Source organism: Mesorhizobium sp. B2-4-7, assembly GCF_006442685.1.
GTDB lineage: Bacteria > Pseudomonadota > Alphaproteobacteria > Rhizobiales > Rhizobiaceae > Mesorhizobium.
On sequence record NZ_VFVH01000008.1, the window covers coordinates 1 to 228,275 of the forward strand.

211 protein-coding genes and 5 tRNA genes (1 of these 216 running past the window's edge) are annotated in these 228,275 nt (G+C 62.6%); 125 read left to right on the plus strand and 91 right to left on the minus strand.

Annotation, left to right across the window (positions count from 1 at the left end):
• The 3 genes from FJ946_RS20515 to FJ946_RS20525 all read right to left on the minus strand — a co-directional run.
• Positions 1-598: FAD-binding oxidoreductase (locus FJ946_RS20515; protein WP_140732260.1), on the minus strand; the 598-nt coding region annotated here is incomplete at its 3' end.
• Positions 595-1,080, minus strand: coding sequence for an endonuclease domain-containing protein (locus FJ946_RS20520; protein WP_140564144.1), 486 nt, complete (start codon positions 1,078-1,080; stop codon positions 595-597). The genes FJ946_RS20520 and FJ946_RS20515, both read right to left, overlap by 4 nt.
• A gap of 164 nt (positions 1,081-1,244) precedes the next feature.
• Entirely contained in the window at positions 1,245-2,822 is a 1,578-nt protein-coding gene (locus tag FJ946_RS20525) for a trimethylamine methyltransferase family protein (RefSeq protein ID WP_140564143.1), read from the minus strand.
• A 216-nt stretch (positions 2,823-3,038) separates the two neighbouring features.
• Here FJ946_RS20525 and FJ946_RS20530 point away from each other — a divergent pair, with 216 nt between their 5' ends.
• The 7 genes from FJ946_RS20530 to FJ946_RS20560 all read left to right on the plus strand — a co-directional run bounded on the left by FJ946_RS20530 (position 3,039) and on the right by FJ946_RS20560 (position 12,107).
• The gene (locus FJ946_RS20530; protein ID WP_140564142.1) at positions 3,039-4,928 is read left to right on the plus strand and encodes a phospholipase D-like domain-containing protein; all 1,890 of its coding nucleotides are present in this window, start codon (positions 3,039-3,041) and stop codon (positions 4,926-4,928) included.
• 165 nt (positions 4,929-5,093) lie between these two features.
• Positions 5,094-6,269 (plus strand): MFS transporter, encoded by a 1,176-nt coding sequence (locus FJ946_RS20535; protein ID WP_140564141.1) that lies wholly within the window; start codon positions 5,094-5,096, stop codon positions 6,267-6,269.
• 94 nt (positions 6,270-6,363) lie between these two features.
• Positions 6,364-7,524, plus strand: coding sequence for an MFS transporter (locus FJ946_RS20540; RefSeq protein ID WP_140564140.1), 1,161 nt, complete (start codon positions 6,364-6,366; stop codon positions 7,522-7,524).
• A gap of 104 nt (positions 7,525-7,628) precedes the next feature.
• Positions 7,629-9,689 carry a prolyl oligopeptidase family protein gene (locus tag FJ946_RS20545; RefSeq protein ID WP_140564139.1) on the plus strand — a complete coding sequence of 687 codons (2,061 nt, stop codon included), beginning with the start codon at positions 7,629-7,631 and terminating at the stop codon, positions 9,687-9,689.
• Between the two features lie 67 nt (positions 9,690-9,756).
• On the plus strand, positions 9,757-9,897 hold the full coding sequence (locus FJ946_RS20550; protein ID WP_140495676.1) for a capsid protein: 141 nt from the start codon (positions 9,757-9,759) through the stop codon (positions 9,895-9,897).
• 49 nt (positions 9,898-9,946) lie between these two features.
• Complete coding sequence (locus tag FJ946_RS20555; RefSeq protein WP_140564138.1) at positions 9,947-11,326, plus strand: aspartate aminotransferase family protein; 1,380 nt, start codon at positions 9,947-9,949, stop codon at positions 11,324-11,326.
• A 136-nt stretch (positions 11,327-11,462) separates the two neighbouring features.
• Positions 11,463-12,107 (plus strand): cytochrome c oxidase assembly factor Coa1 family protein, encoded by a 645-nt coding sequence (locus FJ946_RS20560; RefSeq protein ID WP_140564137.1) that lies wholly within the window; start codon positions 11,463-11,465, stop codon positions 12,105-12,107.
• 271 nt (positions 12,108-12,378) lie between these two features.
• On the opposite strand, the gene mmsB is transcribed toward FJ946_RS20560, so the two are convergent.
• Together mmsB and FJ946_RS20570 are read right to left on the minus strand one after the other, a co-directional pair.
• Positions 12,379-13,263 (minus strand): 3-hydroxyisobutyrate dehydrogenase, encoded by an 885-nt coding sequence (mmsB, locus tag FJ946_RS20565; protein ID WP_140564136.1) that lies wholly within the window; start codon positions 13,261-13,263, stop codon positions 12,379-12,381.
• Positions 13,264-13,289: 26 nt separating this feature from the next.
• The gene (locus FJ946_RS20570) at positions 13,290-14,456 is read right to left on the minus strand and encodes an isobutyryl-CoA dehydrogenase (RefSeq protein WP_140564135.1); all 1,167 of its coding nucleotides are present in this window, start codon (positions 14,454-14,456) and stop codon (positions 13,290-13,292) included.
• Positions 14,457-14,600: 144 nt separating this feature from the next.
• On the opposite strand from FJ946_RS20570, the gene FJ946_RS20575 reads away from it, so the two are divergent.
• Together FJ946_RS20575 and FJ946_RS20580 are read left to right on the plus strand one after the other, a co-directional pair.
• Positions 14,601-15,215 (plus strand): dimethylsulfonioproprionate lyase family protein, encoded by a 615-nt coding sequence (locus FJ946_RS20575; RefSeq protein ID WP_140517255.1) that lies wholly within the window; start codon positions 14,601-14,603, stop codon positions 15,213-15,215.
• A gap of 3 nt (positions 15,216-15,218) precedes the next feature.
• The gene (locus FJ946_RS20580; protein WP_140564134.1) at positions 15,219-16,694 is read left to right on the plus strand and encodes a cobyric acid synthase; all 1,476 of its coding nucleotides are present in this window, start codon (positions 15,219-15,221) and stop codon (positions 16,692-16,694) included.
• Here the strand turns inward: FJ946_RS20580 and FJ946_RS20585 are convergent, their stop codons facing one another.
• The 3 genes from FJ946_RS20585 to FJ946_RS20595 all read right to left on the minus strand — a co-directional run bounded on the left by FJ946_RS20585 (position 16,695) and on the right by FJ946_RS20595 (position 19,138).
• Complete coding sequence (locus FJ946_RS20585) at positions 16,695-17,117, minus strand: VOC family protein (RefSeq protein WP_140555065.1); 423 nt, start codon at positions 17,115-17,117, stop codon at positions 16,695-16,697.
• Between the two features lie 85 nt (positions 17,118-17,202).
• Complete coding sequence (locus tag FJ946_RS20590) at positions 17,203-18,042, minus strand: AraC family transcriptional regulator (protein ID WP_140564133.1); 840 nt, start codon at positions 18,040-18,042, stop codon at positions 17,203-17,205.
• 310 nt (positions 18,043-18,352) lie between these two features.
• Entirely contained in the window at positions 18,353-19,138 is a 786-nt protein-coding gene (locus tag FJ946_RS20595; protein WP_140564132.1) for a TSUP family transporter, read from the minus strand.
• A 185-nt stretch (positions 19,139-19,323) separates the two neighbouring features.
• On the opposite strand from FJ946_RS20595, the gene FJ946_RS20600 reads away from it, so the two are divergent.
• A complete protein-coding gene (locus FJ946_RS20600) occupies positions 19,324-19,755 on the plus strand; it encodes a TerB family tellurite resistance protein (RefSeq protein ID WP_140495687.1) in 432 nt (143 codons plus the stop codon).
• Between the two features lie 95 nt (positions 19,756-19,850).
• On the opposite strand, the gene FJ946_RS20605 is transcribed toward FJ946_RS20600, so the two are convergent.
• The 5 genes from FJ946_RS20605 to FJ946_RS20630 form a co-directional block, all read right to left on the minus strand.
• Entirely contained in the window at positions 19,851-21,473 is a 1,623-nt protein-coding gene (locus FJ946_RS20605) for an ABC transporter ATP-binding protein (protein WP_140564131.1), read from the minus strand.
• Complete coding sequence (locus FJ946_RS20610; protein WP_140564130.1) at positions 21,470-22,339, minus strand: ABC transporter permease; 870 nt, start codon at positions 22,337-22,339, stop codon at positions 21,470-21,472. Before FJ946_RS20610 ends, FJ946_RS20605 begins: the two co-directional genes overlap by 4 nt.
• The gene (locus FJ946_RS20615; RefSeq protein WP_140555073.1) at positions 22,336-23,283 is read right to left on the minus strand and encodes an ABC transporter permease; all 948 of its coding nucleotides are present in this window, start codon (positions 23,281-23,283) and stop codon (positions 22,336-22,338) included. Before FJ946_RS20615 ends, FJ946_RS20610 begins: the two co-directional genes overlap by 4 nt.
• Positions 23,284-23,584: 301 nt before the next feature.
• Positions 23,585-25,063: an ABC transporter substrate-binding protein gene (locus FJ946_RS20625; RefSeq protein WP_140521078.1), complete on the minus strand. Its 1,479-nt coding sequence runs from the start codon at positions 25,061-25,063 to the stop codon at positions 23,585-23,587.
• A gap of 158 nt (positions 25,064-25,221) precedes the next feature.
• The gene (locus tag FJ946_RS20630; protein WP_140564129.1) at positions 25,222-26,496 is read right to left on the minus strand and encodes an acetylornithine deacetylase/succinyl-diaminopimelate desuccinylase family protein; all 1,275 of its coding nucleotides are present in this window, start codon (positions 26,494-26,496) and stop codon (positions 25,222-25,224) included.
• Between the two features lie 217 nt (positions 26,497-26,713).
• Between FJ946_RS20630 and FJ946_RS20635 the strand changes: the two genes are divergently transcribed.
• Positions 26,714-27,142: a L,D-transpeptidase gene (locus FJ946_RS20635; RefSeq protein ID WP_140555076.1), complete on the plus strand. Its 429-nt coding sequence runs from the start codon at positions 26,714-26,716 to the stop codon at positions 27,140-27,142.
• Between the two features lie 44 nt (positions 27,143-27,186).
• On the opposite strand, the gene FJ946_RS20640 is transcribed toward FJ946_RS20635, so the two are convergent.
• From FJ946_RS20640 to FJ946_RS20665, 6 genes are all read right to left on the minus strand, one after another.
• Positions 27,187-28,155 carry a lipid A biosynthesis lauroyl acyltransferase gene (locus tag FJ946_RS20640; protein ID WP_224519172.1) on the minus strand — a complete coding sequence of 323 codons (969 nt, stop codon included), beginning with the start codon at positions 28,153-28,155 and terminating at the stop codon, positions 27,187-27,189.
• Between the two features lie 12 nt (positions 28,156-28,167).
• Positions 28,168-29,196, minus strand: a complete 1,029-nt coding sequence (locus tag FJ946_RS20645; protein WP_140564128.1) for a zinc-binding dehydrogenase — start codon at positions 29,194-29,196, stop codon at positions 28,168-28,170.
• A gap of 37 nt (positions 29,197-29,233) precedes the next feature.
• The gene (locus tag FJ946_RS20650) at positions 29,234-30,505 is read right to left on the minus strand and encodes a beta-ketoacyl-ACP synthase (protein WP_140564127.1); all 1,272 of its coding nucleotides are present in this window, start codon (positions 30,503-30,505) and stop codon (positions 29,234-29,236) included.
• A 41-nt stretch (positions 30,506-30,546) separates the two neighbouring features.
• A complete protein-coding gene (locus tag FJ946_RS20655) occupies positions 30,547-31,734 on the minus strand; it encodes a beta-ketoacyl-ACP synthase (protein WP_140564126.1) in 1,188 nt (395 codons plus the stop codon).
• A 17-nt stretch (positions 31,735-31,751) separates the two neighbouring features.
• Positions 31,752-32,033 carry an acyl carrier protein gene (locus FJ946_RS20660; protein ID WP_010909964.1) on the minus strand — a complete coding sequence of 94 codons (282 nt, stop codon included), beginning with the start codon at positions 32,031-32,033 and terminating at the stop codon, positions 31,752-31,754.
• A gap of 303 nt (positions 32,034-32,336) precedes the next feature.
• A complete protein-coding gene (locus FJ946_RS20665) occupies positions 32,337-32,885 on the minus strand; it encodes a histidine phosphatase family protein (protein WP_140517227.1) in 549 nt (182 codons plus the stop codon).
• Positions 32,886-33,148: 263 nt separating this feature from the next.
• On the opposite strand from FJ946_RS20665, the gene FJ946_RS20670 reads away from it, so the two are divergent.
• The 3 genes from FJ946_RS20670 to FJ946_RS20680 all read left to right on the plus strand — a co-directional run bounded on the left by FJ946_RS20670 (position 33,149) and on the right by FJ946_RS20680 (position 36,893).
• Positions 33,149-34,099: an AEC family transporter gene (locus FJ946_RS20670; RefSeq protein WP_140564125.1), complete on the plus strand. Its 951-nt coding sequence runs from the start codon at positions 33,149-33,151 to the stop codon at positions 34,097-34,099.
• 228 nt (positions 34,100-34,327) lie between these two features.
• The gene (locus tag FJ946_RS20675; protein WP_140564124.1) at positions 34,328-35,785 is read left to right on the plus strand and encodes an NAD-dependent succinate-semialdehyde dehydrogenase; all 1,458 of its coding nucleotides are present in this window, start codon (positions 34,328-34,330) and stop codon (positions 35,783-35,785) included.
• An 85-nt stretch (positions 35,786-35,870) separates the two neighbouring features.
• On the plus strand, positions 35,871-36,893 hold the full coding sequence (locus FJ946_RS20680) for an aldose epimerase family protein (protein WP_140495701.1): 1,023 nt from the start codon (positions 35,871-35,873) through the stop codon (positions 36,891-36,893).
• Positions 36,894-36,896: 3 nt separating this feature from the next.
• Here FJ946_RS20680 and FJ946_RS20685 read toward each other — a convergent pair whose 3' ends face one another.
• Positions 36,897-37,817 carry a sugar kinase gene (locus FJ946_RS20685; protein ID WP_140564123.1) on the minus strand — a complete coding sequence of 307 codons (921 nt, stop codon included), beginning with the start codon at positions 37,815-37,817 and terminating at the stop codon, positions 36,897-36,899.
• Positions 37,818-37,969: 152 nt separating this feature from the next.
• On the opposite strand from FJ946_RS20685, the gene FJ946_RS20690 reads away from it, so the two are divergent.
• Positions 37,970-38,419, plus strand: coding sequence for a FixH family protein (locus FJ946_RS20690; RefSeq protein ID WP_140495703.1), 450 nt, complete (start codon positions 37,970-37,972; stop codon positions 38,417-38,419).
• Positions 38,420-38,426: 7 nt separating this feature from the next.
• A complete protein-coding gene (locus tag FJ946_RS20695; protein ID WP_140564122.1) occupies positions 38,427-39,626 on the plus strand; it encodes a cytochrome c peroxidase in 1,200 nt (399 codons plus the stop codon).
• A gap of 1 nt (position 39,627) precedes the next feature.
• Here FJ946_RS20695 and FJ946_RS20700 read toward each other — a convergent pair whose 3' ends face one another.
• The gene (locus FJ946_RS20700) at positions 39,628-40,080 is read right to left on the minus strand and encodes an Lrp/AsnC ligand binding domain-containing protein (RefSeq protein WP_140732262.1); all 453 of its coding nucleotides are present in this window, start codon (positions 40,078-40,080) and stop codon (positions 39,628-39,630) included.
• Positions 40,081-40,243: 163 nt separating this feature from the next.
• Here FJ946_RS20700 and putA point away from each other — a divergent pair, with 163 nt between their 5' ends.
• A complete protein-coding gene (gene putA / locus FJ946_RS20705; protein WP_140564120.1) occupies positions 40,244-43,855 on the plus strand; it encodes a bifunctional proline dehydrogenase/L-glutamate gamma-semialdehyde dehydrogenase PutA in 3,612 nt (1,203 codons plus the stop codon).
• A 28-nt stretch (positions 43,856-43,883) separates the two neighbouring features.
• Here putA and FJ946_RS20710 read toward each other — a convergent pair whose 3' ends face one another.
• The 3 genes from FJ946_RS20710 to FJ946_RS20720 form a co-directional block, all read right to left on the minus strand.
• Positions 43,884-44,198, minus strand: coding sequence for an antibiotic biosynthesis monooxygenase (locus tag FJ946_RS20710; protein WP_140555085.1), 315 nt, complete (start codon positions 44,196-44,198; stop codon positions 43,884-43,886).
• Between the two features lie 108 nt (positions 44,199-44,306).
• The gene (locus FJ946_RS20715) at positions 44,307-44,750 is read right to left on the minus strand and encodes a hypothetical protein (protein ID WP_140555086.1); all 444 of its coding nucleotides are present in this window, start codon (positions 44,748-44,750) and stop codon (positions 44,307-44,309) included.
• 2 nt (positions 44,751-44,752) lie between these two features.
• Positions 44,753-46,942, minus strand: coding sequence for a TonB-dependent hemoglobin/transferrin/lactoferrin family receptor (locus FJ946_RS20720; RefSeq protein WP_140564119.1), 2,190 nt, complete (start codon positions 46,940-46,942; stop codon positions 44,753-44,755).
• Between the two features lie 201 nt (positions 46,943-47,143).
• Between FJ946_RS20720 and hemP the strand changes: the two genes are divergently transcribed.
• Genes hemP through FJ946_RS20745 form a run of 5 tightly spaced genes read left to right on the plus strand, consistent with a single transcriptional unit; the run spans position 47,144 to position 51,253 of the window.
• A complete protein-coding gene (gene hemP / locus FJ946_RS20725; RefSeq protein ID WP_023757683.1) occupies positions 47,144-47,350 on the plus strand; it encodes a hemin uptake protein HemP in 207 nt (68 codons plus the stop codon).
• A gap of 18 nt (positions 47,351-47,368) precedes the next feature.
• On the plus strand, positions 47,369-48,430 hold the full coding sequence (locus tag FJ946_RS20730; RefSeq protein WP_140517206.1) for a hemin-degrading factor: 1,062 nt from the start codon (positions 47,369-47,371) through the stop codon (positions 48,428-48,430).
• 10 nt (positions 48,431-48,440) lie between these two features.
• Positions 48,441-49,349: a hemin ABC transporter substrate-binding protein gene (locus FJ946_RS20735; RefSeq protein WP_140564118.1), complete on the plus strand. Its 909-nt coding sequence runs from the start codon at positions 48,441-48,443 to the stop codon at positions 49,347-49,349.
• Positions 49,350-49,354: 5 nt separating this feature from the next.
• Positions 49,355-50,455, plus strand: coding sequence for an iron ABC transporter permease (locus FJ946_RS20740; RefSeq protein WP_140495711.1), 1,101 nt, complete (start codon positions 49,355-49,357; stop codon positions 50,453-50,455).
• Positions 50,456-50,464: 9 nt separating this feature from the next.
• The gene (locus tag FJ946_RS20745; protein WP_140564117.1) at positions 50,465-51,253 is read left to right on the plus strand and encodes a heme ABC transporter ATP-binding protein; all 789 of its coding nucleotides are present in this window, start codon (positions 50,465-50,467) and stop codon (positions 51,251-51,253) included.
• Between the two features lie 78 nt (positions 51,254-51,331).
• Here the strand turns inward: FJ946_RS20745 and rirA are convergent, their stop codons facing one another.
• Positions 51,332-51,793 (minus strand): iron-responsive transcriptional regulator RirA, encoded by a 462-nt coding sequence (gene rirA, locus FJ946_RS20750; protein WP_140495713.1) that lies wholly within the window; start codon positions 51,791-51,793, stop codon positions 51,332-51,334.
• A 398-nt stretch (positions 51,794-52,191) separates the two neighbouring features.
• On the opposite strand from rirA, the gene FJ946_RS20755 reads away from it, so the two are divergent.
• The 3 genes from FJ946_RS20755 (at position 52,192) to FJ946_RS20765 (ending at position 54,732) form a co-directional block, all read left to right on the plus strand.
• A complete protein-coding gene (locus tag FJ946_RS20755) occupies positions 52,192-53,487 on the plus strand; it encodes a DUF445 domain-containing protein (RefSeq protein WP_140564116.1) in 1,296 nt (431 codons plus the stop codon).
• A gap of 70 nt (positions 53,488-53,557) precedes the next feature.
• The gene (locus tag FJ946_RS20760; protein ID WP_140564115.1) at positions 53,558-53,986 is read left to right on the plus strand and encodes a phasin family protein; all 429 of its coding nucleotides are present in this window, start codon (positions 53,558-53,560) and stop codon (positions 53,984-53,986) included.
• 248 nt (positions 53,987-54,234) lie between these two features.
• Positions 54,235-54,732, plus strand: a complete 498-nt coding sequence (locus tag FJ946_RS20765) for a MaoC family dehydratase (protein ID WP_140495716.1) — start codon at positions 54,235-54,237, stop codon at positions 54,730-54,732.
• Between the two features lie 35 nt (positions 54,733-54,767).
• On the opposite strand, the gene FJ946_RS20770 is transcribed toward FJ946_RS20765, so the two are convergent.
• Complete coding sequence (locus tag FJ946_RS20770; protein WP_140564114.1) at positions 54,768-56,213, minus strand: MFS transporter; 1,446 nt, start codon at positions 56,211-56,213, stop codon at positions 54,768-54,770.
• Positions 56,214-56,349: 136 nt separating this feature from the next.
• On the opposite strand from FJ946_RS20770, the gene FJ946_RS20775 reads away from it, so the two are divergent.
• Positions 56,350-57,240, plus strand: coding sequence for a LysR family transcriptional regulator (locus FJ946_RS20775; protein WP_140564113.1), 891 nt, complete (start codon positions 56,350-56,352; stop codon positions 57,238-57,240).
• A 23-nt stretch (positions 57,241-57,263) separates the two neighbouring features.
• Here FJ946_RS20775 and FJ946_RS20780 read toward each other — a convergent pair whose 3' ends face one another.
• On the minus strand, positions 57,264-58,664 hold the full coding sequence (locus tag FJ946_RS20780; RefSeq protein WP_140564112.1) for a PLP-dependent aminotransferase family protein: 1,401 nt from the start codon (positions 58,662-58,664) through the stop codon (positions 57,264-57,266).
• A 108-nt stretch (positions 58,665-58,772) separates the two neighbouring features.
• Between FJ946_RS20780 and FJ946_RS20785 the strand changes: the two genes are divergently transcribed.
• Complete coding sequence (locus FJ946_RS20785) at positions 58,773-59,672, plus strand: DMT family transporter (protein ID WP_140521057.1); 900 nt, start codon at positions 58,773-58,775, stop codon at positions 59,670-59,672.
• Here FJ946_RS20785 and FJ946_RS20790 read toward each other — a convergent pair.
• From FJ946_RS20790 to FJ946_RS20800, 3 genes are all read right to left on the minus strand, one after another.
• Positions 59,669-60,709, minus strand: a complete 1,041-nt coding sequence (locus FJ946_RS20790) for a zinc-dependent alcohol dehydrogenase family protein (protein WP_140495721.1) — start codon at positions 60,707-60,709, stop codon at positions 59,669-59,671. The genes FJ946_RS20785 and FJ946_RS20790 overlap by 4 nt on opposite strands.
• 133 nt (positions 60,710-60,842) lie before the next feature.
• Positions 60,843-61,493, minus strand: a complete 651-nt coding sequence (gene maiA, locus FJ946_RS20795) for a maleylacetoacetate isomerase (RefSeq protein WP_140517184.1) — start codon at positions 61,491-61,493, stop codon at positions 60,843-60,845.
• A gap of 4 nt (positions 61,494-61,497) precedes the next feature.
• Positions 61,498-62,196, minus strand: coding sequence for a fumarylacetoacetate hydrolase family protein (locus FJ946_RS20800; RefSeq protein ID WP_140564111.1), 699 nt, complete (start codon positions 62,194-62,196; stop codon positions 61,498-61,500).
• A gap of 224 nt (positions 62,197-62,420) precedes the next feature.
• Between FJ946_RS20800 and FJ946_RS20805 the strand changes: the two genes are divergently transcribed.
• Complete coding sequence (locus tag FJ946_RS20805) at positions 62,421-63,104, plus strand: response regulator transcription factor (RefSeq protein ID WP_140495724.1); 684 nt, start codon at positions 62,421-62,423, stop codon at positions 63,102-63,104.
• A 9-nt stretch (positions 63,105-63,113) separates the two neighbouring features.
• Here the strand turns inward: FJ946_RS20805 and FJ946_RS20810 are convergent, their stop codons facing one another.
• Together FJ946_RS20810 and FJ946_RS20815 are read right to left on the minus strand one after the other, a co-directional pair.
• Entirely contained in the window at positions 63,114-64,454 is a 1,341-nt protein-coding gene (locus tag FJ946_RS20810) for a hybrid sensor histidine kinase/response regulator (protein WP_140495725.1), read from the minus strand.
• An 8-nt stretch (positions 64,455-64,462) separates the two neighbouring features.
• A complete protein-coding gene (locus FJ946_RS20815) occupies positions 64,463-65,599 on the minus strand; it encodes an FIST signal transduction protein (RefSeq protein WP_140685886.1) in 1,137 nt (378 codons plus the stop codon).
• Positions 65,600-65,903: 304 nt separating this feature from the next.
• On the opposite strand from FJ946_RS20815, the gene FJ946_RS20820 reads away from it, so the two are divergent.
• The 5 genes from FJ946_RS20820 (at position 65,904) to FJ946_RS20840 (ending at position 72,622) form a co-directional block, all read left to right on the plus strand.
• Positions 65,904-66,392 carry a (2Fe-2S)-binding protein gene (locus FJ946_RS20820; RefSeq protein ID WP_140521053.1) on the plus strand — a complete coding sequence of 163 codons (489 nt, stop codon included), beginning with the start codon at positions 65,904-65,906 and terminating at the stop codon, positions 66,390-66,392.
• 84 nt (positions 66,393-66,476) lie between these two features.
• A complete protein-coding gene (locus FJ946_RS20825) occupies positions 66,477-68,828 on the plus strand; it encodes a xanthine dehydrogenase family protein molybdopterin-binding subunit (RefSeq protein ID WP_140564109.1) in 2,352 nt (783 codons plus the stop codon).
• A 162-nt stretch (positions 68,829-68,990) separates the two neighbouring features.
• Entirely contained in the window at positions 68,991-69,788 is a 798-nt protein-coding gene (locus FJ946_RS20830) for a xanthine dehydrogenase family protein subunit M (RefSeq protein ID WP_140564108.1), read from the plus strand.
• Between the two features lie 192 nt (positions 69,789-69,980).
• A complete protein-coding gene (locus FJ946_RS20835; protein ID WP_140517169.1) occupies positions 69,981-71,003 on the plus strand; it encodes an acyltransferase in 1,023 nt (340 codons plus the stop codon).
• A 239-nt stretch (positions 71,004-71,242) separates the two neighbouring features.
• Positions 71,243-72,622 (plus strand): OFA family MFS transporter, encoded by a 1,380-nt coding sequence (locus FJ946_RS20840; protein WP_140564107.1) that lies wholly within the window; start codon positions 71,243-71,245, stop codon positions 72,620-72,622.
• Between the two features lie 155 nt (positions 72,623-72,777).
• Here the strand turns inward: FJ946_RS20840 and FJ946_RS20850 are convergent, their stop codons facing one another.
• The gene (locus FJ946_RS20850) at positions 72,778-73,272 is read right to left on the minus strand and encodes a GNAT family N-acetyltransferase (protein ID WP_140495733.1); all 495 of its coding nucleotides are present in this window, start codon (positions 73,270-73,272) and stop codon (positions 72,778-72,780) included.
• Positions 73,269-74,027: a copper homeostasis protein CutC gene (locus FJ946_RS20855; protein ID WP_140517165.1), complete on the minus strand. Its 759-nt coding sequence runs from the start codon at positions 74,025-74,027 to the stop codon at positions 73,269-73,271. Before FJ946_RS20855 ends, FJ946_RS20850 begins: the two co-directional genes overlap by 4 nt.
• Positions 74,028-74,226: 199 nt before the next feature.
• Here FJ946_RS20855 and FJ946_RS20860 point away from each other — a divergent pair, with 199 nt between their 5' ends.
• Both FJ946_RS20860 and FJ946_RS20865 read left to right on the plus strand, forming a co-directional pair.
• Positions 74,227-74,655: an SRPBCC domain-containing protein gene (locus FJ946_RS20860; protein ID WP_140517164.1), complete on the plus strand. Its 429-nt coding sequence runs from the start codon at positions 74,227-74,229 to the stop codon at positions 74,653-74,655.
• 121 nt (positions 74,656-74,776) lie between these two features.
• Positions 74,777-75,232: a carboxymuconolactone decarboxylase family protein gene (locus tag FJ946_RS20865; protein WP_140495736.1), complete on the plus strand. Its 456-nt coding sequence runs from the start codon at positions 74,777-74,779 to the stop codon at positions 75,230-75,232.
• A gap of 69 nt (positions 75,233-75,301) precedes the next feature.
• Here FJ946_RS20865 and FJ946_RS20870 read toward each other — a convergent pair whose 3' ends face one another.
• The 4 genes from FJ946_RS20870 to FJ946_RS20885 all read right to left on the minus strand — a co-directional run bounded on the left by FJ946_RS20870 (position 75,302) and on the right by FJ946_RS20885 (position 78,282).
• Positions 75,302-75,748, minus strand: a complete 447-nt coding sequence (locus FJ946_RS20870) for a hypothetical protein (protein WP_140495737.1) — start codon at positions 75,746-75,748, stop codon at positions 75,302-75,304.
• A gap of 227 nt (positions 75,749-75,975) precedes the next feature.
• A complete protein-coding gene (locus FJ946_RS20875) occupies positions 75,976-76,407 on the minus strand; it encodes a cupin domain-containing protein (RefSeq protein ID WP_140495738.1) in 432 nt (143 codons plus the stop codon).
• Between the two features lie 107 nt (positions 76,408-76,514).
• Positions 76,515-76,865 carry a RidA family protein gene (locus FJ946_RS20880; protein WP_140517162.1) on the minus strand — a complete coding sequence of 117 codons (351 nt, stop codon included), beginning with the start codon at positions 76,863-76,865 and terminating at the stop codon, positions 76,515-76,517.
• Positions 76,866-76,935: 70 nt separating this feature from the next.
• Complete coding sequence (locus FJ946_RS20885) at positions 76,936-78,282, minus strand: FAD-dependent oxidoreductase (protein ID WP_246671761.1); 1,347 nt, start codon at positions 78,280-78,282, stop codon at positions 76,936-76,938.
• A gap of 214 nt (positions 78,283-78,496) precedes the next feature.
• Between FJ946_RS20885 and FJ946_RS20890 the strand changes: the two genes are divergently transcribed.
• On the plus strand, positions 78,497-79,498 hold the full coding sequence (locus FJ946_RS20890; RefSeq protein ID WP_181167634.1) for an ornithine cyclodeaminase family protein: 1,002 nt from the start codon (positions 78,497-78,499) through the stop codon (positions 79,496-79,498).
• A 121-nt stretch (positions 79,499-79,619) separates the two neighbouring features.
• A complete protein-coding gene (locus tag FJ946_RS20895; protein WP_246673036.1) occupies positions 79,620-80,645 on the plus strand; it encodes an aminotransferase class V-fold PLP-dependent enzyme in 1,026 nt (341 codons plus the stop codon).
• 36 nt (positions 80,646-80,681) lie between these two features.
• On the opposite strand, the gene FJ946_RS20900 is transcribed toward FJ946_RS20895, so the two are convergent.
• Complete coding sequence (locus FJ946_RS20900; protein WP_140517158.1) at positions 80,682-81,656, minus strand: LysR substrate-binding domain-containing protein; 975 nt, start codon at positions 81,654-81,656, stop codon at positions 80,682-80,684.
• A 152-nt stretch (positions 81,657-81,808) separates the two neighbouring features.
• Entirely contained in the window at positions 81,809-83,104 is a 1,296-nt protein-coding gene (locus tag FJ946_RS20905; protein WP_181167635.1) for an amidase, read from the minus strand.
• A 552-nt stretch (positions 83,105-83,656) separates the two neighbouring features.
• Between FJ946_RS20905 and FJ946_RS20910 the strand changes: the two genes are divergently transcribed.
• The 3 genes from FJ946_RS20910 to FJ946_RS20920 all read left to right on the plus strand — a co-directional run bounded on the left by FJ946_RS20910 (position 83,657) and on the right by FJ946_RS20920 (position 85,927).
• Complete coding sequence (locus tag FJ946_RS20910) at positions 83,657-84,442, plus strand: transporter substrate-binding domain-containing protein (RefSeq protein ID WP_140564105.1); 786 nt, start codon at positions 83,657-83,659, stop codon at positions 84,440-84,442.
• Between the two features lie 74 nt (positions 84,443-84,516).
• Positions 84,517-85,239, plus strand: coding sequence for an ABC transporter permease subunit (locus tag FJ946_RS20915; RefSeq protein WP_140517154.1), 723 nt, complete (start codon positions 84,517-84,519; stop codon positions 85,237-85,239).
• Position 85,240: 1 nt separating this feature from the next.
• Positions 85,241-85,927, plus strand: a complete 687-nt coding sequence (locus FJ946_RS20920; RefSeq protein ID WP_140564104.1) for an ABC transporter permease subunit — start codon at positions 85,241-85,243, stop codon at positions 85,925-85,927.
• Positions 85,928-86,376: 449 nt separating this feature from the next.
• Here the strand turns inward: FJ946_RS20920 and FJ946_RS20925 are convergent.
• Positions 86,377-86,451, minus strand: a tRNA-Asn gene (locus tag FJ946_RS20925).
• Between the two features lie 221 nt (positions 86,452-86,672).
• On the opposite strand from FJ946_RS20925, the gene FJ946_RS20930 reads away from it, so the two are divergent.
• Positions 86,673-86,933 (plus strand): hypothetical protein, encoded by a 261-nt coding sequence (locus tag FJ946_RS20930; RefSeq protein WP_140495745.1) that lies wholly within the window; start codon positions 86,673-86,675, stop codon positions 86,931-86,933.
• A gap of 55 nt (positions 86,934-86,988) precedes the next feature.
• Here the strand turns inward: FJ946_RS20930 and FJ946_RS20935 are convergent, their stop codons facing one another.
• Positions 86,989-87,240: a hypothetical protein gene (locus tag FJ946_RS20935; RefSeq protein WP_140495746.1), complete on the minus strand. Its 252-nt coding sequence runs from the start codon at positions 87,238-87,240 to the stop codon at positions 86,989-86,991.
• Positions 87,241-87,461: 221 nt separating this feature from the next.
• Here FJ946_RS20935 and FJ946_RS20940 point away from each other — a divergent pair.
• The 4 genes from FJ946_RS20940 to FJ946_RS20955 all read left to right on the plus strand — a co-directional run bounded on the left by FJ946_RS20940 (position 87,462) and on the right by FJ946_RS20955 (position 90,941).
• A tRNA-Cys gene (locus FJ946_RS20940) sits at positions 87,462-87,535 on the plus strand.
• 90 nt (positions 87,536-87,625) lie between these two features.
• Positions 87,626-88,294: a protein-L-isoaspartate O-methyltransferase gene (locus FJ946_RS20945; protein ID WP_140495747.1), complete on the plus strand. Its 669-nt coding sequence runs from the start codon at positions 87,626-87,628 to the stop codon at positions 88,292-88,294.
• Between the two features lie 178 nt (positions 88,295-88,472).
• The gene (locus FJ946_RS20950; RefSeq protein WP_140495878.1) at positions 88,473-89,852 is read left to right on the plus strand and encodes a TolC family outer membrane protein; all 1,380 of its coding nucleotides are present in this window, start codon (positions 88,473-88,475) and stop codon (positions 89,850-89,852) included.
• A 258-nt stretch (positions 89,853-90,110) separates the two neighbouring features.
• Entirely contained in the window at positions 90,111-90,941 is an 831-nt protein-coding gene (locus tag FJ946_RS20955) for a PopZ family protein (RefSeq protein WP_140495748.1), read from the plus strand.
• Between the two features lie 193 nt (positions 90,942-91,134).
• On the opposite strand, the gene FJ946_RS20960 is transcribed toward FJ946_RS20955, so the two are convergent.
• A complete protein-coding gene (locus FJ946_RS20960) occupies positions 91,135-92,679 on the minus strand; it encodes an FAD-dependent oxidoreductase (protein WP_140564103.1) in 1,545 nt (514 codons plus the stop codon).
• Between the two features lie 43 nt (positions 92,680-92,722).
• Between FJ946_RS20960 and FJ946_RS20965 the strand changes: the two genes are divergently transcribed.
• From FJ946_RS20965 to FJ946_RS20985, 5 genes are all read left to right on the plus strand, one after another.
• Positions 92,723-93,220: a MarR family winged helix-turn-helix transcriptional regulator gene (locus FJ946_RS20965; RefSeq protein ID WP_140517148.1), complete on the plus strand. Its 498-nt coding sequence runs from the start codon at positions 92,723-92,725 to the stop codon at positions 93,218-93,220.
• A 259-nt stretch (positions 93,221-93,479) separates the two neighbouring features.
• A complete protein-coding gene (locus FJ946_RS20970) occupies positions 93,480-96,263 on the plus strand; it encodes a valine--tRNA ligase (protein WP_140517146.1) in 2,784 nt (927 codons plus the stop codon).
• Positions 96,264-96,622: 359 nt separating this feature from the next.
• Complete coding sequence (locus FJ946_RS20975; RefSeq protein WP_140495753.1) at positions 96,623-97,852, plus strand: OmpP1/FadL family transporter; 1,230 nt, start codon at positions 96,623-96,625, stop codon at positions 97,850-97,852.
• Positions 97,853-98,159: 307 nt separating this feature from the next.
• The gene (ilvD, locus tag FJ946_RS20980; protein ID WP_140495754.1) at positions 98,160-99,884 is read left to right on the plus strand and encodes a dihydroxy-acid dehydratase; all 1,725 of its coding nucleotides are present in this window, start codon (positions 98,160-98,162) and stop codon (positions 99,882-99,884) included.
• A complete protein-coding gene (locus FJ946_RS20985) occupies positions 99,871-100,698 on the plus strand; it encodes a tetratricopeptide repeat protein (protein WP_140517142.1) in 828 nt (275 codons plus the stop codon). Before ilvD ends, FJ946_RS20985 begins: the two co-directional genes overlap by 14 nt.
• 36 nt (positions 100,699-100,734) lie before the next feature.
• Here FJ946_RS20985 and FJ946_RS20990 read toward each other — a convergent pair whose 3' ends face one another.
• From FJ946_RS20990 to erpA, 4 genes are all read right to left on the minus strand, one after another.
• Entirely contained in the window at positions 100,735-101,052 is a 318-nt protein-coding gene (locus FJ946_RS20990; protein WP_140564102.1) for a hypothetical protein, read from the minus strand.
• 64 nt (positions 101,053-101,116) lie between these two features.
• A complete protein-coding gene (gene xth, locus FJ946_RS20995; protein ID WP_140564101.1) occupies positions 101,117-101,911 on the minus strand; it encodes an exodeoxyribonuclease III in 795 nt (264 codons plus the stop codon).
• A 7-nt stretch (positions 101,912-101,918) separates the two neighbouring features.
• The gene (locus FJ946_RS21000) at positions 101,919-102,311 is read right to left on the minus strand and encodes a VOC family protein (protein WP_140495758.1); all 393 of its coding nucleotides are present in this window, start codon (positions 102,309-102,311) and stop codon (positions 101,919-101,921) included.
• Between the two features lie 5 nt (positions 102,312-102,316).
• Complete coding sequence (gene erpA, locus FJ946_RS21005; RefSeq protein WP_140517138.1) at positions 102,317-102,664, minus strand: iron-sulfur cluster insertion protein ErpA; 348 nt, start codon at positions 102,662-102,664, stop codon at positions 102,317-102,319.
• Positions 102,665-102,792: 128 nt separating this feature from the next.
• Here erpA and FJ946_RS21010 point away from each other — a divergent pair, with 128 nt between their 5' ends.
• The 14 genes from FJ946_RS21010 (at position 102,793) to FJ946_RS21075 (ending at position 119,505) form a co-directional block, all read left to right on the plus strand.
• Positions 102,793-104,007 (plus strand): deoxyguanosinetriphosphate triphosphohydrolase, encoded by a 1,215-nt coding sequence (locus FJ946_RS21010; RefSeq protein ID WP_140564100.1) that lies wholly within the window; start codon positions 102,793-102,795, stop codon positions 104,005-104,007.
• 62 nt (positions 104,008-104,069) lie between these two features.
• On the plus strand, positions 104,070-105,827 hold the full coding sequence (gene argS / locus FJ946_RS21015; protein WP_140564099.1) for an arginine--tRNA ligase: 1,758 nt from the start codon (positions 104,070-104,072) through the stop codon (positions 105,825-105,827).
• Between the two features lie 103 nt (positions 105,828-105,930).
• Positions 105,931-109,299 carry an SPOR domain-containing protein gene (locus FJ946_RS21020; RefSeq protein ID WP_140564098.1) on the plus strand — a complete coding sequence of 1,123 codons (3,369 nt, stop codon included), beginning with the start codon at positions 105,931-105,933 and terminating at the stop codon, positions 109,297-109,299.
• Between the two features lie 125 nt (positions 109,300-109,424).
• Positions 109,425-110,444 carry a beta-N-acetylhexosaminidase gene (gene nagZ, locus FJ946_RS21025; RefSeq protein ID WP_140517130.1) on the plus strand — a complete coding sequence of 340 codons (1,020 nt, stop codon included), beginning with the start codon at positions 109,425-109,427 and terminating at the stop codon, positions 110,442-110,444.
• Positions 110,445-110,504: 60 nt separating this feature from the next.
• Positions 110,505-111,308: a ScpA family protein gene (locus FJ946_RS21030; protein ID WP_140564220.1), complete on the plus strand. Its 804-nt coding sequence runs from the start codon at positions 110,505-110,507 to the stop codon at positions 111,306-111,308.
• On the plus strand, positions 111,305-112,084 hold the full coding sequence (gene scpB, locus FJ946_RS21035; protein ID WP_140521034.1) for an SMC-Scp complex subunit ScpB: 780 nt from the start codon (positions 111,305-111,307) through the stop codon (positions 112,082-112,084). Before FJ946_RS21030 ends, scpB begins: the two co-directional genes overlap by 4 nt.
• A 179-nt stretch (positions 112,085-112,263) precedes the next feature.
• A complete protein-coding gene (locus FJ946_RS21040; protein ID WP_015317533.1) occupies positions 112,264-112,485 on the plus strand; it encodes a twin-arginine translocase TatA/TatE family subunit in 222 nt (73 codons plus the stop codon).
• Between the two features lie 86 nt (positions 112,486-112,571).
• On the plus strand, positions 112,572-113,306 hold the full coding sequence (gene tatB / locus FJ946_RS21045; protein ID WP_140495765.1) for a Sec-independent protein translocase protein TatB: 735 nt from the start codon (positions 112,572-112,574) through the stop codon (positions 113,304-113,306).
• On the plus strand, positions 113,303-114,166 hold the full coding sequence (gene tatC, locus FJ946_RS21050) for a twin-arginine translocase subunit TatC (RefSeq protein ID WP_140495766.1): 864 nt from the start codon (positions 113,303-113,305) through the stop codon (positions 114,164-114,166). Before tatB ends, tatC begins: the two co-directional genes overlap by 4 nt.
• Positions 114,167-114,541: 375 nt before the next feature.
• On the plus strand, positions 114,542-115,846 hold the full coding sequence (gene serS, locus FJ946_RS21055; protein WP_140564097.1) for a serine--tRNA ligase: 1,305 nt from the start codon (positions 114,542-114,544) through the stop codon (positions 115,844-115,846).
• The gene (gene surE, locus FJ946_RS21060) at positions 115,846-116,604 is read left to right on the plus strand and encodes a 5'/3'-nucleotidase SurE (protein WP_140517122.1); all 759 of its coding nucleotides are present in this window, start codon (positions 115,846-115,848) and stop codon (positions 116,602-116,604) included. Before serS ends, surE begins: the two co-directional genes overlap by 1 nt.
• Positions 116,601-117,254 (plus strand): protein-L-isoaspartate(D-aspartate) O-methyltransferase, encoded by a 654-nt coding sequence (locus FJ946_RS21065; RefSeq protein WP_140495769.1) that lies wholly within the window; start codon positions 116,601-116,603, stop codon positions 117,252-117,254. The genes surE and FJ946_RS21065 overlap by 4 nt, the downstream gene beginning before the upstream one ends.
• A 177-nt stretch (positions 117,255-117,431) precedes the next feature.
• Positions 117,432-118,961, plus strand: coding sequence for a LysM peptidoglycan-binding domain-containing M23 family metallopeptidase (locus FJ946_RS21070; protein WP_140564096.1), 1,530 nt, complete (start codon positions 117,432-117,434; stop codon positions 118,959-118,961).
• 238 nt (positions 118,962-119,199) lie between these two features.
• Positions 119,200-119,505: a hypothetical protein gene (locus FJ946_RS21075; protein ID WP_140521031.1), complete on the plus strand. Its 306-nt coding sequence runs from the start codon at positions 119,200-119,202 to the stop codon at positions 119,503-119,505.
• An 84-nt stretch (positions 119,506-119,589) separates the two neighbouring features.
• Here FJ946_RS21075 and FJ946_RS21080 read toward each other — a convergent pair whose 3' ends face one another.
• The gene (locus FJ946_RS21080; protein ID WP_140561514.1) at positions 119,590-120,465 is read right to left on the minus strand and encodes an ATP-binding protein; all 876 of its coding nucleotides are present in this window, start codon (positions 120,463-120,465) and stop codon (positions 119,590-119,592) included.
• Positions 120,466-120,751: 286 nt separating this feature from the next.
• Between FJ946_RS21080 and yajC the strand changes: the two genes are divergently transcribed.
• The 7 genes from yajC (at position 120,752) to FJ946_RS21115 (ending at position 127,582) form a co-directional block, all read left to right on the plus strand.
• Positions 120,752-121,090: a preprotein translocase subunit YajC gene (gene yajC, locus FJ946_RS21085; protein WP_140495773.1), complete on the plus strand. Its 339-nt coding sequence runs from the start codon at positions 120,752-120,754 to the stop codon at positions 121,088-121,090.
• 76 nt (positions 121,091-121,166) lie between these two features.
• The gene (locus FJ946_RS21090) at positions 121,167-122,213 is read left to right on the plus strand and encodes a hypothetical protein (protein WP_140564095.1); all 1,047 of its coding nucleotides are present in this window, start codon (positions 121,167-121,169) and stop codon (positions 122,211-122,213) included.
• Positions 122,214-122,302: 89 nt separating this feature from the next.
• Positions 122,303-124,855 carry a protein translocase subunit SecDF gene (gene secDF, locus FJ946_RS21095; protein WP_140495775.1) on the plus strand — a complete coding sequence of 851 codons (2,553 nt, stop codon included), beginning with the start codon at positions 122,303-122,305 and terminating at the stop codon, positions 124,853-124,855.
• 29 nt (positions 124,856-124,884) lie between these two features.
• Positions 124,885-125,274, plus strand: coding sequence for an Mth938-like domain-containing protein (locus FJ946_RS21100; protein WP_140495776.1), 390 nt, complete (start codon positions 124,885-124,887; stop codon positions 125,272-125,274).
• 25 nt (positions 125,275-125,299) lie between these two features.
• On the plus strand, positions 125,300-126,115 hold the full coding sequence (locus FJ946_RS21105) for a phytoene/squalene synthase family protein (protein WP_140564094.1): 816 nt from the start codon (positions 125,300-125,302) through the stop codon (positions 126,113-126,115).
• Positions 126,116-126,197: 82 nt separating this feature from the next.
• A complete protein-coding gene (locus FJ946_RS21110; protein WP_140521028.1) occupies positions 126,198-126,632 on the plus strand; it encodes a type II secretion system protein in 435 nt (144 codons plus the stop codon).
• On the plus strand, positions 126,632-127,582 hold the full coding sequence (locus FJ946_RS21115) for a sterol desaturase family protein (protein WP_181167636.1): 951 nt from the start codon (positions 126,632-126,634) through the stop codon (positions 127,580-127,582). Before FJ946_RS21110 ends, FJ946_RS21115 begins: the two co-directional genes overlap by 1 nt.
• Here FJ946_RS21115 and FJ946_RS21120 read toward each other — a convergent pair whose 3' ends face one another.
• From FJ946_RS21120 to FJ946_RS21140, 5 genes are all read right to left on the minus strand, one after another.
• Entirely contained in the window at positions 127,583-127,930 is a 348-nt protein-coding gene (locus FJ946_RS21120) for a type II toxin-antitoxin system RelE/ParE family toxin (protein ID WP_318013603.1), read from the minus strand. It abuts the gene before it with no gap.
• A complete protein-coding gene (locus FJ946_RS21125) occupies positions 127,914-128,204 on the minus strand; it encodes a type II toxin-antitoxin system ParD family antitoxin (RefSeq protein WP_140564092.1) in 291 nt (96 codons plus the stop codon). The genes FJ946_RS21120 and FJ946_RS21125 overlap by 17 nt, the downstream gene beginning before the upstream one ends.
• 64 nt (positions 128,205-128,268) lie before the next feature.
• On the minus strand, positions 128,269-129,678 hold the full coding sequence (gene trmFO, locus FJ946_RS21130; RefSeq protein WP_140564091.1) for a methylenetetrahydrofolate--tRNA-(uracil(54)-C(5))-methyltransferase (FADH(2)-oxidizing) TrmFO: 1,410 nt from the start codon (positions 129,676-129,678) through the stop codon (positions 128,269-128,271).
• Between the two features lie 571 nt (positions 129,679-130,249).
• Positions 130,250-130,390 (minus strand): DUF1127 domain-containing protein, encoded by a 141-nt coding sequence (locus FJ946_RS21135; protein ID WP_013531314.1) that lies wholly within the window; start codon positions 130,388-130,390, stop codon positions 130,250-130,252.
• Between the two features lie 48 nt (positions 130,391-130,438).
• The gene (locus tag FJ946_RS21140; RefSeq protein ID WP_013531315.1) at positions 130,439-130,579 is read right to left on the minus strand and encodes a DUF1127 domain-containing protein; all 141 of its coding nucleotides are present in this window, start codon (positions 130,577-130,579) and stop codon (positions 130,439-130,441) included.
• A gap of 235 nt (positions 130,580-130,814) precedes the next feature.
• Here FJ946_RS21140 and FJ946_RS21145 point away from each other — a divergent pair, with 235 nt between their 5' ends.
• The 3 genes from FJ946_RS21145 to FJ946_RS21155 all read left to right on the plus strand — a co-directional run bounded on the left by FJ946_RS21145 (position 130,815) and on the right by FJ946_RS21155 (position 132,928).
• A complete protein-coding gene (locus tag FJ946_RS21145; protein ID WP_140564090.1) occupies positions 130,815-131,933 on the plus strand; it encodes a DUF2157 domain-containing protein in 1,119 nt (372 codons plus the stop codon).
• Positions 131,930-132,514 (plus strand): GDYXXLXY domain-containing protein, encoded by a 585-nt coding sequence (locus tag FJ946_RS21150; RefSeq protein WP_140564089.1) that lies wholly within the window; start codon positions 131,930-131,932, stop codon positions 132,512-132,514. The genes FJ946_RS21145 and FJ946_RS21150 overlap by 4 nt, the downstream gene beginning before the upstream one ends.
• 195 nt (positions 132,515-132,709) lie before the next feature.
• Entirely contained in the window at positions 132,710-132,928 is a 219-nt protein-coding gene (locus FJ946_RS21155; RefSeq protein WP_140495784.1) for a hypothetical protein, read from the plus strand.
• A gap of 63 nt (positions 132,929-132,991) precedes the next feature.
• On the opposite strand, the gene FJ946_RS21160 is transcribed toward FJ946_RS21155, so the two are convergent.
• A tRNA-Leu gene (locus FJ946_RS21160) sits at positions 132,992-133,076 on the minus strand.
• Between the two features lie 475 nt (positions 133,077-133,551).
• On the opposite strand from FJ946_RS21160, the gene tig reads away from it, so the two are divergent.
• From tig to FJ946_RS21185, 5 genes are all read left to right on the plus strand, one after another.
• Positions 133,552-135,027: a trigger factor gene (tig, locus tag FJ946_RS21165; protein WP_140495785.1), complete on the plus strand. Its 1,476-nt coding sequence runs from the start codon at positions 133,552-133,554 to the stop codon at positions 135,025-135,027.
• Positions 135,028-135,190: 163 nt separating this feature from the next.
• Positions 135,191-135,709 carry a hypothetical protein gene (locus FJ946_RS21170; RefSeq protein ID WP_140495786.1) on the plus strand — a complete coding sequence of 173 codons (519 nt, stop codon included), beginning with the start codon at positions 135,191-135,193 and terminating at the stop codon, positions 135,707-135,709.
• Positions 135,710-135,901: 192 nt separating this feature from the next.
• Positions 135,902-136,282, plus strand: a complete 381-nt coding sequence (locus tag FJ946_RS21175; protein WP_140495787.1) for a cytochrome c family protein — start codon at positions 135,902-135,904, stop codon at positions 136,280-136,282.
• 152 nt (positions 136,283-136,434) lie between these two features.
• Positions 136,435-137,430, plus strand: a complete 996-nt coding sequence (locus FJ946_RS21180; RefSeq protein ID WP_140564088.1) for a heme o synthase — start codon at positions 136,435-136,437, stop codon at positions 137,428-137,430.
• Positions 137,431-137,665: 235 nt separating this feature from the next.
• Entirely contained in the window at positions 137,666-138,487 is an 822-nt protein-coding gene (locus FJ946_RS21185; RefSeq protein ID WP_140495789.1) for a DUF2189 domain-containing protein, read from the plus strand.
• Between the two features lie 59 nt (positions 138,488-138,546).
• Here the strand turns inward: FJ946_RS21185 and FJ946_RS21190 are convergent, their stop codons facing one another.
• The 7 genes from FJ946_RS21190 to FJ946_RS21220 form a co-directional block, all read right to left on the minus strand.
• The gene (locus tag FJ946_RS21190) at positions 138,547-139,020 is read right to left on the minus strand and encodes an aminoacyl-tRNA deacylase (RefSeq protein ID WP_140495790.1); all 474 of its coding nucleotides are present in this window, start codon (positions 139,018-139,020) and stop codon (positions 138,547-138,549) included.
• 190 nt (positions 139,021-139,210) lie between these two features.
• Positions 139,211-139,609 (minus strand): cytochrome C oxidase subunit IV family protein, encoded by a 399-nt coding sequence (locus FJ946_RS21195; RefSeq protein ID WP_140495791.1) that lies wholly within the window; start codon positions 139,607-139,609, stop codon positions 139,211-139,213.
• A gap of 9 nt (positions 139,610-139,618) precedes the next feature.
• Positions 139,619-140,338: a heme-copper oxidase subunit III family protein gene (locus FJ946_RS21200; protein ID WP_140495792.1), complete on the minus strand. Its 720-nt coding sequence runs from the start codon at positions 140,336-140,338 to the stop codon at positions 139,619-139,621.
• A 13-nt stretch (positions 140,339-140,351) separates the two neighbouring features.
• Positions 140,352-141,056, minus strand: a complete 705-nt coding sequence (locus tag FJ946_RS21205; RefSeq protein ID WP_140495793.1) for a cytochrome c oxidase subunit 3 — start codon at positions 141,054-141,056, stop codon at positions 140,352-140,354.
• Positions 141,053-142,822 carry a cytochrome c oxidase subunit I gene (ctaD, locus tag FJ946_RS21210; protein WP_140564087.1) on the minus strand — a complete coding sequence of 590 codons (1,770 nt, stop codon included), beginning with the start codon at positions 142,820-142,822 and terminating at the stop codon, positions 141,053-141,055. The genes FJ946_RS21205 and ctaD overlap by 4 nt, the downstream gene beginning before the upstream one ends.
• A 21-nt stretch (positions 142,823-142,843) precedes the next feature.
• Positions 142,844-143,728, minus strand: coding sequence for a cytochrome c oxidase subunit II (gene coxB, locus FJ946_RS21215; protein WP_140564086.1), 885 nt, complete (start codon positions 143,726-143,728; stop codon positions 142,844-142,846).
• Positions 143,729-144,012: 284 nt separating this feature from the next.
• Complete coding sequence (locus tag FJ946_RS21220; protein WP_140495796.1) at positions 144,013-144,693, minus strand: GntR family transcriptional regulator; 681 nt, start codon at positions 144,691-144,693, stop codon at positions 144,013-144,015.
• A 216-nt stretch (positions 144,694-144,909) separates the two neighbouring features.
• Here FJ946_RS21220 and FJ946_RS21225 point away from each other — a divergent pair, with 216 nt between their 5' ends.
• The 7 genes from FJ946_RS21225 (at position 144,910) to FJ946_RS21255 (ending at position 153,370) form a co-directional block, all read left to right on the plus strand.
• The gene (locus tag FJ946_RS21225; protein ID WP_140495797.1) at positions 144,910-146,037 is read left to right on the plus strand and encodes a sugar ABC transporter substrate-binding protein; all 1,128 of its coding nucleotides are present in this window, start codon (positions 144,910-144,912) and stop codon (positions 146,035-146,037) included.
• Positions 146,038-146,112: 75 nt separating this feature from the next.
• A complete protein-coding gene (locus FJ946_RS21230; protein WP_140564219.1) occupies positions 146,113-147,654 on the plus strand; it encodes a sugar ABC transporter ATP-binding protein in 1,542 nt (513 codons plus the stop codon).
• On the plus strand, positions 147,651-149,717 hold the full coding sequence (locus tag FJ946_RS21235) for an ABC transporter permease (RefSeq protein ID WP_140564085.1): 2,067 nt from the start codon (positions 147,651-147,653) through the stop codon (positions 149,715-149,717). The genes FJ946_RS21230 and FJ946_RS21235 overlap by 4 nt, the downstream gene beginning before the upstream one ends.
• A gap of 13 nt (positions 149,718-149,730) precedes the next feature.
• Positions 149,731-150,537, plus strand: coding sequence for an SDR family oxidoreductase (locus tag FJ946_RS21240; RefSeq protein ID WP_140495799.1), 807 nt, complete (start codon positions 149,731-149,733; stop codon positions 150,535-150,537).
• A gap of 10 nt (positions 150,538-150,547) precedes the next feature.
• Complete coding sequence (locus tag FJ946_RS21245) at positions 150,548-151,495, plus strand: 3-hydroxyacyl-CoA dehydrogenase (RefSeq protein ID WP_140561497.1); 948 nt, start codon at positions 150,548-150,550, stop codon at positions 151,493-151,495.
• The gene (locus FJ946_RS21250; protein WP_140517090.1) at positions 151,492-152,454 is read left to right on the plus strand and encodes a 3-keto-5-aminohexanoate cleavage protein; all 963 of its coding nucleotides are present in this window, start codon (positions 151,492-151,494) and stop codon (positions 152,452-152,454) included. Before FJ946_RS21245 ends, FJ946_RS21250 begins: the two co-directional genes overlap by 4 nt.
• Positions 152,455-152,491: 37 nt before the next feature.
• A complete protein-coding gene (locus tag FJ946_RS21255; RefSeq protein WP_140517088.1) occupies positions 152,492-153,370 on the plus strand; it encodes an SMP-30/gluconolactonase/LRE family protein in 879 nt (292 codons plus the stop codon).
• Between the two features lie 195 nt (positions 153,371-153,565).
• Here FJ946_RS21255 and FJ946_RS21260 read toward each other — a convergent pair whose 3' ends face one another.
• The 9 genes from FJ946_RS21260 to map all read right to left on the minus strand — a co-directional run bounded on the left by FJ946_RS21260 (position 153,566) and on the right by map (position 162,540).
• Positions 153,566-154,882, minus strand: a complete 1,317-nt coding sequence (locus FJ946_RS21260; RefSeq protein WP_140521014.1) for an ArgE/DapE family deacylase — start codon at positions 154,880-154,882, stop codon at positions 153,566-153,568.
• A gap of 2 nt (positions 154,883-154,884) precedes the next feature.
• A complete protein-coding gene (locus FJ946_RS21265; protein ID WP_140561491.1) occupies positions 154,885-155,841 on the minus strand; it encodes an ABC transporter permease in 957 nt (318 codons plus the stop codon).
• Positions 155,838-156,764, minus strand: coding sequence for an ABC transporter permease (locus tag FJ946_RS21270; RefSeq protein WP_246673037.1), 927 nt, complete (start codon positions 156,762-156,764; stop codon positions 155,838-155,840). Before FJ946_RS21270 ends, FJ946_RS21265 begins: the two co-directional genes overlap by 4 nt.
• A gap of 68 nt (positions 156,765-156,832) precedes the next feature.
• Positions 156,833-157,819, minus strand: a complete 987-nt coding sequence (locus FJ946_RS21275; RefSeq protein WP_140495805.1) for an autoinducer 2 ABC transporter substrate-binding protein — start codon at positions 157,817-157,819, stop codon at positions 156,833-156,835.
• Between the two features lie 31 nt (positions 157,820-157,850).
• Positions 157,851-158,621, minus strand: coding sequence for an ATP-binding cassette domain-containing protein (locus tag FJ946_RS21280; RefSeq protein WP_140517083.1), 771 nt, complete (start codon positions 158,619-158,621; stop codon positions 157,851-157,853).
• Positions 158,622-158,648: 27 nt separating this feature from the next.
• Positions 158,649-159,425 carry a glutamine amidotransferase gene (locus FJ946_RS21285; protein ID WP_140495807.1) on the minus strand — a complete coding sequence of 259 codons (777 nt, stop codon included), beginning with the start codon at positions 159,423-159,425 and terminating at the stop codon, positions 158,649-158,651.
• Between the two features lie 36 nt (positions 159,426-159,461).
• Positions 159,462-160,643, minus strand: coding sequence for a PfkB family carbohydrate kinase (locus tag FJ946_RS21290; protein ID WP_140521013.1), 1,182 nt, complete (start codon positions 160,641-160,643; stop codon positions 159,462-159,464).
• Positions 160,644-160,875: 232 nt separating this feature from the next.
• Complete coding sequence (gene radC, locus FJ946_RS21295) at positions 160,876-161,664, minus strand: DNA repair protein RadC (RefSeq protein ID WP_140564084.1); 789 nt, start codon at positions 161,662-161,664, stop codon at positions 160,876-160,878.
• A 48-nt stretch (positions 161,665-161,712) separates the two neighbouring features.
• Positions 161,713-162,540 carry a type I methionyl aminopeptidase gene (gene map / locus FJ946_RS21300; RefSeq protein ID WP_140517079.1) on the minus strand — a complete coding sequence of 276 codons (828 nt, stop codon included), beginning with the start codon at positions 162,538-162,540 and terminating at the stop codon, positions 161,713-161,715.
• A 209-nt stretch (positions 162,541-162,749) separates the two neighbouring features.
• Here map and FJ946_RS21305 point away from each other — a divergent pair, with 209 nt between their 5' ends.
• The 4 genes from FJ946_RS21305 to FJ946_RS21320 all read left to right on the plus strand — a co-directional run bounded on the left by FJ946_RS21305 (position 162,750) and on the right by FJ946_RS21320 (position 164,370).
• Positions 162,750-163,148 carry a hypothetical protein gene (locus tag FJ946_RS21305; RefSeq protein WP_140564083.1) on the plus strand — a complete coding sequence of 133 codons (399 nt, stop codon included), beginning with the start codon at positions 162,750-162,752 and terminating at the stop codon, positions 163,146-163,148.
• A 108-nt stretch (positions 163,149-163,256) separates the two neighbouring features.
• A complete protein-coding gene (locus tag FJ946_RS21310; RefSeq protein ID WP_140547213.1) occupies positions 163,257-163,493 on the plus strand; it encodes a hypothetical protein in 237 nt (78 codons plus the stop codon).
• Positions 163,494-163,671: 178 nt separating this feature from the next.
• Positions 163,672-163,968, plus strand: coding sequence for a DUF982 domain-containing protein (locus FJ946_RS21315; protein ID WP_140517077.1), 297 nt, complete (start codon positions 163,672-163,674; stop codon positions 163,966-163,968).
• A gap of 138 nt (positions 163,969-164,106) precedes the next feature.
• A complete protein-coding gene (locus FJ946_RS21320; protein ID WP_140521256.1) occupies positions 164,107-164,370 on the plus strand; it encodes a DUF6074 family protein in 264 nt (87 codons plus the stop codon).
• 40 nt (positions 164,371-164,410) lie between these two features.
• Here FJ946_RS21320 and FJ946_RS21325 read toward each other — a convergent pair whose 3' ends face one another.
• Together FJ946_RS21325 and FJ946_RS30825 are read right to left on the minus strand one after the other, a co-directional pair.
• The gene (locus FJ946_RS21325; protein WP_140555339.1) at positions 164,411-165,553 is read right to left on the minus strand and encodes a hypothetical protein; all 1,143 of its coding nucleotides are present in this window, start codon (positions 165,551-165,553) and stop codon (positions 164,411-164,413) included.
• A gap of 167 nt (positions 165,554-165,720) precedes the next feature.
• A tRNA-Glu gene (locus tag FJ946_RS30825) sits at positions 165,721-165,819 on the minus strand.
• 119 nt (positions 165,820-165,938) lie between these two features.
• Here FJ946_RS30825 and FJ946_RS21330 point away from each other — a divergent pair.
• The 19 genes from FJ946_RS21330 to FJ946_RS21420 all read left to right on the plus strand — a co-directional run bounded on the left by FJ946_RS21330 (position 165,939) and on the right by FJ946_RS21420 (position 184,227).
• Positions 165,939-167,300: a tyrosine-type recombinase/integrase gene (locus tag FJ946_RS21330; protein ID WP_140564082.1), complete on the plus strand. Its 1,362-nt coding sequence runs from the start codon at positions 165,939-165,941 to the stop codon at positions 167,298-167,300.
• Positions 167,301-167,567: 267 nt separating this feature from the next.
• The gene (locus FJ946_RS21335; RefSeq protein WP_140564081.1) at positions 167,568-167,867 is read left to right on the plus strand and encodes a hypothetical protein; all 300 of its coding nucleotides are present in this window, start codon (positions 167,568-167,570) and stop codon (positions 167,865-167,867) included.
• Positions 167,868-168,167: 300 nt separating this feature from the next.
• A complete protein-coding gene (locus tag FJ946_RS21340; RefSeq protein WP_140564080.1) occupies positions 168,168-168,785 on the plus strand; it encodes a hypothetical protein in 618 nt (205 codons plus the stop codon).
• A gap of 104 nt (positions 168,786-168,889) precedes the next feature.
• The gene (locus tag FJ946_RS21345) at positions 168,890-169,633 is read left to right on the plus strand and encodes a bifunctional DNA primase/polymerase (protein ID WP_246673042.1); all 744 of its coding nucleotides are present in this window, start codon (positions 168,890-168,892) and stop codon (positions 169,631-169,633) included.
• Complete coding sequence (locus tag FJ946_RS21350) at positions 169,630-170,856, plus strand: AAA family ATPase (RefSeq protein WP_181167638.1); 1,227 nt, start codon at positions 169,630-169,632, stop codon at positions 170,854-170,856. Before FJ946_RS21345 ends, FJ946_RS21350 begins: the two co-directional genes overlap by 4 nt.
• Before the next feature lie 404 nt (positions 170,857-171,260).
• Positions 171,261-171,698 (plus strand): terminase small subunit, encoded by a 438-nt coding sequence (locus tag FJ946_RS21355; protein WP_140564077.1) that lies wholly within the window; start codon positions 171,261-171,263, stop codon positions 171,696-171,698.
• A 266-nt stretch (positions 171,699-171,964) separates the two neighbouring features.
• Positions 171,965-172,732 (plus strand): recombinase family protein, encoded by a 768-nt coding sequence (locus FJ946_RS21360; protein WP_140564076.1) that lies wholly within the window; start codon positions 171,965-171,967, stop codon positions 172,730-172,732.
• Between the two features lie 587 nt (positions 172,733-173,319).
• Positions 173,320-174,039, plus strand: coding sequence for a hypothetical protein (locus FJ946_RS21365; protein WP_140564075.1), 720 nt, complete (start codon positions 173,320-173,322; stop codon positions 174,037-174,039).
• A gap of 165 nt (positions 174,040-174,204) precedes the next feature.
• Positions 174,205-174,810, plus strand: coding sequence for a hypothetical protein (locus tag FJ946_RS21370; protein WP_140564074.1), 606 nt, complete (start codon positions 174,205-174,207; stop codon positions 174,808-174,810).
• Positions 174,811-175,754: 944 nt separating this feature from the next.
• Positions 175,755-176,060, plus strand: a complete 306-nt coding sequence (locus FJ946_RS21375) for a hypothetical protein (RefSeq protein WP_140564073.1) — start codon at positions 175,755-175,757, stop codon at positions 176,058-176,060.
• Positions 176,061-176,243: 183 nt separating this feature from the next.
• Positions 176,244-176,597: a hypothetical protein gene (locus FJ946_RS21380; protein WP_140564072.1), complete on the plus strand. Its 354-nt coding sequence runs from the start codon at positions 176,244-176,246 to the stop codon at positions 176,595-176,597.
• 514 nt (positions 176,598-177,111) lie between these two features.
• Positions 177,112-178,035 carry a hypothetical protein gene (locus tag FJ946_RS21385; protein ID WP_140564071.1) on the plus strand — a complete coding sequence of 308 codons (924 nt, stop codon included), beginning with the start codon at positions 177,112-177,114 and terminating at the stop codon, positions 178,033-178,035.
• Positions 178,032-179,150 (plus strand): DGQHR domain-containing protein DpdB, encoded by a 1,119-nt coding sequence (dbpB, locus tag FJ946_RS21390; protein WP_140564070.1) that lies wholly within the window; start codon positions 178,032-178,034, stop codon positions 179,148-179,150. The genes FJ946_RS21385 and dbpB (FJ946_RS21390) overlap by 4 nt, the downstream gene beginning before the upstream one ends.
• Positions 179,147-180,478 carry a tRNA-guanine transglycosylase DpdA gene (dpdA, locus tag FJ946_RS21395; RefSeq protein WP_140564069.1) on the plus strand — a complete coding sequence of 444 codons (1,332 nt, stop codon included), beginning with the start codon at positions 179,147-179,149 and terminating at the stop codon, positions 180,476-180,478. The genes dbpB (FJ946_RS21390) and dpdA overlap by 4 nt, the downstream gene beginning before the upstream one ends.
• A complete protein-coding gene (gene dbpB, locus FJ946_RS21400) occupies positions 180,423-181,523 on the plus strand; it encodes a DGQHR domain-containing protein DpdB (protein ID WP_246673038.1) in 1,101 nt (366 codons plus the stop codon). The genes dpdA and dbpB (FJ946_RS21400) overlap by 56 nt, the downstream gene beginning before the upstream one ends.
• A 2-nt stretch (positions 181,524-181,525) precedes the next feature.
• The gene (gene queE, locus FJ946_RS21405; protein ID WP_140564068.1) at positions 181,526-182,161 is read left to right on the plus strand and encodes a 7-carboxy-7-deazaguanine synthase; all 636 of its coding nucleotides are present in this window, start codon (positions 181,526-181,528) and stop codon (positions 182,159-182,161) included.
• Positions 182,158-182,511, plus strand: coding sequence for a 6-carboxytetrahydropterin synthase QueD (queD, locus tag FJ946_RS21410; protein WP_140564067.1), 354 nt, complete (start codon positions 182,158-182,160; stop codon positions 182,509-182,511). Before queE ends, queD begins: the two co-directional genes overlap by 4 nt.
• A gap of 11 nt (positions 182,512-182,522) precedes the next feature.
• Positions 182,523-183,230: a 7-cyano-7-deazaguanine synthase QueC gene (gene queC / locus FJ946_RS21415; RefSeq protein WP_140564216.1), complete on the plus strand. Its 708-nt coding sequence runs from the start codon at positions 182,523-182,525 to the stop codon at positions 183,228-183,230.
• A 103-nt stretch (positions 183,231-183,333) separates the two neighbouring features.
• Entirely contained in the window at positions 183,334-184,227 is an 894-nt protein-coding gene (locus FJ946_RS21420; protein ID WP_140564066.1) for a hypothetical protein, read from the plus strand.
• A 143-nt stretch (positions 184,228-184,370) separates the two neighbouring features.
• Here the strand turns inward: FJ946_RS21420 and dpdD are convergent, their stop codons facing one another.
• The 12 genes from dpdD to phaC form a co-directional block, all read right to left on the minus strand.
• On the minus strand, positions 184,371-186,665 hold the full coding sequence (dpdD, locus tag FJ946_RS21425) for a protein DpdD (RefSeq protein ID WP_140564065.1): 2,295 nt from the start codon (positions 186,663-186,665) through the stop codon (positions 184,371-184,373).
• Positions 186,662-187,201, minus strand: a complete 540-nt coding sequence (gene dpdK / locus FJ946_RS21430) for a phospholipase D-like domain-containing protein DpdK (protein ID WP_140564064.1) — start codon at positions 187,199-187,201, stop codon at positions 186,662-186,664. The genes dpdD and dpdK overlap by 4 nt, the downstream gene beginning before the upstream one ends.
• A complete protein-coding gene (gene dpdJ, locus FJ946_RS21435; RefSeq protein ID WP_181167639.1) occupies positions 187,198-191,751 on the minus strand; it encodes a protein DpdJ in 4,554 nt (1,517 codons plus the stop codon). Before dpdJ ends, dpdK begins: the two co-directional genes overlap by 4 nt.
• Positions 191,738-192,472, minus strand: coding sequence for a hypothetical protein (locus FJ946_RS21440; RefSeq protein ID WP_140564062.1), 735 nt, complete (start codon positions 192,470-192,472; stop codon positions 191,738-191,740). Before FJ946_RS21440 ends, dpdJ begins: the two co-directional genes overlap by 14 nt.
• The gene (gene dpdH / locus FJ946_RS21445) at positions 192,469-195,630 is read right to left on the minus strand and encodes a protein DpdH (RefSeq protein ID WP_140564061.1); all 3,162 of its coding nucleotides are present in this window, start codon (positions 195,628-195,630) and stop codon (positions 192,469-192,471) included. Before dpdH ends, FJ946_RS21440 begins: the two co-directional genes overlap by 4 nt.
• A complete protein-coding gene (gene dpdG / locus FJ946_RS21450) occupies positions 195,579-196,481 on the minus strand; it encodes a protein DpdG (protein ID WP_140564060.1) in 903 nt (300 codons plus the stop codon). The genes dpdH and dpdG overlap by 52 nt, the downstream gene beginning before the upstream one ends.
• Entirely contained in the window at positions 196,478-199,063 is a 2,586-nt protein-coding gene (dpdF, locus tag FJ946_RS21455) for a protein DpdF (protein ID WP_140564059.1), read from the minus strand. Before dpdF ends, dpdG begins: the two co-directional genes overlap by 4 nt.
• Positions 199,063-202,269, minus strand: a complete 3,207-nt coding sequence (gene dpdE / locus FJ946_RS21460; protein WP_181167640.1) for a protein DpdE — start codon at positions 202,267-202,269, stop codon at positions 199,063-199,065. Before dpdE ends, dpdF begins: the two co-directional genes overlap by 1 nt.
• Positions 202,270-202,515: 246 nt before the next feature.
• Complete coding sequence (locus tag FJ946_RS21465; protein ID WP_140564057.1) at positions 202,516-203,085, minus strand: hypothetical protein; 570 nt, start codon at positions 203,083-203,085, stop codon at positions 202,516-202,518.
• A gap of 181 nt (positions 203,086-203,266) precedes the next feature.
• Positions 203,267-203,341 (minus strand) — tRNA-Glu (locus tag FJ946_RS21470).
• 269 nt (positions 203,342-203,610) lie between these two features.
• Positions 203,611-204,858 carry a YcbK family protein gene (locus FJ946_RS21475; protein ID WP_140495817.1) on the minus strand — a complete coding sequence of 416 codons (1,248 nt, stop codon included), beginning with the start codon at positions 204,856-204,858 and terminating at the stop codon, positions 203,611-203,613.
• Positions 204,859-205,074: 216 nt separating this feature from the next.
• Entirely contained in the window at positions 205,075-206,910 is a 1,836-nt protein-coding gene (gene phaC, locus FJ946_RS21480; protein ID WP_140495818.1) for a class I poly(R)-hydroxyalkanoic acid synthase, read from the minus strand.
• Between the two features lie 98 nt (positions 206,911-207,008).
• Between phaC and FJ946_RS21485 the strand changes: the two genes are divergently transcribed.
• The 7 genes from FJ946_RS21485 to recJ all read left to right on the plus strand — a co-directional run bounded on the left by FJ946_RS21485 (position 207,009) and on the right by recJ (position 213,782).
• Positions 207,009-207,401: a hypothetical protein gene (locus FJ946_RS21485; protein WP_140495819.1), complete on the plus strand. Its 393-nt coding sequence runs from the start codon at positions 207,009-207,011 to the stop codon at positions 207,399-207,401.
• A gap of 74 nt (positions 207,402-207,475) precedes the next feature.
• A complete protein-coding gene (locus FJ946_RS21490; RefSeq protein WP_140495820.1) occupies positions 207,476-208,693 on the plus strand; it encodes an LL-diaminopimelate aminotransferase in 1,218 nt (405 codons plus the stop codon).
• 48 nt (positions 208,694-208,741) lie between these two features.
• Positions 208,742-210,055 (plus strand): homoserine dehydrogenase, encoded by a 1,314-nt coding sequence (locus FJ946_RS21495; protein WP_140495821.1) that lies wholly within the window; start codon positions 208,742-208,744, stop codon positions 210,053-210,055.
• 128 nt (positions 210,056-210,183) lie between these two features.
• Positions 210,184-210,540 carry a hypothetical protein gene (locus FJ946_RS21500; protein ID WP_140495822.1) on the plus strand — a complete coding sequence of 119 codons (357 nt, stop codon included), beginning with the start codon at positions 210,184-210,186 and terminating at the stop codon, positions 210,538-210,540.
• A 66-nt stretch (positions 210,541-210,606) separates the two neighbouring features.
• Positions 210,607-210,774, plus strand: coding sequence for a Thivi_2564 family membrane protein (locus FJ946_RS21505; protein WP_140495823.1), 168 nt, complete (start codon positions 210,607-210,609; stop codon positions 210,772-210,774).
• Positions 210,775-210,953: 179 nt separating this feature from the next.
• Positions 210,954-211,937, plus strand: a complete 984-nt coding sequence (gene glpX, locus FJ946_RS21510; RefSeq protein WP_140495884.1) for a class II fructose-bisphosphatase — start codon at positions 210,954-210,956, stop codon at positions 211,935-211,937.
• A 60-nt stretch (positions 211,938-211,997) separates the two neighbouring features.
• Positions 211,998-213,782: a single-stranded-DNA-specific exonuclease RecJ gene (gene recJ, locus FJ946_RS21515; protein ID WP_140495824.1), complete on the plus strand. Its 1,785-nt coding sequence runs from the start codon at positions 211,998-212,000 to the stop codon at positions 213,780-213,782.
• Between the two features lie 11 nt (positions 213,783-213,793).
• Here recJ and FJ946_RS21520 read toward each other — a convergent pair whose 3' ends face one another.
• From FJ946_RS21520 to folE, 3 genes are all read right to left on the minus strand, one after another.
• On the minus strand, positions 213,794-214,765 hold the full coding sequence (locus FJ946_RS21520; protein WP_140495825.1) for a patatin family protein: 972 nt from the start codon (positions 214,763-214,765) through the stop codon (positions 213,794-213,796).
• A 97-nt stretch (positions 214,766-214,862) separates the two neighbouring features.
• A complete protein-coding gene (hisI, locus tag FJ946_RS21525; RefSeq protein WP_140517282.1) occupies positions 214,863-215,321 on the minus strand; it encodes a phosphoribosyl-AMP cyclohydrolase in 459 nt (152 codons plus the stop codon).
• 89 nt (positions 215,322-215,410) lie between these two features.
• Positions 215,411-216,046 (minus strand): GTP cyclohydrolase I FolE, encoded by a 636-nt coding sequence (gene folE / locus FJ946_RS21530; protein ID WP_140564056.1) that lies wholly within the window; start codon positions 216,044-216,046, stop codon positions 215,411-215,413.
• 242 nt (positions 216,047-216,288) lie between these two features.
• On the opposite strand from folE, the gene FJ946_RS21535 reads away from it, so the two are divergent.
• The gene (locus FJ946_RS21535) at positions 216,289-216,735 is read left to right on the plus strand and encodes an iron-sulfur cluster assembly scaffold protein (RefSeq protein ID WP_140495827.1); all 447 of its coding nucleotides are present in this window, start codon (positions 216,289-216,291) and stop codon (positions 216,733-216,735) included.
• Between the two features lie 16 nt (positions 216,736-216,751).
• On the opposite strand, the gene FJ946_RS21540 is transcribed toward FJ946_RS21535, so the two are convergent.
• A complete protein-coding gene (locus FJ946_RS21540) occupies positions 216,752-217,657 on the minus strand; it encodes a LysR substrate-binding domain-containing protein (RefSeq protein WP_140495828.1) in 906 nt (301 codons plus the stop codon).
• Between the two features lie 326 nt (positions 217,658-217,983).
• Here FJ946_RS21540 and yidD point away from each other — a divergent pair, with 326 nt between their 5' ends.
• The 4 genes from yidD (at position 217,984) to FJ946_RS21560 (ending at position 222,500) form a co-directional block, all read left to right on the plus strand.
• On the plus strand, positions 217,984-218,358 hold the full coding sequence (gene yidD, locus FJ946_RS21545) for a membrane protein insertion efficiency factor YidD (protein WP_140521001.1): 375 nt from the start codon (positions 217,984-217,986) through the stop codon (positions 218,356-218,358).
• A 142-nt stretch (positions 218,359-218,500) separates the two neighbouring features.
• A complete protein-coding gene (gene blaOXA, locus FJ946_RS21550) occupies positions 218,501-219,319 on the plus strand; it encodes a class D beta-lactamase (RefSeq protein ID WP_140564055.1) in 819 nt (272 codons plus the stop codon).
• 147 nt (positions 219,320-219,466) lie between these two features.
• Positions 219,467-221,443 (plus strand): threonine--tRNA ligase, encoded by a 1,977-nt coding sequence (gene thrS / locus FJ946_RS21555; RefSeq protein ID WP_140520999.1) that lies wholly within the window; start codon positions 219,467-219,469, stop codon positions 221,441-221,443.
• Between the two features lie 118 nt (positions 221,444-221,561).
• On the plus strand, positions 221,562-222,500 hold the full coding sequence (locus FJ946_RS21560; RefSeq protein WP_140517049.1) for a GNAT family N-acetyltransferase: 939 nt from the start codon (positions 221,562-221,564) through the stop codon (positions 222,498-222,500).
• Between the two features lie 53 nt (positions 222,501-222,553).
• On the opposite strand, the gene FJ946_RS21565 is transcribed toward FJ946_RS21560, so the two are convergent.
• Positions 222,554-223,516: a hypothetical protein gene (locus FJ946_RS21565; protein ID WP_140517047.1), complete on the minus strand. Its 963-nt coding sequence runs from the start codon at positions 223,514-223,516 to the stop codon at positions 222,554-222,556.
• Positions 223,517-223,670: 154 nt separating this feature from the next.
• Here FJ946_RS21565 and FJ946_RS21570 point away from each other — a divergent pair, with 154 nt between their 5' ends.
• The 3 genes from FJ946_RS21570 (at position 223,671) to FJ946_RS21580 (ending at position 225,741) form a co-directional block, all read left to right on the plus strand.
• Complete coding sequence (locus FJ946_RS21570) at positions 223,671-224,255, plus strand: nitroreductase (protein WP_140564054.1); 585 nt, start codon at positions 223,671-223,673, stop codon at positions 224,253-224,255.
• On the plus strand, positions 224,256-224,864 hold the full coding sequence (locus FJ946_RS21575; protein WP_140564053.1) for a flavin reductase family protein: 609 nt from the start codon (positions 224,256-224,258) through the stop codon (positions 224,862-224,864). It begins immediately after the preceding gene.
• A gap of 202 nt (positions 224,865-225,066) precedes the next feature.
• The gene (locus tag FJ946_RS21580) at positions 225,067-225,741 is read left to right on the plus strand and encodes an isoprenylcysteine carboxylmethyltransferase family protein (RefSeq protein WP_140564052.1); all 675 of its coding nucleotides are present in this window, start codon (positions 225,067-225,069) and stop codon (positions 225,739-225,741) included.
• 3 nt (positions 225,742-225,744) lie between these two features.
• Here the strand turns inward: FJ946_RS21580 and FJ946_RS21585 are convergent, their stop codons facing one another.
• Positions 225,745-226,626: a CoA ester lyase gene (locus FJ946_RS21585; protein ID WP_140517045.1), complete on the minus strand. Its 882-nt coding sequence runs from the start codon at positions 226,624-226,626 to the stop codon at positions 225,745-225,747.
• On the minus strand, positions 226,626-227,078 hold the full coding sequence (locus tag FJ946_RS21590; protein WP_140495838.1) for a MaoC family dehydratase: 453 nt from the start codon (positions 227,076-227,078) through the stop codon (positions 226,626-226,628). Before FJ946_RS21590 ends, FJ946_RS21585 begins: the two co-directional genes overlap by 1 nt.
• Positions 227,079-227,229: 151 nt before the next feature.
• Between FJ946_RS21590 and FJ946_RS21595 the strand changes: the two genes are divergently transcribed.
• Positions 227,230-228,275 carry the 5' portion of a DUF2336 domain-containing protein gene (locus FJ946_RS21595; RefSeq protein WP_140520995.1) on the plus strand. 79 nt of this gene lie beyond the right edge of the window, so only the first 1,046 of its 1,125 coding nucleotides appear in the window; it begins with the start codon at positions 227,230-227,232; its stop codon lies off the right edge, out of view.

Consider the following 228,275-nt stretch of genomic DNA (forward strand, 5'->3'; position numbering starts at 1 on the left):
CGACATGCTCGGCGTGAACCGTGCCTTGTTCGGTGATGACGTTCCAGGTGCCGTCGACCTGCTGCGTCAGTTCGACGACGCGGTTGCGCAGCACGATCTCGGCGCCGAGTTTCTTCGCCGCTTTCGAGTACGCAATCGTCGTGCCGGACGGATCCAGATGGCCTTCGACCGGATCCCACATGGCGCCGACGAAATTCGTCTCGTCCATCAGCGGGAACATCGCCTTGGCCTCGGATGGCGTGATCAGCTCGGTATCCATGCCGAGATAGCGGCCCTTGGCGTGGGCAAGTCGCAGGAAGTCCATGCGCTCGGGCGAGTCGGCCATCATCACGCCGCCGGTCAGGTGCAGCGAACAGGACTGGCCGGAAAGCTCCTCGATCTCCTTATAGAGCTGCACGGTGTAGGCCTGCAGCTTGGCGACGTTGGGATCGCCGTTGAGCGTATGGAAGCCGCCCGCCGCGTGCCAGGACGAGCCGGAGGTGAGCTCCGAGCGCTCGATCAGCATGATGTCTGTCCAGCCGGCCTTTGCCAGGTGATAGAGCACCGAGCAGCCGACGACGCCGCCGCCGATGACAACCGCTTTTACATGGGATTTCATGAAGCTAGGTCCGTTTTTGAAGAGATTGAATCGGGTGAGTGCGGTATGAAAACAAAGCGGAGGTCGGATGCAGCGATGTTTTCGGTCAGCCTGCCGTCGAGCGCGGCAAGGACGGTTTCACAGACGGGAGTACGATGTTTCAGGACGTCATGGCTCGAGAGGCGCAGGATCGAATAGCCTTGGGCGCGCATGAAATCGTCGCGGCGGCGGTCATAGGGACTGTCGGCGTGCTGTGAGTCGTCGATTTCAACGACCAGCCATTTTTCGCGGCAACAGAAGTCGGCGTAGTATGGTCCGATAGAGAACTGGCGTGTGAACTTGTAGCGACCAAGTCTGCGGGCTTTTAGTTCGAGCCAAAGCAGTGCTTCGGCCTGATTGTTGCCTTGCCTGAGTTTCCTGGCTCTCTGGGTTGTAACTGACTTTCGGCGACTGCGGGTTTTACGAGCGGCTTCCCCCACTCCGTCGCTGCTTCGCAGCGCCACCTCTCCCCCCTCCGGAGGGAGAGGAAGGGAGCCAGCCCGGCCAAGCTCACGCCCTTCCTCTCCCCCGTCGATCGGGGGAGAGGTGTCGAGCGCAGCTCGACGGAGTGGGGGTCGACCGTTCATCGAATCCATACGCGTGATCAGTTCATCGAGAACGCAGACGATCAAAAATCGGTCGGCGCGCCGCCTTCGGCGCGGCGCTTCTGGACGAAGGCGTTGAGCTCTTCGCGGATCGCCGGGTCCATGTAAGGCTCCTCATAGGAGGCCAGCCGCTCCTTCCACACCTTGTTGGCCTTTTCGAGCGCCGTCGGCGAGCCGGCTTCCGCCCAGGTCTCGAAATTGCGCCAGTCGGACAGGATCGGCGAGTAGAAGGCGGTCTTGTAGCGGTCCTGCGTGTGCTGTGTGCCGAAGAAGTGGCCGCCGGGGCCGACCGACTGGATGGCGTCGAAGCCAAGCGCCTGTTCGGACAGGTCGAGCGGGGTCAAGAATTCCGCCACCATCTGCAACAGGTCGATGTCGAGGATGGTCTTCTCGTAGGAGCAGCGCAGGCCGCCTTCGAGCCAGCCGGCGGCGTGCATCATCAGATTGCCGCCGCCCTGGATGGCGCCCCACAGCGAGAACACGCTTTCATAGGCGGCCTGTGCGTCGACCGTGTTGGCCGCGCAGGTGTTGGAGGTGCGGTAGGGGATGTTGTAGCGGCGGGCGAGCTGGCCGCCGACGAGCTGCGCCTTCATGTATTCGGGCGTGCCGAAGGCGGGCGCACCCGACTTCATGTCGACGTTGGAGGTGAAGCCGCCATAACCGACCGGCGCGCCCTTCCTGACCATCTGGGCAAACGCGATGCCGGACAACGCCTCGGCGTTCTGCTGCACCAGCGCGCCGGCAATGGTCACCGGCGCCATGGCGCCCGACAGGGTGAACGGCGTGACGATGACGACCTGGCCCTTGCTCGACATCTGGATGATGCCTTCCATCATCGGCACGTCGAGTTTCAGCGGCGAATTGGTGTTGATGATGGTGAAGACGGACGGTTCTTCGAGCAACTGCTCGTGGCTGATGCCGCGCGCGATACGGGTGATCTCGATGCCGTCGACATTTCGTTCCTTGCCGAGCGAATAGATGTGGAACACCTTGTCGGTCAGCGTGGCGAGGTCGCGGATGCATTCGAGGTGGCGGACGGAGGGATGGATGTCGATCGGCTCGACCGGATAGCCGCCCGTGCAGTTCAGTATGTTGTGCATCTGCGCCAGGCGCAGGAAATTGCGATAATCCTGCTGGTTGCCGGGCCGGCGGCCACGATCGATGTCCGAGCAATTGGGCGCCGAGGCCATCATCGAGATGATTAGGTTGTCGCCGCCGAAGCGCACATTGTGCGCGGGGTTGCGGGCATGGATAGTGAATTCAGGTGGGCAGTGCGACACCAGATCGAGGATCATGTCGCTGTCGAAGCGCACGCGCTCGCTACCTTCGCGCACGTCGGCGCCATATTCCTTCATGATGCGGCGGGCTTCGTCATGCAGGACGTCGACACCGATCTCCTTCAGCACCCGCAGCGAGGCCAGGTGGATCGATTCCAGCTCGTCGTCGGAAACCAGCTTGGTCGGCTGGAGCGGGATTTTCAGCTGGCGGAACGGCGGCTGCTCGAACGCGGCCGAGCCGCCTGCGCGTTTTCCGGCGCGGCCGCCGCGGCGGGCACGATCGGTTGCCAATGCCGGTTCGGCGGGTTGAAGGGCGGCGGTCATGAGGGGCCTCGTACGATGCGAAAGTGGGCGGCATAATGGACCGGCGGCTGTCCGGCCATTGCGGAGGCGGCGACCACTAGAGCGAGGGAAGCGACATGCCGGAACGGCAGCTGCGTGGTCCCGAGGCGGGCCCGCGGACAAGGGGGCGCCATTCGTTGCAGTATCGTCTTTTGCTTCTGATAAACTTGTGCGTCGAATATCTCCGGAGGGAGAGCCATGCCTGACGTCGTCAAAGTGCGTGCCGCCACCAACAACGAAGTCGCGTTCCTCTCCTGGGACCTCGACGGGATGATCCCGGGCTGCCTGGGCTTCGAGATCGTTCGCCTCTATCCCGACACCGGCGAGGAGCGTTGCCTGGCTTCCTGGGTGCCCTTCAAGGGACAGCGCAACAAGGATTGGATCCCCCAGGATACCGGCGTCTGGCCGGTGCAGAAGACATTCTGGCGCGATCTCACTGTCCGGCGGCGCCGCGACAGCCTGGATGTCAGGCCAGACGGCGAAATGATCGCCTACCGGGTGCGTCCGGTCGGCGATATGAAGGCCGGGCTCGATCCCGTGCCGGTGCGCCCGGAAAAGACCTATACCGGCCCAGCGCGGCCGCTGGGCTATCTCGGCCGGGGCGCGGTCTGTCCGCCGATCTTCCTCGGCCAGATGTTCGGCAAGGCGCGCGTCGCCTTCACGAATGGCGTGCTGTCGACGCAATGGATGTCGCGCGCGCTGGCCGAGGCCGGCATCAAGCTCGGGCAGCGCGACAAGATCAGGGCTGTGCTGCAGGACCCGACCAGCAAGATACGCGCCTACCTGCATGGCGACGTGCCTGATGTGCTGACCAGCCTGCTGAAGCGGGCCAAGGCCGAAGGCGGCACGGTCAGGCTTGCGCTCTACGAGCTTGGCGACGACGAACTGTGCGACGCAATCATTGCCGCCAAGGATGTCGTGGAGGTCATTCTTTCCAACTCAGGCAGGGATGACCAGACGAAGGCCTGGGACGCTGGCAACGCGCCTTACAGGAAGCGGCTGCACGACGCGGGCGTCGCGGTGACGGATCGCCTGTTCAACAACAACCATATCGGCCACAACAAGTTCGCCGTCTATCGCGATGCCCAGGGCAAGCCGCAATCGGTGATGACGGGCAGCACCAACTGGACCTCGACGGGCATTTGCGGGCAATCCAACAACGCCTTCATCCGCGACGAGCCGGCGATGGCCGAGATATTCGACGCCTACTGGCAGCGCATGAAGGCCGACCTGTTCCCGCCGCCGGCCACGGAAAGCGCCGCCGGCCATGTCGCGCAGACGCAAGGCGTGCCGTTTCGCAGGGAAAACCACAGGCCAAACCCGCTCAACGGCGCCACGGCGGCGCTGGACGGCATGACGGTGTGGTTCTCGCCCAATGATCCCGAGCGCAACAAGAAGGACATCTCGGTGCGGCCGGTCGATCTCGAGGACCTCTTCGCCCGCATCAAGGCAGCCAAGCGCGCCGTGCTGTTCCTGGTGTTCAATCCTTCGCGGCTCGGCGACAATTCGATCGTCGACCAGGCGGTGGCGGCGGCAAGGGCCGATCCGAAGCTGATCGTGCAAGGGGCAATCAGCGATGAGACCGCCATGCCCAACTATGTCGCGCCGACTAAGGATCCGGTCACCCATAAATCAAACAGGGACGGCAAGTCGCCCTTCGTCTATCCGGAGAAGGTCTGGGAGGCGCCGAACGTTTCCATCGTGCGGGCGGCGAACCTGACCGGCGCCACGATCGCCCGCGATTTCCAGGCGGAGGTGCTGACCGTCGGCCATGCCATCGTGCACGACAAGATCGTCATCATCGATCCGATGGAGGACAACGCGACGGTCGTCACCGGCAGCCACAACCTCGGCTACAAGGCTTCCTACGAGAATGACGAGAACATGGTGATCGTCGAAGGCGACAAGACCTTCGCCGCGGCCTATGCCGTGCATATGCTCGACGTGTTCGACCACTACAAGTTCCGCGCCTGGCGCAGGACCATCGGCAAAGGCCCTTCGGATGACGATGGGCTCTCCATCGACGACAAGTGGCTGAAGCCTTACGCGCAAGGCAGGAAAGGCGCGATCGCACGGTATTTTCCATAGTGCTGCCGGCAGGTGCTGACGGCTTTTGACGCGAGCCTTCCGGTGCACGGCGCCGGCCGTTGGCGCAAGCGGATTTCGCTGTCCGGCCCTTCCTTTCCCGGGATCGAACCGGTAGCTGATGGCTTGCCGATCCGCAGGTCGGCGATTCACTCATGGAACGGCAGCATGGTCGCGACCGGCTCGAGCCAAGGCGAAGCGGCAACGCAGTGGGCAGCGCTCGCCGGCGTCACCGCGGCGCTGGCGATGTTCGGCGCCGCGCAAGGGCTGAGCTCGCCGCTGTTCACGCTGCTGATGCAGAAGCAAGGCATGTCGCCGGGCCTGATCGGCCTGTCGGCGGCGATGATGCCGGTTGGCTTGATCCTGTCTGCCTCGTTCGTGCCCGCCGCCGTGCGGCTGGTCGGCGCCCGCACGCTCGCCGTCGGCTGCTCGCTGATCGGTGCGCTGTGCTTCCTGGGCATCGGCTATCTGCAGGATTGGGTGGCGTGGTTCGTCCTCCGTTTCATCATCGGCGTGGTCATCAACCCGCTCTATATCCTCGGGGAGGTGTGGGCGCTGTCGCTGGCGCCGCCGGCGCGACGCGGCCGGGTGATGGGCGTGTTCAACACGCTGATGGGGGCCGGCTACTCGGCCGGGCCTTTCACACTGACCCTGCTCGGCACGTCGGGCTGGGCTCCCTTCAGCGTCGGCATTGGTGGTTTCGTGCTCTGCGCCGTTATTCTGCGCCTTGTCTCCTCAAAGCTCCCCGGTTTCGAGGATGACGGCCAGCCAGCCGGCAGCTTTATCGGTTTTGCCCGGCTGGCGCCGGCGCTGCTGCTGGCGGTGCTGGTCTCGGCAGCGGTCCAGCAAAGCACCTATGCGCTGGTTCCGGTCTTCGGCGCCGGCTATGGCTTGCCGGAAGCCGTGCTCGCCGCTCTGGTGATGGCGTTATCCCTGGGCAATATCCTGCTGCAGATCCCGCTCGGCCTGCTCGCCGAACGCTTCGGCGGCCGCCCCATGATCCTGGCCTGTGCGGTGGCGACCACCGTTTGCGCGCTTCTGCTGCCGCTGCTGATCACGACGCCGCTGATCTGGGCGGTGCTGCTGGTGATGGGAGCGGTCGGCTATGGCGTCTACACGATGGCGTTGGTGGAACTCGGCAGCCGGTTCAAGGGCTCGCTGCTGGTCACCGGCAACGCCGCTTTCGCCTTGTTGTGGGGCGTTGGCGGCATTGTCGGTCCGCCCAGCGCCGGTCTGCTGATGCAGGCGATCGGGCCTTTGGGATTGCCGGCGGTGATCGTCGGCCTGGACGCGCTGCTGGTCGCCTTCGTGCTCTACAGATCGGCCAGCCGCAGAGGCTCCTGACAGGGTTTGGCCGGAACAAGCGTGGGTTCGGGCTTTGGGGCTTACGGCTATCGGGTCGAAACGCTAAGCCTGCAGCCGAGAGGCGATGTGGATCATGGACCGGGTGGAACCGAAGCGCGACGAGACGATGCAGTGGGCAGCGATCATCGGTGTGATCGCGACCGTGTCGGTGTTCGCCATCGCGCAGGGACTGTCCTATCCGCTCTTGAGCTTCATCCTGCAGCGGCAGGGCGTTTCGCCTGTCATGATCGGCCTGTCGGCGGCGATGACGCCGATTGGCTTCATCGTCTCGTCGCCGCTCATCCCGTCACTGGCGCGGCGGTTCGGGGCAGGGCGCACGGCGCTGACCTGCGCGGCGCTTTCGGCGGTCGTGCTGGCGCTGATCGGCTGGACACAGAACGTCTATCTCTGGTTTCCGCTGCGGTTCCTGATCGGCGCGGTGACCAATCCGCTCTATGTCTTAAGCGAAATCTGGGTGATCGCGCTGGCGCCGCCGGCCCGGCGCGGCCGCATCATGGGCGTCTATTCCACGATCATCTCGGCCGGCTTCGCCGCCGGGCCGCTTTGCCTGCTGGCCGTCGGTACGGAGGGCTGGCCGCCATTCCTGGTCGGCATTTCCGCTTTCATCTTCTGCGGCGGGTGCCTCGCCCTGGTGGTCGGGCGCCTGCCTAAGGTCGACGAAGCCGGGCATCGGCTTTCGGTGATGGGCTTCATGCCGCTCGCCTGGCTGCTTTTGTCGGCAGTAATCGTGGCTGCCGGCTTCGAGCAGGCGGTGTTGGCGCTGTTGCCCGTCTACGGCACGCATTACGGCATCGCCGAGAACCGCATGTCGGCCCTGCTGTCGACGATGATCGCCGGCAACATCGCCATGCAGGTGCCGCTCGGCCTGCTGGCCGAGCGGCTGACGGCGCGCCTGGTGCGGTTCATCTGCCTGGTGCTGACGCTGCTCGGCTGTCTGCTGCTGCCGTTATTGATCGAAACGCCGCTGGTCTGGCCGATGATCTTCGTCTGGGGCGCGGTGTCCTACGGCATTTATACGATGGCGATCATCGAACTCGGCGAGCGTTTCAGCGGCTCGGCGCTAATTGCCGGCAATGCCGCTTTCTCCCTGATGTGGGGCGTCGGCGGCATCCTCGTCCCGCCGCTTGCGGGCGGCGTGATGGACGGGATCGGCGCGAGCGGCCTGCCGGTGACGCTCGGCGCGATCTGCCTGGCGCTGGCGGCTGCGACCGTCATCCGGCGGCGGATCGTGTGACGGCCTGAAGCGATCTGCCGCGATGACGCGGCTTCAACACCTTGAATCCGGCGCCCTTTGACGCGATGTAGGCAGGGCCGCCCCCCGATTTCCCGGAGACCCCCATGACCATTTCGACGACAAAGCCTGGCTTGGCGACCGATGATCCCTTTCTTTGGCTGGAGGAAAGGACGAGCAAGGAGGCGCTCGACTGGGTACATCGCCAGAACGAAGTCACGGTGGCGCAATTGCAGGGCGATCCGTCCTACCAGGCGTCGTTCGAAACCGCGCTCGATCTGATGACCGCCGAGGACAACATAGCCGTCGGCTCCGCGCTCAACGGCTACGTCTATAATTTCTGGCAAGACAAGACCAATGTGTTGGGCCTGTGGCGCCGCACGACGGTGGCTTCCTACAAGACCGACAGACCGGACTGGGAAACCATCATCGACTTCGACCAGCTCGCGGCGAAGGAGGGAGTGAAATGGGTGTTCGGCGGCGCCAGCCGGCTCTACCCCGATTTCAACCGCTGCCTGGTTTCGATGTCGCCTGATGGCGGCGACGCCAGCGAGATGCGCGAATTCGACATCGCCGCCAAATCGTTCGTCGAGGACGGTTTTCGCGCGCCCGCTTCCAAGTCCGGCTTCGGCTGGCTCGACAAGGATACGGTGATCGTCTCGGCAGCCTTCGAAGAGGCCGACAAGACCGAATCCGGCTACCCGCGCGTCGTCAAATTGTGGACGCGCGGCACGGACCTTGAAGACGCGACGCCGATCTTCGAAGCGCAGAAGGAAGACCTCGCCGTCGGCGCCGGCCTGGAGTTCGATGGCGAGAAGCGGCATTTGTTTCTAACGCGGACGCTCAACTTCTTTGCATCGCACAGTTTCCTGCGTCTCCCGTCAGGTGAAAACAGACGCATTCCGTTGCCTGACGACGTTACCGACACGGCGCTCTTCAAGGACCAGATGGTGTTTGGCGTGCGTACGCCTTGGACGGCGCCGGATGGAACGGCCTGCCGGCCGGACGGGCTCTATTCGTTCGATTTCGCTCATTGGATCGAGACCGGCAGTTTCGGCGCCATCGAGACCTTGCTCGCGCCGGCGCATCGCGTGTCCATCGCCGCTCTCGCCAGGACGCAGGACCACCTGTTCATCAGCCTGATGGACAATGTGCGCGGCAAGGTTGTGGCCTGCGAACGCAGGGACAGCGCCTGGTCGCTGAAACCGGTCGCATTGCCGGAAAACGGCACGGTAGGCATCAGCCATGCCGAACATTTCGGCGCCAGCGTCTCCTTCTCTTTCACCGATTTCCTGACGCCGAGCTCGATCATCTGGTCCGACGACAATGGCGAGACGCTCGCCACAGTGAAGTCGCAGCCGTCGCGATTCGATGCTTCGCAGCTCGTCTCGGAACAGTTCGAGGCGCGCTCGAAGGACGGCACGATGATTCCCTATTTCGTCGTCAGGCGGCGTGACCAGAAGGGCCCGGTGCCGACGCTGCTCTACGGCTATGGCGGCTTCGAAGTGCCTTTGCTGCCTGGCTATGCCGGCGTGCGCGGCAGGCTGTGGCTGGAGAAGGGCAATGCCTATGTGCAGGCCTGCATCCGCGGCGGGGGCGAGTTCGGCCCGGCCTGGCACCAGGCAGCGCTCAAGGCCAACCGGCAGAACGCCTTCGACGATTTCGCGGCGGTCGCGCAGGATGTCGTCAGGCGCGGCATTGCGACAGCCGCCTCGCTCGGCATCCAGGGCGGCTCGAATGGCGGCTTGCTGACGGGCGTCTCGCTGACGCAGCATCCTGAGCTGTTCGGCGCCGTTATCATCGAGGTGCCGCTGCTCGACATGCTGCGCTACACCGAATTGCCGCCCGGCGCGTCGTGGATGGCCGAATATGGCGATCCGTCCAAGCCGGAAGATGCGACCTGGCTTGCCGCCTACTCGCCTTACCAGCATGTCGAGGCCGGTGCCTATCCGCCGGTGCTGCTCACCACCTCGACCGCCGACGACCGGGTGCATCCCGGCCATGCGCGCAAGATGGCCGCCCGCCTGCAGGAGGCCGGCCACGCCGGGACGCTCTTCTTCGAAGAGACCGAGGGCGGCCATGGCGGCCGCGGCGACCGCCGGCCGCAGGCGGCACAGGCCGCGATGAAGTACGTTTTCCTGCAGAGGACGCTGGGCGGGAAGGGCTGAACCGGAAGCCTTCGGACCGGAGCGAAGGGTGGTTCACCTCGAACCTTCTTTGCTCTAAGGTGCCTTCATGGCTCCCGTGGTGACATTGGCCGGCCTTTTCGGGGTTCGGGCATTTGGGGGCGCGGTGACGCCGTCGCTGCGCACGTTGCGCGCCGAGCTTTTGCGGCTTTGCGCCCGCATAGGCTATTCGCCACCCGCTATCCTCTGAAGAATCCGCCCCGGCGCAGCCGGATTGGTTCCAGAGGAAGATCAGATCCATGACCTATCAAAATTATTCGCTGAAGCAGCTTCAGCAGATCGATGCCGCGCATCATCTGCACCCGTTCACCGACCATAGGGAACTGCGCGAGGCCGGATCGCGCATCATCACCCACGCCAACGGTCCCTTCATCTACGATTCCGAAGGGAACGAACTTCTCGACGGCATGGCGGGGCTGTGGTGCGTCAATATCGGCTATGGCCGCGACGAGCTCGCGGAGGCAGCCTATGCGCAGATGAAGGAGCTGCCTTACTACAATTCCTTCTTCAAATGCTCGACACCGACGCCTGTGCTTCTGTCGAAGAAGCTGGCGGAGATCGCGCCGAAGACCATCAACCAGGTGTTCTATGGTTCTTCCGGTTCGGAAGCCAACGACACCGCGCTCAGGCTCGTGCGCCACTATTGGGTGCTCGAAGGCAAGCCGCAGAAGAACCGCGTCATCTCGCGCAAGATGGCCTATCACGGCTCGACCATCGCCGGCACGTCGCTCGGCGGCATGGACGCCATGCACAAGCAGCTCAACGGAGAGGTGCCCAACATCGTCCATGTGATGACGCCGTACGCCTATGAGCTGTCGCTGCCGGGCGAGAGCGATCATGATTTCGGCCTGCGCGCGGCAAAGGCGGTCGAGGACGCCATCCTCGAAGCCGGCGCCGACAAGGTCGCCGCCTTCATTGGCGAGCCGGTGATGGGAGCTGGCGGCGTGAAGATACCGCCGGCAAGCTATTGGCCCGAGGTACAGCGCATCTGCCGCAAATACGATGTGCTGCTGATGCTGGACGAGGTCATCACCGGCTATGGCCGCACGGGCGAATGGTTTGCCGCGCAGACGCTTGGCATCCAGGCCGACACCATCACCACCGCCAAGGCGCTGACGTCGGGCTACCAGCCGCTGTCGGCGCTGCTGGTCGGCGATCGCATTGCCTCGACGCTGATCGAGAAGGGCGGCGAGTTCAATCACGGTTATACCTATTCCGGCCACCCCGTGGCTTGCGCCGTGGCGCTGAAGAACCTGGAGATCATGGAGCGGGAGGGTCTGGTCGACCGCGTCAGGAGCGACACCGGGCCCTATTTCGCCAAGGCGCTGCAAGAGCGCATCGCCGGGCACGAGCTGGTCGGCGAGGTGCGTTCGATCGGGCTGATGGGTGCGATCGAGATCGTCAAGGACAAGGCGACCAAGGAGCGGTTCCTGCCGGCTGGAAGTGCCGCGGTGACCGTGCGCGACCATGCGATCGCCAACGGCATGATGCTGCGCGCCACCGGCGACACGATGATCCTCTCACCGCCGCTGATCTGGACCCGCGACACGATTGATATGGCCTGCGAGCGTATCGGCAAGGCGCTCGACCTGGCGCAAGCGGATCTGCGCAAACGGTAAAAGAAATGGCCGGGCGTTCGTGATCGAGACGCCCGGCCGTCGATGACCCAATGCCGATACCAGGCGCACCGAGGGTTCCGGTCGCCGGCGCTATCGGTTACAACCCGCCAAGGCAGTTTTGCCGACGGGGGACGCGATGGCCGGACAACCGCTCAACCAGCCCGCCGAAATCCCGGCTGAGCTCGATCGCTGGAATTGGGGCGCCTTCTTCCTCAACTGGATCTGGGGCATCGGCAACTCCACCTTCATCGCCCTGCTGGCGCTGATCCCGATCGTCAACATCGTCATGATCTTCGTGCTCGGCGCGCGCGGCAGCCGCTGGGCATGGCGGAACCGGGCGTGGCGCGATGCCGAGCAGTTCCGCAGAACGCAGCGCAACTGGGCGATCGCCGGTCTTGCCGTCTGGGTGCTCAGTATCGGGGGCTGCGCGACGATGGTCGGCGGCATCCCTTTCATGATCAAGAACAGTGACGCCTATCGCATGACCATGGAGGTCATCCGCGCCGATACCCGGGTGAAAGCCGCCATCGGCGACGACGTGACCGCCAATTTCTGGGTCGGCGGCCATCTCAACGTCAACGCAAACGGGACGGGTGACGCGCAGTTCAGCATTCCCATCCACGGCACCAAGGGAAAGGGCACGGTGTTTTCGCATCTTGTTCGCAATGCAGGCACGTGGAGCATGCGCCTGCTCGTGGTCCGGGTCGATGGCGCCGATGCCCCGATCGTGCTGACCAATGAAGATCACGTGCCGATCCCGAACGCGGCAATCGGAATATGAGGGATGTCGGATCCTGGAACGCAAAAACCGCGCCCCACCGGGAACGCGGCTTTGCCAGATACGCTTGGCGTTTCGCTACGCAAACACTTGGCGAAACTTACGGGCTCCGGCACGCGAGACCTGATCCGGAGCGCCGGGCGGACGCGATATCCGCCTCGCAGTCCGTTTTATAGGGACATCGTTACCGCGGAGTTATCGAGAGCTTAAGCAAACCTAAATTTTGCGGTTCTCCGGCGGGGCGTACGAAAGAAAGACGAGCTTTATCAATCGCTTATTGATTGACGCCGCGCAGAAAATTTATGATCCCGGAAAAATCGGCGCCGGCGTTCCCTTGCGCGTTGAACAGGCCGTAGAGCTGTGTCGCTTCGGCGCCAAGCGGTGTCACCGCGCCCGCGGCTTGTGCGGCTTCCTGCGACAGCTTCAAATCCTTCAGCATGAGTGCGGCGGCGAAGCCGGGCTTGTAGTCGCGGTTGGCGGGCGAGGTCGGCACCGGGCCGGGCACCGGGCAATAGGTGGTCAGCGACCAGCACTGGCCTGAAGAGGTTGAGGCAACGTCGAACAGGGCCTGGTGCGCCAGGCCGAGCTTTTCGGCCAGCACGAAGGCCTCGGCGACGCCGATCATCGAAATGCCGAGAATCATGTTGTTGCAGATCTTGGCCGCCTGGCCGGCGCCGTCGCCGCCGCAATGGACGATGCGCCCGGCCATGGGCTTCAGGATCGGCTCGGCGGCGGCGAAGGCGTCGTCCGAGCCGCCGGCCATGAAAGTCAGCGTGCCGGCGGCGGCACCGCCGGTGCCGCCCGAGACCGGCGCATCAACCGACAGCAGGCCGTGCTTTGCGGCGATGGCATGCGCCTTGCGCGCCGATTCGACGTCGATGGTCGAGGAATCGATGAAAAGCGCGCCCTTCTTTGCCTTGGACGCGATCTCTTCGTAGACCGACAGGACATGCTTGCCGGCGGGCAGCATGGTGATGACAACATCCGCATCTTTCACTGCGGTCAAGGCATTGGCCATGATCGTAACGCCATGTTCTTTGGCGACGGTGAGGTTTTCGGACATTAGGTCGTAGCCGTGCACGGCATACCCCGCTTTGACCAGGTTCGCCGCCATTGGATTGCCCATATTCCCAAGGCCGATGAAGGCGATTGTGGTCATTGTGTCTCTCCCGGAGTTTGCACGCTTCAGCGACCGATCAACGCACGGGCGATGATGACGCGCATGATCTCGTTGGTGCCTTCGAGAATCTGATGCACACGCAGGTCGCGCACCAGTTTCTCGATGCCGTAATCGTGCAGGTAACCATAGCCGCCGAGCAGCTGCAGCGCATCGTTGGCGACGTTGAAACCGGTGTCGGTGACGAAGCGCTTGGCCATTGCCGACCATTTCGAGGCATCCGGTGCCTTGCGGTCGAGCTTGGAAGCGGCGGCATAAAGAAAGATGCGCGCCGCCTGCAACTCGGTTTCCATATCGGCCAGCCGGAACTGCAGCGCCTGGAACTGGTTGATCCTGGAGCCGAATGCCTTGCGCTCGGCCGTGTAGGACAGCGCCTTGTCGAGCGCCGACTGGGCCCCGCCAACCGAACAGGCGGCGATGTTCAGCCGGCCGCCATCGAGCCCGGCCATGGCGATGCCGAAGCCGGCGCCTTCGCCTGACAAAAGGTTTTCGGCCGGCACCTTGCAATCCTCGAAGATGACCTGGCGGGTCGACTGCATATGCCAGCCCATCTTGTGCTCATTGGCGCCGAAGGAGAGTCCCGGCGCATCTTTCGGCACGACGATGGTGGAAATGCCTTTCGGTCCCTCGGCGCCGGTGCGCACCATGACGGCATAGATATCGCTGTCGCCGGCGCCGGAGATGAACTGCTTGGCGCCGTTCAGCACGTAGTCGCCGCCGCTCTTCACCGCCCGCGTCTTCAGGGCAGCGGCGTCCGAGCCGGAACCCGGCTCGGTCAGGCAATAGCTCGCCAGCCATTCCATGGAGGTGAGCTTCGGCAGGAAGCGCTGGCGCTGGCCGTCGTCGCCGAAACGATCGATCATCGAGGCCACCATATTGTGGATCGAGATGAAGGAGGAAAAGGCCGGGTCGGCGTGGGACAGCGCTTCGAAGATCAGCACGGCGTCGAGCCGGCCGAGCGCGGAGCCGCCGACATCGTCCCTGACATAGATGCCGCCGAGGCCCAGCGGGCCAGTCTCGCGGATCACGTCGGCGGGGAAATGCTTATTGCGGTCCCAGTCTAGCGCATTCGGCGCGACGCGATCGGCGGCGAAGGCCTGAGCCATCTCCTGGATGGCGCGCTGGTCCTCGTTGAGTTCGAACTGACTGGTGCTCGCATCGACCGCGGCGTCCATGGCGTGCTCCCTATATGCTGGCCAGCTGGCTCGCTGGCCTGTCGTTTTTGGCTTTGCGCGCGCACCAATCTAGACCAATGATGCCGCCGCGCAACCCGAGCCGCCGCGGAGCGGCTGTGCGTCAATGCATGTCCGGAGCAAGATGTGACGACAAAATTCGATGAGCTGCTAGAGCGGTTCCACGCCTATCTCGCTTCCGTGGATGACTTCCTGGTGCAGGATGCGGTGGCGCGCATAGGGTGGGATATGCCCGCCCGCGAGCTTGAACCGCACCCACTCGGCTGCCTGCGCCATCTCGATCGCGCCGCCGAATTGACGCCGGCGCGGACCAAGCAGCTGGTGCAATTTCTGGCGCAGGAGCGCGGCGAATTGCGCTGGGGCCAGACCTACGGCGAGTCGGATTTCGGCAAGGCGTTCATCGACAATTATGGCTGGCTCGAAGTATTCGGCACCCGCGGCCACTTCGCCAACGACGAGGTCGCCGCCGGCGTGCTGATCCTTGGGCCTGATATCGTCTATCCCGACCACCATCATGTCGCCGAGGAGATCTATATCCCGCTGACCGGCGGCACCGAGTGGCGCATGGGCGAGGACAGCTTTCACAAGCGAGAGGCCGGCGAGGTCATCCACCACGCTTCTAAGGTCAATCACGCCATGCGCACCGGCAAGGAGCCGTTGCTGGCGCTCTATATCTGGCGCGGCGGGCCGCTGGCGCAGAAATCCACGATCACCGGGACCGCGACGCAGGGCAGGGGCTGAGCCATGGCTAAAGCCATTATGCTGCAAGGCACGGGTTCGGATGTCGGCAAGACCGTGCTGGTCGCAGGGCTGTGCCGCGCCGCGAAAAAGCGTGGGCTGAAGGTGCGTCCGTTCAAGCCGCAGAACATGTCGAACAATGCCGCTGTCGCCGATATTCCCGGCGACAACAGGGCTGGCGGCGGCGAGATCGGCCGCGCGCAATGGCTGCAGGCGATCGCCTGCGGCGTGCCGCCATCGGTTCACATGAACCCCGTGCTGCTCAAGCCGCAGACCGATGTCGGTGCGCAGGTCATCGTGCAAGGCAAGGTGTTCGGCGAGGCGCGGGCGCGCGACTACCAGGCGCTGAAGGGCCGGCTGATGGACGCGGTGCTGGACTCCTGGGGCAAGGTCGGCGAGGGCGCCGATCTCGTCATCATCGAGGGCGCGGGTTCGCCGGCCGAGATCAACCTCAGAAGCCGCGACATCGCCAATATGGGTTTTGCGACGCGTGCCGATGTGCCTGTCGTGCTGGTCGGCGACATCGATCGCGGCGGCGTCATCGCCTCGGTCGCGGGCACGCATCTGATCCTGCCGGAGGAAGACCGGCGCATGATCGTCGGCTATCTCATCAACAAGTTCCGTGGCGACGTGTCGCTGTTCGACGACGGCATCAAGGCGATCGAAGCGTTCACCGGCTGGCGCTGCTTCGGCGTCGTGCCGTGGCTGAAGGCGGCGGCGCGGCTGCCCTCGGAGGATTCGGTGGTGCTGGAACGGCTTGCCTCCGGGGAGTCGCGTGCGCTGAAGGTGGCGGTGCCGATGCTCGGCCGCATCGCCAATTTCGACGATCTTGACCCGCTCAAGGCCGAGCCGCAGGTGGAAGTGGTGTTCGTGCCGCCTGGAAAGCCGTTGCCGCAGGATGCGGGACTGGTGGTCATTCCCGGCTCGAAGTCGACGATCGGGGATCTGCTGAAATTTCGCGAAAATGGCTGGGACCGTGATCTTCTCGCCCATCGCAGGCGCGGCGGCCATGTCGTCGGCATTTGCGGCGGCTTCCAAATGCTTGGCCGCATCGTGCGCGATCCCGACGGCATCGAGGGCAGCGTCACCGAAGCGGAAGGGCTTGGCCTGCTCGACATCGAAACAGTGATGGAACCGGAAAAGACGGTGCGCAACGTCAGCGCCCGCTCGGTGCCGTTCGATCTGCCGCTCGAAGGCTACGAGATCCATCTCGGCCGCACCACCGGCCCGGACATGCTGCGGCCGTCGGCGATCATCAATGGCGCCGAGGACGGTGCGGTCTCGGCGGATGGCAAGGTGGTCGGAACCTACATGCACGGCCTGTTTGGCGCCGACGCCTTTCGAGGGAGGTTCCTCGAAAGCCTCGGCGTCAAGGGCGGCGGCATCGACTATCGCGCCGAGGTCGAGAGGGCTCTCGACGAGGTCGCGGCCCAGTTGGAGAGCCATCTCGACTGCGACGCGATCTTTTCGCTGGCGCGGTAGCTAGTTGGCCATTTCGCCTGCCTTCGGCCAGTAGGTGCCAAAGGACCAGACATTCTCCTCTGGGTCGCGGCAGATGAATTCGCGGCTGCCATAGTCGCGGTCGGTCAATTCCTGGAGGATCGTGGCGCCTGCCCTCTTCGCCTTGGCGTAGGCGGCGTCTGCGTCGTTGACGGCGATGTAGATCGACTTGCCGCCGCCTGTGCCGGGTTCGCCAACCATTTTGCCGTAGTCATCGTCGCGCGCGCTGCCGAGCATGATCATCGAGGAGCCGAAGACCAGTTCGGCGTGATGCACGACATCGCCTTCGCCGTAGCGGGCACGGATGCTGAAGCCGAAGGCTTCGCACAGCCAGTCAATCATTTTTGCCGCGTTCCTGTAACGCAAGGCGGGGTAGAGGCGAGGGGCTTCAGGTGATGCGGGCATGGTAACCTCCTTCATTCAGGCTGGTCGATGAACCCAGTCTGAGCGACAGCCGTTCCGGCGTCTTGAAGAAATGTTACCCGAGGCTTCAGGCCTGTGCCGAACCCTCGATCGCGGTCGGTGTCTCGCCGGCAAGGTCGCGGAACTCACGCACCAGATGCGCCTGGTCGGCATAGCCGCAATCGGCCGCGATGTCGGCCCAATCGCCAGCTTGCTGCCTCGACAGGCCAAGCGCACGGTTGAAGCGGACGATGCGCGACAGCGTTTTCGGGCCGATGCCGGTCGCGTCCGCGAATTTCCCCGCCAGATGCTTGCGGCTCCAGCCCAGCCTGTCGGCCAGTGACGAGACGCGCACGCGGCCGCCGGAGGCGAGGATCCTGTCATAGGCCCAGGCAACCCCGGCCTGCGTTTCCGGCGCATCGGCCAGCCGGGCGGCGACGAACATCTCGACAAGGGCAAAACGTTTGCTCCAGTCCGCCGCGTTGCCAAGCCGCTCGCGCAAGGCGACGCCTTCGATGCCGAGCACATCGTCCAGGCTGACCATGCGGTCGGTCAACCCGCTCATCGGCTGGTCAAAGAACCGGCGTGCGCCAAGTGGGGTGAAATTGACCTGGACGCAGCAGGCGCCGCCGAAGGATTCGATCATCACGGGTCCGGCATAGAGGCCGGCGGCGAAACTGGCGAAGCGATCATTGTCGCCGGGCGGCTTGCCAAGGCCGATGGCGAAAGGTTCGGCGAAGCTGATGACCAGAGGCACGGTAAGGGAGGCATATTCGACATTGCGGTAATGGCCGGGCGCCGTTTCGCGATAACCGCAAATGTCTGACACAATGCCCGCGAGGGCAGGGCTGGGAAGGCGCCGCCGCATCTCGAACCGCCCGGGGACTGACCGGTCCTGTTCCTGCTGGCATGGCATCTCGATTGGCATCGACAGGACTCTAGCAGAGCCCGGACCCGAATCAAAAGCGCCCGGCTTTTGGCCGGGCGCTCCGAATTGCCTGAGATTTGAATGTCAGGCGCGCCGCGCATCAGGCAGCCGCCGGCACGCACGAGGTAAGCAATGGGCACGATCCACACCGACGCGAGTGGATGAACGAAAGAGGCCGAGGGCGGCGAGAATGCCGATGAGGCGATGACAAGGGAGATGATGAAAACAATCTCGGTAGGTGCGCTGAGATTCATGTGCGGGTCCTCTCCTCGACATGATTCGAACAGCGGCATTCCATCAGGCGCGCGGGTCACACACCAATCAGGACGCGCAGGGGGTTCGCCGGGTCGGCCAGGAGCTTCGCCGCCAGAGCGACGCAGACGATGACAAGCAGCGGCTTGATCAGCCTGGCGCCGATGCGCATGGCCAGGCTGGCGCCGAGGCGGGCGCCGAGGAACTGGGCGACGCCCATCATCAGGCCGATCTTCCAGGAGATGACACCGACCGCGGCGAAGACGACGAAGCCGCCGATATTGGAGGCGAAGTTGAGCAGCTTGGTGTGGGCCGTCGCCTTGAGTACGCCGTAGCCGGCAAGCGCGACGAAGGCCAGCATGTAGAAGGACCCGGCACCCGGCCCGAACAGGCCGTCGTAAAAGCCGATGGCCGGCACCAGCGTTATCCCGAACAGGAAGGGCGTCATACGTTCGGCGCGGTCAACGTCGGTCATGTTGGGCTTCAGGGCGAAATAGAGCGCGATGGCGATCAGCACCAGCGGCAGAAGCGCCCGCAGCAGATCGCCGGGCACGACCGTTGCCAGCAAGGCGCCGACGGCACCGCCGGCAAGCGCCAGCAGCGCAGAAGGCAGTTGCCGGCGAAGGTCGACATGGCCTTTCGCGGCATAGTGGATGGTCGCAGATCCCGAGCCGAACATGCCCTGCAGCTTGTTGGTTCCCAGCGCCTCGACCGGCGAGAAGCCGGTCAGCAGCAGTGCGGGAATAGTGATCAGCCCGCCGCCGCCGGCAATCGAGTCGACAAAGCCCGCGGCAAAACCAGCGAAGGCGAGCATGGTGACGGATTCTAAGGTGAGGTCGATCATCAGGGAGAAATCAAGCCAGAGATGCTCCGGCTTCGATCACGAACACCCCGTTTGCGCAAGACCGATTTCACGCTACTTCTATCCAAGCGCGTCGCGCCTGGATTTCGCGTTGTGCTGTCATTATCCCAAAACCGCTGCGCTTTTTTGGGCTACATGGATTAGAGGAATCGGCAAAGGGGCTCCCGATGGCATTCGAACTGCTCGACCAGATACGCTCGATCTTCGATGGAGACCCCGGGGTGCGCAAGGTGGCGGACGACCCCGTGTTGTCGGCGGAACTTCTGATGCTGTTCCGCATGATCCTGGCTGACGGAACGGTCAGCGAGAGCGAGATGGTTGCCTTCCGGCGCATCTGCAAGGATGCCTTCGGCATTCCGGAAACCAGCATCGACGCCGTCATCGAATATCTCAACGAATTCGGCTACGAAACCAATGGCTCACAGGCCATCGCGCTGTTCCGCGACCTCGATGTCGAGCGGCGCAAGCAACTGGCGCAGCATATGGCCGAGATCGCCAAGGCGGACGCGCAATTGGCCGAGACCGAGGTGCGCCTGCTGCGCCGCACGCTCGACCTGCTCGACATCAGCCCGGTCGACGTGGTGAAATCTGAGCAGTAGGTTGATGGGATCCCAGCCGGGCCGGCTGTCTACGGCAGCCTCCGGCATTTGCGGCCTTTCACTCACACGGCGGATTCGCTTCGCGAACCGATCGCTCACCCCTGCTCCTGCATACGGCGTGCAATTGCCCTGTGCAGGTCCGGCGCTGCGGCGACAAGCGTCTTGGCCGCCTCGGATTGCGGGTGATCCAGCACCTCGCCCGTCCGGCCACGCTCGACGATCTGGCCGTCATGCATGACCAGCACTTCGTCCGTTATGGCGCGGGCGACGGTGAGGTCGTGGGTGATGAAGAGATAGGCGATGCCGAGTTTCTGGTTGAGCTCGGCGAACAGGTCGAGGATCTGAGCGCGGATCGAAACATCGAGCGCCGAAACCGGCTCGTCGGCGACGACCAGTTTTGGGCGGGTGATGATGGCGCGGGCGATCGACAGGCGCTGGCGCTGGCCGCCGGAAAATTCGTGCGGATACTTTTCCATGTCGTGCTGGTCGAGGCCGACCTCGTGCAGCGCCTGCGCCACCATCTCGCGGCGCTCGGCGCGCCCCGGTTTCCTGTCCAGCACGTGCAGCGGCTCGGCGACCAGTTTCTCGACCGTCTGGCGCGGATCGAACGAGCCATAGGGGTCCTGGAATACCACCTGCATGTCGCGCCGCGCCGGCTTCAGGTCCGCCTCGCTCTTGCCGGTGAGGGGCTCGCCGCGAAAGCGGATGGTTCCCGAACTCGGCCGGTCCAGCGCCAGGATCATGCGCGCCAAGGTAGACTTGCCGCAGCCGGAGCGGCCGACCAGCGCCACCGACTGGCCCGGCGCCATGGACAGCGACACGCCGTTGACGGCGCGGATGTCAGGCGCGCGCCGGAACAGCGAGGTGCGCCGGCCGGGATAATCGCGCGTCACGCCCTCAACCTCGAGCAACGGCCGGGCTGCCGAGGGGCCATGCGGCCGGGCGCGGGCCGGCACGTGCATCGAGGCCAGCGCCAGCTGGCGGGTATAGGGGTGGAGCTGTTCAGAGAGCGTGCGGGCCGTATCGCCGGCTTCCATGACTTCGCCCCGACGAAGGATGGTAATGCGGTCCGCCATCTCGGTGACCACGGCGAGGTCATGCGAGATCAGGAGCAGGCCCATGCCGCTCTCCGCGACAAGGTCGCGCAAGAGGGTGAGGATTTGCGCCTGGAGCACAACATCGAGCGCCGTGGTCGGCTCGTCGGCGATCAGCAGCTTCGGCTTCAGCGCGCAGGCCATGGCAATGACGACGCGCTGGCGCTGGCCGCCGGACAGTTCGTGCGGATAGCGCGACAGCGGGAATTTTGCCGACGGCAAGCCAACCCGGTCGAGCATTTTTCGCGCCCGCTCTTCCGCCTCGGCGCGGCTCGCCTTGGCATGCCAGCGTATACCTTCGGCGACCTGCTCGCCGATGGTCTTGAGCGGGTTCAGCGCGGTCATCGGCTCCTGGAACACCATGCCGATATCGTCGCCGCGCAGGGCGCACATCTGATCCTCGCTTGCCGCGAGGATGTCGATGCCGTCGAAGGTGATGCGCCCGCTGGCACGCGCGGCATATGGCAAGAGCCGCATGACGCTCAGAGCCGTCATCGATTTGCCGGAGCCGGATTCGCCGACCAGCCCCATTACCTCGCCGGGCGCGATGGAGAACTCGATGCTCCGGAGGATCGGCGTGTCGCCGATCGCCAGCGACAGATTGTCGATTTCCAGAAGGCTCATCGTTGCCGCCGCGATTTCGGATCGAGGATGTCGGCGATGCCGTCGCCTAAAAGGTTCAGCCCAAGCACGGTGATCACGATCGCCATGCCGGGAAAGATCGCCATCCAGGGCGCCACCACCATGCGGGTCTGGGCGTCGAACAGCATGCGGCCCCAGCTCGGCATTGGCGGTTGGGCGCCAAGGCCCAGATAGGAAAGCCCGGCCTCGGCCAATATGCCGAGCGCGAACTGGATAGTGCCTTGCACCAGGAGCAAGGTGGCGATGTTGGGGAGCACATGTTCGACGGTGATCAGCATCCTGCCCTTGCCGGCGGCGCGGGCGGCGAGGATGAATTCGCGCGGCCAGATCGCCAAGGCGCCGGCTCGGGCGACGCGGGCAAAAACCGGGATGTTGAAGATGCCGATGGCGATAATGGCATTGATGGCGCCGGGGCCGAAGATGGCGGTGATCATGATGGCCGACAAAAGCGCAGGGAAGGCGAAGACGAGATCGTTGATGCGCATCAAGGCCTCGTCGACGAGGCCGCCGCGCGCCGCGGCGAAAGCACCGAGCGGCACGCCGACGCCCATGCCGATGCCGACCGCGACCAGCGCCACCGCGATCGAATTGCGGGCGCCGACCATGATCATCGACAGGATGTCGCGGCCGAAATGGTCGGTGCCGAACCAGTGCGCCCAGGACGGCGCCAGCGTCTTGTCGGATATGACCAGCCGGGTCACGTCATAGGGCGTCCAGAGATAGGAGAGGATCGCCACCGCCGCCACGAACAACGTGACGGCGAAGCCGGCAAGAAACGAGCGGTTGCCGAACGCCTTGACGAGGATGCCGCCCAGCGTCTCTTCGGGGATGTCCGGATGCAACATCATTGCCGGCTTCGGAGGCGCGGATCGACGACGGCATAAGAGAGGTCGACGACGAGGTTGACGGCGATGACCGCGGCGACCAGCAGCATGACGACGCTTTCCACGACGATCAGGTCGCGCTGGGTGATCGCCTGGAACACCAGCCGGCCGAGGCCGGGCAGGTAGAAGACGTTCTCGATGATGATGGTGCCGGCGAGCAGGAAGGCGAATTGCAGGCCCAGAATGGTCAGCACCGGGATCATGGCGTTGCGCAATGCGTGCCGCCACAGGACCGCGCGATAGGGCAGGCCCTTGGCGCGGGCGGTGCGGATATAGTCCTCGTTCAGCACCTCGATCAGTGCCGAACGGGTGACGCGTGCCAGGATCGCGGCCTGCGGCAATGCGAGCGCCACAGCCGGCAGCAGCAGTGATTTCAGCGCCGGCCAGGCACCGGCCCCCCAACCGGGAAAGCCGCCGGCCGGAACCAGCCGCAGCCAGACCGCGAAGAGATAGATCAGCATCAGCGCGAACCAGAAATTGGGAATGGCGACGCCGAGCTGCGCGGCGCCCATCGCCGCTGTGTCACCCATCCGCCCGCGATGGTTCGCTGAAAACAGGCCGACCGGGATGGCGATGAGGGTGGATAGGGCGAGCGCAATCAGCGCCAGCGGCAATGAGACGACGAGACGCTCGCGCACGAGGTCGATGACCGGCACCGAATAGGTGTAGGAGCGGCCGAAATCCAGGCAGAGCAGGCCGCCGGCCCAGTGCAGGTAGCGCCAGGGCAGGGGCGCGTCGAGGCCCATCTGGTTGCGCAGCAGCTCAACCTGGTCGGCGCTGGCATTCATGCCCAGCATCAGCCGCGCCGGGTCGCCGGGCAGGATCTCCAGCACCGCGAAGACGACCATGGAGGCCAGCGCCAACGTGGCGGCGGCGATCGCGAGACGCCTGAGGAGGTAGGCGGTCATCGCTTGATCGGCCAACAGTCGAAATCGGCGCTGCCCCTCATCTGCCTGCCGGCATCTTCTCCCCGTATAGAGACGGGGAGAAGGACGCCTTCGCAAAGGATTTCGCCAATCTTCAGCGTTGCAGAAAGGGTGCCGAGGTTGCGGCCAGCCCCTTTCTCCCCGTCACTATACGGGGAGAAGTGCCCGGCAGGGCGATGAGGGGCGGCGCAAACCTGAAGCGATCGTCCTGCGGCTCGGGTCAGGCAGCCCGGCAGGGCAGAGGGGGGTGCGGAGCGCAAGCGTCGCCTCTTGGCCAACGGCTTCACTCGTTCCACTTCACCTTGGTGAGATCATTGGCCTGGATCGGCGCGTTTTCCCACAGGCCCTGCAGCTTGGCGTCCCAGACGCCGACCTTGGGCAGTTCGTAGAGGAAGCCGACCACGGCGTCGTCGGCCAGGATCTTCTGTGCCTGCCCCAGCAATTCCTTGCGCTTGGCTTCATCGGAGGTGACGTCCAGATCGGCGATCACCTTGTCGAAGGCCGGATTGTCGTAATTGAAGTAATAATCCTTACGCGCATAGATACCGATGTCGTTGGGCTCGGTATGGGAGACGATGGTCAGGTCGTAGTCCTTCTTGGTGAACACCTGGTCCAGCCACTGCGCCCATTCGACCGGGATGATCTCGAGGTTGATGCCGACGTCACGGAGCTGCGAGGCGATGATCTCGCCGCCGAGCCTGGCATAGGTGGGCGGCGGAAGCTTCAGCGTCGCCTTGAAGCCATTCTCCAGGCCTGCTTCCTTCAAGAGTTCCTTGGCCTTGGCGACATCGTGCGGATAGCGGCCGGTGAGGTCGACGTAGTCCTTGTTGGCCGGCGACATATGCGAGCCGATCGGCAGGCCGAGGCCGGCCGAGGCACCGTCGATGATCGCCTTGCGATCGAGCGCGTAGGAGATCGCCTGCCTGACCAGCAATTTGTCGAAGGGCGGCTTCTTGTTGTTGATCGACAGGATGGTTTCGCCTTCGGTCGAACCGATCACCACCTTGAAACGCGGATCGTCCTTGACCTGCGCGAGACTGTCGGGATCGAAGAATGGGAACGCCTGGATATCGCCGGAAAGCAATGCCGGTACGCTAGCAGCGGCATCGGGCACGATGCGGAACTCGACCTTGTCGAGGTAAGCCGGCGTGCCCCAATAGCTGTCGGATTTCACCAGTTTGATCGAGGATCCCTTGGCCCAGCTCTGGAATTTGAACGGGCCGGTTCCGACCGGCTTTTCCTTGTTGGCGTCAGCGGATTTCGGCGAGACGATGACAGCATCGCCCCAGCCCATATTGTAGAGGAAGGATCCCTGCGGGTTCTTCAACGTCACCTTGACCGTTGCCGGGTCGACCACGTCGACCGTATCGATGGCTGCGAACAGGGCTTTTTGCGCATTGACCGAATTGTCGGCGCGGGCGCGGTCGAGCGAGAATTTCACGTCGTCGGCGCTGAAGCCGGCGCCATCGTGGAATTTCACGCCGGTGTGCAGCTTGAAGGTGTAGGTCTTGCCGTCGTCGGAGATGGTCCAGCTTTCAGCCAAATCCGGCAGGACCTCGCCATTTGGCCCGATGCGGGTCAAGCCTTCGAACACGTTGGCGTAGAGAACCTCGTCGATTGCCGCGGCCGCGCCGGCGGTCGGATCGAGATGCGGCGGTTCGAGCGGGATGCCGATGACCAGATCGGTTCGCGCCGCCAGCGCGGGAGTGCCGACGGCCAGCGCCAGGACGGCCGCGGCCAGGATGGTTTTCCACAATTTCATCGTGCTACTCCCCGTGTGGTCAAACATGCGCTCAAACCGGGCGAATAGAAGCGTGATTTCGCACGGGAGTAAATTGCGTTTCGTGCCGCGCGGCGGCGTAGCCGGGAATGTTTTTCTCCGGACGGCCGCGTCGACCGTTGGCTCTTGCCCGTGCGGCGCTATCGGGCGCCGCGCAGCAGCACGTTGAGCCCGAACGCCATCACCTTGGCCGATTCCACCATATCCGAGATGCCGACCCATTCGTCAGGCCGGTGGGCGAGATCGAGAATGCCCGGGCCATAGGCGATGCAATCATAGACATGGCCGATGCGGGCAATGTGCTTCTGGTCGTAGGTGCCCGGTGAAATGACGTAGTCGGGCTCGCGATCGAAGATCGCGTGGATGCCTTGCGCGATTGCCTTGACGACCGGAGCGTCGCGTTCGGTCATCAGCGGCAGCACCTCCATCAGGTCACGGATCTCGTAGTCGAACTTTTGCCGATCACGCTTCAGCCGCTCGAGAATGCCGGTCACCTCGCCCTTGACCGTGGCGATATCCTCTTCGAGCAGGAAGCGGCGGTCGATGGTCAGCCGGCAGGAATCGGGCACGTTGGGCGAGGGCAGGCCGGGCCGGAAATCCTCGGTCTGGCCGCCATGGATGGAGTTGATGTTCATGGTCGAACGCTTCGCCCCTTCGGGCACGACCGGCATGCGCGTCATCTTGCGGTCAAGCGCGGGGAACAATTCGTCCTCGAATGCCTGCAGCACGGCGCCCATATGGCGCACCGCATTGTCGCCGAGGAACGGCATCGAGCCATGCGCGATCTCGCCCTTGGTCTCGATCTCGGCCCACCAGACGCCGCGATGGCCAAGGCAGATGCGGTCCTTGTTCAGCGGTTCGGGAATGATGACGTGGTCGACCCTGGGTTTCGAGAAATAGCCGCGCCTCGCCAGATGCGCGACACCGCCGAAGCCGCCGGATTCCTCGTCGACCGTGCCTGATATCTCGATGGCACCGGGAAAATCGGGAAATACCTCCATGAAGGCTTCGGCCGCGATGATCGAGGAAGCCAGGCCGCCCTTCATGTCGCAGGCGCCGCGGCCATAGACCTTGCCGTCCCTGACGACGCCGGCGAAGGGATCGACGGTCCAGCCGTCGCCGGCCTCGACGACATCGATATGCGAGTTGAAGTGGACGCAGGCGCCGGGCGAGCGGCCCTCGAAGCGTGCGACGACGTTGACGCGCGGGTAGCGGTCGGTGTCGCCGGGCGTGCCTTCGGCGCGGATGAACTCGGTTTCGAAGCCGCTCTTCTTCAGCCGCGCGCCAAGAAATTCGGCGCATGGCCGGTACGCTTCGCCGGGGGGGTTGATGGTGGGAAAACGGATCAACTCGGCGGTCAGCGCGACGAGATCGTCGCGCCGGTCATCGATCGCTTGGAAGAGTCGCTCGTTCATGGCCCGAGTTGAGCAACGATCGGCGTCGTTTTGCAAGTCCGCTGGCAATTGGGCCGTTGCGGCGTGTCGTTACGGCAACTCTTGCGGGAATTCGTTCAAATTCGCTGCTTTGGATTGGCGAATTGGTCAAGGGTATATGTTATGCCGTTCACCTGTCATTAAAGAGATGAAAAACGACGTGAAGGCAGGCAAGGGGCAATCAAAGGGGTTTGATCGCATGAAAAAGACAGTTCTCATGGCAGCAGCACTTGTCACGATGCTGTTGGGTGTTTCGGTGCAGAGCTGGGCAGCCAGCCTCATTGCAAATATAGACGTGTCGTCGCAGACGATGACGGTCAGGTACGGCCAGGACGTTTACCGGTGGAGCGTGTCCACGGCTCGGTCCGGCTACTTCACGCCACGCGGCACCTACCGGCCGCAGCGAACGGCCCGGATGTGGTATTCGCGCAAATACGACATGTCGCCGATGCCTTATTCCGTGTTCTTCCACGGCGGCTATGCCATCCACGGAACGGGCGCGGTGAGGCAGCTCGGCCGACCGGCGTCGCATGGCTGCGTGCGGCTGCATACGGCCAATGCGGCGGCTTTCTACTCGATGGTGCGAGAAGTCGGCTTCGGCAACACGCGCATCGTCGTGAGGAACTGACTGCTAAGCCGGCTTGTGCCGGAGGCGCATCGGACGGCTCCAGACTACGCGCTTCGGGTTTTTGCCTTGCGTCGCTTGCGGCTGATGTCCCATCTCTTATGGAACCACATCCACTGGCCGGGATCCTCGCGCACCCAGCGCTCGACCACGTCGTTGAGAAGCTGGGTGGTGGCGCGCACGTCGACACTGCCATCGGCGGTGCGGGGCAATGTCAGCTTCTCTTCTATCTCGAGCCTGAAGCGGTTGCCCGGCAGCCTGACGCAGCGCGCCGGGTAGACGTCGCAATCATAATGACGGGCAAGTGTGCCGAGCACGCGATTGCTCTGGCAGGGGCGGCCGAAGAATGTCGTTTCCAGGCCGCCCGTGAACTTCTGGTCGACGAGGACCCCGATATTGCCGCCGTTTTCCAATACCGAGGCGAGCGCGAACGAAGCGCCCGCCATCGAGGGCAGCAACGATCCCATGGTCGCGCGGCGCGTCGAGAGGATGTAGTCGGCCAGGTACGGATTGTTGGGCGGGCGAAACAGCGCGGTGATATTCATGCCGAAAGTAGCCGCCGCCACCGGCAGCAATTCAAAATTGCCAAGATGTCCGGTGAAGACGATGTGCGGCTTCTTTTCGGCCGCGATCTCGACGAAATGGTCTACTCCCCTGACCTCGACACGGCCGGGACTGGTGGCGGCTGGATCGTAGTCGAACAAGGCGTCGAGAAAGATGTATTCGGCGGCGAGACGCGCCATGTTGCCCCACATGTCGGAGGCGATGGCCTGGATCTCGGCTTCGCTCTTGTGCGGATAGGCCTTGCGCAGATTCTCGACGGCCACATTATGGCGTCCGACCCATGGACCGATGCGGCGGGCGACGCGGTCGGCGAAATTCAGCGCGCTGTCGGGGGGCAGCAGGCGCAGCACCGAGATGATGATCATCGCAATGCGCGCGACCAGCCAGTGCTCGAACCGGCGCAATTGCCGGCCGTAGCGGAACATCAGGTCGCGGCGAAGCTTCTTCAACACAGAAGTCAGGGCCTAGACGACGCGTAGGATGATCTTGCCAAAGACGTCGCGGCCTTCCATGCGCTTCAGCGCGGCGTCGATGTCGTCGAAGCCGACTTCGGTATCGATGACGGGTGCGACCTGTCCCGCCGCCATCTTCCGCATGGCGTTGGCCATGTTCTCCATGCGGCAGCCGAAGGAGCCGAGCAGCTTCAACTGCTGCTGGAAGAGCTGCATCAGATTGACCTGCGCCGACACGCCGGACGTCGAGCCGCAGGTGACGAGCCGGCCACCGCGCTTCAGGCACAGCATCGAGCCGGCAAAAGTGTCGGCGCCGACATGTTCGAAGACGACGTCGACGCCCTTCTTCTTGGTCAGCTTGCGCACGACGCCCTCGAACCGGTCGTCACGGTAGTTGATGACATGATCGGCGCCGAGCGCCTTGGCCTTGTCTATCTTGTCATTCGAGCCGACCGTGGTGATGACCGTGCAGCCCATCCGCTTCGCCAGTTGGATGGCGGCCGAGCCGATGCCGGATCCGCCGGCGTGGACAAGGATCGTCTCGCCGGGCTCGAGCCTGGCATTGTCGAACAGCATGTGTTCGACGGTGCCGAAAGTGACGGGGGCGACAGCCGCGCCGATCTCGCTCACGCCTGGAGGGACGGGGACCAGCAGGCGCGCCGGCAGGTTGATCTTCTCCTGCGCGAAGCCGTCGAGGTGGAAGCCATGAACGCCCGAGACGTGTTCGCAAAGATTGTCGCGGCCTTCGCGGCAGGCACGGCAAAGGCCGCAGGTGCGCGCGCCGTAGATCGAGACCAACTGTCCCGGTAGCAGGCCGGAAACGCCGGGACCGACGGTCTCGACCTCGCCGGAGGCTTCCGCGCCGACGACCAGCGGCAGCTTGCGCTTGGCGAAAGCCATGCCGCGCCAGCCCCAGACGTCAATGTGGTTCAGCGCCACTGCCTTGATGCGCAGCGTCACCTCGCCGAGCGCGGGCGGCGGCGGGGGCGGCAGGTCCACCGTTTCAAGACGGCGGTCCTCGATAAGTTGCAGTGCGCGCATGGAGCCTGTCGGTTCTGTTCTAGCGGAAGTGGCTCGCTTAGACCGGTTCCCGCGCCATGACAAGGCAAGTGTTCTGGCCGCCAAAGCCGAAGGAGTTCGAAAGCACGGTGCCAACCTGCGCATTGCGCTTCTTGTTGGGCACGACATCGAGCACGATCGCCGGATCGGGATTGTCGTAGTTGATGGTCGGCGGAATGACGCCTTCGCGCATGGTCATGAGAGAAAACGCCGCTTCCACCGCGCCGGCGGCGGACAGCGTATGGCCGATCATGGACTTGTTGGACGAGATCGGCATCGAGCCGATCCGCTCGCCGAACACCGTCGACAGCGACAGGTGCTCCATCTTGTCATTTTCCGGCGTCGAGGTGCCGTGCGCGTTGACATAGTCGATCTCGTCCTCGCCCAGGCCGGCATCAGCGAGGGCGGCGCGCACCGCCGCGATCGCCGGCGAACCATCCGGCTTGGAGCGGGTGCGGTGGAAATCGTCCGCCTTTTCGCCGCAGCCGCGCAGAATGCCCAGAACGCTCGCTCCACGGGCGAGCGCTGCCTCCAGCGATTCCAGCACCAGAGCGCCGGAACCTTCGGCCAGCACGAAGCCGTCGCGGTCCTTGGAGAAGGGCTTGGAAGCCTTTTCCGGGATGTCGTTGTGGGTCGAAAGCGCCGACAGCAGCGAAAAACGGATCAGCGCCTCGGCGGTCGCCGAGCCGTCCGCGCCGATCGACAGCGCCCGGTCGCATTCGCCTCTGCGGATTGCCTCGACCCCAAGCTGGATGGCCGTGGCGCCGGAGGCGCAAGCGGTCGACAGCGTGATCGGCAGGCCGCGCGTGCCGAAACGGTCGGCGAGCCGGTCGGCGATCGACCCGAACTGCGTGGTCTCGAAAGTATCGAGCTCCTTCAGGCCGCGCGCCACCCGAAGCAGCCTTTCGGCACCGGCGTCGTGCTTGTCGGAATTATAGAGCGCGAACCGCTCATGCCAGTCGAGTTCGACCGGCGGCGAGGCCAGAAACAGCGGTCCGCCGAAGTCGCTGGAATTGAGGCCGGCTTCGGTAACAGCTTCCTGCGCGGCGGTCTCCGCCAGTTCGTAGGTGAGGGGACTGGCGCCCTTCGAGCTCGACGCAAGGAAATCGACCATGCCGGAAATGCGGGTGTTGAGGTGGTCGACAGGGAAGCGGGTGATCGGGTGGATGCCCGATCTGCCCGAGGTCAGCGCCGTCCAGTTGTCTGATTTGCCGGCTCCAAGGGAAGTAACCACGCCGATGCCTGTGACGGCAACGATCGGCCTGCCCATGTGATCTCTGAGATTGGCCATCCGGAAGCCCTAACCTTTGTCGTTGTATGTGGCTGGCCGCTCTATGCGGCGTTGACCAGCGCCATGCCCTCGAATTGGTGGTAGCCGATCGCCGTTGCAAGGACGCTTCTTGGAATGCCTTCGAACGGTTTCTCGGCAGCGGCATCGAAAACGGGATAAGCGGCCTTGCGGTCGACGGCGAGCGCCGCCAGCGCCACGGCGAAGGGAAACTGCGCTTCCTTCATGTGGCCGGTCAGCGTCGCGAAGCCGCGCACCGCGATCGCGGGATTGCTGTCGAACGCCGACTTCTCGGCGGCGGTAGCCGCGTGAGCGCCTGAGGCGCCAGACAGGGAAAGCAAGCCGCCATTCGGCACGGCGGTCTTCTTGAGCAGCGCGGCGATCTCGGAATCGAGCTCGCCCTGCCGCCGCCTGGCACGGCCGGAGACGACCGGGCCGAGCTCGGCATAGATCCTGCGCCCCCGGCTTGCCGCGTGTTCGCGCTGCTCCAGCACCAGGAAAGCGCCGCCGGATCCCGATACCACGCCGCCACCTTCGGCGCCTTGCCGCTGCCAGACGGGCTTCCAGGCGCCGCGATGCAGGTAGCCGGCAAGCTCATAGCCGAGCAACATATCGGAATGTTCGGTCTGGAAGGCGCCGCCCACCAGTATATGCGTCGACTGGCCGGAACGAATGCGCGCGGCAGCCGTCTCGACGGCGGCTACGCCGGCGCCTTCCTCGCCCATGAAGGTCCTGGACGATCCCGTCACCTTGTGGACGATGGAGATGTTGCCGGCGAGCAGATTGGAAAGCTGTGCCAGGAACAGGGTGGGGCGCAGTTCGGTGGTGAGCTTCTCGTTGAGCAGCACGTCACGGTCGTTGCGGCTTTCCGAGGCGGCCAGGATGGCGGCATCGACCGCTTCGTCGCGCTCGCCGCCGCCGGCGGCCACGACCATGTCCATGGTCGTGCAGAGCTCGTCATTGCCCTTGATGCCGGCATCGTCCAGCGCAAGACCCGCGGCATAGGTGCCGAGCCTTTGCCAGGTTTCCATCTGGCGCTGGTCGCCGCGCTTGGCGATCTGCAGGTTCCAGTCGATCTCCGGCAGCGGATGGACGGTGTAGGGCGCGAAACGCTCGGCTTCGAGCACCGGCTTCTGACCCGGCTGAGTGAGCTTGCGCCAGTGTTCATCGGGGCCTTCTCCCAACGAGGAGACAAGGCCAATGCCGGTGATGACGACGTCGTGGGGGCTCATGGATGATCGGGTACGGATCAGGCGGTCTTGGCGGCGACCAGTGCGTCGATCTTGGCGCACAGGTTCTTCATGACAAAGTAATCGTCCGTCGAGGCCTTGCCGTCATTGACTTCCTGGGTCCACTTTTCCAGCGGCACCTTGATGCCGAATTCCTTGTCGATGGCGAAGACGATGTCGAGGAAATCGAGGCTGTCGATGCCGAGATCGTCGATCGTGTGGCTCTCGGGCGTGATGGTGTCGATATCGATCTCGCTGGTGTCGGCAATGATCTTGGCGACTTTGTCGAACGTGGTGGACAAGGGCTTTTCCTTCGGTTGCGGGCGGAATCTGTCCGCATCTTGTTTGGGCGCTGTCTAATCGGTTTTTCCCGGCAGGAAAAGGCCTGATACGCCGGGCGCAGATGGGTAGCGTGCCCAAGAAACGCAAGACGGGCCGCCGGTCAACCCGGCGGCCCCTCCATGGCTGGCGACCGCGGATGATGTTGGCCTCATTGTCGCGGCCCTAGCGCGGCATCTTTTTTGGGTGGTATTTTGGCAACATTACCTCTGTCGCAAGTCCTCATCGACGCGCGGCTGCTCGCGGATGCGCCGGTCGGCCCCGATTTAGAACGTAACCCGGCCGAGCACACGCAGACCGTCGCCCTGCGGCTCGACGACAACGGCTTCGCCCTCGCGCGGCGAGACGCCGGTCAACGCAGCGATATTTTCCAGATGAGTGACCATGACCAGGTTGTCAGAGCCGGAATAGGCGCGGATTTCCTTCATGATCGCGGCGATCTGGGCCGCCTTTTGCGCCGCGTCGCCCTTCAGCAGGTCGAGCGGCGCGAAAGGCTCCGGCTCGGTCTCGAAGGCGATGCGCGCGGTGTCGAGGCAGCGGCAATAGCGGCTGGACAGCACGCGCTCGATCGGCGCGGCGCGGGCGGCAAGCAAGGCGCCGATCTTGCTCGACTGCTGCTTGCCGCGTGCGGACAGATTGACCTGGGTGGCGCAGCTGTCGATATCAAAATTGGCGGGATCGGTGGTGCCGGTGACCATGGCATGGCGCAAAAGCACGACATGGCCGCCATCGCGCAGCAGCGCCCAGCCGGCATCCGTCGCATGCGCTGCAGCCGGAACGCCAAACAGGAACAACGCCAAGGCAAATCGGATCATCGTAATCCTTCCAGAAGCCGGGTACCGGCCACCCGCATATAGGGATCGGAAAGCAGGTACAAAGACAAGCGAAAGGCCTGCGGTCTCCGCGGTCTCACTTCTCCTTCGTCATCCGCTGCTTCACCAGATCGGTCTTCCGGTCGTGAGCGGGATGGGAAAAGTCCAGCCGCCTTCGGCGATGCCCCGCTTGGCAGAACAAATTCGGGGTCGAAGAAATTCGGGCGCGATTGCACCGCGACCTTGGCTCGCCTATCCCTGGAAAAATGTCTCCGCTTACCGAAACCGTCCTTTTCGTCTTCAGCCTCGTGGCGCTCGGCTACCTCGCCGGGTTCACCGGTTATATGAAGCCGGCGAGCGGCGAGGGGATATCCGATTTCGCGGTCAGCGTTGCGATGCCGCTGCTGTTGTTCCAGACGATGGTGAATGCCGATTTCCACGGGGTGGCACCGTGGTCGCTATGGGGGGCCTATTTCGCGGCGGTGGCAATCACCTGGGCCGCCGGCCATGTCGTTACCACGCGGATATTCGGACGCGACGCACGCGCGGGTGTCGTCGGCGGGGTGTCGTCGGCCTATTCCAATGTTGTCCTGCTCGGCGCGCCGTTCATTCTCGGCATATTCGGGCGGGATGGATTCGAGGTGCTGTCGCTTCTGGTTTCCGTGCATCTGCCTGTCATGATGATGGCTTCGATCGTGCTGTTCGAGATGTTCGGCCGCGGCGGCGGCGAGCATGTGCACCCCGTGCGCGTCGTCCGCAATTTCCTGAGGCGGCTGTTCATCAATCCGCTAATCATCGGCATTCTTTTGGGTCTCGCATGGCGCTTCAGCGGCATCCCGCTGCCCGAACTGGTCATGCGGCTGGTGGACGCGCTGGCCGGCACCGCCGGGCCGGTGGCGCTGTTCGCCATGGGGCTCAGCCTGCGCCGCTTCGGCATATCAGGCAATGTCCGCCCGGCGCTGGCGCTATCAACACTGAAGCTGTTCCTGATGCCGGCGCTGGTTCTGATCTTCGTCTGGTTGCTCGGCCTGCCGCCCTTGACCGCCAAGGTAGCGGTCGTGGTGGCGGCGCTGCCATCCGGCATCAATTCCTATCTCATTGCCGTGCAGTTCAACACAGGCCAGGCGCTGGCTTCGAACCAGATGACCATCGCGACCGCGAGCGCGGTCGTCACCACGGCTTGCTGGCTCGCGGTGAGCGTGCACGTCTTCGGCTGACATGAATAAAACCGGGGTCTGAGCCGCTCGCGTGAATCCGGTTTGACGCGATGTCTCAGCGGTGAAATCAAACCTCGGCTCTCGCCTTGCACTGGCATAACCCCTATATGCCATCTTGCGATTGCTTGCGGGGCTTTCCCTAGGATAAGAGCAATGGCCCCAGCGCCGATGCGCTAATCGAAGACATCCAGATAGCGGCCCGTCAGTGCGCCGAACGGAGGCTAGACCATGCTTCAGAAAACCAGCCATTTCATGCGCCAGGCCAATCTCATCAACGGCGAATGGGTGCAGGCCGACAGCGGCCAGACGGTCGACGTCACCAATCCGGCAACCGGCCTCAAGATCGGCACCGTGCCCAAGGCAGGCAAGATCGAGACCCGCCGCGCCATCGAAGCCGCCGACGAAGCTTTCAAGACCTGGCGCAAGACCACCGCGCTCGAGCGCTCGAAGCTGCTGCGCAAGCTGCACGATGCCATGATGGACAATCAGGACGTTCTGGCGGAGCTCCTGACCATTGAACAGGGCAAGTCGCTGTTCGAATCGAAGGGCGAGATCGGCTCGGCCGCCTCCTACATCCTGTGGTTCGCCGAGGAGGGCCGCCGCACCTATGGTGATGTCGTGCCGTCGCCGTGGGCGGACCGCCGCATCCTGGTGACCAAGGAACCGGTCGGCGTCATCGCCGCCATCACGCCGTGGAATTTCCCGTCCTCGATGCTGGCCCGCAAGCTCGGCCCGGCACTCGCCGCGGGTTGCACCGCCGTGGTCAAGCCCGCCTCGCAGACGCCTTACTCCGGTCTCGCCTGGGGCGCGCTGGCCGAGGAAGTCGGCTTCCCCAAGGGCGTAATCAACATCCTGACCGGTGCGGCCGGCGAAATCGGCGATGAGATCTGCGCCAATCCGCTGGTCAAGAAGATCACTTTTACCGGCTCGACCGAGGTCGGCAAGATCCTGATCCAGAAGTCGTCCGTCACCGTGAAGAAGGTGTCGATGGAGCTCGGCGGCAATGCGCCGTTCATCGTCTTCGACGACGCCGACATCGATCGCGCCGTCGCCGGTGCGATCACGGCCAAGTACCGCAATTCGGGCCAGACCTGCGTCTGTACGAACCGCTTCCTTGTCCAGGCCGGCGTCTATGACCGGTTCGTCGAGAAGCTGGCTGCCGCCAGCGACAAGCTGAAGGTCGGCTCCGGCCTGGAGGAGGGCGTGCAGCAGGGGCCGCTGATCGACGAGAAGGCGGTCGAGAAGGTCGAGGAACTGATCGCCGATGCGACTTCGAAGGGCGGCAAGGTCGTCGCCGGCGGCAAGCGCCATGCCCTCGGCGGCTCGTTCTTCCAGCCGACCGTCATCGCCGATGCGACGCCCAAGATGCGCTTCATGAAGGAAGAGATTTTCGGGCCGGTGGCGCCCGTCTTCAGGTTCGAGACCGAGGAAGAGGCGATTGCGCTTGCCAATGACACCGAATTCGGCCTCGCCTGCTATTTCTACACCGGCGATCTCGGCCGCGCCTTCCGCGTCATGGAAGGGCTGAAATATGGCATGGTCGGCGTCAATGAAGGCCTGATCACCACGCCGGAAGCACCGTTCGGCGGCGTCAAGGAGTCCGGGCTCGGCAAGGAAGGCGGACATCAGGGTATCGAGGATTACCTCGACACCAAATATGTCTGCATCGGCGGCCTCGGCCTCTGATAGACTGTCGCCGGGACAGGCAGGCCTGTGATCTGCCTGCCCCGGCTACGAAACGGGCCGTCTGGATCAACTGACGTTTGCGGGCATGGCAATGAAGGACGGCGAGGTTTTCGGCACCACCCAGGCGGGCGACCCGATTCGCCGCTTCACCATCAGAGGCGGCGGACTTAGCGCCAATATCCTTGGGCTCGGCGCGATCATCCAGGACCTGCGCCTGGCCGGCCACGATGCGCCTCTCGTGCTCGGCTATGATAATCTATCATCCTATGAAACCGACACGGCTTTCTTCGGCGCGGTCGTCGGCCGCTATGCCAACCGCATCCGCGACGGCCGTTTCACCATCGCCGGCAAGCGCTACCAGACCGAGCGCAATTTTCTCGACAAGCACACGCTGCATGGAGGCTCGCAAGGCTTTTTCCATCGGCCGTGGACGGTTTCGCTGCACGGGCGGGACTTCGTCACGCTGACGCTGCACGATCCCGACGGCACGATGGGCTTTCCCGGGGCACTCGACGTCACCTGCACCTACCGGCTGAAGATCCCCGGCACGCTCAGCGTCGAGATATCAGCCACGTGCGAGGAGCCGACGCTGTGCAATCTCACTCAGCATTCCTACTTCAACCTCGATGATGGCGGGACGGGCGACATCCTCGATCACCGGATGATGCTCAATGCCGGCGCCTATCTGCCGGTGGATGGCGAGATGATTCCAACGGGCACGGTGAAGCCTGTCGACGGCACGCCTTTCGATTTCCGCCAGGCACGGCCGCTGCGCATGGAGACCGAGGGCGAGCAGCTTGCCTATGACCAGAACTTCTGCCTCGCTTCGGCGCGCGGGCCGCTCAAGCAGGCGGCGTGGGTGCAAGGCGCGAGCTCCGGCGTCGAGATGGAACTGTGGACCACGGAGCCCGGCGTCCAGCTCTATACCGGCCAGTATGTGACGCCGCGCACGGGGCTGGAAGGGCGAAACCACAAAGCTTTCTGCGGTTTCTGCCTGGAGCCGCAAATATGGCCGGACGCGCCGAACCGGCCGTATTTCCCGCAGGCGACACTGTGGCCGGGTGCGATCTACCATCACGTGACGGAATATCGGTTCCGGCTGCCCTGACCCTCAATCCGTTTCGAATGCCGCACGCAACGTCTCGAATGGCGCCAATGCGCCGCGAACCTGCACCACGCTGGCCGCGACACGGTGCGCGCGCTTCGTAGCCTCCGCAGGGGTGTGTCCGGCGAGACGCGCGCCGAGATAGCCGCCGTTGAAGGAATCGCCCGCGCCCGTGGTGTCGACGGGCGTGGCCACATGGATCGCCTGAACGTCCCGCAGCGTCCCGTTCTCGACGATCAGCGCCGGCTGTTCACCGTTCTTGACCACGACTTCGCCGACCAGTTGCCCGAGCCGCCCAGCCGTTGCCTGTGGCGCTTCATCGCCGAACAGCATCTGCTCGTCCGGGAAAGTCGGCAATGCGATGTCGGTGACGGCGAGCGCCTCCAGGATCGCGGCTTGCGCCTCCTCGCGATCGCGCCACAGCCGTGGCCGGTAGTTGGGATCGAAGGCGATCAGCGACCCCGCGGATCGCGCCTCGGCCACGGCCGATAGCAACGTGGCGCGCGCAGCGGAGTCCAGAATTCCCAAAGTGATTCCGGAAAAGTAGACAAGCGCCTGCTTTTCAAGGCTTTTTGCCAACGCAGCCGGATTGGAGGCAAGCTGCCTGGCAGCCGCATCGCCGCGCCAATAGGTGAAGGAGCGTTCCGCGCCGGTCAGCGTGATGGCATAGAGGCCGGGCCGCGCCCCCGGGATAACAGGGCTTTCGCCAATGCCGATGCCATTGTCCGCGAAGAAGCCGATCTGGTCTTGCGAGAAAGGATCGTCTCCGAAAGCCGAGACGTAGGTCGCTGGCCTTCCACTCAGCGCATGCAGGGCCCACAGCGTGTTGAACGTATCGCCGGCAAATCCCATGCGCCAGTTCGAACCCGTTTGGCCCGAAAGCTCGATCATGCATTCGCCGATCGAGGCGACACCTTTGCCGATCATGATCCATTCCCCTGTTACGATGCTGCTGTAGCTTTTTGGAGAGTAGAGCGCCATGCTTGGCAAGGGCGGTTTTTTCCGTCACCTGCGATTCCAACAGGTTTGGCGGGATGCGATCGGTGCGGCAAAACGTTATCCCCTGAAGAGGAACCGGCTTGGCTTCGATATGGCGTTATCTTTTGGCGGGTCTTGGTCTGGCAGCCTTGCTGGCTGGCATCCTGGCAGTGGTCTATCTGACCGCACCGCGAACCGCGCAGGTTGCCGGCCCGGATATCTCCCGAACCAAAAAGACCGAGAACGGATTGTTCATGGCGAGCTTCGCGCCGGAACGCGGCGTCGTCCGTCAAGGCGAACTGGAAGCCTGGCTGTTGACGTTGAAGACGATAGCCGGGACGCCGGTGGAAGGGGCCGCGATCGCGGTATCGGGAGGCATGCCGCAGCACCGCCACGGCCTGCCGACCAGCCCGCAAGCGACGGACTATCTCGGCGACGGGCGCTATCGCATCGAAGGCGTGAAATTCACCATGAGCGGCTGGTGGCAGCTGCATTTTGCCATCTCCGCGACGGCTGGGTCGGATACGGTCGTCTTCAACGTCGTGCTGTGAGCCGCAGATGAGGCGTCTTGCGCGCTTTTTCGTCTTGATGGCGATGGCCGTCCTTGCCGGCTGCGGCAAGCCGGATTTTTCCGATGCCGAGAAGAAGACCATCGCCTCGCTGGCGCTGTCGAGGCTGCCGGCCCTGAAACCCGACACCACCAACCGGTTCGCCGATGTCCCGGCCGCCGCTGCCCTTGGCTCGACGCTGTTCTTCGACGCCAGCATGAGCCGCGACGGCACGGTGTCCTGCTCGACCTGCCACAAGATCGACCGGCAGTTTCAGGACGGCCTGCCGCAGGCGGTTGGCGTCGGCCGCACGAACCGGCGTACCATGCCGCTCGCCGGCATCGCGCGCGATCCCTGGTTTTTCTGGGACGGACGGCGCGACAGCCTGTGGGCGCAGGCGCTCACGCCGCTGGAGAACCCGCTGGAGCAGGCGGGAAACCGTGCCGCCTATGCGCATTACCTCAAGGCGCGCTTCGGCGACCGCTACGAGCGCATCTTCGGCCCGCTGCCCGATCTGTCCGACATACCAGCCAATGCCAGTCCGCTCGGCAGCGATGCCGAGAAGGCTGCATGGAGCGCCATGAGCGACCAGCAGCGTGACGCGATAAACCGGGTGTTCGCCAACATCGGCAAGGCAATCGCTGCCTTCGAACGCTCGATCGAGCCGCCGCAGGCCCGCTTCGACCGGTTCGCGCTGGACCTGGCGACCGGCGCCGAGCCGAAAGGCGACGCCGCCTTCTCCCGGGAGGAAATCCTCGGCCTGAAACTGTTCATCGGCAAGGCCAATTGCGTGACCTGCCACAATGGGCCGCGCTTCACCGACAATGGGTTCCACAACACCGGCGTGCCGCCGGTCAACGGGCTGCCGCCGGATCGCGGCCGCGTCGACGCGGTACGCCAAGTTCAGGCCGACCCGTTCAACTGCTTCGGCGCCTATCGCGATGGCGATGTCGGCGCCTGCGGCGAATTGCGGTTCATGGTCAAGGATGCGCCGGAATTGGTGCGCGCCTACAAGACGCCTTCGCTGCGCGGCGCGGCCACGCGGCCGCCCTACATGCACGCCGGTCAGTTTGCGTCGCTCGACGAAGTGGTGGCGCACTACGCGAAGGCAGCCCCCAGCGTTGAGGGTACATCCGAAATTCATCCGCTTGAGCTGTCGGACCGCGAGCGCGCGGCGCTGGTGGCGTTTTTGAAGACCTTGGCGGAGTGAATTATCGATCCTTCACAGTCTCCATCGCCACGAAGGTCGAGGTCTGGGCGACATGGGGCAAGGCGGAGATGCGTTCGCCGAGCACGCGGCGGTAGGCGGCGATGTCCCGGGTCCGCACCTTCAAGAGGTAGTCGAAGCTCGACGCCATCATGTGGCACTGCTCGATCTCGGGCACGGCCTGTACGGCACGGTTGAAGGCATCGAGTGCGGCGGACCGGGTGTCGGACAGTTTCACCTGGACGAAGGCGACATGGCCTTCGCCCATGCGCTCGCGATCGATAATCGCCTGGTAGCCTCTGATATAGCCGTCCTTCTCCAGCCGCTTCACCCGCGCCTGAACCGGCGTCTTGGACAGGCCGACCTTGGCGGCGAGCTCCGACATGGAAAGCCTGCCGTCGCTTGCCAGCGCCGACAGGATGTTCCTGTCGATGCGGTCCAATTGGTCTTTCCTCATCGAAAATGCAGCCTTCTTCGGGTAGTTTGCGGTGATATGATAGATCGATCGAACTGCAATGTCGATTTCTTCAGACCGCCTGAAAATCGGGACCTGTGCTAGCTTGCGCCATTCGGTCCGGTGACCGCCGGCCCGCTCCCTTGTGCTTGCCGTAGGACCCGCCATGCCAGCGCTCGACGCCATCCGCCAGCAAATCCGCGCCAACTATCTGCCCGACGAGGATCAGGCCGTGAAGGCGCTGGCCGAGGCGAGCGGCCTCTCGGCGGAGGATCGCCGGGCGATTTCGGCTCGTGCCGCCGATCTGGTGCGGGCGGTGCGCGGCTCGTCCGATCCACGGCTGATGGAGGTTTTCCTCTCCGCCTATGGCCTTTCCACCAAGGAGGGCGTGGCGCTGATGTGCCTGGCCGAAGCACTGCTGCGCGTGCCCGATACCGAGACGATGGACGACCTCATCGCCGACAAGATCGCGCCGCACGACTGGTCGGCGCATTCGGGCGGCTCAAGCTCCATCTTCGTCAACGCCTCGACCTGGGCGCTGATGCTGACCGGCCGCGTGCTCGACGAAGGCGAGGGCGGCATCGAAGGCACGCTGCGCGCCATGGTGCGCAGGCTCGGCGAGCCCGTCATCCGCAAGGCGGTGGCGGCGGCGATGCGCGAGATGGGCGAGCAGTTCGTGCTCGGCCGCACCATCGCCGAAGCCGTGAAGCGCGGCCGGCCGATGACGCAGAAGGGTTATCTCTATTCCTTCGACATGCTGGGCGAGGCGGCCCGCACCGAGGCCGATGCGCTGCGCTACCACAAGGCCTATGCAGACGCCATCTCGTCACTCGATGCCGGTTCAAACGGGCCTGATATCCGCCACAACCACGGCATCTCGGTGAAGCTCTCGGCGCTGCATCCGCGCTACGAGGAAGCGCAGAAGGAAGAGATGCTGCCTGTCATGGCCGAGCGGCTCCTTTCGCTGGCGCTCGCGGCGCGCCATTCGCGCATGGGCCTCAATATCGATGCCGAGGAGGCCGATCGCCTCGACCTCTCGCTCGACGTCATCGAGCGCGTGCTTGCCGAGCCGGAGCTTGCAGGCTGGAACGGCTTTGGCGTCGTCGTCCAGGCCTATGGTCCGCGCGCTGCCTTCGTCATCGACTGGCTCTATGCGCTTGCCACGAAATGCGATCGCACCATCATGGTGCGGCTGGTCAAGGGTGCCTATTGGGATACCGAGATCAAGCGGGCGCAGACGCTGGGGCTCGCCGGCTACCCCGTCTTCACCCGCAAGGTCAACACCGACGTTTCTTATCTCGCTTGCGCGAGAAAGCTTTTGTCGATGACCGATCGCATCTATCCGCAATTCGCCACCCACAATGCCCACACTGTCGCCGCCATCCTGTCGATGACGAAGAACCGTGAGAGCTTCGAGTTCCAGCGCCTGCACGGGATGGGCGAGGCGTTGCACGAGACGGTGCGTAAGGCCGAAGGCACGCGCTGCCGCATCTACGCGCCTGTCGGCGCGCATTCCGACCTGCTCGCCTATCTGGTGCGCCGGCTGCTGGAGAACGGCGCCAATTCATCTTTCGTCCACCAACTCACCGACGAGGATGTCGAGCCCGAAGACATCGCGCGCGACCCGCTAGAAGCGGTCGAGAGCCAAGGCCCCGCCGCCAATCCCGCGATCCCCCGGCCTGTCGTCATCTTCGGTGCAAGCCGCCGCAACTCGAAAGGGTTCGACATCACCGATCCGGTGACGTTGGCAGCGATCGACAAGGAGAGGACAGCCTTCGCGGGCCCTAACCGCTGGCACGCCAAGCCGATCACGCGCGCGGCCGGCTATGGCGAGCAACGCCCGGTCGTCAATCCCGCCAGGCCTTCGGAAGTGGTGGGCATGGTCAGCGAAGCCACCGCCAAGCAGGCGGCAACCGCCGTGCGCATCGCCGTCGAAGCGCAGCCAGCCTGGGCAAAGCGTCCGGTTGCCGAGCGCGCGGCCATCCTCAATCGCGCCGCCGATCTCTACGAGGCCAATGCCGTCGAATTCTTCGCGCTGGCCACCCGCGAGGCCGGCAAATCGCTGGCCGACGGCGTCGCCGAAGTGCGCGAAGCGGTGGATTTCCTGCGCTATTACGCGGCCGAGGCGGCCAATGCCGAAGCGGGCACCGAGGCGCGCGGCGTCATTGTCTGCATCTCGCCGTGGAATTTCCCCCTCGCCATCTTCACGGGCCAGATCGCCGCAGCGCTCGTCACCGGCAATTCGGTAATTGCAAAGCCCGCCGAACAGACGCCGCTGATCGCTTTCCGAGCCGTCGAAATGCTGCGCGAGGCCGGCGTGCCGGAAGACGTCATCCAGCTTCTGCCGGGCGATGGCCCCTCGGTCGGGGGGCCACTGACATCAGATCCGCGCATTGCCGGCGTCTGCTTCACCGGCTCGACCGAGGTCGCCAAGCTGATCGAGAAGCAACTGGCCGAGACAGCCGCGCCCGATGCCATGCTGATCGCCGAGACGGGCGGGCTGAATGCCATGATCGTCGATTCCACCGCGCTGCCCGAGCAGGCGGTGCGCGATATCCTCGCCTCCGCCTTCCAGAGTGCGGGCCAGCGCTGTTCGGCGCTGCGCGTCCTCTATGTGCAGAAGGATGTCGAGAAGAAGATGCTGGAGATGCTGAAGGGCGCCATGGAGGCGCTCAAGGTCGGCGATCCCTGGGCTATCTCGACGGATGTCGGTCCCGTCATCGACGACGAGGCGCAGGGTTCGATCCGCGATTACTGCACGACGATGGGTTTGCAGGGACGGCTGATCGCCAAGCTCGAAGCACCCAGGGATGGCCGCTTCGTCGCGCCGCATGTGTTTCGGGTCAAGGGTATCGAGGAGATGGAGCGCGAAGTGTTCGGGCCGGTGCTCCATGTCGCCAGTTTCGACGCCGATGAGATCGATGCGGTGATCGCCGCCATCAACCGCAAGGGCTACGGCCTGACGTTCGGTCTGCACACCCGCATCGAGGGTCGCGTGCAGCATTTCGTCGACGGGATCCATGCCGGCAACATCTATGTCAACCGCAACCAGATCGGCGCGGTCGTCGGCTCGCAGCCGTTCGGCGGCGAGGGGCTGTCCGGCACCGGGCCCAAAGCCGGCGGACCGCATTATCTCCGGCGCTTTCGCAAGGGACCGGAGGCAGGCGCGCCTGTTGGCGACGGCCACAAGGTGACGGCGACCGAACTCGCCGACAATCTGCCCGATCCCGCGCTTGGCGGCTGGTCGACGCGGCCGGACCGCATCGCCATCCTGCGCAAGCATTTGCGCGGCAAAGGTGCCGCGGCGATCGGAGCAGCCGCCGGTATCGATTTCGGCCAGATCGACCTGCCCGGGCCGACCGGCGAGGCCAACACGCTGTCACTGGCGCCGCGCGGCCGGGTGCTGTGCCTGGGACCAGACGGCGACACGCTGCTTGCCCAGACGATTCAGGCGCTCGCCGCCGGCAATGCGGTGCTGGCGGTGGCGCCAGGAGCGCCGGCGGCACTTTCAGCGCTGACCGGCAAGGGCCTGCCGCTGGCGGCGATCGACGGCCGCCCCGATCCGGTCGAGGCTCGGTCGTTGCACGTCGACGTCGTCGCCTTCTCGGGGACGCCGGAAGCGGCGCGTATCGTGCGCAAGGTGATCGCCGAACGCGCAGGGCCGATCGTGCCGCTGGTCAGCGAGGTGCTCAATCCGGCGGCTTACGCGCATGAGCGGGCCGTTTGCGTCGACACGACCGCCGCGGGCGGCAATGCCAGCCTGCTTGCGGCGGCGTGAGGACCCTTATCCGGCTGGCGAGGTTGCTTCAGGCGCCCTCGACGACCGAAAAACCCTCGAACTGGGGATGGCCGATATAGTGGACCTTCGTCGTGCCGACGTTCCTGTGGGCGGCGCGAAAGTTCTCCGACTTGGTCCAGGCGATGAAATCGTCGTGGCTTGCCCAGACCGTGTGCGAGGCAAACAGCGTATAGCCCTCGGTCTCGTTCACTGGGCCGCGAAGCAGATGGAACTCCCGGAAACCCTTCATTTCCGCGAGGCTGGAATCGCGGTTTTTCCACACAGCTTCGAAATCGGCTTCCGAGCCGTTCTGCACCTTGAAGCGGTTCATGGCGATGTACATGGAGTTCCTTTCGATTTCCTGGACTGAGACGGGTGGCTCCCGATTGGGTAAGTTCAGAAAGGCCTGCTTGCGTGCCGCAGGCATGCCGCACGCAGTCCCACGCCGTGCTCAGACCCCGAAGGCGATGCTGGTCTTGGCATCTGTCTTGAGTTTTCGCATGCAGGTGTTCGGCTCGACGCCGGTGCCGACGCATTCGGTCGCGCTGTTGATCAGCACGCGGCTGACCTTGGCGCAGTTGGTGCCAGCGAGATCGAAGCGCGTCACCTTGGTCTTGCCGGCCGGCAGGTCCTTGAAGTCGAGCACGGTCAGGCGGTCGACGACGCCGGCGTCGTTGAACAGCGCGATCTCGAACGCCGCCCTGGAAAGGTCGGCGCCGAGATTGTTGGTGACCACGAAGGTCAGGCGGCAGCCCTTTTCGGAGGGTTGCGCGCCATTGAGTTCAAGGACGAGAGCAGGCGCCGACGCGGACTCTTGTGCCCACGCCGGAACTGCTGCAAGCGACATCGCCAGCGCCGAGGTCAGCAGACGAAGGGATGCCGTCAAGTTCGTCATCATCATCCTCCAAATCGCATCGTTGCCGCCAGCTTCAGCGTTATGCCCGGTTCATAGACCGCGACCGTGGTGCTACCGTTCAACGGATTGGCGTATTTGACATCGAATAGATTGTCGGCGCGGAAATCAACCTTCAGACTGTCGGTCGCCTGGTAGCTGGCGAAAGCGTTGACCAGCGTATAGTCCTCGGCGATCGGGTTACCCTTGGGCTTGCCATTGTACTGCACCTCGCCGCCGACAGTGAGTTTGTCCTCGAGGAAGCGCAGGCCGAGCTGCGCGGTGACCTGCGCGGACGGTATCGTGGCAAGGTCCGCCCGATCGCCTTCGTAGGATATGGTGTGACCATTGATGATGGAGGCGGAAAGTCCGGCGTAGCCCCATGCTGCATCATAAACGCCTTCCATCTCGAAGCCGTTGATCTTTGCCTTGGCGAAGTTCTGGTACTGGAAGCAGATCGGAATGCCCGGCCCCAAGGGGCAGCCACTGGTCGGATCAAAGGCCGACAGCGTAACGCCGTCAATATAATCGTCGACGTCGTTGTTGAAGTAGGCTGCCTTCAGCCGAAACGCGTCGCCGGATTCCAGAATGTCGTTCTGCTTGTAATTGACACCGAATTCGACGGTCTTGCCGGTTTCGGGCTTTAAATTGGGATTGGGCAGGAACGGGAAGCTGACACCCGCCGGATGGTTGCCGCTGATCAGGGTTTCGGTCAGCGAAGGCGACCGGTAGCCCTCCGCGTAGGTGCCGTAGAATTGCAGGCCGGCAAGGCCGGCGCTTTCGAAAGGCGAGACGCCGACGGTGATGCGCGGCGACAGGCGGTCGCCCGACGTTTCGTGCGTGTCGTCCTCGAGGCTGTAATTGTCATAGCGCAGCCCGGCAATGACTTCGAGCCAATCCCAGCTGAGCTTGTCCTGGACGTAGGCGCCAGAAACGTTGCGCTCGCCGGAAGGCGTGTAGAAGCTGTCGCCGCCTGCCGTGCCGCCAGTCTCGACGTCGTCATTCACCCAGTCGCCGCCATAGGTCAGTTCATGCGCGAGGCCGCCTGTCTCGAATCGCGACGTGTTCCAGATGTCGATGGCGGCTGTGCCGACATCGAAGGTCGACGTCGAACCTGCCGGCAACATCACGGGAAGGCCGGTGACGGGATCGAAGCGGCGCTGCGGAACAAGGCTGGTCAGGTCGAGATTGGTCTTGTTGTAGGAGGCGTTGACGTGGAGGTCGAGCCAGCTCTTGTCTTCGTCCGTGATATTGTAGCGAGCGGTGAAGGTGTTTGACTTCAGGTCGACGTCATTGACCGGCATGCCGCCGCTGATCTCTTTCCAGCCGTCGCTCGAACCGACCCAGCCGAGCTTCAGTTCGCTATTGTCGCTCGGATGGATTGTGGTCTTGAGCAGTCCGCTCAATACATCGAAGCCGGTGCCCTTGACCGTGTCGCCGTCGCCATCCTTGTAGTCGTCATAGTTGCGGTAAACGATATTGCCCAGCGCATCCCAATCGTCATTGAAGCGATAGGCGCCGGATGCGCTGGTGGTCCAGCCCTTGCCGTTGCTCTCGTAGCGTCCGGTGACGGAACCAGCCCATGTCTCGTCCGGCCTGAGAAAGTCCTGGGCGTCCTTGGTGTCGAAGAAGACCACGCCGCCTATCGCGCCCGAGCCATAGGTGTTGGCGACCGGACCACGGATGACGTCGACGGATTTGATAAGCTCGGGGTCAACGTAGAAGGTCGATTGGGTGCCATGGTCGGAACGCTGGAAGTTCTGCCGCGCGCCGTCGACGATGATCGCGACGCGGCCGAAATCCTGCAGGCCGCGGATATTGACGCTGGTGCTGACGCGCCTGGCATCGGCCTGCGCCGCGACGCCGGGCACGCCGAACAGCATTTCGTTCGGCGTCGTCGCCATGCGGCGATCGAGCTGTTCCTGGTCGATATGGCTGGCCGAGGCCAGCGATTGGATGGCCGTTTCTCCGGTGCGGCTGATGACCAGAACCTTGTCGAGCAGCGTTGCGCCCGCTGGCGCCGGCTTTTCCCCCTCAGCCTGCTTCGATTGATCGGCCTGCTCTCCCGCCGCCTGTGCGGATTGCTGAGCGTTGGCAGGTGGCACGAACAAGGCAATCGCCGCCACGCCCGCCAGCAAAGCCACTGCACCGTTCGGCCCCGACCAGCCGCGCCGTTCCCAAATCGCTAACCCCATGTGCCCCAACTCCAAAGTTTCCAGGTTCGATGCGGGCTGGCCTGGGGCTGGCTGGCATTTGTGATCGCATTCCCGTCTTAAATCTTGACTCATTTAATCCGGTATTGCACTGACTAGTAAACATGATTATTCAAGTCAAGAATGAATCGGATGACGCAAACGCCTAGCCAGACGCCCGGCACAGGAAAGGGACCGATCCACATGAACACGCACAATCCCAACGACTTCCGCTATCGCGTCCGCCGTTCCGACGATGCCTCCGCCCGCTTCGACCGCGTTCCGCTGGCGGTGCGGACGCTGTCGAGCAACACGCTGTTCCAAGGTGAGCACGAGATCGGCATCGAGCATCACGGCGCGCTCTACCGGCTCAAGATCACCCGTCAGGGCAAGCTCATCCTCAACAAGTAAGCGTAAGGTAGCAGGATAATGGACCAGCGCGTAAAACCCACCCCGCACGAAATCCGGCGGGCGCGGACGGACAATCCGAAAACGCGCGAGCGCGATCTGGCCGCACAGCTTGGCATTTCGGAGGCTGAGTTGGTGGCCGCGCATTGCGGCGACGGTGTCGTTCGCGTCGAGCCACGCGTCAACGATCTTCTGACCGGCCTCGAAGCCGTCGGCGAGGTGATGGCGCTCACCCGCAACGAAAGCGCCGTGCATGAAAAGATCGGCGCCTACGACAAGGTCGTCACCGGCAATCACAATGCCATGGTGCTGGGCGAGAACATCGACCTGCGCATTTTCCCGAAAATATGGGCGCACGGCTTTGCCGTGGAAAAACGCGACGGCGACGACATCCGCCGCAGCCTGCAATTCTTCGACGCGGCGGGCGAGGCGGTGCACAAGGTGCATTTGCGGCCGGGGTCAAACCTCTATGCCTATCAGAAACTGGTCGCTTCGCTGGAATCGCCGAACCAGGAGCCACTGGTCGCCATTTCGGGGCCAGCCGCCGAGAACGAAGGCGAGGCGGTGACAACGACCGCGAATCTCGACGATCTGCGCGATCGCTGGAGCCGGCTGACCGACGTGCATCAGTTCTTCGGCATGCTGAAGACGTTGAAGCTCAGCCGCCGCCAGGCGGTGCGCATGGTGGGCCAGGACTATGCATGGCTGCTCGACAATGATGCGGTGAGAGCCATGTTCAATCGTGCCGCCGAGGGCGAGATGCCGATCATGTGCTTTGTGGGAAACCGCGGCTGTATCCAAATCCATTCCGGTCCGGTCAAGTCGATCAAGCCAATGGGGCCATGGATCAATGTGCTGGACGAGACCTTCCATCTGCACCTGCGCACCGACCACATTCATGAGGTCTGGGCCGTGCGCAAGCCGACCAAGGACGGCCATGTTACGTCGCTGGAGGTCTACGACGCCGGCGGCAACATGATCATCCAGTTCTTCGGCAAGCGCCATGAAGGAGAGGGTGAGCGCGACGACTGGCGCTTCCTGGCCGAGAACCTGCCGCGCATTCCAAGCCCGACCGCAGCCTGAGGAAACGATGATGGGTCTTCTCACCGGATTGACGGTTGTGCGCGGATCGATGCTTGGCCCGATGCTCGGTCTTTCCCTTGCCTTCGGCGCACCGCAGCCGGCCAACGCCGGCGACGGTGTCTCCGTCTTCGCCGATCCCACCAGGATCGCGTCCATCGGCGGCTCGATCACCGAGATCGTCTATGCGCTCGGCGAGGAAAAGCATCTTGTGGCGCGCGATTCCACCAGCCGCTATCCGAAAGCAGCTCTCGACCTGCCAGATGTCGGCTACATGCGCCAGCTGTCGCCGGAGGGTGTGCTGTCGGTCAACCCTTCGGGCATGCTGGCGCTGCACGGCAGCGGCCCCAAGGAGGCGCTCGACGTGCTGAAGAAGACGAGCATCCCCTTCATCGAAGTGCCTGACCGGTACGACCGTGAAGGCATCCTCGAAAAGGTCCGCGTGGTCGGCAAGGCGCTCGGCGCCGACGCCAAGGCCGAAGCGCTGGCCAGGGAGATCGATGCCAAGCTGCAGACGGCGGAAAAGCAGACGGCCTCGATCAAGAAGCGCAAGCGCGTGCTGTTCGTGCTGTCGATGCAGGGCGGCAAGATCATGGCGGCCGGCAGCGATACCGCGGCCAACGGCATCATCAAGCTGGCCGGCGGCGTCAACGCGATCGAAGGCTTCTCCGGCTACAAGCAACTGTCAGACGAGGCTGTTGTCACCGCCAGGCCGGACGCGATCCTGATGATGAGCAATGCCGGGCCGCCGGTATCGGACGATGAACTGTTCGGCAACGCGTCGATCGCCTCGACGCCGGCCGGAACCGCGCGCAAGCTGATCCGCATCGACGGCGGCTATCTGCTCGGCTTCGGACCACGCACGGCCGACGCCGTCCACGACCTCGCCGCCGCGCTCTATGGCACGCAGATTACGGACTGAGCGGCATGGTCGACCAGTCGATCGCCGGGCCGGCGGAGAGGAAGATGGCCAGCGACGGTGACCGTTCCGGGCGCGCCCGTCTGGTCATCGCGCTCGCCTGCGTCGTGCTTGCGGCAGCGGTATTGCTGTCGCTGACCTCCGGCGCCTCGGATGCCTCCGCCGTCAAGGTCGTCGGCGACTGGCTGTTCGGCGCAGCGCCTGGCGACGTGGCGATGAGCGCGCGAGATCGCCTCATCGTCTATGACATAAGGCTGCCGCGCGTCGTGCTCGGCGTGCTGATCGGGGCTGCGCTCGCGGTCTCCGGCGCGGTCATGCAGGGGCTGTTCCGCAATCCGCTTGCCGACCCCGGCCTTATCGGTGTTTCGGCGGGCTCCAGCCTCGGCGCGGTGGCCGTCATCGTGCTCGGCACGACCGTGCTGTCGCCGGTGACCGCCTCGTTCGGCGCGCTGACCCTTCCTCTGGCGGCCTTCGGCGGCGGGTTGTCGGTGACGTTGCTGCTCTACAAGGTCGCGACGCGGCAGGGCCGCACATCCGTCGCCACCATGCTGCTTGCCGGCCTGGCGCTGGCCGCACTTGCCATGGCGCTGACCGGTATCCTGATCTTCATGGCCGACGACCGGCAACTGCGCGACCTGACCTTCTGGCAACTCGGCTCGCTGGCCGGTGCGACATGGCAGAAGATCGGCTCTGTCGGCCCGGTCATCGTGCTTTCGCTGGCGGCGATGCCGTTCCTGGCTCGCGGCCTCAATGCGCTGGCGCTGGGCGAGGCGACCGCCGGCCATCTCGGCATCCCGGTGCAACGGCTTAAGTACACGGCCATCGTCGGCGTCTCGGCGGCGGTCGGCGCCTCCGTCGCCGTCAGCGGCGGCATCGGTTTCATCGGCATCGTGGTGCCGCATCTGCTGCGCCTGCTGATCGGCCCCGACAACCGCTATCTGCTGCCTGCCTCGGCGCTGCTCGGCGCCTCGCTGCTGCTTTTGGCCGACGCGGTCGCGCGCACCATCGTGGCGCCCGCCGAACTGCCGATCGGCATCGTCACGGCGATCGCCGGGGCGCCGTTCTTCCTCTGGATCCTGCTGCGCAAGCGCGGCGTCATCGACCTGTAGGGGTGTTTCATGATCGAAGCGCGCGATGTTTCGGTGGCGATCGGCAGGAAAGGCATTGTCGCCGGCGTCGATTTCGAGGTCAGGCCGGGTGAGATTTCGGCCATTGTCGGCCCCAATGGGTCGGGCAAGACGACCTTCCTCAAGGCGCTGTCGGGGGAACTCGCGCATACCGGCCGGATTGCCATCAACGGCCGCGAGCTCTCGACGATAACGCCAGTCGAGGCGGCGACGCTGCGCGCGGTGCTGCCGCAGGCGACGACCTTGTCGTTTCCCTTTACTGTGCGCGAGATTGTCAGGCTCGGCCTTGTCGGAGGCCGCTCAGGTGTGCTGCCGGGCGAGGACGAACGCCTGCCGGAACGGGCGCTGGCGCGTGTCGACCTCGACGGTTTCGCCGGCCGCTTCTATCAGGAGCTTTCCGGCGGCGAGCAGCAGCGCGTTCAACTCGCCCGCGTGCTGTGCCAAATCTGGGCGCCGGTGCTCGACGGCAAGCCGCGCTATCTGTTCCTGGACGAGCCGGTGTCCAGCCTCGACATCAAGCACCAGCTGATCATCATGAACATTGCCCGCGACTTCGCCAGAACGGGCGGCGGCGTGGTTGCCATCCTGCACGACCTCAACCTGACGGCGATGTATGCCGACCGGATTTTCGTCATGCACCGCGGCCGGCTTGCCGCCACCGGTTCGCCGCAGGATGTGCTGAGCGACGATCTGATCGAAAGGGTATTCGGTTGCCGCTTAAGGGTTGGAGTCCTGCCAGCCGGCAATATGCCGTTCGTGCTGCCTCAATCAGTGGCCTAGATTCTGGCAGCGGCCTAGATTCTGGCAGCGGCCTAGATTCTGGACGTTCGCCGCAGGTCCAGCCTGCGGCAAACCGGATCAGGCCGCCGGTGCGCGGCGCTCCAGCAGGTCAATGCCGAGCAGGTTGCGCACGTTCGGACGCGCCGCCACGAGATCGGCGATCGTATAGCGGGCAAGGACCGCGAAGAAGGCGTTGAGCGCCTCGCGCAACGCGGAATTCAGCGCGCAACTGTCGACCAGAGGGCATTCCGCGGCGTCGTTCTCGAAGCACTCGGCCATGGCGAAGCTTTCCTCCGTCACGCGCACGACGTCGAACAGGTTGATCGATTCCGCGGCACGGCCAAGCCTGACGCCGCCATTGCGGCCACGCACCGTCTCGACAAGGCCATTCTCGACCAGTGGCTGGAGGATCTTGAACAGGAAAAGCTCCGACACCGAATAGGCGGCGGCGATCTCGGGGATGCGGCTCAGCCGATCGGTATTGGCCGCGCAATACATCAGGATGCGCATGGCGTAATTGGTCTGGCGGGTAAGTCGCATCTTGTCCTCACAAAGCGCCGGCGAGCTGCGATCACGCCAGATTTTGAACTTTGCTGGTGCGGCTTTGCTCCGAGCTTTCGGATTCGCCACACTGGCCTCGGCGGAATATGGCCTATACCTTGGAATAATTCCAGACTAGCTTCGCCTAATAGCTGAATATTCCCGTCAACTTTGTGTGCGCAAGGCGGCAAGACGCGGGCCGAATCGGCTGTCACGCGCATTTTCTCGGGCGAAACACCAGAGCGGTCCAGTGATCGGCAGAATGGCCGACCGCCCTAACTCTTTGTTTTCACGCAATTCCCTGGGGAAAGCGCTAAGCGCTTTTCCAGGGAACAGCGTTACACACCTTTCCTGGAATGCTCTAAATAGATCAGAGATCGACGAGGAGCGGCTCTGACATGTCACAATCAGCCACGGCCATGGCTTCCGGCGGATATGATGCCGACGCGCATGCCAAGATTGTAATGCTGCGGCGGACCAAATTCGTCGCCACGGGGGCACTTGCGCTTTGCGTCGCCGTGTTCGCCCTGGCCAAGTCCTTCGAGAGCACCTATCCCTGGCTCGGCTTCGTCGCCGCTTTTGCCGAGGCGGCGACCATTGGCGGCCTGGCCGACTGGTATGCGGTGGTCGCGCTGTTCAAGCGGCCTCTCGGTCTGCCGATCCCGCACACCGCGATCATTCCCGAGAACCAGAACCGTATCGCCGATAATCTCGGCCGTTTCATCGAAGCCAATTTCCTTGCCCCCGAGCCGGTGCGCGAAAAGTTGGCCGAGGTCGATTTCTCGGCGCTCGTCGCCGACTGGCTGGCCGATTCCGAACGTGCCGCGGGCCTGTCGCGTTTCGTCGTGCGCCTGGTTCCGCAGACGCTTGCCGCCGTCGAGCAATCGGGGCTGCGCGGCTTCGTCACCAGCCGGATGCTGGAGCAGATCGAAAAAGTGCCGCTGGCGCCGTTGGCGGCCGAATTGCTCTCGGCCCTGACCGACGATCGCCGTCACCAGAGGCTGTTCGATGAGTTCATCAAGGTGATCGGCCGGTTCCTCAACGATGAACAGGCGCTGACGACCATGCGCGAAAAGATCCGCGAGGAACTGCCGTCGCTGTTCAAGCTGTTCAGGGCCGACGCCTATCTCCTGAAGAAGATCGTCGCCTCGGCCGGTTCGCTGCTCGACGAGGTGAGAGCCGATCCCGACCACCCGATGCGCACCGAATTCGACCGTTTCGCGCAAGCCTTCGTCGAGCGGTTGAGAACGTCGAAGCAATATGCAAGGCGCGCCGAGAAGCTGAAGCGCGATTTCCTCGCCAGGCCGGAAGTCAAGGCGCTGGCCGGCGACATGTGGGAAAGCCTCAGGCTGTTCATCGAGCAGGATGCCAAGGCGCCGCGATCGATCATCCGCGCGCATCTTGCCAACATGTTCGTCGAGGTCGGCCGGCATCTGGCTGGAGACGCCAAGATCAGGGCCGACATGAACCAGGGATTCGTGGTGGCGCTGTCCTCTTTCGTCGAGAGCCAGAAGAGCGGCGTATCGAAATTCATCGCAGACCAGGTCAAGCGCTGGGATCTGGCGCAACTGACGCGGCTGATCGAGATGAATATCGGCCGGGACCTGCAATATATCCGCTTCAACGGCATGATTATCGGCGGTCTGGCCGGCATCGCGCTTTACACCGCGGAGCGGCTGTTTCTCGTCAATTGACGGGCGCACGCCATGCCCTATTCTCATGGGCGGGGCATCAGCAGTCGCGGCAACAGGGGAGCAGATGAGCATGGCCAAACAACCGGATTCCCATTCCTTCACGGACATGTTCGGCCGGTTCGGCCGCGATCTGAAACTGCCCAATGTCGATGTCGAGGCAATCCTCGCGCACCACCGCAAGAACCTTGAAGCGCTGGAGAAATCGGCGCGGGCAAGTGCCGCCGGCGCGTCGTCGCTGTTCTCCAGGCAACGCGAGATGCTGCAGGACACGCTGCGCGAAATTGCCGACATGACGCAAGGCTACAGAGCGCCCGGCACGCCGCAGGACCTGATGGCCAAGCAGACTGAGTTCGCCAGGAAATCCTTCGAGATCACGTTGAAGAATGCCAGCGAAGTGGCCGAGCTGGTCAGGAAATCCGGCACCGAATCGGTCGACATCCTGCGCATGCGCATCAAGGAGGCGATGGAGGAAATCCGCGCCGGCTACGAGAAGAAGTAGCTTGCGTGACAAAGACCGGTTGCCTGCCAACCCTGCGCCAGGCGTAGTTTTGTTCGGATGCTCTTTCATCGGCCGCCATGCTTTTACACCATGGGTACCCTCAAATGCCAAGGCCGGGCGAACACGGCTTGACGTAGGACCATGCCAGGATTCGCGTCGGTCCCGGCGGAACGGAATCATGCAGGGCGAATTGACAGAGGCCGCCGGTTCGTGGTCCGGAAGCGTTGGAAGCTATCGGGAAAACAGGAATGACCGAAATACGGCCTAAGACGCCGCCGACCTACGAGCAGTTGAGGACGATGTCCGGGCAGGAGCTTGGCGTCTCGGAATGGACGACAGTCGACCAGAACCGTATCAACCAGTTCGCCGAATGCACCGGCGATCATCAATGGATCCATGTCGACCCCGAACGGGCGCGGCGGCAAAGCCCGTTCCGCACGACGATCGCCCATGGCTATCTGACGCTGTCGATCATCGGCGCGCTGGCGCTCGGCATGGGAATCGTGCCCGAGAACACGCAGGCCGCCTTCAACTACGGCTTCGACAAGGTGCGTTTCCTGGCGCCGGTCAAGGTGGGCGCACGCATCCGGCTGCGCACCACGCTGCTGTCCATGGAGGACAGGGGGCCGGGCCAATACCTGATGAAGGCCGCCAACACCGTCGAGATCGAGGGCGAGGAAAAGCCGGCGCTGACGGCCGAGACGCTGGTCATGCTCTATGAGCGCCGCAAGCGGGCAGGGGCCTGAGCGGCATTCGCCCAAGCCCCCTGAATTGATCTTCGTCAGGCATTCTCCGCCCGCCGGCTCGGCAAGAGGCTGAGCACCAGCGCCGCCACCGCCAGTGCCGTTGCCGTCTGGAAGGTCACCTGCATTCCGCTGGCCGCCGCCGCTGACGTCAGCATGCCTTGGCCGCCGGCTTCGCGTCCTCCGGCCGATACGGCGGCGAATAGGGCGCCCATGACGGAGGCGCCCGTAATGAGGCCAAGGTTGCGCGACAGATTGAGCAGGCCGGAGATGACGCCGCGTTGACCGGCGCCGACGCTGCTCATGACGGCGGCGTTGTTCGCTGTCTGGAACAGGGCATAACCGAAGCAGGTCACGGTGATGGGGACGACATAGCTGGCGATGCCGAGTGTCGTTATCGCCAGGGACAGGAGGAACGTGCCCGTGGCAAGGCCGAGCAGGCCCGCGACCATCATCCTTTTGGCTCCGAAGCGATCGGCAAGGCGTCCGGCAAGCAACGCCGACAGCGCAGAGACCAGCGGGCCTGTCGAGAGCACCAGTCCGACGTTTGCCGCCTCCAGTCCGAGCCCGCGCGAGAGATAGAACGGCGCAACCACCAAAGTCGCCATCATCACGGTGGCAACGATCAGGTTCATGGCCAGGCTGGCGCTCAGCGAGAGATCACGGAAGGCGGAAAGCTCGACCGATGGGTTTTTCGCCATCCTTTGCGCAGTGGCGAACAGGAAGATGCCGATGCCAGCCGCGACCAGCAGGCCGAGATTGATGAGCCCGAAACTGCCTCTACCCAGTGTCATCGCCAGCGCGTAGGCCGCCAATGTCAGGGCCAACAGGCCCGTGCCCAAACCATCGAAGCCGGCTTGGCCGGCCCGCACCGTCCGGTTGCCGGTAGGCAAAGCACGCCAGGCCATTGCAAAGGTCAGGATGCCGAGCGGCACGTTGACCAGGAAAATCGAACGCCAGCCGAGAGCGGCGATCAGCAGGCCGCCCATGGAGGGGCCGAGCGTGGTGCCGATGGCCGACATGGCGCCGAGCAGGCCCATGGCGCTGCCGGTCCTGGCCTTGCTCACCGTCTCGGCGACAAGGGCCAATGTCAGCGCCATCATCAGCGCCGCGCCAAGCCCTTGCACCGCCCGCGCCGCGATCAGCAGCCACAAAGCCGGCGAGAGGCCGCAGAGCACCGACGCCGATGTGAACAGCGCGATGCCGAAAAGCAGCAGCGGCCGCCGCCCGAGCATGTCGGCGAGGCGCCCGGCACTGACGATCAGGATGGTGATGGCGAGCAGATAGGCAATCACGACCCATTGCACCTGTTGGAACGAGGCATCGAATGTCTGCATCAGCGCGGGAAGGCCGACGCTGGCGATGCTGGTGCCGAGCGACGACAGCAGCGTGGCCAGCGACAGGCTCGCCAGCGCCCATCCAGCCGATGGGATTTTCTGTGCGACCGATGCGTGCTCGTTGCGATGTTGCTCAGTGACTGCCACGGCGATCTCCCTTTGTCGGCTTCAGGTCGAAGCTTCGAAGATCTAATCGTTTGTATGATGTGGCGGAACGCGCAGCATTTGCATTCTATTCGTGCGTTGCACGCCACATCAGCGGATTTCGTGCTAGGATCGAACCATGTCGCCGCCCGATCTCAACCTGCTCGTCGCCCTCGATGTCCTGCTGGACGAAGGCAGCGTGGCGCGTGCGGCGACGCGATTACGGCTCAGCCCCTCGGCGATGAGCCGCACGCTGGCGCGCCTGCGCGCGGCGACGGGAGATCCGCTGCTGGTGCGGGCCGGTCGCGGTCTGGTTCCAACGCCACGCGCGCAGGAACTGCGCCAGCAGGTCGGTCGTGTGGTTCAGGATGCGGAAACGCTGCTGCGCCCGGCGAGGCTGCTTGATCTGCCGGGCCTGGAGAGGACCTTCACGCTGCGCACCAATGAAAGCTTCGTCGAGGAGTTCGGGCCGCGCCTGATCGCCCGCATCCAGGCCGATGCGCCGGGCGTGCGGCTGCGTTTCGCGCCGAAGTCGGACAAGGACATGGCGTCACTGCGCGAAGCGGCGATCGACCTGGAAGTAGGCGTGGCCGGCGAGACCGGGCCGGAGGTGCGCATCCAGGCGCTTTTTCGCGACCGTTTCGTCTGCGCGGTGCGCAGCGGCCATCCGCTCGGCCAGGGCGCGATGACGCCGGAACGCTATGCGGCCGGCCGCCACATCAATGTTTCGCGGCGGGGGCGCGAAAGGGGACCGATCGACGAGGCCTTGAGCCGGCTCGGATTACAGCGGACGGTCGTGTGCATGGCTTCCGGTTTTTCGGCCGCGCTCGCCATGGCGCGCGCCTCGGAGCTGATCGCCAGCGTGCCCGAGCGGCATACGCAAGGCGCGCGCGCCGGCATGCAGACTTTTTCCCTGCCGGTCGACATTCCGGCGGTCACCATTTCCATGCTCTGGCATCCGCGGCTCGATGCCGATCCGGCGCAGCGCTGGCTGCGGAGTTGTGTGCGCGACATTTGCGTGAAGTCCTGATCGCGCAAGCCGCGCCGCAGCCGTCAGCGCGGCATGGCTGCCTCCAGCACCTTGAAAATCCGCTCGTCTTCGCATTGTGCAACGTTGAAGCGCAGGAATCGGCTGGCTGATCGCGACAGGCTGAACGCGTTCCCGGGCGCCAGCACGACATTGGCCGCAAGCGCGCGGCGGGCAATCTCGGCTGCGTCCACTGCATCCGGCAGGCTGCACCAGAGGAACAGACCGGCGGGCTGCTCGATCCAGGGCGTGATCCCGATCGCCTTCAGCCGAGCGCCTGTCTCGATCATGGCGCGTGAGAGCCGGGCGCGCAGCAGGTCCATGTGCTTGCGATAGCTGCCATCCCTGAGCAGGGTCAGCACCAATTCGGCCGCGAGCCGCCCGCCGCCGAAGGTGGTGGCGATCTTGAGGTCGGCCAGCCCTTCCATCCAGTCACGGGGCGCGGCGATGAAGCCGCAGCGTATCGAGGCCGAAAGCGTCTTGGAGAAACTGCCGATATGGACGACACGCTCGAGACCGTCGAAAGCCGCGAGCCTTGGGGCAGGAGCGTGTTCGAAATCGGCGAAGATGTCGTCCTCGACGATGGTCAGGTCCGATTGATCGGCGAGCTTGAGCAGCCGGTGCGCGGTGACCGGCGACAGGATCGCGCCGGTCGGGTTGTGGATGGCGGAGTTGGTGATGTAGAGGCGCGGCCGATGCTCGGCCAGCGCCTGCGCGAACAAGTCGATATCCGGTCCCGATGGCGTATAGGGGACGCTGACGACCTTGGCCTGATGGGCACGCAACAGTGCGTGGAAATTGAAATAGCAGGGATCGTCCACCAGCACTGTATCGCCGGGTTCGAGCAGGAACCGGCACAGGAGGTCGATGGCCTGCGTGCCCGATTCCGTCAGCATGATCTGTTCGGGGGAAGCCTCGATGCCATGCGTGGCCATGCGCCGCGCCAGCAATTGGCGCAGCGGCGGCAGCCCGAGCGGCGTGCCGTAGTCGGCAAGGGCCACATCATCGGCGCGCGCCACGGTGCGCAGCGCGCGACGTAGCGCTGCCTGCGGCATCCACGAGGCGGGCAGCCAGCCGCAGCCGGGCTTCAGCATCTCATCGCCCGCTTCCAGCGACTGCCGCGAAACCCAGAGCGGATCGACGGCGCGATCGAGTCGGGGGCCGATCTCGGCCAGCGACAGCGGCGCCAGCGATCCGGCGGCATAGAAGCCGGAGCCTGGCCGGGAACGGATCGCGCCTTCCGCCGCCAGTCGCTCATAGGCCTCGACCACTGTCGATTTGGAAACCTGCATGGATTTCGCGAAGGCGCGGATCGAGGGCAATCGGGCGCCGGGCGTGAGGCTGCGCGCGGCAATTCGCTGGCGGATGGTGGACATGACGCCTTCGACAAGGGTTCCGCTGTTGTCGAATCTCGCTGATACGTTCATCTGTACCTTCCGGCAAACCATTACAGTTTTGTTGAATTGTACTGCATTGTCTCTGGTGACGCCATGGGTATGGGCCCGATAGAGGGCGCAACGGATGGAGTGCCTGCAATGGACAAGACGACGAGCGGCTGGGTGAGCGGATTCATCGGCGTGTTGATTTTCAGCGGCTCCTTGCCGGCAACGCGCGTGGCGGTGATGGATCTCGATCCGACATTCCTGACGTCGGCGCGCGCGGTGATAGCAGCTTTGCTTGGCCTCGCGCTGCTGCTCGTCTTCCGCGAGAAGCGCCCGGAACGTCATGACCTGATGTCGCTTGTCATCGTCGCGTTGGGTGTGGTGGTCGGCTTTCCCTTGCTGACAGCCTTGGCGCTGAAGCATGTCACCTCTGCTCATTCCATCATCTTCGTCGGCTTGCTGCCGCTGGCGACCGCGATCTTCGGCGTGCTGCGCGGGGGCGAGAGGCCGAGACCGGCCTTCTGGCTGTTCTCATGCCTCGGCAGCGCGTTGGTGGGTGGGTTTGCCCTTGCGCAAGGCATGACGGCCTCACCCGTTGGCGACGCACTGATGCTTGCCGCCATCATCGTGTGCGGCCTGGGCTACGCAGAAGGCGCCGCGCTGTCGCGCAGGCTGGGCGGCTGGCAAGTGATCTGCTGGGCGCTGGTGCTGTCACTGCCGGTCATGCTGGTGCTGACCGTGGTCACCCTGCCACCGTCCTTCGCCACGGTCGGGACCAATGCATGGATCGGGCTTGCCTATGTCTCGCTGTTCAGCATGCTGATCGGCTTCGTGTTCTGGTATCGCGGCCTCGCGCAAGGCGGCATCGCCGCCGTGGGGCAGTTGCAACTGCTGCAGCCCTTTTTTGGCCTCGCCCTGGCGGCGTCCCTGCTGCATGAGCAGGTCAGTCCCCTGATGGTCGTCATCACGCTCGGCGTGGTGCTGTGCGTATTCGGCGCCAAAAAGTTTGCCAGGCGGGATTTGCCACGGCCCGCAACCGGCGCCGCTGGCTAAAACTTCGTCACCACACCGATGCCGATGCCTTCGAAGCCGCCCATCGCCATCAGTGCAGCCGGCGCTTCCTCAAGGCTGATCTTCTTGCCGACCAGAAGCTCGGGTTTCAGCTTGCCGGTGCGGATCATCTCCATCATCGCGGGGTAGCGGTAGGCCTGCATGCCGTGGCTGCCGAGGATTTCGAGCTCGAACGCGATCACCTTGTCCATCGGCACCTGCGGGCGGGCGTGATCGCCCAGCATCAGGCCGACCTGCACATGGCGCCCGCGCCGGCGTAGATTGGCGATCGAATTGAACGAGGTCGTGGGATGACCGAGTGCATCCATGGACATATGCACGCCGCCATTGGTGATCTGCTTGACCGCCTTGACGACGTTCGGGGTCGTCGCCGCGTTGATGGTCGCCACCGCGCCGATCTTCCTGGCGAAGTCCAGCTTCTCTTCGGTGAGGTCGATGGCGATGACATTGGCACCCATGGCGCTGGCGATCATGATCGCCGACAGGCCGACACCGCCGCAGCCATGCACCGCCACCCACTCGCCCGGCGTCACCCGGCCCTGATCGACGATGGCGCGGAACGAGGTGACGAAGCGGCAGCCGAGGCTGGCGGCAGTGGCGAATTCCATCTCGTCGGGCAGGCGCACGAGGTTGGTGTCGGCGTGCTCGATGGCGACATATTCGGCGAACGAGCCCCAGGCGTTGAAGCCCGGCTGGGACTGGTGCTCGCAGACCTGGTGATTGCCGGACGTGCATTCGAAACAATGGCCGCAGCCGACGGCGAACGGGACGGTGACGCGCTCGCCAGCCTTCCAGCGGGTCACCTGCTTGCCGGCGGCTACCACGACGCCGGCCAGCTCGTGACCGGGGACATGCGGCAAGCGGATATCGGCGTCATGGCCCATCCAGCCGTGCCAATCGCTGCGGCACAGGCCTGTCGCCTCGACCTTGATGACGACGCCGTCCGGCGCCGGCTTCGGATCGGGAACGGTCTGGATCGTCGGCGCCTCGCCGAATTTTTCGAAGACGACGGCTTTCATCGGCAACTCCACCTTGCGCGCACTTCGGGAAACGATAGCCGATTCCCTGGCCGGTCAAGCGGAAATCGATTCCGCCAGACAAGCCGGCCGTTTGGGCATACGCCGATGGCGACGCTGCGCGTCGCCGAAAAGGTTACTCGGCATCGATCTGGTTTTGCGGCGCGGCGTTCTGAAAGGCCGGCAGGGCCATGCAAGCGGCGTTGATGCGCGAGATCGTCGGGTAGGGCGCCATATCGACGCCGAAACGGGCATTGCTGGTGACTTGTGCCGCCAGGCAGATATCGGCCAGCCCCGGCGTGTCGCCGTGGCAGAAGGTGCCGGTCTCGGGCGAAGCCATCAACAGGTCTTCGAGTGGCTTGAAACCCTCTTTGACCCAGTGCCGGAACCACTTGGCGACATCCTCGTCGCCGGCGCCGAACAGGGTTCGCAGCGCGGTCAGGATACGCAGATTGTTCACCGGATGGATATCGCAGGCAATCATCTGCGCCAGCATCCTGACACGGGCGCGCCCAACTGCGTCCTTCGGCAGCAGAGGCGGTTCGGGCGTCGTCTCGTCGAGAAATTCGATGATCGCCAGCGATTGCGTCAGCAGGGTGCCGTCGCCCAGGATCAGCGCCGGCACTAGGCCCTGCGGGTTGACCGCGAGATAGGCCGGTTCGAGATGCTCGCCATGGCGCAGGTGATGCGGCACGTAGTCATAGGTCAGCCCCTTCATCTCCAGCGCAATCCGCACCCTGTAGGAGGTGGAGGAGCGGTAGTAGTTGTGAAGGACGATGTCGCTCATGCACTCACCGATTTGGCTGGCCGATGGTCACTTCGATCGTGCCGATGCCGTCGACGCCGCCGGTCATCGTCTCCCCAGGGTTGACCGCGCCGACGCCGGCCGGCGTGCCGGTGAAGATGAGGTCGCCTGGCTGCAATTCCATGCCTTCGCTGCAGATCGAGACGATGTCGGAGATCGGCCAGATCAACTCGGCGAGATCGGCGTCCTGCCGGATCTTGCCGTCGACAGCCAGCCAGATACGGCCCTGGCTCGGATGGCCGGATTTTTGCGCGGGAACCAGAGGACCGCACGGCGCGGAGAGGTCGAAAGCCTTCGACCAGTCCCAGGGCCGCGCTGCTTTCTTGGCTTCGTCCTGGAGATCGCGGCGGGTGAGGTCGATGCCGACGGCATAGCCCCAGACATAATCCAGCGCCTGGGCGCGCGGGATGCGGAAGCCCGGCTTGCCGATCGCGACCACCAGTTCGATCTCATGGTGCAGGTTGGTCGTCAGCGGCGGGTAGGGGATCGTGGCGCCGGAGTCTGCCAACGCATCGGCGGGCTTGGTGAAGAAGAAGGGTGGATCGCGCTCGTCATTGCCGAACTCCCTGATATGCGCGGCGTAGTTGCGCCCGACGCAGAAGATGCGGCGCACCGCAAATCGCTCGTTCGAGCCGGCCACTGCGACCGAGGGCGTTGGCGGAGCGGGGAGGACAAAGGCGGTCATGGTCTGTCTCTGCAGTTGGATGTCGGGCCGCGGGCACCTTCGGCCGAATTGAGAGGCCGGGCAAGGCGTCGCTTTTCATAAAGCATTGGCCGGCCGGCCGTATAAGGAATCCGGAGTTTCCATCACTTTCGCGGCGATGCATCGTCCGCTGGGATAGACTATTTGCCAATAAGTCAGCCGTGGTCGCGGGATTATGCTGCGGCCGGCAAACCGAAACGAGCCACATGACAGCAGCCACTGACAGCGCCCGGTTCCTGATCATCGACGATCATCCGCTGTTTCGCGAGGCGCTGCACAGCGCCGTGCAGATGGCCTACCCGGAGGTCGACACGGTGGAGGCGCGCTCGATCGCCGAGGCACTCGACCTGCTGGCCGGGACAAAGCCGTTCGACCTTGCCCTGCTCGATCTCAGCATGCCCGGGGTGCACGGCTTCGAGGGGTTGCTGCAGCTTCGGACCCGCTATCCGCGCCTGCCCGTGGTCATAGTATCCGGTTACGAGGAGCCCAAGATCATCTCCGAGGCGCTGTCCTACGGTGCTGCCGGCTTCATCCCGAAATCGGCGCGCAAGAGCGATCTGGCCAACGCCATACGCTCGGTGATGGAAGGTGCCATCTATGTTCCGGAAACTTATGAGGGCCGCCCGCCCGACGCCGACAGCACCGACCGCGCCGACATGGTGCAGCGCCTTTCGACATTGACGCCGCAGCAGTTGCGCGTGTTGCAGATGCTACGCCAGGGCCTGCTCAACAAGCAGATCGCCTATGAGCTGCAAGTGGGCGAGACCACAGTCAAGGCGCACGTCTCGGAGATCCTGCGCAAGCTCAACGTCTACAGCCGCACGCAAGCGGTGATCGAGGTTTCGAAGCTTGATAATGCGGAGCTTTTCAGGGATCAGGCGGGGTTTTGAGGGGCAGGTCTAAGCCAGCAGATGTGCCAGCAGCGCCCTTAGTTGCGCGGGCTTGAGCGGCTTGCGCATCAACTCGATGCCGCCGGCCCGCGCCGCCTTGGCGACGGCTTCGGAACTGTCGGCGGTGACGATCAGCGCCGGCACCGCGCGGCCGAGATAGCGGCGGACCTTCGATATGGTGGCGGTGCCGAGATCGCCGCCGTCGAGATGCTGGTCGGCTATGACGATGTCGGGCACCCAGTCCGTGTCGCCGAGCATGTCGAGCGCGTCGTCGGTCGAGGTCGCGGCGCGCACCAGGCATTGCCAGCGTTCGAGCAACGAGGTCATCGCCTGCAGCACCTCGACATCGTTCTCGACCAGCAGAACCTTGGTGCCGAACAAGCCATAGCCGCGCGGCCGCTCCAGGCTTGCAGCGCTGGCGACGGCGTCCGCCGTGGCACCGATGCCGACGGGGACATCGATGTGAAAAATCGTGCCGCGACCGACCTTCGAGGAAAACGTCACGGGATGGCCGAGCGCGCCGGCGATGCGCCGCACGATGGCCAGCCCAAGGCCGAGGCCGCCGCCGGCGAGTTCGGCATTGGCAGGCATGATGCCGCGATGAAATTCCTCGAACACCGCCTCGCGCTGGTCGTCGGGAATGCCGCAGCCGGTGTCGGCGACATCGATGCGGATGGCATCGCCGCGGTGCCTGGTGCCGACAAGGACACCGCCCGAGCGGGTGTAGCCCAGCGCATTGGAGAGGATGTTCTGCAGGATGCGGCGCAGCAGCGTGCGATCGGAGCGAACCACGGCGTTGACGGCGCGGAATTTCAGCGACAGGCCTTTCAGTTCGGCCACAGGCTGGAAATCCGACCGCAGCGACGAGAACAGCGCCTCCAGGCTGACGTCGCCAATGTCGGGCTGGACCACACCCGCATCGAGCTTGGAGATGTCGAGCAGCGTGCGCAGCAGGTCCTCCATCGTCTCCAGCGAGCGCTCGACCTGCCGTACCAGTTTCCGGCCCTCGTCGCTGGTCTGCACTTCGGCAAGGGCGGAGACGGACAGATGCGCCGCATTCAACGGCTGCAGCACGTCGTGGCTGGCCGCCGCGAGAAAGCGGGTCTTGGACAGGTTCGCCTGCTCGGCATTTTCCTTGGCGGCGCTGAGGTCGATGTTCGATTGTTCCAGCCGCCGCAAGGTCGAGTGCAGTTCCTCGGTGCGGGCGCGTACCCTGCTTTCCAGTGAGATCGCGGTCTGGAACAGCGAGAAGGCGTTGCCTTGCTGGTCCATCGAGCGCTCGACGCGGCTGACCAGCGCAGCGTTGATCTTCTTCAGCCTGTCGGGATCGTCTATGTCCTTGAGGGGCACGGCAGCGCTCACTCGGCGGCCGGGCGCTCGCCGAAGGCGATGCCGGTGAAGGTCTGGTTGAGATGCATCGACCGGTATTGTTCGCCATAGGTGCCGAAGCCGATGACGTTGTTGACCCGGTAGAGTTCGGAAATCTCGCGAAAGACCTGGCGGTTGCGCGCATCCAGCCGGCGCAGGACACAGTCGAAGCCGATGATCATGTCGATGCCGCCAAGCCTCGCCTCGACGTCGAGCAGAGCCGCGCGGGTCGATTCCACCATGTCCTTGGGTTGGGCGATCGACAGCACGACACCATCGTCGATGGCGCAGAAGAACGACAGCGAGCCGTCCGCATGCATCTTCTGGATGGAGCGGCAGTAATATTCACCGCCTACCTTCACCACCACCGGATGCGAGGCGAAGCTCAGCGGTGTCAGCGTCTGCGCGACGATGCCGACCGAAGCGGCATATTCCTCGGCCGCATTGGTGGCATTGAACTCGCGCACGATGCGGTGATCGGGATCGGACGCGGTGACCACCAGCTTTTCGTCGGTGGGAACGAAATTGTCGGTCTTGAAGACATGGAAAGGGATTTCCGTGGCGACCAGCACGATGATGGCGCTGTCGGAGGTGACCTTGCCGTTGGAGATCAGGCTCGTCGTCTCGAATTTCAGGTCGTCACCGGCGGAACCGCCGAGCAGTGGTATGTCATCGAGGCCCCAATGGATGGCCGAACTCACCGCTTCCTCGGCATAGGACAGTCCGTCGATGAAACAGAGCGCGAAGGTGTTCCTGGTCCGCTCGCCGCCGATGCGCCCATGCAGCGTACGTCGCAGATCCTCGACATCACCAGTGACCCTGTCCAAGCCCGATGACGAAAGGTTGTCGACCGTGGTGCTGACCGCGGTGAATGAACCCGAAGGGAGCAGCATGGCGAGGATATGGCCTTCCTCGAGGCCCTGCGGCGTGATTTCGCCGGCGGTCGAGCAGCCGGCGTAGTGTAGCGCCGGCGCATGGGCCGCGATTGCGCGCGAAAGGGCGCCGGCCTCGACAAGGCGCTGGGAAAAGAACAACAGGGCGAAGCCGGCCTCGATGGCGGCCGCCTCCGCCGCCACCGCGCGTGCGAAGACGTCCGGGTCGGGCTCGTCCGTGGTCAGCGCCGACAAACCGCATGCGTAGCGCGTCCGTGAAACGGTCAGCGACGTTCTCCCGCATTTCCTCCGACGCTGCCTGTGCGCGGCTGTTGATGTGCTTCTTGCGCCAACGTCGAAAGCCATTGTTGCCGCCAATCGGCATTTTGGCAATGGGGCGAGGGGAATGCGTGTTTCGCCCTGCCATGGCCGAAAGTACAATGATCCGGCTTTTGCGCCGCGCTGTTTTTTACGGCTTGTGCGGTGTACGAATAACGCATGGCCGAAGCCAACACCGCGTCGGCAGCGTGATGACCAAGGTGATACCCAGGGAGGATTCATGTCGGACGTTTCGTTGATGGTGAACGGAAAACAGGTCCGCGGTGCGGCCGAGGACCGGACGCTGCTGGTTCACTTCTTGCGGGAGAATCTCGGTCTCACCGGCACCCATGTCGGTTGCGACACCTCGCAATGCGGCGCCTGCGTCGTCCATGTCGACGGCAAGGCGGTGAAGTCCTGTACGATGCTCGCGGTGCAGGCGTCCGGATCGAGCGTGGTGACGATCGAGGGACTTGCCAACGGTGCCGACCTGCATCCCGTGCAGGCGGCGTTCAAGGAGCATCACGGACTGCAATGCGGCTTCTGCACGCCGGGCATGATCATGACGGCGGCCGACATGATCAAGCGCCACCCCGAGGGCCTCGACGAAGCGACGGTGCGCGCAGAGCTCGAGGGCAACATCTGCCGCTGCACCGGCTACCACAACATCGTCAAGGCGATCCTCGCCGCATCGGAGGGGATGAGCGGCAAGGTCAGGCAAGCGGCGTGAGAAAAGTAGTGAGTAGTCGGTACGAACCGGCGCCGATCTCCACCACTCACTACTTCCTACTCACTATTTCGGGAGGAATTTCTGATGGGCATTGAAGGTGTTGGCGCTCGCGTGGCGCGCAAGGAAGACAAGCGGTTCATCACCGGCGCCGGTCGCTATGTCGACGACATGGTGGTACCCGGCATGAAGCATGCGGCCTTCGTGCGCAGCCCGCACGCGCATGCCCAGATCGTGAAGATCGAGGTCGACAAGGCTCAAGCCATGCCGGGCGTCATCGGCGTGCTGACCGGCAAGGAGCTGAAGGCCGATGGCATCGGCAATCTCATCTGCGGCTGGATGATACATTCCAAGGACGGCTCCCCGATGAAGATGGGAGCCTGGTCGCCGCTGGCGGTCGACAAGGTTCGCTATGTCGGCGATGCGGTCGTCGTCGTGGTCGCCGACACCAAGGGCCAGGCGCGCGACGCCGCCGAAGCGGTCGAGATCACCTACAATGAACTCGAGGCGGTGGTGGATGCGACGAAGGCGCTCGAAAAGGGCGCTCCGCAACTCCATCCGGAAGCCGAAAACAACCTGATCTTCGACTGGGAGATCGGCGACGCCAAGGCGACCGACGCGGCGATCACCGCGGCTTCCCACGTCACCCGCATGAAAATCGTCAACAACCGGCTGGTGCCCAACGCCATGGAGCCGCGGGCAGCGCTGGGCCACTACGACAGGGCAGAAGACCACTATACCTGCTGGACGACCTCGCAAAACCCGCATGTCGCCCGGCTGGTGATGAGCGCCTTCTACAACATCGCGCCGGAAAACAAATTGCGCGTCATCGCGCCCGATGTCGGCGGCGGCTTCGGGTCCAAGATCTACATCTATCCAGAAGAAATCGTCTGCCTTTGGGCGTCCAAGAAAACCGGCGTGCCGGTGAAATGGGTAGCCGACCGCACCGAAAGTTTCCTTTCCGACGCGCATGGCCGCGACCATGTCTCGACAGTGGAAATGGCTTTCGACAAGAACAACAGGATCACCGGCCTCAAGGTCGACACGTTGGCCAATCTCGGCGCCTACATGTCGCTGTTCTCGTCCTGCGTGCCGACCTATCTCTACGCGACGCTGCTGTCGGGCCAGTACGATATCCCGGCGATCCACGCCAATGTCCGCACGGTCTACACCAACACAGCACCGGTCGATGCCTATAGGGGGGCAGGGCGGCCCGAAGCCACCTATCTCATCGAGCGCACGATGGAGACCGCGGCGCGGGAACTCGGCGTCTCGCCGGCGGAGCTTCGGCGGACCAACTTCATCACCACGTTTCCGCACCAGACGCCGGTCATCATGAACTATGACGCCGGCGACTATGGCGCCTCGCTCGACGCGGCGATGGAGGCCGCCGACTATGCCGGCTTTGCCGGACGCAAGGCGGAGGCCGCCAGGAACGGCAAGCTGCGCGGCATCGGCATGAGCTGCTACATCGAAGCATGCGGCCTGGCGCCGTCGGCCGCGGTGGGCTCGCTCGGCGCCGGCGTCGGCCTTTGGGAATCGGCCGAGGTGCGCGTCAATGCCGCCGGCACCATCGAGGTGCTGACCGGCTCGCACAGCCATGGCCAGGGCCATGAGACGACCTTCGCGCAACTGGTCAACGAACGGTTTGGGGTGCCGATCGACAGCGTCTCGATCGTCCATGGCGACACTGACAAGGTGCAGATGGGTATGGGTACCTACGGCTCGCGCTCGGGTGCGGTCGGAATGTCGGCGATTGCCAAGGCGCTGGACAAGGTCGAGGCCAAGGCCAAGAAGATCGCGGCGCACCTGCTCGAGGCCGACGAGGGCGACATCGTCATCGAGAACGGCGCGCTGAAGGTCGCCGGCACCGACAAAAACGTGCCGTGGTTCCAGATGGCGCTGGCGGCCTATACCGCTCATAATTTGCCCGGTGGCATGGAGCCGGGATTGAAGGAGACGGCGTTTTACGACCCGTCCAATTTCACCTTTCCGGCCGGCTGCTACATCTGCGAGGTCGAGATCGATCCGGAGACCGGAACGACCGAGATTATCCAGTTCGTCGCGGCCGACGATTTCGGCAACATCATCAACCCGATGATCGTCGAGGGCCAGGTGCATGGCGGCATCGCGCAGGGCATCGGCCAGGCACTGCTCGAAGGCGCCCACTATGATGCCGACGGCCAGCTTCTGACAGCGAGCTACATGGACTATACCATGCCGCGTGCGGATGACCTGCCTTCGTTCAAGGTCTCGACCTCGAACACGCCGTGTCCGGGCAATCCGCTCGGCATCAAGGGCTGCGGCGAGGCCGGCGCTATCGGCTCGCCGCCGGCGGTGATCAACGCCATCACCGACGCCATAGGAATCGCGGATATCGCCATGCCGGCTTCGCCGTCTACGGTGTGGGCCGCGATCCGTGCGACGGCGAAGCACTGAAAAAAGGAGAGTGAGTAGTGAATAGTGAGTAGTGAACAAAAACGCGGTTGCCGCGGCAATTGATCACCCGCTATTCACCACATTACCGACCAATGCCTACTCACTAATCACTACTGACTACTGACTACTGACTATCCACTCTTCACCAGGGAGAGCCTCCAAATGTACGCAGTCAATTACCACCGCGCCGCCTCAGTCGCCGATGCCGCGAAGCTCGTCACGGGCGGCGACGCCAAGTTGCTGTCGGGCGGCATGACCCTGATCCCGGCCATGAAGACGCGGCTGGCGGCCCCCTCCGATGTGGTCGACCTGTCGCGGATCAAGGAATTGCAAGGCGTGACAGTGTCCGGCAGGGCAGTCACGATCGGCTCCGCCACCACGCATTTCGATGTTGCCAGCGACGACAGGTTGAAACAGGCCTGCCCGGCGCTCGCGCATCTGGCATCGCTGATCGGCGATCCGGCAGTGCGCTATAGGGGCACGATTGGCGGCTCGATCGCCAACAACGACCCTGCGGCCGATTATCCAGCGGCCATGCTGGCGCTAAATGCCACCATCATTACCAACACGCGCCAGATCGCGGCCGACAAGTTCTTCGTGGGCCTGTTCGAGACGGCGCTGGAGGACGGCGAAATCCTCACGGCCGTCACCTTCACCGCGCCGGCAAAGGCAGCCTATAAAAAATTCCGCAATCCGGCCTCCCGCTACGCCATTGTCGGCGTGTTCGTGGCCAAGGGTGAGGACGGCGTCAGGGTGGCCGTGACCGGGGCCGGCGACGATGGCGTCTTCCGCTCGAAGGAGATCGAGGCCGCGCTCGCGAAGGACTTCGTGGCTTCGGCGCTCGACGGCGTCAAGGTGCCGGCGACCAAGCTGATGAGCGATATCCACGCTTCCGCCGACTACCGTGCCAATCTGGTCGCGGTCATGGCCAAGCGCGCGGTGGCCGCCGCCAACGCCTGATTCCTTCCTGCTCCTGTCAGGCAGGAGAGGGACTTCTCGCCCCTTTTCCGCAGACGGGCGCATTGTGGCAATCTCGCACTTGCACAAAGCGATATTGCACTGCACTATGCCGGCGATCAAACGCGAGCCGGGTTCGGAGTGTTCATCACGACCTGCGACCCTATTCGCATGTTTCAATGCGAAGGGAGCGGCATGACCGACATCTCCGCGACGCATGTTGTGCCGCCAAGATCCGTCGCCGACAGATCCGCCAGGACAAGACTGGCCTATCTCGACGGCTGGCGCGGACTTTCGATCGCGCTGGTGCTCATCGGCCATTTCTTTCCCGTTGCAGGGATCAATCTCGGCGTACTGGGCGTCGAATTCTTCTTCGTGCTCAGCGGCCGGCTGATGGCCGAGATCCTGTTCGTCGAGCGCTACCCGCTGAAGAAATTCTTCAAGCGCCGCTTCTCCCGCATCTATCCCGCGCTGCTGGTGTTCGTGATCGTTTCGATGATTGCGCTGTCGGGCACGTTCGTCGCCTTCAAATGGAAGGCGGCGCTGACGGCGCTGACATTCACCTACAACTATGCCGGAATTCTCGTGAACCGCGCCGGCGCGCTCGACCACATCTGGTCGCTCTGTGTCGAAGAGCATGCCTACATCATCCTGGCAGCGATCAGCGCACTTGTCGCAAGCCGTAGCCGCGTCATCCCGCTGCTCCTGGTGCTGGCGGTGCTGGCCATGGCAAACGGTGCGGTTTCGTACTGGTTCCTGCACATGGACTACGAGACCACATACTGGCGCACCGACGTGCATATTGCGTCGATCCTGCTGTCGGCCGCCATCTGCCTGCTGAAGACCGACGGCAAGCTGCCGGCCCTGTTGAAGGGCCCTTATGTGGCGGTGGCGGCGGCCATCGCGGCGGTGCTTCTGTTCATGGACCCGGTACCAACCCCGATCCACTATCTGGTCGCCGTGCCGCTCCTGGCGCTTGCCGTCAACGCTCTCGATTTCAGCACGAGATTGTTTTCTGGACTGCTGTCGTCCTGGCCTATGGCGACGCTGGGTCTATGGTCCTATTCGCTCTATCTGTGGCAGCAGCCATTCTACAAATTCGTCTATGAGCGAGGCAGCGACCCATGGCTGATGCTGGCTGGGGTCTTTGCCTGCGCGCTCTGCAGCTATTATGTCATCGAGCGGCCGTCGCGTGAGTGGCTGAACCGCAACTGGTGAGTGACGCCGCAGTGTCCCTCCCTTGCGTTGCCTAGCGGCCAAGGTCAGCCTCGCTCGATGCCGCCTGTACGGCAGCTTGTTTGGTAAGTTCGTCCTAATATAGCCAGGGGTTACCTGGCGATCTGCTTGCCGGATAGCCCAATGTCCTTAGACATTGGTATTATGGCAGCTATTCCTTGTTGTCCCGCCCCGTGCTCCGCCTAGTTTATTCGAATCGGTGCATTGCATGGGAGGATGGAATGGCAACGACCAGGGAAAACGCTGGCGGCTGGCTCGATCGCTCGCGCACGATCGCCGAGCCTGGTTTCAGCAGATGGATGGTGCCGCCGGCGGCGTTGTGCATTCATCTTTGCATCGGTCAGGCCTACGCGTTCAGCGTCTTTAACCTGCCGATGTCGAAACTGATCGGTATCACCGATTCGGCGCCCGACGACTGGAAGCTGACCGGACTCGGCTGGATTTTTTCGATCGCGATCCTGTTTCTTGGCCTCGCGGCAGCCTTCGGCGGCGGTTGGCTGGATCGCTTCGGCCCGCGCAAGGCGATGGTCGCGGCCGCCTGCTGTTTCGGTGGCGGTTTCATCGTGTCGGCGCTCGGCGTCACCTTGCATCAACTGTGGATCATCTATCTCGGCTACGGCGTCCTGGGCGGCATCGGCCTCGGGCTCGGCTACATCTCGCCGGTCAAGACGCTGATCACCTGGTTTCCCGACCGGCCGGGCATGGCGACCGGCATGGCGATCATGGGGTTTGGCGGCGGAGCCTTCATCGCTTCGCCGCTTTCGGTCTATCTGCTGAAGCTGTTTTCGACCCCGCAGCATATCGGTGTCGCCGAAACCTTCATCGTGCTGGGCATTGTCTACTTCATCTTCATGCTGATCGGCGCCGTCATCGTCAGGGTGCCGCCCGATGGCTGGCGTCCGGCCGGCTGGACGCCGCCGACGACACAAAACCCGATGGTGACAACCGCCAACGTCCATCTCGACGACGCGTTGAAGACACCGCAGTTCTGGCTGTTGTGGGGCGTGCTGTGCCTCAACGTGACGGCCGGCATCGGCGTCCTCGGCCAAGCCTCCGCCATGAGCCAGGAGATGTTCCCGGGACGCATCACGCCGGCCGCCGCCGCCGGCTTCGTCGGCCTGCTATCGATCTTCAACATGCTCGGCCGCTTCTTCTGGGCGTCGACCAGCGACTATATCGGCCGCAAGACGACCTACGCGGTCTTCTTCGTGCTGGGCGTGATCCTTTATGCGGTGGTGCCGTGGACGGGCCAGTCGGGCAACGTGTTCCTGTTCGTGCTGTTCTATGGCGTCATCTTGAGCATGTATGGCGGCGGCTTTTCCACCATTCCGGCCTATCTGCGCGATGTCTTCGGCGTGCGGTATGTCGGTGCCATCCATGGCCGCCTGCTGACGGCGTGGTCGGTGGCGGGCGTGCTGGGGCCGGTCCTGGTCAACTACATCAGGCAGTACCAGATCGATGCAGGAGTAGCGAAGGCCGATGCCTACACGGTCACCATGTACATCATGGCCGGCCTGCTCGTCGTCGGTTTCCTGCTCAACCTGATGATGCGGCCGGTGGATGCACGGTTCCACATGAAGGCCGAACCGGCTGCAGCGTAAGGAGAGTGATCATGGCGCAAGACAACAGCAATTCTGTCAAATTGGTCCTTGCCTGGCTGCTGGTCGGCATCCCGCTGTTGTGGGGGTTCTGGACGACGCTGGTCAGTGCAGCGGCGTTGTTCCAGTAGTGGCAGAGACCTGGAAAGGAGCAGCGCTCAGGCGATGATCCGCCTGACGTAGTAGCGCACCGCCTTCTTGCCGCCATGGATCACCGCGTCGCCGACCTCGGTGAAGCCGAGCGCTGCATGGAAGGCGTCCGAAGCCGGGTTGGGCGGGTCGGCATTGACCTCGCATGTGACCAGTGCATGGCCGGCGCGCGTGGCGTGCTCGAACAGGTCTTGGTAGAGCAGGCGGGCATGGCCGCGGCCACGAGCTTGCGCCGCCACCACGACGCGATCGACATAGACGAAGCGCTCGTAGCGTTCGCGAAACCAGAGAAAATTCGGACTGTCGTACCGAGCCCCTTGATCGAAGGTCATGATGAAGGCTTCGAGCGCGCCGATGCGGCGCGCATAGAACGCCTCGCCAAGCAGGAAAGACAGGCGCTCGGGCTCAAGCCACGACAATTCGGCGGCATGCTCGTTGTTGAGCGCGAGTATGGCCGCTTCGTCGCTTTGCCTGACACGGCTGATCGGGGAGAGGGCGGTCATGCCTTGGCCGCCGCGATCGTCGCTGCCACAAGCGGCGTATCGGTGAGCGTATTGCGATACTCGCGGTCGAGATCGGAGCCACCCATGCCGACCTTGGGATTGCGGTAGCGCATGGCGCTGGGCACGTCCTTAAGGACGGCGAAATGCATTTCGGACAGTCCGGTCCTTTGCCGCACCTCGGCAATGTTGCCGAGATCGAGCCCGCCGCAGCCGAGAATGACGATGCGGTCGCCCCCCTGTCGCACCAGGTCCGCCAACAGCGACAGGCCCTCCATCGCCGTGTCGCGTTGGCCGCTGGTCAGCACGCGGCCGACCTTGCAACGGATCAGCGCTTCCAAAGCCTCGGCCGGGTCGCGCGTCATGTCGAAAGCGCGGTGACACGTGACGTTAAGGCCGCCGGCGGCCTCCGTCAGTTCGCTCATGCGGCGCTCGTCGATGGTGCCTTCGGCGGTGAGGCAGCCGAACACCACGCCGGGCACGCCGAGGTCGCGCAGGGCGGCTATGTCGGCCAGCATCGAACGGTACTCGGTTTCGCTGTAGAGAAAATCGCCGCCACGCGGCCGCACCATGACATGGAACGGCACAATCGCCTGGTCGAGCGCGGCGCGCACGGTTCCCAAGCTCGGCGTGATGCCGCCTTCGACGAGGCTGGCGCACAGTTCGACCCTGTCGGCGCCGCCGGCCTGTGCGGCCAGAAGGCCATCAATGCCCTCGACACAGATTTCGATCAGCGGCGGGCGGGCTTCTTCAGTCAAGGTGTGATCCTGTCCATGATGTTGTGAGAAGCCCGTAGCACCCGCGCGGCGGGCGCGAAAGCAGGAACGGCACGGCGCATTGGACCAGGGGGCATTTCCCTGCTTGACAGTCTTATAACTACATGGTTATGAGTTAACCCATAGCCATCGAGTTATTGATCGCGAGCGGTGGCTCGACGACGACTAAGAGGAGCACGGCATGACAGAGACCAAATCGATCGTCGTTGAACGACTGATTCCGCATTCGGCGGAGAAGATCTGGCGTGCGCTGACGGTGCCCGAACTCGTCGCAGAATGGCTCATGCAGAATGACTTCGCGCCGCAAGAGGGGCACCGCTTCACCTTCCGCGCTTCACCGGTACCGGGCTGGTCCGGGGTGACGAACTGCGTCGTGCTGAAAGTCGAGGCGCCACGCCTGCTTGCCTATAGCTGGGGCGACGGAAGCGAATCCGACAGCGGACTGAAAACCGTGGTGACCTGGTCGCTCACGCCTGAGGGCGCGGCGACCCGGGTGCGGATGGAGCACTCGGGGTTCCGGCCGGCCGATGAGCGTGGATATGTCGGCATGGGAAGCGGCTGGCCGCGTATTCTTGAGCGACTTGAGCAGGTGGCTGCGAAGCAAGGCTGAGCCGACTCTCCTCGACCAACCGGTCGCCATGGCCGGCGAACCACAACAAGTCTCCCCGGATGCGCCGCTTCCGGGCATGGCAAACCGCGCCCTGACCAAACTTTTCAAACGGAGAAACACCATGGAAGCCAGGCTCAAGAACCCCGTGATGCTCATCCCCGGCGCCCTGCAGGCGCTGCTGGCGCTGGACAAGTCGACCGAGGCGGCCGATTTGCCCTATGTGACGCGCAAGCTCGTCCATCTGCGCGCCAGCCAGATCAATGGCTGCTCGGTTTGCGTCGACATGCATGCGCGCGAACTCAAGAAGGCTGGCGAGAAGGACGAACGCATCTTTGCCTTGTCGGCCTGGCGGGAGACGCCGTACTTCACCGATGCCGAACGCGCCGCGCTTGCCCTTGCCGAAGCCGGCACAAGGCTGGCCGACAGAACGGATGCCGTGACGGACGAGGTATGGGACGAGGCCGCCCGGCACTATGACGAAAAGGCGCTTGCCGGGCTCGTCATCCAGATCGCCGTGATCAACGCCTTCAATCGGCTGAACGCCACGACACGCCAAATGGTCGGCGCCTGGGGCTAAGGCCGCGCGAAGGCGAGCCGTGCCACGGTGCAATGGCGGCTGGACTCGCGGTGCACCAAACCTGCTTGCCTAGCCCGGCCGGGTCGCGGCCGGCGGCAATTCGAACAGTTTGGCGCCATTTTCCTCGCCGCGTTCGACATAGCCGATGGTGCGAAACCATTTTGCGATTTCCGGTCCCGTGAGCCAGCTGCGGGAGTGAATAGGGAGATTGCCGGCGAGCGCCTGGATCTGCCTGATATGCCGCCTGCAGAAACGCACGGTCGCGGCCCTGAAAAAGCCCTCGCGCGCGGCGAACAGCGTGTCTGCGGCGTCGCCATGCTCGTGCCAGGCGACGATCGCTACGGTCCCGTCGCTGTCGACAAGGGCATGGGCGCGGCCCTCCTTCAGGTTCATCATCAGATTGTCGTAGGCGACCTTGCTGTCCTTGCCGGCGGCGATGTATTCGTCGGACATCCGCTTGGACAAATGGCGAAACACGTCTTCCAGATCGCCGACCGTCGCTGTTCGTGCTCTCATTTCTGCTCCTTGAGCCCCGGCAGGGAGTTTGCTCCAGGAAAAGGCATTCACCAAGCAAAGGGATTTCGCGAAAAACCCAACGGGGGGAATCCGGTTCCGCCGGTAAGGCGGGCAACCGGCATAGCATCGTCAGCCCGGTCGTGCGGAACCGGATGGGAGCTGGGCCAACGACTTAGCGCGGCGCGCTCCCGTGGCGAGACAGTTCGAGGACCCGGAGCAGCGGTGGCTTACTGGCGCAAAACCGTGTTCTTGGTGCCTTCCTCGACCTGGTCGATCACCAGCAGCTTGACCGGGCCTTCACCGATGTTGGTGGCCTGATGCCACTGCCCGATCATCTCGATGATGAAATCGCCAGTCTTGTAGGTGTTGCTGTTGCCGGTCTCGACATTGGTGACCTTCAACGTGCCGGCCTCGACATAGGCGTAGCGCGGGAACGGATGCTTGTGCACCGGCAAGGTCGCGCCCGGCGCTATGTCGTAGGTCGACACCAGCACCTGCACGTTCTTCTGCGGCAGCGTGATCGGCTGGCCGGAAGCGGTGGTCGTGCGCGAGGCGAGGGGTGTCACGACGACGGGCGTGCCGCTGCTGTCCAGCGCATGAGCGCCGGTCGCGAACGCCGCAGCCGCCAGCAGCAATGCCGATGCCAGGACTTTTCGCATGATTCCTCCCCAAACCGCCGCATCTATCGCGCCGCGAAGGCCGGTGCGCAAGCATGTCCCTGACGAATCTGATTGGACTCGCTGGCCTGGACGTGGCGTGCGACGTGTCAAATCGCTGCGGTAAGCTGGATCTCGACACGGATCTCGGGCAAGGCGAAGCTCGCCCCGACCGTGGCGCGTGCCGGGGGCTCCACGCCGTCGAGCCATGTGACCCAAGCCTTGTTCATCGCGTCGAAGTCTTCGACATCCCTCAACCAGATCTGCGCGAACAGCAGCTTCGATCTATCCGAACCGACGCTCGCCAGAAGGCGATCCGCCTTTTCCAATATCTCCTTCGTCTGGTCAGACGTGCCGGTTTTCTTGTCATCGGCCGTCAAGCCCGAGAGATAGGCCGTGCCGTTGTGAACGACGATACGGCTAAGCCGTTCGTTCTTGTCGAATCGTTCGATGTTCCCCATGGCGGAGGCCCCTGGTTGCGTTGGTCAAAAGCAGGCCGCCGTACGCAATCCAGCGGTCTGCTGAGCGGGATCAGACGTGCGCGACAGCGGAGCGCTGGGCGTGGGCCTGGAAGAGGCGTTGCGGACGAAACGTTTCCATTTCGTCATGGATTTTGCCGCGCACGACTTCGTCGGCGACCACCTTGCCCAATTGCGGGCCGATGGTCACACCACTGTGCGTTACGGCCATGTAGTGGCCGACGATATCCGGCATGGCGCCGGCACAGGTGTAGCCGTCCTCCGGGAACGGCCGGACCGTCGTGCGAATGGCTTCCACACCTGCGTCGCGGAGCGAAGGCAGGACCTTGGTCGCCGCATCCAGGAGCGTCGCCGCCTCGTTCCCGGCAGGGCTGAGCACCTCCGGCTTCTCCAGGGTCATGTCCACCGAGACCTTATGGATCATGATGCGGCCCGCTCCGTCGGGACGGATATCCAGATCGTCGGCATGCAGCTGGCTGCGGAGCGTCAAGGCCACCGGCGGGGTGAAGGCGAGCACGCCTATGGTCGAGGAAAGTGGAATACCCTGGGCATCGCCGAGCCTCTCACTAGACCAGCCGCCGGTGCAGCTCACGACGGCATCCGCAGGGTGTCGGTCTCCGTTCGCCGTCCGAACTGCCCGTACGCGCCCGCTTTCGGTCTCGATCTCGGTCACGCGTGAACCGAGTTTGACCTGTGCTCCCCAGCGCTCCTTCGCCGCCCGCAAAAGCCAGGCCGAGTAGAGCACCGGATCGACCCAGCCTTCTTCCGGATAGTAGGAGATTGGACAATCGCCGAAAGCGGAGACATCGATATCGGGCTCCATCTCGGCGACGCGCTTCTTGTCGATCCACTCGACGCCGTAGCCCCATTCCTTCATCTGCCTGAAGTTCTCGAAATAATCGTCCATCGACTCCGGCTCTGTTCGCCAATCGAAACTGCCGGTCTGGGTGAACCAGGGAGCGATGCCGAAGTCGCGCTTGAGTTCAAGATGGGCGCGCATTCCCGAGACGTTCAGATCGAAATACGGCCGGGGCCGCTTGGTCGTCGCATTTGTCCAGGCAAAGCTTACCCCCGACGTACCGCCTGCTATCCGTCCGGCCTCGAGCACGACGACGCTTGCTCCCGCCTTGGCGCATTCATAGGCGGCGGAACTGCCGACGATACCGGAACCAATGACCACGACACGCATAAAGATGATCTCCAAAAATTCCCGGGCTAATGACGTCATCCGATACGAGTAATCTCTGAAAGACGAATCGATGCAAATGCCGCTATATCGTTGAGAGATGTTGCTGGAGCGTTTGACAGTACTGCTGACGCCGCTCTTCTTAATTCGATCGGCGCCTGCGATGTGTTTGCAACCCCGCACAACATCCTCGGTTGCCTGAAAACATTGCAATGGGTGCCAACTGCGGTCAATTGAACTGGTCGCTGCCGTTCATGGCCAAAAGTTATGAACCAATGTCCCAGCCATCTGCGGCTGCCCAGGTCGGCCCATTAGCCCGCACGGGCAACTTCTCGTGCGAAGTTATCAAATTCGGGCGCAACCGTTTGCGAGAGCAATGCTACGCTTATCGGCGCATCGGGGATCGCGGAATGGAAGAGACTGCACGGTGAGTGGCGAGCCGGAATTCCTCCTGATCGACAAGAACGCGATCCGGGACATTTTGAGCCTATCCCTGGCTCTTGAAGCGACCGAGGCCGCACTGCGCAAAACATCGAGCGGCATGGCGCGCCAGCAGATCAGGCGCACACTTGAGCTGCCGGGTGCGGCCGGGAGTTGTCTGTCGCTTATGTATGCTGCGCTGGATGACCGGCCGCTGTTCGGGGCGAAGGTGCTTTCCGTGTTTCCTGACAATTTCGCGCATGGGTTCGCGTCTCATCGCGGCGGTGTCTTCCTGTTCGACAAGGATCATGGACGGCCTGTAGCCTTGATCGACGGGGGAGAGCTTACGGCTTGGCGGACCGCGGCGGCCAGTGCTGTCGCGACCAGGGCACTTTCGCGCGAAGACAGCACCACGTTGACACTGTTCGGATATGGCGAGCAAGCCCGCCGGCATGTCGCGGCTATTGCGGGCGTCCGGCCGATCCATGCGATCCATATTTGGGGTCGCGACTTTGCAAAGGCGCAGCGATTCGCCGAGGAGCAGTCAGCCGCCGGATTCCAGGCGAAGGCACATCACGACCCTGGCGAGGCCGTTCGCGAGGCCGACATCATCTGCACCACGACATCTTCCGAAAAGCCGGTGCTGTGCGGCCAATGGCTTCCGCCTGGTGTCCATATCAATGCGGTCGGGGCGAGCGTCGCTTCATGCCGCGAGCTCGACCTCGACTGTGTGCGCAGAGCGCAGATCTGGGTCGACTACCTGCCTATGGCGCTGACGGCCGCGGGAGAACTGATCGAGGCGATTGAAACCGGCGTGATCGGCGTCGATCATATCCGTGGCGAGGTCGGCGACGTGCTGGCAGGTGCGAAACCCGGCCGCACTGGCGACGATCAGATCACGCTTTTCCGGTCTCTCGGCGTTCCGGCGCAAGACATCGAGCTTGCCAATCTTGTCTATATCTCCGCCCGCAACGCCGGACTCGGCACCTCAATTGATTTCAGGTTGTGATGCCATGCTGAGCTGCCAACGAGATCTCTTCTCCATTCCCCGCGAGACAGCTTATCTGGATGCCGCATATATGTCTCCGATCCCGACCGCCGCCGTCGCGGCCGGCGAGGCCGGCGTCAGGGTGAAAGCCGAACCCTGGAAAATGACCATCGCCTCTTATTACGACGAGGTGGAAGAGGCGCGGCAGCTCGCCGCATCAATGGTGGGCGCCGATGCCGATGAGATCGCCATTGTGGCCGCCACCAGCTATGGCATGGCTATCGCAGCCGCCAACGTTTTGGTTGCGGCAGGTTCGGCCATCCTTCTGATGGAGAACGAACACACCTCGCACAGATATGTCTGGTATGACCTCGCGCAACGCGCCGGCGCCTGCGTTGATATCGTCCCGCAACCAGCCGACGGCGACTGGACCAGCGCGATCGTATCGGCAGTCCAAGACTCGAGCCGTCCCATCGCGGTCGTTGCGGGGACGCTGGTGCATTGGTTCGAGGGCATGGCGATCGACCTGGAGGCGGTGGTCGCCGCCACACGGGCAGCGGGCGCCAGTCTTGTCGTTGACGGAACCCAGTGGGTTGGCGCGATACCCTTCGATGTCCGGCGCGTCCGACCGGACTTTCTCGTCTTTGCCACCTACAAGTTCCTTCTGGGGCCATATCGCCTCGCATTCCTTTACGCCGACCGGCGTTGGCACACAGAGGGGCGCACTCTGGAGCATCATTCATGGAACCGGATGGGCGGGGACAAATCGGACTTCTACAAGGTGGCCGTAGCCGAGTTTCTTCCCGGCGCGCGGCGGTTCGACATGGGGGAACGCTCCGATTTCGCGGTCCTGCCCATCGCAATCGCCGCAATGAAGCTCATCCGCGGCTGGACCGTCGGGCGCGTGTTTGAGCGCCTGCGTCACCTTAATGAGCTTGTCTGGGCGCAGGCGGAAAGCAGAGGGCTGCCGGTCGCGCGTCCGCGACACCCAACGCCCCATATCGCGATCCTCGACATAGGGGGCCGTCTCGCGCCGAATGCGGCACAAGAGCTGAAGCGGGCTGACGTGCACGTCACGCTGCGCGGCACGAAGATGCGCGTGTCGCCGCATGTCTACAATGACGAAGCCGATATCGGCCGCCTGTTCGAATGCCTGCCGCTCCGCTAGAGGCTTTCAGCGGTGAATGGAAACAGTTCTGTCGGCCTAGCGGCGAGGACCCAGGGCGGTGATTCCTGCCTCTACGCCGTTCATAAAGCTTCGCGTCGTCTGGATGAGATGCTCGGTGAAGGCGTCCGCCGCCGTCGATGCAATGACACCCCAAGGCCGGTAGACGCTGAGGTTCAGATCGAGACGTGGCCGGAAATCCCTGATCTCGATCGGCAGGTCGCGTGCCAGCCACGCCGAAAGCCTGTCGACGACGCTCACGCCCGCCCCGGAAGCGACAAGGGCGATGCACGCACTGGACAGGCTGGCCTCTACCTTCAACAGACGTCCCACTCCGCGTTCTTCGCACAAGGCATCGAGCTGCTGCCGCATCGGATCGGCGGAGCCCATCGAGATGAAGTCGAGACCGTCGAGATCTTCTGCCTGCACCACGTCGAGCTCAGCCAGACGGTGACCCGCCGGCATGACGCAAACCGGTGGGGTCGCTGTCAGCGCTCGCCTGACGATTGAAGAATTCTCGTCCGATGCCGTTACGCCTATTCCGATGTCGAGCTGATTGCGGCTCGCCCGCTGCACCACCGTGGCGGAGCTGCGGATATCCAGGGAAATCGACACGGATGGATGCTGTTTTGAGAAGCTCGTGATGATGGACGGCAGCAGCGTGGACCCGAAGGCCGGGAGCGCGCAGATGTTCAGCCTGCCACTTCGCAACTCGCGTATCTCCCTCGCGGCGCGCGAGATGCCGCGCGCGGACTCGAAAACGCGCTTCACCTCGGCATAGAGCATGTGTGCTTCAGGGGTGGGGATCAGCCGCTGCCGGCTTTTCCTGAACAGCTGGAAATCCGCCTTCTCGCTGAGTTGCTGGAGCATCTTGCTGACAGCCGGCTGCGTGATGTCAAGTGCGTCGGCCGCCTTGGTGGTTGTTCCATGCAGCATGACCGAAGCGAAGACCTCGATCTCGCGAGGCGTAAACTCTGCCTCCTTCGTGACGGTGTCCTTTTCGCCAAATTTCATGCCCGCTTACCTTGCCAGGCAGCTGATCGCTGTGCCGAAACAGCGAGCTGCGAACGCCAAGATTAATGGGAAGGGTCGGATGTTCCAAGAGGCGCGCGAAGGAAGTTTATTCCTGGAGGTTATGAACTTTCAGCGATTTGGCGGAACTGATTTCAGTTGCTTGTCAACATTTCGGCGAGATCGAGCAAACCGGCGTCCTGACCCGGACCTGCGGCCAGTTGCACCGACACCGGAAGCCCGTCAGGAACCGGCAAAGGAATAGCCAACGCCGGCATGCCAAGCATATTTGCCCAGCGGCGGAAGCGGCCGCCGGCCAGTCCCCACGGCACCATTTCCCCATTCACCTCGGTAAGTTCGTCGGAAAGCCGCGGCGCCGATCCAGGCGCCGTAGGAATGGCAAAAGCGTCCAGGCCCGCGATTTTCTCCAGAAACCGGCCTCGCACGCCGTTACGGATTTCGATGGCGCTATCATAGGCGCCGGCATGGATGCGAATGCCGCCCTGCAGGAATGAGTGAACCGCGTCGCCGACCATGTCCGGCTTCTGCTCGATTGCATTGCGGTAGATTCGCGCGAACTCACATTGGAGGATTGTCAGTCCCGCGGCAACGAACGCCTCCCTGTCGTCGAAGGTGATCTCGACCGTGCGCACTTCAGGACGATCGAGCATGGTAGCCAACGCGATATCGACTGACGTGTCGACGTGAGCGCCAAGCAGTTCGGGGCAGATGCCGATCGTGATGCCCGTTGTCGTTTTGCTGCCCCCGCTTGCCGACGGGGCGAGCCGTTTTCCGGCAAGCGCCTCGGTCATCAGGCGAACGTCCCTGACCGAGCGTGCAAGAACGCCGACGCAGTCCAGCGAAGGCGCTATGCTCATGACGCCCTGCACGGCGATCAGATCATTCGTCGGCTTGTAACCGAACAAGCCGGTTGCAGCAGCCGGGGATCGGTTTGACCCGCCGCTGTCCGTGCCAACCGCTGCCAGGCAAAAACCGGCCGCGACCGCTGCGGCCGACCCGCTGCTCGTGCCACCTGTCCCACGGTCCGGATCAAGCGGGTTGGCGACCTTGCCGTGCCAAGGATTGTCGTGGCCGCCGACGCACAGTTCGTGCAGGTTCGTCTTGCCGATGATGATGGCGCCGGCCGCCTGAAGATTGGCAATGCATGTTGCCGTTTCCGTCGCGACGTGATCCCGAAACAACCGGGAGCCAGCCGTTGTCGGCCAATCCTTGACGTCGATAACGTCTTTGACCGCGATCGGCACGCCATGCAGCGGGCCGCGCCTGTGACCGGATCTGATTTCGCGTGTGGCCTGAAGCGCGGCGTCCAGGGCATCAGCTTCGGCCACGAAAATCATCGCCTTGATGTGTTCATTCAGTTCCTGGATGCGATCGAGGCAACCCTCCATGATTTCCACGGGCGACAGGCCGGCAGCGATCTTTTCGCTCATCTCCTCGATGGACCGGCAAGGGCTGCTATTCATATGACGACCTTAGAGCGAACGCACCGGACCGACCGCATTGCGGCCGGCCATCCCGGAACCAGCCGACGATGCCACATCAGAAATTTGGTGGACAGTCGCGAGCTTATTCCCGTGGGCGCGGGACTATCGCTGAAAACTCATAGGCGCGATCAATGGCGGCGTCGTGAACCGTTCAATTCAGCCCTGTCCTCGCACGCGCCGATCAATGAGCGCCGATCGTTTGCCGGTCGCCGGACTGCGTCACTCGAAGGGGCTATCGTCATAACTATTGGTGATGAACCGCACGGCAGGGGGCATTAGATCGAGATCATTTGAACTGTTAGCGTTTTCAAACACCGCCCTGAAAGAAGGTCGACTGAGCCGAATGGCCAAGTTCGCATCGCCGACATCCGAACCAGTCCACGATGCTCGATGCTGCCGGCTGGCCACGGGCCGACGTCGAAAGATCGGCAGATGCCCGGCTACCAGCATCATCATTGCGGAAGATACAAATCCACATAAACAAAAAGGGGAACAATCATGAAAAAGCTTGCACTCGCCTTGTCACTGATCGTGGCGGTATTTAGCGCCGCCAATTCATCGTCGGCGGCCGACGATGTCATCCGTTTCGGTGTCGCCGCGGAGCCATACCCGCCTTTCTCCGTCAAGGATGCCAGCGGCACCTGGCAGGGCTGGGAAATCGACCTGATGAATGCCGTTTGCAAAGAGATGAAGGCGAAATGTGAGATCGTCGATATCGCCTGGGACGGCATCATTCCCGCGCTGTTGGCCAAGAAGTTCGACGTCATCTGGAGCTCGATGTCGATCACGGACAAGCGCAAGGAGGTGATCGATTTCACCGACAAGTACTACTATTCGCCCAACGTGCTTGTCGGCGCCAAGGCGGATACGCGGCAGTTCGACGTGACCAAGCCGGAGACATTCAAGGGGATTGCGGTCGCGGCACAGAGTGCCAGCCTGCAGGCGACCTACATGCAGGATAAGTTCAACGGCATTGCCGAAGTGAAGATCTATCCAACACTCGATGACGAAATCGCGGACATCCAGGCCGGACGCGTGGATCTCATGGCTGCGGCAGGCATCCAGATCCAGGATTTCTTGAAGAAGCCGGAGGGCCAAGCTTATGAAATCAAGGTGACGCTGCCGCATGAGAAAATGTTTGGATACGGCGACGGCGGCGGCCTGCGCAAGGAAGACACCGCTCTGAGGGACCGCCTCAATGCAGCACTCAAGGCGGTGCGCGCCAGCGGCGAGTACGAGACGATCACCAAGCGCTATTTCGATTTCAACATTTACGGCGATTGATCATCTGGTTCAGGCCCGGGGGACGGCCGGCCCGGGGCGGCCGTCGCCATCTTCATTGAACTGGAACGCGCTGTATGAACTCGACCGTGTCTTGGGCAACCCTGCTCAGCTTCGGGGACAAGGGCTGGGGCGACGAATTGCTTCTTGGCGCTTGCCTGAGCCTTGGAATTTCGATCAGCGCCTATCTCGTGGGCCTGACCCTCGGCCTCATGGGTGCGGTGGCCAAGATCTCGAAGAACCGCGTGGCGGTCTCCGCAGCCGTTGCCTATACGACAATCATCCGGTCCGTACCGGACATTCTCATCATATTCCTCGTCTACTATACCGCGACGGACGCGTTGCGCTGGGCCGTGAGCCTGGCGGGACTGACTTCCGAATTCCAGGTCAATGGGTTTGTCGCCGCGACGCTGTCGCTTGGGATCGTTCAAGGCGGCTACAGCACGGAGGTCCTGCGCGGCGCGATCGTGGCCATCCCGCGAGGTCAGGTCGAGGCAGCCTATTCACTCGGTCTGACACGGCGCCAGACCTTCTTCCTGGTGACCGTGCCGCAAATGGTTCCCCTGGCCTTGCCGGGGCTTGGCAATTTGTGGCTGGTCGTCTTGAAGGAAAGCTCACTGGTCAGCCTGATCGGTTTTACCGAGCTCGTTCTCGCCGGCAAGATGGCTGCCGGCGCGACGCGCGATTACTTCATGTTCTATTGCGCGATCGCGTTCGTGTTCCTCGCCATGTCGGGCATATCGGCGATGCTTTTCCATGCCCTCGAAACAGCCACCGTCCGTGGCGGGAGGCGGGGCTAGCGTGACTGAGTTTGGAGCCTACCTCGCCAATCAGCTTCTGGCCGGCGCCCAGGTCACCATAATCCTGTTCCTCGGCTGTGCGGTGGTCGGCAATTTGCTTGCTATCCCGGTTGCACTGGCCCGGTTATCCAACAGGAAATGGCTGCGATATCCTGCGGTTGCGTTTATCCTCGCGTTCCGGGGGACCCCGCTCCTGGTCCAGCTTTACCTCTGCTACTTCGGTATCGGCCAAATTCTCTCGGGGATCCCCTCGATCCGCTACAGCCCGCTCTGGCCCATTTTGCGAGGCGCGGACTTCTATGCGTTTTTTACCCTTTCCCTGAACACCGCGGCCTACTGTGGCGAGATTTGGAGAGGGGCGATACAGGCCATTCCAGAAGGGCAGCGTGAGGCCGGCCAATCGCTTGGCCTGTCGAAAACACGGATCATGATTTCCGTCCTTCTCCCGCAGGCTTTCAGGTTGGCTTTGCCGGCGATCGGCGGCCAGAACATCCTGCTTTTGAAGGGGACCGCACTGGCGTCGACGATCACGGTCTTCGAACTGATGGGCGCGGCGAACCTCGTTCGCGCGCAGACATTTCGGGTCTACGAGCCTCTGTTCGCCGCCGCGCTAGGATATTTCCTGCTGGCGGCATTGATCACTATCGGCTTTGGTTTCTTCGAGAGACGGCTTGCTCGACAACATTGAGCGGAACGGATCGGTGTATCGAGCCGCTGCGTGGAAGGCGACGTGACCTTCAGGCACGCCGAATTCGACATAGAATCGCGCCGCTTCGATGACCTCGCCAAATCCCGTTTTGCAAGCAGCGGCTATTTCGTCGCGGAACTGATCCCACTCTGTCGGGGCCGTTCGCGCGCTTGACCGCGTCGGACAAAAAACTTCTCGGCCCCTACATGAACCCCAGGGTATTTCTTGAGGGCCTCCTGGTCAGTGGCGCCAAGCGGGCACGAGGTGTTCTCGCGTGCCCAAAATAACCCGAAGTTCTCCAGGGATTTTGCGCCTGTAGCGCCATCCGGCTTTGCCGCGTTTCTGAATGTGGTTCACGCCGATCGTCATAGCCCAGTGTACCCCGCAGTGTACCTCTGGGAGGCGGAAAGCCTTGCAGTGCTTGGGTTTAAAGACATTTCTGGATTAAGTGGCTCCCCGGGCCGGATTCGAACCAGCGACCAACCGGTTAACAGCCGGTTGCTCTACCACTGAGCTACCGGGGAACAGAGGCTCTCATGCGAGTGGCGCAGCCTATAGCAAACCCTTTTCGGCTTTGCAAAGAACCATTTCGCATTTTTCCGAGACTTTTTCGCTCAGGCGTTTCTCGCAATCGGCGGCGTTCGTCCTCATATTAGCCGTCTTGCGAGGGGCGCGGAACCGAATGCGCGGTCGCGGCTTTCGTCAAGTGACATCCTCAAACCACCAGACGGACCGGCCATTCGAGATGACGGCAGCAGAAGAAAACCAGGCACCGGCGCGAAAGATATCGGTCTTCGGGCGCAAGTTCACCATGCCGCGTTCGCGCGGCCTCAGGATTGCAATCGGCGTGCTTTTGACGATTGGCGGCATTCTGGGGTTCTTGCCGATTCTCGGTTTCTGGATGGTGCCGCTCGGACTTTTGGTGCTCTCCTACGAATTCGCCATGGTGCGCCGCCATCGGCGCCGGTTCGTCGTCTGGTGGGAACGGCGGCGCCGGCCGGATTGATCGGCCACGCCGGGGACCTTGCCCGGCTTCGTCGCGGCGGCCTTTGGGGCCCGAATCAAATCGCAGCGCTATCCTGCGTTCCAGTGCTCGCCTCCTCCGGGGCGTCCTGCTGGCCTGCTCTCAGATCCTCGCTGATTTCCTTCAGGACGGCGGAAGCCGAGGCAAGGCGCGCGCGGTCGCGCGGTGAAAGCCGGCCGGTGCCTTCTATCTTGAGGCAATCCATGGCGTAGCGCACCAGCTCCTCGCACCCCAGCAGCGGCGAGCTGTCCGCGTTGTTGGTCGACTCGTCCGGTTTGGCCAGCTGCATGGCGCAGTCCTCCTCGGCCTCAACGCAGCCCGGTGCGCGGAGTTTCTCCCGATCATCCGCCATGCTTAACGGCTTGCTAACGCAGCTCGAACCGCCCTGTCTCGCATTTAGGGCGGGGTGCGGGGACTGGCGCAGGCGAAACCGTCGCGAATGCATTGTCGCCGCTTGACGGCTTTTTCGCCGCAACCTATTGGAACCGGGTGGAACGCCGGGAGTAACGAGGCCTCGTGGCGGAGTGGTTACGCAGAGGACTGCAAATCCTTGCACCCCGGTTCGATTCCGGGCGAGGCCTCCAATCTCCGGGCTCCCGCGCGTCAGCGCAGGGAGCTCGCCGTTCCCGTCTAAATGAACCGCGATGTGGCGCGGCAAGCGGATTGGTTGGGACATGAGCGCTGATTTCTCCGAGCTTCGCGTCAAGATGGTCGATGGCCAGATCCGCACCACCGACGTGACCAGCACGCCGCTGCTCGACGCCATGCTTTCCGTGCCCCGCGAGCTTTTCGTCGACGAACGCCAGCGCAATCTCGCCTACATCGACGAAGACATCCGCATCGCGGACGGCCCCGGCGGCGCGCGATATCTGATGGAGCCTTCGCCGCTGGCCAAGCTGATGCAACTGGCCGAGATCAGTCAGGCTGATTCGGTCCTCGATGTCGGCTGCGGCACCGGCTATGCCTCGGCCATCCTGTCGCGACTGGCGGGCTCCGTGGTGGCGCTTGAAAGTGATTCGGCGCTGGCCGAAACCGCAAAGTCGGTGCTCTCATCGCTGGGCTGCGGCAATGTGACCGTGGTCCAGGGCCCGCTGCCGCAGGGATATGCGGCCAAGGCGCCCTACGATGTCGTCTTCGTCGGCGGCAGCGTCGGCAAAGTGCCGGCGGCGCTGCTCGACCAGCTCGCCGAAGGCGGCCGCCTCGTCGCGGTCGAAGGGCAGGGCAATTCTGGCGTGGCGCGGCTTTTTTTCAAAGCAGGGGGGGTTGTAACCGGTAGACGGGCATTTAATGCGGCAATTAAGCCACTACCCGGGTTCGAACGTGAGCATGCTTTCGAATTCTGAATGATTTGGCCTTGCAGCAGAGGCTTTGTCATGGTCGCTTGCATTTGAACAATCGTTGCTGATCCCAATGGGGGCACTTTGGGCCGAGCGACAGGGAACATTCTGACACGCCGCTCCGGTTCTCCAAGGAGAAGCCGGTGCGGCGTGGTTCCCATGGAAAACGAATGAGGGTTTAATGGTGCCGTCTCTACGCAAGTCACTTTTCACCGCCGTCCTCGTTTCGGCGACCGCGCTTTCCCCGCTGGCCGCCTCGGCCGAAACCATCTCCGGCGCGCTTGCAAAGGCCTATCAATACAATTCCTCGCTGAATGCCTCACGAGCCGGCGTACGCGTCACCGACGAGAGCGTGGCCATCGCCAAGTCCGGCTGGCGCCCGACCATCACCGGGACGGCCGACACGAATTATGTGAATACCCGTGCCAGCGGCGCCAACGTCAAGACGGGGTCGGCCAGTGTGGCCATCGTCATAAACCAGAGCCTGTTCGACGGCTTCCAGACGAGAAACAATGTGGCGGCAGCCGAATCGCGGGTCAAGGCATCCGTCGAAAGCCTGCGCAACACCGAGGAGAACACGTTGTTGAGCGCGGCCACGGCCTATATGGACGTGATTCGCGACCGGCAGATCGCGGTGCTGACGGAGCAGAATCTGCAGTTCCTGACCGAGCAGGCGCGCGCCGCGCGCTCGCGGTTCGAGGTCGGCGAAGGCACGCGCACCGACGTTGCGCAGGCCGATGCGTCGCGCGCTTCCGCCGTGGCGTCGCTCAGCGCCGCCCGCGCGCAGGCGCTGGCAAGTGCGGCGAGCTATCACCAGATCGTCGGTGACGAGCCGGGCAAGCTCAGGCCTGCCTCGCCATTGGCCAGGCTGCTGCCGCCGAGCCTCGATTCGGCGATAGCCATCGCCTCGGCCGAGCATCCGGCGATCCTCGCCACCCAGCATCTGGTCGATGCGGCCGCGTTTTCGGTGAAGTCGTCCGAGGGTGCATTGCTGCCGCAGCTTTCCGCATCGGCCGGCATTTCGGAGGATTATCTGCATCGCAATCCCGACCTCCAGGGGAGCAACGGCGGTTCGACCTCGGCCAACATCGGTGCGACACTGACGATCCCGATCTATTCGGGCGGCCGCACCTCGGCGGTCGTGCGACAGAACAAGGAATCGCTTGGCGAGGCCCGCATCCAGGTCGACGTCAGCCGCGACCAGGTGCGCCAGGCCGTCGCCTCGGCGTGGTCGCAATACACCGCCGCGCAGCAGAGCGTCGCCGCCAACAGGCAGGTGATCGACGCCGCTCAACTGGCGCTGAACGGTGTCATCGAGGAACGCAATGTCGGCCAGCGCACCACGCTGGACGTGCTCAACGCGCAGGCCACCGTCATCACCGCCAAGATCAACCAGGCAAATTCCGAGCACGACGTTGTGGTGGCGAGTTATGCCATCCTGTCGGCGATCGGCCGCCTCTCGGCCGAGCGCCTTGCGCTGCAGGCGACGAAGTACAGGCCTGAAGAGCACTACAATGCCGTCAAGGACAAGTGGATCGGCCTGCGCACGCCGGATGGCCGCTAAACTCCACAGATTCGAGTAGTTCTCTCGAAGCGACCCGGCGTTCGATCGAAACGCCGGGTCGCTTCATTGTTTGCGCAACTGCGCCGGCAACCCGTCACATGCTTTTCGACGAATTGCGCTAATCTGTTGAAATCCCACATGTCCCCAGAATGGGGATTCTCGTACGGCGCTCCGTCGGTTACGCTGTCGCCATGATTCGAATCCGGCGTTTACCGGAGCGGAAGTCTGTAACAGGTCACAAGGGCGGCGGATGTGACGATGGCAACGGCAAGCAGCGCACAGCGCGAACCTTCCATGGAAGAGATACTGGCTTCCATCAGGAGGATCATCGAGGACAGCGACAGCGGCCGCAAGCAGCCGGACGATGCCGATGACTTGCGGCAGGATCTGAAGCCGGCGGCGGGCGCTGCTCCCGACGTCGATGCGTTCCGCGCCGAATTGCATGCCGCTCCCGAGGTCAGGAAGCCGGTCACGCTGGCGGAGGTGCAGGCACAGACATCGGCGGCCGAACCAACGGTCGCGCGCATGGAAGCGCCGGAGCGAACCGATCCCGTGGCACCAAGGGCGTCGATGACGCTTGCCGAGGTGAGCGCCCGGATCGCCGCCGAGCCGCTGCCCGCCGAAAGGACCGACAGGCCCGCGACGCCCGAGGCCGGCGCGGCAAGCGATGCCATCGTCGCCGATTGGCGCCGCGAGATCGCAGCGGTCGGCGAGCAGGCGAAGGCGATACCAGGCATTCGCAAGCCGGTTGTCCAGCCCGAAGCGCCGGTGGACGAGCCGATGCCGGAGCCGGCGTTCGAGCGGACCCCTTCGATCGCCGCCCCGGCGAGCACCGACGAGGCGCGCAAGGCGGCGGATGAAACGCCTGCGGCCCGTCCGGCAATCCTTTCCGAGCATACGGGCCGGCAGGTCGCCGCGGCCTTTGGCGAACTCTCCGACGCCTTTGCCAGCCGCAGCAAGAAGACATTCGACGAGATGGCCGAGGAGATGCTGCGGCCGATGCTGCAGGACTGGCTGGACAACAACCTGCCAACGCTGGTCGAGCGCCTGGTGCGCGAGGAGATCGAGCGCGTGGCGCGCGGCGCGTAATGATTTTCCCGGGTCGCCTTAGGTGGCTAGTTGGACACCGCTGCGCCTTCACCCTGGCGCAGGCACGGTAATCTCAGGATCGGCACGTCGAAGGAGGCGGTGGCCGCAATAATAGCTCCGATGATGGCGATTGCCACGACCACGCCGCTCCACGCTTCATATAGGCCCGACCCAAGCATAGAGCCCGCCAACCTCATTGTTCGAACATATCTCGGCAGTCTTTCGGGTCTTCTCCGGGTTGGACTAGGCCCATGCGGGCCAAATAGGTTTCGAGCTTCGCGGTTCGGTCTGCATCAAGAATCGCCATCACACCGATATATCCGTCCGGCCGGATCAGCACACACTCGCCCGGTGCCAGTGCATAAGCATCGCGAAGGTGTCCCCAGGCATCGATGACATCGCCTTGCGGGCCGATGTGGTGGACATGCAGCCCCTTGAGTGGCCCAACCGTCTCTCTCCCGGCTTGATGAACAAGCAGTGTCCAATGCGGCCCTTGCAGCAATTGGAACAGTCGCCATGGTTGCCCCGCCGCGCCCCTGATTTGGGCATCCGGCGCGCGGTCCCCCGCGTGCGGGCCGCTGCTGCGTTCGGCCATTTCCCTGGAGAGCGGCGATTCCGGATAGGCGATATCGAGCTGGCGCACCTCGCGGCCGCGGTGCATTCCACCCTGTTTCTGGGTGTCGAGCAGCCGGGTCGAAAGGCCGAGAACCGATTCTGCGACCGGACGTCGTTCCTGCTCATAGGTGTCGAGCAGGCAATCATCCGCGCCGTCGAGGACGGCGGCAAGTTTCCAGCCCAGATTATAGGCATCCTGCACGCTGGTGTTCAGGCCCTGGCCGCCGGTTGGCGGATGGATATGAGCTGCATCGCCAACGAGGAATACCCGATCGACCCGGTAGCGATCGGCAAGCCGGGCGTTCATCAGGTAGGCCGACGCCCAGGCGACCGAATCCACCCGCACGTCGCCGCGGCCGGTCCGCTCATTAATCAAGCGCCCCAGCTGTTCTGCTGAGAGGTCCACTTCGCCGTCCAGCGGAATGGGTGCCTGAATCTGGAAGAGATCGGTTCCGGCGAGCGGGCAAATCGCGACCATTCGCTCCATGTCACCGTCGTTGAACTGGTGCCACGCATCGCGGTCCAGCCCGGTCAACAGCACATCCGCCACGACCGCACGCACGCCCAGCGTCTTGCCGGGGAAATTCAAGCCGAGCGCGCCGCGCACGAAGCTGTGCCCGCCGTCCGCCCCGACAAGATAGCGTGCGCGAACGGTTTGCTCGCCATTCGGCCCCGCAAGACGTGCCATGACACCGTTCTCACCTTGCTCGAACCCAACCAACTCACATCCGTACTCGACCCTATGGCCTAGTTCTGCCAGCCGCTCTCGCATGATCCGCTCGGTGAGGAATTGCGGAATCATTAGCGCGATGGCGTAAGGCTCTGCCGGCGTCGGATCGGGGCGCTCGCCGGTGTCCTTTTCGATATAGCTGCCGTCATCGCCATACACGCGCATCGGCGGATAGACGCCGCCTGCGGCAACGACCCTGTCGAGAATGCCAAGATCTTCGAAAATCTCCTGTGTCCTCGGCTGGATGCCCTTGCCGCGCGAGCCACGGAAGGGTTCGCTCATCTTCTCAATGAGCTGGAAGGATATACCGCGCCGTGCAAGCTCGATCCCCAGCGTCAGGCCAGCCGCTCCTGCGCCGCAGATGAGCACATCTGCCGCAAAACCGTTTGTCATGTCGATCTCCTTGTGTGTAAAATGCACATAATGGAGAGTCGGAGTGCTGTCAATGAAAAGCGTGAAAAATACACATATTGGGAGTCATCAGATTCGTGAACTCCACGGAGCGCTGATCGAGATTGCCAGCCTTATGAACCGGCCTCAGCGCGATGAGCAGATGGTAAAGGAGGCCGGAATTGCGCTCGACCGCGCACTGTTTCCTCTGCTGGTCGGGATAGAGCGGCTTGGGCCGATAGGGATAGTGGACCTCGCCGACCGGGCTGGCCGCGATTACACCACTGTCAGCCGTCAGGTGGCGAAGCTCGAAAGCCTTGGCCTGGCCGTGCGCCGGCAGAGCGAGACAGACCGCCGCGTGAATGAGGCTGTCGTCACGCCAAAGGGCAAGGCGATGACCGACAAGATCGACGCAGCACGAGAGAGAAACGCTCGCGCCGTTTTCGAAAGCTGGGACGCACACGACATCGACGAACTCGTGCGGCTCATGCGCAAGTTCGCCGAAGCTTTGAAAGAAAAACCAGAGGACTCCAGCGCGTCCTGAGACGTCGCACTATTCCTCGTTTCGTACGACCCGAGCTGGCATTTGGGATTGGGCGGCGTAGGCGTGCAATGCCTCTCCGGCTGGAGCCGGTGACAGTGCCGACGCCACCAGGGATTGTCGCATACGGGACAGACACTATCTGAACGGTGATCCTCTTTCTGTTGTGCCGGTTGCCGAGGCGGCCCCTACGGTTGACTCGGTCAAAGCCTTCCGATTTACACCGGACCAGCAAAAATCCGACAGCGCGGACCATTTTCCCATGCTTGAAAAGACCTACGACGCCAAAACCGTCGAACCGAAGATTGCCAAGGTGTGGGAAGAGGCCGACGCGTTTCGCGCCGGCGCCGGCGCCGAGGAGGGGGCCGAGGCCTTCACCATCGTCATCCCGCCGCCCAACGTCACCGGCTCGCTGCATATGGGCCACGCGCTCAACAACACGTTGCAGGATATTCTCGTTCGCTTCGAGCGCATGCGCGGCAAGAACGTGCTGTGGCAGCCGGGCATGGACCATGCCGGCATCGCCACGCAGATGGTGGTCGAGCGGCAGTTGATGGAAAAGCAGATCCATCGCCGCGACCTCACCCGTGAACAGTTCATCGAGAAAGTGTGGGAGTGGAAAGCCGAATCCGGGGGCGCGATCCTCAACCAGCTGAAGCGGCTCGGCGCCTCGGCCGACTGGTCGCGCGAACGCTTCACCATGGACGAAGGCCTGTCCAAGGCCGTGCTCGAAGTGTTCGTCACGCTCTACAAGGAAGGCCTGATCTACAAGGACAAGCGCCTTGTGAACTGGGATCCCAAGCTGCTCACCGCGATCTCCGATCTCGAGGTCGAGCAGCAGGAGGTCAACGGCAATCTCTGGCACTTCCGCTATCCCGTCGAAGGCGTGGCCTTCGATCCGGAAAACCCGAAGACCTTCATCATCGTGGCGACGACGCGCCCCGAGACGATGCTGGGCGATACGGCCGTCGCCGTGCATCCGGACGACGAGCGCTTCCGGCACCTGGTCGGCAAGAATGTCGTCCTGCCGATCGTCGGCCGCAAGATTCCCGTGGTGGCGGATGAGTATTCCGACCCCGAGAAGGGCTCTGGCGCGGTTAAGATAACGCCGGCGCATGACTTCAACGACTTCGAGGTCGGCAAGCGCCACAAGCTGCCGGCGATCAATATCCTCACCGTCGAGGCGGCGGTAAACCTCAGGGACAACGAGGATTTCCTCGCCGGGCTCGAGGTGACGCCGGAGCGCCAAGCCGTCTGGGATGAACTCAACGGCCTTGACCGCTTTGTCGCGCGCAAGAGGATCGTCGAATTGATGGAAGAAGGCGGCTTCCTCGACAAGGTCGAGCCGCATCGCCACGCCGTGCCGCATGGTGATCGCGGCGGCGTGCCGATCGAGCCGTTCCTGACCGAGCAGTGGTATGCAAACGCCGCCGAACTGGCCAAGCCGGCGATCGCCTCGGTGCGCGAGGGGCGTACCAAGATCATACCCGCGAATTGGGAAAAGACGTACTTCCAGTGGATGGAGAACATTGAACCCTGGTGCATCTCGCGCCAGCTTTGGTGGGGCCACCAGATTCCGGCATGGTATGGGCCGGACGGGCGCGTCTTCGTCGAGAAGACGGAGGAAGAGGCGCTGAGTGCCGCGATCGAATATTATCTGGCGCTCGAAGGACCCTGGAAGGCCTGGGTCGAGGACAAGCTCGAGAATTTCCAGCCGGGCGAAATCCTGACCCGTGACGAGGACGTGCTCGATACCTGGTTTTCCTCGGCGCTGTGGCCGTTCTCGACGCTGGGCTGGCCGGATGAGACGCCGGAGCTGAAAACCTACTACCAGACCGACGTGCTAGTGACCGGCTTCGACCTGATCTTCTTCTGGGTCGCGCGCATGATGATGATGGGCCTGCACTTCATGGACGAGGAGCCGTTCCACACCGTCTACATGCACGCGCTGGTGCGCGACAAGAACGGGCAGAAGATGTCGAAGTCGAAAGGCAATGTCGTCGACCCGCTCGACCTCATCGACGAATATGGCGCCGACGCGCTGCGCTTCACGCTGACGGTGATGGCGGCGCAGGGGCGTGACGTGAAGCTCGACCCGGCGCGCATTGCCGGCTACCGCAATTTCGGCACCAAGCTTTGGAACGCGACGCGCTTCGCCGAGATGAACGAAGTCGCGCGCAACGACGATTTCTGGCTGAACGACGCCAAGCTGGCGGTCAACCGCTGGATCCTGACCGAGCTGACGCGCGCCGCGCGAGAGGTCACGGACGGCATCACCTCATATCGCTTCAACGAGGCGGCGGGGGCGGCCTACCGCTTCGTCTGGAACCTGTTCTGCGACTGGTATCTGGAGCTGCTGAAGCCGGTGTTCATGGGCACGGACGAGGCGGCCAAGGCCGAAAGCCGCGCCTGCGTCGCCTTCGTGCTCGACGAAATCTACAAGCTCCTGCATCCGATGATGCCGTTCATGACCGAGGAACTTTGGGCGCAGACCGCGGGCGAGGGCAAGGAGCGCGCTTCGCTGCTTTGCCATGCCGCGTGGCCGTCGCCGGATTTCGAGGACGCTGAAGCGGCCGCCGACATCAACTGGCTGGTTGATCTCGTCTCCGGCATTCGTTCCGTGCGTTCGGAAATGAACGTGCCGCCGGCAGCCATCGCGCCGCTGATGGTGATCGGAGCCAACACGCTTACCCGCGAACGGCTGGAGCGCCACGCCGCCGCGATCAAGCGGCTGGCGCGCGTCGGCGACATCTCGCAGGTTGACGCCGCACCCAAGGGCTCGGCGCAGATCGTGCTCAACGAGGCAACGGTCTGCCTGCCGCTCGGCAGCCTGATCGATCTCGCCGCCGAGGCCGCGCGCTTGCAGAAAGAACTGGCCAAGGTGACCGAGGAGATCGCACGCCTGCACAAGAAGCTGTCGAACGAAAGATTCGTCGCCAGCGCGCCGGCCGAGATCGTGGAAGCCGAGCGTGAAAAGCTGGCCGAATACCGCGAGGCGCAGAGCAAGCTTTCGGTGGCGCTGGCCAGGGTTCGCGAAGCGGGTTGAGGGCAGATTCGGGAGACTTTAGGGCCCTCTAAAATGGGGTGGCTTTTTGCCTCGAAACCGGCATTCCGTAGCGTTAATGTTGACGTAAACGGAAGTTTTCGCCCCATTGTTGCCATAATGTAACAATGGGGCATTCGACTGCTCAAAACTGATTATTTTTGGCCTTTTTGGCCGATTTTCTCCCGTTTTTCTGAGTGAGACACGCCCGGCGAACCGTTTTTCTGCCTCGCTGCGCTGGTCTGCATTTTGTCCGGAATGCGTCCGGTGGACATGTACATGTACGCCCCAAGAATTCGTTGTTGCACCGTTAACCCGAATTGGTTCTAGCTGGATGCACTGACTATTCGGGGAGGACATCCATGAACAATCTGCGTTTGAAAGCACTGCTGGGGGCAGGGTGCTTTTCGCTGGCTTTGCTGGGGACGGCAATGAGCTCGGCACATGCCGGCGGCCTGGAACGTGGCGGCTACGACATCGACCTGCTGTTTGATCCGGCGCCGTTCGCGACGGACGCGGAAGCGACCTATGTGATGCCGGACCGTAAGTACGAGAATGCGCGTGGTCCCGGCGGAGCCAATCTCGGCCTTGGTACCTCGGCCGACGGAGCCGAGGGCTATTGGGTACCGCGCATAGGAATGAAGGCCCAGGTTGTGCAGGGCGTCGACTGCATGGTCGATTATTCGCAGCCTTGGGGCGCGCATACCGCACCAGGTATGTGGAACGGAGCGCTTTCTAACGTCGAGACCGATATCAAGAGCAACAATTACGCCGGCACCTGTTCCTACAAGTTTGATGCTGGCAAGGGCCAGCTCCGCTTTATCGGCGGGTTGTTCTATCAGGACATTTCAGGCTTCAAGGAAAGCTTGGTCGGTTTTACTCCCCTCGGACAACCGCTGCTTGGTCGTGTCGATCTGGAGGCTAACGGTTGGGGCTGGCGCGCCGGCGTTGCCTACGAAATCCCTGATATCGCGCTCCGCGCCAGCTTGGTCTACAATTCGAAGGTCAAGCTAGACAACATTTCGGGCACACTCACCTTACCAGCTATTCTTGGAGGTTCTCGGCCGATCTATGGCGCAGAGGAGTCGATGCCGGATTCGCTGGAACTGAAACTGCAGTCCGGTATTGCGCCTGACTGGCTGGCCTTCGGCTCAATCAAGTGGGTCAACTGGAGCGTGCTGCAGAGCGTTCCGATCTGTCCAACAATTGCGCCTGGGGCGGCTTGCTTCACGAACGGCCCGGGTCAGGTGACGTCGCTCGACCTGATGTATCGTGACGGTTGGACCGTTTCAGGTGGTATCGGCCACAAGTTCAATGATCAATGGAGTGCCGCCGGTCAATTGACCTGGGATCGTGGCACCTCGCATGGCTATGGTGCGCAGACCGATACGTGGACCCTGGGCGGCGGCGTCGCCTATACGCCGCAGCCCAACATCGAAGTGCGGCTCGCTGGAGCGGTCGGCGTTTTGACCAGCGGCCACTCGGGGACATTGGCTGGTGAGAACGGCTATGTTGCAGGCGAGGATGCCAGCTATGATTTCGGGAATGATCTGATCACGGCGATCTCTGGTGGTGTGAAGATCAAGTTCTAAGTCTCTGTAAAATCAAATGAAAGGCCGGGCAATGCCCGGCCTTTTTCGTTCCGGGGCTGTGGCCGAGCCTGTCGGCCCCAGGGCTGCGTTGCAGATAAACCGCACCAGCTCCGCCTCGTGGCGTTGTGATGTTTTGGCAACACTTTCTGAACAACCCCTGCGCTAGAAGTCAGGCCGACGAAATTGCCCATTTCCCGCCATAAACCCGGCGCACCTCGATCTTGTCTCGGGACACGCGCCAAAAGGCTCGGCGATGGGAGCAGGCCGCACCGCCCTCTTGCGAGGAAGATGTGGGGCAAGGAAGAGTATGGACGCCAAAGTCATCTCCAAGGCTAAGCTCCCCAGCCGCTATGTGACCGTCGGTCCGGCGCGTGCGCCGCATCGCTCCTATCTCTATGCCATGGGCCTGTCGGCGGCCGAGATCGCACAGCCGCTGGTCGGCGTCGCCTCCTGCTGGAACGAAGCGGCGCCCTGCAACATTTCGCTGATGCGCCAGGCGCAAGTGGTCAAGAAGGGCGTCGCGGCCGCCAACGGCACGCCGCGCGAATTCTGCACCATCACCGTCACCGACGGCATCGCCATGGGCCACCAGGGCATGAAGTCGTCGCTGGTGTCGCGCGAGGTCATCGCCGATTCGGTGGAGCTCACCATGCGCGGGCATTGCTACGACGCGCTGGTCGGGCTCGCCGGCTGCGACAAGTCGCTGCCCGGCATGATGATGGCCATGGTGCGGCTCAACGTGCCGTCGATCTTCATCTATGGCGGCTCGATCCTGCCCGGCAGCTACCGCGGCCGCCAGATCACCGTGCAGGATGTGTTCGAAGCGGTCGGCCAGCACTCGGTCGGCACGATCGGCGATGCCGAACTGCTTGAAATCGAGCAGGCCGCCTGTCCCTCGGCCGGCTCCTGCGGCGCCCAGTTCACCGCCAACACGATGGCGACCGTGGCCGAGGCGATCGGTCTGGCACTGCCCTATTCCTGCGGCGCGCCGGCGCCTTATGAAATGCGCGATCGTTTCAACTTCGCCTCCGGCGAGAAGATCATGGAACTGATCGCCAGGAACATCCGGCCGCGCGACATCGTCACGTTGAAAGCACTGGAGAACGCGGCGACGGTGGTTTCGGCCACCGGCGGCTCGACCAATGCGGCGCTGCATTTGCCGGCCATAGCGCATGAGGCCGGCATCAAGTTCGACCTGTTCGATGTCGCCCGGATTTTCGAGAAGACGCCATACATCGCCGACCTCAAGCCCGGCGGCAAATATGTCGCCAAGGACATGTTCGAGGCCGGCGGCATTCCGCTGTTGATGAAGACGCTGCTCGACCACGGCTACCTGCATGGCGATTGCCTGACGGTCACTGGCCGCACTTTGGCCGAAAATATGGAGCATATTGCCTGGAATGAACACCAGGATGTGGTCCGCCCGGCCGACAGACCTATTACCCAAACCGGCGGTGTCGTGGGCTTGAAGGGAAACCTTGCCCCGGAAGGCGCGATCGTGAAGGTCGCGGGCATGACGGAGTTGAAGTTCTCCGGCCCGGCGCGCTGCTTCGATTCGGAAGAGGAATGTTTCGAAGCGGTGACGCATCGCAACTACCGGGAAGGCGAAGTTCTCGTCATCCGCTACGAAGGGCCGCGCGGCGGACCGGGCATGCGCGAGATGCTGTCGACGACGGCGGCACTCTACGGCCAGGGCATGGGTGGCAAGGTGGCGCTGATCACAGACGGCCGTTTCTCGGGCGCGACGCGCGGCTTCTGCATCGGCCATGTCGGGCCCGAGGCCGCCGTTGGTGGTCCGATTGGCCTCATCCGGGACGGCGATGTGATCTCCATCGATGCCGTGAACGGCACGATCGATGTGGCGTTGTCCGATAGGGAACTGGCTGCGAGGGCAAAGAGTTGGAAGGCGCGCACAACCGACTATCAGTCCGGCGCGATATGGAAATACGCACAGACGGTAGGTTCCGCCCGCGACGGCGCGGTCACCCATCCGGGCGGTGCGAAAGAAACACACTGCTATGCGGACATCTGAGTTGTTGAGGTCGTCTGTCCTTCCGGCACTGGTCGCGTTAGCGATCTTTGGCGCCGTCGGCCAGGCCATGGCCTTCGACGACAAGGTGTTCGACGACAAGACCGGCGTGAAGCCGCAGTCGAGCCCCTGGGCGGTGTTCCAGTTCGGCTTCTCCGCCTACAAGAACGGCCACAAGGAACAGGCCGCGGAGGCCTATAAATACGCCGCCGAGAACGGCCAGATCGGCGCCACCTGGAAGCTTGCCCGCATGTATGCCGAGGGTGATGGCGTGGCGCGCGACGATTACGAGGCGTTCAAGTTCTTTTCGGAGATCGTCGATCAGGACGTCGAGCCCGGCTCACCGGAAGAAAGCTACGTTTCCGACGCGCTGGTGGCGCTGGGCGACTATTTGCGCAAGGGCATTCCCGGCAGCCCGGTGACCGAGAACGAAGTGGCGGCCCAGGAATATTACATGCGCGCCGCCGCCAACTACCGCAACCCGAATGCCCAGTTCGAGATGGGGCAGATGTTCCTGAAGGGCGAGGGCGGCGTGAAGGCCAGCGTCAAGCAGGCCGGGCGCTGGTTCCAGCTCGCCGCCGAAAAAGGCCATGCCGGCGCGCAGGCGACGCTCGGCCATCTGTTGTTCCAGAGCGGCAAGATCGTGCGCGGCCTGGCGATGATGACGGCAGCACTCGAACGTGCGGCGCCCGCCGACCAGCCCTGGATCCGCGGCATGCAGGAGGAGGCCTTTGCCGCCGCCGGCGAAGCCGACCGCCGCACAGCGATCTCGCTCGCTGACGACATCCTGACCAAGGGCAACAGCGCCGATCAGTAAGGATGATCTCCCCACGAGGAGATCGCTAATCAGACATTAATTCTCGGTCGGCTCCGCCGGCACCATGCTGGGAGCCGGCGCCGAGATCGGCGTCATCCGCCGGTGCGGCGCCAGCGTGTCTTGCGGGCAGCTGTCCCCGACTTTCGTCCATGAGGTGTTGTTGAGCACCATCTCGCAGCGGGCGAGGTGGCTCTTGTCGGCGATCGTCAGACAGGCGACCTGGCCGACCGGGTAGGATTTTCCATTGGCAAGACATTCCTCGGCGGCGAAAGCCGCCGCAGGGACGGCGATAGCGAATGCCAGGCCGATCGGACAAAGGACAAGTCGTATGGTCATGGGAACCCCAGCCGCCATGATGATCTCCCATCATGCGCCTGATTGTGGCGATACGAGGTCCAGCGCGGGCCCGGGGTCTCCCTCAGGCCGGCAGCAAATCGAGATCGATGGCCACCGGCACGTGGTCGGACGGTTTTTCCCAGGCGCGCACATGTTTTTCGATCGAGGCCGATGAAAACCGGTTGGCGGCCTCGGGCGACAGCAGCAGGTGGTCGATGCGGATGCCGTTGTTCTTCTGCCAGGCGCCGGCCTGGTAGTCCCAGAAGGTGAAGGTGTCGCCCGCATCGGTGACCGAACGCACTGCTTCGGTGAAGCCGAGATTCTTCAGCCTGCGGAACGCCTGCCGCGTCTGCGGCTGGAACAGCGCATCATTCAGCCAGTTCTCCGGGAACTTCGCGTCGAGAGGTTCGGGAATGACGTTGTAGTCGCCGGCCAGCACCAGGGCTTCCTCCAGCCTCAGCCGCTCCTCGGCCCAGCGCTCCAGCCGTGCCATCCAGGACAGCTTGTAGGAGAATTTCCTCTCGTCATCGATCGGATTGCCGTTCGGCAGATAGAGCGAGGCGACACGCAGCGCGCCCTTGTCGGTCGAGAACACACCTTCGATGAAGCGCGCGTGCTCGTCGGCGTCGTCGCCGGGCAGACCTCTGATGACCTCGTCGAAGCGCAATTTCGACAGCAGGGCGACGCCATTGAAACCCTTCTGGCCGTGGGTTTCCACATTGTAGCCAAGCGCCTCGATCTCGGCGCGCGGGAACTGCTCGTCGACCGTCTTGATCTCCTGCAGGCAGACGATGTCGGGGGCGCTTTCGGTCAGCCAATGGGTGAGATTGCCGATGCGGGCGCGAATGCCGTTGATGTTCCAGGTGACGATCTTCATGGCGGCCTCAATGTTCTTCCGGGGCAAGACGTTCGACCAGGCCGATCGTATTGCCTGCGGGATCCTTTAGAAAGGCCATCCACTCGCTTTCCCCCGCCGGACCGAACTGGCCCTCGGTGTCGCGATGAACAAGCGTTGGAGGCGCGGTGAAGGGAACGCCCGCAGCTTTCGCGCCGGCGTGGAAATCCTCGAGACCTGATATGTCGAGATAGACGGTTCCGGCCGGAATGCCGTCGGTGAACAGCAGCCGCACGCTGCCGGCCATGATGAAGGCGATGCCCGGCGGATCGTAACGCACATGCACGCTCATCCCGAGCACGTCGCACCAGAAGGCCAGGGTCGCGTCGAGGTCTCGCCCGGCCGAGAGCGCGACCTGACGAACCGCGCCAATGGCAGGCATTGTTCCTAAATGGAGAAGCTTGTGCCGCAGCCGCAGGAGGCGACCGCATTCGGGTTGCGGATCTGGAACGACTGGCCCATCAGGTCGTCGACGAAATCAATCACCGACCCGCCCATATAGACCAGCGACAGATCATCGATCAGAACCGTGGCGCCGTCCTTCTCGATGGCGACATCGTCGTCGTTGCGCGCGTCGACCAGATCGAACTTGTAGGAAAAGCCGGAGCAGCCGCCGCCTTCGACGGAAACGCGCAACGCCGTCTTGCCGGCCTCGTCCGACACAATCTTGGCGATCCGCCTTGCGGCGGCATCGGTCATCTCGACATTCATGGCGGTCTTGGCATCCGCGCCCATGGGCGTCACCTTGCTTTCGGTTTCACATGATAGGTATGAAGCGCGAAGGGCCAAGTCAACCGGGCCATAGTCTGGCGGCCATAGTCTAGCGGCCAAAGTCAGGCGGCCAAAGTCAGGCGGCATCGACCATGACCAACGAGTTGGGCGACATCGGATTCGGCTATAGGCCCCGCGCGATTTATGCCAGCGATCCGGCGCGCTCGCGCGGGCGCCTGTTCGAAGAGGTCGAAAGCCCGACCCGTACGCCGTTCCAGCGCGACCGCGACCGCATCATCCATTCCACCGCGTTCCGCCGGCTGAAACACAAGACGCAGGTCTTCATCGCCCATGAAGGCGATCATTACCGCACCCGGCTGACCCATTCGATCGAGGTGGCGCAGATCGCACGCGCTCTGGCGCGGGCGCTGCGCGGCGACGAGGATCTGGGCGAAGCGGTGGCGCTGGTGCATGATTTCGGCCACACGCCCTTCGGCCACACCGGCGAGGACGCCCTCAACGAGAAGATGGCTGATTGGGGCGGCTTCGACCACAACGCGCAATCGCTGCGTATCGTGACAAGGCTGGAAGCGCGCTACGCCGAGTTTGACGGACTGAACCTGACCTGGGAAACGTTGGAAGGCCTGGTCAAGCACAATGGTCCGCTGACCGATGCCAACGGCAAGGGCCTGAAGGGTCCGGTGCCGCAGGCGATCCGCGACTATTCGGAACTGCACGACCTCGAGCTCGACCGGTTCGCCGGCATCGAGGCGCAGTGTGCTGCGATCGCCGACGATATCGCCTACAACACGCACGACATCGACGACGGCCTGAGGGCGGGGCTGCTGACGCTGGACATGCTGAAGGCCGTCTCGCTGCCGGGGACCATCCTGGAGGGGGTGCGCGCGCGCTATCCCAATCTCGACGAGGTGCGCACCGGCCACGAGCTGATGCGGCGCCAGATCACCGCCATGGTCGAGGACGTGATCAGGTCGACCACCGCCAACCTGGAACGCACCGGGCCGCGGAGCGCCGATGCGGTGAGGGCGGCGGGCGAGACGATGGTGACCTTTTCCGCCGAAATGGCCATCGCCGAGAAAGAGCTGAAGGCCTTTCTCTACAAACACCTCTACCGGCACAAGGAAGTCATGCGCGTGCGCGCCGATGCGGAGCGGATCGTCAGGGACCTGTTCGACGTCTATTTCGCCGATCCGCGCGCCATGCCGGACGGCTGGCGCGAGGGGCTCGACCGGGCCGAGGATCGCATCAAGGCGCGCAGCGTGGCCGACTTCCTGGCGGGGATGACCGACACCTACGCGCTGAAGGAACACCGCCGTTTGTTTGACCATACGCCGGATTTGAGCTAGGGCGGGCTCGATTTTGCCGGCCAACAAGCCGGATTCCCTGCAAAGCCGCCAGAGTCATACCCATGAACATCTTCGCCGACTTCACCGCGCGAATCATAAAAGCCGTCGAGACGCTTGATCTGAAAGACAATGACGGCGTTTCGCCCGACCTGTCGCGCATCGCCGTCGAGCCGCCGCGCGATGCCAGCCATGGCGATCTTGCGACCAATGCGGCAATGGTGCTGGCCAAGCCCACCGGCCAGAACCCGCGGGTGCTGGCTGAGCGCCTGGCGCTCGCGCTGCGGGACGACAAGGATATCGCGGCCGCCGAGGTTGCTGGCCCGGGCTTCGTCAATTTGCGGCTCAAGGACGGTTTCTGGCAGGCACATCTCACGACGCTTCTGGGCGAGGGCCGCAATTACGGCCGCTCCAGCATCGGCGGCGGCAGGAAGGCCAATGTCGAATATGTATCGGCCAACCCGACGGGGCCAATGCATGTCGGCCATTGCCGTGGCGCCGTCGTTGGCGATGCGCTTGCCAATCTGATGGCCTTTGCCGGTTACGACGTGACCAAGGAATATGTCATCAACGACGCCGGCTCGCAGATCGACGTTCTCGGCCGCTCGGTGATGCTGCGTTATCGCGAGGCGCTTGGCGACGAGGTCGGCGAGATTCCGGCCGGGCTCTATCCAGGCGACTATCTGGTCCCGGTCGGGCAGGCGCTGGCCAAGGAGTTCGGCCGGTCCTTGCTGCAGATGCCGCACGAAGAGGCGCTCGCCATCGTCAAGGACCGCACCATCGACGCGATGATGGCGATGATCCGCGAGGATCTGGCGCTGCTCAACGTGCATCATGACGTGTTCTTCTCCGAGCGCACGCTGCACGCCGACAATGCCAGGAAGATCCGCTCGGCGATCAACGACCTGACGCTGAAGGGCCATATCTACAAGGGCAAGCTGCCGCCGCCCAAGGGCGAGAGGCCGGACGACTGGGAAGATCGCGAACAGACCCTGTTCCGTTCGACGGCGGTCGGCGACGACATGGACCGGGCGCTGGTCAAGTCGGATGGTTCGTTCACCTATTTCGCCGCCGACGTCGCCTATCTCAAGGACAAGGTCGATCGCGGCTTCGTCGAGCTGATCTACGTGCTCGGCGCCGACCATGGCGGCTACGTCAAGCGGCTGGAAGCGCTGGCGCGGGCGATCGCCGGCGACGAGGTGAAGCTCACGGTTCTTCTGTGCAACCTGGTAAAGCTGTTTCGCGATGGCGAGCCGGTGCGCATGTCCAAGCGGTCCGGCGATTTCGTGACGCTGCGCGAGGTTGTGGAGGAAGTCGGCCGCGACCCCATCCGCTTTATGATGCTCTATCGCAAGAACGATGCGCCGCTCGATTTCGACTTCGCCAAGGTGACCGAACAGTCCAAGGACAATCCGGTGTTCTATGTGCAGTACGCTTCGGCGCGCTGCCATTCGGTGTTCCGGCAGGCGAGCGAACAGTTGGGCGAAGCGAATTTCGATCGCAACAGCCTGGCGGCTGCCGTGGCGTTGCTGACCGACGAAGGCGAGATCGGCCTGATCCGGAAACTCGCTGAATATCCACGGTTGATCGAGTCGGCGGCACTTGCGCTCGAGCCGCATCGGCTGGCATTCTACCTCTACGATCTGGCCTCAAGCTTCCACGGGCACTGGAACCGCGGCACCGATAATCCGGACTTACGTTTTGTTAAGGTTAACGACCGACAATTGACGCATGCCAGACTAGGGCTGGTGCAGGCTGTTTCGGATGTCTTGACGTCCGGCCTGACGCTGATCGGCGCCGCGGCGCCCACCGAAATGCGTTAGGTTTGACTAAAAAACCTGTCACCTTTTGCCCACATTGCGCTGGTAAGGGCCAACCCTGCGCGACGTCCATGGCGTCCGAATGAGTGCGAGTTCGGGAACAATAATGGCAGACAGAACCCAGCTGAGAATAGCCGACAACAACGACATCGCCAACGATGATCCGTTCGCGGAACTGACCAGGATCATGGGGTTCGACCCGCGCCAGCCGGTCAAGCCACAGGCGCCCGCCCAACCGAAAGCCGCCGCTGATCAGCAGGCGCAGGAGGTCGATTTCGACATCGATCTCGAAAAGGAGTTGATGGGCGACTTCGACTTTGCCGAAGGCAACGCCGCGACGGTCGCCGATGTTGATGAGCCGGCGTTCGACGCCGCCGCTACCGACGGCATGGATGACGAACTCGCCATGGCGTTCGACGACATGCAGCTCGACGATGAGCATGGTGCCGACGACGCTGTTGCCGAGGCCGCGCCAACCGTCGATGCCGCTTTCGATACGGATTTCGACGATGCGGTAGCCAGCTCTCTCGATGGCGTTTCGCCGCTCGATGACGATCTGCCCATGGCGGACGAGCTTGCGGCATCGCTCGATCAGGACTTCCGGCTTGATGACGCGACCGATGCGGCCGAGCCCGCCTTGGCCGCCGAAGTGGCGGAGCCTGTCGCGGAGCCTACCGTCGACCATGAATTCGACGATGGCTTTGCCCTTTCGCTCGAAGACGAACTGATGCTCGATGGTCACGTGGCGGAGCAGCAGCCTGAAGCGGCCGCGGCTCCGGTCGAGCCTCCCGTCGAGGCGGCGCTGAACGCGAACCATGCGGTTTCCGAAGAGGATTTTGGCGATCGCTTTGATGACGCCACGGCTTTCGACGACGGGCTGGCGGATATCGATTTCGATCTGGCTGCCGATCACTCGGTCGCGACCGATGCGCCCGTGGCTGCGGAGACGGATGCGCTTGACGCGCATGACGTGACCGCCGAGACGGCAGATGCGCACGAAATGGAGGACGTGTTCGCCGAGGCGACGGATGCGGAAGGCGAGGCGGCAGACCTGGCCGCCGATGAGCCGCTGGACGATGCTTTCGAGCAGGATTTCAACGACGCGCTTGCCGAAGCGACGGACGAGCCGGCCGCTGAGTCTGTGGCTGCCCCCGTTCATCCGGCCGCCCCGGCTATGGCCGAACCGGTGCATGCCGCCGCCGTCGAGCGTAGCCTTGAAGACGAGTTGAACGCGCTGTTGGGCGCCATGAGCGCGCGCCCGGCGCCGGTGGCCAAGGAGGAGGTCGCGGTTCAGCAGCCTGTCGCCGCGACCGCGAAACCCCACGAAGAACCGACGGCCGGTGACCTCGACTGGAACCTGGACGAACCTGCGGCGACGCAGCAGCATCAGGCGGTCTCGACCGCTGACGTCGATCTTGACGATCTCATGCTCGATGAGCTTCAGGACCAGGACCTCGGCGCGCATGCCACTGTCTCTGAAGACGATGATTTCGAAGCGGAACTCGCCGCAAGCATCGACCTGGCTGAAGGAATCGACCGGGATGAAGACCTCGCCGCGGATTCCGCCGCGCCGGAAACTTTCCGCGACGATCCCCTCGATTGGCTGACGACGCAGTCCACGCCGCCCGAGCCGGCCCGCTCGTGGAGCCGGGTTACGCCGGTCCCGCAGCCGCAACAGGCGAGTTTTACCGCCCAGCCGATGGCTTCGGCGGCCCCCATGGCGGCGCCGGCTGCCGCGATCCCGACCTATCGTGCGGCCGAGCCTGCCGCTTATGCGGCGCCGGCCGCCGCGCAGCGCGAGCAGTCCGCGTTCGATGACGAGATGCCTGACGTCGAGACCGTCGATGTGCCGGAGCGCGTCGTGGCGCTTCAGGATGATCTCGACATTCCGGAATTGCACTTCGAAGAGGACGAGCCGGCCGCGCCCGGCTACGACGATCTCGACGCCGAATTCTCCAATCTGCTGACCGAGATGAATACAGTGGATGTCGCTGCGGCTCCCGCAAACGCCAGCGCGCCCTATGCCGACGACTCCTACAATCCCGGCTTCAAGTCGGGATACGATGCCTTTGAACAGGGCTATGAGGCTCTCAAGCCGGGCTATGAGACGCTCAAGCCGGGCTATGAGGGGCTCAAGCCGGGCTATCAGCCCGAGGCGCGCACCTACGCGGCACGGCCAGCGGAAATGTCTGCCCGCGCGACAGCGCCGGCGGGTTATGCCGACGCCACCAATGGCTTCGACGTCGACGACTTGCCCGGCAGCCAGCCGGTTTCACAGGCCGACGATTTTGCCGTCGACGAGCTCGACTACGATCCCGAGCTGGACGAGGCGATGTCGGTTCCTGGTCTCGCCGAACGCGAGGCCGGCGGGTCGCCGCGCAGGCGCGGCCTGCTCATCGCCGCCATTGTCGGTGCAGTCGTTGTCACCGGAGGCCTCGGCGCCTTCGCGCTGTCTCCGGGCGGCCAGGGCGGCAGTGACGCCCCGGTCTTGGTCAAGGCGGATAACGCACCGATCAAGGTCAAGCCGGAAAATCCGGGCGGCGCCGTGGTGCCGAACCAGGACAACAAGGTCTACGACGCGGTCGCCAAGGGCGCCAAGCCCGCCGAGCCGGTCCAGCAGAAGCTCGTCACCAATGTCGAGGAACCGGTGGATGTGGCGGCGAAGGATCCGGCTCGCGCCGTCGATCTCTCGCCCGACCAGACCGCAGCCGACATGGCGGACGGCGACGGCGGCGATGCTCCGACTGCCGTTGCGGCGCCGGCCAACAACGCCGCGCCCGCAGCCAAGTCGGAGGACCGCATCGCGCAGGTTCTGCAGGATGTCGACAAGGGCGCAAATCCCGACGTCGTCGCCGTGGCGCCGCGCAAGGTTAGGACCATGGTGGTCAAATCGGACGGGTCGCTGGTGCCGCGTGAGGATCCGGCGCCCGCCGCACCGAAAGTGGCTGCCGTGGAGCCGGTCGATCCGGCGCCGCAACATGTCGCGCCGTCGGCTCAGGCCGATGCCGACCAGACCGGCACGGTGGCGCCGGACGCCGCGCAGGCGGACGACGAGCCAGCCCTGAAACCGGTGGCCGAGCCCAAGGCGGAAGCCAAGGCCCAGTCGGCCAACACGCCGGCCAAGGTTCCGGTCGCGCCGCAGCGCCCGTCCGACCAGCCGGTCGACGTGGTCGGCGAGGTCAAGCCCGATCAGGTTGCCTCCATCAGTCCCGCGGCGCCCTCGACCGGCGGCGGTTCGTGGTCGATGCAGATCGCCTCGCAGCCGACGGTCGAAAGCGCGCAGTCGACCTATCAGGATCTGCAGCGTCGCTATGGTGGCGTGCTTTCCGGCCGCACCGCCAACATCGTCAAGGCGGAGATCGCCGGCAAGGGGACTTTCTACCGCGTCCGCGTGCCCGCGCAGTCGCGCAACGATGCCATCAATCTGTGCACCAGCTACAAGGCTGCCGGCGGCAACTGCTTCGTGTCGAGGTAGTCATTCACCTCCCGTGTCGGAGGAGAGCAGTTTGAGAACCGGCGCGGCCTCAACGCCGCGCCGTTTTCTTTTTGCACTTTTCGACGTGATTCCCTTTGGCCGCGGAAGATTCTAGACTCGTCGGCATGACCGAATCAAAATCCATGATCCTCGGCTGTGCCGGGAAATCGCTCACCCGCGAAGAAATCAGTTTCTATCGCAATGAATGCCCGTGGGCCTTCATCCTGTTTGCCCGCAACATCAGCGAGACCGAGCAGATCCGCGATCTGGTCGCCGAGATGCGCGACTGCATCGGACGGCCGGACGCGCTGGTGTTCATCGACCAGGAAGGCGGCAGGGTGCAGCGGCTGCGGCCGCCGCTGGCGCCGAACTATCCAGCCGGCGGCGCGCTCGGTGCGCTGTGGCGCGACGACCATGACGCCGGAGCCCGTGCCGCCTGGCTGATGGCGCGGTTGCACGCTTTCGACCTTCTGCGCTACGGCATCACGGCGGATTGCCTGCCGGTGCTCGACGTGCCGATCGAAGGGGCGAGCGACGTCATCGGCGCGCGCGCCTATGGCAAGGAGCCGCGCCCGGTCATCGAACTCGGCCGCGCCGCGGCGGAAGGCCTGATGTCTGGCGGCGTGCTGCCGGTCATGAAGCATATTCCCGGCCATGGCCGGGCTTTCGCGGACACGCATTTCGAACTGCCTGTCGTCGACGCTTCGATGAGCGAGCTGCAGCGGCACGATTTTGCGCCGTTCAGGGAACTCAACCACCTGCCGATGGCCATGACCGCGCATGTCGTCTACAGCGCGATCGATCCGAAAAACCCGGCAACCACCTCCGGCAAGGTCATCGACGAGATCATTCGCCGCGAGATCGGCTTCGATGGGCTGCTGATGAGCGACGACACCTCGATGAAGGCACTTTCTGGGGATTTCCCGACAAAGGCGGCCTCGATCCTTGCGGCCGGCTGCGATCTGGTCCTTCACTGCAACGGCGTTTTCGAGGAGATGGCGGGCATCGCATCGCGAACCAAAGGGCTTGAGGGCAAGTCGCTTGAGCGCGCAAACCGGGCAATGACCTATATAGAAAAACGCGACGCGGCTGAAGAAACCGAGATACGCGCCGAATTCGCCACCTATTTCGATGCGGTGGCCTGACAGAGGGAAGAACGGGACGTGGCGGAAGCATTGGAAAGCAAGGCCGGGAAGGCCGCACCGATGGACCGCCTGTGGGCCGAAAGCGATGATACCCGGCTGACCGGCGATCCGTCGCTGGTCGTCGACGTCGCAGGATTCGAAGGCCCGCTCGATCTTCTGCTGCATCTTGCCCGCAACCAGAAGGTCGATCTCGCGCGCATTTCCATCCTGGCGCTGGCCGAGCAGTATTTGGCCTTCGTCGAGACGGCGAGGGCACTGAGACTTGAGCTCGCCGCGGACTATCTGGTGATGGCGGCGTGGCTCGCCTTCCTCAAATCGAAGCTTTTGATCCCGAAGCAGCCGGGCGAGGAAGGCGAAAGCGGCGAGGAACTGGCGGCGGTGCTGCAATTCCGGCTCAAGCGGCTGGAAGCCATGCGCGATGCATCGGCGCGGCTGGTCAACCGGAACCGGCTCGGCCGCGACGTGTTCGCGCGCGGCATGCCGGAAATGGTCATCATCGAGAAGCGCAATGCCTATTCGGCGTCGCTCTACGATCTGCTCACCGCCTATGCCCAGCAGCGCCAGAAGCAGGCAATCACCAATGTCACGATCGCCAGGCGCGGCGTCTGGTCGCTCAAGGACGCCCGCGATATCCTGACAAGGCTGATCGGCTCGCTGCAGGACTGGACGGCGCTCGACAGTTTTCTCGTCCGATATCTGTCCAGCCCGGAAGAGCGGCGCACCGCGATCGCCAGCTCGTTCGCGGCGACACTGGAACTCGTGCGCGAGGGCAAGATGGATGTGCGGCAGGACGAGGTGTTCGCGCCGATCTATCTGCGCGACCACCGCGCACCGGCAATCAAGGCAGTCGAGGTGGCATCATGAGCGAACGCGCCAACGCTTCGGTTGTCCCGTTCAAGATGGACAACGAACCGGAGGAGGGCGAGATCGACCAGGCTTCGGTTCAGAATCCGGCCCAGAATCCGGCGCAGAATCCCGCCGAGCGGCTGCATATGGCGGAGGCGGTGCGCATGGCCGAGGCGATCGTTTTCGCCAGTGCCGAGCCCGTCAGCGAAAAGCAGTTGGCCGCGCGCCTTCCCGATGGCATCAACATCGCGCTCGCGATGGCCGAGCTGCAGCAGATCTATGCGCGGCGCGGCGTCAACCTGGTGCGGGTCGGCGATGCCTGGGCGTTTCGCACCGCCGGCGATCTCGCCTTCCTGATGAGCCGCGACACCGTCCAGCAGCGCAAGCTGTCGCGCGCGGCGCTCGAAGTGCTGGCGATCATCGCCTATCACCAGCCGGTGACGCGCGCCGAGATCGAGGACATCAGAGGCGTCGAAACCTCGAAGGGCACGCTGGATACGCTCTTGGAGACGGAATGGGTACGCATGCGCGGCAGGCGCAAAACGCCCGGCCGTCCCGTGACCTATGGCACCACCGAAACCTTCCTCGACCATTTCGCGCTCGAGGAAATCCGCGATCTCCCCGGCATGGAGGAGTTGAAGGGTGCCGGCCTGCTTTCGGGCCGCATGCCGTCGAATTTCTCCATTCCGCAGCCGCCGGCGGACCCGGATGTACTGACCGAGGACGAGGATCCGCTGACGGATATCGATCTCGAGGAACTCGGCCTGCTGACGCCGCGCGTCACGGAAGATTGACCGCAAGCCTCTGTTCCTGGAGGCTTTCCCGGGCTAGATGCGCCGATTGGTAGCGGACCGCATCGCGGAAAATGCGTGACATCCGACACCCTTTCATAAACTCTGTCGCGGTTGTGTTTGAATCCCAACGCGAAAACGCATAGATCATCGCCAGGGAAACCATTCGAGAGAGAGTTGCTATGGGTTCATTTTCGATTTGGCACTGGATGATCGTGCTGGTCATCGTGCTTCTGGTGTTCGGCCGCGGCAAGATACCCGAGCTGATGGGCGACATGGCCAAGGGTATCAAGAGCTTCAAGAAGGGCATGGCCGACGACGACGTTGCCGACGACAAGCGTACCGTCGAACATCGCGCCGACGAAACCGTTTCGGCAGCGAAGGAAAAGGCCAGCAAGAGCTGAGCCAAGGGTTGTTGCTTTTGTGTGTGTCGTTGTCCCAGAACCGCTTCGCACTTTTGGGCGGCATGCATTAGTCGGAACGGATAGCCATGTTTGAAGTCGGCTGGACCGAAATGCTGGTGATCGCGATCGTTATGATCGTGGTCGTCGGGCCGAAGGATTTGCCCAACATGCTGCGCACCTTCGGCCGCACGACGGCGAAGCTGCGTGCCATGGCGGCCGATTTCCAGAAGCAGTTCAACGAGGCGCTGAAGGAAGCGGAGCTCGACGACGTCAAGAAATCGGTCGACGAGCTAAGGGGGCTCAGCCCGGTTGCCGAGATCAGGAAACAGCTCAATCCGTTCGAGCAGGCGGCCGCCGATGTACGTTCCGGCGTCGACGCGGCGATGAAGCCGAAGCCGGCCGTCGATACGGCAGCGCCCGCCGGCTCGGTGCCGCAGGCGGCCGAACCGTTGAAGAACGGCGCGACCACCATGCCGGGGCCCACTGAACCCGATACCGCGCCGGCCGCGCCGATCTTCCCAGTCATGACCGATGAATCGGTGGTGGCGTCTTCAGCGCCGACAGAGCTGGCGCCAAAGACACCTGCGGCAGGGAAAGCGGCCAAGCCCGCCAAGGCTTCGGCGAACGGCGCGAAAGCTTCCACGCCTGCGAAAGCGGCGACCGCCAAACCCGCGCCAGCACCCAAAGCGCCGGCGAAGCCCGTGGCGGCGTCAAAGGCTGCCAAACCGGCAGCAGCCAAGGCGGCGACGACCAAGGCCGAGGCGAAACCGGCTCCAGCGAAGAAGCCAGTGGCCAAAAAGACGGCGGGAGCCGCCAAGTGAGCGTTTCGGACAAGGAAAAGGACGAGATCGAGAAATCCTCGGCGCCGCTGATGGAGCATCTCATCGAGTTGCGCCGCCGGCTGATCTGGTCGCTCGGCGGCTTCTTCGCCGCGTTCCTGGTCTGCTTCTTCTTCGCCAAGAAGCTGTTCAACCTACTTGTGGTGCCATTCAAATGGGCGACGCAATGGGCGGGGCTCGACCCGCACAAGGTCGAGCTGATCTATACCGCGCCGCAGGAATTCTTCTTCACGCAGGTCAAGCTCGCCATGTTCGGCGGCATGGTGATCGCCTTTCCGCTGATCGCCACGCAGATCTACAAGTTCATCGCGCCCGGCCTCTACAAGAACGAACGCAACGCCTTCCTGCCGTTCCTGATCGCGTCGCCAATCCTGTTCCTGATGGGCGCCTCGCTGGTCTATTTCTTCTTCACGCCGATGGTGATGTGGTTTTTCCTCGCCATGCAGCAATCGGGCACCAACGACCAGGTGCAGATTTCGCTGCTGCCGAAGGTGTCGGAATATCTCAGCCTGATCATGACGCTGATCTTCTCCTTCGGCCTGGTATTCCAACTGCCGGTGGTGACCAGCCTGATGACGCGCGTCGGCATGCTGTCATCCAAGGCGCTGGCCGAGAAGCGCAAATGGGCGATCGTCATCGCCTTCGTCGTCGCGGCGGTGCTGACGCCGCCCGACCCGATGAGCCAGATCGGCCTCGCCATCCCGACCATCCTGCTCTACGAGGTCGCCATCTGGTCGGCGCGGATGATCGAACGCAGCCAGGAGCGCGAGCGCCTGGCGCGGGAGAAGCAGCAATCCGAGGAAGAGGTGGCGGAAAAGCCGGCAGACGCATCCTCCACATAGGGCAGGCGCGTCGCCCCTGCGGGCTGCCGGCCTCGGAATCGGTGCGCGGCCCGGTACCGATAGGAATTTTTTCTTGACTTGGTGCCCGCCGCTATGGTACATATTCGGTTATGGTGCTGATTTGCGCCAACGACCCGCCGCCGAGGCGGGTTTTTTATTTCTGGACTGTCGCGCTATCCCTCACCACTCGAAAGCGGGCTCGCGGCCCCTGCCGTCAGCAAGCCCGATCTTGCATCGATCAGAGATGCGGTTTACCCCCTCTGGCCTGAAACGCATCGCGAAACCGACGATGCGTTTCAGGCTTTATTCTTGGGCATATCGTAGCGCAAACCGCCGCGCGCTTTGGCGGCAAGCTACCGCAGGAGCTTTCAGACCATGCTTGACATCAAATGGATTCGCGACAACCCGAAGGCCCTTGTCGAGGCGCTGGTCAAGCGCTCGTGGTCGGTCGAGGAAGCGCAGTCCACCGTCGATGACCTGATCGCCAGGGACGAGGCGCGGCGCGAACATGTTACCGAGCTGCAGACCAAGCAGGAACGCCGCAACGCCGCCTCGAAAGAGATCGGCAATGCCATGCGTTCGGGCGATGCCGCCCTTGCCGAAAAACTGAAAGCCGAAGTCGGTGAGATAAAAACCTTCATCCAGAACGGCGAGGCGCGCGAGCGCGAGCTCGACAAGGCGCTTAACGACGCGCTGGCGGTGCTGCCCAATGTGCCGCTCGACGATGTGCCGGTCGGCAAGGACGAGCACGACAACGTGGTCAAGCATATCGTCGGCAAGGTGCCGACCCGCCCGAACTGGGTGAAGGAGCATTTCGAGATCGGCGAAGCGCTCGGCATGATGGATTTCGAGCGTGCGGCAAAGCTGTCGGGCTCGCGCTTCACCGTGCTGAAGAGCGGGCTGGCGCGGATGGAACGCGCGATCGGCCAGTTCATGCTCGACCTGCACACGACCGAGCATGGCTATGAGGAAGTCATCCCGCCGCTGATGGTCAAGGACGATGTTCTTTTCGGCACCAACCAGCTGCCGAAGTTCGAGGAGGATCTGTTCTTCACGCCGCATGGAGATGGCAGGCTTGGCCTGATCCCCACCGCCGAAGTGCCGCTCACCAACCTCGTGCGCGAGGAGATCACCGCGCATGAGAAACTGCCGTTGCGCTACACCGCGCTGACGCCGTGCTTCCGCTCGGAGGCCGGCTCGGCAGGGCGCGACACGCGCGGCATGCTGCGCCAGCACCAGTTCTACAAGGTCGAGCTGGTGTCGATCACCGACCAGGAGTCCTCGCTCGCGGAGCATGAGCGGATGACCGAGTGTGCCGAGGAAGTGCTGAAGCGGCTCGAATTGCCGTTCCGCACCATGGTGCTGTGCACCGGCGACATGGGTTTTGGCGCGCGAAAAACCTATGACATCGAGGTGTGGCTGCCCGGCCAGAACGCCTATCGCGAAATCTCGTCCTGCTCTGTCTGCGGTGATTTCCAGGCCAGGCGCATGGACGCCCGCTACAAGGACAAGGACGGCAAGGGCAACCGCTTCGTCCATACGCTGAATGGCTCGGGCACCGCTGTCGGGCGCGCGCTTATCGCCGTCATCGAAAACTACCAGAACGAGGATGGCAGCGTAACCATTCCTGAAGTGCTGCGGCCTTACATGGGCGGTCTGGAAAAGATCGAATCGAAATAATGCGTATTCTCCTGACCAATGACGACGGCATTCATGCCGAGGGCCTGGCGTCGCTCGAGCGCGTCGCGCGCACATTGTCCGACGATGTCTGGGTGGTGGCGCCGGAGCAGGACCAGTCCGGCTATGCGCACTCGCTGTCGATCTCGGAGCCGCTGCGGCTGAGGAAAATCGGCGAGAAGCACTTTGCCGTGCGCGGCACGCCGACCGACTGCGTCATCATGGGCGTGAAGAAGATCCTGCCCGGCGCGCCCGACCTGATCCTGTCGGGCATCAATTCCGGCGCCAACATCGCTGACGACGTCACCTATTCGGGAACCGTCGCCGGCGCGATGGAGGGCGCGTTGCTCGGCATACGCTCGATCGCGCTCAGCCAGGGCTACAGCACTGTCGGCGAGGACCGCGTCGTTCCCTACGAGACCACCGAGGCGCTGGCGCCGGCGCTGCTCAAGAAACTCGTCGCGACGCCGCTGCCGGACGGCGTGCTGCTCAACGTCAATTTTCCGAACTGCCTGCCTGAAGAGGTCGCCGGCACGGTGGTCACCTCGCAGGGCAAGCTCGTACACAGCCTGTGGGTCGAGGAACGCCGCGACGGGCGCGGGCTGCCGTACTACTGGCTGCGCTTCGGCCGCGAACCCGTCGAGGGCAAGCAGGGCACCGACCTTTTTGCGCTGCGCAATCGCCTGGTGTCGGTGACGCCGTTGCAGCTCGACCTCACAGCGCATGAGATTCGTGACCAGCTGAGCAAGGCCCTTGCATGAACCTGCCGATCGATGACCGAGAAGGATTTGCCGCCTTCCTGCTGCGCCTGCGCGGCAGGGGGACCGTGCCGAAGGCGCTGATCGCGGCCTTCGAGGCGACACCGCGGCGCGGCTTCCTGGCCGCCCAATTCCATTCCATCGCCTGGTCGGACCGCATGCTGCCGATCGAATGCGGCGAAGCGATCGAGGGCGCGGACATGCAGGCGGCGGTGATCGCCGCACTCGCCATCGAAGTCGGGAATCGCGTGCTCGAGATCGGTACCGGCTCCGGTTATACGGCAGCGGTGATGTCGCGCCTGTCAGGCCGGGTTGTCACCATCGACCGCTACAAGACGCTGGTCGAACAGGCGCGGCAGCGCTTCGAGGCGCTCGGCATCGGCAACGTCATCGCGCGCCAGGTGGATGGTTCCTCCGGTTTGGCCGCAGAAGGCCCGTTCGACCGGATCGTCGCCTGGGCCGCCTTCGACAGCCTGCCGCGTTTCCTGCTCGACCAGTTGTCGAGCGGCGGCATCGTGATCGCGCCGATCGGACCGGAGGAGGGCGAGCAGGTGCTGGCCAAGCTCACCAAGGTCGGCAGCCGTTTCGAGCGCGAGGATATCGGCCTCGTGCGCCTGCAGCCGGTATTGCGCAGCCTGGCGGCCGTTATCTAGGGATTGTCCATGTCAGCCGGCCTGCAACGGCGGCTGCGCGTGCCTCTATATGGGCAGTCTGGGCGGCCTCAAATATTTTAAGAAATTTTGCGTCTGATTCTAAGGGGTTAACCGACCAGTAACATTAACGCGCTTTAATCCTGTCCAGTTGGTGCAGAGTTTGTGCGGGTTAGTGCGATGCAACTCAGTGTTTTGAAGGCAAACAGTCGCAATTTGGCGCGGGGCTGCGCTGTTCTCATGATCGCGGGTGCCGCGGCTGGGTGCAGCTCGCAAGTGTCGCGGTTCAACGGCGTCGACGACGTCTTCACCTCCTCGACAAACAATCAGCGCGCCATCATCAACAAACAGGATGCCGTGCAGCAGCCCTATCCGGGCGATGTCGCGGCCGCGCCGGTCGATGGCAGCCACACGCAGTCGGTCAGCCGCTCCAGCCTCGAACCGGTGTCGACGCGGCCGCTGCCGCCACCGGTCGCCCAGGCGCAGCCCGCTCCCGCGCTGGCACCCGCCGCCAATCCGGTGCGTGTTGCATCGGCGCCCGCTCTGGTGCGCCCGGCACCGCAGGTCGACCGGACGGCGACCGGCACGGTTGCTCCCGCGGCCAAGCCCTTCAAGGATGCCCAGCCCGACGCCAAGGCAGCCGGCACGGCGCATGCCACCGAAATCGTCGTCAGGGACGGTGAAACGATCTCCGGGCTGGCGCAGCACTACAAGGTGCCGGCCGACGTGATCATGAAGGTCAACGGGCTGAGCGCGACCAAGGGGCTGAAGACCGGCCAGAAGATCATCATTCCGGCCTACGCCTATTCCAGCAAGGCCGAGCCCAGGGTTGCCGACGCCAAGCCAGCCAACGGCAAGCGCGACTTGCCGGCCACCGCGCCGGAAAAGGTCGCCGTGCTGCCGCAGCAGCCGAAGCTCAAGGAGGGCAAGTCAGCCGCGCAGGTCGATGCTTCGGCCGCGGCGAACAAGCCCAAAGACAGCAAGCCCGCGCCGCAAACGGCCGCCGCCGCGCCCAAGGCCGGCGCCGGCGCCTATACGGTGCAGTCGGGCGATACGCTTTCCTCGATCGCCAGGAAGACTGGCGTCGGGGTTGTCGCCATCAAGCAGGCGAACGGCATGCAGGACGGCTTGCTGAAGATCGGCCAGACGCTGAAGGTGCCGGCCGGCGGAACGGCCACGGTGGCCGCCGCAAAGCCTGCGGCGGTAGACCCGGTGACGACAGCCACGACGCAGCCGACGGCCAAGACGACGCCGTCGCAAACGCTGGCTTCCTACACGCCGCCGAAGAAAGACGCCAAGGTCATCCAGCAGGCCGAGGATGACGACGCTGTGGCGCCGGACGCCACCGGCATAGGCAAGATGCGCTGGCCGGTGCGCGGCCGCGTCATTTCCGGCTTCGGTTCCGGCAAGGACGGCGTCGACATCGCCGTGCCGGCAGGCACGCCGGTCAAGGCGGCCGAGAATGGCGTCGTCATCTATGCCGGCGACGGCCTCAAGGAATTCGGCAATACGGTGCTGGTGCGGCACGAGAATGGCCTGGTCACCGTCTACGGTCACGCCAGCTCGATCGAGGTCCAGCGCGGCCAGAAGGTCAAGCGCGGCCAGGAGATCGCGCTGTCGGGTATGAGCGGCACGACGGACTCGCCGAAGCTGCACTTCGAAGTGCGCAAGAACTCGGCCCCGGTCGATCCCTCCGGCTATCTCGAATAGTTGGGGCTATTTCGAATAGAATAAAAAAAGCGATTTGCGGGCCGCCTGACCTCCAGTCCGGCCCGCCGGCTCAGCCCGCCCCGCAAGGAGCGGGCTTTTTCAGTTGGTTGCTGGATGCACGTCGTTGTCTCAATGTATGTTGTCGTTCCAAAACCGGGGCCGCAGTCAGAAAAGCGGTTATTTGCATTTTAACTAATGTAGAGGAAAGTCATTCTCGACGCTCTGCAAGGAGAGTGGAATGATTGAATCTGTCGAAGAGGATGAACTTCCGTCCGCCAGCCCAACGCATCGCTGGCAATCGCATGTACGAGCAACTGCTTTAATCGTTGCGCCGGTCATTTCGATCGCAAGTGCCGCTTTGGCCGGCTATTTCTCCTATGCGGTGATCAATACCAAGCCGCCCACAGACATGTCCGAGCTGGCCATTTCCATCCTGAAATCAGGTGATGCTTCACCAGAAATGCAGGCCTGGGCGACCGATACACTCGGGATACAAACCGATATTCCCATGGTTCTGGGAAGCATAAAGCCTGTGCGGGAATGAACACGATATAGAAACCGGCGTCCCCGGACGGGTCGGCCACGAAACTTTTGTGGCCGGCTCCTGCCGTCACTCGGTGAGCCGGGCCTAATCCTTCAACGGCTTGCCGAGCCGGCCTGCGAGGTCCTGCGTGAACTGCCAGGCGACGCGGCCCGAGCGGCTGCCGCGTGTCGTCGCCCATTCCAGCGCCTCGGCGCGCAACTGCCCGGGGTCGATGTCGAGCCCATGATGGCTGGCGTAGCCGTTGACCATTTCGAGATATTCGTCCTGCGAACATTTGTGGAAGCCGAGCCACAAGCCGAAGCGATCGGAGAGCGAAACCTTCTCCTCGACCGCCTCGGACGGATTGATGGCGGTGGAGCGCTCATTGTCGATCATGTCTCGCGGCAGAAGATGGCGGCGGTTCGACGTGGCGTAGAAAATGACATTGGCCGGGCGGCCTTCGACGCCGCCTTCGAGTGCTGCCTTCAACGATTTGTAGGAGGTATCGTCATGGTCGAAGGAGAGGTCGTCGCAAAACAGGATGAAGCGGTAAGGCGCGGCCTTCAGCAGCGTCATCAGCTTCGGCAGCGTATCGATGTCCTCCCGATGGATCTCTATCAGCTTGAGCGGGCGGTCGAGTTTCGGCGAGGCGTTGATTGCGGCATGCACGGCCTTGACCAGCGACGATTTGCCCATGCCGCGCGCGCCCCACAAAAGCACGTTGTTGGCGGCATAGCCGGAGGCGAAGCGTTCTGTGTTGTCGACGAGGATGTCGCGCACACGGTCGACGCCGCGGATCAGGCCGATGTCGACGCGGTTCACCTTGCGCACCGGCTCCAGGTAACCCGGATCCGCCTGCCAGACGAAGCAATCGGCTCCGCCAAGGTCGGTTTCGGGCACAGGCGGCGGGGCGAGGCGGCTGACCGCCTCGATCAGGCGGTCGAGTTTCTGGTTCAATGCGTCGATGCTGGTATCGGTCATCTCAGGTCTTTGCTCTGGTTCCGCGAGGGAAGGTGTGGCCGGGTTCGATCCCGACGGTTTCGAAACTCGCTGCAACCGTTTGTTACAGCGCGATCTTTTGCGAAAACCCGCTCGCGCTTTTCGCGGTCATGCTCTAACACGGGCGAACAGGCCGGAAAAGCAGCCGATTTGCCCGGCCACGCAGTTGCATTGGCAACTTTACCGACTATATTCCGGCCAAATTTCGCGGGGCTGCCAAATCCACTGAACCGTTTGGCGGCTGTTTTCAAAATTCAGGAGTACCTCGATGTTCGTGACACCGGCATATGCCCAAGGCATTGGGGCTTCTCCCGACATGTTCATCAGCATTTTGCCGTTCGTCCTGATCTTCGTGATCATGTATTTTCTCATCATCCGGCCGCAGCGCACGCAGCTGAAGAAGCGCGGCGAGATGCTGGCGGCCGTGCGCCGCGGCGACACGGTCGTCACCGGCGGCGGCTTCGTCGGCAAGGTGACCAAGGTGATCGACGACCATGAGCTCGAGATCGACCTCGGTGGCGGCACGAAGGTGACGGCGTTGCGCTCGACGATCGCCGACGTGCGCGTCAAGGGCGAGCCGGTAGCGAACCAGAACGCCAAGAAATAACCAAATTCCAGGCGGAGCGATCCGCGGACGGGGCCCTGACAAGCGACGGCATATGTCTCATTTTTGGCGCCTGAAGATGATGCTGACGTGGCTTGCCGTAGCCACGATGACCGTCTTCGACGCGTCCAACCTTTTCGCCGCCAGTCCGCATGCCATGCGGCCCGAGCGGCCTGCCGACAGTCCGGCAGTCGTTCGAGCAGGGCAAGACGGTTCGCATCTCCTGCTCCATCTGGTGGTGGCGGATGTGATCGACGGCCGGCTGAAGATTGCGCGTGGCGATGTCCGGGCGCTTCTGATGGAGGCCAGGATCGGCTACACGGGGCTTGCTGTGTCGGGCAGGACCTTGCAGGTGCGCATCACGAATCCGGCTCAGCTTGAGGCGGCAAAGACAGCGCTCAAGACGGTAACGGATGTTGCCCCGGACAGCCGCGTTCAGGAAATGACGCTGGATTCCGGCAAAGCCGGCTTGCTCAAATTCACGCTGACGGATGCGGGTTTGAAGTATCAGACCTCTAACGCGATTTCTCAGTCGATTAAGGTCATCAAAAATCGTCTCCAAGATCTGCGTGTCGCCGGCACGGTGGCCCAACCAGCGGACCAAGACGGCATAGTTGTTCAGACGTCAGACATCGCCGATCGGCAAACGCTGGAAAAAATTCTCACCCGGCCTGGTCGCCTGAGCTTCCATTTGGTTGACCTTTCGATGCCGGTGAACGATGCGATCAGCGGTTCCCCGCCTGTTGGCTCGCTGGTGGTGTATACGCAGGACGATCCGCCGGTTCCTTACCTGGTCGAGAATCGGGTCATTCTCTCGGATAAGGACGTGCTCGACGCCCGCCCAACTTACAGTGGGCAGCAAAATGACGAACCGGTTGTCGTGTTCCGGTTTGGCGCCAAAGGCGCGGCACGGTTCAAACAGGTTACAACGCAAAATGTGGGCAAGCCATTGGCTGTGATCCTGGATGACCACGTGATTTCAGCACCTGTCATTCGCGAGCCCATCGATGGTGGTTACGGTCAAGTCTCGGGCAATTTCACTGTCCGGGAAGCCAACACCATCGCCATGCTGTTGCGAACCGGCCCATTGCCGGCAAGATTGACAATCGCTGAAGAAGCACGATAGGGCCGGCCGTGCTCAGAATGAGAAACGGGCCCGCGAACCGAACCGATGGCGGAATGCTGCCGCTTGTACGCCTGAACGGATAAGAACTGATGCTTTATTTCTCGCGCTTCAAGATGATCCTGATCTGGCTGGCCGTGGCCGCCACAGTGGTCCTCGCCGCGCCCAATCTCATTCCCGCAAGCACGCTGGCGCAGCTTCCGAGCTGGGTGCCCAAGCGGCAGATGACGCTCGGCCTCGACCTGCAGGGCGGCTCGCACATCCTGCTCCAGATGGATCAGAACGATCTGGTCAAGGCGCAGCTGGAGACGACGCGTGACGAGATCAGGACGCTGCTGCGCGAGGCCAAGATCGGCTATACCGGCCTGGCGGGCACGGGCAGGACCGTACAGGTCCGCATACAGGACCCGAACCAGCTCGATGCGGCCAAGACGGCACTGAAGCCGCTGACCGATCCGGTCGCCGCAAGCCTGTTCACCGGCGGGTCCGTCCAGGAGATGGCGCTGGATGATTCCGAGCCCGGCCTGCTCAAATTCACCGTCACCGACGCCGGCATAAAATATCGCACCTCGGCTGCGTTGGCACAGTCGATCGAAGTCGTCGAACGCCGCGTCAATGAACTCGGCACCACCGAACCGATCGTGCAGCGGCAGGGCGATGACCGCATCCTGGTGCAGGTGCCCGGTTTGCAGGACCCGCAAAGGCTGAAGGAAATCATCGGCCAGACCGCCAAGCTGACCTTCCAGATGGTGGACCAGTCTATGCCGGTGCAGGATGCGCTGAAGGGCCGTCCGCCGGCCGGTTCATCGATCCTCTATTCGCAGGACGATCCGCCGGTTCCCTACCTGATCGAAAACCGCGTCATCGTTTCCGGCGAAGACCTCTCCAAAGCGACCGCAACCTACAACTCGCAGACCAACGAGCCGGTGGTTTCCTTCACCTTCAACTCGCGCGGCGCGACACGGTTCGGGCAGGCGACATCGCAGAATGTCGGCAAGCTGTTCGCCATCATCCTCGACAACCAGGTGATTTCGGCACCGCAGATCCGCGAGCCGATCCTGGGCGGCAGCGGCCAGATCTCAGGCAATTTCACGGCCGAGAGCGCCAATGACCTCGCGGTCCTGCTGCGCGCAGGCGCGCTGCCGGCAAAGCTGACCGTGATCGAGGAGCGCACGGTGGGTCCGGGCCTCGGCCAAGATTCGATCCATGCCGGCAAGGTCGCCGGCATCATCGGCTCTATCCTTGTCGTCGCCTTCATGTTCGTCGCCTACGGCTTCCTCGGCTTCCTCGCCAACATCGCGCTGGCGGTGCACGTGGCGATGATCGTCGGACTGCTATCGCTGCTTGGCGCGACACTGACCTTGCCAGGCATTGCCGGTATCGTGCTGACCATCGGCATGGCCGTCGATTCCAACGTGCTGATTTATGAGCGCATCCGCGAGGAGCGGCGCGCCGGACGCTCGGTGATCCAGGCGATCGACACCGGCTTCTCGAAGGCGCTGGCGACGATCGTCGATTCCAACGTCACCTCGCTGATCGCGACCGTGGTGCTGTTCTATCTCGGAACGGGCCCGGTGAAGGGCTTTGCCATCACCTACGCCATCGGCATCCTGACCACGGTGTTCACCGCCTTCACCTTTACCCGGCTGCTGGTGTCCATCTGGCTGCGCCGCGCGCGCCCGAAGGAATTGCCGCGGGCGCCGGTAACCTTCATTCCGCCCGGCACGAAGATCCCGTTCATGGGCATCCGCCGCTGGACCTTCGCGCTGTCGAGCCTGCTGTCGGTCCTGTCGGTGGTGCTGTTCATGACCGTCGACATCAATTACGGCATCGATTTCAAGGGCGGATCGCTGATCGAGGTGAAGTCCAAGAGCGGCAATGCCGATCTTGCCGACATCAGAGCCAGGCTCTCGGAACTGAATATCGGCGAAGTGCAGGTGCAGCAGTTCGGCGAGCCGAATGACGTGCTGATCCGTGTCGGCACGCAGGACGGCGGCGAGAATGCCGAGCAGACCGTCATCGACAAGGTGCGCGGCGAGTTGCAGGACAATTACGATTTCCGCCGCGTCGAGGTGGTGGGACCGACCGTGTCAGGAGAACTGGCCAAGCAAGGCACGATCGCCATGCTGGTCGCGCTGGTGGGTATCCTGATCTATGTCTGGTTCCGCTTCGAATGGCAGTTCGCGGTCGGCGCCATCGTGGCGACGGTCCATGACGTGGTCATGACCATAGGCTTCTTCGTTATAACCGGGCTGGAGTTCAACCAATCGTCGCTGGCGGCGATCCTGACCATCATCGGCTACTCGCTGAACGACACGATCGTGGTCTATGACCGCGTTCGCGAGGATCTCAGGAAATACAAGAAGATGCCGCTGCCGCAGCTCCTCAACAACGCCATCAACGAGACGCTGTCGCGAACGACGCTGACCTCGGTGACGACGATCCTGGCGCTCCTGGCACTGGTGCTGTTCGGCGGCGAGGTGATCCGCTCGTTCACGATGGCAATGCTGTTCGGCGTCATCTTCGGCACCTATTCGTCGATCTTCATCGCCGCGCCGCTGCTGATCCTATTCAAGCTGCGGCCGCAGGCCACGAGCTCGGACGAGGAAAAGCCGGTCGGCGGCGGCAAGGCGGTCGCGACCTGACGCGCGACCCGAAGGGCGGATCGGCAGGGATGGCCAAAGGCATCGTCATCCGCGAGGCGCATTTCCCCGGCCGCGCCCCTATCGAGGCGTATGGCAATGGCGGCTTCCGCTTCGCCGACATGTCGCATCGCGGTTCGCTTCTGTGCCTGCCGTCGGGTATCCATGGCTGGGAGCCGGCGGACCCATCTGCGCTGACGGTGGCGGATTTCGAACGGCTGCTGGCCCAGGCCGAGAAGATCGAAATCCTGCTGGTCGGCACGGGCAAGGATTTACGACCCTTGCCGGCGGGGCTTCGCGCCGCCTTGAAGACCGCGGGCATAGCCGCCGACCCGATGGCGACCGGTGCAGCGGTGCGGACATATAATGTCCTGCTCGCAGAGGATCGCGCGGTAGCCGCCGCGCTGATCGCCGTCGACTGACGTGGACCAAAAGGGCGAAATCGTCATGGGCGCCGTGCGCGCCGCCGACCATGACCGCTATCTCAGCGCGCTCTACGCGCCGACGGACAAGCGCGAAGCGCTGTTTTCGCTCTACGCCTTCAATGCCGAAATCGCGGGCATTCGGGATCGCATCCGCGAGGCCTTGCCGGGCGAGGTGCGGTTGCAATGGTGGCGCGATGTCATCGCAGCCGAAGGGTCCGAGACGGGCCATCCGATCGCGGATGCGCTGAAGGCCACGATTTCCAGGTACGGCCTGCCGAAACAGGCATTCGAGAATATGCTCGAGGCCCGCATCTTCGACCTCTATGACGACCCGATGCCGTCGCGAACCGATCTCGAAGGCTATTGCGGCGAAACGGCAGCCGCGCTTATTCAACTGGCGGCAATGGTGCTGGATCCAGGAGTGGCGCCACGTTTCGCCGAACTGGCCGGTAGGGCCGGTTGCGCGCAGGCGATTACGGGACTGTTGCTCCTGCTGCCGCTGCACCGCAGTCGCGGACAGTGTTTTGTTCCGGCCGATATCCTGGCCGCGGCGGGTTCGTCTCCGGAGGAATTCGTCACCGACGATGGTGGACCAGGTGCGCAGCGCGCCGTCGCCGCCATGATCGCGCTGGCGCGGGAGCATCTCTCGGTCTTCGAGAAAGGCGCATCGGATTTGCCGGCTTCACTGCGCCCGGCCTTTCTGCCGCTGGTCCTGTCGCGAGCCTACCTGACGAAAATGGAACGCGGTTCGCCGCTCGACGGCACGGTGCGACTCTCGACCATGCGCCGCCACTGGCTCATGCTGCGTCGCGCGATGGCGGGCTGGCCAGCAGTTTGACGTAAACGTCAATTGTGCTAAGGGATCGTTCAACCGGGAACTGTTGCCAAGACAACAGGCCGGCTGGAGGAGATGCCTGTCCATGAGCCTGCCCGTGCTGGTCGTGATCGTCGTATTCGGCATCGCGTTGTCGGTCGCCGCCGTTCATTTCACCGGCGGCAGCCGCAAGGCCAGGCTGGCCGATGCAGAGCAGGCGCGAGAGCGTTTTGCCGAGGATTTTCCGGATGAACCGGCGGCCGCCATCCACCTCACATCCGATGGCCGAACCGCGTTCCTGGAACTCGGGCGAGGGCGCCTTGGCATCGTCCATGCCATCGGAGATCGTTTCCTGACGCGTATCATCACGCCGCGCGATGTATTGGCGCGGAGTGACGATGGTGCCGGGACGATTGCGCTGCGCCTTGCCGATTTCACCTGGAAAGGCGGTCACTTCACCTTCGCTAACGCTGCCGACGCGCACGCTGTACTAAGAGTTCTTCAGCCGCAGCATCCTAGTTCGACCAAGGAGGCCGCGTGATGGGCGATTACAATTTCCCGCAGGTTACCCAGCTCGCCATCCCGTTCTTCGTTGCCGCCATCCTGATCGAGCTGTGGCTGGTGCGCACCGGCCGGGCCAAGGGCTCGTTCGAGACGCACGACACGCTGACCAGCCTGATGATGGGCACCGGCAATGTCGTCGCCGGGCTGCTGCTCGGCGTCGTCTCCTACTGGGCGCTGCTGTGGCTCTGGCAGTTCCGTTTCTTCAACCTCGGCCTGTCGATCTGGGTGTTCCTGGCGGCCTTCCTGCTCGATGATTTGCGCTACTACATCTACCACCGCATCGCGCATCGGGTGCGCTGGGTGTGGGCCGAGCACGTCAACCACCATTCCAGCCAGCACTACAATCTGTCGACGGCACTCAGGCAGAGCTGGACGGGCCTGTTCACCTTCATGTTCGTGCTGCAGGCGCCGCTGGTGCTGCTCGGCTTCCATCCGGCGGTGATTGCCTTCACCTTCGGCTTCAACCTTATCTGGCAGTTCTGGATCCACACCGAGACGATCGGCAAGATGTGGGGCTGGTTCGAATTCGTCTTCAACACGCCCTCGCACCACCGCGTCCACCACGCCACCAATCCGCGCTACCTTGACGCCAACTACGCCGGCACGTTGATCATCTGGGACCGCATGTTCGCCACCTTCGTCGAAGAGTTGGAAGAGGACCGCCCGCGCTACGGCATCGTGAAAAATCTTGGCACCTTCAATCCGCTGAAAGTGGCTTTCCACGAATGGATCGGCATGTTCAGGGATGCCTTCGCACCTGATCTGACCCTGAGCGACCGCCTGAACTACCTGATCAAGCCGCCCGGCTGGAGCCATGACGGCTCGCGCGAAACCTCCGAGAGCCTGAAAGCAGCCTATGTCAGGCGAAATCCGGGTGAGGCCGGGAAGCCCGGGCTGCGACCGGCGCGTGCCGAGCCGGCCGAGTAGTTATTTCGTAGCCCTTTCTAGGAAAGGCCACTCGATCCGCCATCTCGCATCAATGTCTCGTAGTCGCGGCCACTGTAGAAGATGTTGACGACGCGAATGATGTCGCTCTCGATTATAGGCTATGACGGCGGAGTGCTCGAACGGAACGGTTCGCAGTCCCGGCACGATGTCGTCGCGCAGGCGACCGCCACGAGGTGCGTTGCCGATGTTTTGACAATGGTCTTCAATTCGAAGCACGAATCTCAGCGCCGCGTTGGGGCTTCCGCCCGACTCAACTATGTATCTGAAAATGTTGGTAAGATCGTCTTTGGCACTTTCGCGATACTCGACCTCAAGCCGCCGAATCATCAATGCGGCTCGAATATTGTTCAGCGAATTTCTTAAGCTGCTCGCGAACCTCTTTTCCGGAAAGGTTCGGCCTTGTGTCCTCAATCGAAGATTTTACCCGCGCCCTGATCGACGCCATGCGCTCGGCATGCTCTTCCTCTTCGCGCTGGAAAGCGCGGAGCGCGGCGCGAATGACTTCGCTTGCCGAGCCGAAGGAACCGTCCTCGACTTTTTCGCGGATCATGCGCGCCATGGCCGGCGTGACGGTGACGGACAGTTTCTCGGCTGTTTCCATGCAATGACTCCCACTAGGCGAGTGGGATAGTATCCTACTTCCGCGGCAAGGCCAGTCAGTAAGGCTATTCCGCCGCTTGAGCTTGCGCCGGCAGTCCCAGCCATCGCCGGCAATCACCCAGCGCACGCGACGTAATCGCATGCCGCTTGGCGACCGTCTTGTCCTTGCCGCGCAGGCGTTTGCCTTCGATCTTCACCGCCTCGACAGGCGGGAACAGGCCGAAATTGACGTTCATCGGCTGGAAAGAGCGCTTTCCCGGCTCGTCGTCTGAAACGATGTGTCCGCCGGTGATGTGGTTGAGCAGCGCTCCGAACGCCGTGGTGAGTGGCGGCAGCGACGGCGCGTGGCCGAGCCGCTCGGCAGCGGCGAAGCGGCCGGCGAGCAGGCCGATGGCGGCGCTTTCAACATAGCCTTCGCAACCGGTGATCTGGCCGGCGAAACGCAGGCCCGGGCGCGACTTCAGCTGCAGCGAGGCGTCGAGCAAGGTCGGCGAGTTGATGTAGGTGTTGCGATGGAGGCCGCCGAGGCGGGCGAATTCGGCGTTCTCCAGACCAGGAATCGTGCGGAAAATGCGCACCTGCTCGGCATGCTTCAATTTGGTCTGAAAGCCGACCATGTTGTAGAGCGTGCCCAGCGCATTGTCCTGCCGCAGTTGCACGACGGCGTAGGCCTTGACAGTCGGATTGTGCGCATTGGTGAGGCCCATCGGTTTCATCGGCCCGTAGCGCAGCGTCTCGACGCCACGCTCGGCCATGATCTCGATCGGCAGGCAGCCGTCGAAATAGGGCGTGCCTTCCCATTGCTTGAATTCTGTTTTCTGGCCGTCCACCAGTGCCTGCACGAAGGCAAGATACTGGTCCTTGTCCATGGGGCAGTTGATGTAGTCCTTGCCGGTGCCGCCGGGCCCGACCTTGTCGTAGCGCGACTGGAACCAGCAGGTGTCCATGTCGATCGTGTCGAAATGAATGATCGGCGCGATGGCGTCGAAGAAGGCGAGCGCATCGGCGCCGGTTGCCTCGGCGATCGATTGGGCAAGCGAGGGCGCGGTCAGCGGGCCGGTGGCGATGATGGCCTGGTCCCATTCGACCGGCGGCAAGCCGGGAACCTCCTCGCGCTGGATGGAGATCAGCGGATGGGCCTCGATCCTGGCCGTCACCGCGTCGGAAAATCCGTCGCGGTCCACGGCCAGCGCGCCGCCGGCTGGCACCTGATTGGCGTCACCGGCGCTCATGATCAGCGAGCCGGCCAGCCGCATTTCGGCATGCAAAAGACCGACGGCGTTGTTCTCGGCGTCGTCGGAGCGGAAAGAATTGGAGCAAACGAGTTCGGCCAAGCCGTCGGTCTTGTGCGCCTCTGTGCCGCGAACGGGCCGCATTTCGTGCAGCACAACGGGAACGCCGGCTTGGGCTGCCTGCCATGCTGCTTCGGATCCGGCGAGGCCACCGCCGATGATGTGAATAGGTTTTTTGCTCATGAGCGCCGGAATAATCGCTTGGCGGGACGATTGCAATTGCCGCACCTGGAACATGCCGCGGCGGCGAAGGCGAAGGCTGCCCTGAAAACAACAACACCCGCCGGGGGAGGAGGTCCGGCGGGTGTCGTTTTGGGGGTCGACCCTCGGGAGGAGGTGAAGGCCGACCGTATTCGTCATCGCCGGGGAGGAGGTCGGCTTTGACGAAATTCCTTTCGCCGTTTGAAAAGGGGCGAAGCCTCTGGAGCAAAATTCGTTTTGCTCCGGGGAAACAACGCCCGCCGCGGGAGGAGGGGCGGCGGGCGCCGTTTGGGTGGCCAACCTTCGGGAGGAGGTGAAGGTCGGGCCTATCCGTCATCGTCGGGGAGGAGGTCGGCTTTGACGAAATTCTTTTCGCCATTTCGAAGAGGGGCGAAGCCTCTGGAGCAAAATTCGTTTTGCTCCCGGGAAACAACGCCCGCCGCGGGAGGAGGTGCGGCGGGCGCCGTTTTGGTGGTCAACCCTTGGGAGGAGGTAAGGGGTGACCGTATTCGTCAGGATCGGGGAGGAGGTCGACCCTGGCGAAATTCCGTTGTTAGATCGCCTGGCGGGCGATGATCTTGATTTCGTCGCGGACGATGCCGAGATCATGCAGCTGGCGGTTGGAAAGGCGACCCAGCTCGGTAACCGTCTCGCGATAAACGCGCCAGTTACGATAGTTGCGGATCAGGTTCATTGTCATGCTCTTCTCAAAACTAGTTCGGACCATTCGCGGTCCGAAGGATTAGACCGCCTTGCGAGCGACGTAAGGAATGTCGCTGCGGCTGATGCCGAGGTCGGTCAGTTCACGGTTGCTCAGGCGGCTCAGCTCGGAAACGGTGTCCCGGTAGCGGCGCCAGTTGCGGTAGTTGCGGATCAGGTTCATGGTATTTCTCGTTTCGTCTTTTCTTGCGGATCATTCCGTTTGTGTACAAACCATAAATAGGCGGGCCCATATCGATTTAAAAGCGCTATGGCTGCATGGCAGCAATGCAAATTGTGCAATGCAACATTAACAGGCCTTCGCGGACCTGACACAAAGAAGCCAGAATCAGAAAGTGCCGTGACGTCAACGGTTTGGCAGCTCCAGCTGAAAAACCGACCAAGCAGCAGGGGGAAGCATGGCGGGCTACGCGACACGGGTCAGGTCGGACATTGCGCGATGGCTTGAGGCCGGGCTGATCGACGCCCCGACGGCCGATGCATTGCGGCGCGACGTCGAGATCAACGCGCGCCAGTCGTTGAGCTTCGGTTCGATCCTGGCGATGATGGCGGCGCTGCTGTTCGGCGCGGCCATCCTGATCTTCGTTGCCGCCAACTGGGAAGCCATCCCGCGGCTGGCGCGCGTTGCCGCGCTCTTTGCCGTCATCCTTGGCGGCTATGTCGGCGGTGCGGTGCTGAAAACCCGCGACCACGCGGCGATCGGCGAGGCGTTGTGGATCGTGGCGGCGGCGGCTTTCGGCGGTTCGATCGCGCTGATCGGCCAGATGTACCATCTGTCGGGCGACGAGGCCTCGGCCTTGATCGCCTGGGGCGCCGGCACCGCATTGGCGGCGGTGGCGCTGCGGTCCAACCCGCTGACCGTCGCCGCGGTCGGCATCGCCGACGCCTGGCTGTTCCTGAAAGGGTTCGACTATTTCAATCGCAGCGAATTTCCGCATCTCTTCCTCGTCATGGCGGCTGTGCTGTTTGCCGTCTCGTTCTGGACCCGCAGCCAGGCGGCGCGGCACCTGATCATCCTGTCGCTGCTCTTCTATCTTGTGCTGGTCGCCGTGGATCACGAGACGCTGCCTGTGGCGATCCCGCTGGTCATCGTATCGGTATTGTTGTTCGTGGCTTCCCTCTTCGCGCCGGAACCGGTAGACCGGATCGTGCAGCTTGGCGGCCGCTTGCCGCTGCATGCTCTGCTTGGCTTCCTCACCGGACTGGCCATCATCCAGTTCGAACTGGCCGGCGAAAGCAGCTACGACAGAGGCTTCGCCATTGCTTCGGTCGTCGCGCTGGCCGGCATTGTCGCCGCCATTGTGCTCGCGGGGCGCGAGAGCCGTGGCCTGCGCTGGCTTGCCTATCTCGGCTTCGCCTTCGAACTCGCCATGATCTATGTCGTGACCCTGCAGTCGATGCTCGACACCGCCGGCTTCTTCCTTGCCGCGGCGGTGCTGCTTGGCATCCTGGCGATCGTCATCATCCGCGTGGAGAAACGCATGAAGGATCCGGCCACCGGAGGAGCCACGGCATGATGACCGGAAAGAGGCTCGTTATCTTGGCGCTGGTGCTGGCGCTCGTCCAGATCGGCTTCCTGGGTTGGATCATCGCCGGCCGGGCGGCGATCCTGCGCAGCGGCAAGGAAGTGCTGCTGAAGATCGAGCCTGTCGATCCGCGCGACCTGCTGCGCGGCGACTATATCATCCTCGGCTACGACATCTCGCGCATACCGGTGAAGATGATCGCCAACATCCCGGCCGGAAAACTTTCCAGCGACGACACCTCGATCGTCGTCCGTCTGAAGAAGAACGCCGACGGCTACTGGACGCCGAGCGCCGCGTGGTTCGGCGCGGCGCCGACACCGACCGGCGCCGACGAGGCCGACATTCGCGGTCATGTCGCCGGAGGCTGGGATCTTCGCGGCGAGGGACTGACGATCGCGCCGGATTACGGCATCGAACGGTTCTACCTGCCGGAAGGCTCGGGGATGGCAATTCAGAACGACATGCGGGTACGCCCGTTCGGGATCCGTCTTGCACTGGCCAGCGACGGCACCGCCCAGATCAAGGCGCTGGTGGACGGCGACAAGACGCTGTTTCAGGAGCCTCTATATTAAGGTGTGCAGGGGTGGGCTGCCATCCATAGCTTGAACGGGGAGGGCGGTGCGGCCTCGAAGGCTCAAGCCTTGGAAGCTTACGTCTAATCGACCTCAGGGGCGTCCTTTACGGCGCTAGCGTCTCGCCACTGGATTGTGTTGCGTGGTAGGTATATTCTCAACGCTGGCGGTGGCATTCAGAAAGATGGAAAGCCCATGGCGACCGGGTACTTGGATCACCAGTTGGAGTGTCCTTTTTGCGGCACGATAAGGCTGCGGATTCCTGCCGATGCCGAACCTTCGACGGGCATCCGGTGCGACGACTGCGGTCAGTATCTTGGCACATGGGACGAATTGCAGGATGATTTCCAGCGCCAAGGCGGTAACGATGGCATCTTCCGCCTCGACAAGGGACGTATCAAGAAGCTCGCCTAGGCAGTGTCCTGATTTCCTGCCAACGCCTGTGCGCTAGTGGACTATCCGATGCCATGCCGGCAGTGGTGCGCGTGAAGGGACTCGAACCCCCAAGCCTTGCGGCGGCAGGACCTAAACCTGCTGTGTCTACCAGTTCCACCACACGCGCCTCGGGCGGGCTGTAGCAGAGCCTCGGCGGCCTTGTCGAGGTCTTGGGAGTGAGGTGGAATACCGCATCGTCCTTTGAATATCGCGGCAGCCGCCAGCCGCGACCTGAGGGTCTGGCAATTCCGTCACGCCCGCACGGTCTGGCGATCCCATTAGCCATCATTCTGTCAATGTCAGGGCCGAAATGATGGTTATTCGCCTAAACGCGAAGATGGTTGAAAATTGGCCTCGCCTGTGACAAAAGGCGTGTCGAATGTGACGGGACGCGACGATCCGCTTCTGCAAAATGTGATAAGAAGTAGGAAAAACAAAGACTTATTCACATTTTGGAACGCAGTTTGGAAGAGTTTGAGCCGTATTTCAGGTCAAATCGCCAGGTTCCGTACCAAAAGCCATTCCCGGCAAGATTATACCGGCAGGCTGTGAACGGCAGAGAGCCGTTTGGCAGCCTCATTGGTGAAAACAAAGGTTTTACGATGCAGGTCACCGAAACACTCAATTCCGGTCTCAAGCGCGAGATCAAGATCACCGTGCCGGCTGGTGACATGGAAGCCAAGCTGATGGCGCGGCTGACGGACGCCAGGAACAAGGTTCGCATCAACGGCTTCCGTCCCGGCAAGGTGCCGGTGCAGCACCTGCGCAAGGTCTATGGCAAGTCGTTCATGGCCGAAGTGGTCAACGAGATCCTCAACGATTCGACCCGGTCGATCATTTCGGGCCGCGGCGAAAAAGCCGCCATGCAGCCCGAAGTCATCATGACCGAGGACGAGAAGGAAGCCGAGAAGATCCTGGCCGGCGGCGCCGACTTCGAATTCCGCCTTAACTACGAGATCATCCCGCCCATCGAGATCAAGGATTTTTCCGACATCAAGGTGACGCGCCAGGTGTTCGACGTCCCTGACGCGGAGATTGACGAGCAGGTCAAGCGCGTCGCCGAATCGGCGCGCAGCTACGAGCCGAAGACCGGCAAGGCGGCCGAAGGCGACCGCGTCACGATCGACTATGTCGGCAAGATCGACGGCGAGGCCTTTGCCGGCGGCGCCGGCACGGATCAGCCGCTGGTGCTTGGCTCCAAGGAATTCATTCCGGGCTTCGAGGATCAGCTCATCGGCGCCAAGGCCGGCGATGAAAAGCAGGTCACCGTGACCTTCCCGGAAAACTACCAGGCGGCGCATCTGGCCGGCAAGGAAGCGACTTTCGACGTCACGGTCAAAGAAGTGTCCAAGCCGGGCGAACTCGAAATCAACGATGAGACCGCCAAGAACCTCGGCCTGGAATCGCTGGAGCGCCTGCGCGATGTGGTGCGTGGCCAGATCGAGAGCCAGTTCGGCTCGATGACGCGCCAGAAGGTCAAGCGCCAGCTGCTCGACCAGCTTGACGCGGCTTACTCGTTCGAGGCGCCTTCGAGGCTTGTCGAGGCCGAGTTCAATAACATCTGGGCGCAGGTCAACCGCGATCTGGAAGCGGCCGGCCGCACCTTCGCCGATGAAGAGACGACCGAGGAAGAAGCGCGCGCCGAATATATGCGGCTCGCCGAGCGCCGCGTGCGCCTTGGTCTTGTGCTGGCTGAGATCGGCGAGAAGGCCGGGGTCACCGTGTCGGACGAGGAATTGCAGCGCGGTCTGTTCGAGCAGGTTCGTCGCTTCCCGGCCAACCAGCAGCAGGAAGCCTTCGAGTTCTACCGCAACAATCCCGAGGCGCTGAATGCGCTGCGCGCGCCGATGTTCGAGGAGAAGGTGGTCGATCACCTGCTCGGGCAGATCTCGGTCACCGACGTCAAGGTCAGCAAGGAAGAGCTGATGGCCGACGACGAGGAAGCCGAGACCGCGACCAAGGCGAAGCCGGCGAAGAAGGCCGCGTCGAAGAAGACTGAAGACAAGAAGAGCGATGACGCGGAAGAGCCGAAGAAGAAGGCAGCGCCGAAGAAAAAGGCCGCCAAGGACGCCGAGTAAATCCCGAGTTGATGGAACTGACGAAGGCCGCCCCTCGAGGCGGCCTTTTTCGTTGCGAAACTGCAACAGCCAATCCGTTTCGCGGACGGTGACCATTGTCGATACCAAGCATTGATCACTATCTGCGCTCCTGCTGCAAACCACAGGGTTGTTGGAGGGGCGGTTGAGCCTATTCTTCGAAACGCGACGCGTCGTCGCCTTGGCGATCGTCCTGGCCTTTGCCTGCGATTTCGCCCAGGCCGATGCCGGCACCTGGCGCATCGGCACGGACGATGACGGCCTTGTCACGGCTTCGGTCCATGCCACCAACAAGCTGATCACCGGCGGTGGCGCCCTGAGCTATAGCCCGATCCTGACCATCGCCTGCCGCCCGGACAGCCAACCGCGCTGGACCGAATGGTTGCAATTGAACGACACCGTCTCGGCCAATCGCAAGATCACCATGTCGGTCACCGTCGACGGCGACAACAAGTTCGACGAGAGCTGGTTGGTCGGCCCGCGCGGCCGCATGCTGGTGCGCGATGGCGCCGACGGCATAAAGCGCCTTACCGCCGCGAACCGGCTCCAGCTTTCGTGGCGCTTCGGGCTGCTGTCGGGGCGGGGCCACGCCGATTTCGATCTGACCGGATTTGATGAAGCGGTCAGCCAGCTCGCCGGCAGCTGCAACACTGCTATGCCTTGATCCGCTGCGGACAACCTAAACCTTTGTAGGTCGACCTCTTCTACCTGCCGGCCAGATTCCGTGGTATATAGAGGCCGCAATTTCATATGGGAGAAGTGGACAATCTGTTCTGCCGTACAAGGCGCTTCGCTGGCGATGCTGGCTTATACCAGATCGTCTCAGGCGCATTTGACGATCAGGGAGGAAAAAGTCATGCGCTTAGCCGCATTTTTCGCCGTCGTGTTTGTTGCAACCTTCGTCGCCAATCCATCGCAGGCTCAGGATACTGCGGCTGGCGAGAAGGTCTTCACCAAATGCAAGGCCTGCCACATTGCGGACGAGGACAAGAACAAGATCGGTCCATCGCTGCACGGCGTCATCGGCCGCACTGCCGGTACGCATCCCGGTTTCAAATATTCCGACGCCATGATTGCGGCCGGCAAATCCGGCGTCAAATGGGACGAACCAACACTGATGACCTATCTTCACGATCCCAAGGCTATGGTCAAAGGCACCAAGATGGCGTTTCCCGGCCTCAAGAACGATGCAGACGTGACCAACGTCATCGCCTATTTGAAAACGTTCTCCAAGTGACTTTCTCCTCCGCCATGCGTCTATCCTCTCGTTCGCCGTGATCTCGTCCGAACCCGAAGGGGCCGCGTAAGCAAAAACCGGGTTTCAATTTCGCTCACGCGTGCCTTCGGTTCGGGATCATGGCCTAGGTTTCTTGCTTCCATCGGTCTGAGATGTCGACTAGGGAAAGCCGCCTCAAGGATATCGTCATCCGCCTTCCGGAAGCGACGGCGGGTGATTTCTTCGCGCTTTTAAAACCGCGGGTCATGGCGCTTGCCGTATTCACTGCTTTCGTGGGCCTAATGACGGCGCCTGGCCCGACGAATCCGGTCATCGCGGTGATCGCCATCAGTGCGATTGCGATGGGAGCAGGCGCGGCCGGGGCGCTCAACATGTGGTACGACGCGGACATAGATGCGTTGATGTCTCGCACGTCCAAGCGGCCAATCCCGTCGGGCCGCGTCGCGCCAGGCGAAGCCCTCGGCTTCGGTCTGGTGCTTTCCGCACTTTCGGTGACGGTGCTCTGCGTGCTGGTGGGGTGGCTTGCCGCATCGCTGCTGGCATTCACCATCTTCTTCTACGTCGTCATCTATACGATCTGGCTGAAACGCTCGACACCGCAGAACATCGTCATAGGTGGCGCGGCAGGCGCTCTTCCTCCGGTGATCGGGTGGGCTGCTGCCACCGGCGCCATCGGCATTGAAAGCATCATTCTGTTCCTGATCATTTTCCTCTGGACACCACCGCATTTCTGGGCGCTAGCCCTGTTCAAGGTCGGAGAGTACGCCGCGGCGGGCGTCCCCATGATGCCGAACGTGGCTGGCCAACCCTCGACCAGAAAGCAAATCTTGGCCTATTCGCTGGTTCTGGCGCCAATCGGCGTGCTTCCCTGGGCCTTTGGATTCGCGAGCGGATATTACGGGACTGTCTCGACCGTCTTGGGTGCGGGATTCGTCTGGCGCGCCTGCAAGGTGCTCACCATCCCCGACAAGGAGATGAAGCAAGCAAAGGCGTTGTTTTCTTATTCGATTTTCTACCTGTTCGCGATCTTTGCAACGTTACTTGCGTACGATCGCATCGGCCGTCCGTTGACGCCGGCGCAAAACATTACGTCGGCAGTGCGCAAAAACCCAGCAGCAGCAGAACAACGACGCCAAGGCCGAGTATGAGAACTGTCCTTCCGTCCATGACCCTTCACCTTCGACTTGAGGAGAATATCGAAGAAAGGCGTCCAGAGCTAGCCAGGCGACCGGGCCTTCTTACCCAACCTTCTTACAAAGCGCGACAAGTCGCTCGCATGAGAGTATATTGATCCTGGTGCAGGTCGCGGTTTGCGTGGCCAGTCATGCAGAACGGCAGCACCGTGAAACCGCGGCCTTACCAGACCTGTCTGGAGGAATGGTCATGGCAAGCTTTCACGTCATAGCAGGCGCCAGCGAGACGCTGGAGCACACCAGAATTCGCAAGATCGGTGTCACCGACCTTTTCGATGCGCTCAGGCGCGGCGTCGACGATTTCATGGTCAAACCGTCGCACATCATTTTTCTCTGCCTGATCTACCCGCTTGCGGGGGTCGTGCTTGCAGTCTGGACATCAGGCAATAACACGCTCCCATTGTTGTTTCCGCTCGTGTCCGGATTTGCGCTAATTGGTCCATTCGCCGCAATCGGCCTCTATGAGATCAGCCGGCGACGGGAAGCCGGGCTAGACGCCTCATGGAGGGCCGCCTTCGAGGTCAGGAATTCTCCGGCGCTGCCAGCCATCGCCGCGGTTGCGATCATGCTGCTTGCAATCTTCATCGCCTGGCTTTTGACTGCGCAGGCGTTTTACCAACACCTGTTCGGCCCCGCCCCACCGCAATCCTTCTCCAGCTTCATCAATGACATATTCGCCACAGGACGCGGCTGGACGCTCATCATCCTGGGGCACGCCATCGGCTTCGTCTTCGCTGCGATCGTGCTGTGCACGACGGTCGTCGCCTTCCCGTTGTTGCTCGAGCGAGATGTCGGCGCCTATGAAGCCATCCACACCTCGGTGCGCGTGGTGCTGGCGAACCCGATCGTGATGGCGGTATGGGGCCTGATTGTCGCCGTCGCCCTGATCATCGGCACGCTGCCAGTATTCGCGGGGTTGGCGATCGTGCTGCCGATCCTCGGTCACGCTACCTGGCATGTCTACCGCAAGGTCGTGGAACCGCCGCCGACGGCCGGACCGGCGCCTCGATGAACTCCCTGCCGCGCCGGCAAGGACCGGTGCGTGCAGGTTGATCAGAGCCCTTTCCGGCTTCAGTAAGCCGGATGGCTGAAGCGGGCCTGGTGGGCGCCCATAGTCAGGTTACGGAAATCCTTGCCGCTGACACGCACCAGCGTCCTGTGATCGCCGCCCTCGAAATAGATATCGGCGGCACCGCCAAGGCTTTCGTCAAGGACTACCGGCACATCGTAGGCCGCGCCGATCGGCGGAATGGCGCCGGTATCGCAATCGCCAAAGAGCGAAACCGCTTCATCTTCGGTGGCGAGTCCAAGATTCTTGTCCATGACCTTCTGCAACGCGCCGAGCTCGATCCTATGTGTGCTGGGGACCACGGCCAGCGCATAACCCAGATCGTGGTGAACGAGCACCGATTTGGCCATTATGCTGCCGGGCACGTGCGCGGCTATGGCGGCCTGCCTGCTTGTGGCCGTGCGATGATGCGCGACAGTATCGTAGGAAATCCCTTTCCGGTCGATATAGTCCTTCAGTTTGTTTGCGATTGTCATTTTGGGCGTCCCTTGCTGAGTTCGCGACGCAGGTCAAAACGCGGCAATCATTTCGCTTCCGTCGTTTCGGTATGAATAAAGATGGCCCAACCGTCGATTGTTTCAAGGCGAGGGTGGCGGCACCGGACCGCCCGCAGCATCGTCGGAATCCCTGATCGGCCATCGACAAGGTCTGAACTCCGATTTGGCGTCAGGGCCCAGCCCCGAAAAACGCCATCCGGGTGAGAAGCGTGTAATCCGCTTCAAAGACCATCATCGCCACGAATACCAACACCAGCACGGGCGGCAGGATGATTGCGTATGTCAGCGCCAGCCGTTCCCAGGCCATGTGCATGAAAATGGCGACGATGAGCCCTGCCTTGAGGATCATGAAGATCAGGATCAGCGACCATCTGAGATAGCCGTGCAGACCGAAATAATCGATCAGATAGGAGCAGGTGCTGAGAATGAACAGCCATGCCCAGACCACCAGATAAAGCTTGATCGGGTGCTCCTGATGAACTTCTGCCGGGGGGGCGCCGGTCGTCGCCGCGTCATGAGTAGCGTGCAGCGTGTGTTGCCCGAGGCCGTTTGCGGTTGCTTCAGCCATATCTGCCTCTCACCAAAGATAGAAGAACGCGAAAATGAAGACCCAGACCAGGTCGACGAAATGCCAGTAGAGTCCCATGATCTCGACGTTCTCGTAGCGGCCCCTGCGGCTGGTAAAGAAGCCGGGCCGCCCAAAGTCAAAATCTCCACGCCACACCTTTCGCGCCACGATGATCAGGAAGATCACCCCGATTGTCACATGCGTGCCGTGGAAGCCGGTGATCATGAAAAAGGTTGACCCGAACTGGGCAGCGCCCCAGGGATTGCCCCAGGGCCGCACGCCTTCGGTGATCAGCTTGGTCCATTCGAAGGCTTGCATACCGACAAAGGTCGCACCGAGTGCTGCGGTCAGAAGCATCAGGATTGCCGTTTTGCGGCGGTCGCGGCGATAGCCGAAATTGACCGCCATGGCCATGGTTCCGCTGCTTGAGATCAGCACGAAAGTCATGATGGCAATAAGGATCAGCGGAATATCCGAGCCGCCGATACGAAGCGCAAAGACCTCGCTGGGATTGGGCCACGGCACGCGTGTCGAAATGCGCGCGGTCATATAGGAGAGCAGAAAGCAGCCGAAGATGAAGGTGTCGCTGAGCAGGAAGATCCACATCATGGCCTTGCCCCATGACACGTTCTTGAACGCCCGCTGATCCGAGGACCAGTCGGCGGCGATGCCTTGCCAGCCTGCGGGCCGCGGCTCTGTCTGAGCGATATGCGTGAGTGTCTCAGCCATCCGCCCGTTCCTCCTACGTCAGTAACCCCCGGCAAATATCGATGAAAGTCGCGGCCCAGCCGGCCAGAAGCGCGAAGATGGCAAGCCAGACGAAAAGCAGGAAATGCCAATACATGGCGCACAGCTCGACGCTGAGGCGAAGCCGCGCCGGCCTTGCCCCGTTCCAAGCGCCGACGGTTGTTCTGCCCAGGCCCACCAGTCCGCCCAGTATGTGCAGGCCATGCATTCCGGTAAGCAGGTAGAAGAAACTGTTGGCCGGATTGGAAGCCAGAAAGTAGCCATCGGCAGACAGCTCGCGCCAGGCCATAAACTGTCCAATCAGGAAGGAGAGCGCCGTGAACCCGGCGGTGGCAAGGCCGAGCTTAACCATGTCCATTTGACCCTTACGCGCCGCGAGCGAGGCGCATTGCAGCGCAATGCTGCTGAGGACCAGCATGCCGGTGTTGAACCAGAGCAGCCGCGGCAGCGGCAGCGCCTGCCAGTCCGACAGCGCCATGCGCATGAAGTAGGCGCTGGTGATCAGCGCGAACAGACAGCCGACGACCGCCAGGAAGACGCCGAGGCCGATCTTGGCGGTCGGTAGCGCCGATCCTTCCATACCAACAAAATCCCCGGCCATACCTTGCTCGAGCCATGGCTTGGTCATCAGCCGCTGGTGGGAAAGCCACCATCCGGCAAAACCGGCGATCACGAGCATGAAGACCAGAATGACGCTCATGCCGGCTCCTTGGAGGGACCGAAGGAGCCCGGTACGTTTTGCGGGATAAAGTCCTCCTTAGCGCCCGGTACGCTGTAGTCATAGGCCCAGCGATAGACGATCGGTAGGTCTTTGCCGAAATTGCCATGGGCCGGTGGTGTTTGCGGCGTCTGCCATTCGAGGGTCGTGGCCCGCCACGGGTTGCCGCCGGCCTCGCGGCCATGACGGATGCTCCAGATCAGATTGAACAGGAACACAATCTGGGCAAAGCCGACGATGAACGCCATGATGCTGATGAACGAGTTCAGATGGTGGGCCGATTCTGTCATCACCGTCATATCGGTCAGTTCATTGTAACGCCTGGGCACGCCCATCAGTCCGAGGTAGTGCATGGGAAAGAAAATCAGGTAGGCGCCGAGGAAAGTGACCCAGAAATGGAACCGGCCCAGCGCCTCGTTCAGCATCCGGCCGGTGATCTTCGGATACCAGTGGTAGATCGCACCGAAGATCACGATGATCGGCGCGACCCCCATGACCATATGGAAATGGGCAACGACGAACATCGTGTCCGACAGCGGGACGTCGACCACGACATTGCCAAGGAACAGCCCGGTCAACCCGCCATTGACGAAGGTGACGATGAACGCCAGGGCAAATAGCATCGGTATGGTGAGGTGGATGTCGCCGCGCCACAACGTCAGCACCCAATTGTAGACCTTGATGGCGGTCGGAACCGCGATGATCAACGTCGTGGTGGCGAAGAAGAAACCGAAATAGGGATGCATGCCGCTGACATACATGTGGTGCGCCCAGACGACGAAGCTCAGCGCACCGATGCCGACGATGGCCCAGACCATCATGCGATAGCCAAAGATGTTCTTGCGCGCATGGGTGCTGATCAGGTCCGACACGATGCCGAAGGCCGGAAGGGCCACGATGTAGACCTCGGGATGGCCGAAGAACCAGAACAGATGCTGAAACAGGATCGGGCTGCCGCCATTATGCTGTAATTGCTCGCCCATTTCGACGATCGCCGGCATGAAGAAGCTGGTGCCGAGCGTCCGATCAAGCAGCATCATCACACAGGCGACGAATAGCGCCGGGAAGGCGAGCAGAGCCATGACGGTCGCGGTAAAGATGCCCCAGACAGTCAGCGGCAGACGCATCAGCGTCATGCCGCGCGTGCGGCCCTGCAACACCGTCACGACATAGTTCAGCCCGCCCATGGTGAAGCCGATGATGAACAGGATCAGTGAGACGAGCATCAGGATGATGCCCCAGTCCTGGCCCCCCGGTGTGCCGGTCATGATTGCCTGCGGCGGGTACAGCGTCCAGCCGGCCCCCGTCGGTCCGCCAGGCGCAAAGAAGCTCGACACCAAAACCAGCACGGCAAGCAGGTAGATCCAGTAGCTCAGCATGTTGACATAGGGAAAGACCATGTCGCGAGCCCCCACCATCAATGGGATCAGGTAGTTGCCGAAACCGCCGAGGAAGAGCGCCGTGAGCAGATAGATCACCATGATCATGCCGTGCATGGTGATGAACTGGTAGTAGGCTTCAGGCGTGATGAAGTCGAAGGTGCCGGGAAAGCCGAGTTGCAGCCGCATCAGCCAGGACAGCACCAGGGCGACCAGGCCAATTCCCGTTGCCGTCGCGGAATACTGGATGGCAATGACCTTGGCGTCCTGCGAGAAGACGTATTTCGTCCACCAACTGTGCGGATGATACAGTTCGACTTCCGCGACTTCGGCCGGCGGGATGGCATCTGCAGGGGTAATATCGACCATAGGAACACCTCCGTGTCCTTTTTAGCGGGACCCGACGGTTTCGAGCTTTGCTGCAATCCTCGAACTTGACACCGTCGTTGGACCCGACGCCTGGCTTGCCGAGCCCGTCTGCTGGGGCGCCGACAATTGCGCAAACGTCTGTTGCTGGCCAAGCCACGCCAGGTAATCCTCCTGCGTATCGACCATCACCACACCGTGCATCATCGGATGTCCTTGGCCGCAGAGTTCAGCGCACAGGACCTGGAAGGTTCCGGTTTTCGTTGGGGTGAACCAGAAGTAGGTGACCGAGCCCGGGATCATGTCCATTTTGGCGCGGAATTCCGGCACATAGAAATCATGCAGCACGTCGATCGAGCGAAGCAACATCTTGACCGGCTTGCCAACCGGCAGATGCAGATCGGCCGCTTCGACCACGACATCGTCCTGGCCATTGGAATCGCTGGTGATCACGCCCAACGGATTGTCAGCGGTGACGCCGCGGGTGTCGGATGTGCCGAGCTTGCCGTCCTTGCCGGGCAGGCGGAAACTCCATTGCCATTGCTGGCCGACAACTTCGACCACGGTTGCGTCGCTCGGAACGTTGACGAACCGGTTCCAGACGAACAGGCCGGGAACCAGCAAAGCCGTTACGCCGACCGCGGTGACAACCGTCAGCCAGGATTCGAGCCGCCTGTTCTCCGGTTCATACGCCGCCTGATTGCCTTCCCGATGACGGAAGCGGAAGACGCAATAGGCCATGAACAAAACCACGGCGGCAAAGACGACGCCGGTGATCCAGAAAGTTATGGTGATGGTGTTGTCGATATAGTCCCAGTTCGAGGCAATCGGCGTCCACCACCATGGGCTCAGGAGGTGGAACAGCACCGAGCCCACAACTATCAAAACGAGTACAAGCGCGAAGGCCATGTCCCGTTCCTCCCGGCATTCCAGGGGCGCGAAGCCGTCTCCGGAAATGCCAAGTGCATCATAGCTTGATTTGGGGTCGCAATTCTAGAGCCGACTGTCTTGACGGGAAAAATCCCGCCTTGCCTGCGCCAACCCTTCGAGAGGAGCCGTCCATCACACACGGGGACGCGTTCGTCCGGCTGATGCGCCTGCGCCGGATCGTTTGGGCGAAGTCGACGGTGGGGTGTGCCAAGCCACGTCGGCAGGCCGAATTCGATCTTCGCGCCGACGAAGTTTCGTTTGTGCTATTTCAGCAGGCCGACCAGAACGTCGAAGGCGGCGTCGATGTCGGCGCGGACCGCGGCCTTGACCGCTTCCGCGTCCCGGTCACGCAACGCAGCGAACATCTCCTGATGGTGCGCATTGGCGGTCGAATAGTTTCCGGAATCGTGCAGCATGTTGAAATAAGGACTGATCTGCAGCCACAAGTTCTCGATGATGTTGAGAATGTTCTCGGAGCCGGCCGCCCGGTAGATGGAGAAATGAAAGGCGTAGTTGGCGCGCAGATAGGACTTGACGTCTCCCGCCGCATTGGCCTGTTCGAGCGCGTCCAGATGCTGGCGCAGCCGGGCGATAGCTTGGTCGTCCATACGCTCGGCCGCCCATGCGGCGGCGATCGCTTCGATCTCGAAGCGGACGTTTCTCAGATCGACGAGGCGTGTGCGGCTGAGTGCGGGAATGCCGATCGAGCGGCCTGAAACCACCATCAGCGCGTTGGCGGCGGTCAGCCGCCGCAGGGCCTCCCTGACCGGCATCGGACTGACGCCGAAAGCATCGGCAAGGCTTTGCACCGTTACCATCTCGCCCGGCACGATGCTGCCGTCGAGGATCAATTCGGTGACATGGCGATAGACCCTGTCCTGCAAGGTCTCCTTGGACAGGGGCGCGATCTCGACACCCGGCTTTCTGAACGCCGCTCCAGCCATCTCCCCTCAACCTTCCCGCGCAAGCTGCGCCATAACCCGTATCCGGAATGCAGGCTTCCGGCTGCGGCGTCAAGCACCCCCGCCGTCGCCTTGTTATGAGCATATTTCATCATTGATCTTTGATCAAATGGTGATACGGTTGCGATATCGGATGGCAGGGTCACGTCTCGTGCCCTTGGGAGGCATCCGATCGTTCGGATCGGGAGGAGTTTCATAATGGGTATCGGATTGAAAGCCCGGCGGCTTGCGCTGCTGGCCGGCATGGCTGCCTGTGCTTTTGGCATCTCCGCGGCCGAGGCCGCTGAAAAACACAAGATTTTTCTCAGCATGAGCTTCATCGGCAATGACTGGCAGGCCGAGGCGGCGAACATGGTCAAGGCGATGGCCTCGCACAAGAGCCTGGTCGACAAGGTCGACCTGCAGGTCCAGGTGGCCGGGCCGAATGCGCAGCGCCAAATCCAGCAGATCAACGCCATGGTGCAGGCGGGAGCGGAGGCGATCGTGATTTATCCGATCTCGCCGACGGCGCTGAACCAGGTCGTCAAGAACGCTTGCGAGAAGGGGGTCAAGGTCTTCGCCTACGACGCCGAGATCACCGAGCCATGCGCTTACAATGTCCATATCGACCAGGAGGAGGCTGGCAGGGTGACAGCCGAATGGCTGGCCAAGAAGCTCAACGGCAAGGGCAACATCATCGCCGTGACCGGCGTTCCCGGCACTTCGGTCGACGAGCTGCGCACCAAGGCCGCCAAGGCGGTGTTCGCCAAATATCCGGACATCAAGATCGTCGGCGAAGCGGTCGGCATGTGGAGCCAGGCGGTGGCACGCACCGAACTCTCCAAGATTCTCGCCACGCGCAGCTGGGACGACATTAACGGGCTGTGGATGCAGGTAGGCTGCTTCACCGCCAATTCGATGCAGCTCGAGGCGGGCAGGAAGGCCAGCCAGCTTCTGCCTTGCGCCGGTGAAGGCTCCAATGGCGGCCGCATCCAGATGCTGCCGGAAGGGACGGAGGTCGAGGGTGCTGCTTCTCCCTATGCACCGCTCGGCGCGCCGCGCATTTCGTATGCCTCGCCGCCTTATTCCGGCGCGCTCGCCTTGAAGCTCGCCATCGAGGCGATCGAGGGCAAGGATGTGCCGAAAGCGACAATCCTGCCGCTGCCGATCGTCACCAACGAGACGAGCAAGCTTTGCAACGAGGGCACCTGGGCCGAGATGAAGGCCGGATGCAACACCTTCAAACCGTCGCTGGTTTCCAACCCCGGCTGGTTCGCGTCGATCTTCTCCGACCAGACGCCCGAGATCGGCCTCAACGCGGCGCTCGTCGGCCAGCCCGAGGAGTAGGCTTCAGCAATCCGTGCGCGTGGGGCACTGTGGGCTCCACGCGCCCGCAAGCATGGCATGCCGGAACCGGGAATGATGACTTCAACAACGCATGTGCCGGCTATTGCCGTCAACGGCATACGCAAGGCGTTTGGCGCGACGGTCGCGCTTGACGACGTCTCCTTCGCGATCTCGCCTGGCAGCGTGCACGCGTTGCTGGGTGAGAACGGCGCCGGCAAGTCGACGCTGGTCAAGCTCCTATCGGGACTGGTGCGGCCCGATCAGGGCCAGATCAGCATCCTTGGCGCGCCGGCCGCGCTCGGTTCGCCGCGCGCCGCGCATGAACGCGGGGTGCAGACGGCGTTCCAGGAGATGACGCTGGTCCGCGACCTCAGCGTTCTCGACAATATGCTGCTGCCCTATGCGCCATCCGGCCCGACCGGATTGATCAGGCGGTCGGCCGCGCGCAAGGCAGTCGGCCGGCACATTGCCGATCTCGGTTTTTCGGTCGATCTCGACGCGGAGGTGGCGACGCTCGATCTCGCGGTCCGCCAGAAGATCGAGATCGCCCGCGCCGTCTACCGGAAACCGCGCATCCTGCTGCTGGACGAGCCGACCTCGACGCTTTCGGGCGGCGACGTCGAATGGCTGGGAACGACCATCGCGCGGCTCAAAGCCGCCGGAACGACGGTCGTGTTCATCACCCATCGCATGCGCGAAGTGCGGGCCTTCTGCGATACCTTGACCATCCTTCGGAATGGCCGCCACATCATCACCGCACCGGTGGCCGACATGTCGGACGAGGATGTGATCGAGAAGATCATCGGCCGCGCTCTCGCGCAGACCTTTCCGCCAAAGCCTGAGGGCGCGGCAGTCTTCGGTCCGCCGGTGCTCGGCGTGCGCGACCTCAAGGCGGGCAGAAAACTCGATGGCGCCAGTTTCGATTTGCGCAGGGGCGAAATCCTCGGCATCGCCGGACTTCAGGGCATGGGCCAGCTGGACCTGTTCCTCGCCTGCTTCGGCATGGCCGAGATCGAACGCGGCCACGTCATGGTCGACGGCCGCAAAGTGTGGCTCGGCTCGCCGGCCGATGCGCTGAGGCCCAACATGGCGATCGGGCTGGTGCCGGAGGATCGCAAGACCGAAGGTCTGTTCCTGAAATTGTCGGGCCGGCAGAATGCATCCCTGCCGGTGGTCGGCCGCTTCACCCGGCTCGGCTTGATCCGCGAGGAGGAGGAAGCACGCGCCGTGCAGGCGGCCTTCTCGACGGTCGAGGTGGACAAGCGTGCGCTGTGGACAAGGGCCGGCGCCTTTTCCGGCGGCAACCAGCAGAAGATCGCCATCGCCAAATGGCTGGTCGCCGAAAGCCGCATCCTGCTGCTCTTCGATCCGACCCGCGGCATCGATGTGGGCACCAAGCATGAGCTTTACGTGATGATGCGCGACTACGTGGCGGCCGGCGGCTCGATCCTGCTGCATTCGACCGAAATTCCCGAACTCGTCCATCAATGCGACCGCGTGCTCGTTCTCTATGACGGACGGCTGGTGGCCGAGCTCGCCGGCGACGAGATCACCGAGAGCGCGATCATGCGGCCGGCGCTGGGACACGACGGCAATATCCTGGAGGCGGCACAGTGAGCGCGGTCGGTTCGACGGCAACCGGACAGGCCGGATCCCTGGTGCGCCTCCTGGCGCGGCATCGCGGCGCCATCATCGCGGCGATCGTCTTTGCAGTGCTGCTCGTCGTCGTCGACCTGATCAGCGCCGGGCGGCTTACCTATTTCGACATTTCGTTCCTGTCGAGCGGCGGCGCCACCTCGGCGCTGGCGGCGATGGGCCAGACCATCGTCATCCTGTCCGGCGGTTTCGACCTGTCGGCGGGCGCCGTGGTTTCGCTGGTCAATGTGGTGCTGGCCACGTCGATGGATCCGATGGCGACCGGAGCGAGCGTCTGGCTGTGGACGATGGCCGGCATTGGCGTCGGCATGCTCGTCGGGGCGTTCAACGGCTTCTTCATCGCGGTGCTGCGCATGCAGCCCATCGTCGTCACGCTGTCGACCATGTTCATCTTGCAAGGCATCACACTGCTGGTCATGGACAAGCCCGGCGGCTTCGTCTCGCCCGATCTCGGCGCCTTCTATCTCGGCGATGCGATCCCGGGCTGGTTGCCCATGCCGCTGGTCGTCATCGGCATGGTCCTGCTGGCATGGTTCTGGCTGAAAGGCACGCGGTTCGGCACGGCGCTTTACGCGGTCGGCAGCGATCCAGACGCTGCGGCCGCGGTCGGCGTGCGCGTCGCTCTCGTGCGCTTCCTCGTCTATGTCATCGCCGGCGGCTGCTACGGGCTTGCCGGCGTGTTCATCAGCGCCCAGACCGGCAGCGGCGATCCGCTGGTCGGCAATCCGCTGCTGTTGTCGATGTTCGCCGCCGTCGTGGTCGGCGGCACGCGGCTCGGCGGCGGGCAGGGTGGTCCGTTCGGCACCGTCTTCGGCGCCTATATCCTGATGATGGTCGTCAACGTCCTGCTCGTGCTCAACGTCTCGGCCTATTATTCGACCATTGCCGAGGGCACCATCCTGATCCTTGCCGTGCTCGCGGGCTCGCTGTCGCATGGCTCCGTCCTCGCCTACCAAATCCGCGCCTTGCGCGCGCGGCTCGCCGCCTGGCGTGCCGGCATGCTGCCGTCGCAACTCGATCCCACCGACCGCAGATTGCGCATCGCTCACAAAACGCCCATTTCAGGACAGGCGCCCGGCTTTCGCGTGCGCAATGCCGAGGCGCTGCGCTACGCGCTGCCGGCCTATGTCTGCCTGGCCGTCGTCATGATCGTCACCCAGATCTGGCTCGGCCGGGCCATCTTCAATCCCAGCTACTGGAACTCGCTGTTCGTGCTGTCGAGTTTCCTTGCCGTGCTTGCGCTCGGGCAGGGCAGCGTCATCCTCACAGGCGGGCTCGACTTGTCGGTGCCGTGGACGATCGGCCTGTCGGGCATCCTCCTTGCCGGCATGGTCAACGGATCGGACGCGGCACTCGCCTATGCGCTGCCGGTGGTGCTCGCCATCGCCTGTCTTATCGGACTGGCGAACGGCATCGGCATCGTTTTCCTCGGCATCTCGCCGATCGTCATGACGCTCGCCACCAACGGCATCTTGCAAGGTTTCGCGCTTCTCTATTCGCAAGGCACGCCGGCCGGCTTCTCCTCGCCCATGCTGCGCTGGTTCATGACCGGCAAGCTATGGGTGGTGACGCCGGTCGTGCCGTTCATGGTCGTCTTCGTGGCCCTTGCGGTGCTGCTGCTCGGCCGCACCGCCTTCGGCCGGAAGGTCTACGGCATTGGCAACAGCCCGCGCGCGGCCCAGCTTTCGGGCATCGCCGTCGGACGGACGCTGATCTTCGTCTATATGCTGTCGGCATTGTGCGCGGCCATCGTCGGCGTCATGCTGACCGGCTTTTCCGGCCAGGCCAGCCTCGGCATGGGCGACGACTATCTCCTGCCGTCCATCGCCGTTGTCGTGGTCGGGGGCGCGCTGATCACCGGCGGGCGCGGCCACTATCTCGGCATGCTCGGCGGCGTGCTGCTTTTGACGGCGCTGCAGATGCTTCTGGCCGGCACGACGCTGCCCTACGCCACACGGGCGATCCTGTTCGGGCTGGTGGTGCTCGGCGCCGTCATGGCGCTGCGCGAAAGACGCATACAATGAAGGGAATGGAATCATGAGCACGAGCGCACCCAAATCGCCCGACGAATTCCTGGCGGGGCTCAAAGGGCAACGTGTCCTGGTCACGGCGGGCGCCGGCGGCATTGGCTTCGCCATTGCCGAAACGCTGTCGCGGCTCGGTGCGCGCATCGTCGTCTGCGATGTGTCCGACGAAGCCCTGGCGGCCGCCCCCAAGAAGATGGCGCTCGTCGCAGCGGTCAAGGCCGACGTGTCGCGCGACGACGATGTCGACCGGCTGTTCGAGGCGGTGGAGGAGAAACTCGGCGGCCTCGACGCACTGATCAACAATGCCGGCATCGCCGGGCCGACCGGCGGCGTCGACGAAATCGATCCGGCCGACTGGAGGCGCTGTCTCGACATCGGCCTGACCGGCCAGTTCCTGTGCGCACGGCGCGCCGTGCCGCTCATCAAGGGGGCCGGCGGCGGTTCGATCGTCTCGATGTCGTCGGCGGCCGGCCGCCACGGCTATGCGTTCCGCACGCCCTATTCGGCGGCCAAATTCGGCGTCATCGGCTTCACGCAGAGCCTTGCCAAGGAGCTTGGGCCGCACGGGATCAGGGTCAACGCCATCCTGCCGGGCATCATAGAGGGGCCGCGCATCGAGAGCGTTATCTCGGCACGCGCCAAACAGGTCGGCATCAGCCATCAGGAGATGACCGAACGCTATTTGCAGAACATCTCGTTGCGCCGCATGACCAGCCCGTACGACGTGGCTTCGATGGTCGCATTCCTGCTGTCCGACGCGGGCATCAACATTTCAGGCCAGTCGCTCGGCGTCGACGGCAACGTCGAAACGCTTTGAGGAGCAAGCCATGGCCAGGGTTGCAATTGTCGGAAGCGGGTTCATCGGACGGGCATGGGCGATCAGCTTCGCGCGCGCCGGCCATGATGTGCGCATGTGGGACCAGTCGCCGGTCGCGGCAGGCGGCGCGCGCGACTACATAGAAGGCGTGCTCGGCGATCTCGCTTCGAATGATCTGCTGCGCGGACAGACCGCGCACGCGGTGCTCGAGCGCATCGTCGTCATGGGAGACTTGGACGCGGCTCTGGCCGGCGCCGTGCATATCCAGGAGAACACACCGGAAAATCTCGAAGTGAAGCGCGAGGTGTTTTCGCGGATCGATTCCCTCTCTGATCCGCAGGCGGTGATCGCCAGCTCCACCTCGGCGCTGCTGCCGTCGAAATTCACCGATCATCTCCCGGGGCGGCACCGCTGCCTGGTCGTGCATCCGATCAACCCGCCCTACCTCATTCCGGCGGCGGAGGTGGTGCCGGCGCCGTGGACGTCTGCCGAGACGCTCGAAAGGACGCGCGCCTTCCTCCTCGATGCCGGCCACGCGCCGCTGGTGATGAAGCGCGAGCTCGACGGCTTCATCATGAACCGGCTGCAAGGGGCGCTGCTCGAGGAAGCTTTCCGGCTTGTCGCCGACGGCTATGCCAGCGTCGAGGACGTCGATATCGGCATCCGTGATGGCTTGGCGCTGCGCTGGTCGTTCATGGGGCCCTTCGAGACCATCGATCTCAACGCGCCGGGCGGCGTGCGCGACTATGCCGAGCGCTACCAGGGCATCTATTCCAATATTTTCCCGCAGATGCTGCGTCGCGTCGACTGGGCGGGCGAGGTGATGGAAACCGTCGAGTCCGAGCGCAGCAGGCGCTTGCCCAGGGAGAAACTGGGCGATCGGCAGGTATGGCGGGATCGCCGGCTGATGGCGCTGGCGGCGCACAAGAAGAAATCGGATCAGGAGTTCGGACAATGAAAGAAACCAGCCGCAAGCCCGGCGCCACGGCGGCCAGGGGCAAGGTCATCATCACCTGCGCGGTGACGGGGGCGATCCACACGCCGACCATGTCGCCCTATTTGCCGATCACGCCGGACCAGATCGCCTCGGAGGCGATCGCCGCCGCGGAAGCCGGCGCCGCGATCCTGCATCTGCATGCCCGCGATCCGGAGACCGGCAAGCCCGACCAGACGCCGGAGGCCTTTGCCCGTTTCCTGCCGCGCGTCAAGCAAGGCACCAACGCCGCCATCAACATCACCACCGGCGGCAGCCCCTACATGAAGGTCGAGGAGCGGGTGCGCCCGGCCGCCCAGTTCAAGCCGGAGGTAGCCTCGCTCAATATGGGCTCGATCAATTTCGGGCTCTATCACCTCGCCGACAAATACGAGACCTTCAAGTTCGACTGGGAAAAGCCGCATCTGGAAGCGACGCGCGACCTCGTCTTCCGCAACTCGTTCAAGGACATCGAGTACATTCTCGCGACTTGCTACGACAACGGCACGCGGTTCGAGTTCGAGTGCTATGACATTGCGCATCTCTACAATCTCTCCCACTTCGCCGACCGTGGGCTGGTGAAACCGCCCTTCTTCGTGCAGTCGGTGTTCGGCCTGCTGGGCGGCATCGGCACGCATCCGGAGGATGTCGCGCATATGAAGCGCACGGCGGACCGGCTGTTCGGGGACCAGTTCCGGTGGTCGGTGCTCGGCGCCGGCGCCAGCCAGTTGCGTATCGCCGCGCAATCGGCGGCCCTCGGCGGCAATATTCGCGTCGGGCTGGAGGACAGCCTGTGGGCCGGCAGGGGCAAGCTTGCCAAGTCGAATGCCGAGCAGGTCGTGCTGGCGCGCAAGATCATTGAGGGGCTCGGCATGGAGGTGGCGACGCCGGACGAAGCGCGCGAGATCCTATCGCTGAAGGGCGGCGACAAGGTCGCTTTCTGACGCAGCCAATCGCCGCGCGAGCAAAGAGGAGGACGGCATGAAGATCGAAGTCGTGGTGGACGTGAAGACCACGCTTGGCGAGGGACCGCTCTGGGACGTCGAGCAGGAGCGTCTCTACTGGATCGACAGTTTCGACGGGCGCGTCTTCCGCGCGACCGCCGACGGGCGCGAGATCCGCTCCTGGGACGTGCCGATGAAGATAGGCTCGATGGCGCTGCGCAAGGATGGCGGCGGCGCTGTCGTCTCGTTGCAGCGCGGTTTCCATCTGCTCGATTTCGCCACCGGCGAGGTGACGCCGATCCATGATCCGGAGCCGGACAAGCCAATGAACCGTCTCAACGACGGCAAGGTCGACCGGCGCGGCCGCTTCTTCGCCGGCTCGATGGACACGATGGAAGAGGGGCCCTCCGGCGGCCTTTACAGGCTCGATCCGGATTTCTCCGTCACCAGGATCGATTCCGGCATCATCTGCTCCAACGGTCCATGCTGGAGCCCCGACGACCGCACCTTCTATTTCGCCGACACCTGGACCGGCGAGATCTGGGCCTATGATTACGACATCGAGACCGGTACGGCCAGCAACCGCCGCACCTTCGTTCGCGTCGATACCAGCCGCGGTGGTGCCGCCGACGGCTCGACCGTCGATGCCGAAGGCTGTCTGTGGAATGCGCTGGTCTATGACGGCCGCCTGGTGCGCTACGCGCCGGACGGCAGCATAGACCGTATCATCGACATGCCGGTGAAGAAGATCACCAGCGCCATGTTCGGCGGACCGAAGCTCGACACGCTCTACGTCACCTCGATGGCCAAGCCGCCGCTGCCGCGTTTTCCCGGCGATGGCGTGCTGCGCGGCAGCCTGTTCGCCATCACCGGCCTTGGCGTGACCGGAGTTCCCGAGCCGAGGTTTGGTGGCTGACGGGCGGCCTCTTAGAGCAGTTCACCGTTTCATGGAAACGGCGAACCGCTCTATCTCTTTGTTTTTGCGCAATTCCATAGGGAAAGCGCTACGCGCTTTTCCCGGGAAAACCGTACACACTTTTCCTGGAATTGCTCTCGCCGCTCCTCCCGGACGTCTTCCGCAAACTTCCTGCCGCTCGCAGTCAGCTAAAAACTATCGGCACCATTTCTCCACCGCTAAGGCGATGGCCTTCGTGCAGTCGACGAGATCTCGCACCGAAACGCGCTCGTTCGGCTGATGCGCCTGCGCCGGATCGCCAGGACCGAAGTTGACGGTCGGGGTGTTGCCCAGGCCGGTCGGCAGGCCGATGTCGCTGTGTGCGCCGAAGCCGCTCAGGGCCGGCGACAGGTCGGCTGCTTTGACGGCCTCCTGGAACAGGCCGACAAAGGGGTTGTCCGACGGGATCTCGGCGCAATCGGCATCGAGGATCCATTCGACACGGGCAGGGTGCTTTCGCAGATAAGGATCCGCCTGGCAGACATTGGCGATGTGCTCTTCGATTTCGCGTTTGACATTGCCGCCCAGCCTGAACTCGTCATGCTCGCTCGGCAGATACTGTGCGTCGATGATGATCTCGCCGCGTCCTGCCATGGAGGATGGATGTTCGCCGGCATTGATCTGGGTGACGATGATCTGGTTGGGCAGGTCCATCAGCGGGTGGTTCTTCCTGGGATCGAACATCCAGCGCCGGTTGAGGATGTCGATGCCGTCGAGGATCTGCCGGCAAAGCTGGACGGCGTCGACCGGGCCGCTCGAATACCAGGCGTTCGGCGTCAGTTCGGCATGGCCGCCTATGCCGTCGATGATGATCTTGCCCCACAGAATGCCGTGACAAAGCGGTGCGATCCTGTTCGCCGTCGGTTCCGTCATGATGCCGGCGTCGGCGCGAAAGCCGCGATCAACCATGGCGAGCGACCCCATGCCGCCGATTTCCTCGTCGACGACGGTGGTGAAGACGACGTCGCCGGAGAGGGAAACGTCGAGTTCCTTCAGGATTTCGACCGCCATCAGCATGCAGGCGACGCCGCCCTTCATGTCGACCGTGCCGCGACCGTGCAGGAATCCATCCTTCAGGACAGGCTGGAAGGGATCGGTGGTCCAGTGCCCGGCGGCGCCCGGCGGCACGACGTCGATATGGCCGGTCAGCATGATGGACCGCCCGCCGCCGGTGCCTTTCAAAACGCCGCCGAGATTGGGCCGACCCTCGAACGTCCTGCCCTTGTTGGCGCCGGCACGTCCCTTGTATTTTTCGTAGAGCGCCGGGCCGTCCGGATCCCAGAGATCGGTCGAGAAGCCGAGCGCCTCAAGGCGCTTTTGCAGGTAGAGCTGACAATCGCGCTCGCCCGGGCCGGCCTCCTTCGGATTCGATTTCACGATCGAAGGGAAGGCGACGAGATCGCTCAGCGTCTTCACGATGCGCTCGGCGGCTGCCTCGACGCGCGCGGCGATGGTCTCTTCCATGGAAGGCATTGTTATCTCCAACGTTGGGAAAGTCGGTCGGCGAGAAGGACGAAAACCAGAAGGGCGCCGACAATCCCCACCTGCCAGACCGTGTTGATGTTCAATTGCAAAAGGCCGGTCTTCAACGTGACCAGCAGCAGGACGGCCGCGAACACGCCGCCGACGCCACCGCGCCCGCCAGTGATGACGATGCCTCCCAGCATGGCCGCGGTCAGCGATTCCAGTTCGAGGTTCTGGCCGATATTGGGCCTGCCGCTGCCGAGCCAGGCGAGAGAGACGAGGCCGGCCGCACCGGCAAGCGCGCCGCTCAGCACATAAAGGATGAAGCGCACGCGATCGACCGGGATGCCGACCAGTTTGGCCGAACGTTCATTGAAGCCCATGGCGTAGATCCAGCGCCCCCAGGCCGTCGAGAGCAGCACGAGACCGGCAAGCGCGAAGCAGGGGACGGCGAGCGTAAGGAAAGGCACGGGGATGCCCATGATCGCACCGCGCCCCCAAACTAGCAGCCAGGCAGGCACGCCGGACTGGGCCGCGCCGCCGGTGACCGCAAGCGCCAGGCCGGAATACACGAAAAATGTTCCCAGCGTCGCGATGAAGGGGAGAAGGGCGAGCCCGTTCACCAGCCATCCGTTCAAGGCGCCGAGCATAGCGCCAGCCAGGATGCAGACGACCGGCAACAGAAGGGGTGGCAACCCCAGCTTCAGGGAAAGCATGGCAACGATCGCCGAGAGCGAAACGGCGCCGCCAACGGACAGGTCGATGCCCGCGCCCCCGGCCAGGACGACCAGCGCCTGTCCAAGGCCGACCAGGGCCAGGATCGTCGAAAATTGCAAAATCGTGGTGACGGTGCCGAGATTGAAGACCGAAGGCTTGAGCGCCAGCAGGCCGACAATAACGACCAGCCAAAGGCCGCACAGCAGAGCCAAAGTGAGGGCGGGGCCCTGCAGGTTCCGGATCCTGTTCATGCGCGGGCTCGCAGGAATTGGGCAAGCGGCAGCCGGTTGGAGACGGCTTCGAAGCCGAGCACGCCGATGATGAGAACGCCGGTAACCACAGGCTGCCAAAGCGAGGGGACGCCGATCAGAAGCAATCCATTCTGGAGAATTCTCAGAAGCAGTACGCCGAAGACCGTGCCGATCAAGCTGCATCTGCCGCCCAATATGCTCGTGCCGCCGAGAATGACCGCGGCGATCGCATCGAGCGCCAGCGTGCTGCCGATCGTCATCTCCACATTGCGGTAGGTGGCGACGTAAAACGTGGCGGCAATGCCAGTCAGGACGCCACTGATGACGAAGGTCATGAAGCGTACCTTGACTACGGGGATTCCGGACAGCCGCGCCTTTTCCTCGGAATTGCCGATCGCGAGCAGATGCGGGCCGTAGGGGGTTCGCCGCAATGCCAGCCAGACGACCAGATAGGCGATGGCAATGACGATGGCTGGGACCGGAATGCCGAGTACGGTGGTTGCCAGAACATTGGTAAGGCTCGAGGGCAGGCCCGAGAGCCACTGCCCGCCGAGAAGGACAAAGACGGCGGTGCGGTAGACGCCAAGCAGGCCGAGCGTTCCCACGATTGCCGGAACGCGACCGAGGACGACGACGGTGGCCGTCACGCAGCCGAGCAGCGCACCGACCACCGGGCCAGCGATGAGCGCCAGCAGCGGATTGCCGTCGGCGCCAAGCACGCGGCCGATCGCTATTGCCGCCAGACCCATGACGATGCCGATCGAGACGTCGATGCCGCCCATGGCCAGCAGCAAGGTCATGCCAAGGCCGATCAGCAGCAGTTCGACGCTGTTGCGCAGGACGGTCGCCGCATTGCCTGGCGTCGCGTAGTGGGGCGATGCGACAGAAAAGATGACGATCGCCAGGAGACAGGCGGCAAGCAAGGACCACTCCCGCCCGTTCATGGCCAAAACGCCGTTTCCAAACTGTCGCACCGTGTTCATCCCAAGGCTCAGAAGTTGAACTTGTCGACATTGTCCTTGGTGAAGACCGCCGGCGGCCCGAGCAGCAGGATGCCCTTGGCGGCATCATAGGTGGCGGGCTTTTCGAGACCGGCGATCTTGTTTTCCGCTTCGAAGCTCTTGCCGTCGATCAACTGCTTGCCGGCCCAGACCGTGAGATAGCCCAGCTGTTCGGGATCCCACAGCACGGTGAAGCCGAAGGCGCCGCTCTTCAGGTAGGATCGCGCCGTGTTCGGGCTGCAATAGCCCGTGCCTATGACGGAGCCGATCTTACCGGCGGTTTCGATGGCCTGGGCGACGCCCGGACAGGTCGAGGATGCGACGGCGATGATGGCCTTGATGTCGGGATTGGCGGCCATGAGATCGCCTGATATCTGCGCGGCGCGCTCGGCCGTGCCGCCGGCGAATTGCGGAGCGAGCAGTTTCAGCTTCGGATATTTGGCGGTGGCCTCTTTCTGCATGAAGCCGATCCAGGCGTTGAGATTGGACGCCGTCGCCTCGCCGGAGACGATGCCGATCGTGGCGTCCTCGCCGACGCGCTTCACCAACTCATCGATGATCGTCGTGCCGAGCCCTTCGTCGGTCGCCTGCGCCACATAGACGGCACGGCCGCTGTCGGGTGCATCGCTGTCGCTGGTGAAAAGCTTGATGCCCTTGGCCTTGGCGCTCTCGACGACGGGCGCGATGCTGGACGCATCCAGCACGCTGACCGAGATCGCCTGGACACCCTGGTCGATCAGGTTCTGCACGATCTGCAACTGATCGACCGGGTTGGTGTCGACGGGGCCGGAATAGATGAAATCGACGCCCAGGTCCTTCGCGGCGCGATTGCCGCCGGCTTCCATGGCATTGAAATAGGGTATGCCGATCAATTGCGGGACGAAGGCGACCTTGGGCTTGTCGGCGGCATGCGCCGCCGTGGCGACCACGAGTGACAGCACGGAAACGGCGAGCGCTTTTTTGAGTTGAGAAAGCATTGGTTTATCCTCTCTGGAATGGACGTGCATTTCAGTTTGATTTTTCAAGCGCCCGCACGTCGGGATGAGCGCCTGTTATGAGCGAAACGACTTCCTCGTGATTGGTCTCGGCCGCCAGCCGTTCGGCCACCTTGCGGCCGCGCCGGAACACCACGATGCGGTCGGCAACCTCGAACACTTCGGAAATGTTGTGGCTGATGAGGACGACGGCACAACCGCGCGCGGCAAGCCGCCGCGTCAGTGCCAGAACCTTGCGGGTTTCGGCGACGGCAAGAGCCGCCGTCGGCTCGTCCATGATGACCAGCCTGGCATTCAGATTGAGGGCCCGGCAGATGGCCACGGCTTGGCGCTGACCGCCGGACAGGCTGCCGACGGGTGCTTCCGGATCGGAAATATGCGCGTCGAGCTCTTTCAGCAGGCCGTCGACGCGCTGGCGCATTTCCTTGCGCTTCAGGAAGGGAATACCCAAAATGGAGCGTTTCAATTCGCGGCCGAGAAAGACGTTTTCGGCAATCGACAGGTTTTCCGAGAGCGCCAGTTCCTGAAAGATCGTCGCGATCCCCGACGACGCCGCATCCTTGGGCGAGGAGAAAGCCACCGGATTGCCCTCGATGAGAAGCTTTCCATCGCTGGGCGGATGGGCGCCCGCCAGGATCTTGATGAAGGTGGATTTGCCGGCGCCGTTGTCGCCGAGAAGCGCCAGCACCTCGCCAGAGCGGATCTCCAGGTCGACATTGGCAAGCGCGGTCAGAGCGCCGAAGCGCTTGGCGATATTTCTGGCGACAAGAAACGGTTCTGTCATGGCGGTTCCCCGGCGGTTGCTGGTCGGCTAGACGGCCTTGCTGACCCAGCGCAGCACGTTGGTCCAAAGACGCGCATAGCCCGGCCATTCCACGAAGCTGTTGGGCAGCCAATGCGGGCCGATATCCGACGTCCAGGCCAGCGTGCGGCCCTGGCCATGGCGGCCGGTGACCAGCAGCGGATGACCGCCGTGATCCTGCGGCAACCGTGCGAGGATTTCGACGTCATCGCGATCGCGAGCGACGACCTCGTTGGCGCCGAGCAGCAGCGGCCATTCGCCTTCGATGCCGGCAAAGATCGGGTGATCCTTGGGACCGGTGATTTCAGGCCGGAACCCTTCGGGAATCTCGAGCCGGTCGTCATAGGGGAGGCAGGTTACCGGCAGCGCCTCCTCGACGGCCGTGCGGTGCCAGCGCGCCTTGCCGTCGATGCCCTGGAAAGAGAAATAGCCGCCGATCATGACCATGCCACCACCGGCCTGCGTCCAGTCGCGCAGAAGCTTGAGCCGGTTGGGCACTGTCTTGCCGTGCAGCCAGACATCGGGGTGAAGCAGCAGCGAGTTCGCGCCGATGTCGGAGAGGATGATGGCCTTGTATTGCGACAGGCCCTCCGTGGTGAAAGGCAGCTTTTCGACGGCTTCATGGGCCGGCATGTAGTCGAGGTCGAATTCGCTGCTCTTCAAGGCATCGACCAGCGGCGTCGCGCCCAGGTGAAAGGTGACGCTGCCGAACTGATCGAACCCCTTGTAGTGGGTCGCCGAACTCATCCAGCTCTCGCCGACCAGAAGCACTCTTGTTTTCGCCATGACCAATACTCTCCTGGGTTCCCGTAAGTTGTTGGTTCAGCTTGCCAACATGGCGTTGTTCGCCAAGGCGGCGGCCTTCAAAGTCGCGAAATCCGCGATGTAGCCCTGTGCGCCTTCGACCGTGGTCGTCAGGCTCGCGCCGATCGCCGCATGGCGGGCGGCGTCGTCCAGCGACGCACCATGCAGCCAGAGGCTTAGGAATATGCCGGCGAAGCTGTCGCCGGCGCCCGTCGCATCGACGCGGTCGACAGGCAGTGCCGGCACCTCGATCTGCGGTCCGCCATTCGCCGGAAAGACGACCGCGCCAAACTCGCCGAGAGTGAGCACGACCGTTCCGCGCGGCTTGATGCGTGCCAGCATCAGCCGCACCTCTTCGATCATCGTCGCCATCCTGGAGCGAAAGTCGAAAATCTCCCGCATCATCACATCGTTGATGAAGGTCAGGTCGATGTGCCGGACCATCTGCGTGAAGGTTTCAGGCGTGCGTGCGCTCTTGGGCAGGCCGGCCGAATGCAGGCTCACCCTCCAGCCGGCCTGATGAAAGCGCGCGATGGAAGCGGTCATCGTTTCGTAGTGGAAGCCTTCGATGTGAAGACAGGCCGGGCGCGGCTCGGGCTGGATGTCCAGATTGGCGGTCAGATCGATCTCGCCGAGTTCGAACGGTTCACTGATGATCGTGCGGCTACCATTGCGCTCGATGATCACGATGGCTTGCGAAAGGCGGTTGTTGGGCGTGTTGCGGATCGGCAATGCGTGGACGCCCAGTTTGGAAAGCGCGCCGAGCGCCCAGTCACTCTCCGGGTCTTCACCGACCGCCGTCGCCAGTTCCACGTCGAGAGCGTAGGGCGCCCCAACACCGGCGGCGGCAACCGCGAGATTGGCCGCGGGCCCGCCCAGCGCCTTCTCGATATGACTGGCTGTGATGCGGTCGTCGCGATGCGGCAGGACGTCCACGCGGCAGAGAAAGTCGACACTGACCCGGCCCGCGACTAGGAGCCTCGGCAGATGATCGAGATTCTTCGGCCTGTGGGGCGCGCGGCCCGGCAGCGAACGCGCAAACGAACTCGGCCGGTACATCAGCGTGGCGATCGCCTTTTCAATGCGTTCGCGCGTGGCCTCCTTCAGGCCGGCAGTCCCGTTGATGAAGTTCGACACCGTTCCGATGGAGACACCGGCCGCGCGTGCGACATCCGCTATGGTTGGGCGCTTGCGTTGCAATGGTTGGCTCCGATTGAAGCGTTTCAAACGGTATCAACGGAAATGCCGCCCCTCAACGGAATTATCTTCTAAAAAGGTCTGGAATTTGCAGAGAAACTTGGAAAACTATGGCGATGTGGCCCCCAATTGCGGGTCATTCGTTCCAGAATTGAACGTTTTTCAATTCTTAAGCCGAAAGACTGCGTCGGCGAATTGCCTGCTTTCATTCGGATAGCTTCGCCGAGCCGATGATCTAGATCAGCAGCAAGCCCTTCATGCTGGAATAGCCCTTGCGACCGATGATGATGTGGTCGTGCACGGAAATGCCCAGCCGCTTGGCAGCGTCGATGATCTCTTTGGTCATGTCGATATCGGCACGTGATGGCGTCGGATCGCCCGACGGGTGGTTGTGCACCAGGATGATCGCCGTCGCCGACAGTTCGAGCGCGCGCTTGACCACCTCACGCGGATAGACGGGCGTATGGTCAACGGTGCCGGTCTGCTGCACCTCGTCGGCAATCAGCGTGTTCTTCTTGTCGAGGAACAGGATGCGGAACTGCTCGCGCGCCTCGAAGGCCATGGCTGACCGGCAATAGTCGAGAAGCTGCTGCCAAGAGGAGAGGATTTCGCGGCCATGGACCTCGCTGCGCGCCATGCGCTGGGCCGTCGCCGCAATGACCTTCAGGTCGAGCGCTACCGCCGGGCCCACGCCCTTGACCTCCTGGAGGAGGCCGACGGGCGCGCCAAGCACCTCGGCCAGGGTACCGAAGCGGGAGAGCAGCGCCTTGGCGACCGGCTTGGTGTCGGCGCGCGGGATCAGGCGGAAGAGCAGGAGTTCCAGAAGCTCATAGTCGGGCAGGGCGTCGGGACCTGCCGAGGCGAAGCGTTCGCGCAAACGGTCGCGATGGCCGAGATAATGCGGCTTCTCCTCGATCCCCTTGGTCTTCGCGGCAGGCCCGGCTGTCCCAGGAGAGTGCATGGTCGCGGAAAGCTGCGCAGGCTTTTCTGCAAAGAAACTGCGCTCGTCGTCGTCACCTGACATCTCGTCTGCCCCCAGCTCCCCGACCGCGAGCGCCGGGAGAACGAAACATTAGGCTGGCAGGCCGGGGCGGTCGAGCTTTTTGGGGGAGAGCGTGAAGATCTCGCAGCCGGTGTCAGTCACGCCGATCGTGTGTTCGTATTGCGCCGACAGCGAGCGGTCGCGTGTCACCGCGGTCCAGCCGTCCGACAGGACTTTCACATGCGGCCGGCCGAGGTTGATCATCGGCTCGACGGTGAAGATCATGCCGGGCCGCATCTCGACGCCCTCATTGGCGCTGCCATAATGCAGGATATTGGGCGCGTCGTGGAACAACTGGCCGACGCCGTGGCCGCAGAAGTCGCGCACCACCGAGCAGCGCTCGCCCTCGGCATAGCTCTGGATGGCCGCGCCAATGGCGCCGGTGCGGGCGCCAGGCCTGATCGCGGCAATGCCGCGCATCAGGCATTCATGGGTGACTTCGAGCAGGCGTTCCGCCGCGCGTTTTATGGTGCCGACGGGGTACATGCGCGAGGAATCGCCGTGCCAGCCGTCGAGGATGTAGGTGACGTCGATGTTGACGATGTCGCCATCCTTCAGCGGCTTGTTGTCGGGGATGCCATGGCAGACGACATGATTGATCGAGGTGCAGGAAGACTTGGTGTAGCCGCGGTAGTTGAGCGTCGCCGGCAGCGCGCCATGATCCATGCCGAACTCGAAAACGAAACGATCTATGGTGTCGGTGGTGACGCCGGGCGCAACCATCGGCACCAGTTCGTCGAGGCAGCGCGCCGTGAGGTCGCATGCCTTGCGCATGCCGGCAAAACCTTCCTCGCCATAGAGGCGGATCTGGCCGGTGTTTCTGAGCGGTGCCGTGGCGGCGTCGAGATAAGTGACCATTGGTGTCCGTCTTGCCGGTGTGGCTCTGCAAGGGAGCCGGCGTGAAAATCTCCCCAGATTTGGCACTTGAGGGCAAAAGGTTCAAGGAAGAACTGCCCGGACACGACCAAGCGGCAGGGATATTCGGCGCGCCCCGGTGCCCTTGACGCCCTTGTTCCTTCCCTTTCAGTCGACCGTGCGGTAGGGCGAGGGAGGTTTTTGGAGATTTCATGAGCGTCGAGCACGCCAGATTGCCTGAAGCGCCGTTGAAGGCGGCCTGCTCATTGCTGATGAGCCTTGTGCTGCTGGCGATGCTGTCGCTTGGCCGGGCGGAGGTGCCCGTCTTTGCCGGAGCAGCCTCCGGTGTCGCCAGCGCCGGCGTGGAGCGGTCCGGCGAAGCGGCGGCGCTGCTGCGCATCACCGGCAAGGCGCAGGCGCTGGAAGTTCGTTCCGGCCGGCCGGCCCTGGTTAAGTTCGCCGGCGGCCATCCGGCCCTGCCGGCTCGGGACACCGTCTTTTCCTGGTTTGTTTCGGTTCCGCCGGCAGAGGTCGTCGCCGCCGACGGGGACGCCCGCACACCGTGGGCGACTGCCAATCAGCCGCGCGCGCCGCCATCGGTTCCGGCCTGAGCGGTTTCAACCGCTCCTTCACTCTAACCACTTCCTGTTCGCGCCTCGATCCGCGCGGCGGCTTCGGTCGCGCAGCGGTGCGTAGCGCGTCATTTCCGGATTGTTTCCATGCAACGTATCAAGACACTCAAGAGCCTTTCGCGCGCGGCCTGCGCCGCCATTTTCCTTTCCGTCCAGGCGCTCATCTGTATCGGAACCGTCTACTGGGCGCTGACGGAGACGCTCGGCCTTTCGGCGACAGGGGCACTTGTCCTTGGCGGGATTTTCGCTGTGCCGTCTGCTCTCGTGCTGCTTACGGCGGTGCGCATGGCCTTCGATGCGGAGACCGATCCCGCCAACCAGTAGCCGGACCGCCAAGGCGCCCGCGTTCGACAAGGCCGGGCGCCTTGGCGCTTGCTTGCGGCGGCTGCGGCAAAACGTCCATGACCGCGGAGACGCCACATTCCTGCGGTAGCGACCGGCCAGAGCAACTTTTTACGACGGATGGCGTTGCCGCTGGTGACGACAGTTCGGGAGATGGCGGATGGACAGACTGCAATTCGAGGTGCCGGTGCGTATCGCGCCCGGACCCGGCCTGCCTGTCGAGGAGATCTACAGCGTCGAACAGGCCCTTGATTTTCTCCAGGCCTGGCCGCTGCGCCGGCAAGGCCCGATTTACCAGAAGGCCTTCAACGCCTGCTTCGGCGCCACCGTGGACGTGGTCAAGACCGAGGATGCCTGCCGGGCGTTCATGGCGTTCTGCCGGGTGACCGGGCTGATGGCCCGGGACATGATGGCGCCGCGCAAGCGCGGTGGCCAGGCGAGAGGGCTGCAAGCCTGAGGTGCGCTGCGCTCTTCGTTCTCCTGGCCGAACGGCGCATCGATGCCGATGCCATTAAGCTTCCGTTTCCACTTTCGCGGCTACGCCATGCTTGTTCGGCAATGGTTGATTCGTTGCGTCAGTCTCGTGGTTCGGAAGATGTCCCCAGAAAAAATCCGTGCATTCCCGATCGACCGTCAGGCATTCCTGGTTCGGGAGGTGGCTGCCAGGCTCGACAGTTTGCATGGCGACAGCGCCACCTCGTTCTGGAGGGCCAAGGCGACGGAGTTGTTCGATCTCGTCGTCAGGTCAGGCAGGGACAGGGCGGCGGCCAGCGACGAGGTGCGCAGGTTCTTCTTCGCCGTGCAAAAAGAGATATCGGCCGGCGCGGCCGCTGAGCCGATGCCAATTCTTTCCGCCTGAAGTGCTCCGCAAGGCGTCCCACAGCCGGTCCATGCCACCGCTAGCGGAACAGATATTTTGAAACTTCGGGGTTGCCGCGTCGCCACATGACGTTGTCAAGGAAGTAGTGGTGCACGTTGATGAAGATCAGCACTATGAAGAAGAACAGCGACGAACCCAGGACTTCCTTGTCGTAAGGGATCAAGGCAGTCAGTGCCGCCGGGATCAGCCAGAAACCGAGACCGCCGAGGACCCCGCCGGCGACGACGAACCCCAGGACTCGCGTCCTGTAGATCGGACCAAGAACGGACAGGATTCTGGAGTCCGGAACCTTTTGTGCATCGGGACCGTCACGCTCGACATTGCTTTGATAGCGCCAGACCACGGCCAGGTACTGCAGCGAATGGAGAGCCGGCACCACGAGCAGCCACAGCGGGTTTATTCTCACGACCAGGATCCAAAGATATAGGGACGCGATATAAGCGACGACGCCGTTATACGGCAGGCTGCCGCCATTTTTACTCCAGCGATTGATCAGCATCACGACGGTGGCGGCCGTGGAAGCGGCCGCGGCCGACAGCGCAATCGTGTTGAGCCACGCAGGCGTGGCAAACGTATAATATTCCAAGCCGTAATATTTTGCTTGGCTGACCGCCGTGTTCGTCTGAAGCCATGCGAACAGCCATACGGCATAGCTGTTGACCAGCAAGATTTTCTTGTCCGGATTGGTGAAGAACCTGCGCTTCAACACGGCGTCCACCATCAACATGCCGTAGCCTTGCTTGACGTAGTGCCAGCCCACGAAAAAGAACATCGCGTTGGCTGCGTTTCCGAGCAGCCGGGCGTTCGCCGTTATCGAGCCGTAAGCAAAAAACCCGACCATGAGCAGGGGAACGACAATGCCGGCGAAAATGTAGCGGATCTGGAGGCCCCTGTCGTATCCCTCGCCGCGCACCTTGCTTCCAAAATTGCGATAGAAGAGTTGGTAAGAGTGGGCGAAATGCGGATAGTTTATCAAGTAGGCCAGGAAAAACATCGCCGCCGCAACAAGGCTGTCGTATTTGGTAGGCACGAAGTACAGGGCCGGCAAAATCAGGAATGCGCTGCCGCCAAGCATGAGGAAGTCGGCCAGCGGGCCAAAGAGATATCTTTGTGGCGGCGTCGCCGCAGGAGCTCGAGCATCCGCCGAAAGGTGAACTGCCATATTAGCATCCCCCTGGGAAAGCCGATTTAACCATCGAGCCTTGCCCTCGACAAGGTCGAGGCGGCGGAATGGTCAACACGTAAAATGACGTTTCGGAAGGGGGTGTTACCCTGTCCGGCGCAATAGCTCTTGACGCCGAAAGGAGCGGAGGGGACTTCGAGTGAAGCTGGTACGCCCAAGGGGAATCGAACCCCTGTTACCGCCGTGAAAGGGCGAAAATAGACAGCTAAGAGAATGATCAGCTGTCTACTCGCGTCTACTGGCGTATAAGCTAAGTAATTGTAATTGTTATGTAGTTCATAACTCTTATCTGGGGTTGTCTTCACGCGCCCGCGGGCGTATTTCGGTACTGATTTCGGGTCCATTTAAATCGAGGGCAAGCCAGATGGCGCGAACCAGGACAGATGCGGCGATAACGACGCGCAATGCCCGCAAGCAGCTCAAACCGCGAAAGAAACCCTACTGTCGATCCCTCGGACCAACCGTTGCCATCGGCTACCAAAGAAAGCTGCGGGGAGGGGTGTGGCAAGCGATAGAGTCTCTTGGCGGCAAACGCTACCGCGTTGAGCAGATTGGCATTGCCGATGATTTCCTGGAGGCAAACGGCATCAACGTCTTCGACTATGAGCAGGCAAAGAGTGCTGCCCTGGCGAAGGTTTCCTCGTGGCATGCAGAGGATATCGCGTCTGCGGAGGGTCCGTCACCGACGGTGCGTTCCGCGGTGGAGAATTACATCGAAGTGCAGGCGGCGCGGGAACGTGCGGTGATGGGCAAAGGCAGGTTGCGAGGGGACGCGCGGCTAAGGCTTTCCCGGCATGTGTTGTCTGATCCCGTTGCTGATATCACGCTCCATGGCCTGAAAGAGGCGGATTTGGACCAATGGCGGAGTCGCCGGTCGCCCGATCTTTCGGTGTCGACAGTTCGCCGGGTGGTCAACGATCTCAAAGCAGCCCTCAACGGAGCAGCCGTCAAAAATCGTTCGCGGCTACCTGCCGACGTAGCAATTGTCATCAAGAATGGATTATCAGCCGGCGAGGCCAGCACGCCGCTCGCTCGTGATCAGGCGGCTCTGCCTGACGCTGATATCCGCCGAATTATTGGAGCGGCGAGGGCGGTCGATATCGACCAAGACTGGGATGGTGACCTTTTGCGCGTGGTGTTGGTGCTGTCCGCGACCGGAGCTCGTTTTTCCCAGGTTTCTCGCATGACTGTGGGCGACGTTCAGATACCACAACGCCGATTGATGGTGCCGACGAGTCGTAAAGGGCGGGGCGCGAAGAAGACGACGCACATCGGGATCAGAGTTGGCATTGATGTCATCGAACAGTTGCGCCCCGCGATTGCAGGAAAGCAGCGTGGTGAAGCTCTGCTTCAACGGTGGCGCCATGTTCAAACAAAGGCCACCGAAACCCAGCCGCCACAGTGGGTTCGCGATGCCCGTGGACCGTGGATTGCCGCAAGCGAACTGGCTCGGCCTTGGCTCGAGATCGTCACCCGCGCCGGCCTATCGCGAGACGTCGTGCCCTATTCTCTGAGACACTCCTCGATCGTGCGCCAGCTCAGAGCCGGTCTACCTGTTCGGTTGGTGGCCGCTTTGCACGACACCAGCACAACGATGATTGAGCGCCATTATGCGTCGGCCATTGTCGATCTGCTCGACGATTTATCGGCAAGCGCCGTCATTCCGCTGATTGGCGAGCAGCAGCCTAGCGATAACGTGGTGCCGCTTCGCATTGGCGAACAATGAGACGGCCCCGGGGGTGTGGATATCGGGGAAAACTTTGAGTCAAACTCAGCAACGAATAAGCAACCGGCATTCTCATGAGTGTCTACAAGGACCGCTAGAGAGATTAAGGCGAAGTAAGCGTCCGTAGATGACTGTAGGTCTGGCCAGAAATCCCTGGACGCTAGGCGCCGATAAACGACGCGACCAGCTGCAAATATTCTTATTTACATTCTTATGGACCTATTTTTTAATCGTTCATCTCACTTAGTTTTCTACGAGGTAGCACCCATGATGGTTTCCAAGCCCAGCCATGCCAGGACCGCAATAGCTCAGCGCCCCCAATCCGCAACCGACGTAAAGGGTGCGGTGATCTATACCGGTCTGTGCCGCGCGCAGCTCTATAAGGATATGCGTGCTGGCCTGCTTCTAGCTCGTAAGAATGGCGCACGCACCATCCTGTTCTACGAAGATCTCGACCGATACCTGCGAGCTTTGCCGCGGGCGAAATTCAAGCCTGTTGGTGAGGGGTGCCAGGCCAACGACGTCGATATCAGCCGCGCCGGTAGTTCGCGGGGGGCGTCATCATGACTGCCCCTTCAGCTCACATTCGGCAGTGCCTGCTTGTCGCAATGAGTGCTGCATCCTTTCCGGGTGAGAGATTGGCCGCGCTTGATCACCTCCGTCGAGCGCTGTTTGCAATGGGACATGACGAGTATTGGCTCGCTGGCAGATTGGACCTTGACGAGAACCCGTTTGAGATAATCGCCCAGCGCAAGCTCGAGGCCGACTGGGCGAGAGGCTGGCCGAAGTGACCACGTCGCCGTAAACCGCTGCCATCCTCCGGCACGCGCCGGGGTAAAGGACCTCATCCGCCGGCCGAAGATGGGCATGCGCAGCATGGGTCGGCGATTCGTGCGGCGAGCCACGCCCTACACACTGGAGTGGCTGCGCTTGTTCCGCAGGAGGTCAACCAGCTTCGCCCGACCACGGGCAAGGCGCGCCGCGGCGCTTTCGCGGAACCGGGATGCTGTGCCCCAGGAGAAAAGCACGGCTGAAATTGCCAACGCAAGGAGAACGCCGATGGCTGATCTCAATAAACTGTTCCCAAGCAAGTTCCTTTCCGCACCCGATCTGAAAGGCAAGAAGGTCACCGCCACGATCAAAAGCGTAGTTATCGAGAAATTCGATGACAGCGGCCGCAAGGTAGAGAAACCGATCATCTACTTTAAGGATGGCGGCGAGAAGGGCCTTGTCTGCAACAAGACCAACGCCATGACAGTTGCCCGCATCACCGGAAAGACCGATACCGACGACTGGGTGGGAGCCCGCGTCACCCTCTTTGGCGCGATGGTCCAATTTGGCGGCAAGGTAACGGAAGCCATTCGCATCGAGAAGCCCGACGAGCCAATCGTTGCCGCTGTAACCAAGCCGATACCGACCGAGACGCCGCCCACGGCCGCTGTGCAGGGTGTCGCCAGGGAACTGGACGACGACATTCCCTGGTAGAGCTCTAACCAGAAAGTCGGCGGCGGTCACAAAACCTGCCGCCGTTTTCTTGGCAGCAAACGCAAAGGGACGAGTCGATGCCCTCGCATCTGCACAGGGCCGCGATGGCGTATGCGAAACGCGGCACGCCGGTATTTCCCTGCCAACCTCGTGGGAAAGAGCCTGCCACCAGGCGTGGCCTATATGATGCGACGACCGACCGCGCCATTATTGAGACTTGGTGGGGATCGGCGCCACAGTTGAACATCGGCATTCCGACCGGCACGCCTTCCGGCTTTTGGGTTCTGGACGTCGACAACGAGGACGGCGAAGCCAGCCTTCGTGGCCTGGAGGCCGCGCAGGCACCGCTGCCGCCGACTGTTGAGGTTATCACTGGGCGGGGTAGGCACCTCTATTTTCGACTTGGCGAATACAACCTGCGCAACAGCGCCGGCAGGATCGGTACTGGAATCGACGTGCGTGCCAATGGTGGCTACGTGCTGGCCCCGCCCAGCATACACCCTTCCGGCAGGGCCTATGCGTGGTCGGTGGATGGTGCCGACGCCTTCGCGGACGCGCCGGAATGGCTTTATGACGTCGCTGGGGATTCGGAAGGCGGCTGCAACGGCAAGACGTTGGAAGAGTGGCACAGCACTCTGACAGAGCTGATACCTGTTGGCAGTCGAGACAATACGCTGACCAGTATCGCCGGGAAGCTACTTTTCCATGACGTCAACCTGATCCTGATCCGCGACCTGCTCCTCAGCGTCAACGAGGCGCGATGCGTCCCGCCGCTGCCGATAGCGCACATCGACCGGATTGTGACATCTGTTGCGAGAACGCACCTAAAGAGGGGCGGCCGCAAGTGAATGACGAAATTAATCCGGAGATTCTGAAACTGTCGGAGATGTTGGCGACGGGAAAGGACCCGCCAACCGATCTTGGTGAATGGGATGCTGGTGATGACAACGACCCAATACCGCCCCGCCAATGGCTTCTCGGCAATGTCTTTTGCCGTCGGTTCGTAAGTTCGCTGCTTGCAGATGGGGGGACTGGCAAAACGGCGCTGCGCATTGCACAGGCCCTTTCGCTCGCCACAAATCGCAACCTGACCGGAGGATATGTGTTCCAGCGCTGCCGCGTTCTTATGATTTCCCTCGAAGACGACAAGGACGAACTGCGCCGCCGGGTGAAGGCAGCGCAACAACACCACGGGATTCCCGATTCAGAGCTCAAGGACTGGCTTTTCCTCGCTGCGCCCGGGGGCAAGGCGGGCAAGCTGATGTCCCTCGACAGCAAGGGGCGGCCCGCAGTCGGCAGTCTGGGCGAGGCGCTCAAAGCGACCGTCGAGCGCGGCAAGATCGATTTCGTGTGCCTCGATCCGTTCGTCAAGACGCACGGCCTGAGCGAAAACGACAATAACCAGATGGACCAGGTGATCGAATTCCTCGCCAACTTAGCCATCGAGATGAATATTGCTCTTGACGTACCACACCACACAGCGAAGGGCGCCGCCAACCCCGGTAATGCCGACCGGGGACGCGGGGCCAGCGCCATCAAGGACGGTGCACGTCTTGTCTATACGTTGACTAGAATGAGCGACGAAGAGGCCGCTCGATTTGGGGTACCTCTTGCCGACCGGCGGCTCTACATCCGGATGGATAGCGGTAAGGTCAACATTACACCGCCCGCGGCCACTGCGAAGTGGTTCAAGCTAGTCAGTGTCGCGCTGCGCAACGGCAACGACCTCTATCCCGACGGCGACAATGTGCAGACAATCGAGCAGTGGACCCCGCCCGAAACGTGGGACGGACTAAGCGACGATTTGGTGAACCGGATCCTTGATGATCTCGGCGCCGGCATACCGGACGGCGAACGCTACTCCGATGCCGGCGCTGCCACGACGAAGGCTGCCTGGAAAGTCGTGCAGAAGCACGTGCCGACAAAGACCAAAGAACAATGCCGCGACATCGTCGCTACATGGGTCAAAAACGGCCTGCTCTTCAAGGAAACTTACCATAGCCCTGTCGATCGGAAGGATCGTGAAGGGCTCTGCGTCGACGACCTGAAACGACCCGGATGGGTCACTTGAAGTGTGCCTTGGCCCCGCGCCACAGGCAAAATTTGATGGCGCACCATTGGCGCAAAAAAGGGCCGGCGCCATTGATGAAGGTGCCCTAAGGAAATTCAATGGCGCATTTGGTTGCGCCAATTGTATTTCCCGATGGCGCACCAATGGCGCAATGGCGCAGACGTGAAGGGACAGTAACACGCGTGTCAGTTCAGTCATACGGTCAGAGGAGTTGTTTGGACCACACTCGCCACGGCTTGCGATCCTGGGAGCGGTCGGCTTGGCGCGCTGGGTGTGGGGCACCAATGCCAAGCCGTTTAGGTTGGCGCGGGTCTATCGTCATCGCAAATGAAGGCACGGCGAGGGCGCCATCAGTGTTAGTTCCTGTGGCGTCAGTCCGGCATCTGCGGTATCTTTGCGCCCTCATGCGACATGCCAAATTGAATATACGCCAGGAGCGTTTCTGCCTTGGCCTCGCCGAGGGCCTACCCCAGTCTCGGGCCTATATCGAGGCCGGCTATACAGCGCGGAACAACGCGGCCGAGGCCAGCGCCTCTCAGCTTCTAAGAAATCCTAAGGTTGCCGCTCGCGTCGCCGCGCTACAAGCGGAGGCCGCAAGGCGGTCGCAGGTCACAGTCGACGATCTGATTGCCGACCTCAACGTGATGTTCAAGTTGGCCCTCGCCACCAAAAACCCCGCCGCAGGCGTGTCGGCCATCATGGGAAAAGCGAAGCTGCTCGGCCTGATCGTCGATAGAGCTGAAGTCTCTTCGACGCGCCGCCCGATGCGTGAGCCGGGCGACGGCAGTCAAATGAGCCTTGAGGAGTGGCAGGCCAAGTTCGCGCCAAAGCGCGTCAATTAGGAGGACTGCGTAGCCGCGCGCTCGGTGTCCCGGTCCGAAGCCGACCTCCGATCGGAGTGCAGCTTGCCTCGACCCGGTGTCGGCCGATCAGAGAGGTCGCCTACAAACGAGTTGCAGAAGCCGGTCGCCGCCGGTATCGCCGTTCTTTCCGGGCTATCGCGAAAGCACAGGTCAAGGCGGATCTCGCTCTCGTAATTACTTCTAGCTATAGCGTGTTAAGCGCAACCTTCGTTGACTGTTTACACAGTCCGAGCACACTAGGGTTTATGAGGCGCTTTGTTATCTACACCCGGGTATCGACGCAGGAGCAGGGCCGCAGCGGTTTGGGCCTGGAGGCGCAACGGCGCGACATCGACATCTTCCTACACGCCTTCACTGAGGTGCCTTGGGAGATCGTCGGCGAGTTCTGCGACATCCTGTCAGGCAAGCACGATACCCGGTCTGAGCTGGCGAAGGCGCTGGACCTTGCAAAGCGCGAGGGGGCCGAGCTTCTGATTTCCAAGCTCGATCGGCTTTCCCGCGACGTCGAGTTTATCGCTGGGACTATGAAGCGCGCCAATATCAAGGTTGCCACCATGCCGAACGCTGATCCCTTCCAGTTGCACATTTATGCGGCACTCGCCGAGAAGGAGCGCAAGTTTATCGGCGAGCGGACCAAGGCCGCACTAGCAGCCGCCAAGGCACGAGGCGTCAAGCTGGGGGGCTATCGCGAGGGCAGCCTCGACCGACGGATCGCCGCCTTAAAGCAGACGGCAGATGATGATGCGCGGCGCGTCATGGGCATCGTGCAGCCCCTTCGGCAGGCGGGAAAGTCGCTTCGACAAATCGCCGCAGAACTTGAGAAGCAGGGCATTCGAACGCCACGGGGAGGAGCTTGGACCGCAAAGCAGGTCAGTCTGACGCTCGCCCGGCTGATGAGGTTGACTTCAGCACCAATGGACAGCCAGGCCGCGCCGACCGAGGCCGGGAGTGCCGAGCCCGCCGATCCCTCCGAACCTGCGGCAGGCCGCGCGCCTCTTGGGAGCCGCTGGTAGATCCGAGGTGGTCGGGGCCCGCCCCGAGGTCTGTCGGTGGCGGGGCGGGGTGGTGAATGTGGGGCCCCTATCAGACGCGCAAACCCGAAGAGGCAATGTGTCGGGCGGTGATTCAAGTCGGGAATGCTCCCCCGGCGGAGGGTCCGACGAGGTTGCGGAGGTCTGACAATATAGGGTCGTGCCAGGCTGGCATCAGTTACAGCAGAGATACACATATCCGAAGGCCGGGTGTACTCTAACGCACCCGGCTCCCGAAACGCCAATGAGCAATTGGCGCGATAACAGCTTACTTGCTGACGACGATGATGATGATCGTGTCGGCCGAGGCTGGCAACGTGCTAAGGGCGGTCATCACGATCAAGGCCATCGCGGCCACCATTTTCTTCATCTACATGCCCTCCTTGGGCTAATATCGACGGGGGTTAGCAGGAGTCCTTAAGCATCCCGTCGAGCGCGAATTCAAGCGCGGGAAAACCTATCCTGTACATCCACTCTTTCGGTGGCGGTCGCCACTCAACAAGTGGCTTCAATCTATCCATAAATTGCTCAAGTATCGCGCGGAAATATTAACCACGGGGAGTGCGCTCATGCTGCTTCGGAAAATGTGGAAGGCGTCATCCCGGGCGGAAGCAGAGGACTACCTATGCGAGCAGCAGCATTGGTGTGCTCATGAGAGGACCTTGGAGGCAATCGAGAGCAGCGCCGACCGCGCGCTTCGCCAATTGCAATGCAACACGCGCCCCGATTCAGATGAGCCGGATAAAAACGTGCAGCTATGGCCAACTCACATTTCCGAGACGGACGATCCAGCTTTGCTGGAAACACGGCGAGTTCTCCTTCGCTCTCGTGTATACGACTATGGGACAGAGATCTTTCTAAGAAATCTTGCGCGCCTTGGGAGCATTGAGTCGACCACCGTCGATCTTTTGGGTGCTGGCAATAGCAAGCGCGTGGAATCTCCATGGATCCATGAGGTCTTGCTCGCGCAAAGCTATTTCGGGTTCAACCAAATGCTGGCCTTCTCGCGGATGCAGGAGGTCATGCCTCAGCAATACCGGGAACTGCGCAACGAGAAGACTACCCACCTTGGCGAGATTGCGAAGCTCTTCGGCATCGAGGGCACGAATCGTCACCTGCAATTCAGGCTGAGCAAGTTGGTACGGTTCGCGAGTGTTGGTTTCCTGACTGCTACCCCTGCCCAGAAGGGGCACGATACCATGATAGAGCTCGGGCCCGTAGGACGCGCCTTTTTTACGAAGGTCTACGTGCCCATAATCAACCACATGCCTATTTTCAATAAGAAGTAGGAGGTGGTCAATGGCAGCCCTAACCGAGGACAGGAGAAGCGGATGGCAAGAGGTATAATCGGCGGCGGCGTCGTCTGCGGCGTCGTCTGACAATAGCGGGAGACACCGGCCTGCCGCGCGTGTCTCCCGTTCCGGCATAATCCGAACCGACCAAAGGAGCGTTTTTTGTCTTCAGCATTCGTTTTGATTGGTCGGAGCAGAATAGTCAGCCTGCTGGCAGCGTTTGTTTTCTCGCAGGCCTATGCTGCCGATATGGTCAAGATGCCTCCTGACGACGCGCGAGCCTTAATGCAGCGGCAAAGCCGCTTCTTTCGTGGCGGGATCGGAGCTCGCGCGCACGAGCCGCGAAATATCGTGCTGCACATGTATAACCATGATGGGACGGAAATTCATTGGACCGACACTTCAAAGACGGTTGAGGTTTATTTCACCATCGCGGGCAATCCAGATGCCTCCCCCAACGACTGTGTCCCTAGGGGAATCATGGAGACAGAACTCCAAGAGGGGGGAGCGCATTTCACCAACCATGCAAATATTTCGACTGTGGCCGGCTGTCTCCCCAATGATTGCAGCGTGCTGAGCGGCACGACTGGGCTTCTCAAGCTCAAACCTCACACTGCCTACAGTTGGCAAGCAAGACTGATCGCTGTCTATGATTGGGAGGAGTACAACGGGTCATCGTATCGCTGTACCGGTGAAGCAAACAGGTGGCCGGGCAGATGGGAGCAAATTGGCGCTGCACCGGGATATTTTTCGTTCTTCACGCCCTAGGCGTGGCGGAACTCTCGACCCACGCGGTGTCCTAACTTTAATGGCAGGCGGGAATGGACGCCGTTAGGCAGTGTCATTTGACGACACTGCTGCCTCCAACCAAAGTCGGCACTATCCGGGCGTAACATCGAGGCACGTCGTGGAGCCGCTCAGCGGTTACATGGCCCTGGATCACATTGGCGAGTAGCCCTGCGCCAGCCGCTGTTGCGCTTCGGTGATTTTTGGAGGCCTACGGCGAGGATGCCAACGCGATAACAAAGGCGTTCGGTACAGTGCTGTCGACGTGCAGTGAAGTGCCGATGGCACGCGTCCCCGTTCACGCCGCCGAGGGGGGATTGCAGCGCTGCGCGCCGCCGGCCTGTTGCTCACTACGTCGACCGAGCTGAGGGCCTGAAAGCAGTCTGGCGGCGCACGCATGCCGACTTCAAGGGCACGGTCGACGGCAGGAGGTCGCTAATGGTGTTTCGGCACGACGGCCCGACGCTCGTTTCGCTCGACGATCTCACGCCCGCCGAGATCGCGCGGCTCTACCCGAGGAACGAGTTATGACGCGCCCGGTACCCGGCACGCCGGGGTTTGTCGACGCGGGGGGGGTGGCCATGTGGGGCCCGCGCATTTGCACACCTTCCGAGCATCCAGAGATTGGTGAGCCAACCAGCGTCGATGTGAACTCGTGGTACATATCGTTGATGCCTAGGACACTTTTGACCCGACCTCGGCCTGCGCCGAGGCGCGAGCGAAATTCTCTGTGGAAAACTGGAACTTTTTTGTCCTGCAGGGGAAGCCCCTGATGGCGGAAAACTTTCAAGGCCTATCCCGGTCGCCACTATGAACAATGGTATGAAAGCCGGGGAAAAGACCGGGGAAGGCCGCATGAAAGGAGGAGGTGACAGCCGGTTCGGCATGACGCATCGCTGTAGTCATCGCCAACTGGAGAGGCACCAATGTCCACGTCGTTCATCACCATCAAGGAGTTCTGGCAGCGGCTCGGCAAGTCGAAGACGTGGTACACCCGCCACAAGCAGCGCGAGCCCGGCTTTCCGGAAGCGGTAAAGTTTACAGACAACAGCAGGCCGGTGCTGCCGCTCGACGAGGTCGAGGCCTACATCGCAAGGAAGCTGGCCGAGCGCGGGACGAAGACGCCGAAGCCGAAAAGGGAAGACCCGCCGGCTCAGATCAAGCGGCGGGTCGGGCGTCCAGCGGGACCGTGGAGGGAAATCGGTCGCCCGGCGAAGCGGCGGCGGCCCTAGAAATCATGCTGGCCCTGTACTCGACAGGGAGGCCGCGCGGAGGGACCCCTGTTTGGTGCGCGCACTTCGCGTTTGATAATCCACTGACGGCATTGTCAGCAGACAGTATCCTCCGGTCTCTGCGCTCTTCTCCGGTGGTGCTATGGTACTCCGGTATGATCGGCAGCGAGGAGGACATAGTCTATGGCCGCGATCACCCGCCGAACTCTTCTCGCGCTGACCGGCGCGGCGGTTGCCGTCGACCCAGTGTCCGCTAGCGCAAGCTCCTCGCCGAAGCTGCAAGCACTGATCGCGGCGCACCAGGCGACCTACGACGAGTTCCACCGCGTTGTTCATCGAGCGGGGAGCCGCAGGGATGACCGCGAGCGGGTAGACGAGGTCGAGCAGGAGGCGCTGCTGGCCGTCTGCTCCTATCCGGCGATCAGCCGGGATGACCGCCGAGCCAAGGCGAAATATCTGCTGGCCGTCGAGGCTCGTGGCGAGCTTGATCTGGAAGAACACATGCAGGCCATCCTGCGCTCAACGATGCGGGGCTGATCGCGCCTCACCAGATCTCAAGGAGCGCAAGGGGTGACGGTGATGCGGCGAAATACTTCCACACAATGCATGGGTCCGAACCGCGGGCGCTACAGCGCGAAGACAACTGCCGAAGAGGTTCGATAGCTGTAGGACAGCCCAAAACAGAACCAAGAGCAAAGGCTGCGCATCAGGCCAACCGCAGCCCGCTCGGGGGCTAGAGTCGACCCGCCACGCCTTTGATCGCTGCACAACTTGCCCCCTGGCACCCCTCGCTCACCGTTAACGGGAAGGCGGTCGGCTTGACGATATGATTTTGTGGGCGGTCTTCAGCTTAGCTGGTCGCGGCGGGCGGATTTGGGCGGTAATTTGGTTCAGATCGGGCACGCCCGCCGAGTACCCATGTGCTGCGCGCGACATGCCAACGGCATTTATCGCGTCAATCGGAGTGGAAAAAGTGCGATTTAATGTGGCCAATGCGCTTTCGATCGCCTATGCATAAATGCGTTGAACCGCTCACCTTGGACGGTATTTTGTGGCGCTGGTGATCACGACTTGTACGAACCGCAAACGCAAACCGGTCGCGGATAGTCTCCGTGCGTCCTCTCTTCTGCAAGCAAATCTGGTCGAACTCGCAGGACGATGGTGTGATCGCCTGGCGCTGGCCAACGCCAGATTCCCGGCCTCACAGCTTTATGGGGGTCGGGCGTTCAAGGAGGCTACTGCCGCAGCACAGGCGATAGACGCGCGGCTATACGTGGTCTCGGCTGGTCTGGGCTTGATCGGCGCCTCGACCGAGGTTCCGTCTTATGCGTGTACGGTTTTGCTCGACGCAGATGACAGCATCGCCGCGCGCGTCACAGGGAGTTTTGTCCGTTCGGTATGGTGGAAAGAACTCAGCCGGTTCTCGCCATTTTCAGAGCTTCTCCGGCCCATCATTTCGCAATCGGACGGTCTGGTGTGCGCAGCACTTTCTGACGCCTACCTTGATATGATCAGTCTGGATCTGGTCGAGTTAGCGGCAATAGATCGGCACCGCCTTCGAATTTTTACTCGCACCCAAGTCGAGCGGATAGCGCCCGAGTTGCGGGATTTCGTGATGCCGTACGATGATCGGCTCGACGGACCTGATAGCAGGATGCGAGGCACGCGCAGTGACTTTGCCTCGCGGGCCCTTCGGCACTTCGTTGAGCATGTACACATTGCTTTCGGTAGCAATGACGCGGCAACGGACTCCCTGCACGTCACTGCCATGCTACGGGATTGGCGATATCCGACAAGGGTTGAGCGGGAACGATGTGACGATGACGCGATGCGCCGTCTGATCAATGAACATTGGATTATGGCAAACGGTAGCACCGCCCGCCTTCTGCGGCTGTTTCGAGACGAACTAAATATCGCCTGCGAACAGAGCAGATTGGCGAGGTTGGTGCGCGAAGTCAGGGCGGAACGTTCATGACTGCAGTGGAGCATCTAAAAATTCGAGCTGTTCGTGCTGAACAAGGTGGAACCGGGGTTTTCGCGTTCTTTCTTCAAGGCTCTGACATCACGCGCATCGCCGATATCAGTCGTATCCGCCGCGAGGAGCAAGAACTCAAGGGATTTCAGCGCGGCGTGATTCGTGAACATGTGAAGCAGATCACCGCCTTTCTGGACAGCGGTCCGGTGCTTTTTCCAAATGCCATCATTCTCGCGATGGCGCCCGAGGTGGATTTTGCGTCGGCGCGCGGGCGAGCACCGGGAAATATTTGTGAGGTGGGTGACGCCGGCACGCTGTCGATCCCGATATATCCGGAAGGACGACGAGCGGCGTGGATCGTTGATGGTCAGCAACGCTCACTTGCACTTGCGGAGGCGAGGGATCGGTCGATTGCTGTCCCGGTCATCGGTTTCGTGTCGGCACACCTGGCAACGCAACGAGAGCAATTCATTCTGGTCAACAAAGCGAAACCGCTTCCCACCCGTTTGATAAATGAGTTGCTTCCGGAGGTCAGTGTTCTTCTACCGCGTGACCTCGCAGCGCGTCAGCTGCCGAGTGCGCTTTGCGAGGCGCTCAATACAGATCCAAGCTCGCCATTCTACGGGTTGATCCGCCGCGAATCTGACGGCAAGGATAAGGTTGGCATTGTCACCGACAATTCGCTCATCGAAACGATGCGCATGAGTCTCAAAACGCCAGCGGGGGCGCTTGGCCAATTTAAGCACAACGGACGCGGCAACGATACAGAGGCAATGTATGAGGCGCTGTTGCTCTATTGGTCGGCGGTCCGCGATACGTTCCCTGACGCTTGGGGTAAGCCCCCGGTTGAGAGCCGCCTTATGCACAGCGCAGGTATTCGTGCGATGGGCGCTCTGATGGATCCGATCATGCTTCGGACCGATGGTGTGTCCGATCGCGTAATGGCAGTTCGCGCCACGCTTAAGCGCCTCGCGCCGCATTGCGCGTGGACGAGTGGGCATTGGAAGGGCCTCGGTATTGACTGGAACGATATACAGTCAACCTCCCAGCACATCAGCAAACTTAGCGATCATTTGATGCACCTCGAGCGTGACCTCGCGCGGGGCGCCGCATGAAGTTCATCTTTGCTGATAGCCTCGACTATGTGGATCCAGCATTCGATTTCATCGCCGATCGCAGCCCGGCGGAGCGGCAACCCTATTGGGACGACGCTTATCCGCACGAGATCCTGGGCTATGCGCCTTATGATGGTGTGCTGGTATCGCGTGGTATTGTTGGAGACCATCGGGTGAAGGGCAAATACACGGCGAGCCAGGCGCGGCGCTTTGGCTTGGTTGGTGTCCGCAAATTTCTCCGCCTCGACAAACCAGAGTTCACGCATTTAGACATCTTCGGCGACTGCGGCGCCTTCACATATGTCAACGAAGAGCGTCCGCCATATACGCCGGCAGAAATGGCCGAGTTTTATGATGAGTGTGGCTTCACTCACGGCTGTTCCGTGGACCATGTCATATTCGACTTCGATCCCGCCGGCGTCGGGATGGAAGGCGGGGCTGCCGATGCTAAGCAACGATTCGACATAACGCTTGAGAACGCCGATCACTTTCAGCGTGAAGCCGCGCAGATGGGTGCGAGTTTCACGCCGCTGGGAGTCGTTCAGGGATGGTCCCCGGGCAGTATGGCCGAAGCCGCGCGGCGGCTCGTGACCATGGGGTATGAGTATCTGGCAATCGGCGGCATGGTTCCGCTCAAGTCGCCAGAGATCAAGATTTGCCTAGAGGCTATTCGCGCCGCGGTGCCAGCCTCAACCAAGCTTCATATTTTGGGTTTCGCTAAGGCTGACGATATCGACAGCTTCCACGGTTACGACATCGCCAGCTTTGATACGACATCGCCGCTGATACGAGCGTTCAAGGACGCCAAGAAGAATTATTATCTGCCGGGCCAAGGGCTCGCGTTGCGGTACTTCACGTCGATCCGAGTGCCGCAGGCGATCGAAAATCCTAGGCTCCAGCGTAGCGTGAAAAGGGGAATGTTCCGCGCCGAGGATTTGGTCCGCATGGAGGAGGCGGCGCTTGGATCGCTTCGCGCCTTCGATCGCGGCGAAGCCGATCTTGAAGAGACGCTGCATAGTGTTCTCGTCTACAGTGCGCCGCTGTTTGAAGAGAAGCCGTACGAAGACTGCAAAAACAGTCCAGCGCTTTTGCAACTCGCGAAGCGCTATCGGGAAACCCTATCGGAACGGCCATGGCAGCAATGTCCTTGCTCGATATGCGCGGCCACGTCGGTCGAGGTAATCATCTTCCGCGGCAGCAATCGCAACAAACGCCGCGGGATCCACAATCTCGCTGTCTACAAAAATCATATTGAGCGATTGGATTTGAAGCGTGCTGTCAATCGAACCGATGAAATATCTCGCCGTCTGTGCGCAGCAGAGTGCTGAGCATCAGGTACTCACCTTCGCGGCGAAAGCTGCTGACGTCTTGCGCTTTGCGTCGATTGAGCGCATTGGCCGCGATGCGCAGGGCGAACTCAGCGGGTTCCAGCGGCCGCAGGTTGCAGCCCACATTCGAGAAATTCGCGACTATCTCGAAAAGCCAAATGCTGTGCTCCCCAACCCCATTGTGGTCGCGTTCACCGATCGCGTCGCAATTGATGATCTTGGCAACGGGGCCGCTACGCTCACCATCGACATAAGCGGGGGCACGCCCGGCCTCGTCGTCGATGGTCAACAACGCCTTTCGGCGCTTACCCAGATTGATCGCGACTTCCAGGTCTTTGTTTCGGCATTGATCTGCCGCGATGATGCAGAACTACGGCGCCAGTTCGTGCTCATCAACAACACTCGACCGCTACCCAAGTCGCTCATCTACGAACTGCTACCGACGGTCGACGATTTGCCGCCGCGCCTTAGCCGGCGGTCCATGGCGGCGAACCTGACCGCGCGCCTCAATTTCGAGAATACCGCGCTGAAAGGCTACATTAAGCAACACACATCCCCGGGCGGTATCATCGCTGACACGGTTATCCAGAAAATAATCATGGAATCGCTTGCAAACGGTGTGATGCGCGAACTGATAAAATCGCATGACGGTGAAACGAGTTGCGTCCGACTTATCTCGAACTTCTTCGACGGAGTGAAGCGTGCGTTTCCCGAGGCCTGGCATGGCCATAACCCCAGTTCGTCGCGCCTGTTACATGGCGCTGGCATTCAGGCGATGGGGGATGTCATGGAAGTGTTGGCGCAGCGCGGGAGCGCTCGCACCGTCAACGACTTTCAAGATGGCCTCCAGTGTCTTAGGGGCAAAACCGCATGGACCGAAGGTAAATGGGAGTTGGGCGGGGAGGTTCGAGGCTGGAACGCGCTTCAGAACGTCAATCGCGATATCTCGCTCTTAAAACACTATCTTGTCGGCGTCGTGAAGGCAGATCAGCGCCAGAGGCGCAAAGCGGCACCGACTCCACTCCTCGATAGGGCAGGTGGCTAACGATGAGCTACGCAGTTAAGGAAATATTCTACACTCTCCAAGGTGAAGGCCGTCAGGCCGGACGCGCGGCCGTTTTTTGCCGTTTCGCCGGATGCAACCTTTGGTCCGGCAGGGAGGCGGATCGCCTCAAGGCCGTGTGCCAGTTCTGCGACACGGATTTTGTGGGCACGGATGGCGACGGTGGCGGTCGCTTTGTAACATGCGACGACCTAGCGAGCGCCATTGAGGCAAAATGGTCTCCGTCACTGTCTCAACGCAGGTTCGTCGTATTGACAGGCGGCGAACCGCTCCTCCAAATCGACCCGCCTCTCATCGATGCCCTGCACGACAAGGAATTCGAGATCGCCGTCGAAACCAACGGTACGCTCATGCCACCCCCAGGGATCGACTGGGTTTGCGTCAGTCCAAAGTCAGGCGCTGAAATCGCGATTAAAACCGGAAACGAACTCAAGTTGGTATTTCCGCAGGTGGGCGCAGAACCGCAGCGCTTTGAAGCGCTGGCCTTCGATCATTTTCTGCTCCAGCCAATGGATGGGCCTGATCGCGTATCGAATACGCAGGACGCGGTCGCCTATTGCCTAGCGAACCCCCGCTGGCAACTCAGCCTTCAAACTCACAAGCAACTTGGAATCAGATGAAAATAACTCAGGCATTCACCTTCGAAGCCGCCCATAGGTTGCCCCATGTGCCGTTGACGCACCGCTGTCACCGCCTGCATGGCCATTCGTATCGAATCGAACTCCGCCTCGAGGGCCCCGTTGACGCTATCACCGGCTTTGTCGTCGACTTCTTCGACGTGGAGGCTGCTTTTAATCCACTGCTCCTTCAGCTCGACCATTATTGCCTCAACGATGTCGAAGGCTTGGAAAACCCCACTGCCGAAAACATTGCGATATGGATCTGGAACCGCATCAAGCCTGCGGTTCCGCAGACGTCTGCGGTTGTCGTTTACGAGACGCCTGACTGCTGGGCTGAATACGAGGGGTGAAAGTGGGCATCATGGAAGACTCCAAAGCAATCGTCCTGTTTTCCGGTGGCCAGGATTCAACTACGTGTCTTGCCTGGGCACTAGAACGCTTCGAACATGTCGAAACGATCGGGTTCGACTATGGTCAACGTCATCGCGTCGAACTCGATATTCGTCCGGAAGTGCTGACAGCAATCCGCCAAGGTTTTCCCTCCTGGGGCAGCAAACTCGGCGAGGATCGTGTGATCGACGTCACTGTGCTTGGACAAGTCAGCGATACGGCACTCACACGCAATGTCGAAATTGCGATGCTTGAAAATGGCCTTCCCAACACTTTCGTTCCGGGGCGCAATCTGCTTTTCATGATTTTTGCCGCAGCGGTCGCTTATCGTCGTGGGGCACGCCATATCGTTACTGGCGTTTGCGAAACAGACTACTCTGGCTATCCTGATTGCCGCGACGACACCATGAAGGCGATGCAACTCGCCCTCAATCTGGGCATGGACCAGCGCTTCGTCGTTCACACGCCGCTAATGTGGCTCGATAAGGCCGAAACCTGGCGAATGGCAAATAGTCTTGGGGGTACAGCTTTGGTCGACCTTATACTTGATAAGACTCATACTTGTTATAATGGTAACCGCACAGAACAGCACGTCTGGGGCTGGGGCTGTGGAAACTGTCCTTCCTGTGAACTCCGCGCCAACGGCTATCGCCAATTTAGCTGTGAACTTGCGGCCTAGCGCGGTTCTACCCGAGAAATTGATGGTTGCACCCAGAAATGCAATGTTGAGTCTTGCAAGCCGGTCTGCCTGCGGGTCGTCGTCGAAAAAATTGGGGTTAGGTATGAAAGAACTGAAGAGTGATCCCGGGATAGACGGCCTTCCCGATGCCTTAATGTGGGTCAAGGACGCGCCAATGTTCATCGACCCGGTAAATCTAACCCGCTTCTACGATGCCGTGGTGCGGCCCACCTTCAAGGCGACGCAGGATCGTACCCTTCAGGTTTCTGCCAGCAAACGTGAAGAGTTGAAAGCGAGGTTCGCCGCAAAGGCAGGCTTTCGACTTCCGACCTGGTTGTCCGGGCTTTTTACCGCTGCGGCGGAGGCTGAGACTGAAATCGCAGGTGGCACGGAAGACGGCAAGTCGGATGTCACCACCATCAAATTCGAGACGATCGACACGCCAGAGCGCCAGTTGGATCAATTGATCGCCTTTTATCTGCTCGAACAGGAACAGCGGTTGTTGGTAGGCGACAGGACGGGTGCGATCATGTGGCAGGCAGAGGGCAAGGCGTCAGCAGTGCCGCGCGCTCTGGTGATGCTCGATTTAGAACCGCGAACGAAACTCATCCCGATGGCGGCGGAGTTCTCCAACGGGCGCGTGACAACGTTCTTCGATAAGTTCTCCAAACCGAATGGCGAACGGCCGCCGAAGGGCCTAGGCGAAACTCGGGAACTCTGGAAATGGCTGGGGAACAATTTCGACCCTGACGCCGCCATGACGATCATCGAAGATGCCGCAGCCGAACAGAACAGCCGCATCGAATGGATTGACTATCGCCTGCCTCTCAATGATGCGGGAGATTCAATGCACGTTCATGTCGAAGCAGGGGGACGCTACTATACCGGAACGTTTGCCTATAGGCTGTCCCGTAGATGTTATGGCCACGGCATGAGATTGATAGGGACTTTGAAGGACGGTCCTGATCTTAACGTGCTTGCGATTTATGAGAGATAGTCCTTTCTTACGCATAGGCTTTGGCATGCGTGACAAGCGGTTCCAAGCGAACCCGGACTGTGCGCGGATTGGTTTGGTAATCCGTTTGCCGAGTCGGACTGTGGCTCTTTGTCAAAACCAGAAATCAGATGATCTGGCTAAGCTCAACCTGGTGCTGAATCGCCCGCAGCAGGCCAGTGATCGAGGATGGCTCGAAGGATGCTGGCTGTTCCCTTCCCCTGCGCCCAGATCGGTTCGCCATTGGCGAGGGCGTCCTTCACGCAATAGAAGGCTTGATGGCTGCTGCTTTTCCACGCGAAGACGAACATATCAGCAGTCTTCGCTAGGTTCTCGAGTTGCGGCGTTGCAACGAGGTCTGAATTCACAACCACTTTGCAGCCGGGGAACAGCTTCTCCAACGCCGCCTTGGCACGGCTTCCGGCCGCTTCGGCCAGCGTGTAAATACCTATGGTCTTTCCATTGAGGCTCGGAATCGACGATGCACCATGCTCCGCCTCCGATTTGCGTTTAAGCGCGCCCACTGCATCTGGATCGACGCCATAATCCTTCGCAAGGGTCTCGATCGGCACCAGATCGTGCGGTGCAAGGCGATGGGCGAAGCTGGAGGCTTGACCCAGCACGAGCAGGAACAATCGCAGTCGCGCTTCGCGTTCTGCAGCGGACGAACAGGGCAAGATTGCCAACGCCTCGCTAAGGTCCAGGCTCCAGGGTAGGTAGGCATAGGAGCCGATCCGCTTCTGAACATCCTCGATATCGCTTATCAGGGAAACATACTCACTGGATGACAGCCCTTGCTCGATCAGGATGCCGGCCAGTTGCGCTAGCAAGTCGAGATCGGTCCGCGAAAGCGCGTCATCCATCGCGATCAGCAGGAACAAAAGCGACGCAATCGGTTTCGTCGCCGGCGGTGGAGCGGCATCCGTGGAGAAGATACTCGCGAATATCTGGGGCACTGCCGCCCGCGCGATCTCGCCGGCTTTACCGTCCAGACCGCCGATGATGTCGGCGAACCGACGCGCCAACTGGCCGCTCTCCCGGAGTTTTGCGGCATCCCAATTAGTCGGTGCGGATTGAACTTCCCGCTCAGCCGAGGCGAGGTCGCGGCCTGCCTGCAGTTGGTCCGCCCAATTGATCCATGGATTGGCACTGGCATCAGCCGACTTCTCCGTTGGCAGCGGTCCGGACGATTGCGCCTCCCGAAGGCTTTCGATCTTGCTGGCAATCCCCGGGGGCAGCCCAGCAACCACGTCCGGGCCCGCCTCATCCACCAGAGTAAGCAGCCGTTGGCGCGCCTCGGTTGTCCCGATCGTCCCGACGCACGACACCAGCCGGCTGATGGTCTTCCTGCTAGCAGGAAGCCGCAGGTAGAACTCAAAAGCGCGGTCGAATTGCCCATCATCGAAGGCTTCGTCAGCTTCGTCCGCAGTGGTCGCTGCCAGCCGCGTCAGCGCGGGTTCTGCAGCGCGCGGCGCTGCGGAGAGCGAGGCATGGGAGCCGGGCGGTAACAGGTCGAGCAGCCCGGCGATGATCGCTGGGTCAGGCTTGGCTTGCAGTTGCTCGAACAGCAGAAACGCCTTGACTACACGTGGCGCCCGAATGCCCCGACGGGACGCGAACAGCTTCGGATAGGGGATTGCGATATGGCGCGCGAAGGCATCACGGATCGCGGCCGGTTCGCCGCCTGCCTCCACCTCATCGACATAGGTTCGGTAAAGTGCCTCGATCAGGTCCGCGAGGATCTGCGGCGGCAGCGCCAGATCGGCCATCGTCTTGATGAGCCAGTGATCGCGCGCGATTTGCGGCCACAGCCCGAGGCCAGCACTTAGCCGCACCTCAAGGTAGCGGAGATTCTCCTCATTGAGGCGACCTGTCTGCTTGAGTTCGGCGATCGTCGCCTCTGCCTGGGCTTCGTCGCCGGCGAGCAGCGCACGCTCGAACTCGCCGCGGATGGCTCCGATCGGGCGGACGCGCGTGCGTGTTGCAAGCGGCCTCCGTTCGAGCACGCTTGCAAACTCGCTCAGCCGTGCTGAGATCGCCTCCATTGCGGCATCGTCTGGTCCCGTGAACCGATATACAGTTCCGCCGAATCGGTCCCGAAGCACTGCGGCCATCGCCTCGTTCGAGTCCTCGGCGACGCGCTCGAAGCTGCTGAGCCAGGTCGGGCCCAACCATGCGTTGATCTGATCGCCAAGCTCGTACCCGCCGGAAGGACCCTGCGTGGTCGCAAACCAGCCGGTGATTCTGCCACCCCGCGCGAAAGGCAGAATAAGCGGCGCACCCGGGCGCGCTGCGGCGAGAAGGCCGAGCCACTGCCGCACTTGGTCCGACTCTCGTGCCGAAGCAGACCCGTCGAGCAGAGACGACCAGCTCAACTCGTTGGGTGCCGAAAAGAAGCGCGCCAGCCAGTCCTGCTCCCGCTCGGGCAGATGCTCGATCACCTGCCTACTCCCACATAGGACTCGAAGTTGATACGCGCCTCGGCGAGAGTCTTGGGCGTGGTGTCGTAAACGACCATTTCGTCGTTCAATTCGAGGCCATTGTAGGTGAGGTTCATAGAGCCCGTCAGAAGGCCGCGCTTCAGCAGCACGCCTTTAATGTGCAGGTGCCGGCGGCGGACAATGGAAAGCTTGTCGTCGAGCCCGCCTTCGTCCGCCGCCATGGTGAGCGCGTCGATCAGCGGGTCATTGTGACCATCAAGGCTCGTCGCGATGCCCAGCGCCGTCCCGCGGGCCATCACGTCAGTTATCACCTCGATCAGCCGGATCTCGCGATTGCCCCATTCCGGATTGATCGTACCGAAGCCTCCAGCGCGATTGTCGAACAAGACGATGTTGCTGATCCACGGGCTGACGAGCCAGGCGCGCTCGCCTCCGGGCGCCAGCAGCTCGCCAAGGAACATCATCTGAAGGAGCTCGCGGATCAGGTTCTGGCTGGTCACCGCGCTTTTGAAGATTCGTCGCGTCTCGAAGGTCATTGCAGTGCCTCCGCAACATCGACATCGACATGGAAGACGTTCTCCACTCGCCTGACTGCCTGCACGCGCGCGAACACCGAGAGATAGACCGTCTGTACTGGATTCGTGGCGAGGAAGCTCAAGGCGTCGGCGAGCAGCGGTGCTGCCGACATTCGACACATCAGCGTGGCGGCCCCGACCTCGGCAAGGCGATCAAGACAATAATCCTGCCAGCCGTCGACTTCCAGATCGATCAGGCTCGCATCCTCGGCAAGATAGGCCTGCAGCAGCAACGGGTCCGGTGCGGGCAGGTCGGCGAAGGGTGAGTAAGTCCTCAGCCCAGACTGGCGGATGTGGGCGCCGCGCGGCCACAGCAGACCATAGATCACACCGAAGCGCCACTGGTCGGGATTGACCGTTGGGGCGTCGATTCCTGCCAGCCCGAGCGCTGCATCGATGTCATCAGACCGCGCCAGGCGATAGGCCAGCACACGCGCGTCGAGGTCGACGCTCAGCCGCTCTTCCTCGGCATTCCAGAGGCGCATCGCGTCGAGGAAAAAGGCGTCGCTGTCGATGCTCGAGCCGGGACGAAGGATCCGGTTTGTCAGCGCAACAAGGAACGCGTGGAAGGTGACAAAACCCTCATCCGCCAGGGTGTGACGAAGCGCCGTGAAGCTTGCATGGCTCTCCTCGGCACCTGATGCCTGCCGAAACGCGCGCGTTGCGGCGGGCAGCGGCTCGTCGCTGTCGCCTTCGACCACGGCGGCGAGGAAGCGACTCAACTGGAAATCGCTCAGAGAGAAATCATTGTCTCGCAGGGCAGCGGTCATCAGGCTGAAGAAGCGGCGTGGATCCTCTACATATTGGCGCTGCGCCTCGTCGATCTGGCCGTTGCCCCCAGGGGTCATCTCACTGATCCAGATCTCGCCATTGGGAACCCCGGCGAGCACATCGTCTTGCTCGCGCGGGCCAGCGGTGACGTCGAGTACCAGGCTGTCGGCGTCGATTTGTGGGCAGAGGCTCGTGATCGCGCTCAAGGCTGCCGCGCCGACGGTAGACGCATAACGCTCGCGAAGCCACGGCTCCCATCCAGCATCGATCGGGATCCATAGGATAGCCGCGAGGCTGAACAGGCTGTCGACAACCTCCCTGTCGGCCAGGAAGCCAGCCAGATCCTGCCGAAGCTTGTCCTGCTGATTACCCTGGGCGTTGGCATCGTCGACGATCGGCGACTGGAACAGGATGCTGAGCGTCCGGTCGAGGTCGAGTTCAGCGCTGCCGTCGGCAAGGCGTCCCGCGGCCTCCCTCAGGGAAATCCGACGCGCCATTGCCTCATTGCTGAGCGCGGCCAGCATGAGATGAGCCAGCCAGCCGCGCGCGAACGGGTTGTCGACGGCTTCGAGAAAAGGTCCGTAAACCGCTTGGTGATGAAAGCGCGCGGTCCGCATCGCACGATATCGGGGGTCCGCCTCGTCCCCGAGGTTCGACCACAAGGCTTCAGGGAAGCGAAGGCGGATGCACATCGCGTCGACCGCGAGGCCAAAGCCGAGCGCGGCCGCCTCTCCGGCGACTTCGAAATGGAACTCCTTGTTCAGCGATCTGCCGTCGCGGAAGCGAATGCCGGCATCGCTGCCGAGCGCCATCCGGCGTACCTCGATCGGGCTCAGCCCTTCGTGTGTGTAGAAGCGGATATCCTCGATCAACGGAGTCCAGGGGCTACCCCGGGGCGGGTCCAGCACCAGGCCGGACTCGCGCGCGACAAGCTGGCTGCACCAGCGAAGTCGAGCGTTCGAGGTATCGACCACCGTGCCGGGCGGCGGCTGAACCTCCAGAACTAGGGGACGATAGACAGGGACTTGTCTTACCGAGCCGGCGACGATAATCCGCCCGTCACTGAGCCTATCCAGACGCGCAAACGGTTCGAGCGGAACCACTTGTGCTCGGTTTTGATCGAGTGGCGGACACATCCAATGACGCTCGAACGCATGGCTCATGCCGTAGCGCCGTGACACGCGTCCCGGCGCGAACTCTCGAAGCGCCTGTGCGATGGGCATCCCCACTTTGTCGGGCGTGACGCTACCAGGCTGTGGGAGGACAATACTGACCTCGGGCAGGTTAAGATCGCTGAACAAATTCGCCGGCGCGAACTCCGGCAGGGGCGAATTGAACACTTGGAAATCGTCGCCGGTCTGCCCCCAGGCGCGCCAATTGCTCTCGAGCCGGCGAAGCGCGGTCGGCAGGACCTGCGTCATCAGAGGCCGGGGGTGATCCCAGAGCAGCGGCAAGACTGTACTCTCGTCGATCTTCAAGGCGGAGGCGAGATATGCGGAATAGCGGTCCAGTTCGGCTGGGATGGTCAGGATGCGATTGATGAGGCCTGCAAGCGCAGTCTGGCGCGCGCGCTGGTAGCTGCTGTCGGTGCTGGCCGATAGGTCGAGCCAGACGCTGCCTTGCCGCTGATAGTCAAGTGCCTGGCTAAGATAATCGAGCGTCGCATAGACTGCCTGGATCCGCATGACGTACCGATTGCCTACAGGCAGCGTACGAAGCGGCAGTTCCGGATCGAAAAGCAGGTCATAGCCCTGATAGGCGAGCCGGTCCCGGCCATAGTCCGACAGCACCGCCACAGTCCAAGGCCGCATCCGGCGCGAACGACCCGCGCGGCCCTTGCGCTGGAGGAACTGGGCAACATCGCGCGGCGCCTTGTGCTGAATGACTGCGCCAACTCGCGGATCATTGAAACCGACTTCGAGCGAGGCGGTCGCGACGATAATGTCGAGATTGTTGCCGACGCCGGGGTCCATTGACATCACGCGGCCCACCGACTTTCGGTCCTGGGGCTGTAAGGTGTGGCCGATCTGGACCACTGCCTCCCAATCTTGGCCATGCAGCTTGCGCTGTTCGATCGGCAGTGGCCGGCGGAGCGACGCGAGTCCGCCATCGGGCCTGTTCACCAGGTCCGGCGCCCCGCTGCTCCTGCGACCCTCGGCGTCTAGCATTGCGAAGTACATGCGGTTGGTGACGTCGATGTCGTCGGTGAAAATGAAAACGCGCTCGCCGATAATGCCGCGGCTCTTTCGCTCGTCGGGCGCGTCCAGCAGCCGAGAGAGCAGCATGCCCGTCTGGATCGTGGTCGACAGCAATGCTGTGCGCGATACCGGATCGCCGCGCAGCGCCAGAAGATACTCAGCGCCTTCGGCGATCATCTCCCTGTTGGCGGGAGCGATCTCGACCGATGCCTGTTCGAACACACCGGTCAATTGCGCAAAAAAGCGAGCGCCGTCCTTGAGCGTGGCGGAAAGGCCGACGAAGCTGACGTGTCGGCGGACCAGACGCCGCCAGCGACGCAGCAGGAAAGCGACCTGTGCGCCGGAACTCCCAGCATAGGTATGGACTTCGTCGAGCAGCATCATCTCGACGGCCCGCTGAGCTCGTTCGCCAATTCCGAACAGATGCCGGAACCGATCGTCGCCCATGCGCTGGTTCAACATCTCAGTCGTGGTGAACAGGATATCTGGTGCTTCAGATTGCAGCCGCTCGCGCGTTAGAATGATCTCGTCGCTCTCAATCGTGCTTGAGCACTCGAGGCACTCCAGACGCTCGCGATTGGCGCGCCGATCCGCCTCACGCCAAACCATCTCCCCGTTGCAATCCGGCGATGGACAGCGCAGATATTCGCAGACGAGGCCGCCCATTGTCGTACGCCAGCCGCTGCGTGCCTTATGCGCAGTCTCAGGCGAACGGGGCGTCGGGCCGAAAAAGGTGCCGATCAAGATCTTACGATGGCCGCGCGCCCCCAATGTATCGTCTAGCCGGCGGGCCTGACTATATACCTCCGCGAACTGGTCCTTGAGCAGTTCGTTGCGCGGATAAAGCGCGAGCACCTTAACCCAGCGATCGCCAACCGCGTCTCGCTGTATATGCGATGCGACGCGCGACAGCGCTGGCAGGTAAAAGGCGAGGGTCTTGCCGCTCCCGGTGCCCGCACTGACGAGGGTGGCCATCGATTGCGACCCTTCAAAGCCACCGAGGATCCGTGAGGCGGCATCAACCTGGAAGCCGGCAAGTGCGAACTCTGGGCCGTAGCTTTCGACCAGCGCGGACAGTGCCGTGCGTGCGGACCGGTCGGTGGTCGCAGCGCCAATTTGCGCGAGCGCGGCGGAGGAATTGATTTCGCGCCGCGGATAACGGCGGCGGCGCCAGATGAACCGGAAGTCGGCGACGAGCGTGGGAGCCGTCTGCCAGCCGGTCGGACCGCGATGCTGTGGGAAGAGTTGGCGCAGCCGGAACAGCAGTCGGACGCCTTCGGCCATGCGGGAGCGATATTTGGTGCCTGGCTCCGCTCCGATGTCGAAGAGCAGCACGCGATTGATCAGCTCCCCGATTACCTGGCGGGCATCCTGGAAACCGATACCTGCGCCGATCGCGGGATCATCCAGCAAGGCATCGATGATCCCATGCACTTCGCCCGACGAGACGTGGCCGTCGACCAGCCCCCAGGTCAGCAGTCGGGCTTCGCGCTGCTCAATCTGATCGAGCGCAGCCAGTAGTAGGGTTTCATCGGCGTCCATCAGCACTCCGCGGAAGAATGCGATAGCTGTCGAAGGCATTATTCGCCCTTAGCCAATGCTTGACGGTGTCGGTGAGCAGATCGAGCGCAGCGCCACCACTCTGGATCGCTTCCAGGAACCGCTTCACCTCGCCGGGCACGTTGTAATCGAATGCCTTGGCAGTCTCGGTTAGCTTCGCCGCGAGCGCCCGCACTTTCTCGATTCCCGCTTTGTCGGCCGGCAGCCTGTCGAACTCGGTCCGGAAGGCCTGGTGAAGCTGCTCATACTCCGCGAACGCCGCACTGTTGGCAGGCGTGAACGCGATGCGTCCCCTGATTACGCCCGGCGCCTCGCCCGTGAACACGGCCTGCCGATACACTTTCCAGCTTTGGATGACTGCAGCGCCCAGTTCGGTTGATGCGACCTTGATGTCCCGGATCAGATTAGTCCAACCGACACCCCTTGTCAGGGTCGCGGCCTTCTTCTCGGCCGTGAATTTCTCAACCAGGTCGGTTGCGCGCTTGCGAATGGAGTCGAGAATCGCTGGCGCAACCGCTTCAATGCCCGAGTCAACCAGAAGCTTGCGCTGATCGAGGGCACGGCTGAACTCGGCCGCGGGCGGAGCGAGGTCGGACCGCAGACCTTCGAGGCGACTGGCTTCCTCAACATTGGCGCCGAGGCGGTCGAGCGCGACGAGCCGTTCGCGAAGCGCCTTGGCGCGCGCGGGAAGTGAGGTACTCACAGGGTAGCCTCCACTGCTGCGGCCTCGGTATCGCTTACACCCTGGAGCATCGTCACGATCTCGGCCGCTGCGATACCTGGATCGGATTGAGCCCGGATCGCTTCCTGCTGCGCAACCCTCGGCTCGGCCTGTGATACAATCTCGTTGACGATCTTCAGGAACGACATCGTGCGCTCGATCAGCCCCAAGTCGATCGACCCTAGGGCGTTGAGCAGTTTCGGGACCTGCTCCCGGTCAGCCTCGTCGACGATCGTTGCCGCCTTGTCGACCAGGTCGACGAACCGGCTCGTCTGGAACTCCGTGAGGCGTGTCTCGAATTCGCCCAGCTTGATCGACACGCCGGAAGGCCAGCAATTGGTCTTCTGTAGGAGGGGTATGATTTCACGCAGGTCAGCGACGAAAGCATTCTTGTCGAGGCTGTCGTCGACAAAATCGGCGATCTCCTGCCGAAAGCCGCGCAGCTTGGCGATCACCGACTGAAGCCGGCTCCATAGCCTGGCCTCGCTCATCGTTGGGATGAAGGTGCGGGCCTCCTCGGGCAAGCCTTCGGGCAGCGGACCGGTCGGCGGGTCGCCGGAAAGAGCATCGAGCAATCGCGGAGTATCCACCGCGAAGGGCTTGTTGCCCGCGCCCTGGAAACTGGCTGTCCGCTCAAGCAACAGATTTTGCAGCGAGGAGCGTGTGCTGCGGCCGTTGATCGAGCCCAGCGCCTGAGCGCGCAACTGGTCCCACCCTTCTTCGAATGCCTGGACATCTGCTTGCGGCGGGGGGGAGAACAGCCCGCGCAGTAGGGGTTCGGCCGATGTAGGTCGCACCGGCGGAGAAAGGCCGACGATACGCGATTGGTTGAGGAGAGCCCGTCCGATCACCGCGGTCTGCGTGTTGGCCTCGGCGATCAGCATCGGCACCAGTTGTGCGACCAGACGATCGATGATCACGGCGCTCGCGATATAGTCAGTATAGGCCTCGGGGTAGTCCCAGCGGTAGCCATTGAAGCCGAACCGAAGAGCGCCGAGAAATCCTTCTCGCAGCGTAGCGTCCTCGTCCTCATGCCTATCGCAGACCACGAGGATGCGGCCGTGCACAGGATTGTTGCGCGCCTTGGCGATCGACAGCCATGTGGCCTTGATCTCCTGATCTGGGATGCGCAGCGCTGGCCAGTTGATCGCACCTTTCATCATCGTCGCCAGCGCGTTTCGAAGCTCGCGAGCATCTGCCTGGACAAGTTCAGTCCCGCCTGCCCAGGCATCGAGCTTCTTCGACCACGCAGCTACCCTCGGGTCTTGCACAACCGCCGGCGGCGAGGGCGACGCAAGGAGTTCATCGCGGTTCGTCGGCGGCGTCGCGGGGGCCTGCGGCTGCACCTCCGGCACGAAAGCAACATTGGCGAGGTCGGCCGGAGTCGGCAGCGAGAAGGCAGTGAATATAGTCGGCGGCACATGGGTGAGCGCCGTCTGGTCGAGCGCATTGCCGGCCCAAACTGCGAGCGCAGAGTTCAGGCGCCTCTTCACGGCGTCGGGTTGGCTCGCCTGCCGGACGAGACCCGCCAGGTAGAGATTGGGTCGCAGCCCATGGAAGTCCGCAGGCGGGAAATTGCCGCTAAGGAAAGTCCCCCGCATCAGTAGCGGCCGTCGCAGGATCTCATTGATAACCCGGCGAGGATTGAAGACGAGCCGGCTGCCCTCGGTCAGGTGCCGCTCGACGAGTTGTTCGACTGCAAGCCGATTGAATGGGAACAAGGCATGGCCGCGGCTCGAATAGCCAAAGGCGTCGAGCGCCTCGCCTTCTTCGTCGGTCTGCTCCTCGTCATGCCATGCCGACAGCCAATCGGTGAGGCCGTCACCTGCGCCGCGCCGGTCGAACCGCCTACGCAGCCCTTCCTCGCCCCACCGCGCAGCATTGAGATAGGCGCCGACCATGTCAACGACCGCGGCCTTGATATCGTCATCGCCCTGCTGGCGGTTGCCAATAACCCAGACGCGCTGCGCGCGCGTCAGGATGGTGTCGCGGGACGCCAGATAGCCATCGGTGAGCGCCAGCGCTGTGCGCATGGTGGCGCGGACCTTCTTACCCGCATAGGCGCCTTCCTGGACGCAGACCTTGAGGAGGACGTCCTGTATGCCCGAGAGGGCTGCGAAATCCTCAACCAAGAGCACCAAGTCCTTGTCGTCCTTCAGGAGGATTTCACGGACGCCGAGGATAATGTCTTGTAAGGTGATGCCGCCGGTGCTCTGCTCGAGTTGGAACACGTTGCCGATGGCGATGTCGACAATGTCGTTCAGCAGATCTGCTGCAGCCTGACGGCGCTTGGCATCCTGGACAGCGAGCTGCGTCTGATAATAAGTTCTTACTGAGAGGGCAGCAGCGTTTAGATCGATATGATCCGGAAGGATCAGGTCCTCCGCGAAGAACTGCGATTGCGTCTCGTCACCCTCCGCATCGTCTTCGCGGCCCTGTACCGCACGGGCCACCACACGGGCAAGCACCCTCTCGTCGAAATGATCCTTGAGCGCGGCATCGCCGAACAGCCTGGGAAGCGATTGTGCATGGCCAATGAGCGGCCGCAGTTCGGCGGCGCGATCCTTGTGCTCCCGCATTTCGAGCAGCATCGCCTCGGCACGGCTCGACAGGGCATTCTCAATCTGCGCACGGAAGAGAACGACCGCCTTGCGCTTGTCGACCTCTGCAACCGCCTGGGTCAAGTCGGCGCGAGACTTCTCGAAGCGCGTGTCACCGGCGAGAGGCTCGAGGATGAGTTCAACTACTTTGCGCAGGCTTGCGCTCTTGGGAATACGGATGATGTGGAGGCGATCGCTCTTAGACGATCGCTGGAGCTGCGCATCGAGCCACCGGATGATGTGCGACTTGCCGATGCCCGACGGGCCAGTGATGGGGAACAGCAGATACCCGCCGGGAACGTTATCGGAGAGGAAAGCATCAAGCAGATCCTGCTCGGATGCGGGAGTTTCGATATTGGTGCCGGCATTCCGCGTTGTGAGTTGCGACGGCTGATGGACCGCGAGCAGCACCGAAACGTCGGCGGTCTCGGCTTCATTCTTGATGCAGGCGTTTACCTGATCGGCTTCGGGCCAATATTTTTCCAGCATCAGCGTGCCTTCCCTGCCGGTGCCATTGCGACGTGCGAGACGTCCCGCCATGTGCGCGCATTGCTTCCAGTTAGGGTCACGACACCCTCGGTATCGCTCCTGTTCGCAAGCGTGATCGCGCCTTCCCGGTCGAGTCGTTGAATCGCGCGCGATAGCGCCGAGGAAAGAAGCCCCACTCGAAGCCTAGGCCAAGCCGAGTCATTCAACGCCGCCTCCACCTGAAGTCTGTAGGCGCCGCCATCAAGCACGGGCAGTACTGTCGCTGCGCGGGCGACGAATGTGGGGGCGGATAGTTCGTGGTGGGAACCGTAAATCGCAGGCAAAGCATCTCGCAGCGCGTCGGTCGGATCGACGACCCATTGCATACCGTCGCGAGCAAACCCTAGATAAATCATCCACTCCCTTAATGCGGGTAAGTCTCTTTCGTTTTGAAAAATCTTCTGATTCGTACTGTCTTCTAGCTGCAGTGTCTCAAGAGACATGAGGCTCTTCGTACTACTGTCCAAACGATATATGTCCTGGGCGAGCATCCACGCCATCCCGCGGGATAAATCAGCGCACTTTGCACCGTCGCCATCCCAGAAACGCTCGTTATTCTCTGGCAAAAGAGCAATTGATCTAACGACCTTCGGTAGCCTAGATTCAGCGTCGTCTGCCGTTTTTCCCAATTCAGATAGATAGGCAGGCGAAACGATTACCTTGCCATTTTCGGCGTCGAATAAGCCGAGTTGGGTCCACCGTGTCAGAGTCTGGCCCAACTGGTTGTTCTCTTCAGTGAAGAACTCACCTCCACATGCAAGAATGAGATCTTCCCGGCTTCGCGGGCCAAACCGGATGAGCGCACGAACCAAAATGATCAGAACGTTGAAAAGGCCGTCATTTGTACGGTTAAGGACGGTCACAAGCGCGCTCCGAGCTTGAATTGATCGACTGTCAGGACATTGGACCCCGTATCTGCGATACGGCGTCCGGTATTCCAGGGATCAGGCGTCGATGCCGGCGCCATGATGACGTGAAGCGGCCGCTTCATCGTGAATAGTTGGGTCGGCAGGCCGACACCGGCGGAGGCGGTCCAGAGTGTCACGCGCGGAAGCTCATAGGACGACGGTCGCAGCACTTCCTCTTCGAGGGATTGGAGCAGCAGCACATGGTCGTCGCTGTGTTTGTGCAAGCTGGCGAGGGCCGGATTGCGTTCCCGAAACGCGGCCCGCGTGGCGATCTCGCGGACGGCGAACATCGCAACGAAGTCCTTGAGGAAAGCAACAAGCACTGCATCGTCAAATGATTCTTCCACCGGCAGAATGACCGGATCGCCAAGATCGAGTTGCGGGAACCGGGTCTTGAAAAGGCTGAGATCGGGACGGCTGACCTGTTCGATGCCATAAGCAGGCGGAGCGGAATAGTGGATGTTCGTCGTTCCCTGGCGCCGATGTTCCGGACACCCGCCACACGCGCGCGATATAATCATCGGCCGGCCGGGTGCATTGCTGCGATAAAGGTGATCGAGTAAATCCGATACCTCGACCGATCCCCCAAGCAGTTTGTCGAGCAGACCGCGATTTTCCGTCGCCGCGTCGAATGAGCGCTCACGCTCCTGGCCAATCAAGGCTTCGAACCGCTCCCAGCTCAGATGGCCGAACTCGGTCATTCCGACGACCGTGCGCTGGAAATATTCCGACCAATATTCCTCACTGCGCAACTCGAACGCAGACGTTGCCTCGTCCTCTTGCTGCGCGATTTTCGAAGGCGGCTGTGACTCGAGTTCGAGCATGCCGGCACGCGCCATCATGATGAGCGTGCGCATGTTCCAGGATTCATTATAGTCCGACTGCCGCCGAAGCCGGGGCGGAACGGCTGCCAGGTCAACCTCCAGCAACTGGCCGATCGTGTCGAGTTGGGTGCTGCTGCCATACATGGTCGACCATCGCTCGAAGGCGAGGTCGTCGCTGATCAGAGATGGCGAGGCAATCTGGTTGGCCGTTTCCTGATCTTCCCGCGAATAGATCAAAAAGGATGCGGAAGGGCAGCCATCGCGCCCGCCACGGCCGACCTCCTGATAGAAGCGGTCGAGGGTCTCAGGGACGGCTGCGTGCACAACGGTCCGTACATCCCGCTTGTCGATTCCCACCCCGAAGGCAGAGGTTGCAACGATCCCGTCGAGCTTGTTTTCCGACCATTGATCGATAATCCGCAGTCGGTCGCCATGGGCCGTCTCGCCGTGGAAGCAGTCGATGCGTCCGTAGCCCGTCTTGCGAAGAAGCTTCACCCACCGCTTCGCGTCGCTGCGTTTCGTTACGTAGAGAATGAACGGCCGCGGCGCATGCCGCACGATCTCAAGGACCTTTCGGTCCTTCTCGTCTGGATCGTCCTCACGATGGATCCAATATTGCGGTTCGGGACGAAGATGGATCGAGGCGACCATCTGGACGCTTCGGGCTGGACCGAACAAGGCATCGATGGTCGCGATCGTGTCGGGTGTCATGGTAGCCGACATCAGCAGTGTTTTGAAGCGGGTGCTGGGCGGACATGCCGCCAGCAATCCCCGCCGCACGCCCGCGAGCATCTGAAAGGCCGGCCTAAAGCTATCTCCCCACTGGCTCACCAGATGCGCCTCATCTATAATCAGATAGGCGAGAAGGCCCGCTCGCACGGCGTCGTAGAGTGCCGGCAGCAATGCTCCGGTTACCGCCTCCGGTGAGCAATAGAGGATACCCTGACGGCCTTCGCGGATGGCAGACTTGATGGCTGAGCGGTCCTCGGTGCCTAGGCCGGCATGCCAGGCGAGCGGCGGCACCTCCCGGCGCGGGAAGCGGCGCTTGAGCATCTGCCGCATCTGCCGCGCCTGATCGAGCACAAGTGCCGTCGTCGGCACGACGCATATTGACAAGCCTCCCTCGATCCCTCGAACGAGCACCGGAGCTTGCGCGACGAAGCTCTTACCAGAGCCGGTCGGCAATGCCACGATGAGCGTCTCACCCGCAGGAAGCAGGAAAGCGCTGCGCACGGCCTCGCGCTGTCCAGGCGACACATAGGTGTCGAACCCGCTTGCCTCGCCCAGGAAAGGGTCGATCGGACGCTGCCAGTCGATCCTGACGTTTTGTTCGGCGAATACGTCCTCGAACACCGGATTGTCACTGTCATCCAGCCAATCGGGCCGCCATGGGCGTGCCTCGATCACGAAATAGCCTTGTGTCTCGCTATGCGCCCGCACACCGAAGTGCGCCCAGGAAGTCCGGTCCGGCCAGCCGGAGCAAGAGGGTACGCGCAACTGCGCCTGCTGGCCCGCAAAAAGGGACTGGCGGCGCAATACGTGCCGAAAAAGGGCCATGGCATCATGTGCACTTTGCAGCCGCCCAGTTGCCTGTGACGCTTTCAGGATCTGAGCCAGGCGATCGAACACGCCGTCGTGGGGTCCGGAGTCCCCAATCCCGCTCGAAGGGTCGAGTAGAAAGTCTTGCAGACCTCCGAAATCGAATGCGCCCATCAGAGGCCACCCGAGATGCGGTCGGTGACAGAGCGGCTCGCCGAGACGAAGATCGCGCCAATAGTGTCGAGCCGAACCTGAGGGATGCGAATGCCCGCTCGTAGAGCAGCAGCAAGTTGCTCCTCAAACGCAAGATCGGTGTCGTCGCCAGCACTCGCGGCCGCGCGAGCCCGCGCCCGCAGCTGGCCCAGCCGCCCCTGATCGACCCGCAGAGCGCGCTGCTCCGCTTTCGCGAGGCTGTCGATGAGATCGGAGTCCCCGCGAAGCGCGTTTTCGGCCACTTCCCGCGCCTTAAGGCAAAGGTCAGACCAATGGGCAAGTTCGGGAAGGCGCAATTGTAGCAGCCGTTGCCACCGGCGAGGATTGAGATTGAGGTCGAGAGCCCCGTTCTGATCCGGTTCGACTCGATAGCGTGGCGCAAGGAGCGTGAGAAGTGCGTGATCGGTTACCAGCGTCAGTTCTCGGTCGAGCCAAAGCGAGCGGTAAAAGGGTGGAAGCGCCATGTCGCCGCGACGCCGCATCGCTGCACCCGCCGCGTTGGCATTGCGTCCATGTTGGCGCAGAATTCTGTCCGCTCCTGCGACGTCGGCTTCGAGGACAAAGTCGAACCGGAAGAAGACATCGGCGATGGGATCGCCGACATGGTCGGGCGCAAAGCGCCACATGGCAAAGGATCGGCCGCGATCATCCGACTCGGTGAACCCCAAGATGCCACTGATGAGCTCGTCGCCGTAGCGTAGCAAGCCCATGCCATTAGAACGCGCGAGAGGATGCAACACAGTGCGTCGGCGAAAGGTGTAGGGGATAGTTCTGATCCTCCTCTCACCCCTTGATCTCGGAGAGACATCAAGCGCAGCGTCGCAATGCGCCATGAACGTCGGCAGCGGAATAAGCGTATGGCGCCCTGGGGTGGTGGAATAGACGTATCGGAACGGCGTTGCTGCTCCGGCGCTCGGCGCAATCCGCGGCTCGTCGAGGCGCTCAAGTTTTAAAGTTTGTTCGAGCCACATGACCGTATCGCTCTTTATCGCAAGCCAATTCTCGTCGATCGCGGAGAGGCTGTCGAAAAGAGCCGTAGGTGGCGCGCCGAGGGCATCGAGTGCATCCTGCTGATCTAGCGCCGAGATTTCGCGCTCGATCTCGCCGTGTTCGCCGGTGCTCTTCGCTGTGAGATCAATGAGCCCTTCGGCGCCCTCGACGAACAGCGGAAGCGCGAAGCCTCGCATAGTCCTCTCCAGCAGATACTGTAGGCTCGCCACCGATCGGTCGAAAACTTTGAGCGCTGAATTGAGATAGCCCACCCAGGCCATCTCAAAAGGATCGTCCTCGCAAGCGAGCACGACGGAGCGTACGGCCTGGTCGGATCCATAGCGATCAGCGCGACCTAAACGTTGCTCGATCCGATTGGGATTGAACGGGACGTCATAGTGAACCACGACTTTATTGCCGCCCTGAAGATTCAGACCCTCTTCCGCCCGTCGATCGCAAACCAGAATGGGTCGGTCGACGCTGTAGCTAAAAGCCCTCCACAGGTCGCTGCTGGGATCATGACGGTCGACGACGATACCCAGTCTGTTCGCGATTCGCTTTGCCAGGAGATCGGCAGTCTTGGCATCAGAACAGAAAACGATGCACTGCGAGTTTGAACTTACAAGCGGCTGCAACGCCTCAATCAGTGCGTCCGCGCGATCCTCGAACAAGCCAGGGCGCCCCAGGCACCGGCGAACCGCCTCGAACCGACTCTTATCACTAATTATCCCGGTCTGCTGCGCCAGAAAACTGATTATCCCAGCCCCGGAGCTCGGATATTGCGATCCGCGATCGAGCACTCGCCAAAAGGTTCTCGCACGATCCGCCCACAGTGCCTCGCGGCCGGCTTCATCGAGCTTTGTCGACTCGCCGAACCGCCAGTCTTCCATTGCGGCGGTCAAGACTGCCCGATCGCTGCTGCGATAGTGGACGATCTCGGCCCCTAATCTATCTGGCGTTATCCCGCTGACGTTTCGACGACGATGGCGCAAGATACGACGGTGCAGCCGATAGACTTCGCTCAGGTGGTTATGCAACTGATCGACCGCCTCGATCAGTGCTGGGTCACTCTCGTCTGGCATCCTATCGACAACGGTGCCGAGCTTCGCAAGGTGTTCCAGTAGCAGTTCGTCCTCGGGAAACAGACGGCTCAATTGATCGATCACATAATCGAGAAACAGTACATTTTCGGTTGTCAGACCGGCGACGATTTCTGCCAGTGCCTGCCGGCTCTCGACCTTGCGGCGGAACGAGTCCTCGCCATCGAGTGGATATGTCAGGGGATCGAGGAGATGGAGCATCCTCAGAAATCCGCGCTCATTGTGAAGTGCTGGTGTCGCCGACAACAAGAGGACCCGCTCTATTAGGGGAGCGGCGCGGGCGATATCCTGGTAGATGCCAGCTGCATTCGCAATACCGAGGTCGATCAGGTGGTGCGCTTCGTCGATAACGAGCATCGTCGCCTTCGATAGAATCGCTCGAATCTGGTCATCGTCGTCATGTGAAATCACATGAATATTGCGACCGAGGTGGCGCCCGAGAAAAAATTTCTCGGAAAGCTCCGCGCGCCATTGGCCGACGAGTGGGGCAGGAACCGCCACGAGAACCGTGCAATCTTCCTTCACATCGAGAACGCATTGCCGGATAAGGACGCCCGCCTCGATCGTCTTTCCGAGGCCCACTTCGTCGGCAAGCAGGTAGCGCTGCACCGGGTCTTGCAGGATCCGTCGTACCACCTCAATCTGGTGCGGTTCGAGTTCGACAGCGCACGCAAGCAGCGCGGAAATCCCCATCGACGCGGCCCGCTGGGACACCTGTGATCGGACAAACGCGCTGCGTCCATCCGAAAAGCCTGGGCTCTCGCTGATTTTGTTGGCAAGGAACGGTGTTGGGTCCCCAATTGGAAGTTCCCACCGCACGAACACAGAGTTGCATTTCAGCCGCTTGGAATTGCGTTCGGGAAACTGGATGAGTTGGCTTTCACCGCTATCTTTCAGGAGGTGGCCAATTTCCCACGCCCCAGTAGCCTCATCGAAATGATATATGCGCGTCTGCTCCGGGAGGAGTACATGCTCTATGTTGTTTTCGCCAATGTTGTGGACCAGAGGCTCCGATGTCGGCGAATCGAAATACTCTACAGACCGCAGCGATCCGCTCTGGCCAACTAGTTTTCCCACCCCGAGGGAAGCATGCTTCCCTCCAATTGCTCTAACGAACACAGATTCGCTGTCCCCTCGACCCTTCATTTCATTATGGTCTGGATTTGCATTCGTCTAGTGGCTCTCCTTGAAATCGGTACGAAGCGCCACTCTCAAACGAAATCGGCGCTACCCGTGCCCAGGCGTCGCAGGGCGGGCGTGACCGCACCACCGAAGACGTCTCTTCCGGGCCCGGTGAGCGACGTTGGGACTAACGCTTAGGGTCTATTCTTCTGCGGGGTCGGTGGTTTGCAAGCTCACGCTCTGAACCCAGCGCCTACGGCCCTTTTTGAGCTCGCGTACAGCCAGGAACAGTGATCGTCCGTCGCTCAGAAGTGCGAGCGCGTCAGTCGTGAAGCGGGGGGAGACGCGAAGCCACACCGTCCAGCGTGGCTCGCCTCGGATCTTGTCGATGAGTCCCATGCCGGGGGGCGGAGTGTAAATCGGGATCTGCCTACCGTGGTATTGACGATATTTGGGCGAGCCGTGCTCATCGCGTTCCTGCACGTCTTTGAGCGTCGCACGAATGTCGCCAGAGCCCAAGTTATTGCTATAGATTGTGACCTCATAGGTATCGCCCGCCCGTTCCTCCGGGTAGATGGATATCCCGCCAATGGTCAGTCGCGTGGTGAACCGATAGAGCGGGTCATCATCATCTGAGTTCCAAGCTGATTGCGGCGCGTAGACGTTGTAATTGATGGCAGCTTCGACGCTCGCGTCGCAGCGCTCCAGTCGAATGGCGAGATGCGTGTGTTCTTCCTCGGCTGCCTTCCGGCGCTTTGTCCTGCGGGGCATTGGATCATCCGCCTGCCGATCGGTTCAGTTCATCGGCATAACGGCCGCTCAAGGCAAGAATCCAGTCGAACGACGCGTACGGCCAATGAAACATCGGTTGATTCGGGCAACGGTGGCAGCTGCTTTTCGGGTCCGTTATCGGGACCAAAGGTTGGTGAAAAGGCTAACTCGTTGAAATCTCTGGTACGCCCAAGGGGAATCGAACCCCTGTTACCGCCGTGAAAGGGCGGTGTCCTGACCGCTAGACGATGGGCGCGCTCAGATGAAAGCGGCTTATACTGGCGTTGTGCGCAACCGGCAACCCGTCAGGTGCCGGCTTGGACAACTTTTTTCCTGCCTGCCGAAGCGAGTGATTCACGCAGCGCCAGCGGCAATTTTTCTGGCGGCCGTCACCAGCCGCTGCGTGGATTTCCGGGCACTTTTCAGACGATTGCTGGAAGCGGCCCGATGCAAATGCATGTCGCTCAAAAGTGAGCTCCGTTTCAGCGCGACGCGCTTTGGCGCGTCCAGCCGAACCGGCCCTGGTCAGCCTTCGCCACCGCTGCGCCGGCGGCAGCGCCAGTTCCAGTCGCGCTCGGGGCCGACGTCGACATGGACCGATTCGGTGTGGCAGTAGGTGCCGACGCCGCCGCGGCCGGGCATCGTCCTGACGTAGCTCGCCAGCTCCCATTTCGAGACGCCCGGCACCTGGATGTCGGCGGCGGCGCAATACATGTGCAGCGAATTCTTGGCGCCGTTGGCACGGCGGTTGCGGGCGGGGTCGCGATAGCCGGAGGTGACGACCATCTTGCGGCCGTAGTGGCCTTCGATCGTCTTGAGCACGCGCACCAGCGAGGGCTTGAGGCACGCCACGTCGACACTCTCGTTCTGCTTCAAGAGCCCGTTGGGCGCCAGGCGCGCCATGCCGGCGGCGGAAGCTACCTGGTAGAGGCCGCCCGAACCTTCATCCTCGTTGAGGTCGACGTCGCTTTCGTCGTCGAGGCCGGATTTGCGCTTGATCTCGAACAGCGCCGTCTGGCGGACGCCCGGCAGGGCATCGCTGCCGGTGATGTGACCTGAGTCGTCGCCGAGCGAAGCCAGCTGCACCGGTTTCGCCGTGGAATCGGCCGAGGCCAGTGTAATGATCGGCTTTGCCGCCGCCGGGGCGGGCTTGGCCTGCACAGCCGGCTGTTCGCCTGCGCGCGTGTTGACCAGTGGAGCGGGCTTCGCCGAAGCCGGCGTGGCGCCAAACATCGAGGCCAGGAAACCCCTTTTCTTCGGCGCCTCCGCTTGCTGCGCCTCGCCAGCGGTCACATAGACCGGATTGTTCATCGCCGGTGTGGCGGCCTGCTTCGGCGCCGTCACGGCCGCGTCGGCGGCGGCGATCTTCTGCGCCGCCGCATCGGTCTGCTGCGCCGTCTGCGGCTGCTGCTCCAGCGATTGCGGCGTGTTTCCGGCAATCGTTTCAGCTTCAGCCGGCGCGGTGAGCGGGAAGGCCGCCTGCGGCTTGGTAATCGGCACGTAGGCGACCGTCTCGGGCAGCGCTGTGTCGCCTTCCGCCATCACGGTGGTCTGCGTGGTCGCCGTCTGCGACGACGAATCGCCGGCCACGATCGGCTTGTTTGTCGAGGCTGCATTGATGTCCGACGCGGAGGCATTGTAGCCGGGCATGCCAACCGACATTGTGGGGTCGCCGGCCGAGGTGCAGGAGGCCAGGAGCACGGAGCAGAGCGCCGCCGCAATGGTGCGGCGTTCTCCCTTCGCGAGGCTCCACCCTGCTGATTTCAAAGTCAAATTCCCCCTCGATGTCCGATCGGTATATCCTTGGCGCGGCGTCCGAACGGCTGCGTCGAGGTGCCCCTTGTCTCCGATCCGGAAACGAGACCTGTGTCAAATCAGCAAGCCTGGAAGTATTTTTGCGGCAATTGCCGAATTTAGGCGGCAAGATGGTTGACGACACCATTTCGCCCGCTTTTACGGGTCCGTCAACTCACCAGACATTACAGTCGGTTACACACGCACCTTGACATAGGTGCCGGGGGCATCACCAAAAGTTTTCATATGCTTGCCTGCTTTGCGGGCGGGCACGCGATTGTTGTCCTTGGCCTCTATCCAGCTCTGCCAGTGCGGCCACCAGGAGCCAGGATGGTCGGTGGCCCTTGCGATCCACTCGCCGAAGTCGCCCTCCGGCTTGCCGCCGGTCCAGTACTGGTACTTGCCCGATGCGGGCGGGTTGACGACGCCGGCGATATGACCGGAGCCCGCCATCACGTATTCGACCTCGCCACCGAAATATTTCGAGCCGAGGAAGACGGACAGCGCGGGAGCGATGTGGTCTTCCCTGGAGGCGAGGTTGTAGATGGGGATCTTGATATCGGCGAGCGAAACGGTGCGTCCGGCAAGTTCCATCCTGCCGCGCGAGAGGTTGTTCTCGAGATAGCAGTTGCGCAAATAGAAGGAGTGGTTGGCCGCCGCCATGCGTGTCGAATCGGCATTCCAGTAAAGCAGGTCGAAGGGCAGGGGATCCTTGCCGCGCATGTAGTTGTTGACGACATAGGGCCAGATCAGGTCGCCCGAGCGCAGCATGTTGAAGGCGGTCGCCATCTTGGTGCCGTCGAGATAGCCCTTTTCGTTCATCGCCTTTTCCACCGCCGCGACCTGTTCCTCGTCGACGAACACCTTGAGGTCGCCGGCATAGGTGAAATCGACCTGGGTGGTGAAGAAGGTCGCCGATTTGATGCGATCGTCACCCTCCTGCGCCAGCAGGGCAAGTGCCGCCGCCAGCAACGTGCCGCCGACGCAGTAGCCGATAGCGTTGACCTCTTTCTCGCCTGTGGCCTTCTCGATAGTGTCGAGGCCGTATTGCAGCCCCTCTCTTGTATAAGCTTCCCAGTTCTTCATGCCGTGGCGTTCATCAGGGTTGATCCAGGAGATGACGAACACGGTGTGGCCCTGTTCGATCGCCCAGCGGATGAAGGATTTCTGCGGGTTGAGGTCGAGTATGTAGAACTTGTTGATCCAGGGCGGGCAGATCAGCAGCGGCCGTTTCAGCACCGTCTCGGTGGCGGGATCGTATTGAATGATCTCGGCGACGTCGCTGCGGCCGACCACCTTGCCGGGGGTGGTGGCGATGTTGCGGCCGATCTCGAAGGGCGAGTAGTCGGCCTGACGCAGCTTCAGGTCGCCCTTGCCGGCCGCGATGTCCTCGGCCAGCATCTTCATGCCGCGCACAAGATTTTCGCCGTTCGAGGCGATGGTTTCGCGAAACAGTTCCGGATTGGTCAGGATGAAATTCGACGGCGAGATGGCGTTGGACACCTGCTTGACGTAGAAGCTCGCCTTGTGGCGGGTGTGGTCATCCAGGCCTTCGGCGTGCTCGACAAGATCAGCCGCCCAGCGCGAGGTGACGAGATAGGCCTGTTTCAAGAAATCGAAGAAGGCGTTGCGGCCCCATTCCGGATCCTGGAAACGCTTGTCGCCGCGCTCCGGCTTGACCGCGTCCTCGGTTCGCTCGGCATCGGCGCTGACGCGCTGGATGGCGTTCGCCCAAACCGTCATATAGCCGGCGAACAGCCGCGTCTGCGCTTCGAGCGCGCGTTGTGGGTCGGCAAGCCAGTATTCGCTGAGCTTGGAGAAGGTCTTCACCATGTCGACGACCGGTTCGGCGACATGGTCGCGCACTTCGCCCTTCTCGCGCGGCTCGGCCCAGGCGGAAGCCGCCTTGCCGGCCTGCTCGATCATGCGCGCCATGTTCAGGGCGAAGCGTTCCGGGTCCTTCACCAGATATTGCTCGACCGTCGAAGGTCCGCCATCTTCCGCTTTGCCCGAATCGGGTGTTTTGGACATGGTGCGCGGGGTTCCTCCCGAAGCGTTTTCTTGACATATTACCATGGGACATCCGACTGGGTCCAACCTCGCTCTACCCCGGCTGCCAAGGAAACAATATGACGATTAACATTGGCGAGACTGTTTTTTTCGGCGCCGGTCGTTTTTGCCGCATCGGTGCGGCAATTGCCCTGCTGTGCCTTGGGGCCTGCTCGAGCACCAATACCAGCGGCCCGGTGCCCATCGCCACATCAGCGGGACCGAAGGATACCGGCACCTTTCCGAACCTGAACATCCCGCCGAAAGTAGCGGCCAAACAGTTCACCGATGCCGAGAGGAATGCCAGGCTCGCGGAATTGAAGGGGGACGAAAGCGCGCAGGCAGCCAATGGCGGCGCCCCCAACGTCACCAATCAGGCGGCGCTGACGGACCTGGCCAGCAAGCATGGCGCGCAGACGCTGAAGCAGATCGAAGGCAAATGCGACCCCACCCTCGACCCTACCTGCAAATAAGTATATAGCGCGCGCCCAAGGCACTTGCCGACACGGTGCGCCTTGCCAAACGCCAAGTGATGTCTGGAACTGCCATGGAAGAGTTTCACAAGGTCCGCCGGCTTCCGCCCTATGTCTTCGAGCAGGTCAACCGGCTCAAGGCCAGCGCCCGCTCGCGCGGCGCCGACATCATCGACCTCGGCATGGGCAATCCGGACCTGCCGACGCCCAAGGCAATCGTCGACAAGTTGTGCGAAGTGGTGCGCGATCCGCGCACCCATCGCTATTCCTCCTCGCGCGGCATTCCGGGCCTGCGCCGCGCCCAGGCCGCTTACTATCAGCGCCGCTTCGGCGTGAAGCTTGATCCCGATACGCAAGTGGTGGCAACGCTGGGTTCGAAAGAGGGCTTCGCCAACATGGCGCAGGCGATCACCGCCCCTGGCGACGTGATCCTGTGCCCGAATCCAACCTACCCGATCCATGCTTTCGGCTTCATCATGTCGGGCGGCGTCATCCGGTCGCTGCAGGTGGAACCCGATGACGGTTTCATCCCGGCGGTCGAGCGCGGCATCCGCCATTCGATTCCGAAGCCGCTGGCGCTGATCCTCAACTACCCGTCGAACCCGACGGCGCTGGTCGCCTCGCTCGATTTTTACAAGGACGTGGTGGCGTTCGCGAAGAAGAACGACATCATCATCCTGTCGGACCTTGCCTATTCGGAGATCTATTTCGACGGCAATCCGCCGCCTTCGGTGCTGCAGGTGCCGGGCGCGATCGACGTTTGCGTCGAGTTCACCTCCATGTCGAAGACCTTCTCCATGCCCGGCTGGCGCATGGGCTTTGCGGTCGGCAACGAGCGGCTTATCTCGGCGCTGACCCGGGTGAAATCCTATCTCGATTACGGTGCGTTCACCCCGATCCAGGTGGCGGCCGCGCACGCGCTCAACGGCGACGGCGCCGACATCGCCGAAGTGCGCGACATCTACCACAAGCGGCGCGACGTGATGGTCGATGCTTTCGGCCGCGCGGGCTGGACCATTCCGGCTCCGGCTGCGTCCATGTTCGCCTGGGCTCCGATTCCGGAGCCGTTCCGCCATCTCGGCTCGCTCGAATTCTCCAAGCTGCTCATCGAACATGCCGACGTTGCGGTGGCGCCAGGCGTCGGCTTCGGCGAACATGGCGATGATTTCGTGCGTGTCGCGCTGGTCGAGAACGAGCACCGGATCCGGCAGGCGGCGCGCAACATCAAGCGCTTCCTGGCGACCAGCGCCAAGCAACCCAACAATGTCGTGCCGCTTTCCGCCCATCGGTAAGCTTTCCGCACACAATTTCGTTTGATCTTTCGGGGGACATCGCCGGCCATGGCTGAAGCTCTGCGTGTTGGAATTGCCGGCCTCGGCACGGTCGGCGCGTCAGTGGCGCGCGTGCTGCGCGACAAGGCGGCGGAACTGACACGGCAGTGTGGGCGCGACATCGTCGTGTCGGCGGTTTCGGCGCGTGATCCCAAGCGCGACCGCGGGGTCGATCTCAATGCCGCGAAATGGTTCGACGATCCTGTCAAGATGGCGCAGGCCGCCGAGATCGACGTTTTCGTCGAGCTGATCGGCGGCGACGAGGGGCCAGCGTTTGCGGCTGTGAAGACGGCGCTCGAGGCCGGCCGTCATGTCGTTACGGCGAACAAGGCGCTGCTGGCCAAACATGGTGTCGCACTGGCCGAGATCGCCGAGAAGAAGGGCGTGCTGCTCAACTACGAGGCCGCGGTGGCGGGCGGCATTCCCGTTATCAAGACCATGCGAGAGGCGATGGCCGGCAACTCGGTCACCCGCGTCTTCGGTATTCTCAACGGCACCTGCAACTATATCCTGACCCGTATGGAGGCCGAAGGGATCTCGTTCGATGCCTGCCTCAAGGACGCGCAGCGGCTGGGCTATGCCGAGGCCGACCCGACCTTCGACATCGAGGGCCATGACACCGCGCACAAGCTGTCGATCCTGACCAGCCTGGCCTTCGGCACCAAGATCGCCGCCAACGACATCTACATGGAAGGCATCTCCAACATCACCCAGGCCGATATCCGTGCGGCCGGCGATCTCGGCTACCGGATCAAGCTGCTTGGCGTTGCCCAGCGCACCGACAGCGGCATCGAGCAGCGCGTGCATCCAACCATGGTGCCGACAGCCTCGGTGATCGCGCAGGTCCACGGCGTCATCAATGCGGTGGCGATCGAGACCGACATCCTCGGCGAACTGCTGCTCTCCGGCCCCGGCGCCGGCGGCAATGCCACCGCCTCGGCCGTCATCGGCGACATCGCCGATATCGCAAAGAGCCGTCCCGGCTTCCAGCACGGCCCGGTCTTCGGCAGGCCGGCGAGGGAATTGAAGCCTTACAAGAAGGCGCAGATGCGCAGCCATGCCGGCGGCTATTTCATCCGGCTGACCGTGCATGACCGCATTGGCGTGTTCGCGGCCATCGCCAAGCGCATGGCCGATAACGATATCTCGCTGGAATCGATCGTCCAGCACGCGATCAGCGGCGAAGTGGCGGCGCAAAAGACGGTGATCCTCGTCACCCACGAGACCACCGAAGCCGCGGTGCGCAAGGCCGTGGACGGTATCACCAAGGATGGTCACCTGACCGACAAGCCGCAGGTCATCCGGATCGAACGGGCAGGATAGATATTTCCTTCCGTCGCGCACCACTGGATTGCTGCGACGATACTGTTGCGGCCGATGCCGCTGCCTGGCTCGCCGGAACCAATCCCGGCCAGCGCCGTTCTCACGAGGTGCAAACCGAGGGAATGCCAATGGCCGAAACATCGAAATCCGACACCCCCCAGATCGACGACATCCAAAAGACGCTCGAAAAGCAGATCGCCGACCTGCGCAAGGAGATCACCAGGATCAACAAGAGCCTTTCGGAGCGAGGTGCGGAACTGGTTGACGAGGCCTCGGCTCAGGCATCCGACGTCTACGACAGCGCGGCGAGCCGTGCGTCGCGAACGGCTCAGCAGTTGCGCAGCCACGCCCAGGCGGTCTCGGAGGTCGCGCGTGAAAACCCGGGCACGACGACGGCAGTGGTCGGCGTCATCGGGCTGCTGGGTTTTCTGGCCGGCCTCGCCGTTGGCCAGTCGATGAATGACAGCCAGCGCCGCTGGTATTGATCCGGTAACGACCGAGCCGGTTTTTGCCGGCTTACCTGTCCGTCGAGCAATTTCCAGGGGAGCACTATGGCTTCTTCCGTCCTGATCGGCATCCTGATCACGTTCCTGGTGATCATTCTGGTGCTTTACCTCATTCAGCGATTGCCGCTGGACGCCAGGATGCGGCAGATCGCGCAGATCATCGTCATCATCATCGGCATCGTTTCGCTATTGAAATATCTGGCCGTGTTTTAGATCTCGATACCTACTTTGAAAGCGGCCCAGGTTCGCCGGAATCGTGCTATCCATAATTTAATCGGTTGATATTGCAGGCTTTTCGAGAAAACCTTCGAGAGGTCTTGCCGTTGTCATGCTCGTTTGACACAAGAGGCGCGCCTCCGGCGGGAGGCGGCATGCGAACGAGGATCGACCTGATGAACGTGGCCCACAACATTATCGCCGGACTTGACCGGATACTCACCATGGAACTGGTGCGCGTCACCGAACGCGCCGCCGTCGCGGCCGCCAGGCTGCGCGGACGCGGTGACGAAAAGGCCGCCGACCAGGTCGCGGTGGACGCCATGCGCCAGGAGCTCAATCGCCTCGCCATCAAGGGCACGGTGGTGATCGGCGAAGGCGAGCGGGACGAGGCGCCGATGCTCTATATCGGAGAGGAGGTCGGCACCGGCAAAGGCCCGGCGGTCGACATTGCGCTCGACCCGCTTGAAGGCACCACGATCTGCGCCAAGAACCTGCCCAACGCGCTGGCCGTCATCGCCATCGCCGAGAAGGGCAGCCTGCTGTTCGCGCCCGATGTCTACATGGACAAGATCGCCATCGGCCCGGGCTATGCCGAGGGCGTCATCGACATCGATGCGTCGCCGGCCGAAAACATAGCCAGCCTGGCAAAGGCCAAGGGCGTCGCGGTGTCCGACGTTACCGCTTGCATCCTCGACCGTCCGCGCCATGGCAAGCTGATCGACGCCGTGCGCGCCACCGGGGCGGCAATCCGGCTGATCGGCGATGGCGACGTCGCCGGTGTCATCCACACCACCGATCCCGAGGAAACCGGCATCGACATCTATCTCGGCATTGGCGGCGCGCCGGAGGGCGTGCTGGCCGCGGCGGCGCTGCGCTGCACGGGTGGCCAGATGCAGGGCCGCTTGATCCTCGATACGCCCGAGAAGGTCGCCCGCGCCGGCAAGATGGGTATTGCCGACCCGAAGCGGGTCTACCGGGCCGAGGACATGGCGCGCGGCGATGTGTTGTTCGCGGCCACCGGCGTCACCGACGGCAACATGCTGGCAGGGGTCAAGTTCGGCCGCAACTACATCACAACGCACACGATCGTGCTGCGCTCGTCGTCGCGCACCGTGCGCGAGATCAAGGCCCGGCATCAGGACCTGGAAAAGTTTTGATGCATTCCTGACTGGCCGTCGCATATTGTGGGCAATGATCATCCGCAAACGTCGCCTCGCATGACGGGCGAGAGACGCCTTTTTCTCGATGTCCGACAGTCGGCCACCGGTGTTTCCTGGGAACATCGGCTGACCGAGCGGCAGGACATGGTCGCGCTTGCCATCGCACAGGGGCACGGCGTGCCCGATATCGTCGCGCGCGTGCTTGCCGGACGTGGCGTGACGGCGGAACAGGCGGAGCGCTTTCTCGACCCGACGATCCGCGACCTGCTGCCGGACCCGGCTTCGCTGACCGACATGGACAAGGCGGCCATTCGAATAGCCGCCGCGGTGATGGCCCGGGAGAAGGTGGCGATCTTCGGCGACTACGATGTCGATGGCGCCGCCTCGTCGGCCTTGCTCAAACGCTTCCTCGCGCATTTCTCGATATCGTCGGAAATCTACATTCCCGATCGTATCTTCGAGGGTTACGGTCCCAATCCCGAAGCCATGCGCGAGCTCATCTCGCGCGGCGCGACGCTGATCGTCACCGTCGATTGCGGCACCAACAGCGCGGCTTCCATCGACGCGGCCAATGCCGCCGGTGCCGATGTCGTGGTGCTCGACCATCATCAGGTCGGCGGCGCCTTGCCGGCGGCACACGCGGTGGTCAACCCCAACCGCGACGACGACCTTTCCGGGCAGGGCCATCTCTGCGCCGCCGGAGTGGTTTTTCTCGCGCTGGTGCAGACGGCCAAGGTCCTGCGCGGCCGGCTGGCCGACGCCACGCCGCCGGACCTGCTCTCGCTGCTCGATCTCGTGGCGCTGGCCACGGTCTGCGATGTGGTGCCGCTCACCGGCGTCAACCGTGCCTTCGTCGTCAAGGGCTTGCAAGTGGCGCGCCAGCAGAAGAACGAGGGAATGTCTGCGCTGGCGCGGGTCTCGCGCGTCGGCGAGCCGCTCAGCACCTTCCATCTGGCCTACCTGATCGGACCGCGCATAAACGCCGGCGGGCGCATCGGCGACGCCGCCCTCGGCAGCCGGCTGCTTGCGACCGACGATCCGGTCGAGGCCCGCACCATCGCCGAGACGCTCGATCGGCTCAACCAGGAGCGGCAGCTGATGGAACACGAGATGCTGGCCGCGGCGCGTGCCGAGGCCGATGCCGAGCTTGCCGGCGGCAGCGGGCCGGCCATCGTCGTTACCGCTAGCACCAACTGGCATCCCGGCATCGTCGGCCTGCTTGCCTCCAGGCTCAAGGACCATGCCCGACGGCCGGCCTTCGCCATCGCCTTCAACGCCACCGGCACCGGCACCGGTTCAGGTCGCTCGGTGTCGGGCTTCGATCTCGGCCGGCTGGTGCGCGAAGCCGCAGATGCCGGGCTGATCGTCAAGGGCGGCGGCCATGGCATGGCAGCCGGCATTACCGTCGAGCGCACGCGGCTCGGCGAGCTCAGGGCATTTTTCGAGGAGCGCGCAGCAGCCGACGTGTTCCGATTGCAAGACGAGGAAAGCCTGGCGATCGACGGCGCGCTTGCCGCCGAGGGTGCGACGCTGGCCTTGCTGGATGCGCTGGAAAAGGCCGGCCCGTTCGGTGCAGGGCATGTCGCGCCTGTTTTCGCGCTGCCTCGCCATCGGCTGGCCGACGCCCGGCTGGTCGGCACCAACCACATCCGCGCCGACCTCCAGTCGGGCAGTGGCGGTCGCATCCAGGCGATCGCCTTTCGTGCCGTCGACACCGTGCTCGGCGACTTCCTGTTCAAGAACCGTGGTAAGACGATCCACGTCGCCGGCTCATTGTCGGGCAATTACTGGAACGGCAATCGCAGCGTGCAGTTCCGCATCGTCGACGCGGCACGCGCCTGATGCGTCTTTGATCAGGCGAGAACCGTCTGAAGCCGGGTCAGTTCGCCGATCTGTGCCATCGTTGCCCTATAGCCGATCTGGATCGCCTCATCGGCGCGGTGGAATTCGGTCAGACCGATGTGGCTGAGCTTGGGCTGCAGCGACATGTCCGGCGGATCGCCGGCAAGCCTGGCGCGCGAGATTCGGTCTTGGATGATGTTGAAGGCCTCGACCATGACGCCGGTGATGCCAAGCCGCGTCTGATGCGCCCGGTGCTCCGGGTCGAATTGGCCACTGCGCGGTGCATCGTTCTCGACGACCAGTTCACCGGCGCTATGCTTGATGACGGCGGCACGGCCGAACAGGTCGTAATGAAGGTTGACCGCGACAACCAGCGGCTGCTCATAGGCACGGCAGACCGACACCGGCACCGGATTGACCAAAGCTCCGTCGACCAACACGCGGCCATTGCAAGTCACCGGCTCGAACACGCCAGGCAAGGCATAGGAAGCGCGCATGGCTGTTATCAGCGAGCCGTTCGACAGCCAGATCTCATGGCCGGTGCGGATTTCGGAAGCGACCGCGACGAACGGCTTGGACAAATCCTCAAAGCGAATGCCGGCCACATGCTCACGCAGGCGAGCATCCAGCTTCATGCCGCCGAACAGACCGCTGCCGCGCAGGTTTAGATCGAGCAGGCCGAAGATGCGCCGCCTGGTCAGGCTGCGGGCGAACTCTTCCAACTCGTCCAGTTTTCCGGCGAGGTAACAGCCGCCGACCAGCGCGCCGATCGAGGTGCCGGCAATCATCGAAACCTCGATGCCGGCTTCATCGAGCGCGCGCAGCACGCCGATATGCGCCCAGCCTCTTGCGCAACCGCCGCCCAGTGCAAGCGAGATGCCAGTTTTCTTTGGTGATGTTGTTTCGGCCGCGCCGCCGGACGAAGCGGGACCATTCGCCTCTCGTACGTCCGCTCTGTTACGCAATGACGCCCACTCGAGCATCATGATCTCCCTTGTCCCACAGCTAATATATAGGCGGGCCGTATCGAAATGGTGAATCTATGTGGTTGGCTGCGGGCAAAAGGTTCAAGCTGGTCATTCACGGGAGCTTCCGATACGTTTTTTCCGCATCGAACAAGGGCTCGCTGCCATCGTCGGCAAGCATCGCCTTGCCGTCGATCAGCCCCACCGTCCGATAGAAGCAGGAACGCCGGCCTGTGTGACAAGTTGCGTCGTGGCCTAGCACTTTGACGCGCAACCATATGGCGTCCTGGTCACAATCCGTGAGCACCTCGATGACATGCTGGAGATTGCCTGACGTTTCGCCCTTCTTCCACAGCGCATTGCGCGAACGCGACCAGTAGTGGGCGATACCTGTTTCAAGCGTCAACGCCAGAGCCTGCGCATTCATGTGCGCGACCATCAAAAGCACGCCGTCTGCCGCATCGGTGACGACGACGGTGACCAGGCCGGCGGCATCGAAGCGCGGTGAAAACACCGCGCCTTCTTCCAGCGCTTTCTTGTCTGAGGGAGCCTTCGGAAATTCCAGTGCCGACATCGCCGGGCTATCTTCCTGTTTGACCATGACTATCCGAAAACCGGTATCCACTTTCGGAATCATGGTCCGGCGATGCTGGGCGAGGCGGCTTACACCCCACCGCCACGCACCATGGTGACGAAACGAACCTGTTCTTCGGGAGTATCCTTGAACACGCCGGTGAAGGTCGAGGTCAGCGTGGTGGAGCCCTGCTTGCGGATGCCGCGCATGGCCATGCACATGTGCTCGGCCTCGATCATCACTGCAACGCCGCGCGGATTGAGCACATCCTGAATGACGCCGGCGATCTGCGCGGTCATGGCTTCCTGGGTCTGCAGGCGATGGGCGAAGATATCGACCACGCGCGCGATCTTGGACAGGCCGACGACCTTGCCGTCCGGCAGATAGCCGACATGGGCCTTGCCGATGATCGGCACCATGTGATGTTCGCAATGCGAATGGAACTGGATGTCCTTGACGATGACAAGGTCGTCGTAACCTGCCACTTCCTCGAAGGTGCGGCCAAGCTCTTCGGCCGGGCACATGTCATAGCCGCCGAACATTTCCCGATAGGCCTTGGCCACCCGCTTGGGCGTGTCGACCAGCCCTTCGCGATCGGGGTTGTCGCCGGTCCAGCGCAAAAGCGTGCGTACCGCAGCCTCGACGTCGGCCTCGCTCGGCCGGTCGGTGACGGGCTTTTCCATGTAGGCCGACTGGGGCATGAACTTCTTGATAACGGCATCCATAAAGGCGTCTCCCGTAGTCCCTCTCTCAGGAGGAACGAGTTGAACGGACCACGACCTTTCGGCGTCGGAAACTCGCCCGGTTTCCAGCCCCGTAAGCGGCGTGAGCAAACTGCGGCAAAGACGTGGGCTTTTCGTCGCCTTGTCGATACCGGACTGCCACCATTATATATGGTCATGACGAGCGAAAGAAAGACGCGTCAGCGGCAAACGCTGTTCGCTTGGCGGCGACGGACTGGAAAATAATGATCAACGACGTCTACAATGCGAAAATTCTCGGTTTTGCCGGAAATATCACACGGATCGGCCGGCTCGATCATCCCGACGCCAGCGCGAGGGCACATTCCAAATTGTGCGGCTCTACCGTTACCGTCGATCTCAATATGGCGGACGGCGTGGTTACCGATTTCGCACATGACGTGAAGGCCTGCGCGCTCGGCCAGGCCTCGTCCTCCATCATGGCGCAGCATGTGGTTGGCGCTACGGCCGACGAATTGCGCGCGGTGCGCGAGACCATGCTGAAAATGCTGAAAGAGAACGGAGCGCCGCCGGAAGGCCGCTTCGCCGATCTCAAATATCTGGAACCGGTGCGCGATTACAAGGCGCGCCATGCCTCGACCATGTTGACCTTCGACGCGGTGGTCGACGCGATCGGTCAGATCGAGAAGAAGCGCGCCGAAGAAGCCGCCTGATAGCCCATTTGGCGGCCTATTGGAGCCGTCTGCTTTCGGCGAATTCGCTTCTCACCCAGTCGGCGAACGCGGCGGCTGGCTCGGGGAGATCGCGCAGGCTTCTGGCCACCAGCCAATAGGCGCCGGACGCGACGTCGATGTCGAACGGCTTGACCAACGTGCCGGAGGCGAGCTCTTCGCCGATCTGCAGGAGATCGCCCAGCGCCACGCCGTGTCCGAGCAGGGCGGCCTGCTTCGAAAGCGATGCATCCGCCAGCATGGGACCGCGCGCGGGCACGGCGTCGGCAGGCACACCAGCCGCCTCAAACCAGCGCGCCCAACCCTGTCGGTTTTCCTCATGCAACAGCGTATAGCGGCCAAGGTCGGCCGGCTTGTCGAGGGGAGGCCCCGCGGCAAGCAGCGCCGGCGACAGAACCGGTGAATCGACCGTCGAGGCAAGCTGCTCGGCCTCGCTGCGCGGCCACGAGGCAGCATGCGCACTGAAGCGTAACGCAAGTTCAGGCTGGTCGCCGCGAAACTCAATCAGCCTTGGATCGACTTCGAGCGCGACGTCGATGTCGGGCCGCAATTGGCGAAAACGGTTGAGCCGCGGCACCAGCCATACCGATGCCAGAGACGGCTCGACGCTGACGCGAACCACTGTCTGCGCGGGAGCCGCCACCAACTCGGAAAGCAGGGCGTCGATGGCGTCGAAACTCCTGACCAGCTGACTGAGCAGCCGGCGGCCCGCATCGGTCAGTTCGACGCGGCGATGGTGACGTTCGAACAGGGGCCGGCGCAGAAAGATCTCGAGCTCGCGGATCTGCCGGCTGATCGCTGCCTGCGAGACGAAAAGCTCCTCGGCCGCCCTGCTGAAACTCAGGTGCCGCCCGGCTGCTTCAAAGCTCCTCAAGGCCGTCAGCGGCAATCGCCCACGCTTCATTCGCATAACCCAGGATTATCCGAAGTGGAAATTATACTCGTTTGAAGGCGAAGGCCAGCGGCGGTCTACTCGTCGTCAAGGAGATACGGCCATGGTCCAGTTGCTAGAGATTTTTGGCGATGTGATGCGGATTGCAACCTATCAGTGGCGTGACGAAAGGACCCGTCGGAAGCACCACGAAGAGCAGCCTAGCCCCTGCCGGTGGGCACCGCCGGCTGATCGGCAGCCACTTCGCCGCTTCCGCCCGTGAAAGCTCAGCAAGCAGGGGCGGGATTGCGTTCTCCCGATGAAGCCCACATCTATCGTCTGGAAAGACGGAGATCGCAGTGGGCGACCAGCATGGGCATGCACATACAGCCGGGCCGCCGCGGCGCGGCCGCAACTGGTCCGGCCCGTGGCGCAAGACCCCCGGCCGGGTGTTGGGCACGTCGCTGGTGCGCCTCTATCAACTGACGCTGTCCAGCTTCATCGGCAATTCCTGCCGTCATCTGCCGACCTGCTCGGAATATGCGCATGAGGCGATCGCCCGCCATGGTCTTTGGGCCGGCGGCTGGATGGGATTTTTCAGGGTTCTGCGCTGCGGACCATTCGGCACCCATGGCGTCGACCTTGTTCCGGAGGTTCTGGCGGATCGGTATGTCTGGTTCACGCCGTGGCGATATTGGCGGATCGGCAGCAACCGCGACGAGGCGCGAAGCTGACTGCCGGTCAGTTCTTCAAGGCAACCGTTTACGATCTGGTAGGGTTAACGGCAGCCTGCACAACAACTGCGAATTTGAGACAAAATCGAGACAAGAGACCTCGCTAAGCCGCTCGCCGAACCCCCTCTGGAGCGAGCATCCAATGCGCAATGTCGACCGTCTTCCCTTCATCCTTGCCGGAGTCCTGTTCCTGCTTGCCTGGCTTCTGGGATTTCCGATGCGCGCGCAATCGGCGCCGCTCGGGGATGTGCAGTGCACGTTGATCGCCGATGCACAGAGCGGCAAGACGCTTTACCAGAACGGCGTCTGCGATCAGCGGTTCAGCCCGGCCTCGACGTTCAAGGTGCCGCTGTCGCTGATCGGTTACGATGCCGGCATACTCAGCGACGAACACACGCCGAGCTGGGGCTACAAGCCTGAATTCAAGGCGGTCAAGCGGGACCACAAGACCGTCGATCCGACGATCTGGGAGCGGGACTCGGTGCTGTGGTATTCGCGCGAGATCACCCGCCGGCTTGGACCGGAGAGCTTTGCCGGCTACGTCTCGAAGTTCGGCTATGGCAATGCGGACGTTTCCGGCGATCCCGGCAAGAATGACGGCCTGACCCACTCGTGGGTGAACTCCTCGCTCAAGATCACGCCGGTCGAACAGATAGACTTCCTGCGTAAGCTCCTCGCCGGCAAGATGCCGGTCTCGGCCAAGGCTCACGACATGACGAAAGCCGTCATGCCCAGCTTCAAGGCCGGCGACTGGACCGTCCAGGGCAAGACGGGCAGCACCAGGGTCGGCGAGGGCGGCAAGGACAGGCGTTCACTCGGCTGGTTCGTCGGCTGGGCGCAGAAAGACGGCCGCCAGATCGTGTTTGCCCGGCTCGTCGTCGATACGAAGCGGAGCGACATGCCGAAGGGGCTCGCGACGCGCGCGGCCTTCCTGAAGGACCTGCCAATGCTGATTAAATAGCCGAGGCTTTACGGCGGCGGCATCTGCCCATAAAAGACTGCCGCCGCCGGACGCCTCCGGCTACCTGGCAGGTCGCAGCCTCGAACAGCTGACGACCTGCATTTCACCACCCGCGCTCGTTTGCGGGACTGGATAGGAGAATACCTGATGCTGAATGCCGTTTCCCTGACATTTCCCGATGGCTCCGTGCGCGACTACGATGCGGCGATGACCGGTGCAGGCCTTGCCGAATCGATCTCCAAGTCGCTGGCCAAGAAGGCCGTGGCCTATGCCATCGACGGTACCGTGCGCGATCTCTCCGATCCGCTCGGCAAGTCCGGCAAGATCGAGATCATCACCCGCGACGATCCGCGCGCGCTGGAACTCATCCGCCATGACGCGGCACACGTGCTGGCGGAGGCCGTGCAGGAGATATGGCCGGGAACGCAGGTGACCATCGGGCCGGTAATCGAGAACGGATTCTACTACGACTTCGCCCGCAACGAGCCGTTCACTCCGGACGACTTCCCGGTGATCGAGAAGAAGATGCGCGAGATCATTGCGCGCAACAAGCCGTTCACGAAGGAAGTCTGGTCGCGCGACAAGGCCAAAAAGGTCTTTGCCGACAAGGGCGAGCGCTACAAGCTGGAACTGATCGACGCCATTCCTGACGATCAGGATCTCAAGATCTACGCGCAAGGCGACTGGTTCGACCTTTGCCGCGGTCCGCATATGGCCTCGACCGGGCAGATCGGCAATGCCTTCAAGCTGATGAAGGTGGCGGGCGCCTATTGGCGCGGAGATTCGAACAACCCGATGCTGACGCGCATCTACGGCACGGCGTGGGCTGATCAGGCGCAGCTCGACGCCTACCAGACAATGCTGGAGGAAGCCGAAAAGCGCGACCACAGGAAGCTCGGCCGCGAGATGGATTTGTTCCATTTCCAGGAAGAGGGGCCCGGTGTCGTCTTCTGGCATGCCAAGGGCTGGAAGATGTTCCAGAACCTGGTCAACTACATGCGCCGCCGCCTCGACGAGCAGGGCTACCAGGAGGTCAACGCACCGCAGGTGCTCGACAAGAGCCTGTGGGAGACGTCGGGCCATTGGGGCTGGTACCGCGACGCCATGTTCAAGGTCACGGTTGCCGGCGACGACACCGATGACGACCGCGTGTTCGCGCTGAAGCCGATGAACTGTCCTGGCCATGTGCAGATATTCAAGCACGGGTTGAAATCCTATCGCGACCTGCCGGTAAAGCTTGCGGAATTCGGCAATGTGCATCGCTATGAGCCGTCGGGCGCGCTACACGGGCTGATGCGCGTGCGCGGTTTCACGCAGGATGACGCGCATATTTTCTGCACCGAGGAGCAACTGGCGTCGGAGTGCCTGCGTATCAACGATCTGATTCTGTCGACCTATGCCGATTTCGGCTTCGACGAAATCAGCGTGAAGCTGTCGACCCGGCCGGACAAGCGCGTCGGCACCGACGAAGCCTGGGATCACGCCGAAGCGATCATGAGCGGCGTGCTGGAGACGATCAGGACGCGATCGGGCAACCGCATCAAGACCTCGATCAATCCTGGCGAGGGCGCCTTCTACGGGCCGAAGTTCGAATATGTGCTGAAGGATGCCATCGGCCGCGAATGGCAATGCGGCACCACGCAGGTCGACTTCAACCTGCCGGAGCGTTTCGGTGCCTTCTACATCGGCTCGGATTCCGAGAAGAAACAGCCTGTCATGGTGCACCGTGCCATCTGCGGCTCGATGGAGCGCTTCCTCGGCATCCTGATCGAGAACTATTCCGGCCATTTCCCGCTGTGGTTCGCGCCGCTGCAGGTAGTGGTGGCGACGATCACTTCGGACGCCGACGGCTATGCGAACGAAGTGGTGGCGAAGCTGAAAGCCGCGGGCTTGTCCGCCGAGGCGGATCTGCGCAACGAGAAGATCAACTATAAGGTCCGTGAGCACAGCCTAGCCAAGGTTCCGGTCATCCTCGTCTGCGGCAAGCGCGAGGCGGAAGAGCAGACGGTCAACATGCGCCGCCTCGGATCGCGCGATCAGGAGTCGCTGGGTCTCGCCCAAGCGGTCGCGCAGCTGACCGAAGAAGCGATCACGCCCGATCGCCGACGCAAACCTGCGGCCTGACCCGGTAGTATTTCAAGCGGAATGGCGGTGGAGCAGTCCACCGCCATTTCCATATCGCACCGTCTTCACATCCCTCCATTTTCACATCCCTGTCACGGCAGTCTTGTAACAAGCCCTCATGCTCAAGCTGAAATTGCGTGAAAAACCGTTTCCCGAGCTTTCCTATGCTAATCCCCGACAGCCAGCGCTGACGCGGTGGGTCATCCATTCCATCGAAGGCCTGTCCGGACGCGACCGTTTTGCAGCGCTTTATGATTTTTGGCGCCGCCAGGTGGTCCCGTCCGGCGAGCGCGTGTTCAGCCGCATGCTCGAATTGATCGATGTGCGGGTGCGAACCCCCGACCAATGGCCGCCGCAGACCCTGCCTGACACGCCGCTGGTGATCGTCGCCAATCATCCCTTTGGCATCGGCGACGGGATTGCCGTGCTGTCGCTGGCCGAGCAGCTTGGGCGGCCGTTCCGGGTCATGATCCACAAGGATCTGCTCAAGATCAGCGAGATGGAGCCCTACTCGCTGCCGATCGACTTTTCCGAGACCAAGGACGCTCTGAAGAACAACATGGCGGTGCGTCACGAGGCTGTGCGGCTCTTGAAAGAACGTGTCACCATCGTGGTGTTTCCGGCCGGCGGCGTCGCCACCGCGCCGAAAGGTTTTGGCCAGGCACGCGATCTGCCATGGAAGATGTTTCCGGCCCGTCTCGTGCAGGATGCCAAGGCTTCCGTAGTGCCGATGCATTTCTCCGGCCAGAACGGCAGGCTGTTCCATCTGGTCAGCGGCCCCATGAACATGGCCGAGCGCGACGGGCGCGTGGCGAAGTTCGTCGGCAAGGCATCGCTGACGCTGCGCATTTCGCTGCTTATCCACGAGTTCGCCCGGCTTTCCGGCAAGTCGATCGACGTGCGTGTCGGCGATGTGCTGAACTGGAACGAACTGGAGCCCGTGCGCGACCGCAAGGCGCTGCTCGAGCGCCTCTATAGAGGCGTCTTCGATCTGGCGCCGCCGGTTCCTCGCCGCCGGATTCCATTCCTGCCGGCACGAGCCAAGCTGGCGGCGTAGGTCCATTTCGTGGAGATCCGAAGGGAAAGCGGCTCGAGGCTTTCCGGAATTGACTAATCCGCGCCTTCTTCCGGATCCATCGCGGCTGCTTCCGTCGCGAGAACCTCGATTTCCTGGTTCTGTCCGGCCACGACAGTGAAATCCTTCTGGTAGATCCGGTCGCGGTTCTTGGCGATGATCGTGTAGTCGCCTTCGGCCAGCACCATGGAGGCGAAGGCGCCGACGGTTTCCTTGATCGGATCGCCGGATTCGTTGAGCAGCGACCACGACGTGTCGGCGATCGCTTCGCCGCCCGCTTCACGCACCAGCTTCAAGGTAATCTCGGCGGCGTGATGCTCGACGGTGGCTTCGGTCAGCTTGCCGGCCTCGACGCGGATGTCGGAGCGGATGACGGCATTGACCGCGCCATAGGTCGAGACCACGTGGTAGATGCCGGCATTGAGACGCACGACGCTGTTGGGCTCGACGTCGGGAATGATCAGCGCGCGATCGCCATTGGGTTCGGCATTGCCCTCATAGATCGAAAAGCGCAACTTCTTTGGCGGGATGCGCGCCCCTCCGGAAAGGACGGCGTCGAGCTTCAGGCCGCCGGCATCGAGCACGAGGCTCTCGCGTTTGGCGTCCTTGCCGACAGTGATGCGCTTGGTGGCACCGGCCCGGCCGTAGGAAGCGTGAACCAGATAGCTGCCGGGTTCGAGCTGGAAGACCGCCGTGCCGCCATGGGCGGAAGCCACCATCGGCAATTTGCCGTTGACGGCCTCCGGCTTGAAGACGCGCCAGACGATACCGCGAGTGATATCGCCTCCCTTGTCGGTCAATTGCGCGGACAAGGTGATGGCGCCGCCGCCACCAAGCGCCAGCGATGTCTCGCCTTTCGGCGTCGCGTAGCTCGAAATTCCGGGAAGCTTCAGGTCGCTGACGCCATCCACGTTCTGTGCCACGGCAACGGAAACCGGCGCCATGAGCAGCAGGGTGCAGACCCAGATCAGGAAAAGACGCAAAGCCCCCTCAAACATGCCTTGCGTTGAAGCCCATGGCGGTGGCAATTTCAAGGCTTAAGAGTCCGACGGATACGACTCTCCAGCCTGGCGCGCCCGCGTCGATGCCCGAGCCGCCCCGCATTCCCATGGCGCGCTTCAGCTCAAAATCGAATTTAGGAGACTTGCGCCCATGGCGTCCCCGATCATCGACTTCCTGCTGACCCGCAATTCAGCGCCGATACCGGACTTGAAGGAGCCTGCGCCCGGCGACGCCGAGATCGCCACGATGATTACTGCGGCCACGCGCGTGCCCGATCATGGTCGGCTCGAGCCCTGGCGCTTCATTCTTTATCGCGGTGATGCCCGCATCGAGATCGGCAGGAAGCTGGCGGCCCTTGCCGAACAGCGGGAGGGACCTTTACCGGATGGCCGCCGCAACCAGGAGCTGGCGCGCTTCTCGCGCGCGCCGCTGGTGATCGGCGTCGTGTCGGTGCCGAAGGAAAATCCAAAAATCCCGCAATGGGAGATGTTCCTGTCCGGCGGCATGGCGGCGATGAACCTGATGATTGCCGCCAACGCACTGGGCTATGGCACCAACATGATCAGCAACTGGTATTCAGACGTGCCGGAGGGCAGGGCGATCCTGGGACTGGCGCCGCAAGAGCGCGTCATCGGCTTCGTCCATATCGGCTCCTATGGCGGCCCGGCGCCGGAGCGGCCGCGCCCCGATCCGGCAAAGCTTTATGCGGACTATGCCGGGCCCTGGGCGGGCTAAGTGTTCTACGAGCCGTCAAAGGGGCACGGACTGCCGCACGATCCGTCGAAGGCGATCGTGGCGCCGCGCCCGATCGGCTGGATCTCGACCCTGAACGGGGCCGGCGAGATCAACCTCGCGCCCTATTCCTTCTTCAATGCCGTTTCGACAAGGCCCTTCATCGTCTGGTTTTCCTCCGAGGGCGAGAAGGACAGCGCCTCCTTCGCCCAGGAGACCGGCGAGTTCGTCGCCAATCTGGTCGGCCGCGATCTGGCCGAGAAGATGAACCGGACGTCGGTCGACGCGCCGCGCGGCGTCAACGAGTTCGTCTATGCCGATCTCGCCATGACGCCGTCGCGTCTTGTCGCGCCGCCGCGCGTGGCGGCCGCACCCGCCGCACTCGAATGCAAGGTGACCGAAGTGTTCCGGCCAAAGGCCCTGGACGGAACGCCGACCAGCGCCGTCGTCGTGGCCGGCGAAGTGATCGGCGTGCATATTGACGATGCCTACCTGAAAGACGGCCTGTTCGATATCAGCAAGGCCGGCAATGTCGCTCGCCTCGGCTACATGGATTATGCCAGCGTCAACGAAGTGTTTTCGATGCGCCGGCCGCGTTGGGGCAAGGATTAGCCCGCAAGGGGCGCCCAGTCACTGTGCTTTCCTGACGGCGAGCCGTCATCACGACGCGCCCTGAGCTTGATGACGCGGCATGACGAAACCTTCTGCACACCAGGACCGTTTCGTCCAGGCGCGGGATGGGCGATAGTCCGCTGAGGGTCGGCGGTAGTCTGTTGCTGGTAATGCCGACGGCAAATATCATGGAAGGTTGATCATGGTCTCGAGATTGATCCTCCAGACGTTCGTGTGGTTCGGCGCCATGGGCGCGCTGCTTTTCCTGACAGCGGGTACGCTGACCTGGCCGGGAGCCTGGGTATATCTGGCGGTGATGATCGGGCTGAGCCTGACCCTTGGCGTGACGCTGGCCCGGCGCGATCCCGGGCTGATGAACGAACGGCTGAGCTCTCCCATCCAGAAGGACCAGACCGCGGCCGACAAGGTTCTGTTGAGCATACTCCTGCTCGGCATATTTGCCTGGCTGACCTTCATGGGTTTCGACTACCGCTTCGGCTGGTCCGTCGTTCCGGTCTGGGTACAGGTGATCGGTGCGCTGGTTCTGCTGGTCGGACTATGGATCAGCTATCTGACGATGCTGGAGAACAGCTTCGCGGCGCCCGTCGTGAAGATCCAGGCCGAGCGCGGACAGCAAGTGATCACAACGGGTCCCTATAGCTATGTGCGCCATCCCATGTATGCCGGCGCCATCCTCTTCTTTGCCGGCACGGCTCTCCTGCTCGGCTCCTGGTGGGGGCTGGCACTGGTCGTCGTGTTCATCGTTCTCTTGGCCATCCGCACATTCATCGAGGAAAAAACGCTTCGCACCGGCCTGCGCGGCTATGACGACTATGCGGCCCATGTCCGCTACCGCCTGATCCCGTTGGTCTGGTAGCGGTCAGGCGGAGATTCCGGCTGCCCGGGCGCGTGCCAGAAGCCGCTCGGCCAGCCGCAGATGCGGCCGGTCATACATCTTGCCGTCGATGCCGACGACGCCGGGATTTCCCGCCGCCTGGAATGCCGCGACAATTGCCGCCGACTGTTGCACCGCTTCCACCGAGGGCGTGAAGGCGGCGTTTATGACCGGCACCTGATCAGGGTGGATCGCCATCTTGCCGGTGAAGCCGTCACGTTCGGCCTCCCTGCATTCGGCCTCGAAGGCCGCCATATCGCGGAAATTCGGGAAGACGGTGTCGATCGCCGCGACTTTCGCCGCGCCGGCGGCGAGAATGGTCATGGCGCGAGCGAAGCGGAATATTTCGGTGTAACGGCCATGTTGGTCGCGGGTGGTGCGCGCTCCGATCGCCGCCGACAGGTCTTCCGCGCCCCAGGTCAGCCCGGCAAGTCGCGCGCTTGCCCCGGCGTAGCTCGCCGCCGCCAGCACGGCCGCCGGTGTTTCGGTAATGATCGGCAGGATTTTTGTCGCGCCGTCGGCCAAGCCGTTCTCCGCTTCGCGCAGCCTGAGCTTTGCCGAGAGGTGCTGGACATCCTGGCCGCCAGCCGATTTGGGCAGCATGACGCCGTCGGGTTTTGCCGGGATAAGCGCCGCAAGATCGTCGTCCGTCAATCCCGTCGAAAGGTCGTTGACCCTGACGTAGATTGCCGACCTTGTTTTCGCCCTGTGGCTGGCGATGAAGCGCGCCGCAGTCATTCGCGCCGATGCCTTGTTTTGGGGCGCCACCGAATCCTCGAGGTCGACAATGACCACGTCTGCGCCGGCGCCAAAGCCCTTCTCCAGCTTCCTCTCGGAATCGCCGGGAACGAACAGCAGCGAACGCATCAGGCTACCTTCTTCAGCATCATGGCCTGTCTCGTGCATTTGGCGACGAGGTCGCCGTTCTGGTTATAGGCCCGATGTTCGAACTCGACGATGCCGCGATCGGGCTTCGACCTGGATTCGCGCACCGAGACGACAGTGGTCTCGACGCGGATGGTGTCGCCATGGAAGACCGGATGCGGAAACACCGTTTCCTTCATGCCGAGATTGGCGACCGTCGTACCGACGGTGATGTCGTTAACCGAAATGCCGATCATCAGGCCGAGCGTGAACAGCGAGTTGACCAGCGGCTTGCCCCATTCGCTCCTGGCGGCGAAATCGAAGTCGATATGCAGCGGCTGCGGGTTCAGCGTCATCACCGAGAACAGCATGTTGTCGCTTTCGGTGACAGTCTTGCGCAGCGTGTGCTGGAAGACATGGCCGACGACGAACTCCTCGAGATAAAGCCCAGCCATTTCATTCTCCTCCGCTGCTGGACGGTTGATAGGCGCTGCATCCAGCGCTCGCAAGCCAGTTAACGAACATGGTGAACGCTTCATAAACCAATTCGGCCTAACGTCCGGCACGGGGTCGGAAACCTTCCGGCAAGGGGCGTAAGCAGGCGGTATGGTTGTTGTCTCGCATTTCCTGAAATGGATCTACACGGCCAGGGTGTCGGAGCGCGCCGCGGCGGCAAGCGCGCTCGCCCGCGCCTATGTCGACGCGGAATTGCCGTTCGAGGATCGCTGCGCCGCCGAGGCGGCGCTGACCTTGCTGCTCGACGACGCATCGTCGAAGGTACGGCTGGCGATGGCCGAGGCGCTGTCCATGAGCCATCACGCACCGCCCCAGATCATCAGCGCGCTTGCTTCCGACCAGCCGGAAGTCGCCGGCGTCGTGCTGACGCGATCGCCACTGCTTACCGACGCAGACCTGATCGATCGCGTGGCTTCAGGTCCGAAGGCGACGCAAAAACTGATCGCCGATCGGCCATTGGTCTCGATGGCGCTGTCGGCGGCTATCGCAGAGATCGGCGAGGCGGAGGCCTGCGCCGTGCTTTTGGCCAACAGCGGGGCCGATGTCGCTTCGTTGAGTTTTCGCCGCATGGCCGAGCGCCACGGCCATCTGCCGCTGGTGCGCGAGGCGCTTATATCGGATTCACGCCTGCCCGCCGACTGCCGGCACATGCTGCTCGTTAAGCTCGGTGAGATGCTCAAGACCTCGCCGCTGGTCATGGCCTTGATGGGAGCCGCCCGGGCCGACCGCGTCATGCGCGACGCCTGCGTTAAGGCCTGCGTGACGCTGATCGAGAGCACGCGCCAGGAAGAGCATGCAGCACTGATCGAGCATCTCAGGCTACGCGGCGATCTCACCGCGAGCTTCCTCATCCGCACCATCGCGCATGGCAAGGTCGACTTCTTCGGCTCGGCGCTGGTCGCGCTCAGCCAGCAGTCCGCCCAAAGAGTGAGGGCGCTGCTGGCCGGCGGACACGACGTGGCCTTGCAGGCGCTGTTCCGCAGTGCCGGCCTGGCTGCCGCCACGCACGCGGTCATCTTGCGCGCGCTGAAAATCTGGCGAGAGGTCGCCAACGGCAAGCGCGTCGCCGGCGTGCAGGAAGTCAGCTGGCTGATGCTGAAGGAATTGGGCGGACAGTCCGCGGAAGGCGATCTCGC

What these genes read in the sequence shown, in the direction of transcription:
- FJ946_RS20805 (WP_140495724.1), top strand. Translation starts at nt 62,421, where the DNA reads ATGACAGCAGCCACTGACAGCGCCCGGTTCCTGATCATCGACGATCAT.
- FJ946_RS21135 (WP_013531314.1), bottom strand. Translation starts at nt 130,390, where the DNA reads ATGAACCTGATCCGCAACTATCGTAACTGGCGCGTTTATCGCGAGACG.
- FJ946_RS20775 (WP_140564113.1), top strand. Translation starts at nt 56,350, where the DNA reads ATGTCGCCGCCCGATCTCAACCTGCTCGTCGCCCTCGATGTCCTGCTG.
- rirA (WP_140495713.1), bottom strand. Translation starts at nt 51,793, where the DNA reads ATGCGACTTACCCGCCAGACCAATTACGCCATGCGCATCCTGATGTAT.
- FJ946_RS20740 (WP_140495711.1), top strand. Translation starts at nt 49,355, where the DNA reads ATGGTCGACCAGTCGATCGCCGGGCCGGCGGAGAGGAAGATGGCCAGC.
- map (WP_140517079.1), bottom strand. Translation starts at nt 162,540, where the DNA reads ATGGTCACTTATCTCGACGCCGCCACGGCACCGCTCAGAAACACCGGC.
- FJ946_RS21365 (WP_140564075.1), top strand. Translation starts at nt 173,320, where the DNA reads ATGCTGCTTCGGAAAATGTGGAAGGCGTCATCCCGGGCGGAAGCAGAG.
- FJ946_RS21240 (WP_140495799.1), top strand. Translation starts at nt 149,731, where the DNA reads ATGAGCACGAGCGCACCCAAATCGCCCGACGAATTCCTGGCGGGGCTC.
- FJ946_RS20570 (WP_140564135.1), bottom strand. Translation starts at nt 14,456, where the DNA reads ATGGACGCCGCGGTCGATGCGAGCACCAGTCAGTTCGAACTCAACGAG.
- trmFO (WP_140564091.1), bottom strand. Translation starts at nt 129,678, where the DNA reads ATGAGCAAAAAACCTATTCACATCATCGGCGGTGGCCTCGCCGGATCC.
- FJ946_RS21585 (WP_140517045.1), bottom strand. Translation starts at nt 226,626, where the DNA reads ATGCGTTCGCTGCTGTTCGTTCCCGGCGATTCCGAGAGGAAGCTGGAG.
- FJ946_RS21560 (WP_140517049.1), top strand. Translation starts at nt 221,562, where the DNA reads ATGCTCAAGCTGAAATTGCGTGAAAAACCGTTTCCCGAGCTTTCCTAT.
- FJ946_RS21195 (WP_140495791.1), bottom strand. Translation starts at nt 139,609, where the DNA reads ATGGCTGAAGCAACCGCAAACGGCCTCGGGCAACACACGCTGCACGCT.
- maiA (WP_140517184.1), bottom strand. Translation starts at nt 61,493, where the DNA reads ATGAGCGACATCGTCCTTCACAACTACTACCGCTCCTCCACCTCCTAC.
- FJ946_RS20745 (WP_140564117.1), top strand. Translation starts at nt 50,465, where the DNA reads ATGATCGAAGCGCGCGATGTTTCGGTGGCGATCGGCAGGAAAGGCATT.
- FJ946_RS20970 (WP_140517146.1), top strand. Translation starts at nt 93,480, where the DNA reads ATGCTTGAAAAGACCTACGACGCCAAAACCGTCGAACCGAAGATTGCC.
- FJ946_RS21345 (WP_246673042.1), top strand. Translation starts at nt 168,890, where the DNA reads ATGGCGTATGCGAAACGCGGCACGCCGGTATTTCCCTGCCAACCTCGT.
- FJ946_RS20610 (WP_140564130.1), bottom strand. Translation starts at nt 22,339, where the DNA reads ATGATGTTGCATCCGGACATCCCCGAAGAGACGCTGGGCGGCATCCTC.
- FJ946_RS21505 (WP_140495823.1), top strand. Translation starts at nt 210,607, where the DNA reads ATGGCTTCTTCCGTCCTGATCGGCATCCTGATCACGTTCCTGGTGATC.
- FJ946_RS20580 (WP_140564134.1), top strand. Translation starts at nt 15,219, where the DNA reads ATGGCTAAAGCCATTATGCTGCAAGGCACGGGTTCGGATGTCGGCAAG.
- FJ946_RS21140 (WP_013531315.1), bottom strand. Translation starts at nt 130,579, where the DNA reads ATGAACCTGATCCGCAACTACCGCAACTGGCGCCGCTACCGGGACACC.
- FJ946_RS21305 (WP_140564083.1), top strand. Translation starts at nt 162,750, where the DNA reads ATGAGCGTCGAGCACGCCAGATTGCCTGAAGCGCCGTTGAAGGCGGCC.
- FJ946_RS20585 (WP_140555065.1), bottom strand. Translation starts at nt 17,117, where the DNA reads ATGCCCGCATCACCTGAAGCCCCTCGCCTCTACCCCGCCTTGCGTTAC.
- nagZ (WP_140517130.1), top strand. Translation starts at nt 109,425, where the DNA reads ATGACCGAATCAAAATCCATGATCCTCGGCTGTGCCGGGAAATCGCTC.
- FJ946_RS20525 (WP_140564143.1), bottom strand. Translation starts at nt 2,822, where the DNA reads ATGACCGCCGCCCTTCAACCCGCCGAACCGGCATTGGCAACCGATCGT.
- FJ946_RS21570 (WP_140564054.1), top strand. Translation starts at nt 223,671, where the DNA reads ATGGCGTCCCCGATCATCGACTTCCTGCTGACCCGCAATTCAGCGCCG.
- radC (WP_140564084.1), bottom strand. Translation starts at nt 161,664, where the DNA reads ATGTCAGGTGACGACGACGAGCGCAGTTTCTTTGCAGAAAAGCCTGCG.
- FJ946_RS20675 (WP_140564124.1), top strand. Translation starts at nt 34,328, where the DNA reads ATGCTTCAGAAAACCAGCCATTTCATGCGCCAGGCCAATCTCATCAAC.
- FJ946_RS20820 (WP_140521053.1), top strand. Translation starts at nt 65,904, where the DNA reads ATGTCGGACGTTTCGTTGATGGTGAACGGAAAACAGGTCCGCGGTGCG.
- FJ946_RS21010 (WP_140564100.1), top strand. Translation starts at nt 102,793, where the DNA reads ATGACCAACGAGTTGGGCGACATCGGATTCGGCTATAGGCCCCGCGCG.
- FJ946_RS20790 (WP_140495721.1), bottom strand. Translation starts at nt 60,709, where the DNA reads ATGAAAGCCGTCGTCTTCGAAAAATTCGGCGAGGCGCCGACGATCCAG.
- FJ946_RS20835 (WP_140517169.1), top strand. Translation starts at nt 69,981, where the DNA reads ATGACCGACATCTCCGCGACGCATGTTGTGCCGCCAAGATCCGTCGCC.
- dpdF (WP_140564059.1), bottom strand. Translation starts at nt 199,063, where the DNA reads ATGGGCGCATTCGATTTCGGAGGTCTGCAAGACTTTCTACTCGACCCT.
- FJ946_RS21075 (WP_140521031.1), top strand. Translation starts at nt 119,200, where the DNA reads ATGATTGAATCTGTCGAAGAGGATGAACTTCCGTCCGCCAGCCCAACG.
- FJ946_RS21230 (WP_140564219.1), top strand. Translation starts at nt 146,113, where the DNA reads ATGACTTCAACAACGCATGTGCCGGCTATTGCCGTCAACGGCATACGC.
- thrS (WP_140520999.1), top strand. Translation starts at nt 219,467, where the DNA reads ATGCTGAATGCCGTTTCCCTGACATTTCCCGATGGCTCCGTGCGCGAC.
- FJ946_RS20800 (WP_140564111.1), bottom strand. Translation starts at nt 62,196, where the DNA reads ATGACCGCCTTTGTCCTCCCCGCTCCGCCAACGCCCTCGGTCGCAGTG.
- FJ946_RS21500 (WP_140495822.1), top strand. Translation starts at nt 210,184, where the DNA reads ATGGCCGAAACATCGAAATCCGACACCCCCCAGATCGACGACATCCAA.
- FJ946_RS21220 (WP_140495796.1), bottom strand. Translation starts at nt 144,693, where the DNA reads ATGGCTGGAGCGGCGTTCAGAAAGCCGGGTGTCGAGATCGCGCCCCTG.
- FJ946_RS21185 (WP_140495789.1), top strand. Translation starts at nt 137,666, where the DNA reads ATGGCAAGCTTTCACGTCATAGCAGGCGCCAGCGAGACGCTGGAGCAC.
- FJ946_RS20710 (WP_140555085.1), bottom strand. Translation starts at nt 44,198, where the DNA reads ATGTACATCGCCATGAACCGCTTCAAGGTGCAGAACGGCTCGGAAGCC.
- FJ946_RS20785 (WP_140521057.1), top strand. Translation starts at nt 58,773, where the DNA reads ATGGACAAGACGACGAGCGGCTGGGTGAGCGGATTCATCGGCGTGTTG.
- FJ946_RS20905 (WP_181167635.1), bottom strand. Translation starts at nt 83,104, where the DNA reads ATGAGCGAAAAGATCGCTGCCGGCCTGTCGCCCGTGGAAATCATGGAG.
- FJ946_RS20830 (WP_140564108.1), top strand. Translation starts at nt 68,991, where the DNA reads ATGTACGCAGTCAATTACCACCGCGCCGCCTCAGTCGCCGATGCCGCG.
- FJ946_RS21110 (WP_140521028.1), top strand. Translation starts at nt 126,198, where the DNA reads ATGAGCCTGCCCGTGCTGGTCGTGATCGTCGTATTCGGCATCGCGTTG.
- FJ946_RS21380 (WP_140564072.1), top strand. Translation starts at nt 176,244, where the DNA reads ATGGCCGCGATCACCCGCCGAACTCTTCTCGCGCTGACCGGCGCGGCG.
- FJ946_RS21145 (WP_140564090.1), top strand. Translation starts at nt 130,815, where the DNA reads ATGGCGGGCTACGCGACACGGGTCAGGTCGGACATTGCGCGATGGCTT.
- tatB (WP_140495765.1), top strand. Translation starts at nt 112,572, where the DNA reads ATGTTTGAAGTCGGCTGGACCGAAATGCTGGTGATCGCGATCGTTATG.
- FJ946_RS21190 (WP_140495790.1), bottom strand. Translation starts at nt 139,020, where the DNA reads ATGACAATCGCAAACAAACTGAAGGACTATATCGACCGGAAAGGGATT.
- coxB (WP_140564086.1), bottom strand. Translation starts at nt 143,728, where the DNA reads ATGGCCTTCGCGCTTGTACTCGTTTTGATAGTTGTGGGCTCGGTGCTG.
- FJ946_RS21520 (WP_140495825.1), bottom strand. Translation starts at nt 214,765, where the DNA reads ATGCTCGAGTGGGCGTCATTGCGTAACAGAGCGGACGTACGAGAGGCG.
- serS (WP_140564097.1), top strand. Translation starts at nt 114,542, where the DNA reads ATGCTTGACATCAAATGGATTCGCGACAACCCGAAGGCCCTTGTCGAG.
- FJ946_RS21115 (WP_181167636.1), top strand. Translation starts at nt 126,632, where the DNA reads ATGGGCGATTACAATTTCCCGCAGGTTACCCAGCTCGCCATCCCGTTC.
- FJ946_RS21580 (WP_140564052.1), top strand. Translation starts at nt 225,067, where the DNA reads ATGGTCTCGAGATTGATCCTCCAGACGTTCGTGTGGTTCGGCGCCATG.
- FJ946_RS20780 (WP_140564112.1), bottom strand. Translation starts at nt 58,664, where the DNA reads ATGAACGTATCAGCGAGATTCGACAACAGCGGAACCCTTGTCGAAGGC.
- FJ946_RS21125 (WP_140564092.1), bottom strand. Translation starts at nt 128,204, where the DNA reads ATGGAAACAGCCGAGAAACTGTCCGTCACCGTCACGCCGGCCATGGCG.
- FJ946_RS20960 (WP_140564103.1), bottom strand. Translation starts at nt 92,679, where the DNA reads ATGACAAACGGTTTTGCGGCAGATGTGCTCATCTGCGGCGCAGGAGCG.
- mmsB (WP_140564136.1), bottom strand. Translation starts at nt 13,263, where the DNA reads ATGACCACAATCGCCTTCATCGGCCTTGGGAATATGGGCAATCCAATG.
- FJ946_RS21355 (WP_140564077.1), top strand. Translation starts at nt 171,261, where the DNA reads ATGCGACATGCCAAATTGAATATACGCCAGGAGCGTTTCTGCCTTGGC.
- FJ946_RS21275 (WP_140495805.1), bottom strand. Translation starts at nt 157,819, where the DNA reads ATGCTTTCTCAACTCAAAAAAGCGCTCGCCGTTTCCGTGCTGTCACTC.
- FJ946_RS20825 (WP_140564109.1), top strand. Translation starts at nt 66,477, where the DNA reads ATGGGCATTGAAGGTGTTGGCGCTCGCGTGGCGCGCAAGGAAGACAAG.
- FJ946_RS20550 (WP_140495676.1), top strand. Translation starts at nt 9,757, where the DNA reads ATGGCTCCCGTGGTGACATTGGCCGGCCTTTTCGGGGTTCGGGCATTT.
- FJ946_RS21375 (WP_140564073.1), top strand. Translation starts at nt 175,755, where the DNA reads ATGTCCACGTCGTTCATCACCATCAAGGAGTTCTGGCAGCGGCTCGGC.
- xth (WP_140564101.1), bottom strand. Translation starts at nt 101,911, where the DNA reads ATGAAGATCGTCACCTGGAACATCAACGGCATTCGCGCCCGCATCGGC.
- queD (WP_140564067.1), top strand. Translation starts at nt 182,158, where the DNA reads ATGAAAATAACTCAGGCATTCACCTTCGAAGCCGCCCATAGGTTGCCC.
- FJ946_RS20635 (WP_140555076.1), top strand. Translation starts at nt 26,714, where the DNA reads ATGAAAAAGACAGTTCTCATGGCAGCAGCACTTGTCACGATGCTGTTG.
- FJ946_RS20955 (WP_140495748.1), top strand. Translation starts at nt 90,111, where the DNA reads ATGGCAACGGCAAGCAGCGCACAGCGCGAACCTTCCATGGAAGAGATA.
- FJ946_RS21465 (WP_140564057.1), bottom strand. Translation starts at nt 203,085, where the DNA reads ATGCCCCGCAGGACAAAGCGCCGGAAGGCAGCCGAGGAAGAACACACG.
- FJ946_RS20850 (WP_140495733.1), bottom strand. Translation starts at nt 73,272, where the DNA reads ATGACCGCCCTCTCCCCGATCAGCCGTGTCAGGCAAAGCGACGAAGCG.
- FJ946_RS21180 (WP_140564088.1), top strand. Translation starts at nt 136,435, where the DNA reads ATGTCGACTAGGGAAAGCCGCCTCAAGGATATCGTCATCCGCCTTCCG.
- FJ946_RS21245 (WP_140561497.1), top strand. Translation starts at nt 150,548, where the DNA reads ATGGCCAGGGTTGCAATTGTCGGAAGCGGGTTCATCGGACGGGCATGG.
- hisI (WP_140517282.1), bottom strand. Translation starts at nt 215,321, where the DNA reads ATGTCGGCACTGGAATTTCCGAAGGCTCCCTCAGACAAGAAAGCGCTG.
- FJ946_RS21330 (WP_140564082.1), top strand. Translation starts at nt 165,939, where the DNA reads ATGGCGCGAACCAGGACAGATGCGGCGATAACGACGCGCAATGCCCGC.
- FJ946_RS20630 (WP_140564129.1), bottom strand. Translation starts at nt 26,496, where the DNA reads ATGAACGAGCGACTCTTCCAAGCGATCGATGACCGGCGCGACGATCTC.
- FJ946_RS20975 (WP_140495753.1), top strand. Translation starts at nt 96,623, where the DNA reads ATGAACAATCTGCGTTTGAAAGCACTGCTGGGGGCAGGGTGCTTTTCG.
- FJ946_RS21540 (WP_140495828.1), bottom strand. Translation starts at nt 217,657, where the DNA reads ATGAAGCGTGGGCGATTGCCGCTGACGGCCTTGAGGAGCTTTGAAGCA.
- FJ946_RS21565 (WP_140517047.1), bottom strand. Translation starts at nt 223,516, where the DNA reads ATGTTTGAGGGGGCTTTGCGTCTTTTCCTGATCTGGGTCTGCACCCTG.
- ilvD (WP_140495754.1), top strand. Translation starts at nt 98,160, where the DNA reads ATGGACGCCAAAGTCATCTCCAAGGCTAAGCTCCCCAGCCGCTATGTG.
- FJ946_RS21420 (WP_140564066.1), top strand. Translation starts at nt 183,334, where the DNA reads ATGAAAGAACTGAAGAGTGATCCCGGGATAGACGGCCTTCCCGATGCC.
- argS (WP_140564099.1), top strand. Translation starts at nt 104,070, where the DNA reads ATGAACATCTTCGCCGACTTCACCGCGCGAATCATAAAAGCCGTCGAG.
- FJ946_RS20670 (WP_140564125.1), top strand. Translation starts at nt 33,149, where the DNA reads ATGTCTCCGCTTACCGAAACCGTCCTTTTCGTCTTCAGCCTCGTGGCG.
- FJ946_RS20915 (WP_140517154.1), top strand. Translation starts at nt 84,517, where the DNA reads ATGAACTCGACCGTGTCTTGGGCAACCCTGCTCAGCTTCGGGGACAAG.
- yajC (WP_140495773.1), top strand. Translation starts at nt 120,752, where the DNA reads ATGTTCGTGACACCGGCATATGCCCAAGGCATTGGGGCTTCTCCCGAC.
- FJ946_RS20685 (WP_140564123.1), bottom strand. Translation starts at nt 37,817, where the DNA reads ATGATCGGCAAAGGTGTCGCCTCGATCGGCGAATGCATGATCGAGCTT.
- FJ946_RS21150 (WP_140564089.1), top strand. Translation starts at nt 131,930, where the DNA reads ATGATGACCGGAAAGAGGCTCGTTATCTTGGCGCTGGTGCTGGCGCTC.
- FJ946_RS20555 (WP_140564138.1), top strand. Translation starts at nt 9,947, where the DNA reads ATGACCTATCAAAATTATTCGCTGAAGCAGCTTCAGCAGATCGATGCC.
- FJ946_RS21265 (WP_140561491.1), bottom strand. Translation starts at nt 155,841, where the DNA reads ATGAACAGGATCCGGAACCTGCAGGGCCCCGCCCTCACTTTGGCTCTG.
- FJ946_RS20870 (WP_140495737.1), bottom strand. Translation starts at nt 75,748, where the DNA reads ATGAGAGCACGAACAGCGACGGTCGGCGATCTGGAAGACGTGTTTCGC.
- queC (WP_140564216.1), top strand. Translation starts at nt 182,523, where the DNA reads ATGGAAGACTCCAAAGCAATCGTCCTGTTTTCCGGTGGCCAGGATTCA.
- dpdA (WP_140564069.1), top strand. Translation starts at nt 179,147, where the DNA reads ATGAAGTTCATCTTTGCTGATAGCCTCGACTATGTGGATCCAGCATTC.
- putA (WP_140564120.1), top strand. Translation starts at nt 40,244, where the DNA reads ATGCCAGCGCTCGACGCCATCCGCCAGCAAATCCGCGCCAACTATCTG.
- FJ946_RS21535 (WP_140495827.1), top strand. Translation starts at nt 216,289, where the DNA reads ATGATCAACGACGTCTACAATGCGAAAATTCTCGGTTTTGCCGGAAAT.
- folE (WP_140564056.1), bottom strand. Translation starts at nt 216,046, where the DNA reads ATGGATGCCGTTATCAAGAAGTTCATGCCCCAGTCGGCCTACATGGAA.
- FJ946_RS20900 (WP_140517158.1), bottom strand. Translation starts at nt 81,656, where the DNA reads ATGAAATTTGGCGAAAAGGACACCGTCACGAAGGAGGCAGAGTTTACG.
- tig (WP_140495785.1), top strand. Translation starts at nt 133,552, where the DNA reads ATGCAGGTCACCGAAACACTCAATTCCGGTCTCAAGCGCGAGATCAAG.
- FJ946_RS21040 (WP_015317533.1), top strand. Translation starts at nt 112,264, where the DNA reads ATGGGTTCATTTTCGATTTGGCACTGGATGATCGTGCTGGTCATCGTG.
- FJ946_RS20720 (WP_140564119.1), bottom strand. Translation starts at nt 46,942, where the DNA reads ATGGGGTTAGCGATTTGGGAACGGCGCGGCTGGTCGGGGCCGAACGGT.
- FJ946_RS20625 (WP_140521078.1), bottom strand. Translation starts at nt 25,063, where the DNA reads ATGAAATTGTGGAAAACCATCCTGGCCGCGGCCGTCCTGGCGCTGGCC.
- FJ946_RS20990 (WP_140564102.1), bottom strand. Translation starts at nt 101,052, where the DNA reads ATGGCGGCTGGGGTTCCCATGACCATACGACTTGTCCTTTGTCCGATC.
- recJ (WP_140495824.1), top strand. Translation starts at nt 211,998, where the DNA reads ATGACGGGCGAGAGACGCCTTTTTCTCGATGTCCGACAGTCGGCCACC.
- FJ946_RS20715 (WP_140555086.1), bottom strand. Translation starts at nt 44,750, where the DNA reads ATGACGAACTTGACGGCATCCCTTCGTCTGCTGACCTCGGCGCTGGCG.
- queE (WP_140564068.1), top strand. Translation starts at nt 181,526, where the DNA reads ATGAGCTACGCAGTTAAGGAAATATTCTACACTCTCCAAGGTGAAGGC.
- FJ946_RS20590 (WP_140564133.1), bottom strand. Translation starts at nt 18,042, where the DNA reads ATGCCAATCGAGATGCCATGCCAGCAGGAACAGGACCGGTCAGTCCCC.
- FJ946_RS20860 (WP_140517164.1), top strand. Translation starts at nt 74,227, where the DNA reads ATGACAGAGACCAAATCGATCGTCGTTGAACGACTGATTCCGCATTCG.
- FJ946_RS20985 (WP_140517142.1), top strand. Translation starts at nt 99,871, where the DNA reads ATGCGGACATCTGAGTTGTTGAGGTCGTCTGTCCTTCCGGCACTGGTC.
- FJ946_RS21260 (WP_140521014.1), bottom strand. Translation starts at nt 154,882, where the DNA reads ATGCCTTCCATGGAAGAGACCATCGCCGCGCGCGTCGAGGCAGCCGCC.
- FJ946_RS21325 (WP_140555339.1), bottom strand. Translation starts at nt 165,553, where the DNA reads ATGGCAGTTCACCTTTCGGCGGATGCTCGAGCTCCTGCGGCGACGCCG.
- FJ946_RS20680 (WP_140495701.1), top strand. Translation starts at nt 35,871, where the DNA reads ATGGCAATGAAGGACGGCGAGGTTTTCGGCACCACCCAGGCGGGCGAC.
- dpdK (WP_140564064.1), bottom strand. Translation starts at nt 187,201, where the DNA reads ATGACCTTCGAGACGCGACGAATCTTCAAAAGCGCGGTGACCAGCCAG.
- secDF (WP_140495775.1), top strand. Translation starts at nt 122,303, where the DNA reads ATGCTTTATTTCTCGCGCTTCAAGATGATCCTGATCTGGCTGGCCGTG.
- FJ946_RS20650 (WP_140564127.1), bottom strand. Translation starts at nt 30,505, where the DNA reads ATGGCCAATCTCAGAGATCACATGGGCAGGCCGATCGTTGCCGTCACA.
- FJ946_RS20755 (WP_140564116.1), top strand. Translation starts at nt 52,192, where the DNA reads ATGTCACAATCAGCCACGGCCATGGCTTCCGGCGGATATGATGCCGAC.
- FJ946_RS21310 (WP_140547213.1), top strand. Translation starts at nt 163,257, where the DNA reads ATGCAACGTATCAAGACACTCAAGAGCCTTTCGCGCGCGGCCTGCGCC.
- surE (WP_140517122.1), top strand. Translation starts at nt 115,846, where the DNA reads ATGCGTATTCTCCTGACCAATGACGACGGCATTCATGCCGAGGGCCTG.
- FJ946_RS21070 (WP_140564096.1), top strand. Translation starts at nt 117,432, where the DNA reads ATGCAACTCAGTGTTTTGAAGGCAAACAGTCGCAATTTGGCGCGGGGC.
- FJ946_RS21000 (WP_140495758.1), bottom strand. Translation starts at nt 102,311, where the DNA reads ATGCCTGCCATTGGCGCGGTTCGTCAGGTCGCGCTCTCGGCCGGGCGA.
- glpX (WP_140495884.1), top strand. Translation starts at nt 210,954, where the DNA reads ATGAACGTGGCCCACAACATTATCGCCGGACTTGACCGGATACTCACC.
- FJ946_RS20530 (WP_140564142.1), top strand. Translation starts at nt 3,039, where the DNA reads ATGCCTGACGTCGTCAAAGTGCGTGCCGCCACCAACAACGAAGTCGCG.
- FJ946_RS20615 (WP_140555073.1), bottom strand. Translation starts at nt 23,283, where the DNA reads ATGACCGCCTACCTCCTCAGGCGTCTCGCGATCGCCGCCGCCACGTTG.
- FJ946_RS21030 (WP_140564220.1), top strand. Translation starts at nt 110,505, where the DNA reads ATGGACCGCCTGTGGGCCGAAAGCGATGATACCCGGCTGACCGGCGAT.
- scpB (WP_140521034.1), top strand. Translation starts at nt 111,305, where the DNA reads ATGAGCGAACGCGCCAACGCTTCGGTTGTCCCGTTCAAGATGGACAAC.
- ctaD (WP_140564087.1), bottom strand. Translation starts at nt 142,822, where the DNA reads ATGGTCGATATTACCCCTGCAGATGCCATCCCGCCGGCCGAAGTCGCG.
- FJ946_RS21205 (WP_140495793.1), bottom strand. Translation starts at nt 141,056, where the DNA reads ATGAGCGTCATTCTGGTCTTCATGCTCGTGATCGCCGGTTTTGCCGGA.
- FJ946_RS20865 (WP_140495736.1), top strand. Translation starts at nt 74,777, where the DNA reads ATGGAAGCCAGGCTCAAGAACCCCGTGATGCTCATCCCCGGCGCCCTG.
- FJ946_RS20935 (WP_140495746.1), bottom strand. Translation starts at nt 87,240, where the DNA reads ATGCAGCTGGCCAAACCGGACGAGTCGACCAACAACGCGGACAGCTCG.
- FJ946_RS20910 (WP_140564105.1), top strand. Translation starts at nt 83,657, where the DNA reads ATGAAAAAGCTTGCACTCGCCTTGTCACTGATCGTGGCGGTATTTAGC.
- FJ946_RS20875 (WP_140495738.1), bottom strand. Translation starts at nt 76,407, where the DNA reads ATGCGAAAAGTCCTGGCATCGGCATTGCTGCTGGCGGCTGCGGCGTTC.
- erpA (WP_140517138.1), bottom strand. Translation starts at nt 102,664, where the DNA reads ATGGGCGCGGATGCCAAGACCGCCATGAATGTCGAGATGACCGATGCC.
- FJ946_RS21285 (WP_140495807.1), bottom strand. Translation starts at nt 159,425, where the DNA reads ATGGCGAAAACAAGAGTGCTTCTGGTCGGCGAGAGCTGGATGAGTTCG.
- FJ946_RS21065 (WP_140495769.1), top strand. Translation starts at nt 116,601, where the DNA reads ATGAACCTGCCGATCGATGACCGAGAAGGATTTGCCGCCTTCCTGCTG.
- FJ946_RS20540 (WP_140564140.1), top strand. Translation starts at nt 6,364, where the DNA reads ATGGACCGGGTGGAACCGAAGCGCGACGAGACGATGCAGTGGGCAGCG.
- FJ946_RS21105 (WP_140564094.1), top strand. Translation starts at nt 125,300, where the DNA reads ATGGGCGCCGTGCGCGCCGCCGACCATGACCGCTATCTCAGCGCGCTC.
- FJ946_RS20655 (WP_140564126.1), bottom strand. Translation starts at nt 31,734, where the DNA reads ATGAGCCCCCACGACGTCGTCATCACCGGCATTGGCCTTGTCTCCTCG.
- FJ946_RS21080 (WP_140561514.1), bottom strand. Translation starts at nt 120,465, where the DNA reads ATGACCGATACCAGCATCGACGCATTGAACCAGAAACTCGACCGCCTG.
- FJ946_RS21225 (WP_140495797.1), top strand. Translation starts at nt 144,910, where the DNA reads ATGGGTATCGGATTGAAAGCCCGGCGGCTTGCGCTGCTGGCCGGCATG.
- FJ946_RS21315 (WP_140517077.1), top strand. Translation starts at nt 163,672, where the DNA reads ATGGACAGACTGCAATTCGAGGTGCCGGTGCGTATCGCGCCCGGACCC.
- FJ946_RS21360 (WP_140564076.1), top strand. Translation starts at nt 171,965, where the DNA reads ATGAGGCGCTTTGTTATCTACACCCGGGTATCGACGCAGGAGCAGGGC.
- FJ946_RS21320 (WP_140521256.1), top strand. Translation starts at nt 164,107, where the DNA reads ATGTCCCCAGAAAAAATCCGTGCATTCCCGATCGACCGTCAGGCATTC.
- FJ946_RS20880 (WP_140517162.1), bottom strand. Translation starts at nt 76,865, where the DNA reads ATGGGGAACATCGAACGATTCGACAAGAACGAACGGCTTAGCCGTATC.
- FJ946_RS20645 (WP_140564128.1), bottom strand. Translation starts at nt 29,196, where the DNA reads ATGCGCGCACTGCAACTTATCGAGGACCGCCGTCTTGAAACGGTGGAC.
- FJ946_RS20945 (WP_140495747.1), top strand. Translation starts at nt 87,626, where the DNA reads ATGAGCGCTGATTTCTCCGAGCTTCGCGTCAAGATGGTCGATGGCCAG.
- FJ946_RS20595 (WP_140564132.1), bottom strand. Translation starts at nt 19,138, where the DNA reads ATGATCGACCTCACCTTAGAATCCGTCACCATGCTCGCCTTCGCTGGT.
- FJ946_RS20535 (WP_140564141.1), top strand. Translation starts at nt 5,094, where the DNA reads ATGGTCGCGACCGGCTCGAGCCAAGGCGAAGCGGCAACGCAGTGGGCA.
- FJ946_RS20840 (WP_140564107.1), top strand. Translation starts at nt 71,243, where the DNA reads ATGGCAACGACCAGGGAAAACGCTGGCGGCTGGCTCGATCGCTCGCGC.
- FJ946_RS21250 (WP_140517090.1), top strand. Translation starts at nt 151,492, where the DNA reads ATGAAAGAAACCAGCCGCAAGCCCGGCGCCACGGCGGCCAGGGGCAAG.
- FJ946_RS21020 (WP_140564098.1), top strand. Translation starts at nt 105,931, where the DNA reads ATGGCAGACAGAACCCAGCTGAGAATAGCCGACAACAACGACATCGCC.
- FJ946_RS21155 (WP_140495784.1), top strand. Translation starts at nt 132,710, where the DNA reads ATGGCGACCGGGTACTTGGATCACCAGTTGGAGTGTCCTTTTTGCGGC.
- dpdH (WP_140564061.1), bottom strand. Translation starts at nt 195,630, where the DNA reads ATGGCGGGACGTCTCGCACGTCGCAATGGCACCGGCAGGGAAGGCACG.
- FJ946_RS21280 (WP_140517083.1), bottom strand. Translation starts at nt 158,621, where the DNA reads ATGACAGAACCGTTTCTTGTCGCCAGAAATATCGCCAAGCGCTTCGGC.
- FJ946_RS20695 (WP_140564122.1), top strand. Translation starts at nt 38,427, where the DNA reads ATGAGGCGTCTTGCGCGCTTTTTCGTCTTGATGGCGATGGCCGTCCTT.
- FJ946_RS21120 (WP_318013603.1), bottom strand. Translation starts at nt 127,930, where the DNA reads ATGATTCGGCGGCTTGAGGTCGAGTATCGCGAAAGTGCCAAAGACGAT.
- hemP (WP_023757683.1), top strand. Translation starts at nt 47,144, where the DNA reads ATGAACACGCACAATCCCAACGACTTCCGCTATCGCGTCCGCCGTTCC.
- FJ946_RS20545 (WP_140564139.1), top strand. Translation starts at nt 7,629, where the DNA reads ATGACCATTTCGACGACAAAGCCTGGCTTGGCGACCGATGATCCCTTT.
- dpdJ (WP_181167639.1), bottom strand. Translation starts at nt 191,751, where the DNA reads ATGGACGCCGATGAAACCCTACTACTGGCTGCGCTCGATCAGATTGAG.
- FJ946_RS21590 (WP_140495838.1), bottom strand. Translation starts at nt 227,078, where the DNA reads ATGGCTGGGCTTTATCTCGAGGAGTTCGTCGTCGGCCATGTCTTCCAG.
- FJ946_RS20700 (WP_140732262.1), bottom strand. Translation starts at nt 40,080, where the DNA reads ATGAGGAAAGACCAATTGGACCGCATCGACAGGAACATCCTGTCGGCG.
- FJ946_RS21340 (WP_140564080.1), top strand. Translation starts at nt 168,168, where the DNA reads ATGCGCAGCATGGGTCGGCGATTCGTGCGGCGAGCCACGCCCTACACA.
- FJ946_RS21200 (WP_140495792.1), bottom strand. Translation starts at nt 140,338, where the DNA reads ATGGCTGAGACACTCACGCATATCGCTCAGACAGAGCCGCGGCCCGCA.
- FJ946_RS20600 (WP_140495687.1), top strand. Translation starts at nt 19,324, where the DNA reads ATGGCATTCGAACTGCTCGACCAGATACGCTCGATCTTCGATGGAGAC.
- blaOXA (WP_140564055.1), top strand. Translation starts at nt 218,501, where the DNA reads ATGCGCAATGTCGACCGTCTTCCCTTCATCCTTGCCGGAGTCCTGTTC.
- FJ946_RS20665 (WP_140517227.1), bottom strand. Translation starts at nt 32,885, where the DNA reads ATGATCCGATTTGCCTTGGCGTTGTTCCTGTTTGGCGTTCCGGCTGCA.
- FJ946_RS21090 (WP_140564095.1), top strand. Translation starts at nt 121,167, where the DNA reads ATGATGCTGACGTGGCTTGCCGTAGCCACGATGACCGTCTTCGACGCG.
- FJ946_RS20560 (WP_140564137.1), top strand. Translation starts at nt 11,463, where the DNA reads ATGGCCGGACAACCGCTCAACCAGCCCGCCGAAATCCCGGCTGAGCTC.
- FJ946_RS21335 (WP_140564081.1), top strand. Translation starts at nt 167,568, where the DNA reads ATGATGGTTTCCAAGCCCAGCCATGCCAGGACCGCAATAGCTCAGCGC.
- FJ946_RS20605 (WP_140564131.1), bottom strand. Translation starts at nt 21,473, where the DNA reads ATGAGCCTTCTGGAAATCGACAATCTGTCGCTGGCGATCGGCGACACG.
- phaC (WP_140495818.1), bottom strand. Translation starts at nt 206,910, where the DNA reads ATGTCCAAAACACCCGATTCGGGCAAAGCGGAAGATGGCGGACCTTCG.
- FJ946_RS20760 (WP_140564115.1), top strand. Translation starts at nt 53,558, where the DNA reads ATGGCCAAACAACCGGATTCCCATTCCTTCACGGACATGTTCGGCCGG.
- FJ946_RS20930 (WP_140495745.1), top strand. Translation starts at nt 86,673, where the DNA reads ATGACGGCAGCAGAAGAAAACCAGGCACCGGCGCGAAAGATATCGGTC.
- FJ946_RS21100 (WP_140495776.1), top strand. Translation starts at nt 124,885, where the DNA reads ATGGCCAAAGGCATCGTCATCCGCGAGGCGCATTTCCCCGGCCGCGCC.
- FJ946_RS21255 (WP_140517088.1), top strand. Translation starts at nt 152,492, where the DNA reads ATGAAGATCGAAGTCGTGGTGGACGTGAAGACCACGCTTGGCGAGGGA.
- FJ946_RS20730 (WP_140517206.1), top strand. Translation starts at nt 47,369, where the DNA reads ATGGACCAGCGCGTAAAACCCACCCCGCACGAAATCCGGCGGGCGCGG.
- FJ946_RS21490 (WP_140495820.1), top strand. Translation starts at nt 207,476, where the DNA reads ATGGAAGAGTTTCACAAGGTCCGCCGGCTTCCGCCCTATGTCTTCGAG.
- FJ946_RS21175 (WP_140495787.1), top strand. Translation starts at nt 135,902, where the DNA reads ATGCGCTTAGCCGCATTTTTCGCCGTCGTGTTTGTTGCAACCTTCGTC.
- FJ946_RS20765 (WP_140495716.1), top strand. Translation starts at nt 54,235, where the DNA reads ATGACCGAAATACGGCCTAAGACGCCGCCGACCTACGAGCAGTTGAGG.
- FJ946_RS21495 (WP_140495821.1), top strand. Translation starts at nt 208,742, where the DNA reads ATGGCTGAAGCTCTGCGTGTTGGAATTGCCGGCCTCGGCACGGTCGGC.
- FJ946_RS21485 (WP_140495819.1), top strand. Translation starts at nt 207,009, where the DNA reads ATGACGATTAACATTGGCGAGACTGTTTTTTTCGGCGCCGGTCGTTTT.
- dbpB (WP_140564070.1), top strand. Translation starts at nt 178,032, where the DNA reads ATGACTGCAGTGGAGCATCTAAAAATTCGAGCTGTTCGTGCTGAACAA.
- FJ946_RS20735 (WP_140564118.1), top strand. Translation starts at nt 48,441, where the DNA reads ATGGGTCTTCTCACCGGATTGACGGTTGTGCGCGGATCGATGCTTGGC.